Source organism: Mycoplana sp. MJR14 (assembly GCF_029210525.1).
Lineage (GTDB): Bacteria > Pseudomonadota > Alphaproteobacteria > Rhizobiales > Rhizobiaceae > Mycoplana.
In genome coordinates, this window is sequence record NZ_JARGEO010000002.1 from 279,533 (window position 1) to 500,233 (window position 220,701).

The following is a 220,701-nucleotide window of genomic DNA, read 5'->3' on the forward strand; positions in this document are numbered from 1 at the left end:
GCCTCTACGGCTTCGACCCCACGGCCTTCCTCGGGGTCTACCTGCCCGACACCTTCTGGTTCGACGGGAGCGCCTGATCGATGCTGAGATACATCCTCTGGCGCATCGCCGTCATGGTGCCCACGTTGCTTCTGATCTCCATGCTCGTCTTCACCATCATCGAGCTGCCGCCCGGCGACTATTTCGAGAGCTACGTCTCCGAACTGCGCGCCATGGGCGAGGCCGCCGACATGGAGGAGATCGACGCGCTGCGCGAGCGCTACGGCTTCGACCAGCCGGCGCCGATCCGCTACCTGCACTGGGTCGGCGGCATGCTGCACGGCGACTTCGGCTATTCGTTCGAATACCAGCTGCCCGTCTCCGAGGTCGTCGGCGACCGGTTGTGGCTGACGGTGCTCGTCTCCTTCGTCACCATCCTCGTCACCTGGGTCATCGCCTTTCCGATCGGCATCTATTCGGCCACCCACCAGTATAGCTGGGGCGACTACGGGCTGACCTTCCTCGGCCTGCTCGGGCTCGCCGTGCCGAACTTCATCCTGGCGCTGATCCTGATGTATTTCGCCAACATCTGGTTCGGCACCTCGATCGGCCACCTGATGGACCAGAAGTACCTGAACGAGCCGATGAGCTGGGCGAAGGCCATGTCGATCCTCGAGCACCTGTGGATCCCGGTCATCATCATCGGCACGGCGGGGACCGCCGGCATGGTGCGCCGGCTGAGGGCCAACCTGCTCGACGAGCTGCAGAAACAGTACGTGGTGACGGCGCGGGCCAAGGGCATGAACCCGTTCCGCGCGCTCGTCAAATACCCGCTGCGCATGTCGCTCAACTTCTTCATCTCCGACATCGGCTCGATCCTGCCGCAGATCATCTCCGGCGCCGAGATCACCGCCATCGTGCTGTCGCTGGAAACCACCGGCCCGATGCTGATCAAGGCGCTGCAGAGCCAGGACATGTATCTCGCCGGGTCGTTCCTGATGTTCCTCGCCTTCCTCACCGTCGTCGGCGTCCTCGTCTCCGACATCGCACTGGCGCTGCTCGATCCGCGCATCCGGCTGCAAGGGGGCAGCACCAAATGAATTCGCCGCTTCCCCCGCCCGGCGCGCCGCTCACGCACTACGTTTCCACCGCGCCCTTCGATCCCTATTCGGTCGAGGCGATGACCGCCGGCCAGGCGAAGGTCTACCAGGCCTCGCAGCTGCGGCTGATGTGGTGGAAGTTCAAGAAGCACAGGGTCGCGCTCGTCTCCGGTATCTTCCTGCTGGCGCTCTACCTGATGATCGTGGTGGCCGAGTTCCTGGCGCCCTACAACCTGCACACGCGCAACATGGACTTCATCCATGCGCCGCCGCAGCGGGTGCGGCTGTTCCACGACGGCCAGCTGGTCGGGCCGTTCGTCTACGGGCGGACGATGCAGCTCGACATGGACACGCTGCGCCGGATCTATACCGACAATACCGCCGACGTGCAGCGGCTGCGCTTCTTCTGCTCCGGCGACCCCTATAAATTCTGGGGATTGTGGGAGGCGGACTTCCACCTGGTCTGCCCCGCCGAGGGCGGCCAGTTCTTCGCGCTCGGCACCGACAGGCTCGGCCGGGACGTGCTGTCGCGCATCATCTACGGGGCGAGAATCTCGCTTACCATCGGCCTGATCGGCATTGCCGTCAGCTTCACGCTCGGCATTGTCATCGGCGGCCTTGCCGGTTATCACGGCGGCTATCTCGACCTCATGGTGCAGCGCGTCATCGAGGTGTTGCAATCAATTCCCAGCATCCCGCTGTGGATGGCGCTCGCGGCGATCATGCCGGTAAGCTGGAGTCCGATCCTGGTCTATCTCGGCATCACAGTCATTCTCGGCCTGCTCGACTGGACCGGGCTTGCGCGCGCCGTCCGCTCGAAGCTTCTGGCGCTGCGCGAGGAGGACTACGTGCTCGCCGCGCAGCTGATGGGCGCCAGGAGCAGCCGCATCATCGGCCGCCACCTCGTCCCCGGCTTCATGTCGCACCTGATCGCCAGCGCCACCATCTCCATCCCTGGCATGATCCTGGGCGAGACCGCGCTCAGCTTCCTCGGCCTCGGCCTGCGGCCGCCGATCACGAGCTGGGGCATCCTGCTCACGGAAGCGCGCAGCGTCAGTGTCATCGCTTTCTATCCCTGGCTCTTGTATCCGATGATACCCGTCATACTTGTCATTCTGGCCTTCAACTTCCTCGGCGACGGGCTGCGCGATGCAGCAGACCCTTACAAGTGACAAGAAAATGTGCGATGCATAGGCATGGTAGAGAATTCGGTCGTTTGACCCGTACGAAGAGCAAAGTGCGATGACGCGACGTCTGGAAGACGCCCGAATTCTGATGTACAGCCATGACACGTTCGGTCTTGGCCACCTGCGCCGCTGTCGCACGATCGCCCATTCGCTCGTGGAGGATTTCCGCGGGCTGAACATCCTGATCATCTCCGGCTCGCCGATCGCCGGCGCCTTCGACTATCGCGCCCGCGTCGACTTCGTGAAGATCCCGAGCGTCATCAAGCTGCGCAACGGCGAGTACACGTCGATGGAGCAGCACATCGACCTGCAGGAAACGCTAAAGATGCGGCAGGCGATCATCCGCCACACCGCCGAGAGCTTCCAGCCGGACATCTTCATCGTCGACAAGGAGCCGCTCGGCCTGCGCGGCGAGGTCGAGGACACGCTGTCCTATCTCAAGGCTTCCGGCACGACGCTGGTGCTCGGGCTGCGCGACGTCATGGATGCGCCGCACCTGCTGGACGCCGAGTGGAAGCGCAGCGACGTCATGCGCAAGATCGGCCGCTACTACGACCGCATCTGGGTCTACGGGCCGCCGGACTTCTACGATCCGCTGGTCGGGCTCGACGTGCCGCCGCCGGTGCGCGGGCGGATGGATTTCGTCGGCTTCCTGCAGCGCAGCGTCTCGCACGAGCCGGCGCCGGAGCACCGGCCGAAGGGCGACTACATTCTGGTGACGACGGGCGGCGGCGGCGACGGCGCCTCGCTGATCCACGACGTGCTGCACGCCTACAAGGAAGACCCGGCGCTGACGCACAAGGCGCTGATCGTGCTCGGCCCCTACATGCCGGGCGAGCAGCGCCAGAAGCTGCTGAAGAAGGGCGCCAAGATCCCCTATGTCGAGGTGATCGAGTTCGACAACCGGATGGAAGAGCTGATCGCCGGCGCGAAGGCCGTGGTGGCGATGGGCGGCTACAACACCTATTGCGAGATCCTCTCCTTCGACAAGCCGGCGCTGATCGTGCCCCGCGTCAATCCGCGCGAGGAGCAGCTGATCCGGGCGACCCGCGCCTCCGAGCTCGGGCTCGTCAGCATGCTGTCGTCGGAGGAATCCTGCCAGCCGCCGGTGCTGGCCAAGGCGCTGAAGGAACTGGTCCATCGGCCGCCGCCGTCGCAGACCTCGCAGGCGCTGACGCTGGAGGGCCTGCGCAACATCTCCCAGATCGTCGGCGATCTGCTGGAGGAGGCCCGCGCGCAGCTGACCGTCGTAAAAGGCTGACATCACGTTGACATCGAGCAAGAAAATCGTCGTCGTCCTGAAGGGGTATCCGCGCCTTTCGGAGACCTTCATCGCGCAGGAGCTGCTGGGGCTGGAGCGCGCCGGCTTCGACCTGACGCTGATCTCGATGCGGCATCCGACCGACGCCAAGCGCCACCCGATCCACGACGAGATCAGGGCGCCGGTGCACTACCTGCCGGAATATCTCTACCAGGAGCCGCTGCGGGTGCTGCGCGGGCTCCTGAAGTGCCGGAAGCTGCCGGGCTTCGGCGCGGCCCTGCGCGCCTTCCTCAAGGACCTCCGGCGCGACCCGACGCCGAACCGGGTGCGCCGGTTCGGCCAGGCGGCGGTGCTCTGCGCCGAATGGCCCGAGGGCGCGGACTGGCTGCATGCGCATTTCATCCACACGCCGGCCTCGGTGGCGCGCTACACCAGCCTGATGAACGGCATTCCCTGGACGTGTTCGGCGCATGCCAAGGACATCTGGACCTCGCCGGACTGGGAGCTCGCGGGCAAGCTGTCGGACACGCGCTGGACGGTGACCTGCAACCAGACCGGCTTCGAGCGGCTGCGCGGTCTCGCCAACGGCAAGAACCACGTGCACCTTTCCTATCACGGGCTCGATCTCGACCGCTTCGGCCCGTTCGCCGGTGCGCATTCGGCCCGCGACGGCTCCGATCCCGGCGATCCGGTGAAGATCATCAGCGTCGGCCGCGCGGTCGACAAGAAGGGCTACGACATCCTGCTCAAGGCGCTGACGCTCCTGCCGGCGGAACTCTCCTGGCGCTTCGCCCATATCGGCGGCGGGGCGAACCTGCCGGAACTGAAGGCGCTGGCGGCGAAGCTCGGCATCGCCGACCGCATCACCTGGCAGGGGGCGACGGACCAGAAGGACGTGCTGGAGCTCTACCGCCAGGCGGACCTGTTCGCGCTCGCCTGCCGCATCACCGCCGACGGCGACCGCGACGGGCTGCCGAACGTGCTGGTGGAAGCCTCCAGCCAGCGGCTCGTCTGCGTCTCGACCAACATTTCCGGCATCCCCGAACTCTTGCAGGACGGCGAGAACGGGCTGGTGGTGCCGCCCGAGGATCCGCAGGCGCTGGCGGCGGCGATCGAGCGGCTGATCCGCGATCCGGCGCTGCGCCGGCGGCTCGGCGAGGCGGCCGAGCGGCGCGTCCGCTCCGAGTTCGACCACCATGTCAGCATCCGGCAGCTGAAGGACCTGTTCGAGACCGAGTGGCGGGCCGCCTGATGCGGAGCGCCTCCGGCGGGTTCCCCCGCGTCTTCTTCTACGTCCAGCACCTGCTCGGCATCGGCCACCTCGCCCGCGCCAGCCGGATCGCGCAGGCGCTTTGCGCCGACGGCTTCGACGTGACGATGGTCACCGGCGGCACGCCGGTTTCCGGCTTTCCCGGCCCCGGCATCCGGCATGTCGCGCTGCCGGCGGTGGTCGCCGGCGACGCCGGCTTCTCCGGCCTCGCCGACCTGGACGGCAGACCGGTCGACGACGCCTTCAAGGCGCGCCGCCGCGACATGCTGCTGGCCGCCTTCCGCGAGGCCCGGCCGGACATCGTGATCATCGAGGCCTTTCCCTTCGGCCGCCGGCAGGTGCGCTTCGAGCTCGTTCCGCTCCTGGACGCGATCGCCGGCATGGCGGAGCGGCCGCTCGTTCTCTCCTCGCTGCGCGACATCCTGCAGGAACGCAGCAAGCCGGGACGCGACGAGGAGAGCGTGGCGCTCGTCCGGCAGCGCTTCGATGCCGTGCTCGTCCACGGCGATCCGACATTCGCCGCGATCGGCGACAGCTTTCCGCTCGCCGGAGAGATCGCCGACAAGGTGATCTATACCGGCCTCGTCGCCGCCCCGCCGCCGCAACCGGCATCCGAGCGCTTCGACATCCTCGTCTCCGCCGGCGGCGGTGCCGTCGGCGCAGCGCTGAACGCGGCGGCGATCGCCGCTGCCCGCACCCTGCCGCAGGCGCTGCGCTGGTGCGTGATCGCCGGGCCGAACCTGCCGCAGGCAGATTTCGAGGCGACGGTGGCCGCTGCACCGGAAAACGTCCGCGTCGAGCGCTTCCGGCCCGACTTCCCGAGCCTGCTGACGGCGGCGCGCCTCTCCGTCTCGCAGTCCGGCTACAACACCGTCTGCGACATCCTGCGGGCCGGCTGCCGGGCCGTCTTCGTGCCGTTCACCGCCGGCGGCGAGACCGAGCAGACCGCCCGCGCGATGCGGCTTCAGGCCATGGGGATCGCAACCGTCGTGGAAGAGCGGGCGCTCACGCCGGAGCGCCTGACGCAGGCGATAGAGGCCACGCTCGACAGTCCGGCGCGGCCGGCCCCGCCTCTCGATCTCGACGGGGCGGCGAAGACCGCAGCCCTGCTCCGCCGCCTCACAGCCGGCGCCGAGGTCGGCCGGCTCGCGCGCGAGAGCGCCGTGCGCTGAGGCGCGCCACGGGGCCATCCGATCCGCCTTGCGGAATTGCACGCACCGCCACCGGCCTATACGTCTGCGGCCTTGCAATCATTGCCAAAACGCATTTCACTGCATCCTCGAGGCTGTGCGTGCGTCGCGTCCCTGCGGCGCAACCGGAGGAAAATGCGAACATCTGGGCGATGAAACCGGACCGGATCACCGGGCCGGCCTTTTCTGGAGCGTCGAGGATGACTATATCGCGGTTCGAAGTCGCCATGACGCGGCCTTCAGTCAAAGCGGATGCGAACGCTACGCCCCGACGGGCTCGAAGCGCCCGGATCCCGGTTCTCTCCACGGTCTGATCGGTTCATGGAAAAAGGCCTAACCCATTACATCTGGACACATACGCGGCCGCAGCAGCTGTGGATCCTGCTCGTCGTCGCCCTGTCGATGATTCCCTATTTCCTGTCGTTCGACCTGCCCAAGCAGATCGTCAACGGCCCGATCCAGGGTCAGGGCTTCGAGGGCGAGGCCGCGCGCCAGCTGTTCATGCGGATCGAGTTTGCCCTGCCCTATTTCGGCGACGTCGTGTTCTTCCCCGGCATCGAGCTGAACCGGCTGCAGATGCTGATCGCGCTCAGCCTGGTCTTCCTGGCGCTGGTGGTCGTCAACGGGCTCTTCAAGCTCTATATCAACACCTACAAGGGCCGGCTCGGCGAGCGGCTGCTACGGCGCATCCGCTTCGAGCTGGTCGACCGCGTGCTGCGCTTTCCGCCCTCGCAGTTCAAGCGCATCAAGGGCGCGGAAATCGCCAGCATGATCAAGGACGAGGTGGAGCCGATGGGCGGCTTTACCGGCGACGCCTTCGTGGCGCCGGCGCTGCTCGGCGGCCAGGCGGCGACCGCGCTGTTCTTCATCTTCGTGCAGAACATCTGGCTCGGCATGATCGCCGGGCTGATCGTCGCCGTGCAGGCGGTGCTGATCCCGCGCATGCGCCGCCGGCTGCTGGTGCTCGGCCGCGAACGGCAGCTGACGGCGCGCGAGCTGGCCGGACGCGTCAGCGAGATCGTCGAGGGCATCAACACGATCCACGCCTACGACACCTCGAATTTCGAGCGCGCCGACATCGCCGCCCGCCTCGGGCGGATCTTCAAGATCCGCTACGACCTCTACCAGTGGAAATTCCTGGTCAAGTTCATCAACAACTTCCTCGCCTCGGTCACGCCCTTCCTGTTCTACAGCATCGGCGGCTACCTGGCCCTGCAGGGCCGCCTCGACATCGGCCAGCTCGTCGCCGTCATCGCCGCCTACAAGGACCTGCCCGGCCCCCTGAAGGAACTGATCGACTGGGACCAGGCGCGCCAGGACGTGCAGGTGAAGTACAATCAGGTGGTGGAGCAGTTCAAGGTCGACAGCCTGATCGATCCGTCACTGCAGAAACTGTCGACGGAGGAGGCGGCGCCGCTCGCCGGCGCACTCGCCGTCGCCAACCTGACGCTTTCCGACGACAGCGGCGCGCATACGGTCGAGCATATCTCGGTGCAGTTCCCGCGCGGCGAATATGCCGCCATCATCGGCGGGGCGGCGGCCGGCGGCGACGCGCTCGCCGAGGCGATCGGCCGCTCCGTCTGGCCGGAAAGCGGGCGCATCGCCCTCGGCGACACCGACCTGTTCGAAATCCCGGAATCGGTGACCGGGCGGCGCATCACCTATGTCTCCTCGGACGCCTATTTCTTCTACGGCTCGCTGAGCGACAACCTGCTCTACGGGCTCAAGCACGCGCCGATGCGCGAGCCGGAATACGAGGACGCGCATGCGAGCTTCCGCAAGTGGGAGATCAGCGAGGCGCGGATGGCCGGCAACCCGGACCACGACATCGAGAGCGACTGGATCGACTACGAGGCCGCCGGCGCGACCGGGCCGGAGGACCTGTTCGCCCAGGTCGTCGCCGTGCTCGACAGCGTCTACCTGACCAAGGACATCCTCGAACTGGCGTTGCGCTCGTCGGTCGACCCGCTGACGCACGAGGAACTGACCACCCACATCGTCAAGCTCCGCCACACCTTCCGCGAGGAGCTCGACAAGGCGGGCCTTTCCAACCTCGTCGTGCCGTTCGAGCCGGACCGCTACAACATCGAGGCGACCGTCGGCGAGAACCTCCTGTTCGGCACGGCGATCGGCGAGCAGCTGGTCGGCCGGGCGATCGGCCGCAACCGCTATTTCCGCGACGTCGTCGGCCGCAGCGGGCTCGACCGGATGCTCTACGAGATGGGCTACGAGATCGCCGAGAACGCCGTCGAGCTGTTCGCCGGTCTGCCGCCGGACCACCCGTTCTTCCAGCAGCTGACCTTCATGACGCCGGACGACATCCCGATGTACCAGCAGCTGCTGCAGAAGCTGAAGGGCAAGGACTTCGACGAGACGACGGACGACGACAAGCACCGGATCATCCGGCTGAGCTTCGCCTATATCGAGCCGCGGCACCGCTTCGGCCTTCTGACCGACGAGCTGATGAAGACGATCGTCGAGGTCCGGCGCGAGTTCCACGAGGGGCTGCCGGAGACGCTGAAGGGCGCCATCGACCGCTACGATCCGCACAGCTACATGGCTTCGGCCAGCCTGATGGACAACGTGCTGTTCGGCCGCGTCAGCCACCGCCACGCCGACGGGCCGGAGCGGGTGCGCACCATGGTGATCGCGCTGCTGAGCGAACCCGGCCTCTACAACCAGGTGCTGTCGATCGGGCTCGAATTCAATCTCGGCGCCGGCGGGCGCCGGCTCACCCAGGTGCAGCGCCAGAAGCTCAACCTCGCCCGCGCGCTGCTGCGCCGGTCGGACTACTACATCTTCAACCGGCCGCTGCCGGCGCTCGACGCGCGCACCCAGGAACAGATCTGCCGCAACGTGCTGACGCTCGTGCGCGAAAACAACGACAAGGAATCCTCGATCATCTGGGTTCTGACCAACACGACCCTGACCGACCTGTTCGACCGGGTGCTGATCTTCGACAAGGGCCGGCTGGTCGGCGACGGCAAGCACGCCGAACTTGCAGACAACGCGACATTCAGGGAATTGGTGTCATAATGTCATAATATGGCTAGACTGCCAGACGACCGAGGGGACGGACGAAGACGATGCTGTTGAAAGACGAGGTACAGATGTTGCGGCGCGTGCCGCTGTTTTCCGGCGTGGATCCGACGAAGCTGAAGCTTCTCGCCTTCACCTCGGACCGGGTGCACTACGCCGCCGGCGAAATCCTGTTCCGGCAGGGCGACAACGGCGATGCCGCCTATGTCATCCTCACCGGCCGCGCCGATATCCTGGTGGAGGCGCCGGGCGGCCAGATCAAGGTGGCCGAGGTGGAGAACAACTCGATCGTCGGCGAGATCGCGATCCTGTGCGACGTCTCGCGCACGGCGACCGTCAAGGCCAGCACCAATCTCGAGGCGCTGCGCATCAGCAAGGAACATTTCCTGAAGCTTCTGACCGACTTCCCGGAGATGACGATCGAGATCATGCGGGAACTCGCCGGCCGCCTCAGCCGCACGACGATGGAGCTGACCGACGAACGTGCCCGCGCAAGGAAGCCCGACTGAGCGCCTTCCCCTGCCCTTCGGACGCATGCGCGCCCCCGCCTCGCCGCACGGAACGTTTTTCCGCTCCGGGCGTTTCAGCGGGAGGCCGATGAATGGCGCGCGGGACGGTGCGGCCGGGGGCCCCGGTTCGCCACCACCAAGGTATAAAACCCGTGTGCGAACTTCGTCCTCGCAAAACAGTTTCATATTCGCTACGCTTGGGGGATCAGGCGTACCTCGGGTGCAAGCGGAAACTATGGAAGGCTAGTGCAGACGAATGCTCGAATGAACGCAATATTCCGGTTGCTGCTTGTGCAGAGTCAAAAACATCCTGCCGACACCCCATATAATACGTGTCGGCGATGAGGACGATTTCCGCACCAGGGACCCGGTCGAGCATCCGACGCTCTGGGACTTTCGCCATGCCAGGCGAACTGGAAGAGGTCAGGCAGACATGAACATGATTGGAAGGCCGCCGCATTCGAGCCGCAAGACGACAGCCCCCCGCCAGCTCAGGCAGAGCAACGGCGCGCAGGGCGTGCTGTCGGTGAAGTTCTGGGGCACGCGCGGCAGCATTCCGGTCTCCGGCGAGCAGTTCAGCCGCTACGGCGGCAACACCGTCTGCATCGAGATGCGCTGCGGCGACGAGATCCTGCTGTTCGACGCCGGCTCCGGCATCACGCCCGCCGGCCTCGCCATGAAGGCCGAAGGGGCGAAGAAGGTCGACCTGTTCTTCAGCCACTGTCACTATGACCACATCATCGGCCTGCCCTACTTCAAGCCGCTCTACATTCCCGAATGCGACGTGAAGATCTGGTCCGGGCATCTCGCCGGCCAGATGACGACCTGCAAGATGGTGCAGGAATTCATGAGCCCGCCGTGGTTCCCCGTCGGCCCGAAAGTGTGCCGCGCGCATCTGAACTACGGCGACTTCCACGCCGGCGACGTGCTCGAGCCGCGCCGCGGCGTGACGATCCGCACCGGCAACCTCAACCATCCCGGCGGGGCGATCGGCTACCGGGTCGAATGGGGCGGCCGCGCGGTGGCGGTGATCACCGATACCGAACACGAGCCGGGCGTCCTCGACGCGGAAGTGCTGAAACTGATCAGGGACGTCGATCTCTTCATCTACGACGCCTGCTACACCGACGACGAGATGGAGATGTTCAAGGGCTACGGCCACTCCAGCTGGCAGCAGGCGATCCGCCTGGCCCGGGCCGCAGGCGCCAAATCCGTCGCCTTCATGCACCACGCGCCCTTTCGCACCGATGCGGAGCTGCAGGAGATCGACCGGCAGGCCGCAGCCGAGTTCCAGAACGCATTCTCGGCCCGCGACGGTCAGGTCGTGGAATTGGTCGCCGTCGACGCCTGATCCGCATTCAAGCCAGATCCTCTCTTAGGGCCAGCCTGCGCCTTTTTCCAGACATCTGCGCTCCTGCGCGGCACTGAGGCGCCGCAGCGTTATCCGACGAGCTCGGACAACCGTGTCCACCGGCAGCCCGGATGCCGCGCCGTCCGTTCGAACAGCTCCTCCAGGAAGCCCCAGACCGTCTCGTCATGGACGAGGTGATGGGTCAGAAGCCCGAGCGTCCCCTCGCCGCCCACGATCGCCCGCAGCCGCACCGCCATTTCGCCTGCGAGATCGCCGCCCGGCCGGCCGCCGCGCGTGCCGCGCCAGTCGATCACGTCGACATGGGTGTTGATCGCGGGCAGGCCCAGCGCCTTTTCCGGGCCGAAGACCGACAGCGCGCGAAAGCCGAGGCCGCCGAGGCGGGAGACGAGCGCCGGATCGATGCGGTTCCAGGGCGGCACCAGCACCGGCGCCAGGCGCGGGCCATGCAGGCGCGCCAGATGCGATAGGCCGCGCTCCAGCGACGCCAGCACGACGTCAGCCGGGCGATGGGCGCCGAGCTCCTGCTTCTTCTCCCCCGGCGGGGCGAAATTCTCGTGCGACCAGCCGTGGACTGCGACCTCGGCCCCGGGCGCGGCAGCGAGCCTGACGGCCAGCGCATCGCCGGTGAAGGCGGGGATGACAGCGAGCGCCACCGGCACCTCATGGCGGGCCGACAGGGCCAGCAGGCGCTCGAGCGGCTCGGTCGGCTCCACCGCATCGTCGTCGCGCAGCCAGAAGCGGGCGACCCGCCCGGCCCGTGCCCAGCGGTCGAGTTCGTCGGTCAGCGGCGCCCAGTCGGCGTCGGTCATGGGCGTTCCCCTATGTGTCGGCGCAGGATCTCGTCGAGCCGCAGCGCGGCCCGGTCGATCGCGCAGTCCTCGACGACGAAGCGGCGGGCGGCACGGGCCATGTCCTGGCGCAGCGCATCGTCCGCGAGCAGCCGGTCCAGGGCTGCGGCATAGGCCGCGACGTCGCCCGGCGGCGTCAGCAGCCCGGTGACGTCGTGGCGGACCACCTCCGGCACGCCGGCCACTGCCTGGGCCACGACCGGCAGGCCGGCCGCCTGCGCCTCCAGATAGGCGAGCCCGTAGGCCTCGCCGGTGCCGGGCCAGGCGTAGATCGCCGACGCGCCGAGGACGGCTGCGATGCCGGCGGTGTCGCGCTCGCCGTGCCAGACGATCCGGCCGCCGTCGATGTCCGAAAACAGCGCCTCGACCTCGCCCCTGAGCGCACCGTCGCCGATCACCGCGAGCGTCCAGGGCCGATGCCGCAGGCGGCCGAGCGCGGCTGCGAGCATGCGGTAGCTCTCCATCTTGTCGCCGGGCCGCATCATCGCCACGGTGACGAGGGCGTGCGGCTCAGGCCGGGGATCGACGGCGAGGAAGGCGGCCGGATCGATGAAGGGCTGGAGCAGCGCGTAGCGCCCGCCCGGGATCGCCGCGGCGAGGCCGTCGCGGTCGCGGCGGGTCAGGCAGATGTTGACCGCCGCCCGTTCCACGCCGCTTGCGAGACGCGCCTGGTTGTCGGCCCAAAGCCCCTGATTGCGGCGCTGCGAATAGGAGGCCTCGGCGGTCACGTAGGCGAGGCCGAAGCGGCGGACGAGCTCCGGGCCGATCAGGTCGGGCGCCTTGTAATAGGGATGATAGCAGAACCAGGCGTCGGGCGCCCCGCCCGCCTGCCAGAGCGCCGAGAGCCGCTCCACCTCGGCGCGCGCCGCCTGGTCGATCGCCGCCCGCCCCTCGCCGTCCGGGGCGGAGGAAAAGCTGCGCAGTTGCGAGGCGACCGCGACCTCATGGCCCGCCTGCCGCAGCGCCGCGATCAGAAGCCGCGCCATCAGCCGGTCCCCCGAGGGAACGGGATGGTCCGGCGATTTCAGCGGCGAATAGAAGGCGATCCTCATATCCGTCGGTTTAGAGCGATTGGCGGCCGAAGGGAAGCCGTGCCTGTGACCGCAGCCGTCGGCTAACGCCTTGAAAACCGGGCCCGATCCTCGCGCAAAATTGATAGGCCGCAAGACATAATTGCGCTAGGTGTTGCTGTCTGGGCCGCCCGGCGGCTCCGAAACCGCGACACGCCCGAGGCCGCGCCCATCGTCCCGGCCGGCACAACGCCAAACGCCCTGTCAGAAAGTCCGCCATGATCCGCTGCCGCCGCCTCCTTGCCGCCTTCGTCCTTCTCGCAGCCGCCCTGCCCGCCCAGGCCGAAGACGCGGCCTCGCAGAAGCTCTCCGACGGCTTCGACGGCAGCGGCTTTGCCGAGACCGGCGGGCTCTACTATCGCAACAACGCCGAGCAGAAGGCGGGCACCGCCACCTTCCAGAGCGCGGTGAAGAAGGTCGGCACCGGCGCGCTGGAGCTCAGCGTGCGGCCGCTGTGCCGGCCGGACAGCGAAGGCTGCAGCGAAAGGGCGGAGATCTGGGAGAAGACCGAGCTGCGGGTGCCCTACGACCGGGGCGTCTGGTTCGGATTTGCGGTGAAGCTCGCCGATCCCATCCCGCAGGACGACCACCGCTACCTGATCGCGCAGTGGAAGCGCGAGATCGGCCCGGACGCCGAGGGCGACTTCAGCCCGTTCCTGGCGCTGCGGCTCGACAACGGGAGGCTGTTTGCGACGATCGAGAGCAACTACCAGCCGGGAACGCCGGCGGAGGTGAAGGACGGGATTCCCACCTGCCCGGCCGGGCAGACCGCGGTGTGGCTGCGGCCGGAAGCCAACCAGATGCGCTCGCTGATCGCCCACGACGCCCGGTGGCGTTCGCAGGACGACACCAACGGCTTTGACAGCTGCACCGACAAAGTGACCCTCACCAGCCACGGCAACCCGCTGCCGACGCCCGATTCCGGCTGGATCGACTTCGCCATCTATTCGCATCCGGGCCCCGACGGGACCGGCCATATCGAGCTCTTCGCCAACGGCCGCTGGATCGTCACCGCCAAGGGCTTCGTCGGCCACAAGGACCACGGCCTCGGCGAAAACCAGTACTTCAAGTTCGGCCCCTACCGCGCCGCCGGCGAGGGCGTATGGACGCTCTACTACGACGATTTCCGCCGCTCGCCCGACTGCATCGACGTGCTGCGCGACGCGGAGGCCTGCGCGCTCGTGCAGTGAGCGGACGGGCGGGCCCCGCCCCGGACCCGTCCGGCTTAAGCCGCCGTGGCGGCCACAGGAAGACGGAAAGGGGCGCCCAGGCGATTGAACGCGTTCATGGCCGCGATCGCGATCGTGAGATCGACCAGGTCCTTTGGCGCGAACGCCGCGGATGCCGCCGCGTAGGCCTCGTCGGAGGCATGCGTTTCGCTGAGCCGCGTCACCTCCTCGGCCCAGGCCAGCGCCGCGCGCTCCTGGTTCGTGAACAGATGTGGGACCTCATCCCACACCGGCACCAACGTGACCCTGTCGACCGACATGGTCTTGCGCAGATCGCGGCTGTGCAGATCGATGCAATGGGCGCATCCGTTGATCTGGGAGACCCGGAGGAACACGAGGTGGATCAGGTCCGCAGGCAGGTTCGTGCCCTTCGTCACGTAGTGATGGACACCAAACAACGCCTTTGCGCCTTCGGGCGCGATCTCATACCAGTTCATGCGGGCCATTTCTTGCCATCCTGTCTTCGTGTCGTCCGCCGTCTGCGAGCACGACACTGATGACACGGGCCGGATGACCGAAAACTCCGTTTTCTGATCCCAGATTCGCTTTTTTCACAACCGGCCGATCAGAATGCCTTTGGGCAGGGCTTCGCCCGCTTTCACCCCGAGGCGGACCCATTCGAATCTAACCGCAGCATTGGCCGGCCGGCGCGGGATCGCAGCAGGGTGACGATCCGGCTTGCTGGTCCAGCCGGCGGTCACGCGGCTTGCAACGCGCCGGGCGGGCGGCCAGTTCGACATGCATGGCCGCGCCCCGAATACCGAGGGCCACGGCAGAAAAAAGCTGCATCGGTGCCTGGCCATCGCTGACCTCGAACGTCAGTCTTGCGCCCATGTCGAGCTTCACGTGCCCGGAGACCGTGCGGACGATGGCTGTGAACTTTCCAGCGGCCATGTGCGCCGGGCCGTCGCCCTCGACATCCAGAAGCTGCACGAAGATCTCGGACCAGGCCTCAGGATTGGCCCCACAGTCGAGCGCCGAGAACTGCCCGGCCTTGACCTCCGTGACGTGGTAGCCGGACCGGATCGGGCGTCCGTCGTAGTGAAACACCAAGGGCAGATCCCCTGCCTCGCCCAGCGCATCCAGCAATTCGCCGAGGTTCAGATCGCCATGCTGGCCGTGGGGCTTGCCGTGAGCGTTCATCTGCGCTACTCCAATTCAACGTTTCAAGGATTATTGAAATATGGATGAACGTCAAGCCATTGGCGCCTTCGGTGCACTCTCGCAGGAGACACGTCTGCAGATCATCCGCATGCTCGTCGTGGCCGGCCCCGAGGGCATGGCGGCCGGGTCGATTGCGGAGAAACTCGACGTTTCCGCATCGAACCTCTCGTTCCACCTCAAGGAGTTGGACCGTGCGGGCCTCGTCGGCCAGCAGCGGGAGGCGCGCTCGATCATCTACACGGTCAACTACGACACGCTGAGCGGTCTCGTCCGCTTTCTCATGGAGGATTGCTGTTCGGGCCATCCCGAGGTCTGCCTGCCGGTCACCGCCGCAGCCGCCTGCCGCCCGCGCGCGAAGCACGATCCGCAATGACGGAACGGAGAAGGACGGCCACGTTTCCGGTCTCGCGGCAGCTCGTGTCGGAGGCCCTCGGTACGGCCATTCTGGTCGCGACCGTGGTCGGCTCCGGCATCATGGCCGACAAGCTCACCACCGACGCGGCCCTGGCGCTGCTCGGCAATACGCTCGCGACGGGCGCGATGCTCTTCGTGCTGATCACCGTGCTGGGTCCGATTTCCGGCGCGCACTTCAACCCGGCCGTCTCCCTGGTCTTCTTCCTGCGTCGAGAGATGGGCGCGACGCGGGCTCTCGCCTATGGCCTTGCGCAAATCCTCGGCGGCATCGCCGGAACGCTTCTTGCCCACGCCATGTTCGAGCTGCCGTTGCTGCAGGTTTCGACCACGGATCGCACCGGTGCCGCGCAGTGGCTGGCCGAAGCGACCGCCACCTTCGGCCTCGTCTTTGTGATCCTGGCCGGTTTGCGGTTCCGTTCCGAGGCCGTCGCCTGGCTGGTCGGCCTCTACATCACGGCTGCCTACTGGTTCACCGCCTCGACGTCGTTTGCCAATCCGGCCGTCGCGGCCGCCCGGTCGTTGACCGACACCTTCGCCGGCATCCGTCCCCTCGATCTGCCGGAGTTCGTTGTCGCCGAGGTGCTGGGCGCCTTGCTGGCGCTTTCACTGGCGGTCTGGCTGCTTGACGAGCCGCGCACCGCTCAATCTTCGACCGAACAGGAGTCTGTCCCATGACCATGGACGTCACGATCTATCACAACCCGGATTGCGGCACCTCGCGCAACGCGCTGGCGATGATCCGCAACGCCGGGATCGAGCCGACGGTCGTCGAATATCTCAAGGCCCCGCCGAGCCGGGCGCAGCTCGCGAAAATGATTGCCGATGCCGGGCTGACCGTCCGCCAGGCAATGCGCGAGAAGGGCACGCCCTATGCCGAACTCGGTCTCGACAATCCCGCCCTGTCGGATGACCAGTTGCTCGATGCCATGCTGAAAGAGCCGATCCTGATCAACCGCCCGTTCGTCATAACGCCCCTCGGAACGCGTCTCGCGCGGCCTTCGGAGCTGGTTCTCGACATCCTGCCCGCCACCCACAAGGGCCCCTTCGCCAAGGAGGACGGCGAACAGGTGCTGGGCGCCGAAGGCAAGCGCCTCGTCTGAAAAAGCGACCAGCGAGGACTGCCAGCGGCGCCGGGAGCGGACGTCCATCTGCTCGCTACTGCCCTATCCGCCGCTCCTGCATCTCTTCGCCGATGAAGCAGTTGTAGCCGGCCCGGGCGTCGGCCCGTTGCAACGGCCATGCGGGCCGCTGCAGGTCGCTCACGTTCGTTCCCAGGATCTCGACGATGAGCTTTCTGAGGATCGTTTCGGCGAATTCGTCGACCGTTGAAACTTTCAGCAGAAAGGCCCCGTCTCCGCCGATCACGCAGTTCTCGTAGTAGGCGTCGAGGTCCGGGATCGACGCCGAGTCCCGGCGCGCCAGCATGATGGGAAGCCCGTCGATCACGATGCCTTGCGCGACCGTCGAGTTGCGCGAAACGGGTGCCGGCACACCGGCATTGTTCGGCCCATCGCCCGAGATGTCGATCACGCGCCGCATTCCCTGGAACGGGCTGAGCTGAAAGAGTTTTCGTGAAAACGCCAATGTGTTGGAGATCGAGGTGAAGGATATCCGCCGCAGCGGCTGCCGGCGCAGCACCTCGGCAAATTGAACCGCCGCACCAGGCCCGTCGACCAGCGTCCAGGGCACGGTCTGGATGGCGGAGCCGCCCCACTCGACATATGTCACCGCGATCCTGCCGAAGGGTCCGCTCTGGACCGCCCGGAAAAGTTCGGGCTGAAGGAAGGCGTTCACATAGCCCTGGCGTTGAAGGCGCTGCTCGTAGATTTCCATCGAGTAGGAGACATCGACGGCGAGAACCAGCTCGAGATCGACGAAGGCCGGAGACAGCTGGACGGGCGTGCTGCCCGCCAGAATGCCGAAGCAGGTCAGAAGCGCGCAGTGCAGTCTCATCGCACCCTCCTGTGCGGGCATACTACGCCTGTCCCGCGCGCCCGCAATGCCGGGGGCGGACACTCTTTCCGAACGGCGGGCAGGCTCTTCCCCCATCGGGGAGAAGAGCCGGGCGGAGCGGGGCGATGAGGGGGCGATCAGGGCGCGACGAACGCTGCGCCGCAATGGAAGGCCCCTCATCCGGCGCCTTGGAATACGGGGCACAAGGGGCTCGCCGGCCCGGGCGATAAATCTGGCAGGCGCCCGGAAACAAGTGTAGCTTTCAGAGGCTGGGAGGCCGGGAACCTCCCCGCCCAGACCAACGCTATAGCGAGGCCTTCTGCCCCTTCGGGAGAGGTGGTCATGGACGCACATCGCGCGGAACGGCGGCTGGTTGCGATCCTTGCCGTCGACATTGTCGGCTATTCGCGGCTCATCGAGGCCGACGAGGCCCGGACGCTGGCGGCGATCAGGGCGTGGCGGTCCGAAATCTTCGATCCCCTCATGCAGGACTATCACGGACGCATCGTCAAACTCATGGGCGATGGTGCGATCGTGGAATTCGGCTCCGTCGTCGACGCGGTCGGCTGCGCGGTCGCATCCCAAAGCACGCTGGCGGCGCGCCAGGCGGATGTCGCCCCGCACCAGCGCCTTCTCTTCCGCATGGGCATCAATCTCGGCGACGTCGTCGTCGAGGGCGACGATCTCTTGGGCGACGGCGTCAATGTCGCGGCCCGTCTCGAGCAGATCTGCGATCCGGGAGGGCTGTTCGTCTCCGGCACGGCCTTCGATCACCTGCAGGGCAAATTCGACCTGCCGCTGGAGTTCATCGGCGAGCAGCACGTGAAGAACATCGAGCGGCCGGTCCGCGTCTACCGGGTGCGGTTCGAGGGAAGTCCGCGGCATCGGCGCTTCGGCGTCGAGAGCCTTCGCACCTGGCGCGTTCCGGCCGCCCTGGCCCTGGCTCGGCGTTCCCGCGGCCTGGATGGCGCAAAAGCGCGAGAGCGCCGATGCGGCGTCGGTTGCGCGGATGGCCCTTCCGCTGCCGAAGACGCCCTCGATCGCCGTCCTGCCGTTCGACAATCTCAGCGCCGATGCCGGACAGGGCTATTTCGCCGACGGCATGACCGACGACCTGATCACCGAGCTCTCGAAGCTGTCGGGCATCTTCGTAATCGCGCGCAACTCGACCTTCAGCTACAAGGGCAAGCCGATCAAGGCGCAGCAGGTGGCCGAGGAACTGGGCGTCCACTACATCCTGGAGGGCAGCGTCCGCAGGGAGGGCAACCATGTCCGGGTCAACGCCCAGCTGGTGGATGCGATCGACGGGCACTACCTGTGGGCCGAGCGCTACGACGGCGAAATGAGCGGCGTGTTCGATCTGCAGGACAGGGTGATCGGGCAGATCGTGACGACGCTCTCGGTGCAGCTGACGAAGGCCGAGCGGACCGTCGCCGAGGAACCGGAAACGACGAACCCGCAGGCCTACGACACCTTGCTGCGCGGCTGGGATCATCTCCGCCGGGACAGCGAGGCGGAAACGGTGACGGCCGCCGCGCTCTTCCAGAACGCCATCGTGCTCGACCCGAACTACAGCCGCGCCTATGCGTCGCTGGCGGCGGCGAACTGGCGGACCAGCATCTCGTCCTGGGATTTCTCACGCCGCGAGAAGGCCGCCAGGAACCTCGGGCGAAACCTTGCAAGGGCGCTGGAGCGGCCGACGGCGCTCGCCCATACGATATCGGCGCAACTGCTCGCCCAGCAGGGACGCTTTGACGACGCCTTCGTCGCGATCGACAGGGCGATGAAGCTCGCGCCCAACGATCCCGACAACCATGTCAGCCTGGCGCGGGTTCTCACCGCGTCGGGACGTGCGGCGGAGGCGGAACAGCAGGTCCGCCTGGCGATGCGGATCGATCCCCATCCCGCGCCGGCAACGCTGCGCATGCTTGCGATCTCGTTCTTCTGCCAGGGCAAGTATGACGAGGCCGTCGATGCCTTCGAACGCGTGATCGCGGGGAATTCCGATCTTTTGGAGGACTACGCCACGCTGATCTCGGGCTACGGACACCTCGGACGCACCGACGGCGTCCAGGCGCTGATCGACCGGTACAACAGGCTGGCCATGGTCTCCCTGTCCGAACCGCTCACCGTCCAGGAGAGCGGCTTCAATTGGTATGGCAGCGTCCTCAGCTACCATCGGCCCTGCATTGCGCGCCTGCAGGAGGGTCTGCGCAAGGCGGGCGTGCCGGAGGGCACCGGTACCGACCTCGCCCTCGACGACTACGTCAGGTTCGTCACCCTGGCGAAAGGCGAACTCAGCGTCGAGAAAACGATCAAGATCGATGTCGCGGAAGCAAGGGCGCTGCTCGCCCGGGGTGTGCCCTTCGTCGACGTGCGGGCCGCGCTCAACTACGACAACGGCCATCTCCCCCGCGCCGTCAACCTGTCGCTCGTCACCGGCCTGTCGAGGGAAAGCCTCGCCAGGGTGGCCGGCACGGACGACGAGGTCGTGTTCTACTGCCACGGCCTGCATTGCACCTATGCCGCCTATGCCGCGGCCAAGGCGATCGCCTGGGGTTACACGCACGTCTACTACTTCGCCGGCGGTTTCATGGAGTGGAGCGACGAGGGCTATCCGCTCGTGATCGAGGTCAAGCGGTAGCCGGCAGCGACGGTCCCGGCTCGGATGTTTTTCGCGCGGGGCCCGCTTCTCCCCGGCGGGAGAAGGGTCGCGCGGAGCGAGGCGATGGGGGCGGCGCTGCGCCAGACCGCAACGGCGCGTTCTCCTTGTTGACGGCAGGTGGTCGCACCGCTATTTAGTTGCATGATACAACTTTATCGACCGGACCGGACAATGCCTGCCCACCATCACCTTCATTCCATCGATGCCATCCGCGCCACCTCTCGCCGCCTAGTCCGCGAGCTGGGTTTCATGAGCACGGACCTCGCGGGGACCGACCTGCCGCCGTCGGCCGTCCATGCCCTCATCGAGATCGAAGGCGGCGGCGTCACCGCGCGCGACCTCGGGGCGCGCCTCCGGCTGGAGAAATCGAGCGTCAGCCGGATGCTCCGGAAGCTGGTCGTCTCCGGCGACGTGAGGGAGCTTGCCGCCGAAGGGGATGGCCGCGTCAAGATGCTGTCCCTCACCGCCTCCGGAAAGGACCGGGTCGCCGCCATCCATGCGTTCGCGCGCGCACAGGTCGCAGATGCGCTCAGCCGCCTGCAGCCCGGACAAGACCGGGCGGTGATCGAGGGGCTGCGCCTCTATACGGATGCCCTGGCCGGGCAGCGCGACGCCGGCGCCGCCGCCCCCGGCATACGGATCGAAAGCGGCTATCGGCCGGGCATCATCGCCCGCATCACCGAGATGCACGCCCGCTACTACTCGCAGGCCCATGGGCTTGGACAACACTTCGAAAGCGTCGTCGCCGGCGGTCTGGCCGCGTTCGCCGATCGCCTGCACGCCCCGGTCAACCAGGTCTGGGTCGCGACGGCCGGCGATGCGATCCTCGGCTCCATCGCCATCGACGGCGAGGACATGGGGCCGGGCATCGCCCACCTGCGATGGTACATCGTCGACGACGCCCTGCGCGGCACGGGCTGCGGCAAGGCTCTGCTCGATACGGCACTGGCATTCGCCGACGCACAAGGCTTCGCGGAGACCCACCTGTTCACGTTCTCGGGCCTGGACGCCGCGCGCCACCTCTATGAATCGCGGGGGTTCGTGCTGGCGCAGGAAGCGGCCGGCAGCCAATGGGGCAAGGAGGTGATGGAACAGCGTTTCGTCAGGAAGCGGACGTCGCCGCGACACGCCGATCGATGACCGGCCGGCCGGCGGCAACGGCGCAGCTTTCGGCAGCGCCCTCCGGCCCGTCTTCGCTCGGAAACACGCTGATGGCGTCGCTTCGCGCCCCCGGACATGGGCAAGCCCCGGCCGAATGGCGGCAGCGGACCGCCGCTGCTCCGCCTGCCCGGGCGAGGACCGATCCGCCCCCTACCAGGGCTTCCAGGCGACCAGCAGGCCGCCGTCTTCGCGCTCGGCCTTCTCGCAGAGCGCAAGGACGGCCTCGACCGGCGCCCGGCGCGGGACGGCGCCGGCGACGAGGGCCGCGTCCGCGACCGTGACCGCGCCGCCGCGGCAGACGACGGTGAAGAGCAGCGGGCCGGTGGACCACCAGGCCGGCGCGCCCGGGAGGATTTCCGCGACCGCCGGAAGCGCGTCGAGGATGCGTTGGAAGACGGGGTGGCCCGGCGGGGCGGCGATGAAGGAATTGGCGAGCAGCAGGCTGCCGGCGCCGGTGTCACGCGGGATGTCCTCCGCCAGCACCGAAAGCCCGACCATCGGCAGGACGGCATCGAAGGGCACGTCCTGCCGTGCCGGATACCAGTCGCAATCGAGATAGATGCCGCCGAAGCGCTGCAGGATCAGGTAGCGGGCGACATCGACCGCGCCCGGCAGGTCGCCGGCCGAAAGCATCGCGCGGAACACCGGGTGGCCGTCGATGCCCGTCGCGGCGAGCTCGGGCTCGCGCCAGAGACGGTATTCATAGCCATGCCGGGCGGCATGGTCGGCCCAGGCGACGGTGGCCGCCGGCACCGCCGCCGTGCCGATCCAGACCTGGTGCAGCACCCGCGGGACGGGCGTGCGGCCGGCCTCGGCGAGCGCCCGGCGCTCCTCGGCGGAGAAGCGGCCGAACGGCGCCAGCAGGCCGGGCGGCGGCACCAGCGTGTGCTGGTAGCCGACGCGGGCGATCGGATCGCCGCGGCGCTTGGCCACCTTCAGGTATGCCGAATGCAGCGGCCGCGGCAGGCCTAGCACGGTGGCCGGGCCGAGCACGCCGCATGCGGGATCGGCGGCGATGGCATCGAGGATGGCGAGCGCTGCCTCGAAGCGCCCCTCCTCGCGCAGGGCCTCGGCCTCGCGCAGCCCCGCCTTCAAGCTTTCCCGTTTCGTCATGCCTCTCGCTCCCGAACGGCCCCCGGCGACCGCCTTGCGCCTCCCCTGGGCTAGCGCGGAACGCCGACGGCCGTCAACGGCGGCGATGGGGAACAGCGAGCGGGGCGGCGATCGGGGCGGCGACGGCGGGGGCCGGCCGGGCACGACCCGTGCAATTTGCGGTTTCGCTTCGCTCCGATTGCATCGACAATGCGAATCGGACGCGCAGGAGACGCTCTTGAAGATCGCCGCAGCACAGACCGCCGTTTCCGCCTGCATCGACACCAACGGCGAGGCGATCCGCAGCGCGATCGCCCTGGCCGCGGCCGAGGGCGCCCGGCTGGTGCATGTCTGCGAGGGCGCGCTGTCGGGCTACGCCAAGGCCCAGATCGCCTGTCCGGAGGCCTGGTCGCGCTTCGACTGGGCGGCACAGGAGGCCGAACTGCGGGCGATCGCCGCGCTGTGCCGCCGGCTCGGCGTCTTCGCGGTGGTCGGCGGTGCGCACCGGCTCTCGGGCGGTCTCCCGCCGTACAACAGTCTCTACGTGATGTCCGATGCCGGTGAACTCCTCACCCGCTACGACAAGCGCTACCTGTCGAACAGCGAACTGCAGGGCTGGTACACGCCCGGGACCGAGCCGATCACCTTCGCGGTCGACGGTTACCGCTTCGGCTGCGCGATCTGCATCGAGGCGCAGTTCTTCGAGGTGTTTTCCGGCTACGAGCGGCAGGGTGTCGACGCCGTGCTGTTCTCGTCCTTCGGCCTCCCCGCGCGCTTTCTGATCGCGCTTCGGGCGCATGCGGCGCTGAACTGCCTCTGGATCAGCGCCGCCACGCCGGCGCAGACCGTCGGCGACCGGGGCCCGGCCGGCATCCTCGGCCCGGACGGCAAGACGGCCGCGCATGGCCCGCACGTGGCGGAGACGGCGATCGCGACCGCCGTGCTCGACCGGGACGACCCGGCCTACGAGACGGTGCTGCAGAAAGCGCGGCCCTGGCGGGCGCTGGCGCGGGACGGCGGGATCTACCGGCAGAACGGGAGCGACGATCCGCGGAGCCGGAGGCGGGACGAATTCTGACCACCGCAGGGCGGAGCGCGCCGCCCCTCACCCCATTTTCCACGCTGCCCCCTCACCCTAGCCCTCTCCCCGCAGACGGGGAGAGGGGACTGGAGACGTCGCCGCATCCGTCCTTCTCCCCGTTCACGGGGAGAAGGTGCCGGCAGGCGGATGAGGGGCGGACCTGCCGCAAACTTCGCGCGCGCCGCCCCGCTGGGGCGCAGGGGCCAGGCGCTCCTGCTGCCGCCCGGCGGCCGGGCCTGTGGCTAGCGCATTTCGCCGTGGCCGCGCCTCGGCGTCAGGTAGCGTTCGATGATCTGCCGCTGGCCCGGCTCCAGCACCGCTTCGAGCGCGGTCTTCGCCGCCTTCAGCCGTTCGGCCTTCGCCGCCCGGTCCTCGACGCGCATGATCAGGCGGTCGAGCAGATCCATGCCGGACGGACGGCCGCCGAGGCGGGGGCCGCCGGGCCGGGTCAGCTGGTCGTCCGCACCGGCTGCGGGCGGCTGCGCGCCGGCCGCGTCGCCCGGTGCCATCTGCTGGCCTTCGGCCGGCATGTCGTCGGCGGTCATGCCCTCCATCGGCATCCCGCCCGCAGGGCCGCCGGCCGCCTCGTCCATCCCGCCCGGTCCGCCGGCCCGGCCGTGGAACGGCATCGGGGTTGCGAAATCGACGAGGGCCGCGGTGAAGGTCCGCCAGGCGTCGAGCTGCGCCGTCTTGATGCCGGCTGCGACCTCGGCCGCGGCCAGGCGCGTGGCCAGCCGTTCGCCCGACCACTGGCGGTGCCAGCGGTGGCCGCGGTCCCGGTCGCCGTCGCGGTGATCGCGGTCGGCGCGGTGCATGCCGTGGTAGCCCCGCCTGTCGTCGTCCATCCCGCGCCCCATGCGGCGGTCCATGCCGCGGTCCATGCCGCGGTGTTCCATCCGGGCCTCGTCCTTGGCGGCGTCCGGTCCGCGCTCGGCGGCAACCGCCGGCGGCGGTGCGCCCTCCTGCGCCAATGCCGGCAACGCGGTGGCGGGCAGCGCCAGCGGCAGGGCGAGCGCCAGCACGAGCGCCTTGCGCAATCCTCTGGAACGGGTCGGAAGAGTGTCGGTTATCATTCTGTTTCTCCTTGGCATTCGTCCCTACGCGGAGAAACATAGGCGCCGCCCGTGACCGCTCTAGGGCCCGGCCATGACGAAAGACAGGGATGCGATGACTTTTGCGTGATCGCCGCGGGCATGGCCGGAAAACCGCAACCGCGACTGGCAGGCGGCTGGTAGGCGGTTGACAGGCGGCGTGATGCGCCGGCGCCGCGGGGCGCGGCTGCGCGGGCCGCTAGCGGTTGCCGGTGCCGCCCACTTCCAGCGGCCAGGTGACGAGGTAGTCCTCGTAGTCCTCGACGTCGATCCCCTCCTCGCTGACGGTGCGGCCGCGGGCGGAGATGCCGGCCTGGTGGACCGTCTCGGGATCGCCGGAGACGAGCGGATGCCACCAGTAGAGGTCGTGGCCGTCGCGGATCAGCCGATAGCCGCAGGTCGGCGGCAGCCAGCTGATCTCGGCGACCGACTTCACCGTCAGGCGGATGCAGTCGGGCACGGTCGCCTGGCGGTTCTCGTAGTCCTTGCAGCGACAGCTGTGGTCGTCCAGAAGCTGACAGCGGATCGAGGTCCAGACGATCTCGCCGGTGTCCCAGTCCTCGAGCTTGTTGAGACAGCAGAGCCCGCAGCCGTCGCACAGGCTCTCCCATTCGCCGTCCGACATCTCGGCCAGCGTCTTTCTCTGCCAGAACGGAAGCTCGTTGCCGAGACCGTCGGCGTCGAGGTCCTGCTTCATCTCGTACTTCGCGCTCATCCCCGTCCACTGAACCTCGCGGGCCAAAAGGTCAAGCAAAAGCAGTGCCCCGGCGTGCAGAGCGGGGGTGCGGGCGCGGGAATCCGGCCGCAACGCCGCCGCAACCGCGTCCCGGTGTGTCCTCTGCGCAAGCCTTCGCGACAACGTGAACGCGGCGGCAACGGAACGCAAACCCGGCTGTTTTATCCATGGCGATAGCCTGATATCGTTTTAAAAGGATCGCGCGCCCAGGGCTTGCGCGCATGAGGATGGACCGCCGTGCAGGACGACCAAATGGACGACCGTCTGGACGCCCCGGAGCCGCCGCAGCGGCCGCGCCGGCGCAAGCGGCATATTCTCCTGCGGATCGACAGCTGGATCGACAGCACGCTGTGGAACGCCGGCTTCCGGCTCTCCGAGGCCTGGGAGGAGATCACCATCTTCTTCCGGCGCTTCCAGATGAAGGGCTGGAAGCGGGCGGTGTTCGAGCTCGCCGGCGAGGGCATGAACCTCGGCACGGCCGGCTTCGTGCTGCTTCTGGCGCTGGCGCTGCCGGCCTTCGAGGAGACCAAGGGCAACTGGCGCAACCAGAGCGATTTCGCCGTCACCTTCCTCGACCGCTACGGCAACGAAATCGGCCACCGCGGCATCATCCACGAGGATTCCGTGCCGATCGACGAACTGCCGGACCACCTGATCAAGGCGGTGCTGGCGACCGAGGACCGGCGCTTCTTCGACCATTTCGGCATCGATTTCCTCGGGCTGGCCCGCGCCATGACCGAGAACGCGCGCGCCGGCGGCGTCGTCCAGGGCGGCTCGACGCTGACGCAGCAGCTCGCCAAGAACCTGTTCCTCAACAACGAACGGACGATCGAGCGCAAGATCAAGGAGGCCTTCCTGTCGCTCTGGCTGGAGGCGAACCTCTCCAAGAAGGAGATCCTGCGGCTCTATCTCGACCGCGCCTACATGGGCGGCGGCACCTTCGGCGTGGCGGCGGCCTCGCAGTTCTATTTCGGCAAGGACATCACCGATGTCGACCTCGCCGAGTCGGCGATGCTCGCCGGCCTGTTCAAGGCCCCTGCCCGCTACGCGCCGCACGTCAACCTGCCGGCCGCGCGCGCCCGCGCCAACGAGGTGCTGACCAACCTCGTGCAGGGCGGGCTGATGTCGGAGGGCCAGGTGATCGCCGCCAGGCGCAATCCGGCGAGCGTCATCGACCGGCAGGAGCGGACTGCGCCCGACTTCTTCCTCGACTGGGCCTTCGACGAGGTGCAGCGGATCGCCCGCCCCTTCGCCCAGCATTCGCTGATCGTGCGCACCACGATCGATCCGGGCCTGCAGACGGCGGCCGAGGAGGCGGTGGAGACGGGCCTGCGGCAATATGGCGAGAGCTTCCATGTCAAGCAGGGGGCGCTGGTGATGCTCGAGAGCGGCGGGGCGGTGCGCGCCATGGTCGGCGGGCGCGACTACGGCGAGAGCCAGTTCAACCGCGCCACCAAGGCGCTGCGCCAGCCGGGCTCGTCCTTCAAGGTCTACACCTATGCGGCGGCGATGGAGAAGGGCAAGACGCCGGAGGACACCATCGTCGACGCGAAGATCACCTGGCGCGGCTGGTCGCCGCAGAACTACGGCAAGAGCTATGCCGGCAAGGTGACGCTGATGACGGCGATCGCGCGTTCGATCAACACCGTCCCGGTCCGCCTCGCCAAGGACTATCTCGGCACCGAGGCGATCGCCCGCATGGCGAAGGCGATGGGCGTGGAGACGCCGATCCGCACCGACAAGACGATGCCGCTCGGCACCTCGGAGGTCACCGTGCTCGACCAGGCGACCGCCTATGCGGTCTTTCCGGCGGGCGGGGTGCAGTCGCGCCGGCACGGCATCACCCAGATCCTCAACTATGACGGCGACATCCTCTACGACTTCTCCCGCGACGAGCCGCCGGCCGAACGGGTGCTTTCGGAGCGGGCCAATGCCGACATGAACCGCATGCTCGTCAACATCCCGGTCAACGGCACCGCCCGCAAGGCGGCGCTGGCCGGCGGCATCGTCACCGGCGGCAAGACCGGCACGACCCAGGCCTATCGCGACGCCTGGTTCGTCGGCTTTACCGGCAACTACACGACCGCGGTCTGGTTCGGCAACGACGACTACACCTCGACCAACAACATGACCGGCGGCTCGCTGCCGGCGATGACCTTCAAGCGGCTGATGGACTACGCCCACCAGGGCATCGAGCTCAGGCCGATCCCCGGCATCGAGAACCCGCTGCCCGGCCCGCAGGCGCCGGAGGACGCCGTCGCCGCTGCGGAAGGGCAGCCGGAAGACGCCCTGCCCGCGCTGGTGCGCCCCCGCTCGCTCTCGGTCGGCGTGACGAAGCTGCTGCGCACGATCGCCAAGGACCTCAACGCGGCCAAGCCGCTGAAGCCGGACGGCCGGGTGGCGGCGCTGTAGGGGTGTGGGGGCTCAAGGACCGGTCAGGCTCCTGACGTCCTCCTCGCTCACGCCGTCATCGCGGATCGCGGCGAGCAAGCCGGGCCAATCGTCCGGCGGATTGCCGTTCTTCAGCATCTTCGCAAACACTGCGTAGGCGTCGGTCCTGCTCCCATAGGCCCGTTTCGAGGTCTCGTCGTTGAGCCATGCCAGGACGATGATCCTCTGCGTCTCATGGTATCGGAAAAATAGGCGATACTGCTGCAGATACTTGCCGCGGAACCAGTGCTTGTACCTTTCACCCAACGTGTCGCCCTGACGGAACTTGGGATCGGCGGGATTGGCCGGAATATCCTCGAAGGCCATCTTGCGGGTGGCGGCCAGCAGCTTGGCAGCGCGCTTGTTGCGGTAGTTTACCGGATCGGCCGCCTTTGCCCGGCGAACATCTTCGATCATCTGCCTCAAGGCAGACGCAAACAACGGATGAAGATAGAGGGTCCATCCGTTGATCTTGTGGTCAGTCATCGGTCAGCGGAGCGGCCATGTCGACGTCCAGTCCGCCGACGAGGTCATCGATCTCGTCGAGCATGGACGTATCCAGAGGCATCAGGTTTCCCCGGGCGATGTCGTTCGAAAGGACGCTCAGGAACGCGCCGATGGCCGGATCGGCCTCCTCCTCGGTCTTCGGCTCGATGACCACCGTACCGTCGGACATGGCCTTGAACGTGATCGCCCCCTTGTTGACGCCGAGCATCTTGCGGATCGCAGCGGGAACGGTCGTCTGCCCGCGCTCGGTGATGGTCGCATCGATGGAGAGTGTCGCAACGGGGCTCATGGCTCGGCTCCTAGATTGCCCCTGAGATAATGCATCTGCATTACATCGTCAAGCATTCTCAATGCAAATGCATTGCATCGAGACTTCCATCGCTCGAGCCGTTTCAGCCCCTGAGCACCCCAACGTCTTCGAACGCCTTTGCCGTCGATTTCCGTAACGGAATCAGGCAATGTCGGGCGTGGAGCCGGACCTCGTTTCCGTGGCGGCGCCGATCCGCTGTCAGAGCATTCAACCGGTAGGCCGATTTGTTCCGTATCCCGCTTCTCGTCGCACTCGCGCTCGCCATCGCCTTCGGCCTCGGCACGGCGTCGGCCGTCTGGGCGCTGAAGGCGACGATCGGCTTCGGCTCGATCGCCCTCGGGCCGTGGAACGCTTTCCCCGACGCCCAGACGGCGGGCGCCGATCCTTATGCGAAGGCGCACCGCGCGCGCGACGGGGCGCTGCTCTTCGGCAGCGCCGAGGGCCTGGTCTTCCGCGCCGCGCAGGACAGCGCCGGCAACGCCCTTTCCGGCCGCTGCACCTACGACATCGTCGGGCTGACGCCGCCGGCGCGGCTGTGGACGCTGCATGCGACGACGCCGGACGGCCTGCCGGTCAAGCTGGCCGCGAACCTGCCGGCCGGGTTGAACTCCTGGACGACGCTGCGGGAGGCCGAGGGCAGGATCGTCGTCCATGTCGCACCCACCGCGCAGCCCGGCAACTGGCTTGCGACCGCACCCGGCCAGCCCTTCCGGCTGGTGATGACGCTGCTCGACACGCCGACCGCCGGCAGTTCCGGCGTGATCGACCTGTCGATGCCGTCGATCGAGCGGACGGGATGCGCCGATGCGTAGCATCCTGTTTGCGATCCTCGTCGGGCTCGTGGGGGCGGCGGCCCTGCACATCCTGATCATCCTCGCCGTGCCCTACTTCACCGGCAACGACGCCTATACCCGGATCGAGGACCTCGGCGAGCCGCTGCACTTCTATCCGCTGCCGAGCGAGGCGGCGACGCGCGGGAGCCTGATCAACGACGACCCGGGAATGCGGATCGCGGCCTGCGTGTTTTCGGTCGCCGAGGCGCCGGTGCGCCTCTATGCGCCGGCCGGCGTGCCGTTCTGGTCGGTCGGGGTGTTCGACAGCGCGGCGAACGAGGTGTTCAGCATGAACGACCGCACGGCGGTGGCGGGCGCGCTCGACGTCGTCGTGGCGACGCCGATCCAGCTCAACGCCATCCGCAAGGCGCTGCCGCCAGCGCTTGCCCAATCCATCCTGGTGGAGATGCCCGTCGACGACGGCTATGCGGTGCTGCGGACCTTCGTGCCCACCGCGACGATGGACGAGGCCGCGCGTGCCTTCCTCGCCAATGCCGGCTGCGAGGCGATCGACGAGAGCACGATCGAATAGCCGGCCGCGGCCGAAGGGCCGCGCGGCTCTTGTGGGCCGCCCTCGTTACCGGCAGGCGTCCTTACCGGGCTTCGTCGGGCGCCGCCGGCGCGTGCGGGCTTCGGCGGCGACGAGCGCCGGGGTCAGCCGCTCGTAGCGGACGCCGGTGAAGAAGAGGACTGCCGCCGGGGCTTCGTGCCAGACCTTGGCGCGCGGCGGCATGCGCGACAATCGTTCCTGTATTCGTACCACGTCTGCCATTCTCGCCTCCTAACAAGAACCGAGACGGATGAAGTACCACACAAATCTCATCCTGCCCGTCTTACGGGCCAGTGCCACCGGATCCGTCCGGGGCTGCGGCTTCCTACGCTGAACAATACCACCGCAACCGGACCATGAACGGCAAAAGGGCTGCGAAGGTTTCCAAATCGCGGAAAAGTTCTTCCCGTTGCCGCCCCCAGGCGGAGTGCAATCATCTGCACCGCCGCCGGTTCCCTCTCCCCGTACCGGCGCCGCTCGGGCACCACCCCGACCGGGGCCTTCTCGGCGAAAGGATCCGGTGCATCGCACCTTGCCTTTGAAGCGTCGTTGCATCGGCTGCGACGCAGCGATCGCGTTTCTTCAGGGAATCTAGCACGGAGACGCCTCCGATACTGCCCATCCCTATGTCCGAGAAGTTGCGCCAATACGGTTAACATCTTGCTAATTCTTTTCGTCTAATTGTTGGCGATCAAGGTTTTCATGCGGCTTTGCGGTTCTGTCCGGACCGCTGACCCGCCGCAGGCCTCGCCATCCGAAAGCGGTAGCGGATCGGCGCGGACTGCACCGGGAGTGGCTGTCTTTGCGTTAGAGTGGTGCGTCGTGGGGGACAGTTTTCGAGAGCTGGAGAAACCGCAGCCGGGGCGGCAGAAGGACATCGTCCTGATGGCCACCGTCTCCAGCTTCGAGAGCCTCACCCATCCGTCGCGCTCCGACCAAAAGCAGTTCCACGAACTCTTCGTTCCCACCTATCTCGCTTCCAGCGACGAGGCGCGCCGCCAGGCGGTCGCCGCGCTGTCGCAGTGCGCCGCCGTGCCGGAGGCGACCTCGCTGTTCATCGCCCGCGAGCCCATCGGGATCGCCGCCATCTTCCTGACGCGCTCGGCCGCCCTGTCCCCGCGCCTGCTGATGCAGATCCTGCGCACCGCCTCGCCCGCGCATGCCCGCGCCATCGAATGCCGCGACGACCTGTCGCCGCAGATGATCGAGCGCCTCGTCGACCTGCATCGCGAGCATCGAAGCCGCGGTCCGGTCGAAATCGAGCCCGCCGCCACGGAGGCCCGGCGCCTTGCCCGCGAGGAGGACCTGCGCGAGAAAATCAAGGCGCTGGTCCGGGCGCAGGCCCCAGTTGCGGCCGCCCCCGGCGCGCTGGCGGCCATCGGCGAGGCGCATCTGGCGCTGATCGTCCGCTTCGCCCGCACCGGCGAGACCGGCATGGTCGGGGTTGCGCTGGCCGACGCCTTGGGCAGCAGCCATTGGCTCGGCGAACGCATCCTGCTCGACGTCTCCGGATCGCAGCTGGCAACGACGCTCGTGGCGCTGGACATGCCGGCCGGCGATGCGGGCTACGTGCTGTCGCGGCTCTATCCCCATCTCGCCCGGGCGGCCGAAAAGGCCGCGGACGGAAGCCGCGCCACGGTCCTTCTGGCCGAACTCGACCGGGCGGCCTGCATCGAACGCGTCGAAAGCTGGCGGCGCGCCGACGCCTATACCTGGCCCGGCCAGCCGCAGGCACCGGCCAATTCCGATGCGGCCAACGCCGATGCGGGCAGCAGCCAGGGCGAAAAGCCGCGACGGGCGGCCAAAGGGTAGCGAGCGCTGGAGCAACCGGCGCAGGGGCAAAGGACGCAAGAGGAACCGGACGCAGGGGGCGCGACGGCCCGGAGGCGGACGGACCATCCCCCGGCGCGGCGGCATCAGACGAACGGGTGCGGCCCCCGCACCCTCTCGCGGCGCTCGGCACGGATCGCGGCCACCATCGTGGCCACGTACATGAGGGCGACGAAAGCGACGAACGCTGGCAATATTGCAGACATCACGACCTCCTCAAGAGCTTGCCGGGAGACATATCCCATGCACCCTTTGTGCCACGGGTCGGCGGGCGGCGCTGTTACCGACGGAACAGGGGGTGGCCGCCGTCGTCCTCGCGCTCCTCCCCGCCGATCTGGACGAGGCCATCGATCGCCTCGGTCTCCAGCGCCACGATCCAGAGGTCGGGATCGAAGCGGATCTCGCGGGCAAGCGCGTCGGAGACGGCCTCCCGCGGCTGGCGGTCCAGCCTGCGTTCGAACAGGCGGCTGCCGCTGTCGTCGGCGTCGAAGAAGCTCTGCGGCGCCGGCGCATAGAGCGTCTCGCTGCCGTCCCGCCAGGACTGGCGGATGAAGAGCGCGCCGCCCTCGGCCGCCCCCTTGCGCTCGATCGCGGCAAAATCGCCGCGGGCGAAGACGTTGCGGACCAGGGCTGCGGCGAAGATCTCGGTTTTCAGGCGCATCAGCGGTCAATAGCGGCCCGGGGCCGCAGTGGCAACCGGGCCTGCGGATCGGACCCGGGGCCCGCACCTGCCGGCCCCGTTCCCGACCTCGCGCGGATCCGGGCCTCAGAGGATGAAGTCGCTGGCCTTGAGGCTGATCGACAGATCGAGCACGAAGGCGAACTCCGCGGTCTTGTCGCTGTCGATGTTGCCGTAGACATAGGTGTCGCCGCCGCTCTTTTCGTAGCGGATCTGGCCGGCCGCGGTGAAGGCGCTGCTGCCGACGAACTTGAAATCCTGGTCGCCGGTCTTCTTCACGTCGGCGTCGAACACGTCGAGCTGGATCCGGTCGTGCTGCGAGCGGCTGAAGTCCGCGATGGTGTCGCGGCCGGTCTTGCCGACGGTGCTCTCCTCCGGCACCACGAACAGGAACAGGTCGGCGCCCGAGCCGCCGGTCAGCGTGTCGCTGCCCATGCCGCCGTTCAGCATGTCGTTGCCGCTGCCGCCGGACAGCCTGTCGTTGCCGTTGATGCCGATCAGCCAGTCGTCGCCGGCGTCGCCGTAGAGCTTTTCGCTGCCGTCATAGCCGTAGAGCCGGTCGTGACCGTTGCCGCCCTTCAACGTGTCGTCGCCGCCATAGCCGTAGAGCATGTCGGACTTCGAGGACCCCGTGAGCGTGTCGTCGCCCTTCAGCACCAGCATGCGCAGGCCTTCCCAGCCGAAGTTGGCGGTCGACTGGTGCAGTTCGTTCGCCTTGACGTTCAGGCCGGTGAACTCGTTCAGCTTGTCGCCGGTGCGGGTGGAGAAGGTGATCGACTTGATCGTGCCCGAGACCGGCTCGCCGTCGCTGTTGACCTTCAGCCCGGTGCCGACGACGGTGAGCTTGACGCCGTTCGACGCCACCATCGTCACCTTGGTGGAGCTGTGGCTCTGCGCCCGCAGCTCCCCGAACCACTTGTCCTCGAAGAGACCATAGTCGCCGAGCGACGGATACCAATAGCCCTTGGCCATGCAAATTTTCCTCGTGTTGCGGATGCCGCCGGGCGATGCGCGCCGGTGCCCTCGGCATACTGATGCCACACGCCGCGGTTGCGACGCAAGCGCGAGGCCGGCGGGTGCCGGCCCTCCGGCACTCTAACGTTTCGCGCGCAGATTTCATTTCGGGAAAAGGAGGTACTGCCCCGAAAAAGGAGGTACCGCCCGGTTGCCGCCGGGAGCCTCGCGATGCCTCGGGTTGGCGTTTCGCGCTTGTCGTCGCATGTCGTTGTCGCAAGACCGCCGCACAGGCCTGCGCGACAGGCCTCAGAGCGCGCCGATCTCCTTGAGCTTGTTCAGCACCAGCTCGTTCGGCTCGCCGGTCGCCGGCAGGCGGTAGTGCTTCTCGAAGGCCCGGATGGCCTCGCGGGTGCGGGCGCCGGCGACGCCGTCGACGGTGATGTCGGCATAGGCGATGTTGCTCAGCCCCTTCTGGATCTTCATCACCAACGCGCTCGACGGGCCGGGGCCGGCGGCTTCCGGCGCAGGCGCCGGGGCGGGTGTCGCCTCGGCCTCGGCGGCGCGGATCGCAGCGGCGACCGGATCGATCGCCGTGCCGGCCTCGCCTGCGCCGTCTTTCTCGAGCGGCCGCTCGGTCGGCAGCACCGCCACCTGTTCGGCCGCGCCGGCCGCATCGGCCTCGAGCGCCGCAAGCAGGCCGGCATCGGGCGCGCCGGTGACGGCAAGCCCGCGTTCCTGCTGGAACCTTTTGATCGCGGCGATCGTCTCGTCCTCCAGGCGCCCGTCCGGATCGCCGGCATAGAAGCCCTGGCGGGCAAGCTCCGTCTGGATGTCGAGCACCAGCTCGCTCGGCTGGGCGGCCGCTTCGCCGGCGCCCTCGGCCCCATCCTCGCCCTCGCGCCGGATGACGAAGGTGGTGACGTCGGCCGGCTGCTGGCGCAGGGCGGAGAAGCCCAGCGAATTCTGGCCGGAGCGGGTCTTCAGGATCGGCGAAGGATGGCCGCCCGGCTGGTACCAGAGCGCATTGGCGGCGACGAACGAGAAGACGACGGCAAAGGCGGCGCCGCCGCCGACGATCGAGGGGTGGCGCGCGGCAAAGGCGCCGAGCGCCAAGAGCGAACGCTGGAGGATGCCCGGTCCGGCCGCCTGGCGCTTGCGCGCGGCGGCGGTCCTGCCCTTGCCGGTCCCGCGGTCAGGCTGTTTTCGCGCGCGTGCCGTCATGGCCCCTGCCCCCGTTGGCGTTGGATCCGAAATCCTCCCTCATGGCTGCCGGTATCGCATCGTTTCTTTCGCGGCGAAACAGCCGCGGCGGAAATTCCCCGGCATTGTCGAAGACGCGCTCGCCGCCCTCGCGGGCGCCCGTTCCGTCGGCCGGCAGGCTGATCGTGATGCGCGTGCCCTCGCCCGCATCGCTGCGGATGACGAAGGTGCCGCCGTGCAGGGCGACGAGCCCCTTGACCAGCGACAGGCCGAGGCCGGTGCCCTCGTACTTGCGGGTATATTCATTCTGGACCTGGACGAAGGGCTGGCCGATCACGTCGAGCTTCTCGGCGGGAATGCCGATGCCGGTGTCGCTCACCGTGATCACGAGGTCGCGGCCCTTGCGTGCGGCGTCGATCATGACCATGCCGCCCTTGTCGGTGAACTTCACCGCGTTGCCGACGAGGTTGATGAGGATCTGCTGCAGCGCGCGCTGGTCGGCGATCGCCTCGCCGACATCGCAGGGCACGCGGCTCGACAGCTTGACGCCCTTCTGGCGCGCCTGCAGCGCCAGCATCTGCTCACAGGCCTTGATGCTGTCGGCGACCGAGAACGGCTCGAGGACCAGCTCGTAGCGGCCGGCCTCGATCTTGCTGACGTCGAGCATGGTGTTGACGACCGACAGCAGGTGGCCGCCGGACTGGTGGATCAGGGCCACGTATTCGCGCTGGCGATCGTTCTCCAGCTTGCCGAAGTACTCGCCGGCCAGGATGTCGGAGAAGCCGAGGATGGCGTTCAGCGGCGTGCGCAGCTCGTGGCTGACGGCGGCGAGGAAGCGGGTCTTGGCGTCGTTGGCGGATTCGGCGGCGGCCGTCTTGCGGGCGCTGTCGTGGCGCAGCTCGGCCTCGTGCGAGATGTCGCGCGACTGGGCGAGGATCGAGGCGAGCAGACCGGAGGCGTCGCGCACCGCCGTCAGCTCGACGCGGACATGCAGGAACTGCGGCCCGCCGTCGCCCGGCTGGCGCTGCTCCAGGCGGAGGTCGACGCCGACATGCGCCTGGCCCTGGCGCAGGCGGTCGATCGCCTGCAGGAAGCCGAGCCGGTCGGAGACGTGGATCTGGTCGATGAAGCCGCGCCCGAGCGGATTGCGCATGGAGCGGAGGAACGTGTCCCGGTCGCGGCCGTGGACCGCGGTGACGTGGCCGCGCGGATCGTGCAGCGTGACCAAGCCGGCAAAGAGATCGTAGCAGGCGGCCGGATCGGGCCCGGCGGCAGCGGTCGCAGGCGCGGCCGACGGTTTGCCGGTGCGGCGGCGCGACAGCGCCGAGGAGGCCGCCGTCGCCAAAAGCCCGCCGGAGGCCGCAAGCGCAGCCCCGGCCGGAAGTGCCGCCGAGACGGGCATGACGGTGGAGAGCGCCAGCGGCACGAGCGGGAGGGCGACCACCGAGGAGAGCAGGATCGTGCGCAGGCGAGCGGGCGCTGCGACGCCGTCGCCGGGGGCCCATGCCTCACCGGTAACGGCGGCCGCGAAGGCTGCCATCCTGTCAGCGATGTCACTCAAGAGACGCACGCAATACCCTGCCGTCGGTTATTCTTTTATGTGGCCGCAGAATCGCACCGGCGACTTATAAAAGGATAAACAGGCGGGTTCGGAAATGGGTCAAATCGGCCCATTCCGGGCGTTTCGGAGCGATCCGGACGGCATTTGAATTTCGTGGTTAATGGCAGGTAAGCGCCTCAAAATGCGGCATTTTTTCGTTCGCGTTAACCTCTCGGGCAGAGGTGGCGCAAGGGGAATCCCCAACTTTCCGGGGCTTGGTCCGAGGGCGGCTGCCTTGATGCTTAACGCCAACCGCTAGAATTTGCGATAAATGCGCGGCGACGGCGATTGCTTCAAATTTTATGCAATTTTGAGGAAAAGCCGAGCGATTCCCGCAAAGGGCCATTTTCCTGTATCCCCTATCGTCGCATCAACGGCTCCGAACCTTTAAGCAGGACGGGGCGTTCAACAGGCGGCAGCGGCCGACAAGAGCCGCGCCGGGAAAACAGGGGCATGGTCCGGTCCGTCGGGCATGCACCGTCAACGAGGATGGGCAAGGCGATGTGGTTTCTGATCAAGGGAGCGTTCTGGTTCTCGCTTGTGCTGGTGCTTCTGCCGCTGTTCGACACCGACGCGACGCAGAAGCTGGAACGGGGGCCGGCGGTCGAGCTCGGCGACACCGTGAGCGCGGCCAGCGAGGCGATCACCTATCTTTCGGCCATGTGCCTGGAGAAGCCCGAGGTCTGCGAGAAGGGCGCCGAAGCCTTCGTGGCGCTCGGCCACCGGGCCCGCGAGGGCGCGCATGTCGCCTACAAGCTGCTCGATTCCCAGTTCGCCGATCCGACCGAACAGGCCGCGCTCGGCCAGCCGCTGCCGGAACCGGCGGCCGCCGTGGGCGCTGACGACGCCTCCGCGGATGCCGACGCCGTCGTCACCGGAACGGTGGCTTCCAGGACGGCCGCCTCCGCACAGGCGGAGATGCCGGCTGCGGTCGCCATCCCGACGCGCCGCCCCGATCGGGCCGGCTGAGGCCGCCCGACTGCCGGTGGCCTGCCTGCCTGATCGCCGTTCGACTGCCTGAGTGCCTTTCAGACTGCCCGACTTGTTGCTTTGCAACCGCCGCGAGGACAGCCCATGCCTCGCGGCGTCTTTTTGTTTGCGGCAGGCAATGACGGCGACGCGGTTCAAATCCCGGCCCAACTGCACTATATGTCCGGCAGAAGCCAAATGGACGCGACATGACACAGCTTGCCCAGATCATCGACGACTTCGCCTTTCTCGACGAGTGGGAGGACCGCTACCGCTATGTGATCGAGCTCGGCAAGGCGCTGCCGGAGCTGTCCGAGGACAAGCGGACGGCCGACAACAAGGTGCAGGGCTGCGCCAGCCAGGTCTGGCTCGTGACCCATTCCGACGGCGCGGCGGATCCGGTGCTGACCTTCGAGGGCGATTCGGACGCGCATATCGTGCGCGGGCTCGTGGCGATCGTGCTCGCCGTCTATTCCGGCAAGCCGGCCTCCGAGATCGCCCGCACCGACGCGATCGACGTGTTCAACAGGATCGGGCTGGTCGAGCACCTGTCGTCGCAGCGCGCCAACGGCCTGCGCTCGATGGTGCGCCGCATCCGCGAGGAGGCGACGGTGCGCGTCGCCGCCTGAGGCGGCGCTTCCCTCCGCCGCCCCGCCTCCACATCGGCTCGCATCCCGCGTTCCGGCCACCTCCCTCATTCCGGCGGCACCGGCCCTGAAAGACGACCGGCCATCTCCGGCCGGTAGCCCTCCGCACCCCAGGCGTGGCTGCGTCGCCGCGACGGCTGCGACTCGGGGGCGTAGTGGCGGGCGAGCGCCATCAGCGCGGCGCGCAGCATCAGCTTGGCCGAGCGCGCCGGCCACTGGCGTTCCCGCTCGACCGCCTCCAGCCCCTTGACGAAGCAGCAGACGTCGAGCGCGACGCCGGAAAGCTCCGGCCCCATCGCCGCGATCGCCCGCTGCAGGCGGCCGCGCGCGGCCACGGCGGTATCGGAGATCTCGCGGGCATGGCCGAGCTCGCCGCCGTTGCGGCCGGCAAGCCGCGGCTCCCAGTTCATCGTCAGCCGCGGCTGCAGGCCGGCGCGGGTGAAATCGCGGGCCAGACGCTCGCCGGCCGCGATCGCAGCCTCGGGCAGAAACGGCGCGCCGGCCTTGTCCTTCAGGCGCGCCAGTGCGGCGAGCGGCGACTCCAGCCGGTTGACGCTGACCTCCTCGCGCCCCGCCGCCGTGACGAGCCCGCAGGCGGCGACGTCGCGGTGCTGGTCGAGAAAGCCGTCGGCGCCCGACAGAAGCCGGCGCAGGTGGCTGCGGGTCTCGGGCGAGGCGCGCAGCAGACCTGGCTCGCCGACCGCAAGGCCGAGCCGGAGCGCCTCGGCGACCACCGCGCGGCCGACGGTCGCCTGCCGTCCCCCCGACGCTGCGAGCCGCAGGGGATCATCGCCGGACACCGTGGCCTCGCCGGCGGCTGCGAGGAAGCGGAGCAGCGCGGCGAGCGGCCGGCCGCCCGCGGCCCTGGACGGCTTTTCCGGCCTACTCATGCTCGGCCGCTCCGGCGACGGCGAAGACGGTGAGCGTGATGCGCTCGAGGGTCGCCACGAAGTCGTCGAAGGCGCGGTCGTCGCGCCGGTCCTCGACCACGTTGCAGGCATGGCTGACCGTGGTCCGGTCGCGGCCGAAGGCGGTGCCGATGTCGGCGAAGGACAGCTGCAGCGCCACATGGCAGACATACATGGCGATCTGGCGGACGTGGGCGGCGAACCGCCGGCTGTTGCGCCGCTGCGGCGGATGGTCGGCTGCAAGCAGCAGAAGTTCGGCGACGAGCTGGCGGACGGTGCGGCAGACCGAGCGGGCGGACGGCTCGGCGCGGTGGAACCGGCCCGGCCCGGTGAGGGCCACGGCATGCAGCCGGTCGCTCCGGGCACGCAACCGGGCGCCGGCCCGGCTGGTCCGGCCCGGCCGGGCGCCGGGGTCGCGGGCGGAAAGAGCGAAGGACGGGAAAGCGGTGTCTGACATGGGCGTAACTCCTTTGTAGGAATTTATTCATACACCCTATGCCGGAAACGGGGACGAATGAAAGGCATGCCGGCCATCATCCGCTGTATTTTCAGCGGAATTTTGGATGGCCGTCCCCAATTTAGGTTTATTTTCCCATTTATGTGCTTGACGTTGCAAGAATCAAATGAATGATCGTTGTCGAGCGTGAAAGACCGGAAATTGAGACAGCGAAGAGATTATCGAGGCGGCGGCAAACGCCGTCCTCGATATGAACATTGAGGGCATATTCACGCTTTCTTTTGCCCGGCAGATCGCCCTCGCTGCATTAGTCGCTTCGTGTAACGCTCGCCGCGCTCGTGAATCATCGCTGTGAGCTCGTTGTCCAACTCGATGAGCTTGTTTGCGAGGTCCACCAGTTTTGTAATGTCGTAGAAGCGCTTGGGTATCCCGCCAATGTGCTTTCGCTCGACATAGTAGGGCGGCGAGAGAATGTATGATGACTTTCCAATGCCCGGAAGACCAGCGTACACCAGCAAAGAATGGGCGACCGCATCACGCTCCTCACCTAGCGCAAGCAATCGCTTTATGATGTCCGACAGAGCGGCGAGTGTCTTGGCCTTATGCCCTGTAGCCTTTTGAGTGAGGATAGGCTCTAGCATCTTGAACCGGCTCTGGCGGCTATTTATGTTCTGGAAAACGAAGCTCGTAAACTGCGGGTCTTTCCCTAGTGGCCGCAACAGAGAGTGGATTGACGTTTCGCAACTTTCGTAGGTCGTGACGACCTTGCCTACCCCAATGAGCAAGAGGTCAGGATCTTCGCAGATGTCGAATTCCTCGTACTCCTTCCATTTCGTTTTGTAGAGTTGGACGTTTAGCTTTTTGGGATTTGACATGTCAGAGCCCATGAAAAGAAGAAGACAAAGGCGACGAGGTTTTGAAACGGATGCTCAAGACCCCGCCAGATCCGAAAGTCCCTCCCCGAGCGACCGCCGCCGCAAACGCGAACGCGATGCGGGCATGGGTGCCCGCATCGCGCGGAATAAACGTCCGGGAGGAGGACGGCCTCGGCGGCGCTTCGGGCGCCGGGGCCTCGGGGAGGATCGACAGGTTCGACGCGGGCCGATGGTCCGGCCTGCGCGCGGTGGGGAGCGAAGCGCGGGCGCTTCGCTGCGGCGTCAGCGCTTGCCCTTGCGGCGCTGGCCGAGGCCCATTTCCTTGGCGAGGCGCGAGCGGGCTTCCGCATAGGCGGGCGCGACCATCGGGTAGTCGGCCGGCAGGTCCCACTTCTCGCGGTATTCTTCCGGGGTCATGCCGTAGTGGGTCATCAGGTGGCGCTTGAGCGACTTGAACTTCTGTCCGTCCTCGAGGCAGATGATGTAGTCGTTCTGGACCGACTTGCGGATCGGAACGGGCGGCTTCGGCTTTTCGGCCTGGATCGGCGCCTCGGTGACGACGACGGGCTGCGAGGTGTTGTTCAGGGCCGAATGGACATCGGCGATCAAGGTCGAAAGCTCTGCAACCGGCACGACGTGGTTGCTGACATAGGCGGCAACGATATCGGCTGTCAGCTCAACTAGCAAATTGGAACCGTTACCGTCGGTAATCTCAGTCATCTTCTTCTCCTGTGGGTCGAACCGCCTCACTCGCCTGCGCGAGGGCGGAACAAACTTCGCTCTCTTGCAAAGCATACCTTTGTTTGGCTGGGTGAATCTGCCCGCGTCCGTGAAAGGACGCCCCCACGAGGTCAGAATTCACTAGTCGCTAATATTACTTCCGTAACCGGAGCGCCCCTCGGCCTTCCAAACCTTTGTCACAACCGCGCCGGAAAAAGCGCACTTTAGAATGGTCGCAACTTAGACTGGAGCTCGTCGCGCAAGCAAATTCAACACAGTAGCTTTACTTGGACTGGAATAGCATCGTTTATGCCAAAGTCCAATATTATTTTGCCCAAGATCAAATGAATCTTGTACATCCCCCAGTTGGGTGAAAAACCGAGAAAAAATGGCGCTCAGCGGGGCAGTTCAAGCCCCCGAAATCGCATCACTTCTTCGTGTGATCGCGCATCTCGTCGCAGGTGGCGTGGCGCGACAGACGATAGCCGGCATGATGCGCGGCCTTGGCAACAAGATGGGCGGCCACCGGCGCCGTCAGGATGAAGAAGACGAAGCCGGCGAAGGCGCGGGCGAGGATGGCGAAATCGAAGGCGTGCAGGCCGGCGGCGATCAGCATCAGGCCGGAGCCGACGGTGCCGGCCTTGGAGGCGGCGTGCATGCGGGTGTAGACGTCCGGCAGACGGACGACGCCGACGGCGGCGAGCAGGGTGAAGATGCCGCCGCCGACCAGCATCACGGCAACGACGAGCGCGAGCAGGACGGCCATCACCGCGCCCTCCCCCGTCGCCTTTGCGGCCGGGCCCTGCGGGCCTCGGGCGGCCTGCCGTGGCGCCCGGGGGCAGCGGCGAGCGGGTCGCGGTCGTCCTGCGGCATGCCCTGGGTCAGCACGAAGCGGGCGAGCGCCACCGTCGCCAGGAAACCGACCAGGCCGAGCGAGATGGCGATGTCGATATAGAGGTTGAAGCCGGTCTTGATGGCGATGACGGCGAGGAAGCCGATCGCGATCGCCACCAGCATGTCGAGCGCGACGATCCGGTCCGGCAGGGTCGGGCCGTTGACGACGCGCCAGACGGTCAGGAAGAAGGCGACGCACATCAGGAACAGGGCGATCGCGCAGGCGGCAAGGACGATGGTCTGGGCCAGGGGATCGGCGGTCATCAGCGAAGGGCCTCCAGGATCTTGCGTTCGAAGCCGTCGGCGATGTCGCGCCTGACGGCCGTCGGGTCGGAGCAGTCGAGCGCGTGGACATAGAGGAAGCGGCGGTCGTCGGAGACGTCGACCGACAGGGTACCGGGCGTCAGCGTGATCATGTTGGCGAGCAGCGTGATCTCGATGTCGCGGTCCACCTTGAGCGGGAAGGCGAAGATGCCGGGCTTCAGGTCCATCTTCGGGCTGGCGACGAGGATGGCGACGCGCCAGGCCGACAGCGCCAGTTCCTTGACGAACAGGGTCAGCAGCGACAGCAGCTTCCACGGCCGCACCACCGTGCGGGTGCCCGCGAAATCGCGCCGGATGATCCAGAGCGCCAAGAGCCCGAGCAGGAAGCCGAGGACGAGGTTGAGCGGCGAGAGGCTGCCGGTGACGGCGGCCCAGACGATCGCGAAGATCAAACCGGTAACGATCGCCGCCATCATCGCGCTCCCTGCGGAAAGACCGAGTTCACATAGGCCGAAGGCTCCGCCAGGAGGCTCGCCGCCGCCTGGATCTGCTGCAGCAGCGGATCGGGATAGAGGCCGATCGCGACCGTCAGGGCCACAAGCGCCGACAGCGACAGCATGGCGCTCGCCCGCGGGGCCGGATCGGCCGCCTCGGAGGCGGTCTTTTCCGGCCGCCAGTAGGCGAGCGCCCAGACCCGGCCGACGGCGATCATGGTGAGGAAGCCGGTTGCGAGCACGGTTGCGGCCAGCCACCAGGCGCCGATGTCGATCGCCGCCTTGGCGACCATCACCTTCGGCCAGAAGCCGGAAAACGGCGGCATGCCGGACACCGACAGGAACAGCACCAGCGACAGGGCGGAGAAGAAGGCGGCGCGGCCGTAGAGCCCGCCGGCGCGGTTCAGGTCGAAGACGCCGGAGAGCCGGCCGGCGATGCCGGTGGCCATGTAGAGCGCCGTCATCACCACCATCGAATGGAGCGCATAGAACAGCGCCCCGCCGATCCCGCCGGGACCGCCGACGGCGACGCCGGCCAGCATCACGCCGATGCCGGAGATCACCAGATAGCCGAGCAGGCGGCGGGTGTCGCTCTGGCCGATGGCGCCGAGCGCGCCGAAGATCATCGTGGCGGCGGCGGCGACGGCGATGAGGAAGCTCAGCGCATCGCCCTCGACCGGAAAGAGCATGACCATGACGCGGATCAGCGCGTAGATGCCGACCTTGGTCAGGAGCCCGGCAAAGAGCGCGGAGACGACGATGCGCGGGGTGTGATAGGAGGCGGGCAGCCAGAAATTGACCGGAAAGGCCGCGGCCTTCATGCCGAAGGCGAGCACGAACAGGACGGCGAGCGTCATCAGCGGCAGCCCCGGGCGGCGCTCGGCGGCCTTCACCGCGATGTCGGCCATGTTGAGCGTGCCGAACAGGCCGTAGAGATAGCCGACCGCGATCAGGAACAGCGTCGTGGCGACCAGGTTGAGGAAGGCGTACTTGATCGCGCCGTCGATCTGCTTCGGCTCGGAGCCGAGCACCAGCAGGCCGAAGGAGGAGATCAGCAGCACCTCGAACCAGACGTAGAGATTGAAGATGTCGCCGGTGAGAAACGCCCCGGAGACGCCGGCCATCAACAGCAGCAGGAACGGATAGAAGCCGTAGCGGCGGCCGGAGGCATCGATGCTCTCGGCGGCGTAGAGCCCGCCGGCAAGGGCGACGATCGCCGAAAACAGCGCAAACAGCGCGCCGGCGAGATCGACGGTGAAGGCGATGCCGAACGGCGGCAGCCAGCGGCCCATGACCATGGTGACCGGCCCGCCTTCGACGACGCGCCAGAGGAGCAGCGCATCGAGCATAAGCAGGACGGAAAGCGCCGCGATCGCGAGCGGCGGCTGCAGCCGGACGTCCTTGCGCAGCATCAGAAGGACGGCGCCGCTCAGGAGGCACCAGGCGACGGGCAGGATCACCAGCCAGTCGGCCACAGGCGGCGGCGCCAGCACCAGCGCCCTGGAAAGATCGATCGCGGAAGCGGCGGGGGCGGCCATCGTTCTAGTATCCCGTCGGCGGTGCTGGGTCGGTGGCGGGCTCGGCGACGCGCATCTCGTTGGCGTTGTCGGTGCCGAGATCCTGGAAGGCGCGGTAGGAGAGCACCAGCAGGAAGGCGAAGAAGGAGAACGAGATCACGATCGCCGTCAGGATGAGGGCCTGCGGCAGCGGGTTGGCGGTGACGGCCACCTGGTGATCGGCGCCGGCGGGAATGATCGGCGGCACCTCGCGCACGATCCGGCCGGTGGTGAAGAGCAAGAGATTGACCGCATTGCCGAGGATGGCGACGCCGAGCAGGATGCGCACGAGGAACTTCGACAGCATCAGGTAGACGGCGGCGGCAAAGAAGATGCCGATCAGGAGCGCGAAGGGAACCTCCATCAGATGTCCTCCCTTTCGAGGGCCAGCGCGATCGAGGTGACGGCGCCGACGACGACGAGGTAGACGCCGAAATCGAACAGCATCACCGTCGACAGCGGCACCTCCACGCCGAACAGGCTCGGATAGATCCACAGCCCCGTCATGAAGGGGACGGCCGCGAGCATCGACACCAGCCCGGCGATGCAGGCGAGCAGCAGGCCGAAGGCGGCGATCGTCATCGGGTGGAACCACAGCGCCTCGCGCACCGGGCGGATGCCGCGGGCGATGCCGTAGATCGCCAGCGCCGAGGCGGCGATCAGCCCGCCGATGAAGCCGCCGCCCGGCTCGTTGTGGCCGCGGAGCAGCACGAAGACGGAGAAGAGCAGCATCAGCGCGGTGAGGAAGGGGGCGAGCGTGCGGAAGATCACCGTGTTCATGGCTGCTGCTCCTCCTTGATCGCCTGTGCGGAAGGACCGCCTGCCGGCCCGGCGGCGGTTGCCGCGCCCTTGCGGATGCGGATCAGCGACAGGATGGCCAGCCCGGTGGTCATGACGACGGCGATCTCGCCGAGCGTATCGGTGCCGCGGAAGTCGACGATGATGACGTTGACGACGTTGGCGCCGTGGGCGATCGCCTTGGAATAGAGGTCGAAGAACTCGGTCAGCACCGGATCGAAGCGGCCCTGCGTCACCTTCAGCAGGTAGAGCGAGAAGCCGAGCCCGCAGGCGATCGCCACCGCGGCGTCAGGCAGTTTCTGCCCGAGCGGCCGGGCGTCGCGCGGCTGCAGGTGCAGCCGCGTCATGACGAGGGCGAGGATGACGACCGACAGCGTCTCGACCATGAACTGGGTGAAGGACAGGTCCGGCGCGCCGAAGAGCAGGAACAGGAGCGCCACGGCGAAGCCCTGGATGCCGAGCGCCAGGATCGCGTTCAGCCGGTTCTTCGCCGACAGCACGCCGAAGACGCCGGCGAGCGCCAGCGCCATCACCGCGATCTCGTGGAACTGCGCATCGGCCGGCCAGATCGGCAGGCGCGGCCATTCGCCGTAGAGCGCGAGGGGCACGAGCAGGGCGAGCGCGACGACGACGAAGGTGGTCGTCAGGTAGGCCTCCATCAGCCCCGGCTGCAACAGGCGCGTCAGGCGATGCGAGACGCGGACGAGGCCCGTCATGACCTGGTCGAAGCCGCGGTCCGGTCCCCAGCCGATATCCTCCACCAGCCGGCCAGCGGCGGCGCGCGCGCGCTCGAGCAGCAGGAAGACCGCGATGCCGAGCGCCACGGTCACCGCCGACAGCAGCAGCGGCAGGCTCGCATGCGGCATGGCGGAGATCGTCACCGTCTCGGGTTCGCCGGCGATGGCGGTGGCGAGCGGCGAGGAGACCATCGGATGGACGAGCCCGGAGAACAGGCCGGCGCCGAGGCCGAGGAGTGCCAGGACCACCGGGCCGAGCCAGAGCAGCAGCGACCCCTCATGCGGCGCCTTCGGCGTTTCGACGCGCGGGCCAAGGAAGGGCTTCAGCGCAACCGCGAAGGCGACGGCGAACATCATGGCGTTGCCGATCACGGCGGCGAGCGTGAAGGCGATCGCCCTGAGGCTGCCGCCTTCGAGCGCCGCATAGACCTCCTCCTTGGCGAGGAAGCCGAAGAACGGCGGCAGGCCGCCCATCGACAGCGCCGCCAGAAGGGCGGCGGCGAAGGTGACCGGCATCAGCCGCGCCAGGCCGCCGAGGCGGGTGATGTGGCGCGTGCCGGTCTCGTGGTCGATCAGGCCCGCGACCATGAAGAGCGCGCCCTTGAACAGCGAATGGGCCACCAGATAGAGAGCGGCGGCGGCGGCATGCTGCGAGCCGAAGCCGGTCAGCATGACGAGCAGGCCGAGCGAAGCGACGGTGGTATAGGCGAGCATCAGCTTCAGGTCGGTCTGGCGGATCGCCAGCACCCCGCCGACGAGCAGGGTCAGCCCGCCGAAGGCCGGCAGGATCGTCTCCCACGGCGTCGTGCCGCCGAGCACCGGATTGAGGCGCATCAGAAGGTAGACGCCGGCCTTCACCATCGTCGCCGAATGCAGGTAGGCGGAGACGGGCGTGGGCGCCTCCATCGCGTTCGGCAGCCAGAAATGGAACGGGAACTGCGCCGACTTGGTGAAGGCGCCGCCGAGCACGAGCACGAGGATCGCCGCATAGAAGGAACTGGCCCGCACCTCCTCGCCGAAGGAGAGCAGGAGCGACAGCTGGGTAACGCCGGTGACGTTCCACAGCACCAGAAGGCCCGCGAGCAGGAACAGGCCGCCGCCGCCGGTGACCACCAGCGCCTGCAGCGCCGCCCGGCGCGAGGCCTCGCGGCCATGGTCGAAGCCGATCAGCAGGAAGGAGGTGATCGAGGTCAGCTCCCAGAACACGAACAGCATCAGGAAGCTGTCGGAGGCGACGAGGCCCAGCATCGCACCCATGAACATCAGGATGAAGGAGAAGAAGCGCCCCTGATGCGGATGGCCCTTCAGGTAGCCGCCGGAATAAAGGACGATCAGCGTGCCGATGCCGGAGATGAGCAGCAGGAAGGCCAGCGACAGCCCATCGACCAGCCAGGAGAAGCTGACATTGTAGGCCGGCACCCAGGCATAGCCGCCGGTGACGACTTCGCCTGCGGACACCTCGGGCAGGAACCGCCAGAAATGCAGGAAGATCGCCGCCGGGAAAAGCGAAAGCGGCCAGGCGGCACGATGGCCGAGGACGCGGGTCAGAAAGGGCGCGGCCAGCGCACCCAGAAACGGCAGACAGAAGGCGATGAACGTCATTGCCATTTTTTCCGTCTGCATCCCCTCTCCCTCGTCCCGTGCCCTTCCGCCTCGCCCCCGGCCGGACACCGATGCGGCAGGCGCTCCCCTCGGACGGCTGCCGGTGCGCCGAACGCGCGAGTCACCGGCACAGCCAGTGCGCTGTTTCTATGTCGGTATCGCCGAAATGGCCACCCTTGAAAAGCGGAAGCGGCGCGTTTTTCCGGGCCGGCGGGCGGGCAAGGCAGCCGCTGCGACGGCGCGTCGGTCCGCAACGGCCGGCGGCTCAATCCGGCGTCACCAGGGCCAGCGACGGGAAATGGGTCCGGTAGTGCCCGACATCGCGCGTGATCAGCGCCAGACCGGCCACCGCCGCATGGGCGACGATGACGAAATCCGGAAGGACGCCCGACCCGATGGCGCGCCGCTCCGGCTCGTCGGAGAGGATCGCCACCAGCGCGGAGGTATCGAGCACGATCATCGCGGCAGACCGTCGTCGCCGTAGCCGAGGATCTCGTCGGGACTGCGGTCATCCAGCACCGGAAGGGCGGCACAATCGAGCGCGATGCGGTCGAGCTGGTCGGCAAGCCGGTGATTGTCCCTGGCGCTATCCAGACGGGCAAGCTTTTCCTCCAGCGCGTGGCGCACCGCCCCCGTCAGCGTCTCACCGGTCCTTTCGGCCAGTTGCCGCGCCAGCGCATGCGTCGCCTCGTCCTCGATGTTGAGCGGCATTCCACCCTTCCTCTCTTCTTTCCTCCATGCAGGAAAATAGGGCGTCCGGCCCCGCCGGCGCAATGCCGCGCGGCGGCGATTGCAATCGCCTGGGCCCGCCCCTACATCAAAGCGCAAAAGGAGGCGCTCATGAGCGAGACGGTCAGGCTGAAGGTGGTCAAGTCGGACGAGGAATGGCGGGCGGTGCTGACGCCGGAACAATACCGGATCACGCGCCAGCACGGCACCGAAAGGGCGTTCTCCAGCCCGGATTTCGACAGCTCCAAGACCGGCACCTATCATTGCATCTGCTGCGACCGGCCGCTCTACAGCTCGGAGGCGAAGTTCAATTCCGGCACCGGCTGGCCGAGCTTCACCCAGCCGATCACGCCGGACGCGGTGACCAGCCACCGCGATCTCTCCTACGGCATGAACCGCGTGGAGATCCGCTGTGCGGACTGCGACGCCCATCTCGGCCACGTCTTCCCCGACGGCCCGCCGCCGACGGGCCTGCGCTACTGCATGAACGGCGTGGCCCTGGCGTTCGAGGAAAAGTAGCCGCGCTGCCACTTCGCGCGCAGAAATACCTTAAAAATGAACGGCTTGGCGACCGCCGCTGAAAATCCGATTCCGGGATTTCCGTCCGCGCGCCGGCGCGCCGCGCCGCCTTCCGACGCAGATTCGCCTCGGCCGCTCAAGCCCTTGTCAGGCCACGTTTTTCTGTCGGTTCAGGCACAGTTCCATGCAGGTCAGGTCGAGCCAGCGGCCGAACTTGGTGCCGACCTCCTCGAACCGGCCGACGACGCGGAAGCCGAAACTCTCGTGCAGGTGGATCGAGGCTTCGTTCTCCGCCTCGATGCCGGCGATCATGACGTGGATGCCGGCCGCCCGCGCCCGCTCGATCAGGCTCGCCAGCAGCGTGCGGCCGATGCCGTTGCCGCGCACGTCCCTATGCACGTAGATCGAGTGCTCGGCCGTGTGGCGATAGCCGTCGAAGGCGCGCCAGTCGCCATAGGAGGCATAGCCGACCACCCGGCCGTCGAGCTCGGCGACGAGCACGGGGAAGCCGCGGCCGCGGCGGGTGCGGAACCAGTCGAGCCGGTTCTCCAGATCGACCTGCTCGTCGTTCCAGATGGCGGTCGTGTTGGCGACGGCGTCGTTGTAGATCTCCATGACCGCGCCCATGTCGTCCTCGCGCGCATCGCGGATCAGCGCCGCCTTTTCCGTGGTCGCTTGCACCATGATCGTCTGTCCACTATTGTTACGTTATGTCCATTTTAACAGATGAGTTCGACCGGAGTCTAGGGCTGCGCGTCCGCGCCGAGCGCGAGGGGCGCGGCTGGTCGCTGACGGAGCTTTCCGAGCGCGCCGGCGTCTCGCGCGCCATGATCCACAAGGTCGAGCGCGGCGAGAGCAGCCCGACGGCGGCCCTGCTCGGGCGGCTCTGCGGCGCCTTCGGCTTTTCGATCTCGACGCTGATCGCCCGCGCAGAGGCCGGGTCGGAGCGGCTTTCGCGCCGTGCCGACCAGCCGGTCTGGGTCGACCCGGAGACCGGCTATCGCCGCCGCCACATCTCGCCGGCCACGGCCCCCGCCGAGCTGATCGAAGTGGAGCTGCCGCCCGGCGCCCGCGTCGCCTATCCCGCCGCGGCTTACGCCTTCCAGCGCCAGATGCTGCACGTGACGGAGGGGGCGCTCACCTTCGTCGAGGGCGAGACCACCCACAGGCTGGAGGCCGGCGACAGCCTGACGCTCGGCCCGCCCGCCGACTGCGTCTTCCTCAACGGGGGCCCGGAGCCATGCCGCTATCTCGTCGTGCTCTTGAAGGCGGATCGGGCCGGGTGACGCCTGTCCTCCGCCCGGCGCCGCCGCTGGCGAACGTCACGCGCTGACGCAGCTGACGACCGCGCCGTAGTGCACCCCCGCGGCGGCGACGACGAAGCCATGCCAGATCGCGTTCTGGAAGCGGAGGCTCTGCCAGATGTAGAAGATCACGCCCACCGAATAGAGGATGCCGCCCACCAGGATCAGCGTCAGCGTCGTCTCGGACAGGGCGGCGCGCAGCGGCTCGATCGCCAGCACGCCGCTCCAGCCCATGGCGAGGTAGAGCAGGATCGCCAGCCGGTCGTGGCGCCCCGGCCAGAAGAACTTCAGCGCCACGCCGGCGGCCGCGATCAGCCACACGCCGATGAACATGCCGACCAGCACCGGCTCGCGCCATCCGGCTTCGAGGAAGGGCGTATAGGTGGCGGCGATCAGCACGAAGATCGCCGAATGGTCGAGCCGCCGCAGGAACCACTTCACGTTCGAAACGGGCCAGAGATTGTAGGCGAACGAGATGCCGAGGGAGACGAGCAGGCCGGCGCCGTAGATCCAGCTCGCGGCGAGCTGGCCGAAGGTGCCGGCGATGGTGGCGTAGAAGATCAGCGCGGTCACCCCGATCAGGGCAAGCACGACGCCGATCCCGTGGACGATGCCGTCCGCGATCAGTTCATGGCGGTCATAGTGCCAACGGATACCTTCGAGTTCCATGCGACCCCGTTCCACGCGGTACCATGCGGACGTCAGACTTCGAAGGCGCGTCCGGCAGGCCACGGCCATCGGCGCCATGCTGCCCCACTCCCCTCCCGGAAGGGAGCGCCCCTGTCGAGACATTGCGGGACACCCCATGGTGCCAATTGCGGAGGCCACCTTCAAGGCCGGCATGCGCCCGCAACGCCCGGCGGGCTTCACATTTGGTAACCTCGGTAACGGCCGGGGAGTGGTGGAACGACCGGCGGCCGGCTTGCGGGCCTTGCGGCGCATTCCGAACTCGAAGACCGGCGCGACAGGCCACCGCGCCCCGGCCGGGGCCTGTCATCGGCGGGTCGAAGGGAGCTCAGCCGTGGATGCACTCCTCGCACAGCGCCGCATGGGGAACGGCGGCGAGCCGCGCCGGCGAAATCGGATTGCCGCACTTGGCGCAGATGCCGAAGGTGCCGGCCTCGATGCGATCGAGAGCGGCATCGATGGCCGCCAGTTCGCCGAGACCGGTGTTGCCGATCTCCTCCAGCACCTCGTCGTTCTCGCGCTCGGTCGCCCGCTCCTCGGCGTCGGGGTTCGGCGTCGCCTCGAGGTCGCCTTCGATCCTGTGCAGGAGGCGGTGGAGTTCGTGCTTGCGCCCGAGAAGCCTGTCCTTGAATTGTGCGGTATCCAGCATGAGCTGTCCTTTCCAGAAATATCCCGCCGGCATTGCGCGGCAGGACCGCCTGCCCCGGCGCCGCGGAATCCGAATGCACGCCATGGGAGGGATCCGGCAACGCCTCCCCGGCCCGCCCTCACCGAAGGCGGGCGATCGAAGCCTCAGCGATCGACGAGAACAGAGATGGGCGCGTGCCGCACGACCCGGTCCGCGGTGGAGCCCAGCAGATAGTTTGCCAGTCCGGGGCGGTGCGAGGCAACAACGATCAGATCGGCGCCATGTTCCTGCGCGGCGGCGAGAATCTCGCGGGCGCTGCCGCCGTAGCGGATGTCGATCATGGCCTTCAGGCCGAGCTTGTCGCGCATGCGGGCCAGGCGCTCCTCGGCCTGCTTGATCTCCATCTCCACCATGCCGGCGGGAAACTCGATCGAGATGTAGCTGGTGGCGACCTCGATGACGTTGACGAGGACGATCTCCCCGCCTTCCGCCAGAAGGCTGACGGCGCGCCTGAGGATCGCTTCACCGCGCTCCAGCTGGTCCATGGCCACGGGAACGATGATCTTGCTGTACATGCCCGGCTCCCTTTTTCTCCAGTGATGGAGCAAACGTCGCATGCAGAGACTGCGCGCGGCATTGACGAGGATCAAGTCCAATCTGCGATGCCGCGCCACAAGGGCCCCCGCCGGCCCTTCCCGGACGGGGCCCCGGTCGCCCGACGGCAGGCGCATGATCGTCAACCAGGTATTGACAATATTTCACCAAATCATCAGCTATTCCGAACGGTCAGGTCCGGCCATAGTCCGGGGCACCGGTTTTGCCAAACCGGCCCTGCCCGGCCGCACGGCCGACCGGCAGGCACCGACGACGGAATCCGCAGCGGAGACAGTCCATGACCGAAACTTCGGCGCTCGCCTCGCCCACCCATGCCGTCAACATGCCGGCGCATGTCGACCACGCCCATCTCGTCGTCAGCGACCTGCCGATGATGGCGGACTGGTACCGGAAGATCATGGGCCTTTCCGTGCTGGAACAGTCGCCCTCCGGCCAGACGCTCGGCACCGGCGGCAGGCCGCTCCTGACGCTGTCGACCGACGCAAGGGCGGCCCGCGCCTCGAAGCGGGCGCCGGGGCTGTTCCACAACGCCTTCCTGGTCCCCAGCCGCCGGGAGCTTTCGCGCTGGCTGGCGCATGCCGCCCATGGCGGCGTGCAACTCACGGGCGCCTCCGACCACCTGGTCAGCGAGGCGCTCTATCTGGACGATCCGGAAGGCAACGGCATCGAGGTCTACCGCGACCGCAGCCGCGACGAGTGGAACTACAAGCCGGACGGCATGGTGGAGATGTCGACGCTGCCGCTCGACGTGCAGCGGCTCTACGACGAGGCGCCCAGGGACGAGGCCTGGACCGGCCTGCCGGAGGATTCGGCCATGGGCCACATCCACCTGCAGGTGTCCGACATTCCGCAGGCCGACGCCTTCTTCCGCGACGTGCTCGGCCTCGACCTGATGGCGCGCTATCCGGGGGCGAGCTTCTTCGCCTCGGGCAAGTACCACCACCATGTGGCGGCCAACATCTGGAATTCGCGCGGGGCGGCCAGGCGAGAGCCGGCGATGACCGGGCTTGCCGACTACACGCTCCGCTTCGCCGATGCCGGCCGGCTGCAGCAGGCGGTCGACAGGCTGGAGACGATGGAGATCGCCACCACGCGGCAGGGCGGCACCGTCTCGCTGATCGATCCCTGGGGCATCGGCCTGAAGCTGTCGGCGTAAGGAATTGCGGCCGGGCCCGGCCTTTCGGGCCCGTTGCGCGGCACCTCAGTCGTAGAGGTAATGCTCGTCCCAGGCGTCGCGCGGCACCATTTCGCCGATCCTGAACTTGAAGGCGGTGACGTCGAAGTGATCCGGCGTGGTCTCGCACTTGAAGGCGAGCCGGTACCATTCACCCTTGCTGCGGAAGACCGCGCCTTTCGTCTTGAGCATGTTGCCGGACGTCGTCGGATCGCCGAACGAATAGGCGATCACCTTGTCGGGCTGGTAGCCCTCCTTGGCCTTGCGGATGCGGCTCATCGCCTCCATGTCGCAGCGCTGCTCGAGGCGGGTCTGGGGATCGAGCTCCGACAGCTGGCGGCGGATGCTGGCATCCATCGCCGATGCGCCGGGCGCGATGGCGAGAACGCAGACGAGCAGCGGGATGGCGGTCTTCATTCGTATGTTCACTCCGATGCCGGGACAGCCGCTCCTGCGACAGAAATGGGGCGATTAAGAGTCCGAAACCGGATCCGGGTCGCAATATCCACCGGCCGGAAATGCCACCTGCATCCGCGGGCCGCGCCCGGCATCCGGATCGGCTGCGGCCCGCCCCCGGGACGTCGTCCTCGATCCCACGTCTCCACGCCAACGCCCTTTCATTTACGCCGGCAATCGCTTTAACTGTGGCCGGGACCTGGCCGCCAAGGCCGCGCCCGACGCCCGAATTGCCTGCTCGCTGCCCGTCTTCGAACGCATTCTGCATGGGAGGCAACCATGGACCTTGGACGACGCGTTCTCTTGTCGATGCTGGGCACGGTTTCCGCCCTTGGCCTGGCCGGTGTTCCCGCCCTCGTGCGGGCGGAGGCCGGCACGCCGGACGAGGAGGCCATCACCGACGCCTACCTGTATCTGCTGGGTCGCGTCCTCGTCATCCGGCAGGAGCGGATCGACAGCGGCGCTGCGGGCTTTGCCTACAACCAGATCAGGTACAACCCGCTCGGCTCCGCCGACTTCGTCAATCCCAACTTCGATGTCGCCTACCTCGAAGCCTGGCTTGCCGTGGACGAGCGAACGCCCGTGCTCCTCGAGGTTCCCGAGATCACCGGGCGCTACTACACCGCCCAGATCCTCGACGAATGGGGCGAGGTGATCGCCAACATCAACGAGCGCACCTTTCCCTCCAAACCCTTCGGCAGGTTCGCCCTGGTCGCGCCCGGCTGGCAGGGCAGCCTGCCTGCGGACACCGCCCGGATCGAGCTGCACGCGCGCAAGGCCAAGCTGCTCGGGCGCGTCGAGCTCAAGGGCGATCCGGAGGGTGCCCTGAGACTTCAAAAGGCCTTCAAGATGACCGCGCTCGGCACTCCGGTCATCGCCGCGCCGCCCTTCGTGCCCTCGTTCGACAATGCGCGCCTGATCGGCGCGGCGATCTTCGACGACGTCGATGCGAAGCTTGCCAGCGCGTCGGACGTCTCGCCCGTCGCGGCCCGGATGCAGCAGCAGGTGCGCGCCGTGGCCGCACATGTCGCCTCCTCGGCGGAAGCGCGCGCGGCGGTCGACGGGCTCCTGCACGAAACGGTCATTCCGCAGTTCATCGAATACGCCTTCACCAGGAGCGCCCCCTACCGCAACCATTGGGTCGGCGGCGGCCCGACCGGCAACTACGGCAGCGACTACCGGTTCAGAAGCGTCGCCAACTATGTCGGCATCTGGGCCAATACCAGCGACGAGGTGATCTACTTCGCTGCCACGCGTGACGCCAACGAGAAGCCGCTGAACGGCTCCGACAGCTACGTCATCCACTTCCCGGCCGACAGACTGCCGCAGTCGGTCGTCGATTCCTACTGGTCGGTCATCCTGGTCGGCGTGCCCGACTATCGCGTCGTGCCGAACGATCTGAACCGCTACAACTTCAACAGCTATTCGGCACTGCAGAAGGAACCGGACGGCTCGCTGAAGATCGCCATCGGCCCCAGGCCCGTCGCCGGCGTCGCGGAATCGAACTGGCTTCCCTCTCCGCAGGGCAAGCCGTTCTCGCTGACCTTCCGGACCTATGTGCCGAAGGACGAGGTCCGGGACGGACGATGGGCCCCGCCGGCGGTGACGCCCGTCAAATCCGGGTGAACTGAACCGGGGCCGGGTTCGGTCGTTCCTGTCAACTCTTTCCCAAGGCCCCGGCACGGACGGCCGGGCCGCAACGGCCGGCGATGCCGGGAACCGCAGGCGTTTCCGTGCGTTCTCCCTGCAATCAGGGGACCCGCGCCATGCACAAGATTTCGTTGGCATCCATCCAGGAGATTGCACAGAAGCGAGAAGGACGGGCGCTGGCGCGGCAGGGCGAGGCGGCGGTCCGCCTCGTCGGCGGGGCTGCGGCAGACGAGCCGCCGCCCTCGATCAGCGGGCTGGAACTCTCCTGGCGCTGGGCGATGATCGGCATCTTCGTCATCATGGCGCTCGGCGCCATCTATCTGATGGCGCACATCCTGATCCCGCTGACGCTGGCGGTCGTCGTCGGCCTGATCCTCGGGGTGGCGGCCGAAAAACTGAACGACCTCGGCATCCCGCCGCTGCCGACGGCACTCCTGCTGGCGACCGCCTTCGCCACCGGCTCCGTCTTCGCCGTCGCCGCCCTTTCCGGCCCGTTGATGCGGCTCGCCGCCGAGGCGCCGGAGATCGTCAACGCCACGATCGAGCGGTTCACGCCGCTCTTGAACCGGCTGGAATGGCTGCACCTCGACCCGCGCAGCTTCACCGCCGGCTCGGTGACGCTCGACGGCTTCCTGGAAAAAGCCGGCAGCGTGCTCGGCATGGTCACGGCCGGGATCACCCCTGCCCTGATCCAGGTGCTGATCTTCTTCGCAGCCCTGGTCCTGTTCCTCTCCGGCCGGGTGAAGCTGCGCCGGATGCTGATCCTCGCCTTCCCGCACCGCCGCCAGCGGCTGACGGCGATCCGGGTGATGAACGCGATCGACTGCTCGCTCGGCTACTATTTCGCCACCGCCTCGCTGGTCTACGGCGTGCTCGGGCTGATCACGACGGTGATCGCCTTCGCCGGCGATCTCGGCCTGCCCTGGATGTGGGGGCTGTTTGCGTTCGTCTCCTCTTTCGTGCCCTTCCTCGGGGTGACGGTGATGACGCTGGCGCTCGTGGCCGGCGGCTTCCTGGCGCACGACACGGTGCTGCTCGGGCTGGCGCCGGCACTGTCCTTTGTCTGCATCCACCTGGTGATCGAGAATTTCGTGCTGCCGGCGATCATGGGGCGCCGCTTCGAGGTGAACGCCTTCGTCATCTTCACCGCGATCGTGTTCTGGAGCTGGATGTGGGGGGCGGCCGGGGCGATGCTGGCGCTGCCGCTCTCGATCATCGGCATGACGATCGCCGACGAATTGCGCCCGGGCCGCAAGGCGCGGCCGACGCTGCCCGGCTGATCTCCGGACGCGACGGCCCCTCTCCCCTGCCCCTGCATCTGCCCCTGCCCCCCTGCGCAGGCGGGCGCGGATCGGGTACAATGCGCTTTCCGCCCTTCGGCGGCGCGGCGCCCGGCCCGGGAGCCGGCCGGTTTCGGTGAGGTCGCGGCATGGAAAGGCGACGACAGGCGGGATACGGCATACCGGCGATCTGCCTGCACTGGCTGATCGCGGGCCTCGTGCTGGCGCTGATCGGCATCGGCTTTGCCATGCGCCGGACGGAGATCGATCCGGTGCTGCAGTTCTCGCTCTACCAGTGGCACAAGTCGGTCGGCCTCTGCGTGCTGGTGCTTGCGGCCCTGCGTGAGACCCTGTGGCTCTTCGCCCCCCACCCGCAGCCGGTCGCCGGCCTCGGGCCGATCGAGCGGCAGGCGTCCTGGACGACCCATGTGCTGCTGGCGCTGCTCTGCCTGCTGGTGCCGCTGTCTGGCTGGGCGGTCGTCTCGACCTCGACGCTCGGCATGCCGACGCTCCTGTTCGACGTGCTGATCGTCCCGGCGCTGCCGCTGCCGCGCAGTGCGGCGGGCGAGGCGTTCTGGTCGCTGGTGCATGCGGCTGCGGCCTATCTGCTCGCAGCGCTTGCAGCCCTGCACGCCGCCGCAGCGCTCTATCACCACTACATCCGCCGCGACGCGGTGCTCCTGCGCATGCTCGGCCGCATGCCGGCGACCGATCCGCGAACCGGCGGCCACGGTGGCGGAACAGGTGACGGAACAGGCGGGAGAATGCGGCGATGAGAGCGCGGGCGGAAGACGGAATCGCGGACAGGACGACAGGCCGGACCATCACCCGGGCCACTGTCGGGGCCGTAATCGGGGCGGCATTTAGGGCGGCGTTCGAGGCCGCTGTCGGGGCAGTCGAGACCCTAGTCAGGGCTCCAGTCGGGGCGACGGCATGGGCTCCGGGTGGCGTGCCCGGCGCCGGGGCGCCGAAGGCTGCGGCATCGGCCGGGGCGCCTGCCCTCGTCGCGCTCGCCGCCCTGTTTTGCGCCACGCCTGTGCTTTCGCGCACGCCGGCGCTCTCCGAGGCGGCCGGCACCTACGACATCGCCGGCTCCTCGCAGATCCGCTTCACCGTCGACCAGATCGGCGGTGGCGGCATCAAGGGCCGTTTCACGAAATTCTCGGGCGTCCTCAGGATCGACGGCCGCCGGATCGGCGCCTCGACGGTGTCGCTGACGATCTATCCGCAGAGCGTCGCGGCGACCGAGGACCGCATCGCAAACTTCCTCCGCTCCAGCGCCGTCTTCGACGCGGCCGCCTATCCGACCGTGACCTTCCGCTCGACCGCGGTGCGCCAGACCGGCGAGGATGCGGCGATCGTCGACGGCATGCTGACGGCGCGCGGCATCACCCACAGGGAACAGTTCGCCGTGCGGCTGCAGCAACTGGCCGGCCGGTCGATCGCCTTCGCCGTCACCGGCGACGTCTACCGCTCGCGCTACCGGATGGACGTCGGCGTGCCGATCTACCTCAACGTCGTCAAGTTCGACATGGACATCCGCGCCGTCAGGCGGTGAGACGGCCGCTTCGGCGGAACGTCCGGGATCCGCGGCATCCGGAAGCCCCGGCCGCCCCCGGGCCGGGCGTCCGAAACACCGGGACGACCCCGCCATCGCGCCAAAGCGTCTTGATGCGCGCCCGGCCTCTCTCTATCTCTGTCGTTCCCGCCGCTCTGGATCCCTGTCGATCCACCGGCCCCATCCGGAGTATCGCCTTGTCCGCCTTCAAGTCCCTGCCCGCAGCCCCGATCGCCACGAAGAAGCCGGTCACGGACACGCGCCACGGCATCACCCGCACCGACGACTACGCCTGGTTCCGCGCCGACAACTGGCAGGCGATGTTCAAGGACACCTCGATCCTCGATCCGGAGATCCGCGCCCACCTGGAGGCGGAGAACGCCTATATGGAAGCGGCGATGGCGGACACGAAGGACCTGCAGAAGAAGCTCTTTGCGGAGATGCGCGGGCGGATCAAGGAGGACGACAGCTCGGTGCCGGTGAAGGACGGGCCGTTCGCCTACGGCACGTCCTACGTCACCGGCGGCGAGCAGCCGCGCTACTTCCGCACCCCGCGCGAGGGCGGCGAACAGAGGCTCCTGCTCGACGGCGACCGGGAGGCCGAGGGCAAGGGCTATTTCCGGCTTTCCGGCATCGACCACTCCAGCGACCACACGCTCGGCATCTGGGGCTATGACGACAAGGGCTCGGAATATTTCACGCTGAAGGTGCGCGACCTCGAGACGCTGGAGGATCGGCACGACCTGATCGAGAACACCGGCGGCGGCGGCGTCTGGGCGCCGGACGGCAAGAGCTTCTTCTATACGCTGCAGGACGAGAACCACCGGCCCTCGAAGATCTTCCACCACATCCTCGGCGAGCCGCAGTCGCAGGACCGGCTCGTCTACGAGGAGAAGGATCCGGGCTTCTTCATGTCGGTCGGCGGCTCGCTGCTGGACGATTTCATCTACATCGACATCCACGACCACGAGACCAGCGAATACCGGCTGCTCTCGACGAAGGACCTGCTCGCCGAGCCCGCGATCGTCGCGCCGCGGCAGACGGGGCTGGAATATTCGATGACGGAGGGCGGCGACGTCTTCTACATCCTGACCAATGCCGACGGCGCCAAGGACTTCAAGATCATGGAGGCGCCGGTGAACGCGCCGAGCCGGGAGAACTGGCGCGAGGTGGTGCCGCACCGGCCGGGCACGCTGATCCTCAACCATCTCGCCTTTGCCCGCCACCTCGTCTGGCTGGAGCGCCACGAGGGGCTGCCGCGCATCATCGTGCGCGACCGCAAGAGCGGCGAACAGCACGCGATCGCCTTTGCGGAAGAGGCCTATTCGCTCGGGCTGTCGGGGGCGGCCGAATACGACACCGACGTCATCCGCTTCACCTATTCCTCGATGACGACGCCCTCGCAGCTCTACGACTACGACATGGCGAGCCGCGAGCGCACGCTCCTGAAGACGCAGGAGGTGCCGTCCGGCCACGTGATCGACGACTACGTCACCCGCCGCGTCTTCGCCCCCGCCCATGACGGCGAGCGCGTGCCGGTCACCCTGCTCTACCGCAAGGACACGCCGCTCGACGGCACCGCCCCCTGCCTGCTCTACGGCTACGGCGCCTACGGCATTTCCATTCCCGCCGGCTTCAACACCAACTGCCTGTCGCTCGTCGACCGCGGCTTCGTCTATGCCATCGCCCATATCCGCGGCGGCAAGGAGAAGGGCTACGCCTGGTACGAGAACGGCAAGATGGAGAAGAAGCCCAATACCTTCAAGGACTTCATCGCCGCCGCCGATTTCCTGGACAAGGAGAAGTTCACCTCCTACGCAAAAATCGTCGCCGAGGGCGGCTCGGCCGGCGGCATGCTGATGGGGGCGGTCGCCAACATGGCGCCGGAGAAGTTCGGCGGCATCATCGCCGCCGTCCCCTTCGTCGACGTGCTGAACACCATGCTCGACGACACGCTGCCGCTGACGCCGCCGGAATGGGCCGAATGGGGCAACCCGATCGAGAGCGCGGCGTTCTACACGCTGATGGCCTCCTACTCGCCCTACGACAACGTCGCAGCACAGGCCTATCCGCCGATCCTGGCGCTCTCGGGCCTGACCGATCCGCGCGTGACCTACTGGGAGCCGACCAAGTGGGTGGCGAAGCTGCGCGAGAAGGCGACCGGCGACGCCCCGATCCTGCTGCGCACCAACATGGGCGCCGGCCACGGCGGCGCCTCCGGCCGCTTCCAACGCCTGGAAGAAATCGCCTTCGAATACGCCTTCGCGATCAAGGTGGCGGGGAAGATGTGAGGGGCGTGCGTCAAGGTGGCCTGGGCTGTCAGGTCGCCGCGGTCCGGCGCTCGGCGCCACCCCGGAACAGCATGCGCACGAAGGCGCGCAGGACCAGGAGCTGGTCGGGCAGGCTCTTGGGGTCGCGCAGGGCCTTGGACATGACGATGCCGCCTTCGAGGACGGTGGAGACCATGTCGGCGAGCTGGTCGACGTCGAGGCGTTCGCGCGGCTCGTAGACGGCGAGGATCTCCTCGAACATCGCCCGGAACCGGCGGCGCCAGGCCAGCGCCGCCTGGCGGTTGATCTCCTGGATGCCGCGGTCGAAGGCGCGCTCGTGCACGCACATGACGGCGACGAGGCAGCCGGGATGGCCGTTCGGCAGGTCGGAGAGCTGCTCCGACAGGAGCTTCAGCCCCAGCAGGAAGGCCTGCAGCGGGTCGTCGGCCAGTTCGCGGGCGCGGCCGAAGATCTCGTCGTAGATGCGGTTGTCGTTTTCCAGGTAGCGCTCGAGCAGCGCCTTGGCCAGCTCGTTCTTGTCGTGGAAATGGTAGAAGAACCCGCTCTTGGTGATGCCGGTCTCGGTGATCAGCTCCTCGATCGAGGTCGCGGCGAAGCCCTTGGCGAGCACGGCGGCCTCTGCCACCTGCAGTATCCGTGCGCGCGTTTCATCCCCTTTGCGCATCGTCGCCTCCCGTACCAATGGTACAGTTTTCGCCCCTCACGCCCCGCCAACACTGTTAACATTGACGTGAAAGCAGGCGCCAAGCAATTGATTTATCGCATATATGACGCCTTCCTTGTGAATCTTGACCACAAGACGCCTAGTTTTACAGGCGGAAAACAGGCAAAAATCCACGCGCGTTTCGGAAAATGTGGGAATACCCTCGTGACGAAACCGCATTGAGGGAAAACCAAAAAAACACTGAACATGACATGGCTCTCATTTGGCGCGTTCGCAAGACCGCGCCCGCTCCAGACTTTTCCGGGACGGAAGTTCAACGAGTGGAGACAGTTATGGCGAAGTACAGACATGGCCTGCCGCTGACAAAGGGTGATCGGTTCCTGACCGATGGCGGCATGGAGACGACGATGATCTTCCACGAGGGCGTGGAACTGCCGCTTTTCGCATCCTTCGTGCTGATGGCCAGCCCCGAGGGGCGGCGCAAGCTGAAGGACTACTACGTCCGCTACCTCGAACTGGCGCGCAAGGCGGGCGCGGGCTTCGTGCTCGACACGCCGACCTGGCGGGCAAACCCCGACTGGGCGGAAAAGCTCGGCTACGACGCCGCCGCACTGAGAGCCGTGAACGAGGAGGCGGTCGGGCTTCTGGCACAGTTGCGGGCGCAATACGAGCGTCCCGGCCAGCCGATCGTGCTGAACGGCGCGATGGGGCCGCGCGGCGACGGCTACAAGGCCGGCAACATGAGCGCCGACGAAGCGGAGGCCTATCACCGGCCGCAGGTGGAGGCCTTTGCCTCAACCGACGCCGACATGATCAGCGCCGTCACCCTGACCAACATCGACGAGGCGATCGGCGTGGCACGGGCGGCGAAAAAGGCCGCGATCCCCTGTGTCATCTCGTTCACCGTCGAGACGGACGGCAGGATCGTCACCGGCAAGACCATGCAGGAGGCGATCGAGGCCGTGGACGCGGCCACCGACGGCTATCCGCTGTTCTACATGATCAACTGCGCGCATCCGAGCCATTTCGAAGACGCGCTCGATCATGGCAGCGGCTGGGTCCGGCGGATCGGCGGCATCCGCGCCAACGCCTCGGCGATGAGCCACCAGGAGCTCGACGAGAGCGAGACGCTGGACGCCGGCGACCCCGACGACTTCGGCCGCCGCTACGGCGAGCTCGTCCGCCGGATGCCGCAGTTGCGCATTCTCGGCGGCTGCTGCGGCACCGACCACCGCCACATCGGCGCCATCTGCCAGGCCTGCATGCCGCAGCCGGCCATGAGCGCCTGAAGGAGAAGATCTTGAGGAGATATCGTCATGTCGACGAAGGAGCATCATCGCAGGGGCCATAGGGCCGGCCATTCAAAGGCAGAGAGTACGGGCATGTTCGGGCGGCTGTTTACCGGCTGGCTCGGACGGCCCAACTACGACTGGGGCTGCGGCCCGATCGACCTTAGCGGCCTGGAGGGGCTGGACGGCCACATCGCCAGGCGCGCCGACTTCCGCAACCCGTCCGGGTCCCGCCGCAACCGCACCTACGGGCGCTAGCCCGAATGCGCCAGCGGCCCGCCGAAAGGCGGGCCGTTTTCCTGCGGGGCGTTTGGTTTCTTCATGCCGCGGCTCGATCCGGAAGACCGTGAAGGCGACGCGCTCTCTTCCATCGTCACCCCGGACCCGATCCGGGGTCCAGCAGCGCCGCGTCTGCGGCGCGAGAAAGTCTTTATCGCGCAAGGACTTGCGCGGCTGGACACCGGCTCGAGGCCGGTGTGACGGAGGTTGTGAGTGCCGCGCTTTCGAACCCTTGCCCAGCCCGCTTCGGCCGGCGGGCAGCGTCCCCCTTTCGACCGTCATGCCGGCCCCCGAGCCGGCATCCAGCAGCGCCGCGTCTGCGGCGCAAACAGTGCTTGATCGCGCAAGGACTTGCGCGGGCTCGGCACCGGCTCGAGGCCGGTGTGACGGAGGTTGTGGGTGCCGCGCTTTCGAACCCTTGCCCAGCCCGCTTCGGCCGGCGGGCAGCGTCCCCCTCTCGATCGTCATGCCGGCCCCCGAGCCGGCATCCAGCAGCGCCGCGTCTGCGGCGCGAACGGTGTTTGATCGCGCAAGGACTTGCGCGGGCTGGACACCGGCTCGAGGCCGGTGTGACGGAGGTTGTGAGTGCCGCGCTTTCGAACCCTTGCCCAGCCCGCTTCGGCCGGCGGCCCGCGTCCCCCTCTCGACCGTCATGCCGGCCCCCGAGCCGGCATCCAGCAGCGCCGCGTCTGCGGCGCGAACGGTGCTTGATCGCGCAAGGCCTTGTGCGGTGGATGCCGGCTCGAGGCCGGTGTGACGGAGGTTGTGAGTGCCGCGCTTTCTAACCCTTGCCCAGCCCGCTTCGGCCGGCGGGCCGCGTCCCCCTCTCGACCGTCATGCCGGCCCCCGAGCCGGCATCCAGCAGCGCCGCGTCTGCGGCGCGAACGGTACTTTAGCGGCTGGATGCCGGATCAGGTCCGGCAGGGCGGCGCCGTTGGGTGGCCTGTCCCGAAAACGTGTGTCCGGAGGCTTGAGCGCCCTGGCGATGCGTTCCCCTCCGTCGTCACCCCGGACCCGATCCGGGGTCCGGCAGCGCCGCGTCTGCGGCGCAAACAGTGCTTGATCGCGCAAGGACTTGCGCGGGCTGGACACCGGCTCGAGGCCGGTGTGACGGAGGTTGTGAGTGCCGCGCTCCCCAACCCTTGCCCAGCCCGCTTCGGCCGGCGGGCCGCGTCCCCCTCTCGACCGTCATGCCGGCCCCCGAGCCGGGGTCCAGCAGCGCCGCGTCTGCGGCGCGAGAAAGTCTTTATCGCGCAAGGACTTGCGCGTGCTGGATGCCGGCTCGAAGGCCGGCATGACGGATCCATTGGGCGGCCCACCTCCGGCCGACCCGTTCCGCTTGGCGATGCCACTGTCGATCCCCCGATGCCAGCGGGACTTTTGCTCGCCTTGCGCGTTCCTATCGAATAGTCTGGAGCCGAGACGAGACGGAGCGCGAGAGAGCCATGACCGAGACGGCGAGCCGACCAGAGCGGATCGAGACGGGGCCGATCGAGAGAAGGCGGATCGAGGCGGGACGAACCGAGGCGGGGCCGATCGCCTTCGACAATTCCTATGCGCGGCTGCCGCAGGGCTTCTTCGCCCGCGTCGAGCCGACGCCGGTGGCGGCGCCGCGGCTTGTGACGTTCAACCGGGCGCTTGCGGAAGAGATGGGGCTCGACGCCGACGCGCTCGAGGCGGACGGAGCGGCGATCTTCTCCGGCAACCGCCTCCTTCCGGGCTCCGAGCCGATCGCCATGGCCTATGCCGGCCACCAGTTCGGCCAGTTCGTGCCGCAGCTCGGCGACGGGCGGGCGATCCTCCTGGGCGAGGTGGTGCGCCCCGACGGCGGCCGGCGCGACATCCAGCTGAAGGGTTCTGGCCAGACGCCGTTCTCGCGGCGCGGCGACGGGCGGGCCGCCCTCGGCCCGGTCTTGCGCGAATATCTCGTCAGCGAGGCGATGGCCGCGCTCGGCATTCCGACGACGCGGGCGCTCGCCGCCGTCACCACCGGCCAGCCGGTCTATCGCGAGCGGGTGCTGCCCGGCGCCATCGTCACGAGGGTGGCGGCGAGCCACATCCGCGTCGGCACCTTCCAGTTCTTCGCCGCCCGCGGCGACAACGACCGCATCCGCATCCTCGCCGACCACGTGATCGACCGGCACTATCCGGAGCTTGCCGGCGCCGGCGACGACCGCTACCTGCAGCTTCTCGATGCGGTGGCCGGCCGGCAGGCGGCGCTGATTGCGCGCTGGCTCGGCGTCGGCTTCATCCACGGCGTCATGAACACCGACAACATGGCCGTGTCCGGCGAGACGATCGACTTCGGCCCCTGCGCCTTCATGGACGCCTACGACCCGCGTACCGTCTTCTCCTCGATCGACCAGACCGGGCGCTATGCCTATGGCAACCAGCCGATGATCGGCCAGTGGAACCTCGCCCGCCTCGCCGAGACGCTGTTGCCGCTGCTGCACGAGACGCCCGGCGAGGCCGTCGACCGGGCCAACGACGCGATCGGCCGCTACATGGAGCGGTTCCAGCAGGAATGGGACGGGGTGATCCGCGCCAAGCTCGGGCTGCCAGGCGTCAGCGATGGCGGCAGGGCCGGCGAGGAGCGTGGGGACGAGGACACCGACCTCATCCGCGCCTTCCTGGCGCTGCTTCTGGAGCAGAAGGCCGACTTCACCCTCGCCTTCCGCCGGCTGTCGGATGCCGCGGAAGACGCCGCCGCCGATGCCGCCTTCGCCGCACTCCTTGCCGATCACAGCGCGGCAGCGCCCTTCCTTGCCCGCTGGCGCGCGCGGACCGCGCAGGACGGCCGCAGCGCGGCGCAACGGGCGGCGGCGATGCGCGCCGTCAACCCCGCCCTGATCCCGCGCAACCACCGCATCGAGGCGGCGATCGCGGCGGCGGTCGAGGAGCAGGACTTCTCGCTGTTCGAAGCGATGAACACGGCACTCGCCCGCCCCTATGACGACCAGCCGGGCTTTGCCGCCTTCGCCGAACCGCCGAAACCCGGCGAAGAGGTGCTGCAGACCTTCTGCGGGACGTGAGGGGCGGGGCCGGCACCGCTGCGGGCGCACCGGGGCTGCACTGGGCCGCGCTGGGTCGGACCGGGCCCGCACTGGCCCCGCACTGGCCCCGCACCGGGGCGCGCCTGCCCCTCGCCGGAATCTGAGATCAGAAACCGGAGTGTCGCGCAGCCGCAATTCTGCGATTGGAATGGGGCTCGCGCGGTGCGAGCGTGCCAATCGACGGGAAGACCCATGACGCAGAAACTCACCCTCGCCTCCACCCCGGACGGCATCGTTCCGGCCCTTTTGGCCCATCTCAACTCGCTCGACGTCGAGACCATGCTCGGCTTCTACGATCCGGACGGCATGATCATCGACGCCGGCGGCAGGCCGCATGTCGGCCGCGCGGCGATCGGGGCGGAACTGGCGCGATACTTCGCGCTCGGCCTGCAGATGTCGATCACCCAGCGGCACATGTCGTCACCGGCAACATCGCCTCGCTCATTCTCGACTGGTCCTACATCGGCACCGCCCGCGACGGCACCGAGATCAACATGGTGGCGACCGCCACCGACATCGCCCGCCGCGGCGAGGACGGGCTGTGGCGCTACCTGATCGACAACCCGTTCGGCTCGATGCGCCGGGATGCGGCCTGATGACGGACGCCGCGTCGGGACAGGGGCCGGACAAGCGCCCTGACGGCCAGGGGCGCTGGCGCGGCGTCGTCACCACCGGCATCTATTGCCGCAGCACCTGCATCTCGCGGCCGCCGCGCCCGGAAAACCTGCGCCACTTCGACAGCGCCGCGGACGCCGAAGCGGCCGGGTTTCGACCCTGCCGGCGCTGCCGGCCGAACGAGGCGACGTTTGCGGCCCGCAATGCCGGGATCGTCGCGGAGGCGTGCCGGCTGATCGAGGCGCTGGACAGTCCGCCGCCGGTCGGCGCGCTGGCGCATGCGCTGGGGGTGAGCGAAGGCCATCTCCATCGCATCTTCCGCGCGCAGACCGGCATGACCCCGCGCGCCTATGCGCAGGAGAAGCGGGCGGCCGCCGTTCGCAGCCATCTTGCCCGCGGCCGCCCGGTGACCGAGACGATCTACGATACCGGCTTCAATTCGAGCGGCCGCTTCTACGCGATCACCCATCGATCGCTGGGCATGACGCCGTCCCGCTACAAGGCCGGCGGCAAGAAGGAGAGCCTGCGCTTCGCGCTCGGCCAGACGTCGCTCGGGGCGATCCTCGTCGCCTCGAGCCAGAAGGGCGTCGCAGCCATCCTTCTCGGCGACGACCCCGACGCCCTGCTGCGCGACCTACAGGACCGGTTCCCGCGGGCCAGGCTGATCGGCGGCGACCGCGACTACGAGGACGTGATCGCCCGGGTGGTCGGTATGGTCGAGGCGCCGGCGATCGGGCTGGCGCTGCCCCTCGACATCCGCGGCACCGCCTTCCAGCGCAGGGTCTGGCGCGCGCTGCAGGCGGTGGCGCCGGGCGACACCGTCAGCTACGCCGACATCGCGCGGAAGATCGGCCATCCGCGCGCCGCCAAGGCGGTGGCGAGCGCCTGCGCCAACAATGCCCTCGCCGTCGCCATCCCCTGCCACCGCGTCATGAAGACGGACGGCACGGCCTTCGGCTACACCTGGGGCCTGGAGCGCAAGGGGGCGCTGCTCCGGCGCGAGGCGGACGCGGTTCGCGGCGGCGGCCGCGATCAGCAGCGCGAGGCGAAGGCGGCGGAGCCTGCGGCGGCGGACCGTGGCGGCTCTGCGCCGGGGCGGACCGATTGACCGGCAGCGAGGCTGGGCGCGCAAGCGCCCGCCCCGACGACGACCCGCCGGACTTTTCCGCCTGCCGCGCCGCCGAAACCCGGCGAAGAGGTGCTGCAGACTTTCTGCGGGACGTCAGGCGAGGGTATTGGTCCCGCGGCAGTCGAACAGTCTCATCATGACGGCTTTGTGCCAAAAGCGGTCATGTCATTTCCGCACTCGCTGCGACTCTCCTCAACCTTGACAGCGGCGTCAGGACAAAAGAGCATTAGAGAATTCGACAGGGGCGTAACGAATACAGATGCTTCCGCGGCAGCCGGTCTCCCAAACCTTGCACGTAGGTGATGTTAAAATCCTGCTGTTTGAGACATCGGGGAGCTCTCCTCGCACCGCTTCCCTCTGGGCCATTGATGGCAGCGACAATATTCTTTGGTGCGCCAACGAAGACCACGGGATAGAGCAATACGTTGCCATTGATGAAGCTGACGGAAAAGTTTTTGCGACAACCTTTAATGGATGGCGACATCAGATAGATATGCAGACCGGTTTGGTAATCGAGCGATGGTTTACGAAGTAAACTGGCAGCTCCGCATATAAATCACCGCTTGGGGCCGACAGCGGACGTTAGATGGCCCTCGACGCGACGCAAGACTATCCGGCTATCTACCCCAGTGTGACAGCGATTGTTCGAGAAATATGGATGCGTCGGTTTCTCGATCGAGGCCTCTTTTGACACTAGACGAAAACGGCTCGAGGTTCGAGGCAATGGCGGAACGACTGATCCCGACTTGCCTTGCGGCGTAAATATACTCAGCGGCTCGCATGGCCCCGTTAGACGTCAGCCACGGCATCCACGGCTCGTCTGCCAGTATTTGGCTCGCGAATGCCTCCAAAGTGGAAATCGGGCCTGCTTTAAGGAGGATGATCTCCTCTATGTCTTTTAGGGCCCGATCTGAGACTTCATTTGCGCCGAGTTCGCTGATCCCGAGAGCGTCTCTTCGTCCCCATTCGCAAAACCGACCGACCTGGCAGCGAGCGTTGAATACGGGCGCTGTCACCGGGAGGCGGCGATAGATCGCTCCGCCATACAACGACAAGCATTCCGTCGCAAAGCGAAGCGCATCCTTGTTTGCGATACCAAAATCACAGGAAACGTAGTGCAAGGGACCACCCCATAACTCGAACTCCAAGAAGTGTTCGACAGCTGGGCCATAGTCCTTTGATCGATATAGGAGCTTCTGCACTTTGTTGTAGCCAAGATCGGCTAGTTTTGGTTCCAAAATGTTTCTGAACGTTAAATTCTTCACTTATGAAGCCTGCCGTGCCGCGCCTCTGATGCAAAATCATCAATCACAGCCATTCAAGCAGGTTTCAGTCATGACTGCAAAGGGCCGAAAGCCGCCATGGCTGGATCGCGACAGAATCGGATGCTCCGCCCTCCAATCCGCCGTGTCGGATTTTCCCTACCCCATCCGTCTTCCAGTCAGACACGCGATGGAGGACAGCGATGACGATCACCATTACCGCCTTTGCGAATTCGCCCGACCGCGGCCGGGGGCTGGCGCGGGACATGCGGGTGCGCTGGGCGCTCGAGGAGGTGGGCCAGCCCTACGCGGTGCGGCTTCTTTCGTTCAAGGCGATGAAGGAGCCGGCGCATCTGGCGCTGCAGCCGTTCGGGCAGATCCCGACCTATGAGGAGGGCGACCTGGCGCTGTTCGAATCCGGCGCGATCGTGCTGCATGTCGCCGCGCGCCATGCCGGCCTCTTGCCGCAGGATGCCGATGCCCGGGCGCGGGCGATCGCCTGGATGTTTGCCGCGGTCTCGACGATGGAGCCGCCGATCGTCGAGCGCGAGACGGCCCGGTTCCTGGAGGGCGGCGAGAGCTGGTACGAGCAGCGCCTCGCCATGGTCGACGCGCGCATCCGCAGGCGGCTGTCCCAGCTGTCCGATCGCCTCGGCGATAACGAGTGGCTGGAGGGCCCCTTCAGCGCCGGCGACCTGCAGATGGTGTCGGTGCTGCTGCGGCTGAAGGGATCGGGGCTCCTGGACGACTATCCGACCCTTTCGGCCTATATCGCCCGCGGCGAGGCGCGGCCGGCCTACCGCCGCGCCTTCGCCGCGCAGCTGGCGGTCTTCACCGCCGCGTCTTCCGCCGCCGAGGGCGGAGCGCGGTAGGTCGACCGGCGCGGCCGCGAACCGGGACGGTTGCCGGCAACGTTCGAGCGACGGGCGACGATGGGCGGCCGCGGTGGCACGGAAAGCGGCAGGCGTGCCTCTCTCCCCTGCGCGGCGCTTCCCGCTTCCCGCACCCGTTGATTGCACGCAAGCGAGCGCTAGTTCTTCGTTGACGACCGGACGGTTGCGGGCGGCGGCGGACCTGTTGGCCGCGGCGGTCCGCGCCGTCCCGCCCCGCCCGCATCCATCGGAGAACCCCGCATGCTCCTCGTCCTCACCGCCCTCCTCTTCGACCTGATCGGCATCGCGCTCGTTGCGGGCGGCGGCATTCTCGTGGCGCTCGGGGGCAGCCCCTACTACGTGATCGCCGGGATCGGCTTCCTCGCAACCGGGATCCTCCTGTTCCTCAAGCGGCCGCTGGCGATCTGGGTCTATGCGGCGCTGATCCTCGGTTCGCTCGCCTGGGCGGTGTGGGAGGTGGGCTTCGACTGGTGGCAGCTCGGGCCGCGCGGCGGCATCATCGTGCTGCTCGGCCTGTGGCTGATGCTGCCTTCGATCCGCCGGCCGCTCGGGTTCACGAGCCCGACGGGCCAGGCCTATCCGGCCTCGCTGCTGCCGCTCGCCGTCGCCACCATCGCCGCGATCGGCGTTGCAGCCTATGCGATGACGCAGGACGTGCGCGACATCCGCGGCAGCCTGCCGGTCGAGGCGATGAACGCCGCGCCGGCGCTCGGCGGCGACGTGCCGCCCGGCGAATGGCACCAGTACGGCCGCACGCCCTACGGCCAGCGCTATTCGCCGCTCGACCAGATCAACACCGGCAACGTCGGCACGCTGAAGGTCGCCTGGCAGTACCAGACCGGCGACGTGAAGCTGCCCGACGACGTCGGCGAGACGACCTACCAGGTGACACCGCTCAAGATCGGCGACACGCTCTATCTCTGCACGCCGCACAACTGGGCGATCGCGCTCGATGCCGCGACGGGAGAGGAGAAGTGGAAGTTCGACAGCAATTCCGGCATGAACCCGGACCGCCAGCACCAGACCTGCCGCGGCGTCACCTACTGGAAGGATCCGGCCGCCCAGCCGGGCGCTCCCTGCGCCGAGCGCGTCTACCTGCCGACCTCGGACGCGCGGCTGATCGCGCTTAATGCGGCGAACGGGCGGGTGTGCACCGGCTTCGCCGACAACGGCGTGCTGCATCTGAAGGCCGGCATGAAATACAACCCCGCCGGCTACTACTACTCGACCTCGCCGCCGGTCGCCGTCGGCGGCAAGATCATCGTCGCGGGCGCGGTCAACGACAACTACTCGATCCACGAGCAGTCCGGGGTGATCCGCGCCTTCGACATCGATACCGGCGCGCTCGTCTGGAACTGGGATTCGGGCAATCCGGACGTGACCACGCCGCTGCCGGCGGGCGAGACCTACACCACCAATTCGCCGAACAGCTGGTCGGTCTCCTCCTATGACGAGGCGCTCGGGCTGATCTTCGTGCCGCTCGGCAACCAGGTGCCCGACCAGCTCGGGATGGGCCGCAGCGACAGCGTGGAGAAATACGCCTCCTCGATCGTGGCGCTCGACATCCAGACCGGGCAGGTGCGCTGGGTGCGCCAGACGGTCCACCACGACCTCTGGGACATGGACGTGCCCGCCCAGCCGGCGCTGCTCGACCTCACCAAGGCGGACGGCACGGTGGTGCCGGCGCTGGTCGGGCCGACCAAGCAGGGCGACATCTACGTGCTCGACCGGCGCAGCGGCGAGCCGATCATCCCGGTGACCGAGTTCCCGGCGCCGTCCGGCGCGATCCCGGAGGACTTCACCGCGCCGACGCAGCCCGTCTCCGATCTCACCTTCATGCCCGATCCGCTGACGGAAAAGGACATGTGGGGGGTGACGATGTTCGACCAGCTCGCCTGCCGCATCGACTTCCACCGGCTGAAATACGAGGGGCGCTACACGCCGCCCTCGATCGAGGGCACGCTCGTCTATCCCGGCAATTTCGGCGTGTTCAACTGGGGCTCCGTCGCCGTCGATCCCGAGCGGCAGATCATGTTCGGCATGCCGACCTACCTCGCCTTCACCTCCAGGCTGGTGCCGCGCGACCAGATCCCGCCGCGGGCGCAGGACGAGAAGGGCTCCGAGCAGGGGCTGAACCGCAACGAGGGCGCGCCCTACGGCGTCTACATGGGGCCGTTCCTGGGGCCGCTCGCGATCCCCTGCCAGGCGCCGCCCTGGGGCTATGTCGCCGGCGCCGACCTGCGCACCGGCAAGATCGCCTACAAGCTGAAGAACGGCACGGTGCGCGACATGTCGCCGATCCCGCTGCCCTTCAAGGTGGGCGTGCCCGGCATCGGCGGGCCGATCATCACCAAGGGCGGCGTCGCCTTCCTGGGGGCGGCCGTCGACGACTACCTGCGCGCCTATGACGTGACCAGCGGAGCCGAACTCTGGCGGGCGCGGCTTCCCGCCGGCGGCCAGTCGACGCCGATGACCTACACCGTGGGCGACAGGCAGTACGTGCTGATCGTCGCCGGCGGGCACGGCTCGGTCGGCACCAAGCCCGGCGACTACGTGATCGCCTATACGCTGCCGTAGGCCGGGCTCCCGCCGGCTGCAAGGCTCGCATAAGCTGTACAACCTAGCGTCTCCCCGATCCCGCCGAAAGCGCGCGGGAATCGTAACCAGCGATCGCGCGGAGCTCCCGCGCCACGGGGAGACGTCCGATGAAGATCGACAACGGCCGCCTGACGGCCTACGCCTATTCCTTGCAGCAGCCGCGCAACTTCACCCAAGGCGGCGACACCTCCGGCTCCGGCCGCGGCAGCACGACGGCGAGTGTTGCTGCGCCGACGATCGGCCCGTCGCTCGGAACCTCGGGCTTTGCGAGCTCGCTGTGGACGCTCGGGGCGACGGAGGACAGCAGCGTCCCCAGCCCGCGCGACGAACTGCTCGCCTGGGCGGAGATGGACCCGGCCGAGCGCCTGCGCGCGCAGATCCTGCAGTCGATGGGGATTTCCGAGGACGACCTGGAAGCGATGCCGCCCGAGGAGCGCGCCGCCGTCGAAGACGAGATCCGCAAGGCGATCGAGGAAAAGCTCGGCGTCTCCGAGGACGCCGCCGAGGCCGCAGACGAGATCGCCACCACCGAACTCTGACCCGCAGGCGAGGCGCAACGCCGGTGCCGCAGGCGCGGCCCCGGCGCAGCCGCCGGACAATGGCCCCTCCCCCCGAACACCTGCGGGGAGGGCTCAACCCGCACCCTTCGCCGCGGCTCGGTCAAGGCCGGTGCGCGCGGCCCGGAATTGCCGGGGGCTCGCACGCGTGATTACGCGCTACCTTTCGATGGTGCGTATTGCTTTACATAGATTTCGGGATCGAAGTCGACCCGCTTTGCCTTGCCGTCAGGTGTCTTCAGGACAAGCTCGACACCGCCTCCAATGGAGTGCATGTAGCGTACGACTGAAGAGATGAGGACATCGTCAGCGCTCTCGATCTTCGAAACGGTGTTCTGCGTCATAGCAGCACGAGTGGCAACTTCCTGCTGGGTTGCCTTCATCGCCTTACGCACTTCAGCCAGAGCTTTTCCCAAGCGACGCGTTTCGCGCTTTTCGTCAAGGCGCGAACGAACGTCTTCCGGGAGTTCGGCGCGTAGCGTCTTCCAGTCATTGCTCAACTTTTTTATCCTTCAGCCAGGAATCGAAACGCTGGTCAGCCTTGCTTATGAGTTGTTTGTAAAAGAGCTTTTGGTTCTTACCTTGCTTCTCCCCGCCGCAAAGGACAATGGCAGCCTGGTCGGGGTCGAAGGCAAAGGCGAAACGCCACACCTGCTTTACAAACGTAACTCTAATCTCTTTCATATTGGTGTGGCCGGAACCCGAAAGCCTATCCACCTCAGGGCGACCCAAGAACGGGCCGTCGTCTTCCAGGTGGTCCAAAACCTCGCCAACCAATTCCTTCAATCCCATCTCCAACTCCTTCCATTCAGGAACGAAGTCGGGATGGAATTTCACGTCGTATGACATTGTCCGCCCTAAGAAATATATATTAAAAGATATAAAGTCAAGCCCGAAAGGCACATGACCCAAGGTCATGCCTCAGCGGCAAACGCGCTTGGGTCGAAGAACTGTTATGTCTCCCAAACTTACGGGCTCAAAGCTCAGGATGACGCGGTCCAGTGCTCTCATGAGTTCCTGGATGTCAGCTCTGGCGCGGATCGTTGGTGAGGTCCAGCCACACAGACGCGTCTATCAGAAGTTGAGCTGCATTTCACCCCCGCACAAAAGCATTGCGGAGGCCAGCGGTTTCCGAGCGCTCGGGCTGCTGGTGGGCGTAAAGCCGCCACCGTCGCCGGTTGGCGGTCCTTTCGACGAGGCACAGAGGCGATCATCGCGCGTCGTCCAGCCAATCGGGCAAACGGTCAAACAGGCAGGCGCGTCTGAAAATAGGCCCCGACGTGATCAATGACGGCGCGTGTCAGTTCATCGGATGCCTGATGGCTGCGCCGCAAGGCTATCTCGAAATAGCCGACAGCGGGGAGCCCGTCTTCCGGCCCCAATGATGTCACGCCGGACGGCAAGGCTGAGCACGGCAAGGGTGCGACCGCCAGCTCGGCGAGCACCGGCGCAAGCTGGCCTGCGTAGTTTTCGCTTGTGCAAGCGAGACGGTACGAAATACCCGCGGCATCGAGCGCATCGACGGCAGCCTTCCGCCACATGCAGCTCGGAGGCCCCACCGCGATCGGGAGGGGACGACGCAGGTGAGCCGTCCCCTGGGGAGCCGCCGCCCAGACGAGCCGATCACGAAAGATCCCACCGGCGGGCGGCCCGGCCCGGCCCGTGGAGTTCGCCGTCACGAGAGCCACATCCAGTTCGCCGTCGTCGATCATGTCGGACAGCACAGTGCTCAACCGGCAAGTCACCTGGATTTCCACCAACGGATGGGCGGCCGCAAAACTGGCCAGAACGGAGGGGAGGAACGCAATGGCATACTCGTCGGTCATTCCCAATCGCACGGTGCTTTTCTGCGATTGGCGGTTGAACCGCATGATTGCCTCGTCCGCGATCCCGAGAACGCGCCGCGCATATGTGAGAAGCACTTCACCTGCCGGTGTCAGCACGACCGATCGTCCTTGATGGGCAAAGACCGGCTGTCCGACCTGCGCTTCAAGCCTCTTCATCTGCATGCTGATCGCTGACGGCGTGCGGTGTACTATCCGCGCGCCGCCGACGAAACTGCCGGTTTCGACGACTGCGATCAGACTTCGCAGAAGCGAACTGTCCAGCCCCAGAAGGACTGCAGAATCCGGCTTTGAACCTACGTCCGTCGGCATGGTGGCACGCGCCCCAATCGCCAATTTCGCTGATGTTCAATGTAAGCCCTATTCGTTTGTCAAAGCAATCGAACCTGAGCAAGCTATGGTTCAGGCGAGCGCTCTGGGATCGCGGATCGATTTGCTCATTCCCGGTTCAAGGCGCCTTCGCATATCTGCGGATGAGAGGTGCGAAAATGGATAGGGTCATTGCACCGAGTTGGGCAGCAACGGCAGCACTGGTCTGTTCATTGCTTGCCGGCGGCGGCCTGGCGCGGGCCGAAACATGTCCATCGATAGACTCGCTGCTCGAACTCGTCCGGGAACGCGGTGGTCAACACAGACTGCTCGATTCCGCGGAACTCGGCCGCAGCATGGACACATTCGAGGGATCGGCCACCGCCCGGCACCGCTCATGGACATCCGGCATCATGGCGGTGTTCCCCGATGGCAGCGGATTGCTCCTTCTCACCGTGAACACCAGCGTCTGCGGCATCATCGAGATTCGACCATCGGCGCGAAGGTGGATGCCGCTGCCAAGTTGAATGCCTGTCGATGGCCGACCGCAGGCGCATCGCTGCCCCTCACCCCGACCCTCTCCCCGCAAGCGGGGAGAAGGTGCCGGCAGGCGGATGCGGGGCAGCGATGACGGCGAGCGGCTTACCCGACTGCGGCCGGCGAACGCGCCCGGCCAATGGGCCTTGGTCGCCCCCTTGAAGTGCCCCTTCCCCCTTGCCGCATTTCCCGATTGACATCCGCACGGATTTGGAGAATATCGCCGCCATGATCACGAACGCACCCATCGCGCATACGTATTTTTGGCTGTTCCGATAGGAGCGGCCTGTTCGATCATCACGTCAACAAAGCCGCCATCAGGCGGCTTTGTTGTTCTAAGGCACCTGGTGGCACGAAAGACCCGAAGGAGCCTTGTCATGAACGCCGTCATCAAGCTTGAAACACCGCCCGTCGAACGCCCCGCCGTGCTGACCATCCGCGCCGCCCGGCCCGGCGACCTGCGCCAGCTGCTCGACATGATCGCGCTGCATGCCGAATGCCATGGCGACGCGGCGAAGATCACCGCCAACGACCTCGACCGCGACCTGTTCGGCAGCTCGCCCTGGATCTCCGCGCTCGTCGCCGAGGCGGGCGGCCAGCTGATCGGCTACGCCATCCTCGTGCCGCTTTACCGGGCGATGGAAGGCCGCCGCGGCATGGAACTGCACCAGATCTTCGTGCGCGAGGGGCACCGCGGCACCGGCATCGGCCGCCATCTCGTCGCCCGCGCCCGCGAGCAGGCGCGCATCGCCGGCTGCAGCTACCTGTCGGTCAGCGCCGCCACCGGCAATTTCGGCGCGCACCGCTTCTACGAGCAGATGAGCTTCAAGGCCGGCCCGGTCACCGGCATGCGCTACATCCAGCAACTGGTGTGACGACGGCCGGTGCCGCGCCCAGGCTCCGGCGCGGCACGCCGCCCCGTCCCGCCCGATCCGCGCCGGCCGGCGTCTCCGCCGGGTCCACTGACGTCAATGGCCGGGGACCGCCTTCAGATAGGCGGCGATCGCCTCGCGGTCGGCAGCCGGCAGGCGGGCCATGTTCTTCTGGACCGCCACCATCGCCCCGCCGACCGAATCATAGTCCGGGGTGAAGCCGGTCTCGAGATAGGAGGCGATGTCGGAGGCGCTCCAGCCGCCGATGCCGCCCGCGCCGGAGGTGATGTTCGGCACGCGCCCGGCGCCGCCCTCCGGGTTTGGCGCCCCGGCGAGCCACCGGTCGGTCTCGAGGCCACCGAGGAACGTGCGCGGCGTGTGGCACTCGCCGCAATGGCCCGGCCCCTCGACCAGATACTGGCCGCGCTCGACCTTCGCATCGCTGTTGGCGAGCACGACGCGCGGCGCATCATTCAGATACAGGAATTTCCAGGCGCCGAGCAGCGGCCTGAAGTTGAACGGAAACGGCAGCTCGTGCGGCGGGGCGACGTTGCCGCTGGCCGGCAGCGTCTTCAGGTAGCCGTAGAGATCGTTGACGTCGCGCGGCGTCATCCGCGCATAGGAGGCATAGGGGAAGGCGGGATAGAGATGCTCGCCGCGCCGGCCGACCCCGCGCAGCATGGCGTCGCCGAAGTCCTGCAGCGACCAATTGCCGATGCCGGCCTTGGGATCGGGGGAGATGTTGGGCGGATAGAACGTGCCGAACGGGCTCTTCAGCGGCGCGCCGCCCGCAAGGACGAGCCGGCCCTCCTCGCCCGCCCCGGCGGCGGCATGGCAGCTGGAACAGCCGCCCTCGGAAAAGACGCGCTCGCCGTTGGCGAGATTGGGCTCGCCCAGCCCCTGCCAGCTTTCGGCCGCACTGCGCGCCGGCGCGGTGGCCCAGGCGAAGGCGCCGATGCCGGCAGCGCCGACGACGAGGGCGGCAAGCGCAAGACTGCGAAGCTTCATGGTCTCATCCCAGGCTCATGGCACCGGCCCGCAAGCTGCGGCCAGGCGCGCCCTCATCGTCGCACGGCCGCGACAAAAGGCAACCTCGCACCAGGGCCCGATCCTGTGGTCGGGACCTGATGCTGCCGGGACGCGGTCCCGGAAGGGCCGTGCAGGCGATGAAGGGCCGCTACTTCTTCAGGCGGAAGGTCTCGTGACAGCCGCCGCAGTTCTTGCCGATCGGGCCGATCGCGGCTGCGACCGCGGCCTGGTCGCCCGGCAGGGTGGCGAGCGTGGCATCGACATCCTTGCCGAGCTGTGCCGCCTTGGCGCGGAAATCGTCCGTGTTCTCCCAGATCTTCGGGCTCGCCTCGGTCTCCGCCCCCGTCTCGGAGCCGGCGGGGAACTGGTCGGGGAAGGTCTTGGAGACCTGGCTGATCGTCGTGAGCGAGACGCGCACCACCTCGGCGTCGTAGGGCTTCTCGCCCTTGGCGATCGCCGCGAGCGCGCCCATCGAGCGGCCGACGTCCTTCATCATCTGCTGGCGGACGGCCTGCGGCTCCTGCGCCATTGCGAGTTCGGCGGCGCCGGCGGCGCCAAGACAGAGCAGGGACGCCGCGGCAAAAATCTTCAACTTCATGAATCACTCCCGGTAAGCTCTCGCGCCCGGCGGTTCGCCGCCCGGCACAGGCGGCGGCATGATTGCATGCGGACGGCCCAGTCCAAGTAACATTATGTTGACCTGCCCGGATGTTGACCGCCTGGCGGCGGTGGCGGCGGGCGGGCAGGCTGGACGAGGCGAAGCGCGCCGCCGTGCCGCAGCCTGCCGCCGCCGAGGCCTGAGCCCTCCCCGCCCCTTCCGCCGTCATACCGATCCCCAGCCGCGCCACAGCGTGACCGCGGCGATCGCGACGAGCAGCACGCCGGCTGCGCGGCCGACGAGGCGGGTGGCCGCGGGGCTGCCGACCAGCGCGTCGCGGCTGCGGGCTGCGGCGAGCGCCAGGCCGCCATAGACGGCGAGCTGCGTGGCCCAGATCATCAGCAGCATCACGAGCGTCTGGCGCCAGAGCGGGCCGAATTCCGGGCGCAGGAACTGCGGGAAGACGGCGAGCATGAACAGATAGGCCTTCGGGTTCATCAGGCTGGTCAGCGCGCCCTGGCGGAAGCGGGTGGCAAGGCCGCGCCGGTCGAGGGAGCCCACGGCATCGACGACAATCGAGGAGCGGAAGAGCTGCCAGCCGATATAGGCGACATAGGCGGCGCCGGCCAGCAGCAGCGCATTGAACAGCCTCGGCGCGAAATGCAGGAGCATGCCGACGCCGAGCGCGGCATAGAGCGTGTGCACCAGCCCGCCGGCCATGATGCCGAAGGTGGCCGAGAGCCCCGCCTTGCGCCCGCCGGAGAGCGCGCTTGCCAGCACGAAGACCATGTCCATGCCCGGCACGATGATGATGCCGGAGACGAGCAGGAAGAAGAGCCAGAGGTTTTCGCTGTAGGTCATGTCAGTTGTCCGTTGTCGCAGATCCCGCGGAAGCCCCATGCTTCGTTCTGTTTCAAGCGCTTGAAGCCTGCTATAGACGAGGCCAACTGACAGGGATGTGTCAGTTGCGAAAGGACGACGCCCCCATGCGCAAGGCTTCGCGGCTGTTCGAGATCATCCAGATCCTGCGCCTCGCCCGCCAGCCGGTCACGGCGGCGGCGATCGCCGGGCGGCTGGAGGTGACGGTGCGCTCGATCTACCGCGACATCGCCGCGCTGCAGGCGATGCGGGTCCCGGTCGAGGGCGAGCGCGGCATCGGCTATATCCTGCGGCCCGGCTTCGACCTGCCGCCGCTGATGTTTTCGATCGAGGAGACCGAGGCCGTCGTACTCGCGCTGGCCCTGCTCGAGCGCCAGGGCGACGCCGAGCTGAAGGCCGCCGCCCGCCGGGCCGGCGACAAGATCGCCGGCGCCGTGCCGCCACCGCTGCGCCAGACCTTCTCGGCCCGCGCCCTGCACGCCTGGGGCACGGCACCGCGCCAGCCGGACGGTATCGACCTCGCCTCTGTGCGGCGCGCGATCCGCGACGAGGAGAAGCTCCTGATCGACTACCGGGACGAACATGGCCGCGCCAGCGAGCGCACCATCCGCCCGATCGCCCTCATCTACTATTCCGAGACGGCGAACGTCGTCGCCTGGTGCGAGCTGCGCCAGGCGATCCGCAACTTCCGCGCCGACCGGGTGGAGGCCTGCACGGCGACGGGCACGCATTTCCGCGGCGGCGGCGACGCCTTGCGGCAATTGTGGATCTCCGGCTGGGCGGAGAGCCGGCGCGATGCGGGGTAGGCCTGCCATTCAGTCCGGCCATCCCTCCGCCGGCCATGCCTCCGCCGGCCAGTTCCGTGCCGTGTGGATGACGCGGAGAATGAACACTCCGCGCTGAGGCGGATCGTCATCGTCGTGCTGCCCATGTCCGTCGCCTGTGCTCGCTCGTGACATGTCAGCGGAGACCGCCCGGCGCCTCCAGGGCACGAAAAACCCCGGCCGTTTCCGGCCGGGGCTTCGGACATTGCGAAGGATGAGGCGCGCGCCTTACTTCGTCGCGGCTTCGTACATTTCCAGGACGTAGTCCCAGTTGATCAGGCTGTCGACGAAGGCTTCCAGGTATTTCGGGCGGGCGTTGCGGTAGTCGATGTAGTAGGAGTGCTCCCAGACGTCGACGCCGAGGATGGGCGAAGCGCCGTGGACGAGCGGGTTCTCGCCGTTCGGGGTCTTGGAGATGGCGAGCTTGCCGTCCTTGACCGAGAGCCAGGCCCAGCCGGAGCCGAACTGGGTGGTGCCGGCGGCGACGAAATCGGCCTTGAACTTGTCATAGCCGCCGAGGTCGCTGTCGATCGCCTTCTGCAGGGCGCCGGGGAGCTGCTTGCCGCCGCCGCCCTTCTTCATCCACTTCCAGAAATGGATGTGGTTGTAGTGCTGGCCGGCATTGTTGAAGAGGCCCTGGTTGGTGCCGTAGGACTTCTTGACGATCTCCTCCAGCGTCAGGTTGGAGAGACCGGCTTCCTCGGCAAGCTTGTTGCCGTTGTCGACATAGGCCTTGTGGTGCTTGTCGTGGTGGTATTCGAGCGTCTCGCGCGACATGAAGGGGGCGAGCGCGTCGTAATCGTAGGGAAGCGGCGGAAGTTCGAAGGCCATGGGGTATCTCCTCTTAGGCGCGGAATTTTAAAAGAAATCCGTGCAGCGGAACATAGGGGGACGGCCCTCTCCAGACAACCGGCTGGATGCCAAAATTTGCGCTTGGTCAGGAAATTCCTTCCCCGCAAAGGTTGCGGGCGCTGCCTTGGAACCGCCGCCTCGGCCGTCCATTGCTGCGGGCGTGATTCGCAATCAGAAAGGCCATCGCATGCGCTTTCCCATCGCCGCCCGCCCCCTTTTCGCCCGCCCTCTCCTCGCCCGCCCGCTTCTCGCCCGCCCTCTCCTCGCCCGCCCGCTTCTCGCTCGCCCGCTTCTGGCCCTGCCGCTCGCGGCCGCGCTCGGCGCCGGCCCGGCGCTCGCCTCCTCCCCCGACGCCTGGGCGGAATTCAGGGCCGATGTCGAGGCGAAATGCGTCGCCGCCCTGCCGGAGACACTGAAGAACCAGACCGTCTACGTCGACGAGACGGGAACTGCGGCCTACGGCGTGGCGCTGATCGCCGGCCGGTCTGCAAGCGAAAAGGCGCGCGTGACGTTTGCCTGCGTCTACGACAAGGAGACGAAGGAGGCCCAGGTGACCGGCCCGATCGGCCGCGAATTCGTCCGCGTGCTCACTGAAAGGCAGCGCGCCGCCGTGCTGGAGCGGCAGAAGGCCGGCAAGGCCGCGCCGGCCGGCGACGACGACGCGGAATGAGGCCAGCGCCACCGCCGCTCTCCCCGTGGTCCCGGGCCTGATCCGGCATCCAGGCGGCGCGGCGGTAGGCGAAGTCGCGGCGGCACCGCCACTTCCCCCGTCATGCCGGACCTGATCCGGCATCCAGCGCGCGCAAATCCTTGCGCGCAAAAGGGTCCTCTCGCGCCGCGGACGCGGCGCGGCCGGATCCCGGCTCGGGGGCCGGGATGACGGAGGGGGCGGCTGGACGACGGCGCGGGGCCGTCATGCCCGGCGCGGGACCAGGATGACGGTGGGGTGGACGGCGGCGCAGAGGCTTGGAGCGAACGCCCCTCGCTGCCCCTCGCCACTTTCGCCACTCTCGCCGCCCTCGTGACTCTCCCCACGCTCGCCACAAGGCGGAGGGCCAAGCCCGGCGGCGCTGCCGGAGGTCCTTCAGGCGGCGCGGCACCGGGCGAAGGCGCGGCCGCACCGCCGCTCTCCCCGTCATGCCGGACTTGATCCGGCATCCAGCGCGCGCAAGTCCTTGCGCGCGAAAGGAACCTCTCGCGCCGCGGACGCGGCGCGGCTGGATCCCGGCGCGGGGGCCGGGATGACGGAGTGGGGGCAGCGGCGCAGAGGCTTAGAGCGAACGCCCCTCGCCGCCCCTCACCGCCCTCGTCACTCCCGCCACGAGAATGAGGGCTTGCCCCCGGCGGCACTGCCACTTCCCCCGTCATGCCGGACTTGATCCGGCATCCAGCGCGCGCAAGTCCTTGCGCGCGAAAGGAACCTCTCGCGCCGCGGACGCGGCGCGGCTGGATCCCGGCTCGGGGGCCGGGATGACGGAGGGGCGGCGGGGCCTCTCCCCGGTTGGAGCGGGTGGCTGCGGCAGGTGTTCTCCCCCTTGTGGGGGAGATGACCGGCAGGCCAGAGGGGGCTTAGAGGACGCGACCAAGGCCTGGGGACGATGTCCCCTCCCCACCCTCCCCACGAGAAGGAGGGCTTCCCCCGGCGGCACTGTCGGAGGTCCTTCAGGTGCCGCGGTGGTAGGCGAAGTCACGGCGGCACCGCCACTTCCCCCGTCATGCCGGACCTGATCCGGCATCCAGCGCGCGCACGTCCTTGCGCGCGAAAGGGTCCTCTCGCGCCGCGGACGCGGCGCGGCTGGATCCCGGCTCAGGGACCGGGATGACGGAGGGGGGCTGGACGGCGGCGCGGGGCCGCCATGCCCGGCGCGGAGGCCGGGATGACGGAGGGGGGTGGCGGCGGGGGGGGGGGGGAGCGAACGCCCCTCGCCGCCCCTCGCCACTCTCGCCACTCTCCCCGCCCTCGCCATTCTCGCCCTCGCCACGAGAGGGAGGGCTTGCCCCGGCGGCACTGCCGGAGCGCGGTCAGGCGGCGCGGCGGTAGGCGAAGGTGCGGCCGCCGTCGCCGGTGGAGACGAGGCCCATGCGGTGGAGCGAGGCGAGCACGCTCGCGATGGCGGGGCGGACCTTCTGGCCCTGGCGGAAGCGGGCGGCGATGGCGGCGGCATCGACCGCGCCGCCGGTCTCGATCAGGGCATCGATGACGAGGCCGGTCTGGGCGACCTCGTCGGTGAGCGGATAGGCCGGGCGGGCGCCGGGCGCGGCCGCGGCAGGCATGCCGAGATCGGCCTCCAGCTGCTCGGCCTTCTCCTTCTCCGAGCCGAAGCGCGGGATCTGGTATTCGGGGCGCAGCCAGCGCACCTGGCCGCGCTTCTCCTCCCTTGCCCGCTCCTTGTTGAGGGCGACGAGGCGGGAGAGCACCTCCTCCTCGGGCAGGTCGACCGGCCAGCCATAAGCTTCGGCCACGGCCGCATCGAGCCGGTCGTGCAGTTCCTTGACGATCAGCACCAGCCCGTCGTCGAAAATGCGGCGCTCCTTGACGTCGAGGTCGCCGGGCGCCGCCCCCGCCCGCAGCCGCTCCAGCACGTTGTAGAGGCCCGTCAGCGTCAGGTGCTCGTGGTCGGCCAGCACCCGCTTGCGATGGGCGTCGAGCTCCTCCGCGATGGCGCCGATCGCCTGCTTCTGCGCCTCGGTGGCAGCGGGGAACGGGAAGGGATTGAAAGTCTTTGTATGGAAGTAGCGAGTATCGTTTCCGACGCCAAGCCAGCCACCGGTTCGCAGCGAAAACAGTTCATGAATTCGGGAATGGAGCGTTCCCAGTAGCGATGGCGAATCATGCGCGATGAGGACGACCGTGCTTTCCGCGATCGCCTTGCCGTCGGCGAAAGAGAATATCCGGTGACGACCTTGGCGCGCGGTGATAATGACGCGCTTGAGGTTCTGCACAGCATCTCGTAGATCGATACTAGGTTGCCCAAATAGCCACCAATTTTCTCTTCGATAGTCAATTGGGTTGTTTCTTCGCTCCGGTTCCGAGTTTTGGAGTAGGTACTGGTACAAGCTCGGCGCACTTGCCCTGAGCTCCTCTTTCGCCATCGGAAATAAGTCTACGGCGACAAGGTGGCGATCGCGCTGATTTATGTCTCTGCCGATAAAATAGGGTTTGGCGCGATTGGCAAGTGTTGGGCCGAGCAACAGTTCCGCCTCCGCGGCAGACATGACAAAGCTGTCGCCGTTGAGCTGAAATCCTTTATGCGCGATCTGTGAGTTTGCTCGCAATGCTGTAAGCGATGTCACATCCACCCCCACCGTCAGGTCCGAATTGATCCTCCCTCGCTTCTCCTCGAAAAGGATCACCGGGCTGTCGGTGTCGACCGCCTCCTCCGCCGTCACCTCCAGCAGCAGGCCGTCCTTCCGGCCGGCTTCGGCGACCGTCATGGCGATGCGGACGGCGGCGCTGTCGCGCGTCACCCTGGTCCAGGGGTGATCGGGGATCGCCATCACCAGTGAGAGCGGCTTCTTGGCATTCAGATGCGGCTCCATCACCCGGCGCTGGAAGACCTGGCTGATGGAATTGGTGGTGACGAAGCCGAAGCGCTTCAGCGGGCTCTTGGCCTTGAGCAGGATCTCCGCCGAGCGGTCCCACCAGTACATGACGAAATCGGCGCTGCCGTTAATATGCCCGTGGGCCTCCCACAGCGCCTCGGCGTAGGCCGAGCCCATGCGGGCGCGGATATCCTTGCCGCCGACGAAGGGCGGGTTGCCGACGATGTAGTCGGCCTTCGGCCAGTCCGGCCGGCGCGGGTTCGGGTAGGTCTCGACGCCGTCCCTCACCTGCGGCAGCGGGTAGCCATCCCAGGTCAGCACCGCATCCATGTTCTGGATGTTGCGGAAGGCCTTCAGGATCGGCTCGGAGGGGGCGGCGCCGCTGTTGCGGAAATGCCATTGCAGGTGGCCGATCCACAGCACCAGCTCGGCGATCGCGGCGGCGCGCGGGTTGAGCTCCATGCCGAGGAACTGGTGCGGATCGACCGAATGGGTCTCCAGCGACAGCGCCTCCTGGCCGCCGAGGTCGTTGATCGCCTCCAGCACCTCGCCTTCCAGCCGCTTCATCAGCTCCAGCGCGACATAGAGGAAGTTGCCGGTGCCGCAGGCGGGATCGAGCACCCGCGTCTCGCAGAGCTTGTCGTGGAAGGCCTGCACCGTCCGGATCGCGGCTTCGGCCTTGCCGTCGGACTTCTGCCGGTCGGCGGTGGAGCGCACGCTGTCCCACTCGGCGCGCAGGGGATCGATGACGGTGGCGATGACCAGCCGCTCGACATAGGCGCGCGGGGTATAGTGCGCGCCGAGGCGGCGGCGGTCGGTCGGGTCGAGCGCCTGCTCCAGGAAGGTGCCGAAGATCGCCGGCTCGACGTCGCGCCAGTCATGGCTGGCGGCGGCGGCAAGCTCGCCGATCTCCTCCTTTGCGAGCTTCAGCGCGCGGCGGTTCTTGAAGAACTCGCCGTTGAACTTCTTCACCTTCTGGCGGATCGTGGCGGTGAAGCCGCCCTCGTCCATCGCCCGCCAGAGGTCCTCCATCATGCCGGGGAAGATCTCCGGATTCTCGGCGCAGTCCTTCAAGAGGTCCTTGAAGCTCTCCTTCGGCAGCAGCTCCACATCCTCGGCGAACATGGTGAAGAGCACGCGCATCAGGAACATCGCGACCTCTTCGGTCGGATAGCCGGCCTTCTCCAGCGCCTGGCTGACCTTTGCGATGCGGGTGGCGATCTCGCGTGTCACCTTGGCGGCGTGGCGGGAAGGATCGAGCGAGAGCGGATCGGACCAGATGGCGACGAGCCGGTCGCGGACGTTCTTGTCGCGCAGGTCCTCCAGGTAGATGCGGAAGGAGCGGCGATCGGGGAACTGGTCGTAGGCCTTTCCGTCGCGGCGGAAGTTGGCATAGACCTCGATGCAGTGGCCGACGTCGCAGACGAGCACGAAGGGCGGCGGCTCGTGGTCTGCCGGCAGGAGCCGCACATAGTTTTCCGCCTGCGTGCGGGCGTTCATCATCAGGACGTCCCAGGAGCGGTTCGCCCCGGCGCGTCGCCCGCGCGGGGCGGCGGCGATGCCCGGCAGGGTCGGCGCCTCGGCGAGAAGCTTCTTGTCGCCGGACAGCCGGCTCTGCTTGGCCTCCAGGATGAAGCAGTCGCGCTTGTAGAGGTCGATGCGCTTGGACGAGGTGGCGCCGTCGCGGCCGGTCTCCTTGACCACGCGCTCGAAGACGTAGGCGTTGCCCTCGGTGGTGGCGGACGCCGGATCGGCATGCGGCAGGCCGAGCAGATCGCAGAGCTCGGTGAGGAACAGGGCGTAGTTCGCCCGCTCCTGTCCGCCCTCCTGCCCCTGCCAACGCCGGATGAAGGTTTCGACTGCCGCTGTCACTATCCAGAATCCCCGCCGCTTCGGGCGCGATCTTAATCAGGCGGCGGCCGGGCGCAAGGCCCGGCCCCGTCACGGCGCAACGTCACGGGGAAAAGCCCCTCTCCACCCTCCCCACGCGAAGGAGGGCTTGCCCCGGCGGCGCTGCCGGAGGTCCTTCAGGTGGACGGCGGTGCGGGGCCGCCATGCCCGGCGCGGGGCCGGGATGACGGTGGGCGGGACGGTGCCCCCTCAGCCGTTGGCGCTGGAATGGGCCCAGTCGAAGTAGAGTTCGCGGGCCTTGGCGGTGACCGGGCCGGGCTGGAGGCTGCGGTCGTCGAGGCGGGTGACGGGGACGACCTTGGAATAGTTGCCGGAGGTGAAGATCTCGTCGGCGGCCCCGAAATCCTCGACCGTCAGCGTCTTCTCGACGACCTCGAAGCCCTGCTCGCGCAGGAGCTTGATCACCCGGTGGCGGGTGATGCCGGCGAGGAAGGTCTGGTTGGCGGCGGGCGTGAAGACGACGCCGTCCCGGACCATGAAGATGTTGGAGGCGCCGGTCTCGGCGACGTTTCCGAGCATGTCGCGCACGAGCGCATTGTCGAAGCCGCGGCGCTTGGCCTCCATGATGATGCGGGCATTGTTCGGATAGAGGCAGCCGGCCTTGGCGTCGGTCGGCATGCACTCGATCGTCGGGCGGCGGAAGGGCGAGACGGTCAGCGAGTTGCCGGCATGGGCATCGCCCATCGGTGCCTCGAACAGGCAGAGCGCGAAGCGGGTGGAATCCGGATCGGCGGGGACGACGCCATAGGCGCCGTGCTCGGCCCAGTACATCGGCTTGACATAGAGCGCGGTGCGGCCGTCGAACTTCTCCACGCCCTCCCAGGTCAGCGCCTCGATCTCCTCGGCGCGCATGGTCGCCCGCAGCCCGAGGCTGACGGCGGAGCGGTTGACGCGCTGGCAGTGCAGGTCGAGGTCGGGGGCGATGCCGTCGAACCAGCGGGCGCCGTCGAACACGGTCGACCCCAGCCACATGGCATGCGAGGTCGGGCCGATCAGCGGCGGATTGCCGGAGAGCCACTCGCCATCGACATAGGTCCAGGTGGGGGTGCGCGGGGATGTATCGACTGCCATCTTGGTGCTCCTTCTTTCCGGGCTTTCGCTTCGTCCGGCCTGAACCAAACGGCGGACGCTGTCCACTCACGATCTTAGATGGATGCATCAGCCATTGTCATGGGTCGGCCGGTGGCGGCTGCGGCGCGTGCATGGCATAGAAGCAGATATGGCAGATCTTGAGGAGCGGCGATGAAAGCGATGTACTACGAGGCCTTCGGGGCAACGCCGGAGATCCGCGTGCTGCCGGATCCGGCGCCGAGCCGCAACGGGGTGGTCGTCAAGGTCGAGGCCACCGGGCTCTGCCGCTCGGACTGGCACGGCTGGATGGGGCACGATCCCGACATCCGCCTGCCGCACGTGCCCGGTCACGAGCTGGCCGGCACGGTGCTCGCCGCCGGCAAGGGCGTGTCGCGCTTCAAGCCGGGCGACCGGGTGACCGTGCCCTTCGTCTCCGGCTGCGGCCACTGCCACGAATGCCGCTCCGGCAACCAACAGGTCTGCGAGGCGCAGTTCCAGCCGGGCTTCACCCACTGGGGCTCGTTTGCCGAATATGTCGCGCTCGACTTTGCCGACCAGAACCTCGTGCCGCTGCCGGACAGCGTCTCCTTTGCGACCGCCGCAAGCCTCGGCTGCCGCTTCGCCACCTCGTTCCGCGCCGTCTGCGACCAGGCGAAGGTCAAGGGCGGCGAATGGGTGGCGGTGCACGGCTGCGGCGGCGTCGGGCTGTCGGCGATCATGATCGCGGCGGCGCTCGGCGCCCGCCCGATCGCGATCGACATCTCCGAAGAGAAGCTCGCCTTCGCCCGGACGATGGGGGCGGTGGCGGCCGTCAACGCCCGCGCGGTGGCCGACGTCGCCGAAGCCGTACGCGAGATCTCCGGCGGCGGCGCGCATGCCTCGATCGACGCGCTCGGCTCGCAGGTCACCGCCTTCAATTCGATTGCGAACCTGCGCCGGCGCGGGCGGCACGTGCAGGTCGGGCTGATGCTCGGCGCCGAGGCGGCGCCGCAGATCCCGATGGCGCAGGTGATCGGCCACGAGCTCGAGATCTACGGCAGCCACGGCATGCAGGCCTGGCGCTACGACGCGATGCTGGCGATGATGGCGGCGGGCACGCTGAAGCCGGAGCGGCTGATCGGCCGCGAGATCAGCCTTGCCGAGGCCGTCCCGGCGCTGGTCTCGATGGACCAGGCGACCGATCTCGGCATCAGCGTGATCACGCGGTTCTGAGGCGGGCGCGGCCGGGCGGACAGCCTTCTCGCGGATGCGGTTGGCGATCGCGACGGCGCACCCTAGGATGCTTCCGCAACCGGGAGGAGCAAGCGATGGGCAGAGAAACCACGGGCGACGCCGCGCGCAAGGGCGCGAAGACGAGTGCCGTGAGCGGGGACGGCAAGTCCGGCGGCGGGCCGGTGCTGCTGTCGGGCGGCAATCCGCAGATCGCCAAGGGCCATGGCGACGGCCCGGTGCAGGCCTATATCGCCGCCATGCCGGGCTGGAAGAGCGCGGTCGGCCGGCGCCTCGATGCGCTGATCGTGGCCGCCGTCCCCGGCGTCGGCAAGGCGGTGAAGTGGAACTCGCCGTTCTATGGGCTGGCGGGAGAGGGCTGGTTCCTCAGCCTGCATTGCTTCACGAAATACATCAAGGTGGCCTTCTTCCGCGGCGCCGCCCTCCATCCCGTCCCGCCGGAAGCCTCCAAAAGCGGCGACACGCGCTATTTCCACATCTACGAGGGCGACGACCTCGACGAGCGGCAGTTCACGGACTGGGTGAAGCAGGCGAGCCGGCTGCCGGGCGAGAAGATGTGATCCCGCCGGCCGCGGGCAACGGCAGCGGCAGATAGAGACAGAACAGACAGCCGGGACGGCAAAGCAGAGGAGGACGAGGATGACGGGCGGCAGTGCGAAGACGGCGGAGACAGACACGGATGCCGCGCGGCTGATCGATGCGCGGATCGCCGAGCTCGGCGACTGGCGCGGCGAGACGCTGGCGCGGGTGCGGCAGCTTGTCCGGGAGGCGGTCCCCGACGTGGTCGAGGAATGGAAGTGGCGCGGGGTGCCGGTATGGTCGCATGGCGGCATCCTCTGCACGGGCGAGACCTACAAGGCGGTGGTCAAGCTCACCTTCGCCAAGGGCGCTGCGCTTTCGGACCCGAAGGGCCTCTTCAACGCCAGTCTCGAGGGCAACACCCGGCGCGCCATCGACATCCGCGAGGGCGAGGCGATCGACGCCGACGCGCTGAAGGCGCTGATCCGCGCCGCCGCGACGCTGAACGCGGCGCCGCGGAAGGGCAGAAGCGGCTGAGGTGTCCAACGCCGCCGTCCGGCCTGCGCGCGAGACCGCAGGCCTATTCGGAGAGGCGCGCTTTGCGGGCGTCGCTGCGAATGGCCGCAAAGCGGTCTAGCGGGTGAAGCGCGCGCTGTCGTTTGCGGTCGCCATGCCGCAGACGAGGTTCGGCTCGGGGCACAGCCCGCTCGACGTCACCATGCGCCGCGAGGCGAGGTTGGTCACTGAAACCAGTTCGTAGATGTGGGTCGCGCCCAGATCCTCGAAGACGCGGGCGACCATGCGGGCGTTGACATGGTTGCCGAGCCCCCTGCCCCGCTGCGCATCGGCGACCGCCACCAGCCCGCCCCAGGCATGGCGGTGATACGGACTGTGGGCGTTGTGCGGCAGATAGCCATGCGCGGCGGCGACGATGTTGCCATCCTCGTCGCCGATGACCACGGTGGTGGCCGACCCCATGGCGCCGACGAGAAACGAGCCGGAGAACGGGACGACCCCCGCGCTCCCCATCAGCGCCTGGATACGGGCGGTGTATTCGCCATCGGGATCGGTTGGCCTCTTCAGTTCGCGCAGCCCGTCGGGCAGCGGCCGGGACAGGGCCTCGCCTGCCGCGGCCAGTGCGGTCGCGCGATCGGCCAGGAAGACGTCCCAGGTGTCCAGCCGGTATGCGCGTGCCGCCAGCCGGGACCTCAGTTCCTCTTCCCTGTCGGCCGCGATCAGGCGGAAGCCGCAGACACCGTCCCGCTCCAGGTATGTGTGGATGCGGTCCCAACCCAGCCGATCCGGGTCGTCGCAGCCCATCGATCGCCCCGCCTGATAGGCGCCGGGCGTCGCCGCTATGAAGTCGGCGCTCGCTTCGGCCTGCGCCTGCAGGCGCTGCTGTGCTTCCGTGCCGAAATACCCGGACATGAGGCGGCCTCCCGCGTAGCGCGAAAAGTATATCCCTCCGCTGGGCGACTGCCAACAGTGCGGCGACGGCCGGCGGCAGGCGCCGGGAGACGGAGCGCCGCAACCATTGCGACAGGCACCGGCCGCAGGCTAGGTTGCGGGCGTGAGGCAACGATTGCCCGGCATTCGGGAGGCGAAGGCATGCGCGGATATCTGCCCGATATTCTCGGCGCTGCAGCGGGCGTGGCGGTGGCGCTGATGCTGGCCCGGGCCTTCGCCATCGACGGCAACGCGCAGCTCGCGCTCTTCGCCCTCCTGCCCGCCCTTCTCGGAGCCGCCGCCGAACGGATCGTCGCGGGCCGCCGGTGACGGCACGACGCTTGACCGGTGCAGCCGGGATTTGTGCAACGCACCCGATATTGCTATGATCCGGCGCTAATGATCTGGAATGCCAGTGCTTTCGGGAAGTTGAGCCATCGCCGTGCCCCATGCCGCCCACTACGCCGCGTATGTCTTCGACGCCTATGGCACCCTGTTCGACGTGCATGCGGCGGTGCGCCGCCATGCCGGCGACGTCGGGCCGGACTACCAGCGCTTTTCGGAACTTTGGCGGGCCAAGCAGCTCGAATATTCCTGGACCCGGGCGCTGATGGGCGCCTACCGCGACTTCTGGCAGCTGACCGAAGAGGCGCTCGACTTCACGCTGGCACGCGTCCCGGGCGTCGATCCCGGCCTGCGGAGCCGGCTTCTGGAGGCCTACTGGAAGCTCGACTGCTATCCGGAGGTGCCGGCCGTGCTGAAGGCGCTGAAGGCCAGGGGGGCGCGGATCGCGATCCTGTCCAACGGTTCGCCGGCGATGCTGCGCTCGGCGGTCGCAAACGCCGCGCTCGACACGGTGATCGACGACGTCTTCTCGGTCGATCCGCTGCGCACCTACAAGACCGCGCCTGCCGTCTACGACATGGTGACGACGCGCTACCGGCTCTATCCGGATGCCGTGTCGTTCCAGTCCTCCAACCGGTGGGACGTGGCCGGGGCGAGGAAGTTCGGCTTCCGCACCGTCTGGATCAACCGCAGCGGCATGCCGGACGAATATGCGGACCTCGGGCCGTCGCTCATCCTGCCGACGCTGGAGGCGCTGGAGTGACAGCGGCCGGCGCCGGGCCCGGAGGGCGGCGATCGGGCAACGGACAGGGAGGAGCGCATGGGCTGGTCGGCCGCGCAGTATCTGCAATTCGAGGATGAACGGACGCGGCCGGCGCGCGACCTGCTGGCGCAGGTGCCGGACCTGCCGGCAGGCGCCGTCTACGATCTCGGCTGCGGTCCCGGCAATTCGACGGAATTGCTGCTCTCGCGCTTTCCGGGCCATGCGGTGGTCGGCATCGACAGCGACGCGGACATGCTGGCCGCCGCCCGCCGGCGGCTGCCGCAGCTCACCTTCGAATTCGGCGACCTCTCCGCCTGGACCCCGCCGGCGCCGGCGGCGCTCTTCTACGCCAACGCGGTGTTCCAGTGGGTGCCGGAGCATCTGGCGGTGCTGGCCCGGCTGATGGACCATCTGGTGCCCGGCGGGGTGCTGGCCGTGCAGATGCCGGACAATCTCGGCGAGCCGAGCCATGTGGCGATGGATGCGACCGCGCAGGACGCCCGCTGGGCGCGGCACTTCTCAGGCAACCACCCCCGGCCGCGCGCGCCGCTGCCGGCGCCTGTCGGCTACTACGACGCGCTGTCGCCCAGGGCCGGGCGCGTCGATATCTGGCACACGATCTACAACCACCCGATGGCGGATGCGGCGGCGATCGTCGAATGGGTCAAGGGCACCGGCATCCGGCCCTATCTGGCACAGCTTCCCGAACACGATCAGGCCGGCTTCCTCGAGGCCTACCGGCAGCGCATCGACCAGGCCTACCCGCCGGCCGCGAACGGCCGCAGGCTGCTGCGCTTCCCGCGGCTGTTCGTGGTGGCGGTCAGGGGTTGAGGCGCGCGGGCGCGGGCCTCAATCGAAGGGGCAGGGCCAGCTGGACGGGGCGGTGAAGCCGGGCGGCAGCTTCGTTTCGGCGTTGCCGCAGGCGAGGTTGACCTGCTCCTGCTCCAGCCCCGTCGAGGACGACAGGTCGAGGCCCTCGATCCGGGTCAGAAACAGGAAGGCATGGGAGAAGTCGAGGCCGCCCTTGAACGTCGCCTTGCTGAGATCGGCGCGGGACAGGTTGGTGTAGCGGAAGCGGGCGCCGGTGAGCTCGGCGCCGGAGAAATCGGCGCGGCCGAGCTCGGCCTTGTCGAATACCGCATCGGTCAGCACGGCGTCCTTGAAGCTCGCCCGCTGCAGCTCGGCGGCGGCGAAGGTGGCGCCGGGCGCGCTCACCTTGTCGAAGCCGGTGCGATAGCCCTCGACGCGGTTGAAATTGGCTTTTGCCGCGGTCGCCCCCGTCAGCCAGGCGCGCGCCATGACGGCTTCCTCGAGGTTGGCGCCGTCGAGATTGGTGCCGCTGAGGTCGGTCAGGGTGAAGTCGGCCTCGACGAGAACGGCGCCCTTGAAGTCGTTGCCCTGCAGCATGATCATCTTCTTGGCGCAGCTGGTCCAGTCGACGCCGGGCGCGGGCTCGGTGGAGCAATCGGCGGCCGCAGCAGGCCGGGCCGGGCCGAGGACGAGCGGCAGGAGGAGGACGGCCGCGGCGAGAAGGCCGGCGCCCAGGCAGAGGCCGGATGTCGCCGTCGAACGATCACGAAGCGCGGCAAGAATGCTCATTCCAGACTTCATTTCGACGCACGCTCCCGCATTCCCTGTCGAGCCTCGTGCCGCCGAGTGCGCCCCGCTTTTAGCCAGGCTGCCGGCGGCTTCCGTTTTTCGCACACGGCGGCGGAAATGGAAAGGCCGGACCGGCCCCCGGCCACCCCGTCCGGCCGACGAGCCCATAGGGCGGACGTTCCCTCCCCGCTCTCCAAGCGTGCGCAAGTCTTGACCCGCAAAGGGTTTCCCTCGCGCCGCCGACGCGGCGCGGCTGGATCCCGGCTCGGGGCCGGGATGACGGAAAGGGGGCTGCGGGGTTTCTCCCCGATGGGGCAACCGTCTGCCCGATTGGCGCCTCTGCGGCGAGCCCTCCCCCTCATGCGGGGCGGGATCGTCCGATTGCCCGGCCACAAGGGGCGATGGGTCAGCGCCGGTTCGCGGTGGAGATCAACATCTCACCAGCGAGGCCAGCAGGGCCACGAGGGCGGCCTGACGATGCGTGTCGGTCTTCTGGAAGATGGACTTGATCCTGCTGCGGGCGGTTTCCTTGGTGATGCCGAGGGTGTCGGCAGCGTGCTCGAGCGTCTCGCCGACCGCCAGGAGCGCGGCGAGGCGCGCCTCCGCCGGCGTGAGCCGGAAGGCGCGACCGAACAGCTGCCAGTCGGACCTGGCCGGGCGGACGATCTCTTCGAGGAGCAGCAATGCGCGCGCGCACAGGAACGGCGACCGTGCCGCACCGTCGACGGGCAGCGTCCGGATCACCAGCGGCGCGGCGTTCTCGCGCCTGACGACGATGGGCGGCGCAAACAGGGTCTTGCCCTCGCGAAGGCCGCGCAGCCGGTCGACAAACCTGGCGTATTCCGCCGCGGCGTGGCGATCGCGGAACATCAGGCGCTCGCGGGCGATCTGGATGGACGCGCCCATGAGCCGGCGCGCTGCGGCGTTGGCATGGATGAAGCGGCCGGTCTGGTCGATCGCCACCACGGCCTTGCCGATCTGATCGAACGAGTTTGCGACCGACGAGAAGGCGACGCGGCCGGCAAGATGGGCAAGACTGCAGACTTCGTTCAGCCGCAGCGAGAATTGCTGCAGGACGGCCCTCTCTGTCTGTTCGAACGCGCCCTGGCGCAGCGACCGGTGCAGCGTCAGCGACCAGAAATCGGGGCCGCCGCGGACCCCGATGCCCGCCCACCACCTGCCGTCGAAGCGGGGCAGGAATTCGTCGAAGAACGGCGTGCCCCTCCCGCCGGCATCGGTCAGATCGCGGTCCAGGGCAACTTCGCCGCGCAGGTTCATAACCCTGGCACGCCGGTGACTGTCGGCGTCCTGCTCGGGCCAGCCTTCGCGAACATAGGTTTCCAGGCATTCCCTGAGGTGCCCGGTCGCCAGCGCCCCTTCCGACCCGGTCTGCGGGATCAGGCCCGCGCCCATGGCGCCGGCCGCCGCCGCCACGTCCTCCAGCAGCTCCGTCCAACGCGAGGGATCGGCAACGATGTCCGACAACTGCATCGACGCATGCTGCAAACGCCTGATATCGATGGGCATCCCACCCCCTGCGTTGTCGCCAGACACAAACAGCGTATCGACCCCAAAGCAATATAGATCAACCGACCACGGGATCGTTCGGCGCCTTTTGCAGTGAAACCTGCAAGAGCCGACTCGATCGTCATCGCGATGCTCGAAAGTGACCTTGGCCGCAGGCCCCTCCGGCCAAGTATATCAAATGAAGCCGCCCCTTCGATAGGGGCGTTGCCAAGCCGTTGCTTCGGCGGGCCTGCCCGCGATCAACCCCCAAACGGGGGTCGAATGCCTACCGCGCGCATGGTTCCGTTCGACCGCGGGGGGCACGCCCCGCGAGGGCGACCGGCAAGAAGGGCTGACGGGCATGGACTCTTCCTTGAAACTGGCGTGGACGCTTGCCGCCGCGCTGACCATCGCACCGCAGGCGCGCGCCTCCGGCATCGACGAGGCGCACGGCTTCGACGTCGACGTCGCCATCGTATTTGCGGTCGACTATTCCTCCTCGATCGATCCGGACACCGCCGATCTGCAACGGAACGGGCATGTCGCCGCACTCACGTCGCCGGAGATCGTCAAGGCCATTGCCAGCAATCCGCGGGGCTGCATCGGCGTGACCTATTTCGAATGGGCGAGCCCGGCGCATATCAGGGTCGTCTTGCCGTGGACGCGGATCTGCGGGGCGGCTGACGCCGAAAGGGCGGCCGGGGTGATCGGCCGGAAGGGCGATACCGGCTTCAGCCGCCGGGGCCGCGGCGGGACATCCATTTCGTCGGCCATCGAAGTCGGGAGACTGCTGCTCGACCAGTTTCCGGGAAGCGCCGACAGGAAGGTCATCGACATTTCCGGCAACGGCGAGAACAACGACGGCCTACCCGTCCAGGGATCGAGGCGCAAGGCCGTCGACAGGGGCTACACGATCAATGCCATCGCGGTCCCCAATGAAGACGAGACCCCCGGCCGCACCTTGGCGTCCTATTTTGCCGACAACGTCATCGGCGGCTACCAGGCCTTCGTCATGGTGCCGAAGGCTGCGGGCGACTACACCCTGGCGCTGCGCCGGAAGCTCGCCCGGGAGATCGCCCTGAACGATCCGCATCCGCCGGACGCCGGGGGGCGCACCGGGTGGCCACCCGTCATGACCCTCGCGGACGCGCGATAGCGCTGGCCCCGCCGCTCAGCCGCCGATCCGCGCCACCAGAAAATCGATGAAGGCACGGATGCGGGCGGCGAGGTGCTCGTGGCCGGCGAAGACGGCGTAGACGGTCTCGATCTCGCCGGGGTGGAACGCCTCCAGCAGCGGCACGAGCCGGCCGGCCTCGAAATCCGGCTCGACATGGAAGCGGCCGACGCGGCCGATGCCGACGCCGTCGAGGCAGAGCTGGCGGATGATCGGACCGCTCGAGGCCATGACGTTGCCGGAGACCGCATGCAGGACCGGCGCGGTGCGGCCGGGCAGACGGAACGCCCACTCGTCGACGCTGCGGCGGAAATTGAAGCGGATGCAGTTGTGAGCGGCGAGATCGTCCGGCGTCTGCGGCGTGCCGTGGCGTTCGAGATAGGCGGGAGCGGCCATGACGACGGGCGCGGTCTCCATCAGCTTGCGCGCCAGAAGCGAGGAATCGCGCAGCGGCCCGGTGCGGATCGCCACGTCGGCGCGCTCGCCGACCACGTCGATGACGCTGTCGGTCAGGGTCAGGTCGACCCGGATCTCGGGATAGAGCGCCAGGAAATCGGGCAGAAGCGGCAGGATGAAGCGTTCGCCGAAGGCGACGGCCGCGTTGACGCGCAGCGACCCGCGCGGCGTGGCGCGGGCGCCGTCGGCCACCGCCTGCTCGGTCTCCTCGATCTCGGCGAGGATCCGCCGCGCCCGCTCCAGATAGACCTCGCCCTCCGGCGTCGGCTCCAGCCTGCGGGTGGTGCGCACCAGCAGCCGTGTCGACAGCCTGTCCTCCAGGCGGCTGACGAGCTTGCTGACGGCGGACGGCGACAGGCCGAGCCGGCGGCCGGCGGCCGAGAAGCTCTTCATGTCCACGGCCGTCACGAAGACTTCCATTTCACCGGCGCGGTTGTCCATGGCCCTTCCGCCTATGAATTCTGTTCAAAGATACTTATCCCATCAGGCCGATTATCGAACAAGTCCGCTTCGGCCATATTCGGCGCAACCATCCGTTCCACCCGTTCGACCGCCCGGCCCGGAGCGCTGTTCCGCGCCGGCTTGCGGAAGGAGAAAGCCATGCCTCTTGCCATCTTCGCCCTGACGATCGCGGCCTATGCGATCGGCACCACCGAATTCGTCATCGTCGGCCTGCTGCCGACGGTGGCCGCCGACCTCGGCATCACCCTGCCGCTCGCCGGCCTCATCGTTTCCATCTATGCGCTCGGCGTCACCTTCGGCGCGCCGGTGCTGACGGCCCTGACCGGCCGGGCGGGCCGCAAGCCGCTCTTGCTCGGGCTGATGGCGCTGTTCGTGGCCGGCAACACGCTCGCCGCCTTCGCGCCGACCTACGAGATCCTGCTCGTCGCCCGGGTGCTGTCGGCCTTCGCGCACGGCGTGTTCTTCTCCGTCGGCTCGACGATCGCCGCCGAACTCGTTGCCGAGGACCGGCGGGCGTCGGCCATCGCCATGATGTTCATGGGGCTGACGGTCGCGATCGTCACCGGCGTTCCGCTCGGCACGCTGATCGGCCAGACCTTCGGCTGGCGCGCCACCTTCGCCGCGGTCGCGGCACTCGGCGTCATCGCCTTTATCGGGATCGCCACCCTCCTGCCCGCCAACCTGAAGCGCCAGCAGGCGGCGACGCTCTCCGAGCAGGTGCGCGTCCTCGGCTCCGGGCGGCTGCTGATCGTCTTCGCCATGACGGCGCTCGGCTATGGCGGCACCTTCGTCACCTTCACCTATCTCGCCCCGGTGCTGCAGGAGATCACCGGCTTCTCCGCCGGCGCCGTCAGCCTCGTGCTGGTGCTCTACGGGCTTGCCATCGCCGCGGGCAACATCGCCGGCGGGAAGATCGCCGACCGCGACCCGGTGAAGGCGCTGACCGTCCTGTTCGCGGCCCAGGCCGTCGTGCTCGCGCTCTTCACCTTCACCGCGCCCTCCCCGGTGCTGGCGCTGGTGACGCTTGCAGCCCTCGGCTTCCTGTCGTTCGCCAACGTGCCGGGCCTGCAGCTCTACGTGGTCCAGCTCGCCAAGCGCCATCGCCCGGCCGCCGTCGACGTCGCCTCGGCGCTGAACATCGCCGCCTTCAACCTCGGCATCGCCGCCGGCGCCTGGATCGGCGGGCTCGTCGTCGCCTCGCCGCTCGGCCTCGGCGCGACACCCTGGGTCGGCGCGCTGCTCGTCCTCGGAGCGCTCGGTTTCACAGTGCTGAGCGGCACACTCGACCGGCGGCAGGCAGGCCCGGCCGAAGCCGGCGCCGAGCCGGTGCGCGCCTAGCCGGGCTGAAGCCGGCGCCGTGCGCGCCGCCCCTCATCCGGCTGCCGCCACCTTCTCCCCGCAGGCGGGGAGAAGGACGGATGCGGCGGCGCCGCGCGCTCCCTCTCGCTCGCAACAACGCCTGGCACTCCCTTCTCCCCGCGCAACACGTTTCAGCCCCCTCTCCCCGCCCGCGACGCCCTCTTCCCGCGACGCTTCGGCCGCCCTCTTCCCGCCTGCGACGTCTCGGCCTCCCTCTCCCCGCCTGCGGGGAGAGGGTTGGGGTGAGGGGGCAAAGGGTGAAGGGGGAAAGGGCAAGTGCATCGACGACAGGGGGTGGGCGCAGGCGGGCCGCGACATGCCCCCGGCGGCCTCTTCTTCCCACCAGCGGCCTCTTCTCCCCACCAGGGAACGGTGGGCCAACGTTGGTCATAGGCCCCGCGCCGCCCCTCATCCGGCTGCCGCCACCTTCTCCCCGCAGGCGGGGAGAAGGACGGTTGCGGCGGCGCCGCGCGCTCCCTCTGCCTTCGGGCGGCTGCGGCCCATTTCCTTCAGCGGCGGCCTCGGATAAGGATGGGGGGCCGCAGACCGCGGCACCGGGAAACGTTTCATGCAGACCAACCACAAGCTTGCGGCACAGGCGATGCCGGACTGGCCGGCGATTGCGGCCGTCGTTCTCGGCGTCACCGCCTTTTCGGTGGCGCAGGGGGTGACCTATCCGCTGATCTCGCTGGTGCTGGAATCGCGCGGCGTGTCCTCGACGCTGATCGGCATCAACGCCTTCGGGTTCGCGCTCGGGCTCGCGGCGGCGACGCTGATGATCGGGCGGCTGACGCAGCGCTTCCGGGCGCAGCACCTGATCGTCGCCGGCCTTGTCGGCTGCTCGCTCTGCCTTGCCACCTTCGCCGGCTTTTCGTCGATGAGCGTGTGGTTTCTCGCCCGCTTCGTGCTCGGCTTCTGCGCCAGCGTGATCTTCATGCTGAGCGAGGCCTGGCTGAACGTCGCCTGCCCCGACAGGCTGCGCGGGCGGGTCTCGGGCATCTATGGCGCCGCGGTCTGCGCCGGCTTTGCCGCCGGGCCGCTGGCGATCCCGCTGTTCGGCACGGCCGGCGGCTTCGGCTTCGCGCTGACTGCCGTCTATCTCGCGCTCGTCGCCTTCGCCACCGGGCTGCTGCTGGTCTCGACGCGGACGGTGCCGGAGCCGTCGTCGACGAAGGACGTCTTCTCCTTCTTCCGCCACGCGCCGATGCTGGTCGCGATGGTCTTCGCCTTCGGCTTTGCCGACATCGCGGCGATCTCGGCCATGCCGGTCTATTTCGTCAAGAGCGGGCACTCGGAGGCCTTCGCCGCGCTCAGCGTCACCGTGCTGGCGCTGCCGACGGCGCTGGCGCAACCCTTCATCGGCTATGCGCTGGACCGGCTGCCCAAGCACGGGGTCGCGGTGGCGACGGCGGCGGCCGCGGCGGGCGGCTTCATCGTCCTGCCCCTGCTCGACGCGCCGGCGCCGATCCTCGTCGCCTTCGGCCTGATCGGGGCGGCGAGCTTCTCGCTCTACACCTGCGCGCTCGCCATGCTGGGCGAGACCTATCGCGGCAGCATGCTGGTGGCGGGCAGCGCCGCCTACGGGCTGACCTATGCCGTCGGCAGCGGCGCCGGCTCCAGCCTCACCGGGCTCGTGATGGAAGTGGCCGGACTGGAGGCCGGACCGCTGATGGTGGGCGCGGCGCTTGCCGTCTTCACGGCGATGTTTGCGTTGGGCGGGCGCAAGCGATAGGCGTCGCCGCCGTGGCCATGCCCTGCCCTGCGAGCGGCGTCCGGCCCGGTCGGCCCGCACCCTGGGGAGCCTGCGGCAGGGGATGCGTCTCGACCAGAAGGCCGACGATCCGCCGGACGATCGGCAGGACGACGAGCGCCACCGGGAAGGCGACGACGTAGGAGACGCTCCAGGCCTCGAGGATGCGCCAGTGGGTATCGGCGGCGAAGCCGACGACGCGCAGGGTCGAGATCGCCGAGACGATGCCCGACATCAGAAACGACAGGATCATCGGCATCACCACGACCTGCGCCCGCGCGGGAAGCTTGCGCGGACGCGGCATCCGCAGGCCCTTCGTTTCGTTCATCGCCAGCATCGTCCATGCCCTCCGTTGATGACCGCTTGTTGCACGGCGGCGCCATTGTGCGCTATTCCCGAAGACGGCACATCGGATGTGAGTTTTTGCACAATGCTGGACTGGGACGACCTGCGCTACTTCACGGCCCTTGCCGATGACGGCTCGCTCTCGGCCGCCGCCCGGCGGCTGAAGGTCGACCATGCGACGGTGGCGCGGCGGATCGCGGCACTCGAGGAGAAGACCGGCGTGCGGCTGGTGGACCGGCGGGCGCGGCGCTACCAGCTGACGCCGGAGGGCGTGCGGGTCGCCGAACACGCGCGGCGCATGGAGGTGGAGGCGCTGGCGGTGGAGCGCTCGCTCCATCCACGGCCCGGCGAAAGGCCGGTGGAGGTCTCGGTCAGCGCGCCGCCGGTGATCGCCGTCGGGCTGATCGCCCCGCGCCTTGCCGCCTTCCGCAAGGACCATCCGAACATCCGCCTGCGCCTGCTCGGCCACATCCAGACCGTGTCGCTGACGCGCCGCGAGGCGGACGTGGCGGTGCGGCTCAGCCGACCCGCGGACACGACGCTGGTCGTGCGCAAGGCGGCGACGATCCGCTACCGCCTCTACGCCGCCGCGTCCTATCTCGCCGGCCGCGCGCCCGCGGACTACGAGTTCATCGGCTTCGACGACAGCGTCGGCGAGATCGCTCAGCAGACCTGGCTGATGGAGATCGCCGGAAAGCGGCCGCTCGCCCTGCGCAGCAACGACCTGGCGATCCAAGCGGCCGCGGCGGCGGCCGGGCTCGGCATCGCCGCCCTGCCGGAGTTCGCCGCGGCGCGGCTGGGGCTCGAAGAGATGGACGCTTCCACCGGCGCCTATGCCCGCGACGCCTGGCTGACCTATCATCACGACCTGCGCGACAGTCCCGCCATCGCCGCCGCGGTGCCGTTCCTGGCGGACTGCCTGAAGCAGCGGCCGGCGGCAGGGTTGTGATGCGGTCGGGCCCGGGGTCAGGGCGCGGTGCGCGGGCGGGGACCGGATCTGGCTGCGGCGCTCCCCGCCCGGCGCCGCAGTCTTCAATTCATCCGTCATGCCGGACTGGATCCGGCATCCAGCCCGCGCAAGTCCTTGCGCGGAAAGTGCATTCCCCGCGCCGCGGACGCGGCGCCGCTGGATGCCGGCTCGGGGCCGGCATGACGGTGGAGAGGGGGACGCGACCCGCCGGCCGAAGCGGGCTGGGCAAGGGTTCGAAAGCGCGGCACTCGCAATCTCCGTCACACCGGCCTCGAGCCGGTGTCCAGCCCGCGCAAGTCCTTGCGCGGGAAGAGCTTCCCCGCGCCGCCGACGCGGCGCCGCTGGATGCCGGCTCGGGGGCCGGCATGACGGTGGAGAGGGGGACGCGGCCCGCCGGCCGAAGCGGGCTGGGCACGGGTTCGAAAGCGCGGCATTCGCAACCTCCATCACACCGGCCTCGAGCCGGTGTCCAGCCCGCGCAAGGCCTTGCGCGAAAAGAGCTTCCCCGCGCCGCGGACGCGGCGCCGCTGGATGCCGGCTCGGGGGCCGGCATGACGGTCGAGAGGAGGACGCGGCCCGCCGGCCGAAGCGGGCTGGGCAAGGGTTCGAAAGCGCGGCACTCGCAACCTCCGTCACACCGGCCTCGAGCCGGTGTCCAGCCCGCGCAAGGCCTTGCGCGGGAAGAGCTTCCCCGCGCCGCGAACGCGGCGCCGCTGGATGCCGGCTCGGGGGCCGGCATGACGGTGGAGAGGTGGACGCGGCCCGCCGGCCGAAGCGGACTGGGCTAGGGTTCGAAAGCGCGGCCCGTTCCGCTCAGACGAACTGGCTGAGGCCGGGGACGGAGCCCACGACCTCGTCGACCACCGCATCGCCGGCATATTCGCGGGCGACCGCGATCGTCTCCTTCGCAAGCCCGGTGATCTCGCCCATGCCGAGGCCCTCACTCATCAGCTGCTGGCCGAGCGCCATGACGCCGCCGCCCATGGCGTTCATCAGCCCGCCGAGCAGGCCGCCGCCGGCGCCTTCGCCGTTGTACTGCGCGACGAGGTCGGAGGCGCCGGGGATGGCCTCGATCATCTGCGCCACCGGGCCATCGGCCGCCTCGCGCTGCAGAAAGCCCAGCATCATGCCGATCGCCTTTTCGGCGGTGGCTGCATCGATGCCGACGTTTTCGGCGACGCGGTTGACGAGATCGGTCATGGAAGTCCTCCGGGATCATTTTTTGACGTTGACGTCAACGTTATGGGAAACCGGCAACGAACTCAAGTGCCGCCGGACGGATATCGCCATCATGCCTGTCGTTCATCACAGGTGTTGAAGTTCCACGACCACCTTATAAAGTCGGCTCGACGATTCAATGACGATATCGGGACGCGGGCGCAAGACGCCCATGACCCGACCGGCTGCACGGACCGGCGCCACGACGCCCGGCGCACAAGGGAGAACGACGGTGAGCGAGACGATGTTTCAGGACGGCAAGCTCTATATCGGCACCAGCCGCAAGCCGGACAATGCGATCAACAAGCCGGAATACCTGGAGCTGAAGTTCGGCAACCGGCACGGGCTCGTCACCGGCGCCACCGGCACCGGCAAGACGATCACCCTGCAGATCCTCGCCGAGGGCTTCTCCAATGCCGGCGTGCCGGTGTTCTGCGCCGACGTGAAGGGGGACCTGTCGGGCATCGGCGCGATCGGCGAGGCCAAGGACTTCCTGCTCAAGCGCGCGCAGGAGATCGGGCTCGAGCCCTACGACTTCCAGGAGTTCCCGGTGATCTTCTGGGATCTCTACGGCGAGAAGGGCCACCGCGTCCGCACCACCATCACCGAGATGGGGCCGCTGCTCCTGTCGCGGCTGATGAACGCGACGGACGCGCAGGAGGGCGTGCTCAACATCGCCTTCAAGATCGCCGACCAGGGCGGCCTGCCGCTGCTCGACCTGAAGGACCTGCAGGCGCTGCTGACCTACATGGGCGACAACGCCAGCGAGCTCTCCAACCAGTTCGGCTTCATCTCCAAGGCCTCGGTCGGCTCGATCCAGCGCGAGCTGCTGATCCTCGAGCAGCAGGGCGCCGAGCACTTCTTCGGCGAGCCGGCGCTGAAGATCTCCGACGTCATGCGCACCACCAATGACGGGCGCGGCGCGATCTCGGTGCTCGCCGCCGACAAGCTGATGATGAACCCGCGCCTCTACGGCACCTTCCTGCTGTGGCTGCTGTCGGAACTGTTCGAGGAGCTGCCGGAGGTGGGCGATCCGGACAAGCCGAAGCTGGTGTTCTTCTTCGACGAGGCGCACCTCCTGTTCAAGGACGCGCCGAAGGTGCTGGTCGAACGCGTCGAGCAGGTGGTCCGGCTGATCCGCTCCAAGGGCGTGGGCGTCTATTTCGTCACCCAGAACCCGCTCGACGTGCCCGAGACGGTGCTGGCGCAGCTCGGCAACCGCGTGCAGCATGCGCTGCGCGCCTACACGCCGCGCGAGCAGAAGGCGGTGAAGACGGCGGCCGACACCTTCCGCCCCAATCCCGACTTCGACTGCGCCACCGTCATCACCGCGCTCGGCACCGGCGAGGCGCTGGTCTCGACGCTGGAGGGCAAGGGCATCCCCTCGATGGTGGAGCGCACGCTGGTGCGCCCGCCGGCCTCGCGCGTCGGCCCGCTGACCGACGCCGAGCGGGCAGCCGTGATGAAGGTCAGCCCGGTGGCCGGCCTCTACGACGAGGACTTCGACCGGGAATCCGCCTACGAGATGCTGGCGGCGCGCGCGAAGAAGCTGGAGGAACAGCAGCAGCAGGCCGAGCAGGCGGCGGAAGAGCCGCAGCCGGAGAACGGCGGCAGCCGCTGGACGCTGCCGGGCTTCGGCGACGAGCCGACGCAGGCCTCGGCGAACGGCAAGCCGAAGGCGCGCTCCGGCTACCAGCGCGAGACGGTGGTGGAGGCGGCGATGAAATCCGCCGCCCGCAGCGTCGCCACCTCGCTCGGACGGGCGATCGTGCGCGGCATCCTCGGCAGCCTGCGGCGATAGCGCCGGCGGCACCGCCCCTCCATGCCGTGCCCGCATGGGCGGCTGCGTCCCGCAAGGGCCGCAGCGCCGCATGGGGCCGTGCCCCGCCCTTAGGCCCCAGCCTGTGCCCCGCCCGGGCTCCGGCCCGCATCGGCCTTCGCCCCGCGCGGGGCGGCGCAGTCGGGTGCAGCCATGGCGCGGGCGGCCGCGCGGTCGCGGCGTTGGCCTGGTGCGAGCATTGGTGCGGTCGCGACGTTGGCCTGGTGCTGGCATGATGCGGTCGCGGTGCAGGCGTGGCGCTGGGGTGCGCTGGCGGGGCGCGGTCGCCGACTTGGCGGAAAGGCGTTGACAGCCGCCCGGCGGCGGCGCCTTGATGGTCGCGTCGGACCGGAGCGGCTGCCGCCACCCTGCGACAGCGGCTCCAGAGAGGAGGCCGTCTCATGCCCACCTTCATCATCGAACGCAACATTCCCGGCGCAGACAGGCTGAGCGCCGACGAGCTCTGCAGCATTTCCGCCCGCTCGAACGACGCCGTGGCCGGCCTCGGCAAGCCCTACCGGTGGATCACCAGCTACGTCGCCGGCGACAAGTTCTACTGCGTGCACGAGGCCGAAAGCGCGGACGTGATCCGCGAACACGCCCGCCGCGGCGGCTTTCCCGCCGACCGCGTCACCGAAGTCACGGCCGTCATCGGCCCGGAGACGGCAAAGGGCGGAGCGGGGCGGTGACGGGGCGCCTATGACGGGGGCGTGTGACGGGGAGCTTGTGGCGGAGGCTGTCGGCTGACTGATCGGGCACGCTGATCGGGCAAACCGGTGGGCTGACCAGCTGGACTGACCGGAGGAACTGACTTGGCGGTCTGGCTGAGAGGGGCCCGCCGGCCCGTCGCCCGCATGCCGTGGCCGCCGCAAGATCACCCCCACCCGCCGCTTCGCGGCGACCTCCCCCCTCAAGGGGGAGGTGGGTGGCGCGGCAACCGGCGGGCCGCCACCCTCCCCTTGAGGGGGAGGGTCGGAGCGCAGCTCCGGGGTGGGGTGATTGCGACGCCGGCATGGGCGTTCGGCGGTTGTGGGCGGGACCAGCCTTGTGTCTGCTCAGGTATCCGCGTCGAATGTACGCGCCGCCGCTCCGCCGCCCCTCATCCGCCTGCCGGCACTTTCTCCCCGCAAGCGGGGAGAAGGACACGCGCAGCGTCGCCTTTGTCCCCTTCAAGGGGGTGGCCTCCAACGTCCCCCGCGGATCACCCCCACCCGCCGCTCCGCGGCGACCTCCACCCTCAAGGGGGAGGTGGATGGGCGCGGCGGCCGGCGCGGCGACTACCCTCCCCTTGAGGGGGAGGGTCGGAGCGAAGCTCCGGGGTGGGGTGATGCGACGCCGGCGTGGGCGCTCGGCGTTGCGGGCGGGGACCGGTCTTGTGTCTGATCAGGTGTCCGCCTTGCATGTCCCGCCACCACGCCCACGTCCCCTCTCCCCGCCTGCGGGGAGAGGGTCAGGGTGAGGGGCAATCGCTGCTGCGCCCTGCATCCGCCGGCAGAGAACCATCGCCGCACATCCGCCGGCGGAGGATCGCCGCGGCTGCGTCCTCCGCCCCTCATCCGCCTGCCGGCACCTTCTCCCCGCAGGCGGGGAGAAGGGCACACGCGGCGCCGCGTTTGTCCCCTTCAAGGGGATTGGCCTCCAGCGTCCCCGCGGATCACCCCCACCCGCCGCTTCGCGGCGACCTCCCCCCTCAAGGGGGAGGTGGATGGCGCGGCGACCGACAGGGCGACTACCCTCCCCTCGAGGGGGAGGGTCGGAGCGCAGCTCCGGGGTGGGGTGATTGCGACGCCAGCGCGGGCGCTCGGCAGTTGTAGGCGGGGACGGGTCTTGTGTCTGCTCAGGTGTCTGCTCAGGTATCCGCGTCGAATGTACGCGCCACCGCGCCCACGTCCCCTCTCCCCGCCTGCGGGGAGAGGGTCAGGGTGAGGGGCAATCGCCGCTGCGAGTGCATCCGCCGGCGGAAACTCGCCGCCGCACAGCCGCCGGTGGAGAGCCGCCGCCGACGCCGCATATGCACCCGCCGGCGGATAGTCGCCCCGGCTGCACATGCCGCCGACGGTGAATCGCTGCGGCCGCTCGCTCCTCCGCCCCTCATCCGCCTGCCGGCACCTTCTCCCCGCAGGCGGGGAGAAGGGCGCACGCGGCGCCGCATTTGTCCCCTTCAAGGGGTTGGCCTCCTGCGTCCCGGCAGTCACCCCCACCCGCCGCTTCGCGGCGACCTTCCCCCCTCGAGGGGGAGGTGGATGGGCGCGGCAACCGGCGAGGCGGCTACCCTCCCCTCGAGGGGGAGGGTCGGAGCGAAGCTCCGGGGTGGGGTGATGCGACGCCGGCGTGGGCGCTCGGCGTGGGGGCGGGACCAGCCTTGTGTCTGCTCAGGTGTCCGCGTCGAATGTACGCGCAGCCGCGCCTGCGTCCCCTCTCCCCGCCCGCGGGGAGAGGGTCAGGATGAGGGGCAATTGCCGCCATGATTGCAACCGCCAGGCGGGAACTCGCCGCAGCACATCCACTGATGGAGAGCCGCCGCCGACGTCGCACATGCACCCGCCGGCGGAGGATCGCCGCTGCTGCGTCCTCCGCCCCTCATCCGCCTGCCGGCACCTTCTCCCCGCGAGCGGGGAGAAGGACACACACGGCCCCACCTTTGTCCCCTTCAAGGGGCTGGCCTCCAACGTCCCCGCGGATCACCCCCACCCGCCGCTGCGCGGCGACCTCCCCCCTCAAGGGGGTGGTGGGTGGGTGCGGCGACCGCGTCCCCTCTCCCCGCCTGCAGGGAGAGGGTTAGGGTGAGGGGCAATCGCCGCGCGCACGTCCGCCGGCGGAGGATCGCCGCGGCCGCTCGCTCCGCCGCCCTCATCCGCCTGCCGGCACCTTCTCCCCGCGAGCGGGGAGAAGGGCGCACGCGGCGCCGCCTTTGCCCCCTTTAAGGTGCCCTCCAGCGTCCCCACGGATCACCCCCACCCGCCGCTGCGCGGCGACCTCCCCCCTTGAGGGGGAGGTGGGCGGGCGCGGCGACCGACGGGGCGACTACCCTCCCCTTGAGGGGGAGGGTCGGAGCGAAGCTCCGGGGTGGGGTGATTGTGCGTCCCCTCTCCCCGCCTGCGGGGAGAGGGTCAGGGTGAGGGGCAATCGCCGCCACGGCTGCATCCGCCGGCAGATAGTGTGGCGCCGCGCACATCCGCCGGTGGAGAGCCGCCGCCGACGTCGCACATGCCGCGGGCGGAGGATCGCCCGCGGCCACTCGCTCCTCCGCCCCTCATCCGCCTGCCGGCACCTTCTCCCCGCGAGCGGGGAGAAGGGCGCACGCGGCGCCGCCTTTGTCCCCTTTAAGGTGCCCTCCAGCGTCCCCGCGGATCACCCCCACCCGTTTCTTCGCGGCGACCTCCCCCCTCGAGGGAGGTGGGCGGGGGCGGCGACCGATGGGGTCGTCACCCCCCTCAAAGGGGAGGTGGACGGTGCACGCCGCAGGGGCCGCCCCGTCTTGCCAGGCCGCGCAACCTCTGATTAGCTTTGCGTGTAGCAATCTGGAATCACATCTCCCATGACGGTCGCAAGGCGGCGGCGCCTGATCAGGCGTCAACGGAGTTCTGTCGGGCTGGCGCTCGTCGCGGCCATCTCCTTTCTCGCCGGCATGACCGACGCGATCGGGCTGATGGCGGTCGGCGAGTTCGTCTCCTTCATGAGCGGCAACACCACCCGCACCGCCGTGGCGCTCGCCGACGGCGACGTGGCGCGCGCCATCCTGCTGCTGACCGGGCTTTTCGCCTTCGTGCTCGGCAACACCTGCGGGGTGATCATCGCCGCCCGCTCCCGCCCCTATGGCGTGCTCCTCTGCGTCACCGCCCTGCTCGCCGCCTCGGCCGTCGTGCCGGAGGCGCGCGAGGTGCGCTTCCTGCTCTTGATCTTCGCCATGGGCACGATCAACGCCGCCGTCGAGCAGATCGAGGGGCTGCCGATCGGGCTGACCTATGTCACCGGCGCGCTGTCGCGCTTCGGCCGCGGGCTCGGGCGCTTCATCCTCGGCGTGCGCGACAGCAAGTGGCTGATCCAGCTGGTGCCGTGGTCGGGGATGATCGCCGGGGCGATCGCGGGCGCGATGCTGCAGCGCTCCGCCCCGCACACCGCGGCGTTCGCGCCCTTCATCGTCGCCTCGCTCGTCACCGCCGCCTCGATCCTGATCCCGCGGCGCTGGTCGGTCAGGTTCCTGCAGCGGTAGGGCCGGCAAGTGAACGCCCTATTCAGAACGCTTTTTGTACTGTTTGCCGTATCTTCCAGTTATTTCTTTGAGATTCCCAGGATATTTTTCGCGTCGTGGCTAATGTCATGCATAGCTCCCGGGCTATTCGTGAGATACATCATTCTTGGTGGGCGAGAGACAGAAAGCGATAAAATACTCTACATGAAATTTCTCTTTCCCCTGAATGCATTCATTTACGTGTGGAATTTATTCCGAAAGCAAAGCCCGCAAGTCGATCATCATATCTCGTGAACTCTGAATGTTGAAAACTCCCGCAATCGGTGCTATCCAGCGCGCCTCAACCGACGCTGCGAAAGGAGGGCGGACGTGAGTTTCCATTACCTGCGCTACCGTTCGCATGGTCCCGATTTCGCCCTGCAGATGCGTTTGCAGGGCTGACCAGAGACCGTTTTCTCGACGACCCCTCCCTGGTCTGCCCCTGGTGGCAGCGCGTGCCCTCTGGCGCGCGCGAATTGCAATGTCCGCGAACCGTCGTGAGCGCCTTTCGTCGATGGCTGATGCCCGCGATGCCGCGCCGGTCCGGACCTTTCTCAGGGATCGACCATGTCGCTCATCACCATCCGCAATCTCGGCGTCACGCTGGGCACGCCGCTCTTTGCCGGCCTGAACCTCTCCGTCAACGCCGCCGACCGCATCGGCCTCGTCGCCGCCAACGGCCGGGGCAAGTCGACGCTCCTGGCCTGCCTCACCGGCGCGCTGGAGGCCAGCGAGGGCGAGATCATCCGCGCCCGCGGGCTGACCATCGGCCATGTCGAGCAGAACATCCCGCCCGCGCTGATGGGCGCGACCTTCCATGCCGCCGTGCTTTCGGCCCTGCCGGCAGACCAGGCCGACAGCGAGAGCTGGCGCGTCGACGTCATGCTGGAGATGATGGAGGTGCCGGAGGCGCTGCGCGCGCGGCGGCTGTCGGAGCTCAGCGGCGGCTGGCAGCGGCTGGCGCTGATCGCCCGCTGCGCGGTCGGCGAGCCGGACGTGCTCCTGCTCGACGAGCCGACCAACCATCTCGACCTCTCGCGCATCGTCCGGCTGGAGGCCTTTTTGAACGGGCTGCCGCGCGAGACCGCGGTGGTGGTCGCCAGCCACGACCGCGCCTTCCTCGACGCCACGACGAATGCGACGCTGTTCCTGCGCCCGGAGAACGCGGCCGTCTTCGCCCTGCCCTACGGGCGGGCGCGGGCGGCGCTCGACGCGGCGGATGCGGCGGACGAGCGGCGCTACCAGCGCGACATGAAGCAGGCGGCACAGCTGCGCCAGCAGGCGGCGAAGCTGAACAATATCGGCATCAACTCCGGCTCCGACCTGCTGGTGGTCAAGACCAAGCAGCTGAAGCAGCGGGCGGAGAAGCTCGAGGAAGCGGCCAAACCCGCCCATCTCGAACGCTCCGCCGGCGCGATCCGCCTCGCCAACCGCGGCACGCATGCGAAGGTGCTGGTGACGCTGGAGGACGCGGCGATCGCCACGCCGGACGGCAGCCTGCTGTTCCGGACCGGGCGGCAGTTCATCTGCCAGGGCGACCGGATCGTGCTCCTGGGCCTCAACGGCGCCGGCAAGACCCGGCTGGTCAAGGCGCTCCGGAGCGCGATCGCGGGGGCGCCGGCGGAAGGCGCGCCGATCAAAGGGGCGTCTGCCGAAGGGGTATCGGCCGAAGGCGGGACCGGCGCCGGCATCAAGGCCACGCCGTCGCTGGTGCTCGGCTACGGCGACCAGGCGCTGGCCGATCTCGCCGACGCCGATACGCCGCTCTTGAGCCTCACGCGCCGCTTCGCGCTGTCGGAGCAGCGGGCCCGCGCGCTGCTCGCCGGCGCCGGCATCGCCGTCGAGAAGCAGGGCCAGCCGCTCGGCCGGCTCTCCGGCGGCCAGAAGGCGCGGCTCGGTCTGCTGGTGCTGCGGCTCACCGAGCCCAACTTCTACCTGCTCGACGAGCCGACCAACCATCTCGACATCGAGGGGCAGGAGGCGCTGGAGACGGAGCTGATGGCGCACCAGGCCACCTGCCTGTTCGTCTCCCACGACCGCAGCTTCGTCCGCGCGGTCGCCAACCGCTTCTGGCGGATCGACCGGAAGCGGCTGGTGGAGGTCGAGGATGCGGAGGCGTTCTTCGCTGAAGCCGGGGCGGACTGAGGGACCGCGCGCCCGCGGACGGCGGCGAGGTCCCAGGCCGATGGCATGTCCCGGCCGCGGGCATTGTCCTGGCCGGCGGTGTCTCCAGCGCCGGCGCCCTTGAACCCAGCGGGGCGGCGATGACGCCCGCCGCCCCGATCGGCCCCGGCGTCAGGTGCGGGTGATCGAGGCGCCGCCGTCGACGAGGGCGGCGGTGCCGGAGACGAAGCTGGCGTCGTCCGAGGCGAGATAGAGAACCGAGCGGGCGATTTCTTCCGGGGCCGCCACGCGCTTGAGCGCATGCAGGGCGGTGACGAAGGCCTGCTTCTCGGCGGTATCGTTGGCCTCGCGGTACATGTCGGTATCGACGGCGCCGGGCAGGATCGCGTTGACGCGGACGTTCTTCGGGCCGTACTCGGCGGCGAGCGCCTGGGTCAGCCCGATCAGGCCGGACTTGCTGGCCGCATAGGCGGCCATGCCGGGGAAGGCGAAGCTGTAGCCGACGAAGGTCGAGGTGAAGACGATCGAGCCGCCGCCGTTGTCGGCCATCGCGGCGACCTGATGCTTGGCGGCGAGGAAGGCGGACGTCAGGTTGATCGCCAGCGTTTCGGCAAAGCCCGCCTCCGAGACGCCGGTGCTGGGGCCGGCCTCGCCGAGCGTTCCGGCATTGTTGAAGGCGATGTCCAGCCTGCCGAAGCGCTCGACGGCGGTCCTGACCAGCAGTTTGTGGTAGTCCTCGGAGCGAACGTCGCCGGCAACGGCGATCGCCTCTCCGCCCGCAGCCTCGATCTCGTCCACCAGCGCTTCGAGTTCCGACCGGCGGCGCGCGCCGACCACGACCCTTGCGCCTTCCTCGGCGAAGAGCCGGGCGGTGGCCCGGCCGATGCCGGCGCTCGCGCCGGTGACGATTGCGACCTTGTCGATCAAGCGGTTCATGGTCCTGTCTCCTTTGGAGGATGGCGCGATGCCATCCGTTTCGATGACCGGAAGATGGCATTTTCCCACCGTTCGGATTAGTGTGCAGATCATGGAACTGAAATCCGGAAATACCGAACGATGATCAGGACGGAAGCGATCGCGGCCTTCGTGGCCATCGTCGAGGGCGGCTCGATCAGCGAGGCGGCCCGGCGGCTGCGGCTGTCGAAATCGGTGGTGAGCGAAAGGCTGGCGGAGCTGGAGAAGGCGCTCGGCGGCCTCCTCTTGCACCGGACGACGCGAAGGCTGACGCTGACGGAGGACGGCGCGGCGTTCCTGGAGCGCGCCCGCCGCATCACGCGCGAGATCGAGGACGCCGCGGCCGACATGTCGGAACGGCGCGGAACGCTGGCCGGGCCGCTCAGGATCGCAGCCCCGGTCACCTTCGGCCGGATGCATCTCGGACCGGCGCTCTACCCGTTCCTGCGCGACCATCCCGAGCTGGAGCTGACGCTCGACATCGACGACCGGCGCGTGGACGCCGCCTCCGACGGCTATGATGCGGTGATCCGCAACGGGCCGATCGCCGACAGCCGGCTCGTCGCCTGGAAACTGGCGCCGAGCCGGCGGCTGCTGTCGGCCTCGGCGGATTATCTGGCGCGCTTCGGCGTTCCCCGCACGCTGCAGGAGCTGGAGAACCATCGCGGCATCTTCTACACCAATCGCGGCGTGGCGGACTGGCGGTTCCAGACGGCGAACGGCGCCGCCATCGTCCGCGCCAGGCTGGCGCTCGGCATGAACAACGGCGACATGCTGCGCGATGCCGCGGTCGCCGGCCTCGGGATCGCACTGCTGCCGGCCTTCATCGCCGGGCCGGCGATCCGGGAGGGGCTGCTGCAGGAGATCGAGATCGACCACAAGCCGGAGCCGGAGTTCATCTACATGGCCCATCCGCAGGGGCGAAATCCGTCCGCCAAGCTGCGCGCCGTCGCCGACCACCTGCGCACCGCCTTCGGAAACCCGCCCTACTGGGATCGCTAGCAGAGGCGGCGGCGGCGGCTCGCGGCAGCAAGGGAGCGCGCGCGAAGCGGAAGGCGCGGACGGCGCACGGCGACGCGGCCACCCGATCCGCCGTTCGGGGTCGCCTACCCCTTTCGGGCCAGCCGCGGGTCGGCGGCGAAATCGGCGGGGCCGAACTGCAGCCGCGCCGGCGGGAACTCGCAGATCGCCTGCACGCCGAAGGCCGACAGGCGGATGCGCCAGGTCTGGCGTTCCAGCGGCCGGGGCGCCGCGAAGGCGGCGGGAACGAGGACGGCGAGGTTCGCCCCCCGCCCGGGATCGCGCACGGAGGCATAACGGATCGCAGCGATTCCGGCGGTCCGCGCGGCCTCGGCCAGCGCCTGGCAGGCGGCGTAGTCGGTCAGGTGCGTCCAGCTTGCGCTATCGCGGTCGAGCGGCGGGCGCGTCAGGTCGAGCGCGGCTTCCGTCTCGACCGCGGCGGAGAAGGCGGTGAAATCGGCGGCATTCGCCGGAAAGGGCGTGGCGGGCGATTCAGCGTAGAACAGCAGCCGGTAGAAGGCCATCTCGGCGAGTGCCGTCGTCACCGCCTCGGCGGCATAGAAGACCCCTGCGGTGCGCCCTGCCCTGCGGAAGCGGGAGCCGTGCGGGTAGACGGCACCGTAGCGGAAGGGGGTCGCCAGCAGGTAGTCGAGGCCCGCGCATTCCGGCGGCAGGACCGGCTTGCTCTCCTCCAGCAGTTCCTCCAGCAGGGCCTGCTCGTCCAGCGTATCGACGAGCTTCAGCGTCGAGACGCGATGCTGCGCCTCGACCAGCCGCCAGACGGCGCCGGCATAGGCGCGCGCCTCAGACGAGAGCGCGGCGGGCGTCCAGGTAGGCAAGGACATCGACCAGCCCGGAAATGGAGGTGATGCGCTCGAGCGGGCGGCCGCCGAGGGCGCGGTTGTCCGCCACGAGCCAGGCGCGCGCCACCGCCTCGTCGCCGCCGGTGATCGCATCCAGCGAGCGGAACAGGCGGATGAACAGCACGGCGAGCTCGAACGGCTTGCTGCCGCGCTCCAGCCGGAAATCCTGGCGGCGCATGCGCGAGACGCTCGCCTCGGAGACGCCGAGCACCGCCGATAGCACCCGCGCCGTCATCCCCAGCGCCTCGGCCGCCCGCACCGCCGCCCGGGTGACGACCGCCTCGGCCCGGGTCTCGTCGCGGGTGTCTGGGTTCGGGTTTGCCGACAGGCTGGGCATGGGAATGCTCCTTTCTATGGAAATAATATAGCGCAATTATTCCGCATGAAAAGAGACAGCATAGGACACTGTTGCAACTTGCTCTCAACCATCCTCGAACTGCTGGAATTGCCCACGACCATGCACTATGAGGTCAGCGCGGCTACGGCAAAGCTGATAAGTTCGCGTCGAAAGGAGCCATCATGAAGACAATTTACACGATTGGCTACGAAGGCACTGATATCAATCGATTTGTCCAAACGCTTGAAGCTGTCGGCATCGATGCCATAGCAGACGTTCGTGCAGTTCCGCTATCTCGCAAGAAGGGCTTCTCCAAAAATGCCCTACGAAAACATCTTGAAGAGGCAGGAATTCTATATATCCCATTGCCAGAACTGGGAGATCCGAGAGCTGGCAGGGAGGCAGCCAAGGCTGGCGACTACGACCGATTCAGGGCAATATATTCAACACACGTAGATCAGCCCCAGGCGACATCGGCTGTGGCGAAGCTGGCGGCAGATGCGGAATACAAGTCCATCTGTTTACTTTGCTTCGAACGAGATCCGAAGACTTGTCATAGAAATATCGTGGGCGAGCGGATGGGTGCGTTTGGCTACCAGATGCTGCATTTATATGCCGATGATCCGGCGCGGTACTTTCGCAACAAGGACAGGTTGGCAATTCGCAACACTGTGGTCGCCTAGAAGAGTTCTTTTTGCTTCTGATGAGGTGGGTATATCAAACTGATTATCAGCCACTGATTTTGAAAACGGTGTTGATTGCCCATAAGCAGCATAAGGTCGGCTGCGGGGATAACGTCCTCCAGTTTCTTCCTGAAAGGAGTCTCCCAGCTATTCCCATATCTCGCGCTGCACGTTCGAAACAGTGCTCCGACTTCCCAATCTACAAGTTTGTGCCGAAATTGCTTGCGGTTGGAAGAGCTACCACATTCATATCTATAGTAAAAATCAAACGGCAATTTTTCGAGCATCTGAGTGGCAGGCTTGTCACTCGTATCAAATAGCCCGCTCTGTTGTTCCCGTTCGAGCTTCGCGAGCTCTTCTGCGGTCCAATTGGGATCAGCAACAGGAACAATATCGAGGCTGACGACGCGTGTGGGTTTCAGAAGCGCCAGTGACAATCGACCCGCCTTCTGTTCAGCTTCAATTTCATCGAAATGGTCGAACAGTCTTATTTGTCCAAGCAAGCGACGCCTATCCGCCCACTCCCGTGTCGTCGGTACAACTTCACCGATCTCGATCGTATCAATTTTGATGTTGTAGCTCTCCGGCCGATGGTCACTTCGAGCCTTTTCCACCTTTGCTTTGATCCACTGCCATTTCTTGAATTGTTGATCTTTCGTGATGAGGCGAAATGGCACTGGGAACAATCTAACCAGACTACCCGAGGCTTCCATCCCTGCGACGCAGGACGTTTCCGTGTATTTTCCACTCGGAGAAGGATATGTCTTACATAGGATTAGGATTCGAGCATCGAATACGGACATTTCCTCCCCCGCCGGAGACCGTAAAGGAAAGACGAACTCTCGACCTCGATATAATCGTAGTGATTCGAAGCAATTGCAACTAGTGGGCGAAACATGCGCCCGGGGCTGACGCACCGGGCGCTCGGTCGGGAGGCTGTGGGCCGTGGGAGTCCGGGCTCTGCAGCCCGGACTCCGGCGACGTTTCAGTCGAACTTTCAGGCGACGGTGGTCTTGACGTCGAGGTTGCCGCGGGTGGCGTGGCTGTAGGGGCAGACGACGTGGGCCTTCCTGACGAGGTCCTCGACCACCGCCTTGTCGACGCCGGGAACGGAGACCTGCAGGGCGGCCTCGATGCCGAAGCCGCCGCCATCCTCGCGCGGGCCGATGCCGACCGTCGCTGTCACCCGGGCTTCATCGGGGATCTTTACCTTCTCCTTGCCGGCGACGAACTTCAGCGCGCCGAGGAAGCAGGCGGAATAGCCGGTGGCGAAGAGCTGCTCGGGATTGGTGCCGCGGGCACCGTCGCCGCCGAGTTCCTTCGGCACCGTCAGGGTGACGTCGAGCACGCCGTCTTCGCTGGCGCCATGGCCGGCGCGGCCGCCGGTGGCAGATGCCTTGGTGGTGTAGAGAATGGGCATGTCAGGTCTCCTTGGGTTGTGTTGATGGATATTGTATAGCGCAAAATTCAATTGTGCGCAATATGATTTCGCGCGTTGCATTTCCGGACAATTCCTGCGACGATGCGCCATGGCAGACAAAGGCTCGATCCCGAACATTCCCAAAGACGACGCGATGCTGGCGCTCGACCGCCAGCTCTGTTTCGCCATCTATTCGGCGGCGCATGCGTTCAACCGCACCTACAAGCCGCTGCTCGAGCCGCACGGCCTCACCTATCCGCAGTATCTGGTGCTGCTGTCGCTCTGGCAAGACGACGCCCGGACCGTCAAGGCGCTCGGAGAGGCGCTCCACCTCGATTCCGGCACGCTGTCGCCGCTCCTGAAGCGGCTGGAGGCGAGCGGCTACATCGCCCGCACCCGCGACCGCGCCGATGAGCGGCAGGTGCTGATCACGCTGACCGGCAAGGGCAAGGAGATGAAGGCTTCGGCGCACGGGATCCTGATGGAGATCGGCAAGGCGTCCGGCTGCTCGGCCGAGGAACTCGGCGCCCTCGGCACCGCGCTCAAGGCGCTCGCGGAGAATCTGCGCGCCCGGCACGACCCCGACCCTGCCGGACAGCCGGAAAACGTGCTGGCCAAGTAGGCGCTCTCGGCTAGACTGCCATTCGTCGAAAGAGAGGGAAGCCGAATGCAGCGCGACGACCGGCAATGGCGGCTGACCGGGTTCTCGGCGGGCCTGTGGTGCATCATCGTCGGCGTCGGCATGATCGTCTTCTGGCTGGCCGAGCCGGTGGAGTTCGCCGCCCGGCATCCCGAGATCTTCGGCATGAAGTTCAACGCCGCACTCGCCTTCACCCTGCTCGGCGGCGCGTTCGTGGCCGCCCTGTCCGGCTATCGCACCCTACCGTTCCTCGCAGCCCTTCCCGTCTTCGTCTACGGAGTGATCGCGCTGGCGCAGCATGTGTTCGGGGTCGATCTCGGCATCGACCGGCTGCTGTACGACCCCTTCACCGACATCGGCACCAGCGTGCCGGGGCGGATCGCGCCGAACACGGCGCTCTGCTTCATCCTGATCAGCCTCGCGCTGATGCGGCGGGCGCTCCGCGGCGGCAGCGACATCGTCCAGATCGTCTGCAGCTACGCCGCCGTGGCGATCGCCGCGACCTCGCTGGTCGGCTACCTCATCGATTTCGACACCGCGCACGACTGGATCGTCCACACGCGCATGTCGGTGCAGAGCGCGACCTGCTTTCTGGCGCTCGGGGTCGGGATCCTGTTCGTCGGCGCCCGGCCGGCCGGCTACCAGCGCATGGCGATCGCCGCCTCGCTCGGCGTCGCCACCTACCTGATCCTGCTGACACTCGCCTATCTGAAGGTCAGCGCGCAGGCGACGCGGCTGCCCTTCGCGATCGACCGCGAGGGCATCTCCTCGATCGCCGGCACCCTGCTCGACCTGATCCTGCTGTCCGGGCTCATCTATGCGGGGCTCGTCGCCTATTCCTACTGGAACTCGCGCCGCTACCGGGAGAGCGCCAGCCACCTCAGCGAGAGCCAGGACCGGCTGGCAGCGATCATCAACAACGCCGTCGACGGCATCCTGACGGTCAGCGCCAACGGCACCATCCTTTCGGCCAATCCGGCCTGCCAGCGCATCTTCGGCCACGCGCCGGCGGACGTCGTCGGCCGGCCGATCCGGCTGCTCCTGCCCGGGCGGCCCGCAGGCGGCGGAGAGGCGGCCGGGAGCGATCACGGCGGGGCGGCGTCTGCCGGATGCGTCGTCACCGGCGGCGAGATGGACGGGCAGCGCAAGGACGGGCGCATCTTCCCGGTCGAGCTGTCCGTGGCCAAGGTCGAACTTGCCGAGGGCACCGTCTACACCGCCATCATCCGCGACATATCCGAACGCAAGCATTTCGAGCGACAGCTCCTAGCGGCCAATGCGGAGCTGGAGGAGTTCGCCTATCGCACCTCGCACGACCTGCGCTCGCCGATCGCCTCCTCCATCGGCCTTCTCAACATTTCGCGCGAACTGCTGGAGAACGGGGAATACGACGCGCTGTCCGGGGCGCTGGAGCGGATGGAGCGCAACTTCACCCGGCTCGACCAGCTGATCCAGAACATCATCGTGCTCACCCGCGACCGGCTGATGGAGGAGGAGGACCAGAGGTTCTCGCCCTTCGACGTCGTGCAGAACCAGGCCGACAGCCTCGCCACGCTGGAAGAGGACGGGCGCGTCCGGATCGCCAACCATATCCCGCCGGAATTGACAATCGTGAGCAAGCCGTCGAAATTCGAGGTCATCGTCGGCAACCTCCTCTCCAACGCGATCAAGTACCATGATCCTCAGGAGCCGGATCCGCGGGTCGACGTCCGTCTGGAGGAGCATGGCGGCACGATCCGCTTCGTGGTGGAGGACAACGGGATCGGCGTACCGGAGGAGAAGCGGCCGCTTCTGTTCCGCATGTTCAAGCGCCTTCATCCGAGCCGATCCTTCGGCAGCGGCCTCGGCCTGTACATCATGAAGAAAAGCGCCGAGTCGCTCGGCGGAGCGGTGAGATACGAAGCGAAGGACAAGGGCAGCCGCTTCATCGTCGAGCTGCCGAACGGGGAATGACATGAAGCTGAGCACCATCCTGGTGGTCGACGACGACGAGAACGACCAGTTCATCTGCGAATACACGATCCGCAAGTTCGACCCGGCGATCCGCATCCTGAAGGCGCACGACGGCACCGAGGCGCTGAGCGTGCTGGAGAGCGAGACGCCGGACGCGATCATCCTCGACATCAACATGCCGATCATGAACGGCTTCGAGTTCCTGGAGCACTATGCCACCGCCTTTGCCCACCACGCGCCCGTCGTCGCCATGCTGACCAGCTCGCAACTCGGCTCCGACCGCGAGCGGGCGATGCGCCATCCCTTCGTCAAGAGCTACCTGGAGAAGCCGCTGACGATCGAGCACCTGCGGCATATGCAGGAGCTTCTGGAGGCCTGAGGCGGGGCGGAGGCGAGCAGCCGGCGCTGCGGCTGCGGCGGCGCACGGTATCCGGCGCGGACGCGCCGCCCGCCGTTACAGCACGACGATCGGCGAGCCGTTCGGGACGCGGCTGTAGAGGTCGATGACGTCCTGGTTGAGCATGCGCACGCAGCCGGAGGAGACGGCGCGGCCGATCGATTTCCACTCCGGGGTGCCGTGCAGGCGGTAGAGCGTGTCCTGGCCGTTCTGGAAGATGTAGAGCGCGCGCGCGCCGAGCGGATTGGACAGGCCGGGCGCCATGCCGCCGTTGCGGGCGGAGTATTTCGTCAGCTCCGGCTGGCGGGCCACCATGCTGTCGGGCGGGGTCCAGCGCGGCCAGGCCTGTTTCCACTGGATGACGCCGCGGCCGTCCCAGGCGAAGCCCTCGCGGCCGATGCCGACGCCGTAGCGCATCGCCCGGCCGCCGGACATGGTGAGGTAGAGGTAGCGGTTGGCGGTGTCGACGATGATCGTGCCCGGCGCCTCGCCGAACGGATCCTCCACCTCGTGGCGCAGGAAGCGCGCGTCGATCTGGCGGTAGGGGACCTGCGGAATGGTGAAGCCGCCGTCGATGCGGGTGTCGTACATGCCGGCATAGGCCGGGTCGAGATCCGGGATGCCGGTCGGCAGCATCGCCTCCTCGTAGGGCCCCTGGTCGGGATCGCGCCCCTCCAGATGCGGTCCCGGCACGCCCTCCAGCGCCGGATTGCGATAGACGGGATCGGTCTGCCAGCGGAACCGGTCGGTGTTCATCGACGACGTGCAGCCGGCAAGGCCCGTGGCCGCGGCGAGCCCGGAAAGCCGAAGGAACCGGCGGCGGGAGAGAGTGAGTTCTGAGGCCATGATCAGCGACGCAATTCCATGAAGTCCGAAAGACGCGGGGCAGGACGGACGATAGAGGCGAATCCCTTCCGTCGAGATAACGTCGTTACCGTGCCGCAATTGTGGCAGGGCCGGCTGGCGCGTGGCTTGCGCCGGCCCTGCCCTGCCCATTCAAGATGTGGCCCTTGCCGGCAGGGCGGATTTCCATGATCCTTCGCCCGACGCAGACGCCATTTCGGAGCCCGCCCGTGACCGCCATCCGCCGTTCGACCCTCGACGAGATCCGGACCTTTCACGCCAGGATGATGGCGGCGGCCAGCAACGCCGTCGACGAGCGGCTGGAGCGGATCTTCGAGGCCGTGCCGCGGGAGGCCTTTCTCGGGCCGGGACCGTGGCAGATCAAGGCCGGGCGCCGCTATCTGGAAACGCCGAGCGCCGATCCCGCCTTCCTCTACCAGAACGTGCTCGTCGCCCTCGACGCGGCGAAGGGCATCAACAACGGCGAGCCCTTTCTGCACGCGGCCTGGCTGGGGGCGGCCGCGCCGGCCGCCGGCGAGACGGTCGTCCATGTCGGCGCCGGCACCGGCTACTATACCGCCCTGCTCTCGATGCTGGTGCTGCCGAACGGACAGGTCCATGCCTACGAGGTCGAGGCGGACCTCGTGGCGCGCGCGATAGAAAACCTGCGGCCGTTCGAGGGCGTCGAAGTGATCCAGGGCGACGCCACGACGCTGCCGCTGCCGCCGGCCGACCTGATCTATGTGAATGCCGGCGTCGTGGCGCCGCCGGTCCGCTGGCTCGACGCGCTCAAGCCCGGGGCGCGGCTGATCTTTCCCTGGCAGCCGACCGACCGGGTGGGGCTCGCGCTCTTGGTGACGCGCACCGCGGCCGGCCATGCCGTCCGCCCGCTGATGCGCGCCACCTTCATCCCCTGCATCGGCGCATCGGACGCCACCGCCTGCCGGAAGATGCCGAGCGTTCCCGACGCCGCCGCCGTCCGCTCGATCCGGCTGACGCGGGACGGCGCCCCCGACGAGACGGCGGTGGCGATCTATGACGACGTCTGGTTCTCGCGCGCCGAGGCCTAGCGGCGACCAGGCGCCCTCGGCCGCTGCCTCAGATGGCAGGCGGCGGCTTCAGGGATCGGCCGACCTGGCGAAATTCACCAGCCGCGTCAGGTTCGAGCCGCCGGCGCACCAGTTCTCTGTTCCCGAAGCAAAAATGACGCCCTCGGCCGAAACGACGGCAACGACATAGGGGCCGTCGTCCCAGAAAGCGAACATCGGACCACCCGAATTGCCGCGTGTCACGTCGGCAGAGGTCGTCATGGCGCGTCCCTCTCCATAGTCCCATTCGTCTTCGTCGAGGTTCTGCTCATTCTGCCAAGTCGGCGTGGAGCCGCCGAAGGACCCGGGATAGCCTATGTTGAACCAATGGTTCTCCCCATCCCAGCCGGAATCATAGGTGCGGCAGCCCATCCAACCAAACCGGTCGCCGATGCGGGTATTGGTGACGATGAGAGCATAGTCGTCGTCGACGTTCGTATAGCCGACTTCGCCGACCTTCTCGAAAGCCCAGACACGAATGGCCTGCGCGGTCGCGGCGACAAACCGTCCGGCCCGGTGCACCTCGACCGTGGTCGACACGTCTGCCCAGTTGATGACGTGGCTGGCGGTCAGGACATGGCGCGGCCCGACAATGACACCCGACCCGGGCCTTCCATCAGACGCGATGACCCGGCAGATACAACCCCACGGATAGGATGTGTCGAAATAGGTCTTTCGATCTTCGCCGCCCCACACGACCAGCGGATCCAGCGCCACGTCACGGTGCGAGACCCGCCGCTCCGGCGCACGCATGGCACGCCTTGGTCGAAAGGTCGCATCGACCCATGGCGGGCGATTGGGCAGCAGCGGTTCATTTGGTATTTCCTGGTCGCGCCTGATCGTCCTGAGTTCCGCGCTGACCAGCGCAAACTTCTCGTCGAATTCGCGCCGTAGCTTTTCGGGCACCTCTTCGCTGGCGCTGACGCCGCGACCCCAGAGAGCTTCCCCCGACAGCGGGCGTTGCTGCCCGGAATGGGCGATTTCCTTCTCTTCGAGGCGCTTTACTGTGCCATCGTCACAAAGTCTGTATTTAACCCCTTGTGCATCCGTCAATATAGTAATTTTTTCCATGTCGCACCCCCAAATCTCCTGTAAATATCAACAAGATATACTCGGGCGCGAAACTATAAATCTGTACAAACGCAAATTCAATTCCGCTAAAGGGAGTAAAAGGGTGAGGAAGAGCAATTCTGCGCTTCGACATCGCCGGGGTGGCAGCCGCTCCGCCGCCCCTCAGCCCAGCGTGTTCTTGTGGATCCGTCCGCCCTTCATGACGACGGCGAGGTTCTTTTCGGGGTTTTCCAGGAGGGCGATGTTTTCCAGCGGGTTGCCGTCGACGAGCAGGAGGTCGGCGAAGGCGCCGGGCTCGACGATGCCGAGCTTGGCGGCATAGGGGTTTCGCGGACCGGAGAGCGCGAGGAGCTCGGCATTGGTCGAGGTGACCGCCTTGAGGATGTCGGCGTTGGAATACCATTCGGACAGATGCGTCAGCATGACGCTCTGACGCGCCGTTATCGTCGGCGAGAACAGCATGTCGGAGCCCCAGGCGACCTTGATGCCGTGCTTGCGGGCGAGGCCGTAGATGACGGGCGTGCCGGCGATGACCTGTCCGAAGCGGACCGCGGACGGTCCGGTGAGCGGCGCGGAATCCCCGGTCGACTGGAACGGCTGGGTGCTGAGCCAGATGCCCTTCTCGGCCATCTGCTGGGCCGTCTCCTCGTCCATCAGGTGGGCATGCTCGATGCAGGCGGCACCCGCCGCGATCGCCCGCCGGACCGTCTGCGGCGCGTAGGCGTGCACGGTCACGTAGGTGTTCCAGTCGCGGGCGACGGCGACGGCGGCCGCAAGGTCCTCCTCGCTGAAGCTGGTCATGTCGAGCGGGCTGCGCGGCGAGGACACGCCGCCGCCGCCCATCATCTTGATCTGCGAGGCCCCCTGCAGCAGCTGCTCGCGCACGCGCAGCTGCACCTCGCCGAGGCTGTCGGCGATCATCGAGCCGCCCGCCTGTTCCATGATGCTGAGCTCTCCGGCCTTGCGCGGGATCTCCGTCAGCATGCGCAGGTCGCCATGGCCGCCGGAGGTGGTGATGAAGGCGCCGGAGGGATAGATGCGCGGGCCGGCGATGATGCCGGTGTCGATCGCCTGCTTGAAGGTGAAGACCGGGCCGCCCAGGTCACGCACGGTGGTGAAGCCGCGCAACAGCGTACGCTCGGCCTCCGCCGTGGACGCCGTGTAGATCAGGCCGGGATCGCCGGTGACGGCGACCTGCGCCGGCACGGCGGCAAAGAGCGTGTGCCAGTGCGCGTCGATCATGCCGGGCATCAGCAGCCGGCCGCCGCAGTCGATCACCGTCGCGCCGTCCGGCGGCGGATTGTTCGCCCCGTCGATCGCTGCGATCCGATCGCCTTCGACCAGCACCTGCCGGTCGGCGCCGGCGCTCGCGGCCCTGCCGTCGAAGAGCCGCGCCTGGCGGAACAGGAGCTTCGGCGGCGGGTCGGCGGCCTGGGCCAGCGCCGGCCGTTGCGTGCCGGCCACGAGCGTGGCGCCGATGCCGGCGAGCAGGGCGCGGCGGGTCAGCCGTTCCAGCCTGAGTGAAGCCTGCTGCACCTGCAGCGACTGGCAGCCGCAGCCGCCGCCATGGACCAGGTGCCGGTATTTTTCCCCGAGACGCAGCATTCCATCCCCCTCGTGCAGGTGGTGGGCGGTGGTGGTGGGCAGTAGGCAGTAGGCAGTAGCGAGTAGCGAGTAGCGAGTAGCGAGTAGCGAGTAGCGAGTAGCGAGTAGCGAGTAGAAGATAAGCAGCAGCTTCGGCGAAGTGCAAGCGCCCTGGGCCGCGCAGCCCGCCATCGCCTCTTGCCTACTGCCTACTGCCTACTGCCCCTCACCTGCTGCCGTCCCCCCGCCCAGGCGCACTGATAGGCGAGGATGGGCTTGGCGAAGCCTTTCAGGCGGAAGCGGCCGGCGCGGGCGAAGATCTGGGCGCGGCTCTCGGCCTCGCCATATTCGTGGAAGACGTTCTCGGAGACGAGGATCTGGTCGACGCTCGCGGCCGAGCAGAGCCGTGCCGCTGTCTGCACGGTGGCGCCGAACAGGTCGTTGCTGTCCTCGACCGGCTCGCCGCAGTCGAGCCCGATGCGCACGTGGATCTGCTCGGGACTGTCGGCGTTGAAGTGGCGGAACTCGCGCTGGATGTCGACCGCGCAGTCGACGGCTGCGGGCGACGAGGTGAAGGCGGCCATGATGCCGTCGCCGGTGTGCTTGACCTCGCGGCCGCTGGCGCGGCCGAGGCAGCGGCGGACCATCGAATCGTGCGCCCGCACCAGTTCGGTCGCCATGCGGTCGCCGAGGCGGGAGGTCATCTCCGTCGAGCCGACGATGTCGGTGAAGAGCACCGCCCGGTGGCCGGCATCCCGGCCCTCGACATTGGCCGGCGTCGGATCCAGGTCGTCGATCCGGCCGAGAAAGGCCTCGACCGCCGACAGCGACACCTCGACGACCTCGCTCGCGAGGTAGCCGTGCGCCTCGCGGTGGACGCATTCGGCGGTCGCAGCATCGGGCGCGTCGATGAGGCAGAAGGTGCGGCCATTGCGATGGTCGAACCAGTAGGTGAGGAACTTGACGCCGTACTGGTCCTGGATGCTGAGGTCCTTCAGGTGCGCCTCGGCGACTTCCGCCGCCGTCGCCCCCGGCAGATCATGCCTGTCCATGAATATCGGCATCCGCAATCTCCCGAACGGATCGCAACCACCTCTCGCCGCGGCGAAGTCTACGCCAGAGCCGCCTGATCGTCCATTCCTGACGATTGGCAAGACCGGAGCGGGGCGCGCGGTTGCGGGATCGCGTGCCGGGGCGATAGACCTTGCAACCATGGAGAGACGACCATGACGAATAAGCAGGAGATCACCGCGCTCGAACAGGCGATCGCCGATGCGCACCGGACGCTCGACGCCGGTGTGCTGGAGGCGCTCTACCACCCCGACTTCCTGCTGCTGCAGCCGGACGGCGCGCATGAGGGCAAGGCGGACGTGATCGCCGCCTTCCGCTCCGGCGAAAGGGCCTGGCAGTCGGCGGAGGTCGACGAGATCGAGGTGCGCCTTGCCGGCGACACCGCGGTTGCGGTCGGGCGCTGGCGGGCCCGCGGCCGCAACCGGGACGTGGAATTCGACTACGCGGCGCGGTTTCTCTCCGTCTGGACGCGCGAGGGCGAACGCTGGCGCAATCTCGCCTATACCGCCACCGAGATCACCTGAAGCAAGCGGCGCATCGGCGCCGCCCCGAGGCCCCCTACCCCGCCTCCTTCGCCTCCACCATCGCCATCAGCGTCTCCAGCCGGTCGGCGTCGCGCGGCTGCTTGTCGTCGCGCAGGCGGGCGATGCGGGGGAAGCGCATGGCGACGCCGGACTTGTGGCGGGTGGAGCGGTTGATGCCCTCGAAGGCGACCTCGACGACGAAGCCGAAATCCGGCTCGGCGCGCACGGCGCGGACCGGGCCGAAACGCTCGACGGTGTTGTTGCGCACGAAGCGGTCGAGCACCTCCAGCTCGGCGTCGGTGAAGCCGAAATAGGCCTTGCCGACCGGCACCAGCATGTCGCCCTCCGGCCCCGCCGTCCAGACGCCGAAGGTGAAGTCGGAATAGTAGCTGGAGCGCTTGCCGTGGCCGCGCTGGGCATACATCAGGACGGCATCGACATTGTAGGGATCGCGCTTCCACTTGAACCACGGCCCCTTCAGCCGACCGGCCTGGTAGACGCTGTCGAGCCGCTTGATCATCACCCCCTCGATCACCGGGTCGGGCGGGTCGGCGCGCAGGCGTTCCAGCTCGGCCCAGCTTGCGAAGGGCACCAGCGGCGAGAGGTCGAAGCGGTCGTGCGGGGCGGCGTCCACCAGCGCCGACAGGCGCGCGCGGCGATCGACGAAGGTCTCCGGGCGGACGTCCCGCTCGCCTTCGAAGAGGATGTCGTAGGCGCGCACGAAGGCGGGGTAGTCCTCCAGCATGCGGGCGGTGACCGTCTTGCGGTTCAGCCGCTGCTGCAGGTCGGAGAAGGTCCGCGTCCGGCTGTTCGAGCGGGCCGTGCCGCCGACCAGCAGTTCGCCGTCGATCACGCCCGCGAAGGTCATGGCCTCGAGAATGTCGGGGAAGGCTGCGGAGATGTCGTCGCCGGAGCGGGAGTAGAGCCTGCGGGTGGAGCCCGCCGCCGACAGCTGGACGCGGATGCCGTCCCATTTCCACTCGGCGGCGAAGTCGGCGGGATCGAGCCCGTCGAGATCGCCCTCGCCCACCGGATGGGCGAGCATGACGGAGTGGAAGATCGCCGGCGTCGCCAGCACCGGCCGTTCCGCCCGGCCCTCCAGCCAGGAAAACAGCGGCTCGTAGGGCGGCTCCAGCCCGTGCCACAGCGTCTCGATCTCGGTGACGTCGCGGCCGGAGAAGTCGGCCAGCGCCTGCTTGGCGAGCCTTGCCGAGACGCCGATGCGCAGGGCGCCGGTCGCGAGCTTGATGAAGGCGAAGCGGGCGGAGGGGTCGAGCCGATCGAGCAGGTCGCGGACGGCGCCGCGCACCTCAGTGCGGCCGAGCGCGTTCATGCGGGTGACGACGGCAGACAGGCGCGGCTGGCCGGCGTCGTCGATCCGCTCCTTCCGCTCCTGGTCCCAGACGAGCGCGATCGTCTCGGCGAGGTCGCCGACATAGTCGTACGAATAGCGGAACAGCACCTCGTCCATCCGCTCCAGCACGAGATCGCGCAAGAGCGCCGGCTTGACGCTCTTCAGATCCAGCGTGCCGGCGATAGCCGCCAGCCCGTAGCCGCGGTCGGGATCGGGCGTATCGCGGAAATAGTCGGCGAGCAGCTTCAGCTTGCCGTTGCGCGACGGCGTGAGCACGAGGCGGTCGAGGAGATCGGCGAAGGCTTTCATGGGACCACCGCCGTGCAGAAAGTCGCCTCCCCAACCCCTCCCCGCAAGGGGCGGGGGCGCGGCTGGCGCCGGCGGAGCGGGGAGCGCGGAGCGGAAGTCCTGCCGTGCGCGGATGTCCGGGCGAAGGCCGTGCGGCTTGCGCCCTTCTCCCCGCCTGCGGGGAGAAGGTGCCGGCAGGCGGATGAGGGGCGGAGGGCGGACGCGGCGGCAGAGGCTGGCCACCGGCCGATGCCCGCGCGGCGCGAATTGCCCCTCACCCTGGCCCTCTCCCCGCAGGCGGGGAGAGGGGACGCGGGGGCCATTGCGGTGGGCACAATCCAGTCGGAGAGGCGGGAGCGCAGAGCGGAAGTCCTGTCGTGCGCGGATGTCCGGGCGGAGGCGGTGCGGTTTGCGCCCTTCTCCCCGCCCGCGGGGAGAAGGTGCCGGCAGGCGGATGAGGGGCGGCGGGCGGAGGCGGCGGCAGCACCTGTCCACCGACCGGTGCAGGTGCGGCGCGGATTGCCCCTCACCCTGGCCCTCTCCCCGCAGGCGGGGAGAGGGGGCGCGATGGCAGTTGCGGTGGGCACAATCCAGTCGGAGATCCGGGAGCGCGGAGCGGAAGTTCTGCCGTGCGCGGATGTCCGGGCGGAGGCGGGGCGGCTTGTGCCCTTCTCCCCGCCTGCGGGGAGAAGGTGCCGGCAGGCGGATGAGGGGCGGCGGGTGGACGCGGCGGCAGAGGCTGGCCACCGACCGATGCAGGTGCGGCGAGGATTGCCCCTCACCCTGGCCCTCTCCCCGCAAGCGAGGAAAGGGCGCGCCGGGGCGGCGGGCCTCCCGCGGGCGGGGAAAGCGGACGCGGGGGCCGCTACCCTGTTGAAGGTATCCGTTGCGCCGGAGCGAGCCTGCATCCCTATCAATCTCCCTCGTCCTCGTAGCCGACCAGGTGCAGCGGGCGGGCGGGGATGCCTGCGAGTTCGCACCAGCGGACCAGCGCCTCCTCGCGACCGTGGGTGACCCAGACCTCGGCCGGCGCGAGTTCGCGGATGGTCTCGGTCAGCTCCGGCCAGTCGCAATGGTCGGAGATGACGAGCGGCAGCTCGACGCCGCCCTGTTTCGCCCGCTGGCGCACCATCATCCAGCCGGACGCAAAGGCGACCAGCGGTTCGGGGAAGCGGCGCGCCCAGCGCTCGCCGAAGGCCGAGGGCGGGCCGACGATGACGGCGCCGGAAAAATCGGTCGGATCGCCCTTTTCCAGCGTCGCCGGCCGCAGCTCGCCGAGATCGATGCCGCGGAAGACGTAGTAGTCGCAGAGTTTCGCCAGCGAGCCGTGGATGTAGATCGGCCGGTCGTAGCCGCAGTCGCGGAGCAGACGGATCACCCGCTGCGCCTTGCCGAGCGAATAGGCGCCGATCAGGTGGCTGCGCTCGGGAAACTGCTTCAGCGAGGTGAGCAGCCTGCCGATCTCGCCCTTCGGATCGGGATGGTGGAACACCGGCAGCCCGAAGGTCGCCTCGGTGATGAAGACGTCGCAGGCGACCGGCTCGTAGGGCGTGCAGGTGGGGTCGGGGCTGCGCTTGTAGTCGCCGGAGACGCAGAAACGGGTGCCGTTCGCGGCAATGGCGATCTGCGCCGAGCCGAGCACGTGGCCGGCCGGATGGAAGGAGACCGTCGTGCCGGCAAGGTCGATCGTCTCGCCGAAGCCTGCTGCCTGCGCGCTGCCGCAGAAGTCCGGCCCGTAGCGGATCGCCATGATGTCCAGCGTCTCGCGCGTCGCCAGCACCGCGCCATGGCCGGCGCGGGCGTGATCGGAATGGCCGTGGGTGATCAGCGCGCGGGCGACCGGCCGCATCGGGTCGACGTAGAAGTCGCCGGAGGGGCAATAGAGGCCGGCGGGCGCCGGATAGAGCAACTGGTCTGGCTTCATCGCTCGAGAAGATAGGCGGATTCGCGCGTCCCGCCAGAGCCGGCGACGATTTGCCGGACGCAGGATGCGGCCGGCGGGCGAGCAGGCGACGATCCCGGCAGCGAGGCTGCGGCTGCCGGCCTGCCGCAATCAGGAGAGCGCCTTCAGTCCGGCGCGCAGCGCGTCGGCGTCGATGCCGGCGAGGCCGGCCTCGACCGCCGCATGCGTCTCGACCCAGACCGGCAATGCGCGGGCGAGCAGGCCCCTGCCCTCTTCGGTCAGCGCCAGCCGGCGGCCGCGGCGGTCGCGCGGATCGGGCAGGACGAGCACGAGGCCGCGGCGCGACAGCGGCTTGACGGCTGCCGTCAGCGTCGTGCGGTCCATGGCGAGCAGCGCTGCCACCGGCCCCATCGGCGGCGGCTTGGGCCGGTTGAGCGCCATCATCAGCGAGAACTGGCCGTTGGTCAGGCCGAGCGGGCGAAGGGCGTCGTCGAAGCGGCGGGCCAGCGCGCGGGCCGCCCGCTGCGCGTGCAGGCAGAGGCAGTGATCGCGCACGTGCAGCGTCATGTCGTGGGAAACGTCGGCATTCACGGTCATGCCTTTACTGTTGATATCAACCTAGTCTTGTCAAGCGCTTTCCATCTCCTGGGCCCTCCCCCGCCCTTGACGGACGGCCATTGCGTCCAAGTTTCCATGGGACGACAATGGGCGACACGGAGCGGGAGGCCGACATGCACGCAGAGATCACGACGCAGCATCGCTGGCTGGAGCGGCTGGTGGGAACCTGGGACGTCTCGCACGAGGCGATCATGGCGCCGCCGAAGGAGACGACCTGGACGGAAGAGGTGCGCCGGGTCGGCGGCCTCTGGGTCTCCTGCGAGGGCCGCGGGCTGATGCCGGACGGCGACCCGGCGGAGACGATCATGACGCTCGGCTACGATCCGAGGCGCGACCGCTACATCGGCACCTGGATCGGTTCGATGATGACGCATCTGTGGCACTATGACGGGATCCTGGAGCCGACCGGCAACGTGCTGACGCTGCACAGCGAGGGGCCGGATTTCGAGAACGAGGGCAAGACCCTGCCCTACCAGGACATCATCACCTTCATCGACGACCATCACCGCACCTTGACCGCGCTCGTCAACAAGCCGGGCAAGGGCTGGGAGAAGATGATGGAGATGCACTACTGGCGGCGGGGATAGGCGCGGCCGGCTCAAAGAAAGAGGCGAGGAAGCGCTGGCGGAAGAGGCGGAGGCAGCTACGTCCGCTCCGCGCCAAGAGTGGACGTCGAAGTTCAGAGTGTTGGACCTTGCGGTTCGCTCCGGCCTTTCTACTCGCCCAAGGACCGCACTGCCTGCGCAACTGGCATCACATCTTGTAATGGAGTCTAACACAGCCTTTGTCGATGGCTTTTGCACTGAGCAAAGTGGGACTAGCTCGAAAGCCCGTAAGCGGGAACAGAGGCTGGCCGCTCCCGAGGATTTCCGGGATTACATATATCTCTATTTCGTCCAGCGCTCCGCGTTCGATGAACGCCATTTGTAACTGCCCTCCACCCAGCATCCAGACATCGCCGTCATCAGACGCGCGAAGCTCTGATATCAGCGCATCAATATCCGTGCGGACCTCAAGCGGGCCTTTTGGATTACCAAGAGGCCGGGAGGTAACCACAATCACTCGCTGATCAGAATAGGCCCAAGGGGATTGCTCATTGGCGATGAAGTCGTATGTGCCGCGACCCATGACAATTGTCCGAATGCGCTTCAGAAACACTCGGTAATCATGTTCTGCGAGGTTCATGTCATCGTATTTATAGAGCCATTCTAGCGATCCATCTCCAGAGACAATTCGTCCGTCGAGACTCGCAGCGATGTACCCCAGAATTCGAGCCATGAGAAACCTCCTTGTTTATAACTGAATATGTATTCATAAATGGAGAATGCCAAGGCACAAGATGATTTCTGATGAGCGCGTCCTGGACCTCCTGTTCGATGCCATCCTCGAAACGGGCCCAGAAGGTCTGACTTTCGCTCTCGCCGCCAAGGCCTGTGCCCTTTCTCCGGCGACACTCGTTCAGCGCTATGGCAGCCGCCTAAACTTGGTGGAGGCTGTCCTCCTTCGTGCGTGGGATCGTCTTCAGACAGAGACTGAAGCGGCCGATGCGGAAGAGGCACTAACGCCCAGGGGGGCCGTTGAACTGCTTATGCGACTGATGCCACCTCAAGACGCAGAGCGGAACGCCACGAATGGATTGCTGCTGTTAAGAGAGGACATTCGCAACCCAAACTTGCGAGCAAGAGGTGCCCACTGGGGTCGTACCCTGGCGATTGCCTTGGGGCGTCGCCTTTGCAGCGACCAAAATCGGGCGGAGCGACTCGGGTGGCAGATGGCGGCGGTCTGGCAAGGTGCCCAAACGTGGTGGGCCTTTACACGCGAGCAAAAGCCGGAAGACGGGATCCGCCGCATGCTCGAAGATTGGCTTGAAACTGTCACACCCTAATCTTGAAGTGACCTCAAGTGAACGTGAGCAGCAGGATGGACGTTACCACCCAATTCGGCCTTGTGCAGATCATTCTTGTAACGGCCGCACCGGGTCAGGAGCCGTCAACCGTGGCATCACCGCGTTGCGCCTATATCCGGCACGGCAGCAGCGGCACACGGGTCTCTGCCGCAATCGCCCGCACCGCTCAGATATTCGGGATCCGCAGCAGGGTCTCGACGCCTTCGGCGCGCACCGGCTTGCTGAGATAGTAGCCCTGGATCTCGTCGCAGCCGGCGCCGCGCAGGAATTCGAGCTGATCGCGGTTTTCCACGCCCTCGGCGATCACCCGTAGTTGCAGCGTATGGGCGAGCGAGACGATGGCGCGGGCGATCGCGGCGTCGTCGGGATCGTCGGGGAGATCCTGGACGAAGGAGCGGTCGATCTTCAGGCGGTCGACCGGGAAGCGCTTCAGCGCGCTGAGGCTGGAATAGCCGGTGCCGAAATCGTCGATCGCCAGATGCACGCCGAGCGCCGCCAGCCGGTGCATCAGGGCGACGGCTTGCTGGACGTCGGCCATGATCAGGCTCTCGGTCAGTTCGAGTTCCAGATAGCGCGCCTCGAGCCCGCTGCGCTTCAGGGCCGCGGCGACGCGCTCGACCCATTCCGGCTCCTGGAACTGGCGCGCGGAGACGTTGACGCTGACGACGACCGGCGGCAGCCCGGCGTCGTGCCAGGCCTTGTTCTGCCGGCATGCCGCCCTAAGCGTCCAGTCGCCGATCTGGCCGATCAGGCCGGCCTCCTCGGCAAAGGGAATGAAATCGCCGGGCATCAGGAGCCCGCGCTCCGGATGGTTCCAGCGGATCAGCGCCTCGACGGCGAAGATGCGGCCGGTCTTCAGGTCCATCTGCGGCTGGAAATGCAGCACGAACTCCTCGCGCGCGATCGCCCGGCGCAGTTCCTCCTGGTAGCGCAGCCTCTCGTGCGCGCTCGACGCCATCTCGGCGGTGAAGAACTGCAGCGCGTCGCGGCCGATCTCCTTGGAGCGGTACATGGCGAGGTCGGCATTGGCCAGGAGCTCGGTGGCGTTGCGGCCGTGGCCGGGATAGAGGGCGACGCCCATGCTGCAGGTGACCTGGACGCTGTGGCCCTCGAGCAGGACCGGATCGGCGATGGCCTTGCGGATCGATTCGAGCCGCGCCGATAGCTGCTCGCCCCGGCGACGGGGGCCGGTGAGGAGGACGACGAACTCGTCGCCGCCGAGGCGGACCAGCGAATCCTCCGGGCGCAGCTTGTCCAGCATCCGGCGTGCGACCGTCTTCAGAAGCTCGTCGCCGGCATGGTGGCCGAGGCTGTCGTTGACCAGCTTGAAATTGTCGAGGTCGATGAAGGCGACGGCGATGGTGCCGTTGGCGTCGTCGGCCGCCTCGATCGCGCTCGAGATGCGCTCGTCGAGCATGCTGCGGTTGGGCAGGCCGGTCAGCACGTCATGGTGGGCGACGAACTGGATGCGTTCCTCGGCCTGCTTGCGCTCGATGGCGATGCCGGCGATGTGCGTGGCCATGCCGAGCAGCTTCTGGCAGGCGGCGGACGGCAGGCCGGGGGTGCTGCCGTAGAGCCCGAGGGAGCCCAGCACCTGGCCCTGGTAGGAGTGGATCGGCGCCGACCAGCAGGAGCGGAAGCCGAACGGGGCCACCAGGTCGCGGTAGCCGTCCCACAGCGGATCGGTGTCGATGTCGGCGACGAACACCGGCTCGCCGCGCCACATGGCGGTGCCGCAGGAGCCGACCGCCGGGCCGATCGGGATGCCGTCGACGCGGGTGAAGCAGTTCGGGTCGAGATTGGGGGCGGCGACGTGCCGCAGGCAGTTCTCCTTCGGGTCGAGCAGCAGGATGGAGCCTGCGACGTCGGGAATCTGCCCCTCGATCAGGTGGATGAGCGCGGTGAAGACGTCCTTCAAGGGCGCGCCGACCGCGATCATCTTCAGAAGCTCGGCCTGGCCGAGATGCAACTGCTCCTGGCGCTTGCGCTCGGTGATGTCACGGGCAATGCCGAGGATGCCGACGATCTCGCCGTGCTCGTTGCGCATCGGCAGCTTGGAGGTCAAGAGGCACTTCTGCCCGCCGTTCCCGTCCGGGATCTTCTCCTCCATGTCCAGCATCGGCTCGCCCGAGCGCATGATCGCCTGCTCGGTCTCGAAGAACTGCTGGGCGAGCTCGGGCGGAAACAGATCGAAATCGGTCCTGCCGGTCAGGTCCGTCTCCTTGAACAGGTCGGCGATGACCGAGCGGTTGGCCAGCAGGAAGCGGCTGTCGCGGTCCTTGAAGAAGAAATAGTCCGGCGCCTGGTTGATCATCGCCTCCATCCAGTAGGCGCGACTGTGCGGATCGCCGGCGATGGGAAAACGACGGGCAGCCTCCGCCATCAGCCGCTCGCTGGCTGCGAGCAGGCGCGATGTCGGATCTTTCGCCTCGCCTTCCGGCGGCGGCAAATGTTCGGACAGCTGCATCCGCGATTCCCCAAGTTGCCCGCCGGCGTTCCGGCAGGCCTTCGTCGTTGCAACCCAAGGCTACACTCCCGACCGTTATCCAAAGCTGAATCCAATCGTTCCAATGCCGGATATCCGGCCACTTCCGCCCGGAAACGGCACGACCGCCAGACCGGCCGCCCCGGCCGGCCGGTGCCCCATTTTCGCAACCCGTCCCGCGATGGACACCGCGTCTGGCGGCAGACGGCGCCGAACGCCCGGAATCCGTGTCATTTCGGCACAAAACAACCTGGCACGGTTCCTGCTCCCCGGTTTGCAAGGAGCAAAAATGGTTACCAGACGCTTAATAGTCTCTTCGATCGGCCTGGGGGTGTTCGGCGCAGCCGTGCCGGCGCGCGCCACGGGCGTGCCCGCGCCGATCAACGTCGACCTGCGCGGGGCGATCGACGCCTCGGCTTTCGGCGTGCGCCCCGGCGGCGGCGACCGCAAGAGCAAGGCGTTTTCCAAGCTGCTGAAGGAGGCGGCCGCGAGGGAGCAGCCGGTCTTCCTGCCGCCCGGCGACTATGTCGTCTCCAATGTCGACCTGCCCGACAACACCCGTCTGACCGGCGTTCCCGGCGCCACCCGCATCCTCTACGGCGGCGACGGCTACCTGTTCGCCTGCCAGGAAGCGCGCAACATCCGCCTGGAGAACCTCGTCCTCGACGGCGGCAACCGCTGGCTCGACGACACGGTGGAAGGACTCGTCCATCTCTCCGGCACCGGCGCGGTGACGATCGAGAACTGCGAGATCAAGGGGTCGTCGAAATCCGCCCTCTACCTGGAGCGCTGCGGCGGGCGGATCGAGAAGAACCGCGTCTCGGGTGCGGCCGACTACGCGATCTACGCCATCGAGAGCACCGCCCTTTCCATCGCCGCCAACACGGTGCTCGACTGCGCCAACGGCGGCATCCTCGTGCACCGCTGGAGCAAGGGGCCGGACGGCACGATGGTGACGGCCAACCGCATCGCCGGGATTTCGGCGCGCAGCGGCGGAACCGGCGAGTACGGCAACGGCATCAACGTCTTCCGCGCCGACAACGTGATGGTGACGAACAACCACGTCTCCGACTGCGCCTTCTCCGCGATCCGCTCCAATGCCGGCTCGAACGTGCAGATTTCCGGCAACACCTGCCTGGCCTCCGGCGAGACGGCGATCTACTCGGAGTTCGGCTTCGAGGGGGCGATCGTCAGCGGCAACCTGATCGACGGCGCGGCCAACGGCATCCTGATCGTCAACTTCAACGAGGGCGGGCGGCTTGCGACGGTGACGGGCAATGTCGTGCGCAACCTCAGGCTGGAAGGCCCCTATGTGCACGACGGGGCGGGCTTCGGCTTCGGCATCGCCGTGGAGGCCGACACGGTCGTCAGCGGCAACACCATCGAGAACGCACCGAAATACGGGCTGATGCTCGGCTGGGGCCCCTACATGCGCGGCCTCGTCGTCAACGGCAACCTCGTGCGCCAAGCCCCGGTCGGCTGCGCGGTGACGGTGGTCGAGGGCGCCGGCGCGGCACTCGTCTCGGGCAACATCTTTTCGGAAACGCCGCAGGGCGCCATCGCCGGCTACCGCTGGAACGAGCGGGCGACCGGCGAGCTTGCGGACGGGGCGGAGCGGTTCGCCCATCTCACGATCGAGCGCAACCGGACGGGATAAGCCGGGCAGGCGCTCCCGCGGCGCGCGTCCGGCCGACGCGCCCGCGGTCAATTCGACAACGGCCGCCGGGCAAGCGCCCGTCGGTTCCAGGCACTCGCCCCTTTCGGTTTCCCGAACGCCGAGGGGGGCGATGGGGCGGGATGGGGAAGGTTACTCTGCGTGCCTTTCCCATCTCCGCCCGCCCCGATCCGGGCAACAGGCGCCTCAGTTGCCCGTGTGGCCGTCGCCGCCGGCATGGCCGGGCTTGAACGCCTCCACCTTGAACTCGACCGTAACCGCGCCGGCCTTTTCGAAGGTCAGCGTGGCGGGGACGCTCTCGCCCTCCCTGAACGGCGCGGTGATGCCCATGAACATCACGTGCAGGCCGCCCGGCGCGAGCGTGACGGTCGCGCCGGCGGGAACGGCGATGCCGTCTTCCAGCTTGCGCATCTTCATGACGTCGCCCTGCATGCTCATCTCGTGCATCTGCACGTCGCCGGAAACGGGCGAGGTGATCGAGACGAGGCGGTCGGGCTCGGCGCCGTGATTGACGAGGGTGAAGAAGCCGCCGCCGACCGGCTGGCCGGGCAGCGTCGCCTTGGCCGCCGGGTGCTGGATCTCGATGCTGCCGGCCTTGTACTCCTGCGCCACGGCACCGAGGGCCGGCGTCAGGAGCAGCAGTGCCACCGAGAGGATGCGTGCGTGCCGTTTCATGTCGCGTTCCATTCCTGTTCCTGGCCCCCTTCCGGGGCTGCGGCGCCGGCTCCGACGGAGGTGCGCCCGGATGGGGCAGAGGAACCGCAACCGGGCGAAAGGTCAAGGGCCAGCTTGCCGCACGGCCTGCGACCTCTTGCCAACCGTCCGGCCGTCGCCGGGCCGGTCCGGGATCACGATATTTCATCGTTCGATCACCGCCACGCGCTGTAATCCTCGTAATGGCTTGCCTATGGTGCGGTCTCGAAACGGGGAGGACCGCACATGCTCACGATCTACGGCGTCTATCGCTCGCGCGCGGCGCGCACCTACTGGATGGCCGGCGAGCTCGGCCTTCCCTTCGTCTCCGTGCCGGTCATCCAGGCGCGGCGCACCGGCGACCCGGCCGCGGCCGATGTGGCGCTGCACACGCAGTCGGCGGACTTCCTCGCCGTCAATCCGCCCGGCCTGATCCCCTGCATCGACGATGACGGCTTCGTGATGAACGAATCGCTGGCGATCAACCTCTACCTCGCCCGCAAGCATGGCGGCCCGCTTTCCGGCCAGTCGCTTGCGGAAGAGGCGGAGATGCTGCAGTGGACGCTCTGGGCTGCGACCGAGGTCGAGCCGCACGCGGTCAAGATCATCCTGACGCTGGATGCCAATGCGGCTGCGAGCGAACAGGGACGGCTGACGATCCGCGCCGCGACGAAGGCGCTGCGCAAGGCGTTTGCGCTGCTCGACCGGCGGCTTGCCGCAACCGGCCACGTCGTCGCCGACCGCTTCACCGTCGCCGATCTCAACCTCGCCGAGGTGTTCCGCTACACGATGAGCCAGACGGAACTGTTCGACGCCGCGCCGAACGTCCGGGCGTGGCTTGCCGCCTGCCAGGCGCGACCGGCCTTCAAGGCGATGATGGCGACGCGGGAGAAGGAGCAGGAATAGCCTCGCCCTCGCCGCCGACGCTGTCGGCGATCGCCTTGCGCATCCACGCCTTGAACAGCGACACCTTGCGCGGCTCGCGGACTTCCGGGGCCGTGACGAAATAATAGCCCATGCCGGTCTTCACCCGGATGTCGAAGGGGGCGACCAGCCGCCCCTCGGCGATCGCCCAGGAGGCGAGGATCGGCCAGGCGAGCAGGACCCCCTGCCCGGCCAGCGCGGCATCGAGGCAGAGCGAGGCGTCGCTGAACATGTGACGCGTGCGCGGTGGCGGCTGGTCGAGGCCGGCCGCCTTCAGCCAGCGGTCCCAGGTGAACTGGTCGTTGGCGTCGATCACCGCCGGCATGTCGACGAGGTCGGCCGTCGTCTTCAGCCGCCGGGCGAGTTCGGGCGTGCAGACCGGGAACATCTCCTGCGGCAGCACGAATTCGGCGCGCACGCCCGGCCAGGTGCCCGGCCCGATGCGGATGCCGAGATCGACGTCCGATCCGGCGAGATCGGCGAGCGTGGTCGTCGATTCGATCCTGAGGCTGATCTCGGGATGGGCTGCGCTGAACTGGTGGATACGGTGGATCAGCCAGCGCGAGGCGAAGATCGGCGCGACCGAGATGACGAGGATCGTATCGTCGCGGCGGCGGGCGCTGCCCGCGGCCTCGGCGAGCTCGCGGAACCCCGCCGTCAGCTTGCGCAGGAACGGCGTGCCGAAGGCGGTCGGCTGCATGCCGCGCCCGGTGCGCTCGAAGACGGTGCGGCCGAGTTGCGCCTCCGCCTTGATCACCTGCTGGCTGACGGCGCCGACGGTGACGCCAAGTTCGTCCGCGGCCGCCTGCAGCGAGCCGAGCCGCCCGACCGCTTCCAGCGCCCTCAGCCCGTTCAGATGGATGGCGTTCAACGGATTCATATAGTTTTTCTATACTCTTCTCCTGAAGACATCAATTGAAATCCTTGCCGGATCGATTCATGATCGCATCATAATCCTTTGATCCAACAGCCAACTCGCAAGAGGCGAGCGGCCAATCCCTTGCACGGGAGAGGACGATGCTGAAGCTTTTCTTGAACCTTTCCACCCTCCTGCCCTTCCGCCTGCCCAAGCTGCAGGACCAGGACGACCGCTGGGTCCGCGATCCGCTGGCCCATCCCGACATCGCCGCGATGGACGAGCGCCAGCGCGCCGACCTGCCGTTCGGCGGCTTTTCCGCAACTGGTTGCGAGGCCGGCTGCGGCCGCTGACGCGCTTCGCCAGGCGCCGTTCCCGCGCTAGGATAGCACCTTGGCCCGGGGAGGCGGCGCGATGGATCAGGCGGAGTTCGAGACCGGCACGGCGGCGCTGGTGGCGCGGCTGGAGCGGCTGGCGGAGGGCCTGCCCGGCATTGCGACCGGCACCTCCTATGGTGCGCCCGCGCTGAAGGTCGCAGGCAAGATGATCGCCACAGCCAAGAGCGCAGAGGTCGTCGTGCTGTCGATGCCGCTCGACGAGAAGGAACACCTGATCGAGCGTTCGCCGGAGATCTATTTCGAGACGCCGCACTATCACGGCTGGCCGGCGGTGCTCGTGCGGGCGGCCGCAATCGGCGACGACGAACTGCGCCGGCGCCTCCGCGACGCCTGGCTCAGGCGGGCGCCGGCGAAGCTGCGCAGGCAGTTGGCGGGTGAAGAAAATTAGCGGCCGCCGGCACGCCGCGACGGGGCCCCGAGGATTGCCCCGGTCGCAGCGACGGGCGGCGGCCTCAGTTCCCGGCCCGCTCCAGCGCCCGGGCGACGGCGGGGCGCTCCAGCATGCGGGCGCGGTGGGCGGCGACCTTCGGAAACGCATCCGGATCGACGCCGTCGGCCTTCAGCCAGCCGCCGATGGTGAAGAGATAGGGATCGGCGACGCTGTAGGCCTCGCCCATCACCCAGGGACCGGAAAGCATCGTCTGCTCGATCAGTCCGAAGCACTCGGCCATGTTCTGCGGCACCTTCGCCCGCATCGTCTCCTGCGCCGCCGGATCGTCGCTCCAGCGCGCGCCGCGGCGGAAATGGGCGTGCGCGACGTGCACGGTGGAGCAGAGATAGGACGTGAACGCCTGCAGCCGCGCGAATTCGAAGGGATCGTCGAGCGGTGCCAGCCGCTTCTCCGGCGCGATCTGGGTGACATAGGCGAGGATCGCCGGCGTTTCCGTCAAGACGCCGCGATCGGTTGCGAGCGCCGGCACGCGCCCCTTGGGATTGACGGCGAGATAGGCGGGCGAGCGCTGCTCGGACGCAGCGAAGTCCACCTTCCGCACCTCGAAGGCCAGGCCGCTCTCTTCCAGCGCGATCAGCGAGGCGAGCGCGCAGGTGTTCGGGGCGAAGTGCAGGGTGAGCATGGCAAAATCTCCGGGCCGTTCGACGTCGCCCGCAACAGAACCGATCCGGCCACGGATGGCAAGCGCGAACGGCGGACGCGGGGCCCGGTATGGGCGGCCCACGCCGACGGGGCGGGATGGCCGCGCAGATCCCCGGCGCAGGCGCCGGGGCCAGGGTCTCGGATGGCGGGCGCGGGCGCCGGGGATCGCGTCGCAGATGGCGGGCGCGCGCCGGCGCCCCCAGGAAGGGCGGCCGGGCTATTCCCGCGTCCTGGCTATTCCGGGGCCGGACTGTTCCTGCGCCCGGGCTATTCCTGCGCCATGTGCATCATCTCCCAGACATGGCCGTTGATGTCCTGGAAGCTGCAGCCGTACATCGGGCCGAACTCGATGTTCGGCTTCCATTCGCGGGCGCCGGCGGCGAGCGCCTTGGCCTTGAATGCGTCGACCTCGGCGCGGCTTTCGGCGGACAGGCAGGTGAGCACCTGCGTGTCCTTCTCCGGATCGCCGACCTTGCCGTTGACGAAATCCTGGAAGCGGGCCTCGACCATCAGCATGACGAAGATCGCATCGGAGACCACCATGCAGGCCGCCTGCTCGTCGCTGAACTGTTCGTTGAAGGTGAAGCCGAGGGCGGAAAAGAAGCGGCGGGTGGACGCCATGTCCTTGACGGGCAGATTGACGAAGATCATGCGCATGCGTTCGGTCCTCCGGTTGGTGGCCGGCCGCCTCCTGCGGCCTGCGATGCCTCAAGGACGGGGCAGAGCGGCGGATGCCGACAGCGGCGGCCCGATTTTTTTCCCGGCGAAGGCGTCGCTGCCCCTCACCCGGCGAAGGCGTCGCTGCCCCTCACCCTAACCCTCTCCCCGCAAGCGGGGAGAGGGAACGGCGACCGCACGTCCCTGCTCTCTCTCGGCGGCGGCGCGGCCTTGATCTCTCCCGCCGCGGCGCGGCGTTCGTCTCTCCCGCACGCGCAGAGCGGACCGACGGCGGCGCGGCGCTCGCCCTTCTCCCCGCCTGCGGGGAGAAGGTGCCGGCAGGCGGATGAGGGGCCATGTTCCGCCGGCGAAGGCATCGCTGCCCGTCACCCGGCGCCGACGCCCCTGCCCCCCGGCGAAGGCGGCGCTGACCCTCACGCCGGCGAAGGCGCCGCTGCCCCTCACCCTGGCCCTCTCCCCGCAGGCGGGGAGAGGGAACGGCGGCGGCGCGGCCCGGACTACGCCGTCAGCGCCTCCGTGACCCGGACGTCGCCGACGTGAATGCCGTTCCAGTTCTTCATGGCATGGTCTGCCTGCCGCATCAGCGCGTCTGCGACCGCCGGGTCGTGCTGGAAAAAGCGGGCGAGCGTGGCGGCGACCATCGCCTCGGCGGCCCGCGTCGTGCCGTCCTCGCATTTCAACGCGATCGCGATCCCCTTCTCCGGCACGGCGGCACAGAAGACGCCCTCGGCGCCGGTCTTGGCGAAGATGCGGCCGGGCGCCGTCTCCATCAGCCGCGTGCAGGCGCGGCGGGTGCCGGCGACGTAGAAGGGCTCGGCCATGCAGGCATCGATCAGCCGCCTGGCCGCCTTCGCGCGGGCGGGCGCCAGGCCGCTGCCGGTCGTCATCTTCGCAAAGCCGTGCGCCAGCGCCTTCAGCGGCACCGCATAGGTGGGGATGGAGCAGCCGTCGGTGCCGCAATTGTCGTGGCCGAGCGCCGCCCCCGTGAGGTTTTCCATGACGCCGCGGATCTCCGCCTGGACCGGGTGGTCGTAGCCGACATAGCCGGCGGGATCGATGCCGGCATGGCAGGCGGCGCAGACGAAGCCGGCGTGCTTGCCCGAGCAGTTGTTGTGCAGCGCCGTCGGCCGCTCCATCGAGCGCGCCTGCTCGATCAGCACCGGCTGGTCGAACGACCAGTGGGCGCCGCATTCCAGCACGCTCGCCTCCAGCCCGGCCGCAGAGAGCATGCTGGCCGCGAGCGCCACGTGCCGCGGCTCGCCGCTGTGCGAGGCGCAGGCGAGCGCCAGTTCCCTGTCGCCGAAGCCATAGGCATCGGCAGCCCCGTCCTCGACGAGCGGCAGCGCCTGCATCGCCTTGCAGGCCGAGCGCGGGAAGACCGTGGCCTCGACGTCGCCGCGGGCGAAGACCACCTTGCCGTCGCCGTCGACGGCCACCACCATGCCGCGATGGCGGCTTTCGACACGATTTCCGCGCGTCACCTCGACGAGGACCGGATTTTCCATTTTCGATGCCTTCAAATTTCCAATATCGGCTGCGTTCCTGGCAGACGACGACGGTCTTAGCCGATATCGTCTCCGGGCGCAGCAGGGGAAACGGAGCAGGCGTGCATGAAAATCGGCAGGACGTTGCTTTTCCTGTTTCTCGCCGTCTATCTCGCGCCCGCGCTCGCCAGCGCCGGCTACTGGTCCCTGCTCGACCGGCCGGGTTCCTGGCGCGAGGCGGACTGGTCGTCGGCCGGCATCCTGCCGCATCCGGACGACGAGCGGCAGGCGACCATCCACGTCTTTTCGGCTGCCACCGGAGGCATGAAGGGGGCGTTCGCCAGCCATTCCTGGATCGTCACCAAAGAAGAGAACGCCGCGCGCTACCAGCGCTACGACAAGGTCGGCTGGGGCAGCCCGGTGCGCCGCAACGGCTACCCGGCCGACGCCTTCTGGTATTCCAACGCCCCGCGCGCCGTCCTCAGCCTCAAGGGCGCGGAAGCGGCCCGGCTGATCCCCAAGGTGGAGGCGGCGATCGCCGCCTACCCTTTCGCGCAGCCGGGCGGCTATCGCATCTGGCCGGGGCCGAACTCCAACACCTTCGTCGCGCATGTGCTGAAATCGGTGCCCGAACTCGGCGCGGTGCTGCCGCCGGACGCGGTCGGCCGCGACTACCTGCCCTTCGGCACCTTCGTCGAAATCGATCCCGACGGGCGCGACCTGCATGCGAGCCTGCTCGGCCTCGTCGGCTTCTCCGCCGGCCTGCGCAGCGGGCTGGAATTCCACCTCGCCGGCCTCGTCGCCGGCATCGACGTGATGCGGCCGGGCGTGAAGATCCCGGCGCTGGGGCGGATCGGGATGTAGAAAGGCGACGCGTGCCGGCTATTTGGCGGTGGATACAACTATGACTGCAATTGGTGGACGTTCGATGATTGTGCACCTCCGAAAAATGGGACTTCGAATTCCTGCAATCTGCTGTAACAATCGTTGGGTATAACGGGGATATTTATTGTGACAGTTAGGCTATGAAAGGCATCGGTCGAAACGATCTGTGCTGGTGCGGTTCTGGAAAAAAATATAAAAAATGTCACCTCGATCGCGCCCTGCAAGAGAGCGGTAACGCTTGGGATGCAGTTGAGGCCAACAAGAAGGCATTTCACGAGAAAAGATGTTTCGCACGAGATGCAGGACTGGGCTCCTGCGAGGGCAAGATCATCAAGGCCCATACGGTGTCGCGTGGCCCGAACCTGACCAAAATTGCCAAGAATGGCAAAGTTGTTCGCTATAACGCCAATCCTGCCGAACTGACAAAGAACGGCGGGAAGTTGACAGCTAGCGAAGTCGGGATTGGAGCCGCATCTGTTTTCTACGGATTTTGTGCGGGACACGATCGCAGGCTTTTCTCCTGTATCGAGAATGAACCCTTCATCGGGCGACCTGATCAATGCCTCACTGTGGCTTATCGAACCCTCAGTAGAGAGTTTTATGGAAAGCATGCTGGGAGCCATCTCAGGGAGACTTTGCGAAACGCTGACAGAGGAAAGCCGCTAGTTGAACAGATCAAACTACAAAATCTGTTAGAGCTTATCGATCAAGGGAATGAGCTTGCCAAGAAAGACCTTCAAAATACCCACAGCAAGCTTACACAAGCGCTGATCGATGGGCGAGCCGACGTCTTGCGCTCGATGGTAATCGAGTTCGAAAGAACTCTGCCCTTCATGTTTGCCGGAGCTTGGTCGCCGTTCACAGATTTCTTCGGGCATAACCTTCAGAACGGATACTCAGACGAACCGCTGGAGCAGATTTTCATATCCAGCTTTGCTGGGACTGCTAGCCAGATTTGCATTTCTTGGATGGATCAAACCGATGCACCTGGACAAGTCATAGCAGATCAAATTTGTAAGCTTCCACTTGCACAACAGGCATCAGCCTGCCTGCAGTTTGCTGTAAAGCACGTCGAGAATGTGTTCTACGATCCGGCATGGTTCGCTGCCCTTTCTTCAGAGCAACGAAAACAGCTAGATTTGTTGGCAGCCAGTGGCGTAGACATCAAGGGCAGTGTGCCGAGTGCGGTAGTCCGACTTGACTTGGATTTTGAGCTCCCCATGGTTACCCGCGCTTTTGTCGTTAGCGGGGACAATAACGGAGACTAAGAGCTGTATTCCTCCGCGCTATTTGCTTTTTGGCTGCAAAGAGTGATCGCGCACCTCTTGCTGAAGTCCGGTGTTGGTGCGTAGCTGCCGTGAGGTTCCTGCCATAGTGGCCCATGGCGGGCTGCCTCGTCGCTGAGGTGACAACATCTGCTGTGGCAATGGCCTGCGCAAAGTGGTCACGTCACAAAAGGCATTACATCCACGCCGTCGCCCGGAAAAACGGTGATGTGCGGGTGGTCTTCGAACAGTCGCGCAGCGGCATCGGCGCTCTCCGCTTCGACCACCAGGTAGCCGCAGAACGAATTCACCGCGCTGACAACACCCTCCCTGGTCATGCGTGTCGTCTTGCCCACCATTCCACCACGATCAAGGATGGAGGAAGCATTTCTTTCTTCCCACGACGACCACTCTTTAATGCCGACGGCGTCGACGGCATCCTGTTCGGCCTTGGGCAGGTTTCGAAAAGACGCCAGGTCTTCGGGTTTCATGGTGTAGACAGCAAGAAAGCGGGGCATTGGCACATCATCCCTTCATCTTGGAGGCTACCAGTTTATACGCCTCGCTTTGGAAATACCCGCCCATAAATCGCGCGGAACGTGGAGCGGGCTTCTGATGCAAATCCGCCCTCATGTGTTCGTCGTCGCTGGCATCCGCTACCGAATGGCTCCTGCCCTGTGCCATCCGCCCGCGGCCACCTGCGGAGATTGCCGCGGGCGGGAAAATGTGATCGGTTGCGGTCCCGCCCCGACGCACCGGTTCCATCATGGCAGAGACGACACCGCAAGCAGAGACCGCGCGCCTTTCGGCACTGTTCCGCCGCGAGGCCCTGCTGCCGACGATGATGCTCGGCGGCGGCGTCGCCCTGCATGCGGTGGAGACCTACATCACCGCGACGCTGATGCCCTCGATCGTGCGCGACATCGGCGGGCTTTCGCTGTTTGCCTGGGCGACGACGCTCTATGTGATCGCCTCGGTGGTCGGCTCGATCTATGTGGCGGTGCGCCCGGCCGGGGTGTCGCTGAACCGCTGCTATGTCGCCGGTGCAGCACTCTTCGGCGCCGGCAGCCTGATCTGCGCGCTGGCGCCGGTCATGGAGATCGTGCTCGCCGGGCGCGCCGTGCAGGGGCTCGGCGCGGGGCTTCTGGTGACGCTCGGCTATGCCTTCATCCGCTTCGTCTATCCGGAGGCGCTGTGGGCCAAGGCCTCGACGCTCTATGCCGCGGTCTGGGGGATCGCCACCTTCGTCGGGCCCAGCATCGGCGGCGTTTTCGCCGGCGGCAGCGCCTGGCGCGAGGCCTTCCTGATCCTCGTGCCGATCGCGCTCGCCATGGCCGCTCTGGCGCCGCGCCGGCTGCCGTCCGGCGAGGATCGCCATGCCGTCACCCCCGCCCCCTTCGCCCAGATCGGCCTGATCCTTGTCTCGGCCATGCTCGTCTCCTTCGCAGGCTCGGTGCAGGCCGTCTGGCTGCGGGCGGCGCTTGCGGTGGCGGCCGTCGCGGCGGTGGCTGGCATGGTGGCGGCCGAGCGGCGGGCTTCGGCGCGGCTGCTGCCGGCCGGTGCGGTCAGCCTGGCCTCGCCGCTCGCCCGCATCTACCTGATCATGCTCCTGATGCTGGTGGCGCTCGCCTCCGACATCTACATCCCCTATTTCCTGCAGGAGCTGCACGGGGTGGCGCCGCTCGCCTCCGGCTACCTGGTGGCGCTGCTGGCGCTCGGCTGGACGGCTTCGGCGTTCCTGACGGCCGGCCTGACCGGCCGGCGCGCGCTGGTCTCGATCGCGACCGGCACCCTGGTCGAGGCGCTTTCGACCGGGCTCCTGGTCTTCCTGCTGGCGCGCCACAATCCGCAGGCCGACATCGTCGTTCTCGCGGCGGCGACCGTCCTGATCTTCGGCATGGGCTTCGGCGTCGGCATGGGCTGGGCGCACCTCGTCACGCTGGTGCTGAAGCTTGCGCCCGACGGCGAGAAGGACAAGGCATCGGCGGCGATCGTGACGATGCAGGCGCTCGGCACCGCCTTCGGGGCGGCGCTCGCCGGCGTCGTGGCCAACAGCACCGGCCTGCTCGATCCGGGCGGCGTCGCCGGCAACATCTCCGCCGCCGCCTGGCTGTACGGGCTGTTTGCGCTTCCGGGGCTCGCCGCCTTCGCCCTCGCCGTCTCGCTGCTGCGGCGCGGCGGCTGAGCGCCTCAGCCGAAGGTGATCACGATTTTTCCGATATGGTCGCCGTGCTCGAGCATGCGGTGGGCGTTGACGACCTCGGTACGGGGCAGGACGGCATGCATCACCGGCGCGATGCGCCCGTCGTCGAGCAGCGGCCAGACCTTGTCCAGCAGCTGGTCGCGGATCTCCTGCTTCTCCGAAGCCGTCCGCGGCCGCATCGCCGAGCCGGTGATCCGCAGCCGCTTCAGGAGGATCGGCCCGAGATTGACCTTCTCGGCGAAGGTGCCGCCGAGGAAGGCGATGATCGACAGCCGCCCGTCCAGCCCCAGCGACTTGAGGTTGCGGTCGAAATAGGTGGCGCCGACCATGTCGAGGATGACGTCGACGCCACGCTTGCCGGTGGCCTCGGCGATCACGGCGGCGAAGTCCTCGGTGCGGTAGTTGATCGCCCGGTGCGCGCCGAGGCCGAGGCAGGCCTCGCATTTCTCCGCCGTGCCCGCCGTCGCATAGACGGTGGCGCCGAATTCCCGGGCGAGCTGGATCGCTGTCGTGCCGATGCCGCTCGTGCCGCCATGGACCAGCACCGTCTCGCCGGCCTTCAGGTCCGCCATCATGAACAGATTGGCCCAGACGGTGAAGAAGGTTTCCGGCAGCGCCGCCGCCCGTGCCGCGTCGTAGCCCTTCGGCAGGCGCAGGGTTTGCGAGGCCGGCACGGCGCAGTATTGCGCATAGCCGCCGCCGTTGGCGAGCGCGCAGACCCGGTCGCCGACGGCAAAGCCGGCGACGTCGGAACCGAGCGCCACCACCTCGCCGGCGACCTCGAGGCCGAGGACCGGGCTTGCGCCCGGCGGCGGCGGGTAGTCGCCCTTGCGCTGCATGATGTCCGGGCGGTTGATGCCGGCGGCCTCGACCCTGACCAGCAGATCGCCCGCGCGCAGAAGCGGCAACGGTCCCTCGGCGATGACGAGATGCTCGGGGCCGCCGGGCTCCCTCACCTCGACATAGGACATGGCCTCCGGGAACCGGGCTCCCGACGAGAGGACTCCTGGTGGTCGGGCATCTGGTGACATGGCTTTTTCCTCCGGCCGCCGGGCAGGAATGACGATGGTGGTCTCAGGGTTCCTGACCATAGCCGAAAGCGCGCGGTCAAGACAGCAGGCAAGACAGCGGAGACGGCAACCCAGGGCGGTAAAAAGGCCGGCAAACATTAAATTTCGGCAATGCCAGGCACCGTCACAATTTGCCACAAAGTATTGAAATTTCGACATTTCATGGGCTTGGCAGATTAATTATCTTTAATTTGAGTTGTGCCTGCCACGGACCTAACGTCCTCCTCGAAGCCGGGGAGCGCCGGCGGCCCCTGCCGCGACGCGACGTCTCCCGGACGGCTTCGAGAGATGCCCGTTCAAGGGCCGATACAGGACAAGTCTCATGCGTGTTCTTCTTTCCAACCTCGCAATCGTGACCGTTCTCACCGCACCCGCCGTCGCACTTGCCGCCCAGACGGCAACCGGGACGGTCAAGTCCTACAGCCCGTCGGCGATGACGCTGACGCTGTCCGACGGCACCAGCTACATGCTGCCGAAGGGCTTCAAGGATCCCGGCCTGAAGGCCGGCGAGAAGGTGTCGATCGCCTACGACGCTGCCGGAAAGGGACATCAGGCCAAGAGCGTGAAGATCCTCCAGTAACCCTCAGCAGTCTTGAGCGGTCTGCCCCGACCCTACATGGACCGCTCAGGATAGGCCGTTCCAGCAACGTGTGTGTACCGCTGGCCGGTTGAAAGGGGGGCGGGTCCGTGGCCGGGCCCGCCCTTCCTCCTTTCAGGAACTCATGCGCCGGCACCCATGCTCGGCACCGATGCTCGGCCCCCCATGCGGGGCGCGGGCGCGCTCAGGCGGCGGAGAGCGGGTCCCCGCCGCAGAAGACGATGCCGTCCCGGCTCGCCTTCGCCTGCCCCTTGTAGGTCGCGATGCGGGCGCTGATCTGCTGCGGATCGGCGACCAGCTCCTCTTCGGGAACGACCAGCACCACCGCGGAGCAGCGCATCAAAGGAAAATTGCGCTCGGTTCCGTCGCGATCGTGGCCGCGGATCGCCCCGGCCAGCAGGTCCGCCGGCGCGTAGAGCTGGCGCGCCTCGTGGCTGAAATCGGAAAGCAGGCGCTCGATCAGCGCGCGCACGGCCGGCACCCCCCGCCCGGAGACGCCGGCGAAGAAATCGTCGCCGCCCAGATGGCCGATGAAGACGTCCTCGCCGATGAAATGGCGACGCAGCAGCGTGGCGAACTGGAGGATGGCGCGGTCGCCCATCTGGAAGCCGTAGTGATCGTTGAACGGCTTGAAGTTGTCGAAGTCGAAATAGCAGAAGCAGCGCAGCTGGTCGCCGTCGATGGTCCGGTCCTGCAGGTAGTCGTGGATCGAGCGGTTGCCGGGCAGCCCCGTCAGCGGGTTCTGGTCCTCGGCGTTCTTCAACTGCTTCTCGCTGATGATCTTCAGGAGCGAGGAGGCGCTGAGGATGCCAGCATAGCGCATGTTCTCCGTCAGGATTACGCATTCACTGCCGCCCATGTCGGCAAAGATGCTGAGAAGCTGCTCGGCCGGGGTCTCGAGATCGGCGACCGGGGCCATGATGGCGAAATGCGACAGGCTCTTCTGGTAGATCCGGTTCTTCAGGAGATCGCGGCCGAAGGGGTGATAGCTGACCTCGCGGACGTGGTATTCGTGCAGGATGCCGCGCGGCTCGTCATTGGCGTTGAGCACCGGGAAGAAGGTGCGCCGCGGATCCTTGCGGAAGAGGTCGAAGACGGATTCGAGGCTGTCGCCCTCGTGCACGGCCGGCAGGTGCTCGATCTGGCGGCGGATGAGGATGCTGTCGAGCGACGCCGAATTGCGCCGCCCCGCCGCCGCGCGCGCCACCGGCGCGTAGACCGTCTGCAGGGCGGACATGTCGGTCTGCGGGCGGGCGATGTACCAGCCCTGCACGAGATCGCAGCCGCAGTCGCGGCAGGCGACGAACTCCGCCTCCGTCTCCACGCCCTCGGCGATCACCCGGATGCCCAGCACATGGGCGAGGTTGACCGTGCTCTTGACCAGGTGACGCTTGCGGGCGTCGGTGTCGAGGCCGGAAACGAAGTGCCGGTCGATCTTGAGATAGTCGAACGGGTGGTCGCACAGCGCCTTCATGCCGCTGTGGCCGGCCCCGAAATCGTCGATGGCGAGCTTGAAGCCCTCCTGGCGCAGCCGCGCGATCAAGGCGCCGAACTCGGGCATGCTGCCGTTGTCGAAGCGCTCGGAGATCTCGAAGCAGATGGAGGACGCCGGGATGCCGGCCCGCTTCAGGTGGCCGGACAGCCGGTCGACGATGTCGGCGGCCTCGGTGACGAGGCGGGAATCGAGATTGATGAACAGGGTGCGGCTGGCAAAGTCCGGCAGGGCGGCGAAGGCTGCGAGCGCGCGGCTGTTGACCATGTGCTCCAGCGCCAGCAGCTGGCCGGCCTCGTGGGCGCGGTCGAGCAGGTCGAGCGGCGAGCGGAAGCCGAGACGGTCATGGCCGCGCATCAGAGATTCATAGCCGAACACCGCGCCGGAGGAGGTCTCGACGATCGGCTGGAAGGCGGTCTCGATCGCAAGCTTGGCCAGGGTGACAATCTGATCGTCGCCAAAGCGGCGCAGTGAGATCATTTCGGCGGCGGACATCGGAGGCTCCGGGTCAACAATTTGCCGGAAACTCTTCTGTACCAATCCTGAACAATCCCTTTCACCAACATGACAGTTTGATGAAACTTCAATGACTGCAAAGGGTTATGTAGAATTTCGCTCAAATGCGCTTCATCGAAACACACGCCGTCACGCCACCGGAAACAGCCGGGCGAGGAACAGGCCGGCAGCGACGGCGGCAAGCGACAGGACCACGCTTGCGAGTACGTAGAGGAGCGCCGCGCCGACATGGCCGCGCTCCCACAGAACCGCCGAATCCAGCGCGAAGGCGGAGAACGTCGTGAAGCCGCCGAGAACGCCGGTGGTCAAAAGCAGCCGGACCTCCTGCGGCAGGTGGCCGCGAAAGGCGAAATAGCCGGCAAGCAGCCCCATCGCCATGCAGCCGACGACGTTGACGGCGAGCGTTCCGAGCGGAAAGCCGGTGCCGAACAGGCGCGCGGCGAGAATGTTGACGCCATGGCGTCCGGCGCCGCCGACGCCTGCCCCGAGAAACACGATGAGATAGTTCATTGTCGCTACCCTTCCACGATGTGGCGGTAACGGACATCACCCGCGAACGGCTGCCGGACACATGCCTGCCCCGGGCGACCTTCCGGTCCGCCTCTGGCAGGAGCCATCAGCCGGTCTGGCGGTTGTCGGGGAGCTCCATCCCCATCACACCCGCCTTTCCTATCGCGGCCACAGCGGCGCTGTCAAACGGCAGCGACGCCGTTTCGGGTTCGCCCGGTCGGATCGCTCAGACCTTGCGCAGCGCCAGGCCGAAGCCGATCAGCGCCCAGCCCTGCATGGCAAGGTCGAAGGCCAGGAACAGGCCGAGCAGCCACAGGCTGTTGACCGGCCAGCCGATCAGGAAGACGAGACCGGCGAGCGCGGTGACGATGCCGCCTGCGAGCAGCCAGCCCCAGCCGCGCTCCTCCTTGGAGCGCATTGCCACCCAGATCCGGAACAGGCCGGAGACCAGCAGCGCGCAGGCCATGAACAGCGTCAGGACCTTGGAGGTGAGGATGGGATTGACGAAGGCCAGCACGCCGGCGGCGAGATAGAGGAGTGCGCTCAGCACCCAGTAGATCGTGTCCTTCCACGCCTTCACCTGGAAGGCATGGGCGAGATAGACGGCGCCGCCGACGATCATCAGCATGCCGACATAGTAGACGGTGACGACGGTGGCCCAGAGAAGGTTGCCGGCGGCGATGAAGCCGAAGACGAGCAGTGCGATGCCGAGGGCAACGAACCAGCCCCATTTGCCGCGGACTTCCGACAGACGCGGTATTGACGATTGCACAGCCATGACGACCCCCCGATAGCTGAAACAAACCAATTCGATAGTAGCACGAAATCGGCAGTTGTCATGATCCTGGCAGTTCGCGTCGGCGGTCGTCAGATTTTTATTGATTGGCCAGTCAATTAAAAATAGCATGCCGGCCAAAGGGAGACAGCGGGTGCCGAAGATCGGAATGGAGCCGGTGCGCCGGAAGGCGCTGATGGACGCGACGCTGAAGGCGGTCGGCGATCATGGTTCGCTGGCCGTGACCATGTCGGAGATCGCCCGGCATGCGGGCGTCTCCCCGGCCCTGGCGCATCACTATTTCGGCTCCAAGGAGCAGTTGCTGCTCGCGACAATAAGGAGTCTTCTCCAGCACTTGCGCGACGATGCTGTGAAAGCTGTTCGGGCCGTTCACACGCCGCGTGAGAAGCTGACCGCCATCATCCGTGTCAGCTTCCATGCCGACCAGTTCGCGCCGGAGACGATCGCCGCCTGGCTCGCCTTCTACGCCGAGGCGCAGCGCTCGGAGGAGACGCGGCGGCTGCTCGTCCTCTATGCCCGCCGGCTGCGCTCCAACCTCGTCGCGAGCCTTGCAAGCCTCTGCCCGCGCGCCGACGCGGTCCGCATCGCCGAGGGCGCGGCCGCGATGATCGACGGGCTCTACATCCGCCAGGGCCTGCGGGCGGCCCCGATCAGCGCCGACGCCTCGATCGCGCTGACGGAGGACTATCTCGACGCGCAGCTGCGGATGGTCGAATCGAACCTAGCTGCGGCCGCCCCTCATCCGCCTGCCGGCACCTTCTCCCCGCAGGCGGGGCGAAGGATCGACGCGGCACGCCCGCCAGGCCACCCTCCCCTTGAGGGGGAGGGTCGGAGCGCAGCTCCGGGGTGGGGTGACGACCCGCAAACCCAGCACGCGATCGGTCCTGTCGCAGGATCACCCCCACCCGCCGCTGCGCGGCGACCTCCCCCCTCGAGGGGGCGGTAAAGTACGCGCCTCCGCCACGTTCACCCATTGCGACCCAAGGAACCACGCTCCGTGACCGCCAGAAAGCCCAATATCCTGATCATCATGGTCGACCAGCTGAACGGAACGCTGTTTCCGGACGGGCCGGCGGAGTTTCTGCATGCGCCGCACATCAAGGCGCTTTCGAAGCGGTCGGCGCGGTTTGCCAACAACTACACCTCCTCGCCGCTCTGCGCCCCGGCCCGCGCCTCGTTCATGGCAGGCCAGCTGCCCTCCCGCACGCGCGTCTACGACAACGCCGCCGAATACGTCTCCTCGATCCCGACCTTCGCCCATCACCTGCGCCGGGCCGGCTACTACACCGCCCTTTCCGGCAAGATGCACTTCGTCGGTCCCGACCAGCTGCACGGCTTCGAGGAGCGGCTGACGACCGACATCTACCCGGCCGACTTCGGCTGGACGCCGGACTATCGCAAGCCCGGCGAGCGGATCGACTGGTGGTACCACAACATGGGCTCGGTCACCGGCGCGGGCGTCGCCGAGATCACCAACCAGATGGAATATGACGACGAAGTCGCCTTCCTCGCCAACCAGAAGCTCTACCACCTCTCCCGCGAGAACGACGACGAGGGCCGCCGGCCGTGGTGCCTGACCGTGTCCTTCACCCACCCGCACGACCCCTACGTGGCGCGCCGCAAGTTCTGGGACCTCTACGAGGACTGCGAACACCTCGCGCCCGCGGTCGGCATGCTCGCCGAGCAGGACCCGCACTCCAAACGCATCCTGCATTCCTGCGACTATGCGAGCTTTGCGATCACCGAGGAGGACGTCCGCCGCTCGCGCCGGGCCTATTTCGCCAATATCTCCTACCTCGACGAGAAGGTGGGCGAACTGGTCGACACGCTGACCCGCACGCGGATGCTGGACGATACGCTGATCCTGTTCTGCTCCGACCACGGCGACATGCTCGGCGAGCGCGGCCTGTGGTTCAAGATGAACTTCTTCGAGGGCTCGGCGCGGGTGCCGCTGATGATCGCCGGCCCCGGCGTCGCGCCCGGCCTGCACCGCAGCCCCGTCTCCAACCTCGACGTGACGCCGACGCTCTGCGACCTCGCCGGCATCTCGATGGACGAGGTGATGCCCTGGACCGACGGCGAAAGCCTGGTTCCGGTGATCAACGGGGCGGAGCGGACATCGCCGGTGCTGATGGAATATGCGGCCGAAGCTTCCTACGCGCCGATCGTCGGCATCCGCGAGGGCAAGTGGAAGTACATCCACTGCGAGCTCGACCCGGAACAGCTCTACGATCTGGAGAGCGATCCGCAGGAACTGACCAATCTCGCGACCTCGGACAATCCCGTCATCCGGGCGACGCTGGAGGCGTTCCGGCAGATGCGCGAGGCGCGCTGGGACATGGCCGCCTTCGACCAAGCGGTGCGCGAGAGCCAGGCGCGGCGCTGGGTGGTCTACGAGGCGCTGCGCAACGGCGCCTACTACCCCTGGGACCACCAGCCGCTGCGAGATGCCTCCGAGCGCTACATGCGCAACCACATGAACCTCGACAACCTCGAGGAATCCAAACGCTACCCGCGGGGAGAATGAGATGAGAGCCCAGCCGAAAGCCAGCCACTTCATCGACGGCGACTATGTCGAGGACACCGCGGGCACGCCGTTTACGAGCCTCTACCCGGCGACCGGCGAGGTGATCGCGAAGCTGCATGCGGCCACGCCTGCGATCGTCGAGAAGGCGATCGCCTCTGCCAAGCGCGCGCAGAAGGAATGGGCGGCGACGAGCCCGACGGCGCGCGGGCGCATCCTCAAGCGCGCCGCCGAGATCATGCGCGAGCGGAACCGCGAGCTGTCGGAACTCGAGACACTGGACACCGGCAAGCCGATCCAGGAGACGATCGTCGCCGACCCGACGTCGGGCGCCGACAGCCTGGAATTCTTCGGCGGCATCGCGGCTGCCGGGCTGAACGGCGACTATATCCCGCTGGGTCAGGATTTCGCGATCACCAAGCGGGTGCCGCTCGGCGTCTGCGTCGGCATCGGCGCCTGGAACTACCCGCAGCAGATCGCCTGCTGGAAGGCCGCGCCGGCGCTCGTCTGCGGCAATGCCATGGTGTTCAAGCCGTCGGAGAACACGCCGCTCGGGGCGCTGAAGATCGCCGAGATCCTGATCGAGGCGGGCCTGCCGAAGGGGCTGTTCAACGTCATCCAGGGGGACCGGACGACCGGGCCGCTGCTGGTCGAGCATCCCGACGTCGCCAAGGTGTCGCTGACGGGATCGGTGCCGACCGGCAAGAAGGTGGCGGGGGCCGCGGCGTCCTCGCTGAAGCACGTGACGATGGAGCTCGGCGGCAAGTCGCCGCTGATCGTCTTCGACGATGCCGACCTCGAAAGCGCCATCGGCGGCGCGATGCTCGGCAACTTCTATTCCACCGGCCAGGTCTGCTCGAACGGCACCCGCGTCTTCGTGCAGAAGGGCATCAAGCAGAAGTTCCTGTCGCGGCTGAAGGAGCGGACGGAAAAGATCGTCATCGGCGAGCCGCTGGAGGAGGCGACGCAGCTCGGGCCGATGGTGTCGAAGGCGCAGCGCGACAAGGTGCTGGACTATATCGGCAAGGGCAAGGCCGAGGGCGCCACGCTTCTCACCGGCGGCGGCATTCCGAACCACGTACCCGGCGAGGGCTACTACATCCAGCCGACCGTGTTCGCCGACGTGACCGACGAAATGACCATCGCCCGCGAGGAGATCTTCGGGCCGGTGATGTGCGTGCTCGACTTCGACCACGAGGACGAGGTGATCGCCCGCGGCAATGCGACCGAATTCGGCCTCTCCGGCGGCGTCTTCACCCGCGACATCGCCCGCGCCCACCGCGTGGTCGACAGGCTGGAGGCCGGCACGCTGTGGATCAACACCTACAACCTCTGCCCGGTCGAGATCCCCTTCGGTGGCTCGAAGCAGTCGGGCTTCGGTCGCGAGAACTCGCTGGCGGCGCTGCAGCACTATTCGGAGCTGAAGACGGTCTACGTGTCGATGGGGCCGGTCGAGGCGCCGTATTGAGATGACGGACGAAGCCTGCGGGCAACGCCCCTCACCCTAACCCTCTCCCCGCGAGCGGGGAGAGGGGACGTAGCACGCGGCTCGTCGAAATCCCGGCGACGGCGCGGCATCTTCCTTCTCCCCGTTCACGGGGAGAAGGTGGCGGCAGCCGGATGAGGGGCAATCAAGCAAACTTTCGGATTCAGACCATGACTCAGGCAGACTACATCATCATCGGTTCCGGCTCGGCCGGTTCGGCGCTGGCCTACCGTCTCTCGGAGGACGGCAAGCATAGCGTCATGGTGCTGGAATACGGCGGGTCGGACATCGGGCCGTTCATCCAGATGCCGGCGGCGCTCGCCTGGCCGATGAGCATGAAGCGCTACAACTGGGGCTATCTGTCCGAGCCCGAGCCGAACCTGAACAACCGGCGGATCACCGCCCCGCGCGGCAAGGTGATCGGCGGGTCGTCGTCGATCAACGGGCTCGTCTATGTGCGCGGCCATGCGGAGGACTTCAACCGCTGGGAAGAGCTCGGGGCCCGCGGCTGGGCCTATGCGGACGTTTTGCCCTACTTCAAGCGGATGGAGCACAGCCACGGCGGCGAGGACGGCTGGCGCGGCACCGACGGGCCGCTGCACGTCAAGCGCGGCCCGGTCCACAACCCGCTGTTCCATGCCTTCATCGAGGCGGGCCAGCAGGCCGGCTTCGAACTGACCGACGACTATAACGGCTCCAAGCAGGAAGGCTTCGGGCTGATGGAGCAGACCGTCTGGCAGGGGCGGCGCTGGTCGGCGGCGAATGCCTATCTCAAGCCGGCGATGAAGCGGCCGAACGTCGAGCTGGTGCGGTGCTTTGCCCGCAAGGTCGTGATCGAGAACGGCCGCGCCGTCGGCGTCGAGATCGAGCGCGGCGGCAAGATCGAGGTGGTCCGCGCCAATCGCGAGGTGATCGTCTCGGCCTCCTCGTTCAATTCGCCGAAGCTCCTGATGCTGTCGGGCATCGGCCCGGCGCAGCACCTGAAGGAGATGGGGATCGAGGTGAAGCTCGACCGGCCGGGCGTCGGCGCCAACCTGCAGGACCACATGGAGTTCTATTTCCAGCAGGTCTCGACCAAGCCGGTCTCGCTCTATTCCTGGCTGCCCTGGTTCTGGCAGGGCGTCGCCGGCGCGCAGTGGCTCTTGTTCAAGAAGGGGCTCGGCATCTCCAACCAGTTCGAGGCCTGTGCCTTCCTGCGCTCCGCGCCGGGCGTCAGGCAGCCGGACATCCAGTACCACTTCCTGCCGGTGGCGATCTCCTACGACGGCAAGGCGGCGGCGAACACGCACGGCTTCCAGGTGCATGTCGGCTACAACCTGTCGAAGTCGCGCGGCAACGTGACCTTGCGCTCGGCCGATCCGATGGCCGACCCGGTGATCCGCTTCAACTACATGAGCCACCCGGAGGACTGGGAGAAGTTCCGCCACTGCGTGCGGCTGACGCGCGAGATCTTCGGACAGAAGGCGTTCGACAAGTATCGCGGGCCGGAGATCCAGCCCGGCGCGAAGGTGCAGAGCGACTCGGAGATCGATGCGTTCCTGCGCGAGCACCTGGAAAGCGCCTACCACCCCTGCGGCACCTGCCGGATGGGCGACCGCGACGACCCGATGGCCGTCGTCGACCCGGAGACGCGGGTGATCGGCGTGGAGGCCTTGCGGGTGGCGGACTCGTCGATCTTCCCGCACGTCACCTACGGCAACCTGAATGCGCCCTCGATCATGACCGGCGAGAAGGCCGCCGACCACATCCTCGGGCGCCAGCCCCTGCCCCGCTCCAACCAGGAGCCCTGGGTCAACCCGCGCTGGGAGACGAGCGACCGGTAGGGCCGCCTGCCCCGGTATCCGTGCCTCCGGAAGAGCCGAGGCGGCGACCCGGCTACAGAAACCCGATCCAGCGGCCGGCGACGACGGCGGCGGTCCAGAGGAGGATCGAGGCGGTGGCGCCGAGGCGCAGTGCGCGGTCGGGCGCGCCGCCTTGCCGGACCGCCTTCCAGCCACGGCTAAAATGCACGGCCGCGACGTTGACGAGCCCGAGCGCGATCAGGCCCAGCTTGGCGAGGAAGGCGGGGTTGGCCGCGTATTCGAAGGGCCGGACGGTGAACAGGCAGAGGCCGGTGGCGACGGCGGCGGCGAGGCCGATGGCTGCGATCTTCGACAGGTAGGGCGCGACGGCTGCGAGCGGGATCTGCCCGGCCCGTCCGAGAAGCCGCAGATCGAGCGCCAGGATCGCCCCGAACAGCATGCCGATCGACAGGATATGGGCGGCATTGACGAAGAGATAGAAGGTCGCCGACGCCTTCAGCGCCGAGGCGAGCGCGGAGGTCGCGAGCCAGTCCTGCAGCCAGGCCAGCGCCTGCATGGGCGCCGCCTAGTTGATCTGGATCCGGTCGGGATAGATGTCGAAGACCTTGCCGTTGACGGTGATGCGCACGGCCTTCATCCGCTTTTCGCTCAGGTCGAGCGAACGGTTGCCGAGGACCACGACCTCGTCGCCCGGCTTGGCGGTGCCCTCGACGAAGCCCGCGCGCTGCGTCTGGCGCGGATTGCCGAGCTCGATCTTCCACAGGCCGTCGCTGGCCGTCTCGACCTCGAGCGAGGGATGCGGCGGGGCGATCGTGACGCTGCGGACGATGCCGGTCAGTTCGGTCTGCTTCTCCTCCGCCCAGGCCCAGCCGTGATGGGCGAGCGCGGCAGTGGCGGCGAAGACAATGGCGGCGGCGCTGGCCGCGAACACTGCGTTCCTGCGGTGCATGACGCGTTCCTTTCGTTGCGGTGACAGAGACCGTAGGTAGCGTACATCCACCGGAAGGCGAGGCGGATCACCATTGCTTGATCCGGCGCGTGATCGGGCTTTCGATCGGACACGAAAGGCGCCGACCGGCCGGCACGACGCATCGTGCTGCGGCCGGCGCGCGTGCGGGCCGGAAAGCCGGAGCCGAGCCGTGCGCCCCTCGCCTCCTGGACGCAGGGGCTTGCGGGCCGCCCGGGGACGGGCAGCCCGGAGACGCCGTCAGTAGAACAGCTTCCAGCGGGTCGGACGGAACGACAGGATCGCGCCGTTGGTAGCGCTCGCCTCCAGCGGCACCTCGATCTCGACGTGACAGGGTTCCGTGGCGGAGCCGAGCTCGACCTCGGCGATGCGGGTGCCGGCGAGCCGGCGGCTGGCGGTGACAGGTCCGGTCAGGCCCGGCCCGCCCTCGATCAGCGAGACGTCCTGCGGCCGGAAGAACAGTCGCGCCTCGCCGTCGCGCTGGGCGGTCAGCCCGGTCGGCGCGCCGTGGAAATGCACGACGCCGCCCTCGACCTTGACCGGCAGGTTGGCGCTTTCGCCGATGAAGGAGAAGACGAAGGGCGAATTCGGCCGGTCGTAGACGTCGTCGGAGGAGCCCACCTGCTCAATCTTGCCCTGGCTCATGACGACGACGCGGTCGGCGAGCTCCAGCGCTTCCTCCTGGTCGTGGGTGACGAAGACGGTGGTATGGCCGGTGCGGTCGTGGAACTCGCGCAGCCAGCGGCGCAGCTCCTTGCGCACCTTGGCGTCGAGCGCGCCGAACGGCTCGTCGAGCAGGAGCACCTTCGGCTCGATCGCCATGGCGCGGGCGAGCGCCACGCGCTGGCGCTGGCCGCCGGAAAGCTGGCTGGGGAAGCGTTTCTCCAGGCCGGTGAGCTGGACCATCTCCAGGAGCTCCAGCGCCCGGCGGCGGATCTCGGCCTTGGGCGGGCGCTGGCCCTTGGGGCGGACCTTCAGGCCGAAGGCGACGTTGTCGAGCACGCTCATGTGCCGGAACAGCGCATAGTGCTGGAAGACGAAGCCGACATTGCGCTCCTGCACCGACCGGTAGGAGGCGTCCTCGTTGCCGAAGAAGATGCGGCCCTGGGTCGGCTGCTCGAGGCCGGCGATCAACCGCAGCAGCGTCGTCTTGCCGGAGCCGGAGGGGCCGAGAAGCGCGATCAGCTCGCCAGATTCGATCTTCAGCGACACATCATGCAGGGCGGGATAGAGCTCGAATTCCTTGCGGATCTTTTCAACGCGAATTTCCATGTGCGGTCTGCTCTTCTCAGTGTTTCTGGCCGGCCGACAGCTCGGAACCGTAGCGGGTTTCTAGAATGGTCCGGAGCACGAGCGTCAGCAACGCGAGAAGCGCCAGAAGCGACGCGACGGCGAAGGCACCGACGACGTTGTAGTCGTTGTAGAGGATTTCGACATGCAGCGGCATCGTGTTGGTCAGGCCGCGGATGTGGCCGGAGACGACCGAGACGGCGCCGAACTCGCCCATGGCGCGGGCATTGCAGAGCAGCACGCCATAGAGCAGCGCCCACTTGATGTTCGGCAGCGTGACGTACCAGAAGGCCTGCCAGCCATTGGCGCCGAGCGAGATCGCCGCCTCCTCGTCGCCGGTGCCCTGGTCCTGCATCAGCGGGATCAGTTCGCGGGCGACGAAGGGGAAGGTGACGAAGATCGTCGCCAGCACGATGCCGGGCACGGCGAAGACGATCTGCAGCCCATACGACTTCAGGATCGGCCCCAGCATCGAATTGGCGCCGAACAGGAGCACGTAGACGAGGCCGGAAATGACCGGCGAGACCGAGAACGGCAGGTCGATCAGCGTGATCAGGAAGGACTTGCCGCGGAAGTCGAACTTGGCGATCGCCCAGGAGGCGGCCAGGCCGAAGAGGAGGTTGGCGGGCACGGCGATGGCGGCGACCAGCAGCGTCAGCCGGATCGCCGAGACCGCGTCCGGCTCCTGCAGCGCGAGGAGATATTCCTCGATGCCCTTGCTGAAGGCCTCGGTGAAGACGATCACCAGCGGCGTCAGCACGAACAGCGCCAGGAAGGCGAGGACGGCGGCGATCAGGCCATAGCGGACCGGGGCGCTCTCGCTGATCGGGTTCTTGAAGCGCTCATTGCTCATAGCCGAACCTCCGCCTGCTCCACGCCTGGATGAAATTGATGAGGAACAGCATCAGAAACGAGATGATCAGCATGACGGTGGCGATGGCGGTCGCCGCCCCATAGTCGAACTCCTCGAGCCGGATGACGATCAGCAGCGGGGCGATCTCGGAGACGAAGGGGATGTTGCCGGCGATGAAGATGACCGAGCCGTATTCGCCGATGCCGCGGGCGAGCGCCAGCGCGAAGCCGGTGAGGATCGCCGGCGTCAGGCCGGGCAGGATGACCCGGAAGATCGTCTGGAAGCGGCTGGCGCCGAGCGAGGCTGCCGCCTCCTCCACTTCGCGGCTGATCTCCTGCATCACCGGCTGCACGGTGCGCACGACGAAGGGCAGGCCGATCGCGATCAGGGCGACGATGATGCCGAGCGGCGTATAGGCGACCTTGATGCCGAGCGGGGCGAGCAAGCTGCCGATCAGCCCTTTCGGGGCGTAGATCGATGTCAGCGCAATGCCGGCGACCGCGGTCGGGATGGCGAAGGGCAGGTCGACGATCGCATCGACGACGCGGCGGCCGGGGAAATCGTAGCGCACCAGCACCCAGGCGGCGATGACGCCGAAGAAGACGTTGACGACGGCGGCGATCAGGGCGGTCGAAAACGACACCTTGAGTGCGGCGAGCGTGCGGGGATCGAGAACGAGCCGGAGGAAGTCCGATCCGCCGAGGGAGGCGGAACGCCAGGCAAGGGCTGCCAGAGGGATGAGGATGATGAGCGTCAGGTAGGCCAGCGTAAACCCGAGCGTCAGTCCGAATCCCGGAATGACGCTCGGGTTTTTCCAGTGCCACCGCGCAGCGCTGCGGGCGGATGTCATGTGTTCGTCGGTTCCCCTCGGTGTCAGTTCCCGGGCTTGTAGACCTGGTCGAAGATGCCGCCGTCACCGAAGAACTCCGGCTGCGCCTTCTTCCATCCGCCGAAGTCCTCGATCGTCACCAGTTCCAGCTTCGGGAACTTCTCCAGAAGCTTGGGATCGACGACGGAGGGATCCGACGGGCGATAGAAGTTTCCGGCCGCGATGTTCTGGCCTTCCTTGCTATAAAGATATTCCAGGTAGGCGTTTGCAAGCTTTTCCGTGCCCTTCGCCTCGGCATTGCCCTTGACCACGGCAACCGGCGGCTCGGCATAGACCGAGAGCGAGGGGGCCACGATCTCGAACTGGTCGGGTCCCAGTTCCTCGAGCGCCAGCCAGGCCTCGTTCTCCCAGGAGAGCAGCACGTCGCCGATGCCGCGCTCGACGAAGGTGGTGGTGGAGCCGCGCGCGCCGGTATCGAGCACAGGCACGTGCTTGAAGAGCGTGGTGATGTATTCGGTCACCTTGGCCTTGTCGCCGCCGAACTGCTTGTCGGCCCAGGCCCAGGCGGCGAGGAAGTTCCAGCGGGCGCCGCCGGAGGTCTTCGGGTTCGGCGTGATGACCTCGACGCCGTCCTTGACCAGGTCGCCCCAGTCCTTGACGCCCTTGGGATTGCCCTTGCGAACCAGGAAGACGATGGTCGACGAATAGGGCGTGGACTTGTTCGGCAGCAGGGTGCGCCAGTTTTCCGGGATCTTCTTCGTGTGCTCGGCGATCGCGTCGATGTCGGCCTCGAGCGCCAGCGTGACGACGTCGGCCTCCAGGCCGTCGATGACGGAGCGGGCCTGCTTGCCCGAACCGCCGTGCGACTGCTGGATCGAGACGTCCTCGCCGGTCTCCGCCTTCCAGTGGGCGGCGAAGGCGGCATTGTACTGCTTGTACAGTTCACGGGTGGGATCATAGGACACGTTCAGCAGCGTCGTTTCCGCCCAGGCGGTGGCAACACCGCCGACGGCCAGGCCCAGACCCAGCACGACAGCGCTCAAGCGTTTGGAAATAATAGACATTTTCCACTCCCTCTTCGATTAGTGAACAAACTCTATTCACTCAGTAGAGTATGTCAACATTGAAGGCGGACTTTGCAAAAGTGGTTCCCTGCAACGCTCGGAAGGGCAAAACCGTTCCGGCCGCCGGGGGAGAAGGCGACATGCTTCTGCCGCAAAAGTGCCGTGTGGCGAAACGGGGCCGGCATCAGGCGAGCCCGCAAAAGGAGCGTTTTCGGCCCCTTCCACAGCTTTAATGGCACGGCAGCAGAGCCGCCACAGTAGGGCAAAGGCGGCGATTGCGGAAGCCGGCACGTCGCTGCGGCAACGACCGCGGCGGCCCGGCGGCGAGGCGGGCGCGCGGGCCCTGCCGTCGGCGCGCGGCGACGGCAGGGCGGCAGGATTTCTGTTATAGACGCGAGATAGAGAGATATTTGCTCTAAGCCGGAACGAATGGAAATCCGTTTTTCTGTCCGCCTCGTGAGGTGCCTGCGATAATCCGGCCAACTTTGGACAGGGCCCTTCCCATGACTGCAGTGACGGAACACAGCGCCGCCAAGACGCTCAACGAACAACTCGCCGAACTCGACCTTCCCGCCCGGCTGGCGCTCGTCGCAAGCCTCGGCGGGCGGACCGTGTTCACCACCAGCCTCGGCATCGAGGACCAGGTGATCACCGCCGAGATCGGCCTGAACCGGCTGCCGATCGACGTCGCGACCCTCGAGACCGGTCGTCTCTTCAAGGAGACGTCGGACCTGATCGGCGAGACGGAGGAACGCTTCGGCATCGAGATCGTCCGCTACCATCCGCAGAAGGACGACCTGGACGCGTTCATCGCCCAGTACGGGCTGAACGGCTTCTATGAAAGCGTCGAAGCGCGGCACGCCTGTTGTGGCGCGCGCAAGCTGAAGCCGCTTGCGCGCGCGCTCGAAGGGGCATCCTTCTGGATCACCGGTCTGCGCCGCGGCCAGTCCGGCAACCGGGCGGAGACGCCCTTTGCCGAGTACGACGCCGAGCGCAACCTGATCAAGGTGAACCCGCTTGCCGACTGGGACATCGACACGATCAAGGCCTATGTCGCCGACAACGCCGTGCCGGTGAACCCGCTGCATGCGCGCGGCTACCCGTCGATCGGCTGCGAGCCGTGCACCCGGGCCATCAAGCCGGGCGAGCCCGAGCGCGCCGGCCGCTGGTGGTGGGAGAACGACGAGAAGCGCGAATGCGGTCTGCACGTTCCCGAAGCCGCCATCCCTTCGCTTAATTCCAGTTCGCTCTGAGGCCACGACCCACAGCCGAACAGATTTCCGGAGAAAGCCAGAGAATGACCGATATCCGCAACGAGGCGGACGCCAGGGGTGCTGCAGCATCCAAGCCGCCGCTCGATCCGCATCTGAAGGCGCTCGAAAACGAGGCCATCCATATCTTCCGCGAGGTCGCCGCCGAGTTCGAACGGCCGGTGATGCTCTATTCGATCGGCAAGGACTCGTCCGTCCTCTTGCATCTCGCCCGCAAGGCCTTCCATCCCGGCCGCGTCCCCTTCCCGCTGCTGCACGTCAACACGGGCTGGAAGTTCGCCGAGATGATCGCCTTCCGCGACGAGATCGTGAAGCGCTACGACCTCGACCTGATCGAGCACGTCAACCCGCGCGGTGCGGCCGAGAACGTCACGCCGTTCACGCACGGCTCGGCCCGCTATACCGACATCATGAAGACCGAAGCGCTGCGCCAGGCGCTCGACGCCGGCAAATATGACGCAGCCTTCGGCGGCGCGCGGCGCGACGAGGAGGCCTCGCGGGCCAAGGAGCGCATCTATTCGTTCCGCACGCCCGACCATCGCTGGGATCCGCGCAACCAGCGCCCGGAGCTCTGGAACATCTACAACGGCATGATCAACCGCGGCGAGAGCGTGCGCGCCTTCCCGCTGTCGAATTGGACCGAGGTCGACATCTGGCGCTACATCCAGGCCGAGAACATCCCGATCGTGCCGCTCTACTTCGCCGAGAAGCGCCCCTTCGTCGAGCGCGACGGCATGATGATCCTCGCCGAGGATCCGCGGCTGGAGCTTCTGCCCGGCGAGACGAAGCAGGAAGGCGTCATCCGCTTCCGCACGCTCGGCTGCTTCCCGCTGACCGGCGCCATCCGCTCGACCGCGACGACGCTCGACGACATCATCGCCGAGCTGGAGACCGCCACCGTCTCCGAACGCCAGGGCCGCGCGATCGACCGCGACCAGTCCGGCTCCATGGAAAAGAAGAAGCGTGAGGGGTATTTCTGAAATGACCGTATCGGCAACTGCAACCGTCGCCGCCTTCCCGGCCGTCGAGACCGAACGCGTCACGCGCGATTCCCGCCCCTTGCGGCTGATCACCTGCGGCAGCGTGGATGACGGCAAGTCGACGCTGATCGGCCGGCTGCTCTGGGACACCAAGGCCGTCAAGGAAGACCAGGCCGCCACCCTTCAGCGCGATTCCTCCGGCAAGCAGAACGACCTCGGCCTGCCCGATTTCGCGCTTCTGCTCGACGGCCTGCAGGCCGAGCGCGAGCAGGGCATCACCATCGACGTCGCCTATCGCTATTTCTCGACCGACCGGCGCTCGTTCATCGTCGCCGACACGCCCGGCCACGAGCAGTATACCCGCAACATGGCGACGGGTGCGTCGACCGCCGACCTCGCCGTGCTGCTGGTCGACGCCCGCAGCGGCATTCTCGAACAGACGCGCCGGCATGCGACGATCGCCACCCTCATGGGCATCCGCCAGTTCGTGCTCGCCGTCAACAAGATCGACCTGACCGGCTACGACCGCGCCCGCTTCGAGGAGATCAGCCACGAATTCAAGGAACTGGCGCTGTCGCTCGGCGTCAAGCAGATCACCGCGATCCCGGTCTCGGCGCTGAAGGGCGAGAACGTCGTCTATGACGGGCGCGCCTCCATGCCCTGGTACGAGGGGCCGACGCTGGTCGAGACGCTGGAGAAGGCCACCGTCCGCTCCAACCAGACGGTCGGCTTCCGCCTGCCGGTACAGCGCGTCTCGCGGCCGGGCGAAAGCTTCCGCGGCTATCAGGGCACGGTCGCCGGCGGCGCGGTGAAGCCCGGCGACAGCGTCGTCGTGCTTCCCTCCGGCATGGTCGCCAACGTCAAGCAGATCGTCACCTTCGACCTCGTGCGCAACGCCGCCGTCGCCGGCGACGCGATCACGCTGGTGCTCGACCGGCAGGTGGACGTCTCGCGCGGCGACATGATCGTCTCGATCGACAGCCAGCCGATGACCGGCCGCCGGTTCGACGCCCAGATCGTGGCGCTGCAGCCGGAAGGCATCGTCCCGGGCAAGCGCTACTGGCTGAAGAGCGGCAGCCGCCGCCAGCGCGTCAGCGTCGCGCCGGCGAGCCAGCTCGACCTGAAGAGCGGCAAGTGGAACGCGGCGGACGCCCTGCCGATGAACGCGATCGGCAAGGTGGGGCTGACCTTCGACGAGCAGGCGGTCTTCGACACCTACGAGCAGAACCGCACCACCGGCGCCTTCATCCTGATCGACCCGGATACGCACAACACGATTGCGGGCGGGATGATCACCGGCCGGCACTCCGAACTCGGCGGCATCCACAAGGCCGACGAGCGGGTGATCCTGTCGCTGCCGGCGGACCTCGCCGACAAGCTGATGGCGACCGAGATCTTCGCAAGCCGCCGCCACGACGCCGAGGTGCGCCACACCAATGCCGGCCGCGCCGCGGAACTGCTCTCCGGGCTCGACGAGTAGGCGGCACGCATCGAATGGAAAAGAAGGGGCTGCGCGAGCGGCCCCTTTTTCGTTTTCGGAACAGGCGGCGCGCACCGGCCCCGGTCGCGCAGGCCGCTTCAGAAGAAGCTGAAGTCGTCTGCTGTCAAGGACGTGCGCGGCAGCAGGGTGGCAAACGTCACGGCATCCGCCTCGCCGGTGCCGTCGGCGTCGAACATCAGGCGGCCGGAGGCCTGGTGGTAGACGATGCGGTCGCCGGCATCGAGGGCGGCCCTGCCCTTGACGAAGGCATCCGGACCAAGCGCGCGGCGGCGGGTTACGGAAGTCCTGCCGTGCTCAGGCGCGCCATCAGCCAGTCGCAGTAGTGCGCCTGGCGGGCCAGCAGGAGACGGCGGAGATAGCGGCCGTCGAGCGACGGCACGGCCTGGCGGACATGGGCGACATCGGCCCAGGCCCGCTCCGCCTCCCCCCGGGCGGCGTGCGCCGCCGCGCGCAGCAGGCGGGCCCAGTGATATTCGGGAAGCACGGCGAGGAAGTGGTCCAGCCCCGCGATCGCCTGCTCGAAATCGCCGGAGGACAGATAGGCGTCGCCGCGAAAGAGAAACACCGGATGGTAGCCGGGATTGGTGAGATCCGCCTGGTCGAAGGCCGCATGCGCCTCCTCGATCCGGCCCGCACAGGTCAGGCCGGTGCCGAGCCAGGTGTGGAATTCGGCATCGTTGGGGTTGATGTCCGTGGCGCGGCGCAGCGCGTCCAGCCCGGCGCGGCCATCGCCCAGATAGGTCTGCGCCAGCCCGAGCGCGCTCAGGAGATAGGGCTCCCGGTCGTTCAGCCTGAGGCCGGCGAGCACCATGTCGCGCGCCTGCCGGAAGGCCTCCTGGGGATCGTCGACCCAGCCGTTGAAGGCGCTGTGGAAGTTGATCCAGGCCAGGCTCTCGCGCACGAGCACATGGCGCGGATCGGCGATGAGCAGCCGGTCGCACAGCCGGCGCGTCAGCACCATTCCCTCCCGGGTCGGCCGCTGGACGTGGTAGAACACCTGCAGGTACAGCTGCTCGGTGCCGGCGTCCTCCTGCGGCTTGGCGTCGGCGTCCCCGGCGGCGTGCCACATCAGGATCTGGTAGAGGCTGCCGACGATGGCGCGGACCAGCCTGTCCTGCCCGTCGGGCGCATCGAGGGCGGTTGCCGGGTATCGCCGGCTCCAGATCTGCGTGCCGCTCTGCACGGAGACCAGTTGCACGAGCACCGCGGCACTCTGTTGCACGGCTTCGTAGGAGAGCTCCACCACATAGGCCGCGTTCACGCGGCGGCCGATCTCCTCGATGGTGAAGTCCTTCGCCTTCATGGCCAGCATGGTCGCCGCCGCGACCACGGAGATGGGCGAGAAGCGCCCCAGTTCGGCGATCATCCGCCGCGTCAGCGTTTCGGCGAGGATGGCGAGCGCGTCGTTGCGGGAGAGATTGACCATCGGCAGGACGGCGACCCGCGGCCGGTTCTGCGCCGGGCGGCCATCCGGGACCGGGCGAGCGTCCCTCGTGCCCGCGGCCTCGCCCCGGACATGCTCCACGAGCCTGCGGGTTTCCTCGTCCATCGAAACGCCGAGGCCGCCCTCCAGCAGCGCCTGCAGCGTGTCGACGTGGCGCAGGGCCCGGCCGCGCTCGCCCCGTTCGAGATGGCTGCGCAGGATGACCCGGTGGGAGGGCTCGTGATAGGGGTCGTGCCGCAGGGTGCAGCGCGCCGCAGCCAGGGCCTGGGGCGCGTCGCCGGCCTGTTCCATCGCCGCAGCAAACCCGGTCAGGCAGTCGATCAGAAGATCGCGGTGGCGATCCCGCTCCATCCGCAGCCAGGTCTCGAGCGCCTCGTCCTGGAAGCTCAGCCCCTCCAGGAACTCGCCGTCATAGCTGTCGCCGGAAAGGTCCAGCCATCCGGTCGCGGCCGCCTCGAGCAGAGTGTCGACGTCGCTTTCGAGGGTGCCCCTGGCGATCCAGGCGGAGGCATGGTCGGTCACGACGGGCGCCGGGCCGTGGCCCTCGACGGCGTGCCGGATCGCGAAGAAGGCCTGCCGGAGGCTGTTTCGGGCATGCTCCTCGCTCTGTTCGGGCCACAAAAGGTCGGCCAGCCTGGCGCGCGCCACCGGCTTGCCGCCGGCCAGCGCCAGCATGGCGAGCAGGACGCGGTGCTTGCGCGAGGGTATGGCGATGCTTTCGCCAGTCGGGGCGAGCAACTGAAAGCGGCCGTACAAGCGCAGCGAGAAGCTCACCTGCCCCTCTTAAAAAAGCGGATCCCCGTATTCAATATAACGCTAATTTAACGGCGCAAAAGCGGCAAGCTGGCATAGTCCGAAGCGTTCTGGACCAAACGCGAGGGCGGAGGCTGGGGCATTGCTCAGGATACTTTTGGGGATCATCGCCATATTGGCCATGGCCGGCGCACCGGCCGCGCGCGCGGCGCATTGCGTCGATGTCGCGCTGGTGCTGGCCGTCGACGGTTCCGGCAGCATCACCGACGAGGAGTTCGCCTTCCAGAAGGACGGAATCGCCGCGGCGCTGCGCACCGACGAAGTGACGCGGGCGCTGGCGGCCGCCGGCACCGTGGCGCTCTCGGCGATCTTCTGGGGCGACGGCGAGTTCGCCGTGCAGAAACTCGGCTGGCACATCGTGCGGGGCCGGTTCGGCCTGGAGTATTTCGCGCGGGCGATCCAGGAAACGCCGCGCAAGGTCTTCGGCAACACCGATATCGGCAGCGGGCTCTGGGGGGCGCTGGACATGCTCGCCGACCCCGCGATCTGCGCGACCCGGATGCTGGTCAACCTTTCCGGCGACGGCCGGGAGACGATCGCGCCGAAGCGGCGGCAGGTGGCGTCGCTGGCGGCGGCACGCCGGCGGGCGCTCGAAATGGGCGTCACCGTCAATGCGCTGACCGTATCGGAGGAGGTGCCGGACCTGGCCGAGTACTATGCCAAGTCCGTGATCGTCGGCACCGGCTCATTCGTCATGGAGGTCCGGCGCGGCAGCGACTTCGCCGCGGCATTCCGGAAGAAGCTGGTGCGGGAACTGTCCCCGCAGACGGTCGCCGCGCTTAGAGCGGCGAGCGACAGCGCCGGACGTGCATCGTCCGGCGCTGCGGCAGGCTCAGAAATAGAAATACCAGAGGAGCAGCACCACAAACAGCGGAACGCCCATCAGCCAAAGAAGAAGTGCCCGGACCAACTTGTCCTCCCTTAATTGAACACGCTGGGGAGAGAATGGACGGCGGGGCGATTTGTTCCGCAGGGCCCTGCTTCCGGCCGGTCGGAGTGAACGGAAAGGCCCCGCGCATCGGGATGCCCGGGGCCAGGTTTCGGACGAGGCGCCTGTGCGCGCCGCACCCTATCGGCTCTAGCGCGCGACGAGGGCTTCCTCGCCCGTCTCCTCGTTCGGGACGCGGGCGAAATAGTTGGCGAGCAAGGCACCGGAAATATTGTGCCAGACGCTGAAGATGGCGCTGGGGACGGCGGCCACCGGGGAGAAATGCGCATTGGCAAGGGCCGCGCCCAGGCCGCTGTTTTGCATGCCGACCTCGATTGCGATCGCCTTGCGCTTGGCGACGGAAAGCCCGCTGAACTTCGCGGCGAGATAACCGAGCAGGTAGCCGATGCCGTTGTGCAGGACGACGACGAGGAAGATCAGGAAGCCGGTGCTGGCGATTGCCGGCTTGCTGGCGCCGACGACGGCGGCGACGATCAGGACGATGCCTGTGACGCTGACGAGCGGCAGCGCCGGGACCGCGGCGGTGACGATGCCGGGCATCAGCTTCTGCAGGGCAAAGCCCAGCGCCAGCGGCAGCAGCACGACTTTGAGGATGCTGATCAGCATCGCCATAGCGTCCACCGGAAGGTACTGGCTGGCAAAGAGCCAGACGAGGAAGGGCGTCACGAGCGGGGCTGCGAGCGTGGTGACGCTGGTGCAGGCGACGCTGAGCGCGACGTCGCCCTTCGACAGATAGGTCATGACGTTGCTGGAGGTGCCGCCCGGGCAGCAGCCGACGAGGATGACGCCGGCGGCGACTTCCGGCGACATCGGGATCACCATCGTCAGGATCACCGCGATCGCCGGCATGATGACGAACTGCGAAGCGACGCCGATGGCGACTTCGACCGGGCGGCGGGCGACCTCGCGGAAGTCGTCGAGCGACAGGGTCAGGCCCATGCCGAACATGATGATGCCGAGAAGGGTGACGATGTAGGGCGTCAGCTGCTTGAAGGTATCGGGGAGGATGAAGCCGAGGACGGCGAAGAGGATGACCCAGAGGGCGAAGGTCTTTCCGACGAAGGCGGAAAGGGATGCGATGGCTTTCACGACAATCTCCAAAACGAAAAATCCGCCCCGCAGTACGCCCGCGGGACGGAGGTTTCAATCGGAAATGTCAGATAATTTCCCGCCGGCGCTCCCCGGCGACAGAAACTAGCGCTCGCGGAAGGCCTTCGCGAAATAATCGGCAAGCGGCTTGACCAGATACTCCAGCGGCGAGCGCTCCGAGGTCTGGATGAAGGTCTCGACCGGCATGCCGGGCATGACGTGCTTGTCCTCGCCGAGCTTCAGCATCTCGCCGGCGTCCGGCTTGATCTCCGCCTGGTAGTAGGTCGCGCCGGTGCGCTGGTCCTGCAGGACGTCGGCGGCGACCTTCGTCACATGGCCGAAGATTTCCGGCGTCGAGCGGTGGTCGAAGGCGCCGAAGCGGATGTGGGCCACCTGGCCGACATGCACCTGGTCGATCTGGGTGGGCGAGATCTGCGTCTTGATGACGAGGTCGTTCTCCTGCGGAATGATGAACATCAAGGGATCGGCCGGCTTGATGACCGAGCGCAGCGCATGCACCTGCATGCCGAGCACGACCCCCGGAACCGGGGCGGTGATGTCCATGCGGCTCAGCGTCTCGTGCTTGGCGGTGCGGTTTTCCTTCAGTTCGGCGATCTTCGCCTCGATCTCGCGCAGCGACGTCGTCGCCTCCTCGCGCATGTCGGAATCGACGTTGAGGATCGCAAGCTCGATCTCGGCGACCTTGCCGGCGTTCTCGGCGATGCTCGACTTGGCCTGGCTGATCGTGCCGGTGATCTCGGCCTCCTCGCGCTGCAGCTGCAGCACGCGGCTGGCATTGGTCAGCGACTGCTTCAGGAGCTTGTTCTGCGCCTCGAGTTCCTGGCTGATCAGCCGGAGCTGCGTCTGAAGCGCGGCGATGCGGCTGTCCAGACCCTCGTTCTGCTTGGCGATCTGGTTCTTGCGCTCGGTCAGCTGGCCGATCTGCTTGTCGCGGGTCTCGCGGCGGGCCTGCATCAGCCGGGTCTGGCCGTCGATGATCTCGGCCACTTCCGGATCGGACTTGGCGCGCTCGATCATCTCGGGATCGAAGCGGATCTCCGGCTTCTCGTCCTGCTCGGCGATCAGGCGCGCGGCCGTGCCCATCAGGCTGTAGAGCTGGCTTTCGATCACGGCCAGCTCGGACCGGTCGAAGGTGTCGTCGAGGCGCATCAGCACGTCGCCGGCCTTCACCCGGTCGCCTTCGTGAACGTTGATCTTGCCGACGACGCCGCCCGTCAGGTGCTGCACGACCTGGCGGTTGCTCGCCACTTCGATGATGCCGCTGGCCACGACCGCACCGTTGATCCGGGTCAGGGCCGCCCAGGCCGCCATGCCGCCGAGCAGCAGGAAGACCGTGGTGTAGCCGATGAGAGCGTAGTTGCGACCGCTCCAAGTCTTGTTCATGGTATCCATTTCCGTTCCGTCTGGCCCATTCGTCTGGCCTGTTCCGTCCGATGCCGTCAGGCGTCCTACTTGTTGCTGCCGCCGGTGCCGGTGCCGGGGACGACCTGGGCATGGTTGCGCAGGTGCGCGCGCAGCACTTCGTCACGCGGGCCGAAGGCGAGGCGCTGACCGTTCTCCAGGATGAGGATCAGGTCGCATTCCTCGATGGCGGCCGGGCGGTGCGCCATGATGACGACGGACTTGCCCTCGGCCTTGAGGTTGCGGATGGCAAGGTTCAGCGCCATCGAGCCCTCGGCATCGAGGTTGGAGTTCGGCTCGTCGAGCACCACCAGCACGGGATCGCCGAAGAGGGCGCGGGCAAGGCCGATGCGCTGCTTCTGGCCGCCCGAGAGCCGGCCGCCGCTCGCCGGCAGGCGGGTGTCGTAGCCGTCCGGCAGGCGCAGGATCATGTCATGGGCGCCGGCCTTCTTGGCGGCGGCCACGACCTTCTCCGCGTCGGGATTGACCTGCATGCGGGCGATGTTCTCGGCCACCGTGCCTTCGAACAGCACGACGTCCTGCGGCAGGTAGCCGACGTGGTCGGCAAGGCCGTCGAAGCCGTACTGCTCCAGCGAGGCGCCGTCGAGGCGGGCGTTGCCGCCGGCCGGCGGCCAGATGCCGGTGAGGATGCGGGCGAGCGTCGACTTGCCCGACGCGCTCTGGCCGATGACGCCGAGCGCCTGGCCGGGGCCGAGGTCGAAGCTGAGCATGCGCAGGGTCGCGACCTTCTCGCCGGGCGGGATGGCAGTGACCTGGTTGACCTCGAGGATCGCACGCGGCTTGGGCAGCGCCGTGCGGTTCTCCTCTTCCGGCACCTTCGACAGCAGCTCCGAAAGCTGCCGCCAGCCCTGGAAGGCGCGCTGGACGAGCGCCCACTGGCCGATGGCGCCCTCGATCGGGGCGAGCGCGCGGCCGATGATGATCGAGCTTGCGATCATGGCGCCGGCGGAGATCTCGTTCTGCAGCACCAGATAGGCGCCGAGCGCAAGGATGGCCGACTGCAGGAAGACGCGGAAGGTCTTCGAGGAGATCGCGTAGAAGCCGTTGCTGTCGCTGTAGCGGATATTGGCCTCGAGCGCGCGGTCGCGCAGCACCTGCCAGCGGGCGGCCACCGAGCGGCGCATGCCGAGCGCGCGCACCGTGTCGCTTTCCTTCTGCAGCGTCTGGGTCATCTCGTCGCTCTGGCGGCCGGCCACCATGGCGCGCTCCTGGTCGCCCTTGGTGCCGTTCTGGTTCAGCCAGGTGAGCGCCACGAGCACGAGGCCGCCGGCGACGCCGAGAATGCCCATCCAGGGATGGAACATGAAGATGACGAAGAGGAAGAACGGCGTCCAGGGAATGTCGAAGACGGTGAAGACGGCCGGCGACGACAGCGCCTTCTGGATGGCGTCGAGGTCGCGCATGCCGGTCAGCGTCGAGATGCCGCGGGCGTTGAGGCCGGTTCGGTCGAGCACGGCGTTGAACACGCGCTTGTCGAACTTGGCCTGGAACCTCGCGCCGACGCGGGCGGCAAGCCGGGAGCGGATGTGGTCGAGCACGCCCATGATGGCAAAGAGGCCGACGATCAGGCCCGTCAGCGCCACGAGCGTCGCTTCAGACCGCGACGCGAGCACGCGATCGTAGATCTGGAGCATGAACAGCGGTCCGGTCAGGACCAGGAGATTGACGAAGAAGCTGAACAGCCCCATCGCGAGAAACGCCTGGGCGCTCTCCTTCAGTGCGGCGCGAAGTTCGTCCGCACCGGCATTGCCAGCAGAAATTGCCACGTTTTGCCCTCTTTCCACCGATAGTCGGCATCGACATCAAAACACGAAAAACCTGCCATGTCGGTCCGTCGGGGCGGCCGCAGACAAAGGCAGGTGTGTCGTCTCAGAGTAAAGACGATATACGATCGGTATTATTCACAAATCAATAGTACAAAATGGCGGCAAGAGGGCATTTTAGAGACATCTAAAGCAAAATTCTACCATGTCGTTCAATTCGGCACGGCTAAACCCGTTTTGCCTCGTCCGTCGTGGAAATGCGATCCTGTGCCGCCGGTTGCGCGCCGGCCTCGTCCCCTGCCCCTTCCTGCGTCTGTGCATCGTCCGCTACCAGCCGCCCAAGTATATTGAGAACAGCAAGACAGGCAAGGGTTGAGAAGGCGGCGATCGCCCAGTATCCGAGCCCGACCGACAGGCCGACGCCGCCGGAAAGCCACATGCCGGCGCCGGTCGTCAGGTTCCTCACCTTGCCCTGCGAGAAGATGATCATGCCGGCGGCAAGAAAAGCCACGCCCGACGTCACCGCCTCGACGACGCGCAGCGGATCGATGCGCACCTGCTCGTCGTCAAGATGCTGCAGGTGCACCATCTCCACCGAGATGACGGCGATCACGGCGGCGGCGAGGCTGACAAGGATATGGGTGCGCAGCCCGGCGGGGTGATTGCGCGTTTCCCGCTCGAGACCGATGAGGGCGCCGAACAGGACGGCGCCGGTCAGCCGGGCGATGATGACCGACAGCGGCAACTCGGTCGTCATGAAGATGTCGTCGAAGATCGCTTGCATTGCCGCCAAACGCACGTGCGCGACGGAAGTTCCGGCGGAAGCCGCCTCGGATCCCCTCCCCGGCCGCGGGCTGTGGGCACACGAATTTTTTTGTTTTTTTCCGCTTGTCGAAACCAAAACCCTGTTCTATACGGACGCCGCTGGTCACGGAGTGTAGCGCAGCCTGGTAGCGCACCTCGTTCGGGACGAGGGGGTCGAGTGTTCGAATCACTCCACTCCGACCAGCCGAAAAGCCCGGTCATCCGGGCTTTTTTCGTTTCTGCAGCCATGCGGCACGGCTAGTCGCCCGCGCCGCGGATGCAGAAGGCGCCTGCGAGCAGGAGCAGGGCGGCGCATTGCATGAGAAACATCGGCAGTTCAGGTGACATGGCGCGATCCTCTTTTGACAAGAGGTGGGGCAGTCGCGCCGCTCTTCAATCACCCCTCACCGATCATTGACCGAAATCCGGCACATAGAGGCACTGAGTCCTGCCCTTGGGCCCGAAATTGCCGAGGCCGGCGCAGCGATGGAAGCGGCCGTCCGGGGAGTGCTTGATCGGCCAGCTGTCATAGCCGATGACCTCGCCGGTGGTGCGCACCCGCCAGCCCTCCTTCGTCGCCATGATCTCCTCGTCGGGGACGGGCATGCAATCGCGGTTGGAACAGCATTCCAGATCGTAGAAGCTGTGCGCCCTGGCGGGCCGCGGGTTGCCGGACGCCATGGTCCCGCCGACCACGACAACGAACACGAGAAAAGGGCGTACCAATCGCATGCGTCCTCCTCCTGAGGCCCGGCCTCCGGTCGGCTGCGGCACCCTCTGGCGGCGGCTCTGCGCCCGTCGCGCCCCTGGCACCCTTCCCGAAACCGGTTCCTGAATTCGGGCGACTGCCTCCAGCATGCTTGCTGATCTTGGCAAGATCGCGCCCGGTTGCGGCGACGGCGACATTTTTCGAGCGGGGAGCGCGGACGCCTAGCTTACGGCCGCGGCGGCATCGGGGCGCCGCATCGCGCTCTTCAGCCGGCTGGCTGCGAGCGCATAGCCGCCGGCGGCGCCGTCGATGAAGTGGACATGATCGCGTGCGAGCGGGGTGGGCACGACGCAGGTCATCAGCGCCGAGGCCTGGCGGTGCAGGCCATAGTGGCAGATGCCGGCCTGGCGCGCCGCTTCCAGCCGCGCCTCGATCGCCTCGATCCGCTGCTCCTCCAGGTCGAGCGTCATCTTCAACCCGTCGTCGAACTTGCGGAAATCGGAGTTGGCGACGATGTCGTCGCGATAGCGGTGCGGGTCGAAGCGGCCGAGGGTGAGGCCGAAGGCGGTCAGAAGCCGCATCAGCACATATTGCGCGGCGATGAAGAGCTTGCGCCGAAAGCGCCGGCCGCGCGGTACCGCCGCCCGCGCCTCCATGTCGAGCGACGCCCGGCTGATGCCGAGATGGAGGCCTTCCACCTCGATCGGCCGGCCGCCGCGCACCTCGCGGGCGGCGAGCGCCACGACATCGGCGATCAGCGCCCGGAAGGCCGCCTCGGAGGCCCCCTCGGCGGGAACGGCGATGATCGACACGATTTCGCCGTGACGGGCGGCGATCGGGTTCCAGCGGCAGGACAGGCCGACAAGGTCCGGCCGCGTGCCGGGCGGTGCCGTCGGATTGGCGTCGAGGCCCGCCTTCATGCGCCGTTCCGCCCAGGCCGCGCCGCCGCCGGCGAACATCGCATAGGAGACGAGGTCGCTTGCGGCATAGCGCGCCACCAGCACGTCCTGCCCGGCGGCGCGCACCGTCGCGATCGGCACGACCGCGCCGCGCATCTGGAAGCCGAGCTCCTCGAGCGACCAGCGCTGCACCGCCGACAGCCCTCGTCTCGCCGCCTCGGCGAGGCTCGGCGGCACGGCGACCATCGCCCCGTCGCCGCCGAAGACATAGGGCAGGTCGTGCCGGCCGGTGGCGTTCAGGACGCCGGAAATGACGCTGGCGCCGGCCATGTTGACGGCCTTGTAGCGGCCCGCCTCGATCGCGCCGGTGGAATCGACGATATCGGCCAGGACCAGCACCCAGCCGTCCGGCAGGGGATGATAGTTGCGCACATCCGCCACGGCCTCGAAGTCCGAAAAGCTCGGGAGGTTGCGGAAGAAGTCGTCGCTGCTGCCGTCGGCCATGGGATCAGCCTACCATAGGTGAGTGCGGGGGCGTTGCGCCGAATTGCCATATAGCAAGTCTCGACGACGGAACCCATAGGTTCCGAGGGTTCTGTCACCGCGCGCCTTGGTATTATATCACCTGCCGTTCCGGACGATTGCGCCAGGCCCTTGTCGGGCCCTTGTCAGACCTTTGTCGTCACTGGCAGACATCGACCCAGGTACCGCCGACCAGCTGCACCATCTTCTCGGTGGGGATGCGGACGGCGGCATTGGTGGCGCCGGCGGCGGGCACGACCTCGTCGAACGGCTTCAGCGACACGTCGCAATAGACCGGCACTGCGGAGGGAAGGCCGAACGGGCAGACGCCGCCGACGGGATGGCTGGTGACCTGCACCACCTGCTCGGCATCGAGCATGCGCGCCTTGCCGCCGAAGCGATCCTTGAACTTGCGATTGTCGAGGCGGGCGGTGCCGCTGGCGACGATCAGCATCGTCTCCTCGCCGACGCGCAGGCAGATGGTCTTGGCGATCTGCTCGGGCGCCACGCCATGCGCCGCGGCGGCGAGCGCCACGGTCGCCGAGCTTTCCTCGGTCTGGAGGATTTCGATCTCGGGCGCGTGCGCCTGGAAGAACTTGCGGACGGATTCGAGTGTCATGGCGCCTATGGATAGCGAGGCCGGAACGCCGAGGCAAGCGCCGGCAACCGGCGCGCGCGACTGCCGGCGGCCTCGTCGCCGAGCACTCCGGCCGACCCCGCCGGCGCGCATGAGACCATGGCTGGACAACTCCCGGGCGCTCCCGGAATATGGATGCCGGGCGAAGGGCCTTTGCGCGGGCATGCGGATGGACAGCCCAGGGAGACCGCCATGAAGAGCGATACAGACTATCTGCGTCTCGCCGTAGACATCGCCGCTGCGAGCCGGGCCGGCGGCAATCATCCCTTCGGGGCGCTGCTGGTCGGGCCGGAGGGCGAAGTGCTTCTGTCATCGGGCAACACCTACGCGCAGGACCGCGGCGTCGGCCACGCCGAGGCCAACGTGGCGCGTGCCGCCGCACGGCAGTACGACCCGGCCTTTCTCGCACGATGCACGCTGGTGACCTCGGTCGAGCCCTGCTGCATGTGCGCCGGGGCCAGCTACTGGGCCGGGATCGGCACCGTGGTCTACGGTCTCAGCGAAAGGCGCCTGGCCGAACTGACCGGGGACAACCCGGAGAACCTGACCCTCGACCTGAGCTGCCGGCAGGTGTTTTCCGCCGGGCGGCGCCCTGTGGCGGTCCGTGGCCCGTTCCCTGAACTCGAAGAGGCGATCGCGGACGGCCACAAGGATTTCTGGTGACGGCCCCCGCATAGCGCCGCTTTAGCGGCCGCGCCTCTGCCGAGGCCCGGCTCCGGCCCAGGGGCAAGACTGCCGCCCGTCCTCCTGCGCGACAGGCGCCGTCGTCGCAACCTGCGGCACCGGGGCCAAAGTGTTGCAATTCGGTCAAACTTGAAGGCGCGGTGAGGTGGACAAAGCTTCCCGGCGCAAGAAGCGATTCCCCTTGACCGAGGCCTGCGCTAGAGCACGGACCGCGCTCCCAAGAGCCTTCGCCCGCACCACGCCCAAGGATTTGGCCATGACCTTCCGCTTCGCCCTTCTGGCAGGCCTCGCGCTTGCCGTCACCGGTTGCACCTCCGTCGCGCCGTCGGCGCCGACCACGCCGCTCGAAAGCCGCTGGATCGGCCACACCGCCGGCGAATTCTTCGCCGCCTACGGTCCGCCGATCAACGACGTCGCCGGCTCGAACGGCCTGACCCTCTATTCCTGGCGCGGTGGCTTCATCAACCGCAGGGCCTGCCAGGTCGAGCTCGGCGTCAGCGAGGACTACCGCATCCGCAAGATCCGCACCGTCGTCGACCGCAAGGACCCGAAGGGCGGCCCCTCGCATTGTGAGCGGGTGCTGGACGCGGCCCCCAAGGCCTGATCGGGTGGCCTGATCGGCCCGGTCGTTTGCCCGATCGAACCGCTCGCTCGATCGTCGGGGCCGGGGGCACACCCCGGCCTGCGCTTTTTCCCGCCGGCATCGATGCCGGGCCCATCCCCTCCCCTGCCCTCGCGCCGGCGCGGGCGGGGCAGCCTGAAAGAGGAGACAGCCGCATGCCCGCCTTCGATCGCCTCTTCGACGATGCGGCCCTTGCCGGCTTCTACGACCTGGAGAACGGCTGGGGCGCCGATCTCGACTTCTGCAGCACGCTTGCGGCCGATGCCTTATCGGTGCTGGACCTCGGCTGCGGCACCGGCGAACTGGCCATTGCGCTCGGCGGCGGCCGGCGTGTCGTCGGCGTGGACCCGGCAACCGCCATGCTCGACATCGCCCGCGCCAAGCCGGGCGCTGCGGCGGTCCGCTTCATCGAGGGCGACGCCCGCGCGATCCGCCTCGGCGAGACGTTCGATCTCGTTGTCATGACCGGCCACGCCTTCCAGGTCTTCCTCACCGAGGCCGACCAGCGCGCGGCACTGGCCACCATCGCCGCCCATCTGTCGCCGGAAGGCCGCTTCGTCTTCGACAGCCGCAATCCCGCCGCCCGCGAATGGGAGGAATGGGTGCCGCAGGCCTCCGAACGCGTGCTCGTCCATGAAAGCCTCGGACGGGTGACCGCCTGGAACGACGTGGCCTACGACGGGGCGACCGGCATCGCCACCTACGAGACGCACTATCGCATCGCAGCGGACGGCCGGCAGCTGTCGGCAACCTCGCAGATCCTGTTCACGCCGAAGGACGGGCTCGAGGCGCTGCTTGCGGCAGCCGGGCTCGCGGCTTCCCGCTGGGCGGGCGACTGGCAGGGCGGAGAATGGCATCCGGCCGCGCCCGAGATCATCCCCATCGGCGGCCTCGCCCGGCGCTGAGAGCGGGCGATGGGACGGCGAGAGGCCGGCAACAGCTATCGGCGGCAACGGCCGCGCCGGCCGGCGGCCATCCGGCTCGCGCTAACCGATCGTTAAAATTTTAGAATATCCTTTTATTCTGCAATAACAGCGTTTCTTAAGCCGGCGGCAACGGGTGGGCGCGATCATGGCGCCATGCTGGAGGGCGTATGATGCACCCGAAATTTGCCGAGCATAGGCAGGACGACCGGCGTCGTAACCTGCCGCTTGTGTCAGCCATTCCGGGCCTGATCTGTGTCGGGCTCGTGTTCTTCATCTTCGACATGCTGAGCGGCGCCGGGCTGGTCGCCGCCTTCGGCGCGGCCGTGGCCGACTGCCAGATCAAGGGCAATATCGACCTCGTCGACGGCACCCGCGCCTACTATCTGCCCGGGCAGGACCGCTACGGCGCGATCCGCATCCATCCCGCCGACGGCGAGCGCTGGTTCTGCAGCGAGGAACAGGCCGTGGCCGCGGGCTGGCACAGGGCGCTGCGCTGAGGGGGGACCTGAGGGCTGGCCTGAGTGCGGGCCTGAGGGGCTGCCCACTGACCTGCCGCGCCGGGAGCCGGCCGGCGGCGGAGCCTGCAGATGGCCTTGGTGGATCGCGGGACGGCATGCCTTGCCGGCGGCCGGCGGCCGTCCGCGCTCCTGCCCCTGTCCCTGTCCCTGTCCCTGGCCGCTCCCCGCCTGCGTCAGGTCGGAAAATGCTCGACATGGATCTCCCCCGTCCGGCCGAAATAGACGACACGGCGGCCCGGGAAGGAGACGAGGTAGCCGGCGCAGCCGTGTGCCTTCACCCTGGTGCAGAAGCCCCTGTAGGTGTAGTCCGGCGCGTTTTCCTGCGCCCGCCGCACCTCCGCCGCGACGCCGGCCGCGTCGAAGGCGGCTGCGAGGCTGCCATCGGTCGGTTCGTTGCCGAGGACGACGCTTGCGTCATCCGGCAGATAGTAGGTGGTGGTGGCGCTGCGGTAGTCGACGAAATACCCATCGAAGCCGGCGGCCATCAGCGTGGCGACGATTTCGGGGAAGGTCATCCTACCCGAATAGGCGCCGGCGCGGCACCTTTCGGCAATGGTTCGCAGTTGCGCGTCCATGGCGCACTCCTTTCCTCTCACCCGGTGTTGTCGTTCATCGTGCGCTGCGCTGGGGCGCGGCCCCGAGCGCCCGTCGCGCCAAACCGGGTTCCGGCGACGCGCTTCAGCCCCGGTTTCCCGCCTGTCGGCGGCGGCTGACCGCTGCAGACGTTTGCGCGACAGGTGTCAGTCGGTCGTCACTACCGGCAATCCCCGTTCGGAGACGATCTTCCGCAGCAGTCTGTCGAGCTCGCGGCGCTCGTCCTCCTCGAGCACGCCGAAGAATTCGACGTCGTTGCGGTCGGCGAGCGCGGCCAGCACCGGCACCCGCGCCCGCCCCGCAGGCCGCAAGGCGAGCGTCTGGGCGCGCCCGTCGGACAGGCTCGCCCGGCGCTCGACCAGATCCTTGGCCACCAGCCGATCGGCAAGCTTCGAGATCGCCCCCCGCGTCATGCCCATCGCGCCCGCGAGTTCGGACGGCGAAACCGCCTCGAAATCGAAGAGCATGCGCAGGAACACCCATTCCGCCACCGTCACCCCCTCCTCCTCGAGCTTCCGCGCGAACCCTTGCGAGACACTGTTCGAGACCGCCCGGAGCCAGTAGCCCAGGTGGGTGTCGAGGGAGGATATGGTTGCTGTGTCGGTCATGGCGGCTCGCGTTTGTTGACTAGGAAACTATAGGGGTTTTGTTTCCTAGTCAATCAAAATAATCGCCAGAATGAGTTGTGACCGGACCAGGCCGCACGAAGCGATCGGCGGCCGGCGCCGTACCGTTCAGGATGGATTGATGAAATGGCTGGGGCGCCAGGATTCGAACCTGGGAATGCCGGTACCAAAAACCGGTGCCTTACCGCTTGGCGACGCCCCAATGCCGGGTCGAAGCGGCGGCTTGCCGCTTCGCGGGATGGCGCCTGATAGCAAAGCTGCGGCGAGCGGGCAATCACCATCGGGGGAATTTTCGTCGCTGCAGGCAATGCCCCCGCAGGCTTCGCGACGTCGCTGCCGGAAAGGCGGGAGGATCTGGCCGGGCGGCGGGTGGCCGGGGCGGCGGCCCGGGCGGCCGGCGGCGGGCGTGCGGGGAGCGGGTGACAGGCAGCGGACGATGGGCGGCGCGTTTCCCCTTTTCCTTTGCGTGGCGGCGGGCGGGGCGATAACAATGGCCGGGCACGTGCAACAGGATCCGTTCATGCCCGGCTATTCCGCCCGCCCGCCTGCCCTTTCGACCGTTCTGCTCGACGATGCCGTCGTGCGCATCACCCGCTGGGACTTCTTGCCCGGTGCGGCCACCGGCCACCACGTGCACGGGCTCGGCTATGTGGTGGTGCCGATGACCGACTGCCACTTCCTGATCGAGGACCGGGAGGGCGAACGGCGGGTGACGAGCAAGGCGGGCGCGGTCTACCGGCGCGAGGCCGGCGTGGCCCACAACGTCGTCAACGGCGGCAGCGAGCCGATGAGCTTCATCGAGATCGAATACAAGTGAGAAGGCCCGCAAGCGGGGCCGGCAGGCGGGGCGGCAACTGGGCCAGAAACCGGGCCAGAACCGGGTCTGGAACCGGGTCTGCAACCGGGTCCGCAACCGGGCCGGCGATGCGGGGTGCTTTGACGGCCTTGCGACCATCGGCCCGAGACACTGGTCCGGAAGCCGGGCCTGAGCGACGGGCCCGCGACCGGCCGGAGAGACCGGCCAGAGAAGCGGACCTGCGAATACCGGAACGACACCGGCCCGGGAGACCGGCCTGTGAGGCGGGCCTGAGAAACCGGACCGCGAGCGGAAAGCGAGGATGAGAGACAGGTGACAGACGCAAACAGGGAACAGGTGCCGGCCTTCGATCTTGCCTTCCAGCCCGCCCATGGCGAGGCGGTGCCGGTGGCCGAGCGCGTGCAGCGCATCACGGTGAACAACCCCGGCCCCTTCACCTTCCATGGCACCAACAGCTACATCGTCGGCGACCGGTCGGTGGCGGTGATCGACCCCGGCCCGGAGGACGAGGCGCATTTCCGGGCGCTGATGGCGGCGCTGAAAGGGCGGGAGGTCACCCATATCGCCGTCAGCCACACCCACCGCGACCACTCGCCGCTCGCCCGGCGGCTGAAGGCGGAGACCGGAGCGGTGATCGTCGCCGAGGGGCCGCACCGCTCGTCGCGGCCGCTGCACGCCGGCGAGACCAATCCGTTCTCGGAGAGCTCCGACACCGCGTTCGTGCCGGATGTCGCGCTCTCCCACGGCGCGCGGATCGACGGCGACGGCTGGTCGCTGACGGCGCTCCTGACCCCCGGGCACACGGCCAACCATGCGGCCTTTGCGCTCGACGGCACCGGCATTCTCTTTTCGGCCGACCACGTGATGGCCTGGGCGACGACGATCGTCGCGCCGCCGGACGGGTCGATGGCCGAGTACATGGCCTCGCTGGACATGCTGATGCAGCGCGACGACCGGCTCTATCTGCCCGGCCACGGCGGCCCCGTCGGCGATCCGGCCGCCTTCCTGCGCGGCCTGAAGATCCACCGCAAGATGCGCGAATATGCGGTGAAGGAGCGCATCCGCAAGGGCGACAGGCAGATCGCCGACATGGTCAAGGTGATCTACAAGGATACCGACCCGCGCCTGCACGGTGCTGCGGCGCTGTCGGTGCTGGCGCATCTGGAGGATCTGGTCGAGCGCGGAGAGGTCGTAACCGACGGCCCGCCGCTGTTGAAGGGGATCTACCTGCCGGCCTGACGCTGTCCGCGACGGCTCTGAAATGCGGCGTCAGTTGCCGGCGATCCCCAGGAGTTCGGCATCGAGCGCCTTCAGGTAGCGCTCGGCGAAGGCGGCGCCGAGGCCGAGGTCGTGCGGGCCGTAGCGCGAGGCGACGCGCATGTCGACCAGCGCCGTCTCCGCCTCTTCGCGCAATCGGATGGAGACGTCGAAGCGGAAGCCGAAGACGAGCGAGCGCCACTCGCCCTGCAGCAGCACGTCGCTCGGCCCGCCGACCCGCGGCAGGAAGCCTTCCTCGAGCGGACGGGCGGAGGGGACCGGGACCACGGTGATCGCGCTCTCGCCGCTGGTGTCGTCCGGCTTCACCGCCAGGTCCTCGAGGTCGGAGATGACGTTTTCCAGCCCCGCCTCCTCGGAGAAGACGATGCCCTGTTCGTCGGCCACCTTGCGCACGCCCTCGAGCACCCGGTCGAGCGCGCCCTCGTAGCGCCGCCCGGTGAGCTCGGGATAGGCTTCCGCCTGGATCTCGCGGTCCCTGAGCGTCACCGGCGGCCGCTCGAGGAAATCCTGGCGGGCGACGGGCACCTTCAGCCATGGCGGCGAGGAAAACGGATCCGTCGTCACGTCGTAGATCATCGGCCGGGTGAGATAGGCATGGGCCGCATAGCCCGCGACGACGAGCGGCGGGGCGGCGAGGAGAAGCGCCACGAAGGCGGCCTTGCCGCCGCGCGCGCCCACCTGCCAGAGGCGGATGAAGCCGATGCCCGCCAGCACCACCGCCAGCAGCGAAAGGGCGGCACCGGTGCCGGCGAGCACCAGGAAATGCGGCGTCGTCAGCGGCCCGAAGCGATGGGAAACGGCGGCGGCGATGAAGACGACCAGCCCGAGCCAGGCGAGACGCCGCGCCCAATGGGCGGAATGGGAATAGGGGCGCTCATATCGAATGGCCATTGCCATCGGGCCGAACCTCGCTGCCAGTCTCAGCGCCGGTCCCGCAAGGACCAGGCGCGCTTCCGATTGTCAAAGCAGGATACGCGCTGGCGCCCGCATCCTCAAATCCCCAATAGCAGCGCAGGTCGAAAGGAACCATCCGCCTCCGCCGAAGTTCTGCCGCAGCATCGCATCGTCGAACCGGCGATCCACGCAGTTTTGCCGCCGACAGTGATGAAGCGGCGGCGGCGTTTCGTCAATGCGGCCGCCGCACTCATAAGTGGAACACGACGCCAGGGCCCGGTTTAGCCTTGTGTGCCGCAAAAATGACACGCTCCTTAACGATTTTTCCGATGGGGACAAATCAATCGGGCGAACAACAGGGAGAGGTTTACCGATGTTGCAGACACCGACGACCGTTCAGGCGCAGCCGCTGGCGCTGCCGCCGCCTTCCGGCGATCCGGCCCCCGACCTCGAGCTCGTGGAACTGGAGCTGTCGCTCGACGGCGTTGCGGCGGATGAGGACGGTTTCTCCGATGCGGTCCGCCGCGCCGCAGGCGCGCTCGGCGGCGAGTTCCTGTTCGACCTCCCCGCTTCCGGCCTTGCCGCCGATTGCCGGCGCATTGCCGCCTTGCGCATTCCCGAGGCGAACGGCGACGGGTTGAAGATCGTCTTCGCGCTTCTGGACGACGGCGGCACCGGCATCCGCGTCGAGGATCCGAGCGAGGAAACCAGCGACCTGAAGAACTTCGCCCACTCCTTCGTCGGCGTGCTGGAACGCATGCAGCGATCGCTGCAGTAGCCGCTCCGCACAACCTTGCAGCCGCCGGCGCGGCGCCTATATTGCCTTCATGACAACGGCGGTCATCCGCCGCCATGGAGGTCCGAATGCGTGCGCCCATCCTTGTTTCGGTGGCTGCGGCAGCCGGACTGCTTGCGGGCTGCCAGACGATAACCCCCGAGCAGCGGCGCGCCGCCGACGAGAGGCAATGCCTCGACTACGGCTTCCGGCGCGGCACCAACGCCTTCGCCACCTGCCTGCAGCGCATCGACCTCAACCGCGACGCCGACCGCCGCGCCTTCCTCTATGGCGACGGGTATGGCCCCGGGCCTTATCGCAACTGGTACGGACCCGGCTGGTAGGCGGGCCGCCGCCGGCGGTCAGCGGCCGCCGCGTCCGGTGAAGGCCGCCTGGGCGGCTGCGAGGCGGGCGATCGGCACGCGGAAGGGCGAGCAGGAGACGTAGTCGAGACCGGCCTCCTCGCAGAAGCGGATCGAAGCCGGGTCGCCGCCATGCTCGCCGCAGATGCCGAGCTTGAGGTCGTTGCGGGTGCGCCTGCCGCGCTCTGCGGCGATCTGGATCAGTTCCCCCACCCCGTCGAAATCGAGCTGGACGAAGGGATCGCGCTCGACGATGCCCTTCTGCAGGTAGGTGGTGAGGAACTGCGAGGCGTCGTCGCGCGAGATCCCGAAGGTGGTCTGCGTCAGGTCGTTGGTGCCGAAGGAGAAGAACTCGGCCGATTCGGCGATGACATGGGCGCGCAGGGCGGCGCGGGGCAGCTCGATCATCGTGCCGACCAGGTATTCGATCGCGACACCGCCCTCGGCGATGACCTCCCTGGCGACCGCCTCGATCCGCGCCTTGACGTAGTCGAGCTCCGACTTCAGGCCGACGAGCGGCACCATGATCTCGGGCACGACCGCAGCGCCAGTCTCCTTCGCCGCCTGGCAGGCGGCCTCGAAGATCGCGCGCGCCTGCATCTCGGCGATCTCCGGATAGGAGATGGCGAGCCGGCAGCCGCGGTGGCCGAGCATCGGGTTGAACTCGTGCAGCGCATCGACGCGCTGGCGCAGTTCCGCCGGATCGAAGCCCAGATGGGCTGCGACTTCGGCGATCTCCTCGTCGGTCTTCGGCAGAAACTCGTGCAGCGGCGGGTCGAGCAGGCGGATGGTGACGGGCAGGCCGTGCATGATCTCGAACAGCTCGACGAAGTCCGACCGCTGCATCGGCAGGAGCTTGGCGAGGGCCGCGCGCCGCCCGGCCTCGTCGCCGGCGAGGATCATCTCGCGCATGACGTTGATGCGCCCGTCCTCGAAGAACATGTGCTCGGTGCGGCAGAGGCCGATCCCCTCGGCGCCGAAGGAGCGCGCGGCGCGGGCATCGGCCGGCGTTTCGGCATTGGTGCGCACCTTCATCCGCCGCGTCTGGTCGGCCCATTCCATGATGCGGCCGAAATCGCCGGAAAGCTCCGGCTGCAGCATCGGGATCGCCCCCTTCAGCACCTGGCCCGAACCGCCGTCGATGGTGATGACGTCGCCCTTCCTCAGCGTCGTCCCCTGCGCGATCAGGAGTTCGTTGCGCAGGTCGACGCGCAGGGTGCCGGCGCCGGAGACGCAAGGAGTGCCCATGCCGCGGGCAACGACGGCCGCATGGCTCGTCATGCCGCCGCGGGTGGTGAGGATGCCCTCGGCGGCGTGCATGCCGTGGATATCCTCCGGGCTCGTCTCGACGCGGACGAGGATCACCTTGCGGCCCTCGTCCTGCGCGTGGACGGCCTCCTCGGAGGTGAAGACGATCTCGCCGGTGGCCGCGCCCGGCGAGGCCGGCAGGCCGGCGCCGATCACCTCGCGGCGCGCGCGCGGATCGATCGTCGGATGCAGGAGCTGGTCGAGCGAGGTCGGGTCGATGCGGGCGACGGCCTCCTCCCGGCTGATCAGCCCCTCCTCGGCCATGTCGACCGCCATCTTCAGCGCCGCCTTGGCGGTGCGCTTGCCGGAGCGCGTCTGCAGCATCCACAGCTTGCCGCGCTCGATGGTGAACTCCAGGTCCTGCATGTCGCGATAGTGGCGCTCGAGCGTCGCGCAGATGTCGGTGAACTCGGCAAACGCCTCCGGCATCAGCTTTTCCAGCGAGGGCCGGTCCGAGCCGGAAGCGATGCGGGCGCACTCGGTGATGTTCTGCGGCGTGCGGATGCCGGCGACGACATCCTCGCCCTGGGCGTTGACCAGGAACTCGCCATAGAGCGCGTTCTCGCCGGTCGAGGGGTTGCGAGTGAAGGCGACGCCGGTTGCGGACGAATTGCCGAGGTTGCCGAACACCATGGCCTGGACGTTGACGGCCGTGCCCCATTCGGCGGGAATGTTGTGGAGGGTGCGATAGGTGACGGCGCGGGCGTTCATCCAGCTGGAAAAGACCGCGCCGATCGCGCCCCAGAGCTGGACCTCGGGGTCCTGGGGGAAGCTTTCTCCCAGCTCGTCCTCGATCGTTTCCTTGTAGCGGGCGATGACGTGCTGCCATTCGACGGCGGAGAGCTCGGTATCCTGCTCATGACCGAAGCGGGCCTTCTCGTCCTCCAGAATCTCCTCGAAGACCTCGTGGTCCAGCCCCATGACGACGTCGGCATACATCTGGATGAAGCGGCGGTAGCTGTCCCAGGCGAAGCGGGCGTCGCCGGCATCGTGGCCGAGCGCCTGAACAGTATCGTCGTTCAGGCCGAGATTGAGGACGGTGTCCATCATGCCGGGCATGGAGGCGCGGGCGCCGGAGCGGACGGAGAGAAGCAGCGGCCGCTCGTTGTGGCCGAATGTGCGGCCGGTGACCTCCTCCATCTTCCGCAGGCCGGCGCGGACCTCGTCCTTCAGGCTGTCGGGAATGGTCCTGCCGTTCTCATAGTAGTGGGTACAGGCGGCGGTGACGATGGTAAGGCCGGGCGGCACGGGCAGGCCGAGATTGCACATCTCGGCGAGATTGGCGCCCTTCCCTCCCAGGAGGTCGCGGTCGGCGGCGCTCCCCTCGGCGCTTCCCCCACCGAAGGCATAGACCCACTTCTGCATTGCTGTTCTCCACCCGAAACAGTCTATTGTGACAGATTTACAGCATATGGCACAGGTTGGGAACGGAGCGGAAGGGAGAAAATGCTGCGACGCACAATGGACGCGACCGGCGACGGCGGCGGCCGTCGCGCGGAGCCGCCCGCCGCGCGATCAACGCCCCGCCGCCCCGGCGGCCGGCCGGCTGCGACGGGCGAAGGAGGCTCAGTTTTCCTGGACCGAAAGTCCGTCCTTGCCGATCTGGATCTCGACCCCGTCCGGCTTCTGCTCCTCCTGATAGGCGTAATAGGAGAAGCCTGCGACGACCACGATGAGCGCGCCGATGATCATGTAAAGTGCGTTTCTCGACATCAATGTCCCCTTCCTTCCCGGCCATGGCGGCCGGCGCGGAAGAGAATGCGGAAGTCGGGGAATGGTTCCGTCAGGGCGAAGAAAGCAAGGAGCGGACGCTCTGGCGGCCATGGAGAACGCGAATGACCATGATGCCGTCCCCTGAAGGCACGTAGAAGACGACATGTTCCCGATAGGGAAAGCTTCGCAGCTCCGGAGACAGGTCCCGGCGCAGCCGGCCGCTCGCCGGATTGGCCGACAGCAGGCCGAGAAGCTCATACAAACCGCCCACATAGGCCACGGCCTGATCATCGCCCCAGGTCTTCAGCGTATAGGACAGGATGGCGTCGACATCCGCCGTCGCGCTGTCGGTGAACTGGAAGGACGCAACGCTCAGGAGACGTTGGACCTTGCGCGTGCCAGAAATTCCGCTGCCGTGATGGCGCGGTGGCGTCCGTTGGCCATGTCGTCCAGCCCCTTGCCGATTTCCTCGCGCAGGCGGCCTAAATAGGCCTCATGCAGACGAAGCGCATCGTTGACGACGGCACTGGCATCGCCAAAGCGGCCGCTTTCGACTTCGTCGTCGATATACTGCTGAAGGTCCTTGCTGATCGACAGGTTCATCCGGCATCTCCGTATCGAGCGAAACGTACCATGTTCCGGAAGCATCCGAAAGGAGCGCCTGCTCCCCCGCCTACACCGCCTCGCGCAGTTGCTCCGCCGTCTGCAGGTCGACGGAGACGAGCTGGGAGACGCCCTGCTCGGCCATGGTGACGCCGAACAGGCGGTTCATGCGGGCCATGGTGATCGGGTTGTGGGTGATGATGACGAAGCGGGTCTCGGTGGAGGCGGCCATCTCGTCCATCAGGTTGCAGTAGCGCTCGACATTGTGGTCGTCGAGCGGCGCGTCGACCTCGTCGAGGACGCAGATCGGCGCCGGATTGGTGAGGAAGACGGCGAAGATCAGCGCCATCGCCGTCAGCGCCTGCTCGCCGCCGGAGAGCAGCGTCATCGTCTGCGGCTTCTTGCCGGGCGGGCGGGCGAGGATCTCCAGCCCCGCATCGAGCGGGTCGTCGCTCTCGATCAGCTGCAGCTCGGCCGTGCCGCCGCCGAAGAGATGGGTGAAGAGGCGCTGGAACTGGGCGTTGACCACGTCGAAGGCGGCCAGCAGCCGTTCGCGGCCCTCGCGGTTCAGGCTCTGGATCGCCGAGCGCAGCTTGCGGATCGCCTCGATGATGTCCTCGCGCTCGGTGACGATCGCCTGCAGCTTCTCCGACAGCTCCTTCTGCTCCTCCTCGGCGCGCAGGTTCACCGCCCCCAGCCGTTCGCGCTCGACCTTCAGGCGGTCGAGTTCCAGCTCGGTGTCGCGCGGATCGGGCAGCGGCCGGTCGGCTTGATGCTCGGCGAGCTTCAGCGCCTCGTGCGGGGCGCAATGCAGCGCCGCACGGATGCGCGCCTCGCCGTCGAGGCGGCGTTCGCGGGCGGACACCAGTCGCTCCTCGGTGCGGCCGCGCTGCTCGCGGGATTCGGCAAGCTGCGAGAGCGCGGTCGCGGCGATCCGGTCGGCCTCGCGCTGGGCGTTTTCGGCCTCCTGCAACTGGTCGGCCGCCGCGCGGCGGGCCTCCTCGGCGCGGGCGAGCTCGCTCATCAGCGACCGGCGCCTCTCGTCGATCTCTTCCGGCGCCTCGGCGATGCGCTCCGCCTCCTCCTGCGCCTCGGCCTGGCGATCGCGCAGCTGGGCGATGTGGCGCTCGGCATTGGCGGCGCGGCTGTGCCAGGTCTCCCGCTCGCCGGCGATCGCCGCCAGCCGGCGCTGGCGTTCGGCCATCTCGCGGGCCAGGCCGTCATGGAAGGCGCGCGCCTCGGCAAGGGCTGCGCGGTCGGTGGCGACGCTCGCGGCCTGCTGCGACAGCCGCAGGTCGAGCGCTGCGACGTCGGGCGCATCCTCCAGCGCTGCCCGCGCTTCCTCCAGCCGGTCGCCTGCCTCCTCGAGCTGCGCTTCGAGCTGCGCCCTGGTCTCGCCCAGCACGGCGCGGCGGCGGATCAGCTCGCCGGAGGCGCGTTCGGCGGCGTCCAGCGCCTCGCGCGCTTCCGCAAGCTTTCGAACGGCCAGCCGCTGCGCCTCGCGGGCGTCCTGCTGGACCTGCGTGGCGACGCGGATCGCCGCACCGGCATCGGCGAGCCTCGCCTCGGCCTGCGCAAGCGCGGCGCGCGCCGCCTCCAGTTCGCCCTCCAGTTCACCCAGCCGGTTCTTCTGCGCCAGCCGCAATGCGGCCGCACTCGGCGCGTCGGCGCCGGTGACATGGCCGTCCCAGCGGAACACCGCGCCCTCGCGCGTCACCAGCCGCTGGCCGGGCGCCAGGCTTGCCAGGAGCGAGAGCGCACGAGCCTCGTCCGCCACGACGCCGATCTGGCGCAGGCGACGGGTCAAGACGTCCGGGGCACGGACATGGGACAGAAGCGGCACCGCTCCATCGGGAAGCGACGCATCGGCCGCGCCGTCTCCGGCATAGCGCCAGTGGGCGGCGGCGGCGGTATCGGCGGGCGAATCCAGGTCGTCGCCCAGCGCTGCGCCGAGCGCCGTCTCGAAGCCCTTGTCGACCTGCACGTCCTCGACCACCGGCGAGAACGAGCCGCCGGCGGCACCCGCCTCCAGCATCCGCCGGATCGTGCGCATCTCGGTCTCGATGGCGTTGACGTTTCCGCGAGCGGCGTCGACGGGGCCGCGCGCGTCGACTTCGGTCGCGCGCGCCTCCTCCAGCGCCTCCTCGGCCTCGGCCAGCCGCTCGCCGGCCTCCTCCAGCGCCGCCTCGGCCGACTGCACCTCGGCACGCTTCTGCTCGGGATCCGGCAGGGCGGCGATGCGCTCGTCGATGGCGGCAATCTCCGCCTTCAGGCCGGTGAACTGCTGGGCGAGCCGCGCCTGCCGGTCGGCAAGGTCGCGGATCGTCCTTTCCAGCTGGTTGCGGGCGGCCTGCGCCTCGGCGCGCTCGGCGGTGATCTCGGAGAGTACGCGCTCGCTGCCCGACAGGCGCTCGGCCGCCTCGTCCATGGCCTCGCGCGCGGCGGCGGCGCGGTCGTCGGCCTCGCCCAGGATCTCGCCGATCTCCTGTTCCTCCGCCGCAAGCCGCTCCAGAACCGCGGCATTGTCCCTGACCATCGCCTCCTCGCGGGCGATGTCCTCGGCGAGCTGGGTCAGCCGCCGGGCCAGCTCGTCGCGGCGGCGCAGCAGGCGGCCGGCGTCCTCTTCCAGCTGCGCGCGGGCGATCTGCAGGCGCTGCAGCGCGGCTGCGAGCTTCGCCTCGTTCTCGCGCAGTTCCGGCAGCTTGAGGCTCGCTATCGCCTGCGCCTTCGCCGCCTCCATCTGCGCCTGCGCGCGCTCGGCTACGAGCGAGGTCGCCTGGTTCAGCTGGCTTTCCGCCTCGCCCTCGGCCTCCTTCGCCTGCGCCCAGCGGATGTGCAGCAGCATCGCCTCGTGCTTGCGGATGTCGGCCGACAGCATCTTGAAGCGGTTGGCCTGGCGCGACTGGCGCTTGAGACTGTCGATCTGGCTCTCGAGCTGCGAGGTGACGTCGTCGAGGCGCTCGAGGTTGGTTTCGGCGGCGCGCAGGCGCAGCTCGGCCTCGTGGCGGCGCGAATGCAGGCCGGAGATGCCGGCGGCTTCTTCCAGCAACTGGCGGCGCGCCTGCGGCTTTGCCTGGATCAGCTCGCCGATCCGCCCCTGCCCGACCATCGACGGCGAGCGGGCGCCTGTGGAGGCATCGGCGAAGAGAAGTTGCACGTCCTTGGCGCGCGCCTCCTTGCCGTTGATGCGGTAGACCGAGCCCTGCTCGCGCTCGATGCGGCGGGAGACCTGGATCTCGTCGGCATCGTTGAAGGCGGCGGGAGCGGTGCGGTCGAAATTGTCGAGGTAGAGGCCGACCTCGGCGGTGTTGCGCGCCGGGCGGTTGCCGGAACCGGAGAAGATCACGTCGTCCATGCCGGACGCGCGCATGTTCTTGTAGGAGTTCTCCCCCATCACCCAGCGCAGCGCCTCGACGAGGTTCGACTTGCCGCAGCCGTTCGGCCCGACGACGCCGGTCAGCCCGCGCTCGATGACGAATTCGGTCGGTTCGACGAAGGTCTTGAAGCCCTGCAGGCGAAGCTTGGTAAACTTCATCGGCGGCACGCGGGGGCGATGTCGCCCCCCTCTGCCCTGCCGGGCATCTCCCCCTCAAGGGGGGAGATCGGTCGCGTCGGCTGCCGGAGCCTTCCGTCCGGCATCGAAATCGGCGCGACGAGAGCCGTGCGCCGTTTCCGGTCTGCGGGATCGACAAGTCGGCGCGAAGGTCGGCCCGGCCGAGCAAACACGCCGACGTGCCCGCCATCCGCGGCCTGGCCGCGGCCGGGATCAGAGCTTGCTGTCGATGAGGGCCGACATGACGTCAACCGACATTTCTCCGGAATAGCGCTGGCCGTTGACGATGAAAGTCGGCGTGGCCGCGATGCCGAATTCCTTGGCACCGCGCTCGCGGACCGCGTTCACATCATCGAGAAGTTTCTGGTTCGTCAAGCAGGCTTCGAAGCTCTGTTGTGTAAAACCGGCCAGCTTGGACATCTGCAGCAGCGCTTCGCGGCCGTTTTCCGCGGCAGCCCACTGTTCCTGCTGCTTGAACAGCATGGAGACCATCGGGAAATACTGCTCGGGCGGAGCGCAGCGCGCCAGCATGAAGGCGGCCGCCGCGCGCGGGTCGAAGGGGAACTCGCGGACGATGAAGCGCACCTTGCCGCTGTCGACATACTTGGCCTTGATCGCGTCGAAGGTCTCGTTGTGGAAACGGGCGCAATGCGGGCAGGTCATCGACATGTATTCGACGATCGTCACCGGGGCGTTGGCCTCGCCGACCGCCATCTCCGGCAGCGGGCCGGGCTCGAGCACCTTGGCCATGTCGACGTCGCCCTCGGACGGCGGAACTTCCACGCGGGCCGGCGTGGACGGGGTCGTGCCGGCCGAAGGCGCGGCCTGGGCGACCTCGCTCGTCGCAGCCGGCGCTGCAGCGGTCGTCGCCGTGGCATCGGCACCGGCGGCCGGAGCGGCCGGCGTCGCAGTGCTTTCGGTGGTCGCCTGGTTCTCCGGAGCCGCGGCGGTCTCCTTCTTCTCCTCGCTGCAGGCGACGAGCGTTGCCGCCAGTGCCGCAACGGCGACGCCGCCCAGAAGACGCTTGAACGGGCTCATTTCGGAAAGGGACATGGTCTCTCCTATGGGGGACAAGTAAAAATGCTTCGATCGCCGGGATATACCGGCTTCCTGTCGCGAACAAGCTGCGCCAACACCATGACCTTCAAAGAATTGTGACCTTGTGATGTTGTGCCGCAGGTCCGCCGGTGCGTGGTGCGCCCGGCAGGATGCCCGCCTCCCTCGAGCAATGGCTTCGCGCTCCCACGGCGCTTGCCCGGTGGTGGCTTCGGCCCCTGGTCAGTTGGCGCTATCCGCCACCCCGCGGCGGCGGCGGCCCCTCACCCTAACCCTCTCCCCGCAGGCGGGGAGAGGGGACGCGTTCTGCGTTGTGCAAAGAGCAAGGCAGGGCGTCGCCGCAATCGTCCTTCTCCCCGCCTGCGGGGAGAAGGTGCCGGCAGGCGGATGAGGGGCAGCAACCCGCGAACAATTCCGGCGCAGCAGTTCCGGGCAACGACACGAAGCCCGCGGCATTGGAAATGCCGGTGGCGGCTCAGCGCCGTCGCTCGCCCTTGCGGCCGAGAACGGCGGTGCCGAGGCGCTTCAGCGCCGCCTTCAGCGCGTCGCCCTCGATGCCCTCCACCAGATCGTCCAGATGGCGTGCCGCCTCGCCGGTCAAAGGCCGCGGCCCGCGGCGGCGCCGTGCGGGCGGCGTCACCGGCTTCTGCACGATCCGCACCTGGCGGATCGCCGGGAAGCCGAAAAAGCCGTTGATGCGCTGGATCAGTTCGCCCTGCTGGTGCGACAGGAACAGCGCGCGCGAGCCCTCGCAGGCGATCGTGAGCGTGCCGGGCTGGTGGCCGCCGTCCTCGCCGGCCATCTCGGAGACCCGCCGCGGCCAGGCGATCTTCTCCGGCCGGCTGCACTCCGCGAAGGCACTGCCGGCGATCTCGTCCCAGGAGCCGAGCAGCATGGTGTTGATGCCGGCGCGCTTGGCCAGGACCGGATCGATCAGGTCGTTGGCGACCTCGCTGATCTGCTGGGCGCCCTTTCGGGGGGATCGGGAATTCACGGCAGGCACTCCAGCGGAAAATATTCCTCGGCAGGCGAAATTTGCCTTGAAGAAACGGCGTTGCTTCGCCAGTTATACGCTTCCTTACCGCGTCCAGGCAAACCGATGACGAAAACGCCCGCCGCAGCAGAGAAGACCAGCCAGATCGTCGCCTGGTACGACCGGCATCATCGCGACCTGCCCTGGCGCGTCTCGCCGCCGATGGCCGCCCGCGGCATCCGGCCCGATCCCTACCGCGTGTGGCTCTCCGAAGTGATGCTGCAGCAGACGACGGTGCAGGCGGTGAAATCCTATTTCGCGCTGTTCACCTCGAAATGGCCGACGGTGACCGATCTCGCCGAGGCCGAGACCGAGGCGGTGATGAAGGCCTGGGCCGGTCTCGGCTACTATGCGCGGGCGCGCAACCTGAAGAAATGCGCCGAGACCGTGGCCTTCCAGCACGGCGGGCGGTTTCCCGACACCGAGGACGGGCTGAAGGCGTTGCCCGGCATCGGCGACTATACGGCGGCCGCGATCGCGGCCATCGCCTTCGACCGGCCGGCGGCGGTGCTCGACGGCAATGTCGAGCGCGTTATCTCCAGGCTGTATGCGCTCGACGCCCCCCTGCCCGGCGCCAAGCCGCTGATGCGCGGGCTGGTTGCCGAAATGACGCCCTCCGAACGGCCGGGCGACTTCGCGCAAGCCATGATGGATCTCGGCGCCACGATCTGTACGCCCCGGCGGCCCGCCTGCGCGCTCTGTCCGGTGAACGGGTCCTGCGTCGCGCTTGCGAGCGACGACCCGGAGCGCTTTCCGGTGAAGGCGGGCAGGAAGGAGAGGCCGGTGCGGCTCGGGGCCGCCTTCGTGGCGGTCGACGAGACCGGCGCGGTGTTCCTGCGCAAGCGGCCCGGCCACGGGCTTCTGGGCGGCATGACCGAGGTGCCGAACACCGACTGGACGGCCCGGCAGGACGGCGCCACCGGCAGCGAGGCAGCTCCTTTCGCCGCCGCCTGGCGCGACTGCGGCACCGTCGTCCACGTCTTCACCCATTTCGAATTGCGCCTCACGGTCTTCCGTTCCAGGGTCAGCCGCGCGATCGCTGCGGGGCAGAGCACGGGGCCGGGCTGGTGGGAGCCGGAGGAAACCCTTGCGGGCGAGGCGCTGCCGAGCGTCATGAAGAAGGCAATCAAGCAGGCTATGCCGGAGGCCTTCCGGCCGCGGCCCCGTATACTGGAAAAGGTGAGCACCCCATGACCATCGAAATCCGTCACATCGTCTTCGACATCGGCCGGGTGCTGATCCACTACGACCCCCACATCCCCTTCAGCCGGCTGATCCCGGACGATGCGGAGCGCAACTGGTTCTTCGCCAATGTCTGCACGCACGACTGGAACCTGGAGCAGGACCGCGGCCGGAGCTGGGAGGACGCCGAGGCGCTGCTGATCACCGACTATCCGGATCACGCCGAGAACATCCGCGCCTTCCGCAAGCACTGGCATGAGATGGTCTCGCACGCCTATGTCGAGAGCGTCGCGATCATGGAGACGCTGGTGGCCGATGGCCGCGACGTCACCATGCTGACCAACTTCGCAGCCGATACGTTCAAGGAGGCGCGCAAGCTCTATCCCTTCCTCGACCTGCCGCGCGGCGTCACGGTCTCGGGAGAGATCGGCCTGATCAAGCCGGAGCTCGCCATCTACGAGAGGCATGCGCGCGACTTCGGCCTGGAGCCCGGGCACACCCTCTTCATCGACGATGCCGAGAAGAACGTCGAAGGGGCGCGGGCGGCCGGCTGGAACGCCGTGCACTTCAAGGATGCCGAGAAACTGAAGAGCGATCTCGCCGCGCACGGCATCACGCTCTGAGGCCGTCCGGAGACGGAAAAACGCCCGGAGCCGTCGCCGGTCCCGGGCGTTTTCGCCTTTCCGGGACTGAAGGTACGAAACCGGAAAGACGTAAACTCTGATGTCTGCTGCCGACCTTAGACGGGGATGGTTAACCGCCGCTGAAGATCGACCGCCTCAAAGAGGCGAATCCGTGAATATTCGCAACGACTTACTTTGTTCGTTCGACGGCGGTCCGAGCTGAGCTACGTACCGCATCGGAAGCACTGGAAGAGGATGGGGAGAAAGACGCGCGACCGGCGTCCTGAAGAAGATGTCGCCGCTGAATTTCAGCAGCGGGAGCGGTTGTTCGGACGAACGATGTTCATCTGCAGTTCGTGGGCGGAGGCATAGCGGCCGAGGATCTTGATCAGCCTTTGCTCTTCCCTCCGGCTGACGCCGGCCTTGCGGCAGTATTCAGAAACCTCCCAGACACGTTTGGCTTGCTCCGGATCGAGGTTGCCGATTTCGATATGCCTCATGATCGCCTCCCGCTTAACACGTTATGAATGCAATCCGACGCCCCAGGTTCCACCTGCTTTTCAAGTAATGTTGGCGGCCTTCCTTCCTCCCTGCATGTGCGAGGGGCATTGTGCCCACACAGTCGAGGGTTTGTCCATGTTTACCCTTCGGCGAAAGCGCCGAAAGGGTTCGCGCAGACGAAACGCCGCAGCCGTCATGAGCTGAAATTCCCCACGCAACCCGGGGGCAGAAGTGCCGCGACCTCCGACGCAGGGAACGCCGAAGGCCGCGACGGAGGTATCTCCCGCAAGACCCGCGTTCGCGGCTCAGCCTTCGAGTCTGGCCATGTCGCTGCGAACGACGGAGCGCAGCGCGTCGATCGGCTTCAGCTCGCTGCCTTCGGCATAGTGCCAGAAGGTCCAGCCGTTGCAGGCGTCGAGCCCCTGCACCTTCGCGCCGACGCGGTGGATCGAGCCGGCATCGGCGCCGGACGCGATGGTGCCGTCGGCGCGGACGACGGCGCTGTGGCGCCGCCTTGCATCGGTCAGCACCGTGCCGGGGGCGATCATGCCGCTCTCGACCAGCGTGTTGAAGGCGACGCGCGGCTCGGCCTTCTTGCCGGTCATCACCGTAAGCGTCTGGTTGCCGAGCGGCACGACCGCATTGATGCGGGCGAGCGCGGCGTCGATATAGTCCTGCTCGCGCTCGATGCCGACGAAATGACGGCCGAGGCGCTTGGCGACGGCACCGGTCGTGCCGGAACCGAAGAAGGGATCGAGCACGACGTCGCCGGGCTTCGTCGAAGCCATGATGACGCGGGCAAGCAGCGCCTCCGGCTTCTGGGTCGGGTGGATCTTCTTGCCGTCGGCGTCCTTCAGCCGCTCGCCGCCCGAGCAGATCGGGAACAGCCAGTCGGAGCGCATCTGCACGTCGTCGTTGGCCGCCTTCATGGCGTCGTAGTTGAAGGTGTAGCCCTTGGCCTTGGGATCGCGGCTCGCCCAGATCATCGTCTCGTGCGCGTTCTGGAAGCGGCGGCCCTTGAAGTTCGGCATCGGATTGGTCTTGCGCCAGACGACGTCGTTGAGGATCCAGAAGTTGAGGTCCTGCAGCGTGGCGCCGACGCGGAAGATGTTGTGGTAGGAGCCGATCACCCAGATCGTGCCGTTCGGCTTGAGCACGCGGCGGCAGGCGAGCAGCCAGGCGCGGGTGAAGGCGTCATAGGCCTCGAAGGAGGCGAACTGGTCCCATTCGTCGTCGACGGCGTCGACGAGGCTCTGGTCCGGCCGGTGCAGCGTGCCGCCGAGCTGGAGGTTGTAGGGCGGATCGGCGAAGATCACGTCGACCGACTGGTCCGGCAGGGCATCGAGGGCTGCGACGCAGTCACCCCGGATGATCGTGTCCAGCCAGCCATTGGGACGGACCGAACGGGCTTCGGCAAGCGAAAGAACATGGGACATGGAATACTCGCTGATACGCTTACTCGGATGACGAACGTCTTGGCCCTTATGGTTACCGAAGATGGTTACCGAAGGGTGAAGGCAGAGAGCGCGGCATGCGAAATATTCGCCGCATGGAAATGCGGCCGCCGATGCGGTAGAACTGCGCCATGACGAGGAACGAGGCGATCGAGCGGCTGATGCAGAACGAGGACGCGATCCGCGCCCTCGGCGCGACCTCGCTCTATCTCTTCGGCTCGGTGGCCCGCGACGAGGCGGGCGGGGAAAGCGACGTCGATCTGTTCATCGACTATGATCTTGAGCGGCGGTTCTCCCTCGTCGATCTCGCCAGCATCAAGCTTTTCCTAGAGGACGCGCTTGCGGCCGAGGTGGATGTGACGACGCGCGACAGCCTGCATCCGAGGCTGAAGGACAAGATCGAAACCTCGGCGATACGTATCTTCTGATGGCGCGCGATATCGACGTGATCCTGACCGAGATGCTGGAGACGATCGCCCTGATCGAGACCGCGCTCGCAGGAAAGACGCGCGAGGATTTCGGTCAGGACGACATCCTCCGGCTCGCGGTCCAGCGCGCCATCGAGATCATTTCCGAAGCCAGCCGGCACCTTCCCGACACCCTGCTCCGACAGGCGCCGGACATTCCCTGGCGGTCCATCCGCGGCATGGGCAATATCCTGCGCCACGAATACCACCGCGTTGCCGACGACGTGATCTGGAACGTCGCGGCAGGTGACCTGCCTGCGCTCAGGACGGCACTCCTCGCGCTTCGGGCATCGGTCGGCAGCACGCGGTAGCGCGTCCCTCACGCCGCATCATGGACCGTCCGGCTGTCGCCCGGCGCTTCGTCGCGCTCGAACATGCCGTAGTCGCGCAGAACGGAGACGACCCGGAGGCGGTAGTCGGCGAAGACGCCGTTGCGACCGGCCTTCTGGGCGGCGCGGTGCTCGGCGCCGTTCCGCCAGGCGGCGACCGCCGCCTCGTCGCGCCAGAACGACAGGGAAAGGATCTTGCCCGGCACCGACAGGCTCTGGAAGCGCTCGATCGAGACGAAACCGTCGATCTCGTTGAGCTGTGCGCCCAGCCGGGCGGCCAGGTTGAGATAGACGTCGCGGCGCCCCGGCGCCGGCGCGACCTCGAAGATGACGGCGATCATGGCTGCACCCGTTCCGCATGCGGCAGGGAGACGTTCTTCAAGAAGATGCGGTCCTCCTTCAGGATGAAGCGCTCGCTCCGGGCGAAGGCGTAGTTCTCCGCCCCCAGCGGATCGGCGGCGAGCCTTGCCCGGTAGGCCTCGTAGGCGGCGAGGCTATCGATGGAATAGACGCCGTAGGCCGTCGTCGCCGAACCCTCGTGCGGGGCGAAATAGCCGATCAGTTCGGCACCGCATCGCGGGATCGCCCGGCCCCAGGTGCGGGCATAGGCGGCGAATTCCTCGCGCTTGAACGGGTCGATCTCGTAGCGGATGAAGCAGGTGATCATCATGTCTTCCTCAGGTTTCCGATGTTTACAGGATCGCATATTGCCGGGCAGCGATGCTTCGACTATGATCGAACTATGAAAGAAGGACCGGACATTGCCCAGATCGGCGCCCTGATCGGCGATCCCGCCCGCGCGAACATGCTGACGGCGCTGATGGGCGGACAGGCGCTGACGGCGACGGAGCTCGCGGGCGCCGCCGGCATCACGCTGTCGACGGCGAGTTCGCACCTGGCGAAGCTGGAGGCGGGCGGCCTCGTCGGTCAGCGCAAGCAGGGGCGGCACCGCTATTTCACGCTCGCCGACGACGAGGTCGGGTTGCTGCTCGAGGGGCTGATGGGCTTTGCCGCCCACCGCGGCTACCTGCGGGCGCGACCCGGCCCGAAGGATCCGGCGCTGCGCAAGGCGCGGGTCTGCTACAACCATCTCGCTGGCGACTTCGGCGTGCGCATGCTCGACCGGCTGGTGGCCGACGGGCATGTCGCGGTCGACGGCGACGAGGCGAGACTGACCGAGGAAGGCGCGGCGAAGATGGCTGCGATCGGCATCGACGTCGCGGGCCTGCGCGGCCAGCGGCGGCCGGTCTGCCGGACCTGCCTCGACTGGAGCGAGCGGCGCTCGCATCTGTCCGGTTCGCTCGGCGAGGCGCTGCTTGCCCGCTTCATCGAGACCGGCTGGGCGCGGCGCAGCGAGGACAGCCGGGCGATCCATTTCACGCCGAAGGGCGAGCGGCAGTTCCTCGAAATCTTCCCCCTGCCGGAGCGCATCTGAGCGGATCGCCCGGCGCCAAAAGCTGAATCGAATTCGCGTTCTAGGCCGCGACCCTCAGATTTCGATTCGCCTTCCTGCGATAGCGCGTGAAGCGGCGGCAGCACAACTTTAACGGCTGCCGCCCGCAAGGGGCGCCTTGCCGACGAGGATCCCCGGAAAGCCGTGCGCGGCGACGCGCGAACAGAGCTCGCTCCACTCGCAGCCGCCGCAGGCCGCTCGCAGTTCGCCGCTACCGAAGGCGGCGCGCAGCCGCTCCAGCAGCGCTTCGTCCGGCACGATCAGCGTGCCGGCTTCGACGGCTGTGCCGGTCAGGGCGGCGACCGCCACAGCCGCCTGCCGGTCGCGCGCGGCGACGCTCTCCTCGCGGCAATGGGGGTCGCCATCCAGAAGCGGCGCGCAGATGTCGTCCGGCCCCTCGACGACCTCAATCGTCTCGCCCGCCGAAAGCCGTCGGGCGACCTGCCTGTAGTTCTCGACGAAGGCGGGGCTGTAGCCCTTCCCGACGAAGGTCAGCATGCAGAGCAGGTGGTGGGCGCGGAGCCGGACGGTCATGGTGTCGCTGTCACGCGCGGCCGGTCACGGCAGCTCGGCTGCGGGCCGCGGTGCTGCGGCCTTCAGCAGGGCTGCTGCGAGCGCCGACTTCAACAGCGCGCCGAGCACGAAGGGGACGACGCCCAGCATCATCGCCTTCTCCAGGCCGATCAGCGTCGCGAGCCATGCGCCGCCCAGCGCCAGGCAGAAAATGTTGGCGGCGAAATGCGCCGCAAAGCTCTGAACGAGCCGCGTGCCCGTCCAGCCGCGCTCGGCCAGCCAGCCGACCATCGTCGCCATCAGCGGGAAGGAGACGAGGTAGCCGGCGGTCGGCCCGGCGAAATGGGCGACGCCCCCTGCCCCGCCGGCCAGCACCGGCAGGCCGGCCATGCCCTCGGCAAGCCAGGCGAGCACGGTGAGCGTGCCGAGCCGCCAGCCATAGAGCGCGCCGATCATGGTGACGGCGAAGGTCTGCATCGTGATCGGCACCGGCACCATCGGGACGCTGATGCGCGAGGCGAGCGCCAGCGCCAGCGTGCCGGCCAGCACGAAGACGATGCGCATCGGCAGGGAACGCGCACCGAGGCGCAAGGGATCGAAGCCGGTCGGTCCGGCGGCGGCGAGTTGGAACATCAAAATCCTCCTGACGAGCGTCATAGATATCCGGAATAATTATCTATAATTTTGAAACTAGGAGGATTCCGAACGAGGCGTCAAGCTACCACGGCCGGCCGCCCGCGTCGGCTCTGCACGCAAAGCGAGTGACAACCGCTGGAATTCCAGCGCTTCACCGATCATCAAAATTATAGATAATTCACAGCGACGCGGCACAACCGCCGACCGGCGTCACCCGACGATGGAGAAGATCTCGCGGGTCTCGCCGGTGGCGTTGCGCACGGGCGTGCGGCCGATCCACTGGACGTGGCGCCCGAGGATCGAGACCGCCTCCTCGGCGTTGCCGCTCCTGAGTGCGGCCAGGATCGCGCGATGATCGTGGTCGGTGCGGGGCTGCCAGCTCGATTGCCAGGCGGAAAACAGGAAGCGGGCGCTGGCGGCGTGCAGGTCGTCGATCGCGGCCAGCAGGCGCGGCATGGCGCAGGGCTCGAGGATCAGGCGGTGGAAGGCCCGGTTGGCCGCCTCCCAGGCGCGCACGTCGGTCGCCGCGTCCGCCGCCGTCGTCGCCGCCGCCGCCCGCTCGAGGATGGCGGGCGTCATGTTCGGCACGGCGTGGCGCAGCGCCAGCACTTCGAGGGCCGCGCGCATCTCCGCCACCTCGCGCACCTCGGCGAGATCGAAGGCTGCGACGCGCACGCCGCGGCGCGGCTCGCTGACGGCGAGGCCCTGCGCCTCGAGCCGCCGGAACGCCTCGCGGACGGGCACGTGGCTGGCGCCGAATTCCTCGGCCAGATGGTCCTGGCGCAGGCGTGCGCCGGGCGGCAGGGCGCCCGAGATGATGCGCTCGGCGAGAACGCGGCTGATGCGGCTTGCGATCGTGTCGTCTTGGCTGTTCGTCATGCTCTACTGATAGAAGGCCCGGGGAACGCTGTCGAGCGCATCGACGCATGCGGGGGCCGGCCGCCGATGTTGAGCTTTCGGGCGGCATCGTATAAATGCCTCGCAGTTCCCATTTGCGCCGCATCGCGGTCGCGCCGGCTTCGTGCCCCTCCCGATAGGACAGCTTCCATGGAAGGTTTCGACCTCATCATTTTCGATTGCGACGGCGTTCTCGTCGATTCCGAGATCATCGCGGCGGAGGTCGAATCCCGCCTTCTGACCGAGGCCGGCTACCCGATCGGCGTCGAGGAGATGGGCGAGCGCTTCGCGGGCATGACCTGGCACAACATCCTGCTTGCGATCGAGCGCGAGGCCTCGATCCCGCTGTCGGCGACGCTGCTCGACAAGTCGGAGAAACTGCTCGACGCCCGGCTGGCCAAGGAAGTGAAGGTCATCGAGGGCGTGAAGTTCGCCCTGTCGCGGCTGCGCCGCCCCTACTGCATCTGCTCCAACTCCGCCTCGCACCGGCTCGACCTGATGCTGACGCGGGTCGGCCTGAAGGAGGTGTTCGCGCCGCACATCTATTCGGCCAAGGACCTCGGCCCCGACCGGGTGAAGCCCAAGCCGGACATCTTCCTGCACGGTGCGGCCCAGTTCGGCGCCGATCCGGCGCGCACGCTGGTCATCGAGGATTCGGTGCACGGCATCCAGGGCGCACGCGCCGCCGGCATGCGCGTCGTCGGCTTCACCGGCGCCTCGCATACCTACCCCTCGCATGCCGACCGGCTGACGGACGCCGGCGCCGAGACGGTGATCTCGCGCATGAGCGACCTGCCCGGCGTGGTCGCGGCGCTGGCGGAGTGGCAGGAGGCGATGTGAGAGGCGAGCGGGACCGGCAGCAAGAATGACGGCAGTCGGCAACAAAAGCCGCCAGCCCCAGAGCGGCATCCCGGGACGACGGAACTACCCTGCCCGCACGGCCAGTAGAGCTTCCATGAAGATGAGATGGTTGCGCAATTCAGGCGGCGCTTCATAGTAGGGAGCGATCTCCCGGAAACCGAGAGAGCGGTAGAGGCTAAGTGCCTCATCGTGGTTGCGTCCGGTATCCAGCCGCATTGTGGCGTAACCCCGCTCGGCAGCCACGCGCATGATGGTCTCGGCGAGCCTGCGACCCAGCCCCAGGCCTCGCCCGTCGGGGCTGACGAACATGCGCTTCATCTCGCAGGTCCGTCCGTCGATCCGCTGCATCATCACGCAGCCGACGCCCGTTCCATTCAGTCGGGCGACTAGGATCTCCCCCTCTGGAGCCGCGTGAATCCGCGGCAAGCTGTCCAGCAGTGAAGCCCATTGTTCCGGGGTGTAGTAGCGGTCGACGAACCAGGCATTCTCGCCATAGCGCGAGCGGCACCAGTCGAGGAAGCCATTGCACAAGGCCCTGATGGCAGGGAAGTCGTCAGGGCCTGCCGGACCGATCTCGGCGTTCTGTCCCATCTCTGCACCCCGCTGACGAGTTCTGCATCGCCAAGCGGAGATTCCTTCCCGGCGGACGCCGAAAAAGAGGCCGCGATCGAGGCAGATCAAACAATCTCCCGCCGGGATTTCGAATTGCTCCCGCCCGGCGCCAGGCCCAACTGAAAAGAACTGTAGTCCAGATGGGACTTGCCGACAATCGGGCAGCAGCCGTCGGTCGACCTGCCACCCGGCAAGCTCCGATGCACGCCTATCTGACGATCTGCTACGCCGCTTGCCGCCTCACTGCGTATTGTACGGCCCCTCGTCGAAGCCGACATAGATCTTGGAGAAGCCACCGGCGCCGCCGGGCAGGACGACGTTGGCGTCGGTGAAGACGTATTGCGCGGTGCCTTCCGGCGGAACCGTCACGCTGAACTTGGCAAGGTTCGAATAGAGCGTCTTGTCGCCGTCGGTGGCGGCGACGCGGATCGGCAGGGTGACGGTGCCGGATGCGCCGGCGGGACCGGAGACGACGCGGCCCTGCGCCATGACGGTGACCGTCAGGTTGCTCTCGCTCTGGACGCACTGGCGCGTGGTGGCCGACAGCGTCGCCTGGTAGAGCAGCTTCTCCGGATCGTCCTTGGCGCCGCGGGCATAGGCCCGGTGCACGGCGGTGCCTTCGCGCAGGTAGACCTGCGGGCAGGCCCCCTGGATGACGGCCGGCTGCTGCGAGGCCTGCTGGCCGGTGCCGGAGGCGACGCCCATTTCGCCGGGCTTGTCGGTCTGGCTGCAGCCTGCGGCGATGGCGAGTAGAGAAATGCCGAGAAGGCGGCGCGTCTTGGAAATCACGTGTGTCTCACCCCTGCATTCGGACTTGTGGCGCCCGCTTCAACTCATAAAAAACGGGCCTTTCTCGACCCTCGCGGATGCTCTATAGCAGCGGTGCGGCAAAAAATCGATTGTCCAAAACCGACCTTCCACTTTTTGCTGTACCGGCCCGCCCGGCAGGATTCCGTTTCAGGGAAACCGGCCGACGAGGGGTCTCGGACGGTCGGCTTTGCCACGGTCCGCCGCAACGGGAACCGCGCGACCCGCCCGGTTCGGATATGCCTAGCTGGGCGCGGCAGATGCCGCGACCGAACAGAAGGACGTTTCGTGACCGCCGCCTTGCGCCGCCCGGCATCGCCGCCTGCCCTTTCCGCGCTCCATGTCCGCGCTCCGGTCCAGCGTTCGGGGCGCCGGCTCGTCTCCAGCCCCGCTCACTTTCAGGGATGATCACGTGAAGTATGTTTCGACGCGGGGCGAAGCCCCCAACCTCGGTTTCTGCGATGCGCTGCTGGCCGGGCTCGCCAGCGACGGCGGACTCTATGTGCCGAAGGAATGGCCCTCGTTCTCGAAGAAGCAGATCCGGGCGATGCGCGGCATGACCTACCAGGAGGTCGCCTTCGCCGTGCTGTCGCCCTTCGTCGGCGGCGAGATCGCCGAGCCGACGCTGAAGGCGATGATCGCCGAGGCCTACGCCACCTTCCGCCATCCGGCGGTGGCGCCGCTGGTGCAGACGGGCGCCAACGACTTCATCCTCGAGCTCTTCCACGGCACCACGCTCGCCTTCAAGGACGTGGCGATGCAGCTTCTGGGCCGGCTGATGGACCATGTGCTGGCCGAGCGCGGCGAGCGCGCGACGATCGTCGGCGCCACCTCGGGCGACACCGGCGGGGCGGCAATCGACGCCTTTGCCGGACGCGAGCGGACCGACATCTTCATCCTGTTTCCGCATGAGAAGGTCTCGCCGGTGCAGCAGCGGCAGATGACCACCTCGCGCGCGGCCAACGTGCATGCGATCGCGGTCAGGGGCAACTTCGACGACTGCCAGAACCTCGTCAAGGCGATGTTCAACGACCGGGCCTTCCGCGAGAAGATGCAGCTTTCCGGCGTCAACTCGATCAACTGGGCGCGCATCATGGCCCAGATCGTCTACTATTTCACGAGCGCGATCGCCCTCGGCGCACCGGACCGGAAGGTCTCGTTCACGGTGCCGACCGGCAATTTCGGCGACATCTTCGCCGGCTTCGTCGCCAAGCGCATGGGCCTGCCGATCGACCGGCTGGTGATCGCCACCAACGACAACGACATCCTGGCGCGCGCGCTCAAGACCGGCCGTTACGAGATGCGCGGCGTCGTCGCCACCACCTCGCCGTCGATGGACATCCAGATCTCCTCGAACTTCGAACGGCTGCTGTTCGAGGCCTATGGCCGCGATGCGGCGGCGATCCGCACGCTGATGGAGGGGCTGAAGCAGTCCGGCGCCTTTGCGATCGGCGACAAGGCGCTGAAGGCCATCCGCAAGGAATTCCGCGCCGGCCGCGCCACACAGAAGCAGGTCGCCAAGACGGTCGCCGAAACGCTGGAAAAGACGGGCTACCTGCTCGACCCGCACACGGCCACCGGCGTGTTCGTCGCTGCGAAAAACGCCCGCCCGGCGAGCCCGATGGTGACGCTCGCCACCGCCCATCCGGCGAAATTCCCCGCCGCGGTAAAATCCGCCAGCGGTATTGACCCGGCGCTTCCGTCGTGGCTTGCTGACATGATGCAAAGGGAGGAGCGGTTCGAAATCCTGGATCCGGAACTGGATACCGTTGAAGCCTTCATCGGCAGATACTCCCGAATTCGGGGTTAGCGATCGCGGAAAGTCGTAACATGAAAGTTGAGTGCACCAGGCTGCCGTCAGGCCTGACGGTCGTCACCGAGACCATGCCGCATCTTGAGAGCGTCGCGCTCGGCGTGTGGATCAAGTCCGGTTCCCGCAACGAGACGGCGGACGAGCACGGGATCGCCCATCTCCTCGAACACATGGCCTTCAAGGGTACGGCGCGCCGCACCGCCCGCGAGATCGCCGAAGAGATCGAGAACGTGGGCGGCGAGGTCAACGCCGCCACCTCCACCGAGACGACCTCCTACTATGCCCGCGTGCTCAAGGACCACGTGCCGCTGGCGACAGACATCCTGGCCGACATCCTGACGGAATCGGAATTCGACGAGGAAGAACTCTCCCGCGAGAAGCACGTCATCCTGCAGGAGATCGGGGCTGCCAACGACACCCCCGACGACGTCATCTTCGACAAGTTCTCCGAGGCCGCCTATCGCGACCAGACGATCGGGCGGGCGATCCTCGGCACGCCGGAAACGGTGATGTCGTTCCAGCCGGAGCAGATCCGCACCTATCTCGGCCGCAACTACACGACCGACCGCATGTTCGTGGTCGCGGCCGGCGCCGTAGATCATTCGGATTTCGTCCGCGACGTCGAGAAGCGGTTCTCGTCGCTGCCGCAGACGCCGTCCGCGCCTCCCGTCCTGGAGGTGGCGAACTACACCGGCGGCGACGTGCGCGAGACGCGCGACCTGATGGACGCGCAGGTCCTCCTCGGCTTCGAGGGCAAGGCCTACCATGCGCGCGACTTCTACTGTTCGCAGATCCTCGCCAACATCCTCGGCGGCGGCATGTCCTCGCGCCTCTTCCAGGAAGTGCGCGAGCATCGCGGCCTGTGCTACTCGGTCTATGCCTTCCACTGGGGCTTCTCCGACACCGGCATCTTCGGCATCCACGCGGCGACCGGCGGCGAGAACCTGCCGGAGCTGCTGCCGGTGATCATCGAGGAGTTGCGCAAGTCGGCCGACCGGATCGACCAGCAGGAGATCGACCGGGCCCGCGCGCAGATCCGCGCGCAGTTGCTGATGGGGCAGGAAAGCCCCGCCGCCCGCGCCGGCCAGATCGCCCGGCAGATGATGCTCTACGGACGGCCGATCCCCAACGACGAGCTGATGGAACGGCTCCAGGGCATCACTGTCGACCGGCTGACCGATCTCGCCGGCCGGCTGTTCTTCGACACCCGCCCGACGCTTTCGGCGATCGGCCCGCTGGACCAGCTCGCCTCGGCGGGCGACATCATCGGCTCCCTGACCCGCAGCGCCCAGCCCCAGCGCGCCGCAAGCTGAGGCGCAGCCACATCGGCCGATGCCGCAGACAGATGCACGGCCGCTGCGGGATATCCACTGCGGCCTGTTTTCTGTCGTTGCCGGCGGTCTTAGCGCCGAGAATCGGTCCGGATTGCATGGCCCAAAGGCTCACCAAAAGGAAGCCGCCCACCCGGGATGGTCACGAGGGGTTGGTTCCTTCGACGGCGCGTGAATTAAGCGGCCTGGGTGTAGGTCCGCGTATTGACGATGCTGTCGTACAGGATCTTCATCTGCGTGGTGTTTTCAACGAAGGCTCTTTCCTTCTCTGTCAATTCCGTCCGTTTCTTATCCGTAAACCTCTCTGCTTGGTTCGCCTTTTGACTGGGGTCGATCAGTTTCACCCAGGAATCAACTTTCGGCAGATCAAGAAATGCACCGAGCTCTTTTAGCAGGACCGCCCCGTGGGTCTTTAGGTGCTCCAGAGGGAACACGAACCCCTTGTCGGTCCGGTCGATGACGTCACGGATGTGTCCCAAGGCTTCGAGATAACTCCGAGAGGTCTCTTTAATGGTCCTTTTCGGCCACCTTGAAACGCACGACAAGTGAAACGGGACGAACTCTCTGACACAAAGAACAAAGCGGACGTCGTCATAGACGGCCTCCAGTTCCTTCAAGCGAGCCACCGCGGCCGGAAGCTTGAAACCGGTGTACGCCACCTTCTTACGATCGGTGTTCGTCTTGTCCGGGTACTTTTGGGTCGCCGCCAACATGTCTTCGAACAGAGCCGTGCGGGTCTTCAACCACGTCTTGTTCCATTTCTCGTAGTTGGCGCTGCGAAATTCCGCATCCGTCTTGGTCACGAACTCGATTGCGTTGTCCAGAACGCTGGGAGGAACCTCGCCTTGGATACACACTTCCGGATGTTTATTGAGGGCATTGGTAACAAACCGGGTCCCCGTGCGCGGGGGACCCGCAATTACAATATGTTTAGGCATTGGGCAGTTGCTCTCCTAGGCTGTCAATATAAAATAGCGTTACAAGGTCCTTCAAGGCAAGAGGTTGGCCACCCTCGTCAAGCCTGAGCAGCCACCCCATGGCGCGTGCTTGCCGGATGTCCCTCGGTCCACATCCTCCACAGCCGCTGATCGCACGCGGCGCGGCCGTGCTGTGCGGCATACGGGGACGGGCGAATTTTCGGTGGCGGGGCTATGCATATCCGGTTTGACGGCATCGCCGCTGTTGACTTACTGTCATGCGACGAGGTGCGTGCGCCCACGGCAGCGAGGCGGCGCAAACGGAGAAGAATGGATGGCACGGTCGGTCTTTCGGTTCCTGTCGCGGCAGTCCGACACCGTGACGCTCGAGAGCGAGACGCATCTGCTCCGCCTGCCGCGCTTTTCCGACTATCGCCAGTGGTACCTGCTCCGCTCCGAGAGCCGGCGCTTCCTGGAGCCGTGGGAGCCGACCTGGCGCAGCGACGAGCTGTCGGAGAGCTCCTTCCGCTCCCGCGTCGTCAGGAACGAGCAGGAATTCGCCAGCGGCCAGGCGCTGCCGCTGTTTCTCTTCCTCAAGGCCGAACAGCAGCTGCTCGGCGGCCTGACGATCGGCTACATCCGCCGCGGCGCATCGCAATGCTGCATGGTCGGCTACTGGATGGGCGAGCGCTACGCCGGCCACGGCCACATGCTCGCCGCCCTGAAACTGGCCATCCCCTACATCTTTGGGGAGCTTCAGTTGCACCGTATCGAGGCAGCCTGTATTCCTGACAACGGGCGGAGCATCCGCCTCCTTGAAAAGGCCGGCTTTCAGCGCGAAGGCTACCTCAGGGAATATCTGAAGATAAACGGGGAGTGGCGTGACCACCTGATGTATTCGCTGCTGGCAGGGGACAGGACCCAGCCGCGAATCCAGGCCGCGCCGGAGAGAGGGCTGCTGGACCCGCAGACGACAGGAAATTAGCGTTCCAATGACATTTCGTTCCGTGCCGACACTGCTGTTCGTCAGCCGGGTGCTCGCCCTTACCCTTCTGGCGGCGCTCTCGCTGGTCGGACCGCTTGCGTCGACGGCACAGGCCGTCGAGCCCGTCCAGATCTCCCGCGACGACACGGCACTCGACCTGACGGCGACGACGGAGATCTACACGGGACGCGGCGACGCCTTCCAGGTCTCCACCGCCCCCGGCACAGACGGCATCGTGCGGCGCATCGAGGTGCGCGCGACCAATCCGGCGCACGAGGGCGACTGGGCAGTGTTCGCGCTCGCCAACATTTCCGAGGAACAGATCGACCGCGTGATCGTCGCGCCGCATTTCCGGCTGGTGCGCTCCAAGCTGTTCTGGCCCGACCTCGGCTCGCAGCGCATCCTCTCGATCACGCCGAGCGAAGGCTTCGCGCTCGACCGCCAGCCGAGCGAGGAGGACGACGTCTTCCGCATCACGCTGAACCCCGGCTCCGTCGTCACCTTCGTAGCCGAGCTCGCAACGCCGGAACTGCCGCAGATCTACCTGTGGGAGCCGGACGCCTACAAGGACACGGTCAACGCCTTCACCCTCTACCGCGGCATCGTGCTCGGCATCGCCGGCCTGCTCGCGGTGTTCCTGACCATCCTGTTCGTGGTCAAGGGCACCTCGATGCTGCCGGCGACGGCCGCACTCGCCTGGGCGGTGCTCGGCTACATCTGCGTCGACTTCGGCTTCCTGTCGAAGCTGATCAGCATCACCGCCGGCGACGAGCGGATCTGGCGTGCGGGAACGGAGGTGTCGCTGGCGGTCGGCCTCGTCGTCTTCCTGTTCACCTACCTGAACCTCAACCGCTGGCACGCCCACCTCTCCTATGCCACGCTCGCCTGGATCCTGGGCCTCGGGCTCTTGTTCGGCGTCGCCGTCTACGATCCGCCGATCGCGGCCGGCATCGCGCGGCTGTCCTTCGCGCTCACGGCATCCGCCGGCATCATCCTGATCGCCTATCTCGGCTTCAACCGCTACGACCGGGCGATCCTGCTCGTGCCGGCCTGGGCGCTGATCCTCGTCTGGCTGTTCGGCGCCTGGATGACGGTGACGGGCAGGCTCGACAACGACATCATCCAGCCGGCGCTCGGCGGCGGCCTCGTCCTGATCGTGCTTCTGATCGGGTTCACGGTGATGCAGCACGCCTTTGCCGGCGGCGCCTACCAGCAGGGGCTGTTCTCCGACCTGGAGCGGCAGTCGCTGGCGCTGACCGGCTCCGGCGACACGGTCTGGGACTGGGACGTGGCGCGCGACCGCGTCGTCACCATCCCCGACATCTCCGCCCAGCTCGGCCTTTCGCCCGGCGTCATGCACGGGGCCGCGCGCAACTGGCTGCCGCGGCTGCATCCCGACGACCGCGACCGCTTCCGCGCCACGCTCGACGTGCTTCTGGAGCACCGCCGCGGGCGGCTGAACCATCAGTTCCGCGTCCGCGCCGAGGACGGCCACTACCACTGGCTGGCGATCCGCGCCCGGCCGGTGCTCGGCGCCAACGGCGAGATCATCCGTTGCGTCGGCACGATCGTCGACATCACCGAGCAGCGCAATTCGGTCGACCGGCTGCTGCAGGACGCGCTGCACGACAACCTCACCGGCCTGCCCAACCGGCAGGTGTTCCTCGACCGGCTGCAATCGGTGCTGTCGATCGCCGGTTCCGGCGAGGCCGTGCGGCCGACCGTTCTCGCCATCGACATCGACCGCTACAAGCAGGTCAACGACGCGCTCGGGATCGCCGCCGGCGACAATATCCTCGTCGCCCTGTCGCGCCGCCTGCGCCGGCTCCTGAAGCCGCAGGACACGCTGTCGCGGCTTTCCGGCGACCAGTTCGGCCTGATCCTGCTTTCGGAGCGCGACCCGGCCAAGGTCGCCGACTTCGCCGATGCGGTCTCCAAGGCGATCACCGTGCCGATCAACTTCGCCAACCGCGAGATCATCCTGACCGCCTCGATCGGGCTCGTCTCCTGGCTCGACCCGCAGCAGGACGCGGCGAGCCTTCTGAACGACGCCGAGCTCGCCATGTACCGGGCGAAGAAGGCGGGCGGCAACCGCGTCGAACCGTTCCGCCCCGCCTTCCGGACGATGGGCACCGACCGGCTGCAGATGGAGACGGACCTGCGCCGGGCGATCGAGCGCAAGGAGCTGTCGCTCGTCTACCAGCCGATCGTGCGGCTGGCCGATGCCGAGGTCGCCGGCTTCGAGGCGCTGATGCGCTGGGAGCATCCCAAGCGCGGCAGCATCTCGCCGGAGGAGTTCATCCCGGTCGCCGAGCAGTCCGACCTGATCAGCCAGCTCGGCGCGTTCGCCTTCGACAAGGCGGCGAGCGACCTGATGGACTGGCAGCTGCAGACCGGCGACCTGCCGATCTTCGTCTCGGTCAACCTCTCCAGCGCCCAGCTCCTGAACAACGAGCTCTACAACGACGTCCGCGCGGTGCTGTCGAAGACGCGCTGCGAGCCGCACAAGCTGAAGTTCGAGCTGACCGAATCCGTGGTGATGGAGAATGCCGAACAGGCGCGGCTGGTGCTCAACAAGCTGCGCGAGGCCGGCCTCGGGCTGGCGCTCGACGATTTCGGCACCGGCTATTCCTCGCTCGCCTACCTCACGCGCTTCCCGTTCGACACGATCAAGATCGACAAGGCGCTGGTGCGCGACAGCTCCGACAAGCGCACCGTGCTCCTGCGCTCGGTGATCTCGATGGCGCGCGAGATGGAGATGCAGGTCGTGGCCGAGGGGATCGAGACCGAGGAGGATGCGATCGAGCTCGGGCGGATGGGCTGCGAATACGGGCAGAGCTACCTGTTCGGGCCGCCGATCAACTACGATTCGGTGCTGCGGCTGCTGAAAGAACGGTTTCCCCTCATGAAGCGGGCCTGATGGAGCGGGCCTGAGCGCGCTCGCGCTTGCCCGGTTCGCACGCAGACGGGCGGGCCCGGCGAAGGCTGTCCGTCAGTCGTGCGCCTTGGCGACGATGCCGCGGATGAACTCCAGCTTCTCGACCACCGGCTGGGAGAGCACGAAGGGATAGCTGTCCGGCTGGCCCATGGAGCGCTGGATCTCGTTGATGGCGACGCTGAGCGGGACCCAGGCATCGACCAGCCGGTCGGCGCTGCCGGCGCGGTAGGGGTCGAAATCGACCGCCGCCTCCAGTTCGTCGTGGCCGCCGCGGGGATCGGTGTTGAGCCCGAAGGCGCGGGCCGTCTCCAGCGTATCGACGATGTGCAGGTAGTGCGCCCAGCATTCGGCGAAGTCCTCCGCCGCATGCGCGCTGGCATAGGTGCTGATGAACCGCTCCTGCCAGTCGGGCGGCGGGCCCTGCTCATAGTGGCGCTCGAGCGCTGCGCCGTAGTCCTCGCGCTCGTCGCCGAAGAGTGCGCGGGCGCGCTGCAGATCAGCCTCGTCGGTCAGGAGCTGGCCCCAGTAGAAATGACCGATCTCGTGGCGAAGATGGCCGAGCAGCGAGCGATAGCGCTCGTCCATGGCGACGCGCACCGCCTCGCGCACGTCGTCGTCTGCCTCCGCCGCCCTGAGGCAGATCAGCCCGTCCTCGTGGCCGGTCATGGCCGGGATGACGTTGCCGTTCTCGTCGACCTCGTCGGCGAGGAAATCGAAGACGAGCCCGCCGTCCGGCTGCTGCTCGCGGGTCGGATGCGGCAGGTTCCAGCGCAGCAGCGAATAGAACAGATGGTGCTGCGCAGCCGAGATCCGCCGCCAGCGCTCCAGCCCGACAGGATCGGTGGTCGGCACGATGCGGTTGTGGATGCAGGCGGCGCAGAAGGCGTCGCCGCTTTCCACGGGGACGAGCCAGTTGCAGACGTCGATGGCGGCATTGTCGCAGAAGCGGAAGCCCTGTCCCGACCGGCCCTCGATCTCCCAGGTCCCCTCCTCCGCCCGCGGCACCAGCGCATGCAGGCGCATGTCGCCGGTGTCGAAGCCGAGCCGGGCGCCGCAGCGCACGCAGGCGCGGTTGCCGAAATGCAGGGTCAGCCCGCAGCTTTCACATTGAAAGAGACGCATGGCGATCTCCGAGGAAGAGCAGTCAGCAAGAATGAATCCGGCGCAGAACGTCCGCCACCGGCATTGGTTCCTCCGGCGATCCGATCGATCATGAAAGGGTTCGGCGGCGCCGGCGACGTCGGGCCGGCCGGCTCAGGCGTGGCCGGCTTCCATGGACAGCATGGCCGGGGTGACGCCCATCAGGGCGAGGGCACGGTCGTACTTGGCCTCGACCGGCGTATCGAAGATCAGGTCTTCGGAGGCCGGGCAGGTCAGCCAGCCATTGGAGGCGATCTCGTTCTCCAGCTGGCCGGCGCCCCAGCCGGCATAGCCGAGCATCAGCAGGCCGCGCTTCGGCCCCTCGCCGCGCGAGATGGCGCGGACGATGTCGAGCGTCGCCGTCAGGCTGATGTCGTCGCTGACCGGAATGCTGGATTCGGACGAATAATCGTCGGAATGCAGCACGAAGCCGCGTCCGCTCTCGACCGGGCCGCCGGAGCGGATCGGAAAATCGATCGTGCGCGGCGGCAGGCGGATGACCTCGTCCTCCTCGACCAGTTGCAGATGCAGCAGCACGTCGGTGAAGCTCATCTGCTGCGGGCGATTGATGACGAAACCCATCGCCCCGTCGTCGGAATGGGCGCAGATATAGACGACGGTGCGCTCGAAATTCTTGTCGAGCATTCCCGGCATGGCGATCAGGAATTGACCGTCAAGGAAGCCCCGTTCACGTCTGTTTTTCAGGACCGACATCGCCATAACACAAACAGCCTATCAATTCGCAGCGAAATGAAAAGCGCCTTCTCGCCGCTCTGACGCTTTTGTTCGACGCTTCGGGAAGAACATTGTAAAGAACTGGGACAGCGGGTCCGGCATTCAAGAGAAATCTTTCGAAAAAGCCTGACAGAGCCATGGAATCGTCGCCGCCCTATGCCCAGATCGTGATCTTATGACAGGTTTTCGCTCGTTTCTCGTTGCATTTTCACTGCTGGCGCTCGCGCCGGCGCAGGCGCTTGCCGCGACCTCGCCCTGGGCCGAGACGGCGGGCGGCCGGGTGCGGCTGATCGTGCTGCCGGAGGCGGCGGACGGACGCGTCCCGGCACTCCTCGAGATCGAGCTGCGGGACGGCTGGAAGACCTACTGGCGCGATCCCGGCCAGAGCGGGATCTCGCCTTCGATCACCATATCGCCCGCCTCCGGGCTGGCGCTGGAGCAGATCCGCTTTCCCGTTCCCAAGCGCTTCTCGGACGGCTTTACCGCCTATACCGGCTACGACCGCTCGCTCGCCCTTCCCCTGACCCTGAGGCGGCAGGGGCCGGCAGCGGGCGAACGCATCACCGCCTCGGTCTTCCTCGGCGTCTGCGAGAACATCTGCATCCCGCTCCAGGCCGAGCTGTCGGTCGACGGCGCGAAGGCGGCGATCGAGAACCCGATCGAGCGGGCGATGGCGGCCGCCGCCGAGGCTGCGCTGCCGGCCGCGCCCTCCCCCGAATTCATCGTCACCGAGGCGCGCTGGAAGGCCGACGGCAGCGCGCTCTCCGTCACCTTCACCGCGCCGGAGCCTTCGGCGGAAAAGCCGCTGCAGGTGTTCGTTTCCGGGCCGGAGGGCTTCCAGTTCGACGCCGCGAGCACCCCGGTCCGCAGCGGCGGCTCCTACCGCGTCGACGTTCCGCTGCGGCACAAGCCGAAGTCGGCGCGGCTCGACGAGGCCGCCCTCGTCTTCACCGCCGAAAGCGGCGGGCGGACGATGGAAATGCCGCTTGTCATCGATTGACCAGCGCCTATTATCCGCGGCCGACCGGCTGCGCGAAGCGCGCAACGGAGACAAGCCAAGGAGAACGATCGTGACGATTGCCGTAGGAGAGAAACTGCCCGACCTGAAGCTCAAGGAACCGACCGCGGACGGCCCGGCGGAGGTCTCGACCGGCGATCTGTTTTCGGGCAAGCGCGTCGTGCTCTTCGCCGTTCCGGGCGCGTTCACGCCCACCTGCTCGCTGAACCACCTGCCCGGCTATCTGGAGAACCGCGACGCGATCCTGGCCAAGGGCGTCGACGAGATCGCCGTCGTCGCCGTCAACGACCCGTTCGTCATGACCGCCTGGGCGAAGGAAACCGGCGGGCTCGGCAAGATCCGCTTCCTCGCCGACGGCGGCGCCCAGTTCGCCAGGGCCGTCGGCCTCGACATCGACCTGACCGCCAACGGCATGGGCGTGCGTTCCAAGCGCTATTCGATGCTGGTCGAGGACGGCGTCGTCAAGTCGCTCAACATCGAGGAAAGCCCCGGCCAGGCGACCGTCTCGGCCGCGGCGGCGATGATCGAGCAGCTCTGAGACGACGGGGCGGCGTTGTTGCAACGCCGCCCGCGCGGATGTTGCCGGGGTCATGCTGGATCACCGCGGCGCCGCTCCCCCCTCACCCCGGACTTGATCCGGGGTCCCGTGGCGGCGCGCCCGCGACGTGGAAAAGCCTTTCTCACGCAAGGACTTGTGTGACTGGATGCCGGCTCGGTGGCCGGCATGACGGAGGAAAAGAGGCGCCGCCACTGTTCGGACGAGCGGTTGCCCCGCGCGAGGCGGAGACGGAGGGTGAGGCGCATGGCCACTCTGGTTGAGATTGTCCCGTACGATGCTTCCTGGCCGCGGCACTTTCTCATGATCGCCAGGGACCTTCGCGCTATCCTCGGCTCCAGCGCCATTGCCATCGACCACATCGGCAGCACCGCCGTGCCCGGTCTGCCGGCAAAGCCGGTGATCGATGTCGACGTCATCCTGTCGGGGCCGTCCGACATTTCAACGGCAAGCGATGCGCTCGCTGCCGCAGGATACGAGGCCCGCGAAAATCGCTATGACGACGGCGTCCGGGCATTCTTGAAACGGTTCGCCACGCCGCAGCAACGGGTCTATCTGTGCCCGCCGGGAAATCGGACGCACGAGCGGCGCCTCGTGTTTCGCGACGTTCTGCGGGGTCACGCGGAGACCGTGGCAGCCTATGCCACCCTGAAGACGGAGCTGGCCAGGAAATTTCCCTATGACGGCGACGCCTATACGGCGGCGAAAGGCGACTTCATCAACCGGATCGTCGGCAACGCCCTGCCGGATGCTGCCGGCCTCACCGCTTCTTGAACGGCTCCATGCCCATGCGGGCCAGTTCGTCGGCGCGTTCGTTTTCCGGGTGGCCGGCGTGGCCCTTGACCCAGTGGAGCGTGACCTTGTGGCGGCGGCGGGCCTCGTCGAGGGCCTGCCAGAGCTCGCCGTTCTTGACCGGTTTCTTGTCGGCGGTCTTCCAGCCGTTCTTCTTCCAGCCGTGGATCCACTTCTCGATGCCGTCCATGACGTATTTCGAGTCCGTGTAGAGATCGACCTCGCAGGGCGCCTTGAGCGCGTCGAGCGCCGAGATCGCCGCCAGCAATTCCATGCGGTTGTTGGTCGTCTGCGGCTCGCCGCCGGACAGCTCCTTCTCGACCTCGCCATAGCGCAGCACCGCACCCCAGCCGCCGGGGCCGGGATTGCCGGAGCAGGCCCCGTCGGTGAAAATGTCCACATGCTTCATCGATGCACCAGGCCGTATTCTTCCGCCGACTTCACCATCCGGTGGAAGCGCAGCTTCTTCAGGTATTCGAGCGGATCCTTCTTGACCACCAGCGCGCCGGGCGGCGTCGTCAGCCAGTCGTAGAGGCGGGTGAGGAAGAAGCGCAGCGCCGAGCCGCGCGCCAGCAGCGGCAGCGACTTCAGCTCCGCGCCGTTGAGCGGGCGCACCTGCTCGTAGCCGTCGAGCAGCGCCATGCCCTTGGTCAGGTTGAACGAGCCGTCCTTCTCGAAGCACCAGGCATTCAGGCAGACGGAGACGTCATAGGCATAGGCGTCGTTGCAGGCGAAATAGAAGTCGATCAGGCCGGAGAGCTGGTCGCCGATGAAGAAAACGTTGTCGGGGAAGAGATCGGCGTGGATGACGCCGTGCGGCAGGGTCTTCGGCCAGTGGCTTTCGAGAAAAGCCAGCTCGTCGGCAATCTCCGCCTGCAGGCCCGGCTCGACCTCGTCGGCCCGGTCGGCGGACTTCTCCCAGAGCGGCCGCCAGCCGTCGACGGAGAGCGCGTTCTTGCGGGTGAGCTGGAAGCCCGCGCCGGCCACATGCATCTCCGCCAGCGCCCGGCCGACCTCGCGGCAGTGCTTGGCCGCCGGCTTGCGCAGCCACATGCCTTCGAGAAAGGTGATCATCGCAGCCGGGCGACCGGAAAGCTCGCCCAGAAGCTCGCCGTCCTTGCGCGACAGCGGCAGCGGGCAGCTGAGGCCGTGGTCGGCGAGATGGTGCATCAGGCCGAGGAAGAACGGCAGGTCCTTCGGCTCGACGCGCTTTTCGTAGAGCGTCAGGATGAAGGCGCCTTTGGTCGTATGCAGCAGGAAATTGGAATTTTCCACGCCCTCGGCGATGCCCTTGTAGGAGAGCAGCGTGCCCACCTCGTAGTCCAGGAGGAAGCGGGCGAGGTCGTCTTCGGTGATATCGGTGTAGACTGCCAAATCTCTAGCTCACGCTCACGGGTGCCTTCGGCCCCATCCTATTCCCCGTTGACGAAGGCCATGTCGGCCGGCGTCAGCTCGATGTTGCGCAGTTCGCGGTTCACCAGGAAATTCTCCGTCTCCTCCACGGTATCCGCCAGCTCCACCGTCGTGTCGAAGCGCGCGCGGAAGGCCTCGATGATCTCGTCGACGATGACCTCGGGGGCCGAAGCACCCGCCGACAGACCGACGGTACGGATTTCGCCCAATCCGTTCCAGTCGATTTCGGCCGCCCGCTGGACAAGCAACGACTTTTTCGCCCCTGCCCGTAGCGCGACCTCGACGAGGCGCTTGGAATTGGAGGAATTGGGCGCGCCGACGATCAGGAAGAGATCGCAGCCGGGGGCAGCCTGCTTCACCGCCTCCTGGCGGTTGGTGGTGGCGTAGCAGATCGAATCGGCCGCGGGCGCCGTCAGGTTGGGAAAGCGCTCCTTGAGCCTTGCGATGACGCCGGCGGTATCGTCGACCGACAGGGTGGTCTGGGTGACGAAGCCGAGGTTGTCGGGGTCGGCCGGCTGGTAGACGTCGGCGTCCTCGATCGTCTCGACGAGCGACACCGTGCCCTCCGGCAGCTGCCCCATGGTACCGATCACTTCCGGATGGCCGGCATGGCCGATCAGGACGACGTGGCGGCCGAGCCGCTGGTGGCGCATTGCCTGCTTGTGGACCTTGGAGACGAGCGGGCAGGTGGCGTCGAGGTAGAAGAGATTGCGGGCGACCGCATCCTCGGGCACCGATTTCGGCACGCCATGGGCGGAGAAGACCACCGGCTGGGCTCGGTGCTCCTCGGGGATCTCGTCCAGTTCCTCGACGAAGATCGCCCCCTTGGCCTCCAGCCCCTCGACGACATAGCGGTTGTGCACGATCTCGTGGCGGACATAGACCGGCGCGCCATAGGCCTTCAGCGCCAGCACGACGATCTGGATCGCCCGGTCGACGCCGGCACAGAAGCCGCGCGGGCCGCAGAGGCGGATCGTCAGGGGAGAAAGGGCAGTCGCAGAAGCCATGTCAGGTTATCGCAGGTCCGGTTGCTCTGATGTAGGTGCGGGCGGGCGGCGTTGCCAGCGGTCGGGTCGCAGCGTGCGAAGCCCCTGGCATTTATCACAAATTGACGCCGATGAAAGCGCCAAGCGGTCATCCGCCTCCGTCAGCCGCCTCGCTCAGCGCCGCGACCGCCAGAGATAGAACCCGCTCACGCCCACGAGCGCTACTGCCAGTCCGTACCACGTCAATGCGTATTGCAGATGATTGTTCGGCAGGTCGAACTGCGTGACGCCGCCGATCGGCAGGCCGCCCGGGTTGGGCGTCGGATCGGCATCGACGAAGAAGCCGAGGCGGGCTTCCGGCGCGATGCCGGCGCTCGCTGCCATGGCGTCGAGGTCCTTCCAGTAGAACACGTTCTTGGCGGTGTCGTTGTCGGGGACGAGCGAGGACGGCTTTTCGGAGAGCCTGTCGCGCGCAAGCCCGGTGACCGTCCGCTCGCCCGCCACCTGGCCCTCCGGCCGGCTCTGCGCGTCCTTGCGCTCATAGGGGACGAAGCCGCGGTTGACGAAGACGAAGCGGCCGTCGGCGAGACGCAGCGGCGTATAGACGTGATAGCCGGACTGGCCGTTCCAGGTGGCGAGGAAGTGGCGTTCGCGGGCGTGGTCGAAGGTGCCGGACAGGGTGACTGGCCGGTATTCGATATCGCCGCCCGAAGCCTTCATCGCCTCCAGCGCCGCAAGCGTAACCGGCGCCTCCGTGCGACGCTCGGCGATCTCGGCCAGAAGCTGCTCCTTCCAGGCGAGCCGCTGCATCTGCCAGGTCCCGAGCGCGACGAGCACCGCCAGCGCCAGCAGCAGGGCGAGGCCGGCGAAGACCGTCCGCACCGGGCCGCGGCCCGGCTGCTGCGACAGCTCAGCCACGATCGGACCCGCGGTCGATCTCTCCGGGCCGCGCATTGTTGCGGTACTGGAGCGCGACGAGGACGCCCTTGAGCATGCGGGTCAGGGCCAGGCCGAGGCCGATCGCCAGCGGGATCCAGAGGATGAAATGCAGCCAGAGCGGCGGGCTGTAGCTGACCTCCATCCACAGAGCGGCACCGACGACGATGAAGCCGACGATCAGCAGCACGAACACGACGGGGCCGTCGCCGGCATCGATGAAGGAATAGTCCAGCCCGCAGGCCGCGCAGCGCGGCTTCAGCTTCAGGTAGCCGTCGAACAGCTTGCCCTGGCCGCAGCGGGGGCAATGGCCGCGAAGTCCGGTCGTCACCGGATCGACCGGCGGATAGAGGGCCTTGTCGTCGCTCATGTCAAACTCCTCCGACGCTGCCTGCCGGTCGTCCGGGAATGCGAAAACGGCCGCATCGCTGCGGCCGCCTCTCGATGCAATCGGCCACGGATCAACCGTGTGCGATCGGTGCGCCCCAGCCGCCCCAGATGTAGACGGCGAAGAACAGGAACAGCCAGACCACGTCGACGAAATGCCAGTACCAGGCGGCGGCTTCGAGACCGAAGTGCTGCTTGGGCGTGAAGGCGCCGTTGATGGCGCGCAGCAGGCAGACCAGCAGGAAGACGGTGCCGACGAAGACGTGGAAGCCGTGGAAGCCGGTCGCCATGAAGAAGGTGGCGCCGTAGATGGAATCCTTGAAGGCGAACGGCGCGTGCACGTATTCGTAGATCTGGACGAAGGAGAACAGCATGCCGAGCAGCACGGTCAGCGTCAGGCCGCTGATCAGGCCCTTGCGGTCGTTGTGCAGGATCGCGTGGTGCGCCCAGGTCACGCAGGTGCCCGAGAGCAGCAGGATGACGGTGTTGTAGAGCGGCAGGTGCCAGGGATCGAGGACCTCGATGCCCTTCGGCGGCCAGACGCCGCCGGTGTGCTCGACGCGGGTGGCCTGGATGGCCTCGCCGGGGAACAGGCTGGCATCGAAGAAGGCCCAGAACCAGGCCACGAAGAACATCACCTCGGAGGCGATGAACATGATCATGCCGTAGCGCAGGTGCAGCGAGACGACGCGGGTGTGATGGCCCTCGTTGCCCTCCTTGATCGTGTCCGACCACCAGCCGAACATCGAATAGAGCGTGATCGCCAGGCCGATGATCATGATCCAGGGATTGGCCATCTCCAGGCCGAACAGCTTCAGCGAGCCGCCGGCGAGGTAGCGCATGTAGACGATGCCGCCGAGCGCCAGCACGAAGGCGCCGATCGACGACAAGAGCGGCCACGGGCTCGGATCGATAATGTGGTAGTCGTGATTCTTCTGATGCGCATTCGCCATGTCAGTCATCCCCGAATGTCTCCATTGTCGCCTCCGGCGGTCCCGCCGAAAACGCATATCTCCTAGAGCTTGCCCGTATCCGTACCCGCCGCATCCGTCACCGAAGCCACGGGCTTCGTCCTCTCATGCGGGAAGAAGGTATAGGAAAGCGTAATCGTATGGACGTTCTTCGTCTCCACCGGCTCGACGATGGCCGGGTCGACGAAGAAGAGCACCGGCATCTCCATCTCCTCGCCGGGCTCGAGCGTCGTCTCGGTGAAGCAGAAGCACTGCACCTTGTTGAA

Annotated in this window: 218 protein-coding genes, 2 tRNA genes, 3 pseudogenes and 1 riboswitch (2 of these 224 only partly in view); of the genes and pseudogenes, 106 read left to right on the forward strand and 117 right to left on the reverse strand. The window is 67.5% G+C overall.

What is annotated here, in order from left to right; all coding sequences use genetic code 11:
* From P0086_RS05585 to P0086_RS05625, 9 genes are all read left to right on the forward strand, one after another.
* Positions 1-77 carry the final stretch of an ABC transporter substrate-binding protein gene (locus P0086_RS05585; RefSeq protein WP_112611808.1) on the forward strand. The gene continues 1,834 nt to the left of window position 1, outside the view, so the window shows 77 of its 1,911 coding nt (coding positions 1,835-1,911); the start codon falls outside the window, past its left edge; it ends in the stop codon at positions 75-77.
* A gap of 3 nt (positions 78-80) precedes the next feature.
* Positions 81-1,079 carry an ABC transporter permease gene (locus P0086_RS05590; protein ID WP_112600182.1) on the forward strand — a complete coding sequence of 333 codons (999 nt, stop codon included), beginning with the start codon at positions 81-83 and terminating at the stop codon, positions 1,077-1,079.
* Positions 1,076-2,251 (forward strand): ABC transporter permease, encoded by a 1,176-nt coding sequence (locus tag P0086_RS05595; RefSeq protein ID WP_275783386.1) that lies wholly within the window; start codon positions 1,076-1,078, stop codon positions 2,249-2,251. Before P0086_RS05590 ends, P0086_RS05595 begins: the two co-directional genes overlap by 4 nt.
* A 70-nt stretch (positions 2,252-2,321) precedes the next feature.
* Positions 2,322-3,527, forward strand: a complete 1,206-nt coding sequence (locus P0086_RS05600; protein ID WP_112600184.1) for a glycosyltransferase family protein — start codon at positions 2,322-2,324, stop codon at positions 3,525-3,527.
* A 7-nt stretch (positions 3,528-3,534) separates the two neighbouring features.
* Positions 3,535-4,779 carry a glycosyltransferase family 4 protein gene (locus P0086_RS05605; protein ID WP_112600185.1) on the forward strand — a complete coding sequence of 415 codons (1,245 nt, stop codon included), beginning with the start codon at positions 3,535-3,537 and terminating at the stop codon, positions 4,777-4,779.
* Positions 4,779-5,969, forward strand: a complete 1,191-nt coding sequence (locus P0086_RS05610) for a glycosyltransferase (RefSeq protein WP_275783390.1) — start codon at positions 4,779-4,781, stop codon at positions 5,967-5,969. The genes P0086_RS05605 and P0086_RS05610 overlap by 1 nt, the downstream gene beginning before the upstream one ends.
* Positions 5,970-6,308: 339 nt before the next feature.
* A complete protein-coding gene (locus P0086_RS05615) occupies positions 6,309-9,023 on the forward strand; it encodes an ABC transporter ATP-binding protein (RefSeq protein WP_148151942.1) in 2,715 nt (904 codons plus the stop codon).
* Between the two features lie 50 nt (positions 9,024-9,073).
* Positions 9,074-9,535, forward strand: a complete 462-nt coding sequence (locus P0086_RS05620) for a cyclic nucleotide-binding domain-containing protein (RefSeq protein WP_112600187.1) — start codon at positions 9,074-9,076, stop codon at positions 9,533-9,535.
* A 433-nt stretch (positions 9,536-9,968) separates the two neighbouring features.
* Positions 9,969-10,886 (forward strand): MBL fold metallo-hydrolase, encoded by a 918-nt coding sequence (locus P0086_RS05625; protein ID WP_275783394.1) that lies wholly within the window; start codon positions 9,969-9,971, stop codon positions 10,884-10,886.
* Positions 10,887-10,975: 89 nt separating this feature from the next.
* Here the strand turns inward: P0086_RS05625 and P0086_RS05630 are convergent, their stop codons facing one another.
* Together P0086_RS05630 and P0086_RS05635 are read right to left on the reverse strand one after the other, a co-directional pair.
* Complete coding sequence (locus P0086_RS05630; protein ID WP_275783397.1) at positions 10,976-11,716, reverse strand: polysaccharide deacetylase family protein; 741 nt, start codon at positions 11,714-11,716, stop codon at positions 10,976-10,978.
* A complete protein-coding gene (locus tag P0086_RS05635) occupies positions 11,713-12,807 on the reverse strand; it encodes a glycosyltransferase family 4 protein (protein ID WP_275783400.1) in 1,095 nt (364 codons plus the stop codon). The genes P0086_RS05630 and P0086_RS05635 overlap by 4 nt, the downstream gene beginning before the upstream one ends.
* Positions 12,808-13,043: 236 nt before the next feature.
* On the opposite strand from P0086_RS05635, the gene P0086_RS05640 reads away from it, so the two are divergent.
* Positions 13,044-14,015, forward strand: coding sequence for a polysaccharide lyase (locus P0086_RS05640; protein ID WP_275783402.1), 972 nt, complete (start codon positions 13,044-13,046; stop codon positions 14,013-14,015).
* Between the two features lie 35 nt (positions 14,016-14,050).
* On the opposite strand, the gene P0086_RS05645 is transcribed toward P0086_RS05640, so the two are convergent.
* A complete protein-coding gene (locus P0086_RS05645) occupies positions 14,051-14,500 on the reverse strand; it encodes a carboxymuconolactone decarboxylase family protein (protein WP_275783405.1) in 450 nt (149 codons plus the stop codon).
* Positions 14,501-14,678: 178 nt separating this feature from the next.
* On the reverse strand, positions 14,679-15,197 hold the full coding sequence (locus P0086_RS05650; protein WP_275783407.1) for a DUF6428 family protein: 519 nt from the start codon (positions 15,195-15,197) through the stop codon (positions 14,679-14,681).
* Between the two features lie 40 nt (positions 15,198-15,237).
* On the opposite strand from P0086_RS05650, the gene P0086_RS05655 reads away from it, so the two are divergent.
* From P0086_RS05655 to arsC, 3 genes are read left to right on the forward strand one after another with little or no spacing between them, the layout of a single operon-like run.
* A complete protein-coding gene (locus P0086_RS05655; RefSeq protein WP_275783410.1) occupies positions 15,238-15,591 on the forward strand; it encodes a metalloregulator ArsR/SmtB family transcription factor in 354 nt (117 codons plus the stop codon).
* Positions 15,588-16,307, forward strand: a complete 720-nt coding sequence (locus tag P0086_RS05660; protein WP_275783413.1) for an MIP/aquaporin family protein — start codon at positions 15,588-15,590, stop codon at positions 16,305-16,307. The genes P0086_RS05655 and P0086_RS05660 overlap by 4 nt, the downstream gene beginning before the upstream one ends.
* Positions 16,304-16,732, forward strand: a complete 429-nt coding sequence (gene arsC / locus P0086_RS05665; protein WP_112612238.1) for an arsenate reductase (glutaredoxin) — start codon at positions 16,304-16,306, stop codon at positions 16,730-16,732. The genes P0086_RS05660 and arsC overlap by 4 nt, the downstream gene beginning before the upstream one ends.
* Positions 16,733-16,787: 55 nt before the next feature.
* Here the strand turns inward: arsC and P0086_RS05670 are convergent, their stop codons facing one another.
* A complete protein-coding gene (locus P0086_RS05670; RefSeq protein WP_345799307.1) occupies positions 16,788-17,939 on the reverse strand; it encodes a DUF1194 domain-containing protein in 1,152 nt (383 codons plus the stop codon).
* Between P0086_RS05670 and P0086_RS25280 the strand changes: the two are divergent.
* From P0086_RS25280 to P0086_RS05680, 3 genes and pseudogenes are all read left to right on the forward strand, one after another.
* A pseudogene (locus P0086_RS25280) lies at positions 17,928-18,353 on the forward strand (adenylate/guanylate cyclase domain-containing protein); the annotation flags it as partial. The gene P0086_RS05670 and the pseudogene P0086_RS25280 overlap by 12 nt on opposite strands.
* 241 nt (positions 18,354-18,594) lie before the next feature.
* Complete coding sequence (locus tag P0086_RS05675) at positions 18,595-20,229, forward strand: rhodanese-like domain-containing protein (RefSeq protein WP_345799300.1); 1,635 nt, start codon at positions 18,595-18,597, stop codon at positions 20,227-20,229.
* Positions 20,230-20,499: 270 nt separating this feature from the next.
* On the forward strand, positions 20,500-21,390 hold the full coding sequence (locus tag P0086_RS05680; RefSeq protein WP_275783419.1) for a helix-turn-helix domain-containing GNAT family N-acetyltransferase: 891 nt from the start codon (positions 20,500-20,502) through the stop codon (positions 21,388-21,390).
* Between the two features lie 171 nt (positions 21,391-21,561).
* On the opposite strand, the gene P0086_RS05685 is transcribed toward P0086_RS05680, so the two are convergent.
* A complete protein-coding gene (locus P0086_RS05685; protein ID WP_275783422.1) occupies positions 21,562-22,524 on the reverse strand; it encodes a glycosyltransferase in 963 nt (320 codons plus the stop codon).
* A 217-nt stretch (positions 22,525-22,741) separates the two neighbouring features.
* On the opposite strand from P0086_RS05685, the gene P0086_RS05690 reads away from it, so the two are divergent.
* A complete protein-coding gene (locus P0086_RS05690; RefSeq protein ID WP_275783424.1) occupies positions 22,742-23,581 on the forward strand; it encodes a carbon-nitrogen hydrolase family protein in 840 nt (279 codons plus the stop codon).
* 245 nt (positions 23,582-23,826) lie between these two features.
* Here the strand turns inward: P0086_RS05690 and P0086_RS05695 are convergent, their stop codons facing one another.
* Together P0086_RS05695 and P0086_RS05700 are read right to left on the reverse strand one after the other, a co-directional pair.
* Complete coding sequence (locus P0086_RS05695) at positions 23,827-24,657, reverse strand: hypothetical protein (protein WP_275783426.1); 831 nt, start codon at positions 24,655-24,657, stop codon at positions 23,827-23,829.
* Positions 24,658-24,874: 217 nt separating this feature from the next.
* Complete coding sequence (locus P0086_RS05700; RefSeq protein WP_275783429.1) at positions 24,875-25,390, reverse strand: YcgN family cysteine cluster protein; 516 nt, start codon at positions 25,388-25,390, stop codon at positions 24,875-24,877.
* A gap of 273 nt (positions 25,391-25,663) precedes the next feature.
* Between P0086_RS05700 and P0086_RS05705 the strand changes: the two genes are divergently transcribed.
* The gene (locus P0086_RS05705; RefSeq protein ID WP_275783432.1) at positions 25,664-27,823 is read left to right on the forward strand and encodes a transglycosylase domain-containing protein; all 2,160 of its coding nucleotides are present in this window, start codon (positions 25,664-25,666) and stop codon (positions 27,821-27,823) included.
* Positions 27,824-27,835: 12 nt separating this feature from the next.
* Here P0086_RS05705 and P0086_RS05710 read toward each other — a convergent pair whose 3' ends face one another.
* The gene (locus P0086_RS05710) at positions 27,836-28,327 is read right to left on the reverse strand and encodes a type II toxin-antitoxin system YhaV family toxin (RefSeq protein ID WP_275783435.1); all 492 of its coding nucleotides are present in this window, start codon (positions 28,325-28,327) and stop codon (positions 27,836-27,838) included.
* The gene (locus P0086_RS05715) at positions 28,320-28,637 is read right to left on the reverse strand and encodes a type II toxin-antitoxin system PrlF family antitoxin (protein ID WP_275783438.1); all 318 of its coding nucleotides are present in this window, start codon (positions 28,635-28,637) and stop codon (positions 28,320-28,322) included. The genes P0086_RS05710 and P0086_RS05715 overlap by 8 nt, the downstream gene beginning before the upstream one ends.
* A gap of 245 nt (positions 28,638-28,882) precedes the next feature.
* On the opposite strand from P0086_RS05715, the gene P0086_RS05720 reads away from it, so the two are divergent.
* Together P0086_RS05720 and P0086_RS05725 are read left to right on the forward strand one after the other, a co-directional pair.
* Positions 28,883-29,470: a DUF1214 domain-containing protein gene (locus P0086_RS05720; RefSeq protein WP_112605597.1), complete on the forward strand. Its 588-nt coding sequence runs from the start codon at positions 28,883-28,885 to the stop codon at positions 29,468-29,470.
* Positions 29,463-30,023, forward strand: coding sequence for a DUF1254 domain-containing protein (locus P0086_RS05725; protein WP_275783442.1), 561 nt, complete (start codon positions 29,463-29,465; stop codon positions 30,021-30,023). Before P0086_RS05720 ends, P0086_RS05725 begins: the two co-directional genes overlap by 8 nt.
* Positions 30,024-30,068: 45 nt before the next feature.
* On the opposite strand, the gene P0086_RS05730 is transcribed toward P0086_RS05725, so the two are convergent.
* Entirely contained in the window at positions 30,069-30,263 is a 195-nt protein-coding gene (locus P0086_RS05730; protein ID WP_112599262.1) for a hypothetical protein, read from the reverse strand.
* 663 nt (positions 30,264-30,926) lie between these two features.
* On the opposite strand from P0086_RS05730, the gene P0086_RS05735 reads away from it, so the two are divergent.
* Positions 30,927-31,853, forward strand: a complete 927-nt coding sequence (locus P0086_RS05735) for a hypothetical protein (RefSeq protein ID WP_275783446.1) — start codon at positions 30,927-30,929, stop codon at positions 31,851-31,853.
* 298 nt (positions 31,854-32,151) lie between these two features.
* On the opposite strand, the gene P0086_RS05740 is transcribed toward P0086_RS05735, so the two are convergent.
* From P0086_RS05740 to P0086_RS05755, 4 genes are all read right to left on the reverse strand, one after another.
* Positions 32,152-32,532 (reverse strand): DUF1491 family protein, encoded by a 381-nt coding sequence (locus tag P0086_RS05740; protein ID WP_275783449.1) that lies wholly within the window; start codon positions 32,530-32,532, stop codon positions 32,152-32,154.
* A gap of 105 nt (positions 32,533-32,637) precedes the next feature.
* Positions 32,638-33,522 (reverse strand): hypothetical protein, encoded by an 885-nt coding sequence (locus tag P0086_RS05745; RefSeq protein ID WP_275783452.1) that lies wholly within the window; start codon positions 33,520-33,522, stop codon positions 32,638-32,640.
* A 291-nt stretch (positions 33,523-33,813) separates the two neighbouring features.
* Positions 33,814-34,728, reverse strand: coding sequence for a peptidoglycan-binding domain-containing protein (locus P0086_RS05750; RefSeq protein WP_275783454.1), 915 nt, complete (start codon positions 34,726-34,728; stop codon positions 33,814-33,816).
* Complete coding sequence (locus P0086_RS05755; protein WP_275783457.1) at positions 34,700-36,277, reverse strand: HAMP domain-containing sensor histidine kinase; 1,578 nt, start codon at positions 36,275-36,277, stop codon at positions 34,700-34,702. The genes P0086_RS05750 and P0086_RS05755 overlap by 29 nt, the downstream gene beginning before the upstream one ends.
* A 531-nt stretch (positions 36,278-36,808) precedes the next feature.
* On the opposite strand from P0086_RS05755, the gene P0086_RS05760 reads away from it, so the two are divergent.
* The gene (locus P0086_RS05760; protein WP_162715040.1) at positions 36,809-37,276 is read left to right on the forward strand and encodes a DUF5330 domain-containing protein; all 468 of its coding nucleotides are present in this window, start codon (positions 36,809-36,811) and stop codon (positions 37,274-37,276) included.
* 209 nt (positions 37,277-37,485) lie between these two features.
* A complete protein-coding gene (locus P0086_RS05765; protein WP_112599256.1) occupies positions 37,486-37,905 on the forward strand; it encodes a SufE family protein in 420 nt (139 codons plus the stop codon).
* A 65-nt stretch (positions 37,906-37,970) separates the two neighbouring features.
* On the opposite strand, the gene P0086_RS05770 is transcribed toward P0086_RS05765, so the two are convergent.
* The 13 genes and pseudogenes from P0086_RS05770 to P0086_RS05830 form a co-directional block, all read right to left on the reverse strand.
* Positions 37,971-38,813 carry a DUF6456 domain-containing protein gene (locus P0086_RS05770; protein ID WP_275783463.1) on the reverse strand — a complete coding sequence of 281 codons (843 nt, stop codon included), beginning with the start codon at positions 38,811-38,813 and terminating at the stop codon, positions 37,971-37,973.
* Positions 38,806-39,288, reverse strand: a complete 483-nt coding sequence (locus P0086_RS25285; RefSeq protein ID WP_345799301.1) for a helix-turn-helix domain-containing protein — start codon at positions 39,286-39,288, stop codon at positions 38,806-38,808. The genes P0086_RS05770 and P0086_RS25285 overlap by 8 nt, the downstream gene beginning before the upstream one ends.
* A 269-nt stretch (positions 39,289-39,557) precedes the next feature.
* Complete coding sequence (locus P0086_RS05780; RefSeq protein ID WP_275783465.1) at positions 39,558-40,163, reverse strand: hypothetical protein; 606 nt, start codon at positions 40,161-40,163, stop codon at positions 39,558-39,560.
* Positions 40,164-40,445: 282 nt separating this feature from the next.
* Positions 40,446-40,883 carry a MucR family transcriptional regulator gene (locus P0086_RS05785; RefSeq protein ID WP_112599254.1) on the reverse strand — a complete coding sequence of 146 codons (438 nt, stop codon included), beginning with the start codon at positions 40,881-40,883 and terminating at the stop codon, positions 40,446-40,448.
* Positions 40,884-41,310: 427 nt separating this feature from the next.
* Entirely contained in the window at positions 41,311-41,649 is a 339-nt protein-coding gene (gene mnhG / locus P0086_RS05790; protein ID WP_112605569.1) for a monovalent cation/H(+) antiporter subunit G, read from the reverse strand.
* Positions 41,649-42,041 carry a cation:proton antiporter gene (locus tag P0086_RS05795; protein WP_275783468.1) on the reverse strand — a complete coding sequence of 131 codons (393 nt, stop codon included), beginning with the start codon at positions 42,039-42,041 and terminating at the stop codon, positions 41,649-41,651. The genes mnhG and P0086_RS05795 overlap by 1 nt, the downstream gene beginning before the upstream one ends.
* Complete coding sequence (locus tag P0086_RS05800; RefSeq protein WP_275783470.1) at positions 42,041-42,514, reverse strand: Na+/H+ antiporter subunit E; 474 nt, start codon at positions 42,512-42,514, stop codon at positions 42,041-42,043. Before P0086_RS05800 ends, P0086_RS05795 begins: the two co-directional genes overlap by 1 nt.
* Complete coding sequence (locus P0086_RS05805) at positions 42,514-44,073, reverse strand: Na+/H+ antiporter subunit D (protein ID WP_275783472.1); 1,560 nt, start codon at positions 44,071-44,073, stop codon at positions 42,514-42,516. The genes P0086_RS05800 and P0086_RS05805 overlap by 1 nt, the downstream gene beginning before the upstream one ends.
* 4 nt (positions 44,074-44,077) lie before the next feature.
* The gene (locus P0086_RS05810; RefSeq protein ID WP_148151894.1) at positions 44,078-44,455 is read right to left on the reverse strand and encodes a Na+/H+ antiporter subunit C; all 378 of its coding nucleotides are present in this window, start codon (positions 44,453-44,455) and stop codon (positions 44,078-44,080) included.
* Complete coding sequence (locus P0086_RS05815; protein WP_112599248.1) at positions 44,455-44,871, reverse strand: Na(+)/H(+) antiporter subunit B; 417 nt, start codon at positions 44,869-44,871, stop codon at positions 44,455-44,457. The genes P0086_RS05810 and P0086_RS05815 overlap by 1 nt, the downstream gene beginning before the upstream one ends.
* Positions 44,868-47,249 (reverse strand): putative monovalent cation/H+ antiporter subunit A, encoded by a 2,382-nt coding sequence (locus P0086_RS05820; RefSeq protein ID WP_275783475.1) that lies wholly within the window; start codon positions 47,247-47,249, stop codon positions 44,868-44,870. The genes P0086_RS05815 and P0086_RS05820 overlap by 4 nt, the downstream gene beginning before the upstream one ends.
* Positions 47,250-47,493: 244 nt before the next feature.
* Positions 47,494-47,634, reverse strand: a pseudogene (locus P0086_RS05825) (DNA-binding protein); the annotation flags it as partial.
* A 50-nt stretch (positions 47,635-47,684) separates the two neighbouring features.
* A complete protein-coding gene (locus tag P0086_RS05830; protein WP_275783477.1) occupies positions 47,685-47,939 on the reverse strand; it encodes a type II toxin-antitoxin system VapB family antitoxin in 255 nt (84 codons plus the stop codon).
* Between the two features lie 129 nt (positions 47,940-48,068).
* Between P0086_RS05830 and msrB the strand changes: the two genes are divergently transcribed.
* Positions 48,069-48,476, forward strand: coding sequence for a peptide-methionine (R)-S-oxide reductase MsrB (gene msrB, locus P0086_RS05835; protein WP_275783479.1), 408 nt, complete (start codon positions 48,069-48,071; stop codon positions 48,474-48,476).
* Positions 48,477-48,623: 147 nt separating this feature from the next.
* On the opposite strand, the gene P0086_RS05840 is transcribed toward msrB, so the two are convergent.
* The gene (locus P0086_RS05840) at positions 48,624-49,160 is read right to left on the reverse strand and encodes a GNAT family N-acetyltransferase (RefSeq protein WP_275783481.1); all 537 of its coding nucleotides are present in this window, start codon (positions 49,158-49,160) and stop codon (positions 48,624-48,626) included.
* A gap of 26 nt (positions 49,161-49,186) precedes the next feature.
* Between P0086_RS05840 and P0086_RS05845 the strand changes: the two genes are divergently transcribed.
* The gene (locus P0086_RS05845) at positions 49,187-49,762 is read left to right on the forward strand and encodes an XRE family transcriptional regulator (protein ID WP_275783484.1); all 576 of its coding nucleotides are present in this window, start codon (positions 49,187-49,189) and stop codon (positions 49,760-49,762) included.
* A 36-nt stretch (positions 49,763-49,798) separates the two neighbouring features.
* Here the strand turns inward: P0086_RS05845 and P0086_RS05850 are convergent, their stop codons facing one another.
* From P0086_RS05850 to P0086_RS05860, 3 genes are all read right to left on the reverse strand, one after another.
* On the reverse strand, positions 49,799-50,449 hold the full coding sequence (locus tag P0086_RS05850) for a hemolysin III family protein (RefSeq protein ID WP_112615812.1): 651 nt from the start codon (positions 50,447-50,449) through the stop codon (positions 49,799-49,801).
* Between the two features lie 346 nt (positions 50,450-50,795).
* Positions 50,796-51,116, reverse strand: a complete 321-nt coding sequence (locus P0086_RS05855; protein ID WP_112600935.1) for a TraR/DksA C4-type zinc finger protein — start codon at positions 51,114-51,116, stop codon at positions 50,796-50,798.
* 143 nt (positions 51,117-51,259) lie between these two features.
* On the reverse strand, positions 51,260-51,670 hold the full coding sequence (locus P0086_RS05860; protein WP_112600936.1) for a universal stress protein: 411 nt from the start codon (positions 51,668-51,670) through the stop codon (positions 51,260-51,262).
* A gap of 317 nt (positions 51,671-51,987) precedes the next feature.
* On the opposite strand from P0086_RS05860, the gene P0086_RS05865 reads away from it, so the two are divergent.
* Positions 51,988-52,866, forward strand: coding sequence for a VOC family protein (locus P0086_RS05865; RefSeq protein WP_275783489.1), 879 nt, complete (start codon positions 51,988-51,990; stop codon positions 52,864-52,866).
* Positions 52,867-52,911: 45 nt separating this feature from the next.
* Here the strand turns inward: P0086_RS05865 and P0086_RS05870 are convergent, their stop codons facing one another.
* Positions 52,912-53,301, reverse strand: a complete 390-nt coding sequence (locus P0086_RS05870) for a DUF930 domain-containing protein (protein ID WP_112600482.1) — start codon at positions 53,299-53,301, stop codon at positions 52,912-52,914.
* A gap of 318 nt (positions 53,302-53,619) precedes the next feature.
* Between P0086_RS05870 and P0086_RS05875 the strand changes: the two genes are divergently transcribed.
* The 5 genes from P0086_RS05875 (at position 53,620) to P0086_RS05895 (ending at position 60,119) form a co-directional block, all read left to right on the forward strand.
* The gene (locus tag P0086_RS05875; protein WP_275783492.1) at positions 53,620-54,966 is read left to right on the forward strand and encodes a DUF1214 domain-containing protein; all 1,347 of its coding nucleotides are present in this window, start codon (positions 53,620-53,622) and stop codon (positions 54,964-54,966) included.
* 140 nt (positions 54,967-55,106) lie between these two features.
* Positions 55,107-56,270, forward strand: a complete 1,164-nt coding sequence (locus P0086_RS05880) for an AI-2E family transporter (RefSeq protein ID WP_275783494.1) — start codon at positions 55,107-55,109, stop codon at positions 56,268-56,270.
* Between the two features lie 149 nt (positions 56,271-56,419).
* Positions 56,420-57,046, forward strand: a complete 627-nt coding sequence (locus P0086_RS05885) for a cytochrome b/b6 domain-containing protein (protein ID WP_275783495.1) — start codon at positions 56,420-56,422, stop codon at positions 57,044-57,046.
* A gap of 173 nt (positions 57,047-57,219) precedes the next feature.
* On the forward strand, positions 57,220-57,828 hold the full coding sequence (locus P0086_RS05890; protein WP_275783498.1) for a YceI family protein: 609 nt from the start codon (positions 57,220-57,222) through the stop codon (positions 57,826-57,828).
* Positions 57,829-58,025: 197 nt separating this feature from the next.
* Positions 58,026-60,119 carry a S9 family peptidase gene (locus P0086_RS05895; protein WP_275783500.1) on the forward strand — a complete coding sequence of 698 codons (2,094 nt, stop codon included), beginning with the start codon at positions 58,026-58,028 and terminating at the stop codon, positions 60,117-60,119.
* Between the two features lie 28 nt (positions 60,120-60,147).
* Here P0086_RS05895 and P0086_RS05900 read toward each other — a convergent pair whose 3' ends face one another.
* Positions 60,148-60,783 carry a TetR/AcrR family transcriptional regulator gene (locus P0086_RS05900; RefSeq protein WP_112600358.1) on the reverse strand — a complete coding sequence of 212 codons (636 nt, stop codon included), beginning with the start codon at positions 60,781-60,783 and terminating at the stop codon, positions 60,148-60,150.
* A gap of 332 nt (positions 60,784-61,115) precedes the next feature.
* Between P0086_RS05900 and P0086_RS05905 the strand changes: the two genes are divergently transcribed.
* From P0086_RS05905 to P0086_RS05945, 9 genes are all read left to right on the forward strand, one after another.
* Positions 61,116-62,072: a homocysteine S-methyltransferase family protein gene (locus tag P0086_RS05905; RefSeq protein ID WP_148190659.1), complete on the forward strand. Its 957-nt coding sequence runs from the start codon at positions 61,116-61,118 to the stop codon at positions 62,070-62,072.
* A 27-nt stretch (positions 62,073-62,099) separates the two neighbouring features.
* The gene (locus tag P0086_RS05910) at positions 62,100-62,330 is read left to right on the forward strand and encodes a hypothetical protein (protein WP_112600360.1); all 231 of its coding nucleotides are present in this window, start codon (positions 62,100-62,102) and stop codon (positions 62,328-62,330) included.
* A gap of 1,466 nt (positions 62,331-63,796) precedes the next feature.
* Entirely contained in the window at positions 63,797-65,383 is a 1,587-nt protein-coding gene (locus P0086_RS05915; RefSeq protein WP_275783506.1) for a protein adenylyltransferase SelO, read from the forward strand.
* Positions 65,384-65,596: 213 nt separating this feature from the next.
* Positions 65,597-65,959: a nuclear transport factor 2 family protein gene (locus P0086_RS05920; protein WP_275783508.1), complete on the forward strand. Its 363-nt coding sequence runs from the start codon at positions 65,597-65,599 to the stop codon at positions 65,957-65,959.
* A 40-nt stretch (positions 65,960-65,999) separates the two neighbouring features.
* Positions 66,000-67,127, forward strand: coding sequence for a bifunctional DNA-binding transcriptional regulator/O6-methylguanine-DNA methyltransferase Ada (ada, locus tag P0086_RS05925; RefSeq protein WP_275783511.1), 1,128 nt, complete (start codon positions 66,000-66,002; stop codon positions 67,125-67,127).
* Positions 67,128-67,407: 280 nt separating this feature from the next.
* The gene (locus P0086_RS05930; protein ID WP_112600364.1) at positions 67,408-67,683 is read left to right on the forward strand and encodes a hypothetical protein; all 276 of its coding nucleotides are present in this window, start codon (positions 67,408-67,410) and stop codon (positions 67,681-67,683) included.
* A 930-nt stretch (positions 67,684-68,613) separates the two neighbouring features.
* Positions 68,614-69,282, forward strand: a complete 669-nt coding sequence (locus P0086_RS05935; RefSeq protein ID WP_275783512.1) for a glutathione S-transferase family protein — start codon at positions 68,614-68,616, stop codon at positions 69,280-69,282.
* A 261-nt stretch (positions 69,283-69,543) separates the two neighbouring features.
* A complete protein-coding gene (locus P0086_RS05940; protein WP_275783514.1) occupies positions 69,544-71,880 on the forward strand; it encodes a glucose/quinate/shikimate family membrane-bound PQQ-dependent dehydrogenase in 2,337 nt (778 codons plus the stop codon).
* A gap of 128 nt (positions 71,881-72,008) precedes the next feature.
* Entirely contained in the window at positions 72,009-72,440 is a 432-nt protein-coding gene (locus P0086_RS05945) for a hypothetical protein (RefSeq protein WP_148152076.1), read from the forward strand.
* A gap of 170 nt (positions 72,441-72,610) precedes the next feature.
* Here P0086_RS05945 and P0086_RS05950 read toward each other — a convergent pair whose 3' ends face one another.
* From P0086_RS05950 to P0086_RS05960, 3 genes are all read right to left on the reverse strand, one after another.
* Entirely contained in the window at positions 72,611-72,958 is a 348-nt protein-coding gene (locus P0086_RS05950; protein ID WP_112600006.1) for an XRE family transcriptional regulator, read from the reverse strand.
* Complete coding sequence (locus P0086_RS05955) at positions 72,948-73,307, reverse strand: type II toxin-antitoxin system RelE/ParE family toxin (RefSeq protein WP_112600005.1); 360 nt, start codon at positions 73,305-73,307, stop codon at positions 72,948-72,950. Before P0086_RS05955 ends, P0086_RS05950 begins: the two co-directional genes overlap by 11 nt.
* A 395-nt stretch (positions 73,308-73,702) precedes the next feature.
* A complete protein-coding gene (locus P0086_RS05960) occupies positions 73,703-74,614 on the reverse strand; it encodes a LysR substrate-binding domain-containing protein (protein WP_275783521.1) in 912 nt (303 codons plus the stop codon).
* 176 nt (positions 74,615-74,790) lie between these two features.
* On the opposite strand from P0086_RS05960, the gene P0086_RS05965 reads away from it, so the two are divergent.
* Positions 74,791-75,138: a hypothetical protein gene (locus P0086_RS05965; protein ID WP_275783523.1), complete on the forward strand. Its 348-nt coding sequence runs from the start codon at positions 74,791-74,793 to the stop codon at positions 75,136-75,138.
* 387 nt (positions 75,139-75,525) lie between these two features.
* Positions 75,526-76,023, forward strand: coding sequence for a GNAT family N-acetyltransferase (locus P0086_RS05970; RefSeq protein ID WP_112600002.1), 498 nt, complete (start codon positions 75,526-75,528; stop codon positions 76,021-76,023).
* 93 nt (positions 76,024-76,116) lie between these two features.
* On the opposite strand, the gene P0086_RS05975 is transcribed toward P0086_RS05970, so the two are convergent.
* The 3 genes from P0086_RS05975 to P0086_RS05985 form a co-directional block, all read right to left on the reverse strand.
* On the reverse strand, positions 76,117-77,028 hold the full coding sequence (locus P0086_RS05975) for a cytochrome c (protein ID WP_275783526.1): 912 nt from the start codon (positions 77,026-77,028) through the stop codon (positions 76,117-76,119).
* Between the two features lie 169 nt (positions 77,029-77,197).
* Complete coding sequence (locus tag P0086_RS05980; RefSeq protein ID WP_275783529.1) at positions 77,198-77,647, reverse strand: cytochrome c; 450 nt, start codon at positions 77,645-77,647, stop codon at positions 77,198-77,200.
* 225 nt (positions 77,648-77,872) lie between these two features.
* Complete coding sequence (locus tag P0086_RS05985) at positions 77,873-78,508, reverse strand: LysE family translocator (protein ID WP_148653391.1); 636 nt, start codon at positions 78,506-78,508, stop codon at positions 77,873-77,875.
* A gap of 125 nt (positions 78,509-78,633) precedes the next feature.
* On the opposite strand from P0086_RS05985, the gene P0086_RS05990 reads away from it, so the two are divergent.
* Complete coding sequence (locus P0086_RS05990) at positions 78,634-79,332, forward strand: YafY family protein (RefSeq protein ID WP_275783532.1); 699 nt, start codon at positions 78,634-78,636, stop codon at positions 79,330-79,332.
* 246 nt (positions 79,333-79,578) lie between these two features.
* Here P0086_RS05990 and P0086_RS05995 read toward each other — a convergent pair whose 3' ends face one another.
* Positions 79,579-80,181 carry a superoxide dismutase gene (locus P0086_RS05995; RefSeq protein WP_112600370.1) on the reverse strand — a complete coding sequence of 201 codons (603 nt, stop codon included), beginning with the start codon at positions 80,179-80,181 and terminating at the stop codon, positions 79,579-79,581.
* A gap of 208 nt (positions 80,182-80,389) precedes the next feature.
* Here P0086_RS05995 and P0086_RS06000 point away from each other — a divergent pair, with 208 nt between their 5' ends.
* A complete protein-coding gene (locus P0086_RS06000; protein ID WP_275783535.1) occupies positions 80,390-80,872 on the forward strand; it encodes a hypothetical protein in 483 nt (160 codons plus the stop codon).
* 1,352 nt (positions 80,873-82,224) lie between these two features.
* Here P0086_RS06000 and P0086_RS06005 read toward each other — a convergent pair.
* Positions 82,225-85,617 (reverse strand): DNA methyltransferase, encoded by a 3,393-nt coding sequence (locus tag P0086_RS06005; protein ID WP_275783537.1) that lies wholly within the window; start codon positions 85,615-85,617, stop codon positions 82,225-82,227.
* A gap of 228 nt (positions 85,618-85,845) precedes the next feature.
* Positions 85,846-86,727, reverse strand: a complete 882-nt coding sequence (locus P0086_RS06010) for a branched-chain amino acid aminotransferase (protein WP_112600126.1) — start codon at positions 86,725-86,727, stop codon at positions 85,846-85,848.
* Between the two features lie 171 nt (positions 86,728-86,898).
* On the opposite strand from P0086_RS06010, the gene P0086_RS06015 reads away from it, so the two are divergent.
* The 3 genes from P0086_RS06015 (at position 86,899) to P0086_RS06025 (ending at position 89,013) form a co-directional block, all read left to right on the forward strand.
* Positions 86,899-87,939 (forward strand): zinc-dependent alcohol dehydrogenase family protein, encoded by a 1,041-nt coding sequence (locus P0086_RS06015; RefSeq protein ID WP_275783540.1) that lies wholly within the window; start codon positions 86,899-86,901, stop codon positions 87,937-87,939.
* Positions 87,940-88,034: 95 nt separating this feature from the next.
* Positions 88,035-88,517, forward strand: a complete 483-nt coding sequence (locus P0086_RS06020) for a DUF1801 domain-containing protein (RefSeq protein ID WP_275783542.1) — start codon at positions 88,035-88,037, stop codon at positions 88,515-88,517.
* A gap of 79 nt (positions 88,518-88,596) precedes the next feature.
* The gene (locus P0086_RS06025) at positions 88,597-89,013 is read left to right on the forward strand and encodes a DUF1801 domain-containing protein (protein WP_275783544.1); all 417 of its coding nucleotides are present in this window, start codon (positions 88,597-88,599) and stop codon (positions 89,011-89,013) included.
* 96 nt (positions 89,014-89,109) lie between these two features.
* Here P0086_RS06025 and P0086_RS06030 read toward each other — a convergent pair whose 3' ends face one another.
* A complete protein-coding gene (locus P0086_RS06030) occupies positions 89,110-89,904 on the reverse strand; it encodes a GNAT family N-acetyltransferase (protein ID WP_275783548.1) in 795 nt (264 codons plus the stop codon).
* Between the two features lie 180 nt (positions 89,905-90,084).
* Between P0086_RS06030 and P0086_RS06035 the strand changes: the two genes are divergently transcribed.
* The 3 genes from P0086_RS06035 to tam all read left to right on the forward strand — a co-directional run bounded on the left by P0086_RS06035 (position 90,085) and on the right by tam (position 91,861).
* Positions 90,085-90,252, forward strand: coding sequence for a hypothetical protein (locus tag P0086_RS06035; protein WP_275783551.1), 168 nt, complete (start codon positions 90,085-90,087; stop codon positions 90,250-90,252).
* A gap of 112 nt (positions 90,253-90,364) precedes the next feature.
* The gene (locus P0086_RS06040) at positions 90,365-91,030 is read left to right on the forward strand and encodes a haloacid dehalogenase type II (RefSeq protein ID WP_275783553.1); all 666 of its coding nucleotides are present in this window, start codon (positions 90,365-90,367) and stop codon (positions 91,028-91,030) included.
* A 57-nt stretch (positions 91,031-91,087) separates the two neighbouring features.
* The gene (gene tam / locus P0086_RS06045; protein ID WP_275783556.1) at positions 91,088-91,861 is read left to right on the forward strand and encodes a trans-aconitate 2-methyltransferase; all 774 of its coding nucleotides are present in this window, start codon (positions 91,088-91,090) and stop codon (positions 91,859-91,861) included.
* 18 nt (positions 91,862-91,879) lie between these two features.
* Here tam and P0086_RS06050 read toward each other — a convergent pair whose 3' ends face one another.
* Together P0086_RS06050 and P0086_RS06055 are read right to left on the reverse strand one after the other, a co-directional pair.
* Positions 91,880-92,629, reverse strand: coding sequence for a pentapeptide repeat-containing protein (locus P0086_RS06050; RefSeq protein WP_275783560.1), 750 nt, complete (start codon positions 92,627-92,629; stop codon positions 91,880-91,882).
* A gap of 429 nt (positions 92,630-93,058) precedes the next feature.
* Complete coding sequence (locus P0086_RS06055; RefSeq protein ID WP_275783562.1) at positions 93,059-94,183, reverse strand: hypothetical protein; 1,125 nt, start codon at positions 94,181-94,183, stop codon at positions 93,059-93,061.
* A gap of 313 nt (positions 94,184-94,496) precedes the next feature.
* Between P0086_RS06055 and P0086_RS06060 the strand changes: the two genes are divergently transcribed.
* The gene (locus tag P0086_RS06060; protein WP_275783564.1) at positions 94,497-95,291 is read left to right on the forward strand and encodes a DUF1194 domain-containing protein; all 795 of its coding nucleotides are present in this window, start codon (positions 94,497-94,499) and stop codon (positions 95,289-95,291) included.
* Positions 95,292-95,306: 15 nt separating this feature from the next.
* Here P0086_RS06060 and P0086_RS06065 read toward each other — a convergent pair whose 3' ends face one another.
* Entirely contained in the window at positions 95,307-96,206 is a 900-nt protein-coding gene (locus tag P0086_RS06065; RefSeq protein WP_112600133.1) for a LysR family transcriptional regulator, read from the reverse strand.
* Positions 96,207-96,365: 159 nt separating this feature from the next.
* Here P0086_RS06065 and P0086_RS06070 point away from each other — a divergent pair, with 159 nt between their 5' ends.
* The gene (locus P0086_RS06070; RefSeq protein WP_275783566.1) at positions 96,366-97,565 is read left to right on the forward strand and encodes an MFS transporter; all 1,200 of its coding nucleotides are present in this window, start codon (positions 96,366-96,368) and stop codon (positions 97,563-97,565) included.
* Between the two features lie 589 nt (positions 97,566-98,154).
* A complete protein-coding gene (locus P0086_RS06075; RefSeq protein ID WP_275783568.1) occupies positions 98,155-99,318 on the forward strand; it encodes an MFS transporter in 1,164 nt (387 codons plus the stop codon).
* Here P0086_RS06075 and P0086_RS25290 read toward each other — a convergent pair.
* On the reverse strand, positions 99,281-99,664 hold the full coding sequence (locus tag P0086_RS25290) for a DUF2798 domain-containing protein (RefSeq protein WP_345799302.1): 384 nt from the start codon (positions 99,662-99,664) through the stop codon (positions 99,281-99,283). The two genes, P0086_RS06075 and P0086_RS25290, sit on opposite strands and share 38 nt — an antisense overlap.
* A 102-nt stretch (positions 99,665-99,766) precedes the next feature.
* Here P0086_RS25290 and P0086_RS06085 point away from each other — a divergent pair, with 102 nt between their 5' ends.
* Entirely contained in the window at positions 99,767-100,630 is an 864-nt protein-coding gene (locus tag P0086_RS06085; protein WP_275783571.1) for a LysR family transcriptional regulator, read from the forward strand.
* A gap of 834 nt (positions 100,631-101,464) precedes the next feature.
* On the opposite strand, the gene P0086_RS06090 is transcribed toward P0086_RS06085, so the two are convergent.
* Entirely contained in the window at positions 101,465-101,851 is a 387-nt protein-coding gene (locus P0086_RS06090; protein ID WP_275783574.1) for a hypothetical protein, read from the reverse strand.
* Between the two features lie 262 nt (positions 101,852-102,113).
* Between P0086_RS06090 and P0086_RS06095 the strand changes: the two genes are divergently transcribed.
* The 4 genes from P0086_RS06095 to P0086_RS06110 all read left to right on the forward strand — a co-directional run bounded on the left by P0086_RS06095 (position 102,114) and on the right by P0086_RS06110 (position 110,064).
* On the forward strand, positions 102,114-103,670 hold the full coding sequence (locus P0086_RS06095; protein WP_112600442.1) for a helicase HerA-like C-terminal domain-containing protein: 1,557 nt from the start codon (positions 102,114-102,116) through the stop codon (positions 103,668-103,670).
* A 419-nt stretch (positions 103,671-104,089) separates the two neighbouring features.
* Positions 104,090-104,377, forward strand: a complete 288-nt coding sequence (locus P0086_RS06100) for a DUF4242 domain-containing protein (protein WP_112612088.1) — start codon at positions 104,090-104,092, stop codon at positions 104,375-104,377.
* 2,849 nt (positions 104,378-107,226) lie between these two features.
* Positions 107,227-107,901 carry a YoaK family protein gene (locus P0086_RS06105; RefSeq protein WP_275783578.1) on the forward strand — a complete coding sequence of 225 codons (675 nt, stop codon included), beginning with the start codon at positions 107,227-107,229 and terminating at the stop codon, positions 107,899-107,901.
* 585 nt (positions 107,902-108,486) lie between these two features.
* A complete protein-coding gene (locus P0086_RS06110) occupies positions 108,487-110,064 on the forward strand; it encodes an ABC-F family ATP-binding cassette domain-containing protein (RefSeq protein WP_275783581.1) in 1,578 nt (525 codons plus the stop codon).
* Between the two features lie 150 nt (positions 110,065-110,214).
* On the opposite strand, the gene P0086_RS06115 is transcribed toward P0086_RS06110, so the two are convergent.
* On the reverse strand, positions 110,215-110,979 hold the full coding sequence (locus P0086_RS06115; protein ID WP_275783584.1) for an SDR family oxidoreductase: 765 nt from the start codon (positions 110,977-110,979) through the stop codon (positions 110,215-110,217).
* 120 nt (positions 110,980-111,099) lie between these two features.
* Here P0086_RS06115 and P0086_RS06120 point away from each other — a divergent pair, with 120 nt between their 5' ends.
* A complete protein-coding gene (locus P0086_RS06120; RefSeq protein WP_148180342.1) occupies positions 111,100-111,999 on the forward strand; it encodes a LysR family transcriptional regulator in 900 nt (299 codons plus the stop codon).
* Between the two features lie 104 nt (positions 112,000-112,103).
* Here the strand turns inward: P0086_RS06120 and P0086_RS06125 are convergent, their stop codons facing one another.
* Both P0086_RS06125 and P0086_RS06130 read right to left on the reverse strand, forming a co-directional pair.
* A complete protein-coding gene (locus P0086_RS06125; RefSeq protein ID WP_275783588.1) occupies positions 112,104-112,862 on the reverse strand; it encodes an RES family NAD+ phosphorylase in 759 nt (252 codons plus the stop codon).
* Entirely contained in the window at positions 112,822-113,217 is a 396-nt protein-coding gene (locus P0086_RS06130; protein ID WP_275783591.1) for an MbcA/ParS/Xre antitoxin family protein, read from the reverse strand. The genes P0086_RS06125 and P0086_RS06130 overlap by 41 nt, the downstream gene beginning before the upstream one ends.
* A gap of 182 nt (positions 113,218-113,399) precedes the next feature.
* On the opposite strand from P0086_RS06130, the gene P0086_RS06135 reads away from it, so the two are divergent.
* Positions 113,400-113,900 carry a DUF488 domain-containing protein gene (locus P0086_RS06135; protein ID WP_112616431.1) on the forward strand — a complete coding sequence of 167 codons (501 nt, stop codon included), beginning with the start codon at positions 113,400-113,402 and terminating at the stop codon, positions 113,898-113,900.
* On the opposite strand, the gene P0086_RS06140 is transcribed toward P0086_RS06135, so the two are convergent.
* Entirely contained in the window at positions 113,897-114,577 is a 681-nt protein-coding gene (locus P0086_RS06140) for a hypothetical protein (RefSeq protein WP_275783595.1), read from the reverse strand. The genes P0086_RS06135 and P0086_RS06140 overlap by 4 nt on opposite strands.
* A gap of 320 nt (positions 114,578-114,897) precedes the next feature.
* Complete coding sequence (locus tag P0086_RS06145) at positions 114,898-115,320, reverse strand: organic hydroperoxide resistance protein (RefSeq protein WP_112599401.1); 423 nt, start codon at positions 115,318-115,320, stop codon at positions 114,898-114,900.
* A 109-nt stretch (positions 115,321-115,429) separates the two neighbouring features.
* Between P0086_RS06145 and P0086_RS06150 the strand changes: the two genes are divergently transcribed.
* From P0086_RS06150 to P0086_RS06160, 3 genes are read left to right on the forward strand one after another with little or no spacing between them, the layout of a single operon-like run.
* Positions 115,430-115,942 carry a MarR family transcriptional regulator gene (locus P0086_RS06150; protein ID WP_275783599.1) on the forward strand — a complete coding sequence of 171 codons (513 nt, stop codon included), beginning with the start codon at positions 115,430-115,432 and terminating at the stop codon, positions 115,940-115,942.
* Between the two features lie 45 nt (positions 115,943-115,987).
* Entirely contained in the window at positions 115,988-117,913 is a 1,926-nt protein-coding gene (locus P0086_RS06155) for a PAS domain-containing sensor histidine kinase (protein WP_275783602.1), read from the forward strand.
* Position 117,914: 1 nt separating this feature from the next.
* A complete protein-coding gene (locus tag P0086_RS06160) occupies positions 117,915-118,292 on the forward strand; it encodes a response regulator (protein ID WP_112599398.1) in 378 nt (125 codons plus the stop codon).
* A gap of 75 nt (positions 118,293-118,367) precedes the next feature.
* Here P0086_RS06160 and P0086_RS06165 read toward each other — a convergent pair whose 3' ends face one another.
* Entirely contained in the window at positions 118,368-119,156 is a 789-nt protein-coding gene (locus P0086_RS06165; RefSeq protein WP_275783606.1) for a L,D-transpeptidase family protein, read from the reverse strand.
* Between the two features lie 227 nt (positions 119,157-119,383).
* On the opposite strand from P0086_RS06165, the gene P0086_RS06170 reads away from it, so the two are divergent.
* Entirely contained in the window at positions 119,384-120,223 is an 840-nt protein-coding gene (locus tag P0086_RS06170; RefSeq protein WP_275783609.1) for a methyltransferase domain-containing protein, read from the forward strand.
* A gap of 48 nt (positions 120,224-120,271) precedes the next feature.
* On the opposite strand, the gene P0086_RS06175 is transcribed toward P0086_RS06170, so the two are convergent.
* The 3 genes from P0086_RS06175 to P0086_RS06185 form a co-directional block, all read right to left on the reverse strand.
* Positions 120,272-121,312, reverse strand: coding sequence for a trypsin-like peptidase domain-containing protein (locus P0086_RS06175; protein ID WP_275783612.1), 1,041 nt, complete (start codon positions 121,310-121,312; stop codon positions 120,272-120,274).
* A gap of 162 nt (positions 121,313-121,474) precedes the next feature.
* Complete coding sequence (locus P0086_RS06180) at positions 121,475-122,917, reverse strand: amidohydrolase family protein (protein ID WP_275783615.1); 1,443 nt, start codon at positions 122,915-122,917, stop codon at positions 121,475-121,477.
* 188 nt (positions 122,918-123,105) lie between these two features.
* Positions 123,106-123,960, reverse strand: coding sequence for a nickel-binding protein (locus tag P0086_RS06185; protein WP_275783617.1), 855 nt, complete (start codon positions 123,958-123,960; stop codon positions 123,106-123,108).
* A gap of 162 nt (positions 123,961-124,122) precedes the next feature.
* On the opposite strand from P0086_RS06185, the gene P0086_RS06190 reads away from it, so the two are divergent.
* Positions 124,123-124,491: a nuclear transport factor 2 family protein gene (locus tag P0086_RS06190; RefSeq protein WP_275783619.1), complete on the forward strand. Its 369-nt coding sequence runs from the start codon at positions 124,123-124,125 to the stop codon at positions 124,489-124,491.
* A 34-nt stretch (positions 124,492-124,525) separates the two neighbouring features.
* Here the strand turns inward: P0086_RS06190 and P0086_RS06195 are convergent, their stop codons facing one another.
* The 3 genes from P0086_RS06195 to P0086_RS06205 all read right to left on the reverse strand — a co-directional run bounded on the left by P0086_RS06195 (position 124,526) and on the right by P0086_RS06205 (position 128,633).
* Positions 124,526-126,154: a cisplatin damage response ATP-dependent DNA ligase gene (locus P0086_RS06195; protein ID WP_112616893.1), complete on the reverse strand. Its 1,629-nt coding sequence runs from the start codon at positions 126,152-126,154 to the stop codon at positions 124,526-124,528.
* Positions 126,155-127,046: 892 nt separating this feature from the next.
* The gene (locus tag P0086_RS06200; RefSeq protein ID WP_148191815.1) at positions 127,047-128,057 is read right to left on the reverse strand and encodes a ligase-associated DNA damage response exonuclease; all 1,011 of its coding nucleotides are present in this window, start codon (positions 128,055-128,057) and stop codon (positions 127,047-127,049) included.
* Positions 128,058-128,186: 129 nt separating this feature from the next.
* Positions 128,187-128,633, reverse strand: coding sequence for a MarR family winged helix-turn-helix transcriptional regulator (locus P0086_RS06205; protein WP_275783624.1), 447 nt, complete (start codon positions 128,631-128,633; stop codon positions 128,187-128,189).
* A 134-nt stretch (positions 128,634-128,767) separates the two neighbouring features.
* Between P0086_RS06205 and P0086_RS06210 the strand changes: the two genes are divergently transcribed.
* Positions 128,768-129,241, forward strand: coding sequence for a DUF1579 domain-containing protein (locus P0086_RS06210; RefSeq protein ID WP_112611797.1), 474 nt, complete (start codon positions 128,768-128,770; stop codon positions 129,239-129,241).
* A 166-nt stretch (positions 129,242-129,407) separates the two neighbouring features.
* Here P0086_RS06210 and P0086_RS06215 read toward each other — a convergent pair whose 3' ends face one another.
* Complete coding sequence (locus P0086_RS06215; protein ID WP_112600143.1) at positions 129,408-129,932, reverse strand: dihydrofolate reductase family protein; 525 nt, start codon at positions 129,930-129,932, stop codon at positions 129,408-129,410.
* Positions 129,933-129,978: 46 nt separating this feature from the next.
* Here P0086_RS06215 and P0086_RS06220 point away from each other — a divergent pair, with 46 nt between their 5' ends.
* A complete protein-coding gene (locus tag P0086_RS06220; protein ID WP_275783629.1) occupies positions 129,979-130,539 on the forward strand; it encodes a TetR/AcrR family transcriptional regulator in 561 nt (186 codons plus the stop codon).
* Between the two features lie 187 nt (positions 130,540-130,726).
* On the opposite strand, the gene P0086_RS06225 is transcribed toward P0086_RS06220, so the two are convergent.
* Positions 130,727-133,027, reverse strand: a complete 2,301-nt coding sequence (locus tag P0086_RS06225) for an EAL domain-containing protein (RefSeq protein WP_275783631.1) — start codon at positions 133,025-133,027, stop codon at positions 130,727-130,729.
* Between the two features lie 307 nt (positions 133,028-133,334).
* Between P0086_RS06225 and P0086_RS06230 the strand changes: the two genes are divergently transcribed.
* On the forward strand, positions 133,335-134,702 hold the full coding sequence (locus tag P0086_RS06230; RefSeq protein ID WP_275783633.1) for a TIGR03808 family TAT-translocated repetitive protein: 1,368 nt from the start codon (positions 133,335-133,337) through the stop codon (positions 134,700-134,702).
* 204 nt (positions 134,703-134,906) lie between these two features.
* Here the strand turns inward: P0086_RS06230 and P0086_RS06235 are convergent, their stop codons facing one another.
* Positions 134,907-135,395, reverse strand: a complete 489-nt coding sequence (locus tag P0086_RS06235) for a copper chaperone PCu(A)C (protein WP_275783635.1) — start codon at positions 135,393-135,395, stop codon at positions 134,907-134,909.
* 264 nt (positions 135,396-135,659) lie between these two features.
* Here P0086_RS06235 and P0086_RS06240 point away from each other — a divergent pair, with 264 nt between their 5' ends.
* Positions 135,660-136,319 carry a glutathione S-transferase family protein gene (locus P0086_RS06240; protein ID WP_275783638.1) on the forward strand — a complete coding sequence of 220 codons (660 nt, stop codon included), beginning with the start codon at positions 135,660-135,662 and terminating at the stop codon, positions 136,317-136,319.
* Here the strand turns inward: P0086_RS06240 and P0086_RS06245 are convergent.
* Positions 136,279-137,217 carry a LysR substrate-binding domain-containing protein gene (locus P0086_RS06245; protein WP_112611454.1) on the reverse strand — a complete coding sequence of 313 codons (939 nt, stop codon included), beginning with the start codon at positions 137,215-137,217 and terminating at the stop codon, positions 136,279-136,281. The two genes, P0086_RS06240 and P0086_RS06245, sit on opposite strands and share 41 nt — an antisense overlap.
* A 137-nt stretch (positions 137,218-137,354) precedes the next feature.
* On the opposite strand from P0086_RS06245, the gene P0086_RS06250 reads away from it, so the two are divergent.
* Entirely contained in the window at positions 137,355-137,546 is a 192-nt protein-coding gene (locus P0086_RS06250; protein WP_275783642.1) for a hypothetical protein, read from the forward strand.
* 61 nt (positions 137,547-137,607) lie between these two features.
* On the forward strand, positions 137,608-137,979 hold the full coding sequence (locus P0086_RS06255) for an MmcQ/YjbR family DNA-binding protein (RefSeq protein WP_275783645.1): 372 nt from the start codon (positions 137,608-137,610) through the stop codon (positions 137,977-137,979).
* A 64-nt stretch (positions 137,980-138,043) separates the two neighbouring features.
* Here P0086_RS06255 and P0086_RS06260 read toward each other — a convergent pair whose 3' ends face one another.
* The 3 genes from P0086_RS06260 to P0086_RS06270 all read right to left on the reverse strand — a co-directional run bounded on the left by P0086_RS06260 (position 138,044) and on the right by P0086_RS06270 (position 140,867).
* A complete protein-coding gene (locus P0086_RS06260; protein WP_275783647.1) occupies positions 138,044-138,664 on the reverse strand; it encodes a glutathione S-transferase in 621 nt (206 codons plus the stop codon).
* Positions 138,665-138,951: 287 nt separating this feature from the next.
* Positions 138,952-139,341 (reverse strand): glyoxalase, encoded by a 390-nt coding sequence (locus P0086_RS06265; protein ID WP_112600431.1) that lies wholly within the window; start codon positions 139,339-139,341, stop codon positions 138,952-138,954.
* Between the two features lie 518 nt (positions 139,342-139,859).
* The gene (locus P0086_RS06270; RefSeq protein WP_275783652.1) at positions 139,860-140,867 is read right to left on the reverse strand and encodes an asparaginase; all 1,008 of its coding nucleotides are present in this window, start codon (positions 140,865-140,867) and stop codon (positions 139,860-139,862) included.
* Between the two features lie 105 nt (positions 140,868-140,972).
* On the opposite strand from P0086_RS06270, the gene P0086_RS06275 reads away from it, so the two are divergent.
* Positions 140,973-141,710, forward strand: a complete 738-nt coding sequence (locus tag P0086_RS06275; RefSeq protein ID WP_275783655.1) for a DUF3750 domain-containing protein — start codon at positions 140,973-140,975, stop codon at positions 141,708-141,710.
* Positions 141,711-141,871: 161 nt separating this feature from the next.
* Positions 141,872-142,999, forward strand: coding sequence for an SEC-C domain-containing protein (locus tag P0086_RS06280; RefSeq protein ID WP_275783658.1), 1,128 nt, complete (start codon positions 141,872-141,874; stop codon positions 142,997-142,999).
* 176 nt (positions 143,000-143,175) lie between these two features.
* Here P0086_RS06280 and P0086_RS06285 read toward each other — a convergent pair whose 3' ends face one another.
* The gene (locus P0086_RS06285; protein WP_275783661.1) at positions 143,176-143,514 is read right to left on the reverse strand and encodes a hypothetical protein; all 339 of its coding nucleotides are present in this window, start codon (positions 143,512-143,514) and stop codon (positions 143,176-143,178) included.
* A gap of 248 nt (positions 143,515-143,762) precedes the next feature.
* Here P0086_RS06285 and P0086_RS06290 point away from each other — a divergent pair, with 248 nt between their 5' ends.
* Positions 143,763-145,181 (forward strand): MFS transporter, encoded by a 1,419-nt coding sequence (locus P0086_RS06290; RefSeq protein WP_275783663.1) that lies wholly within the window; start codon positions 143,763-143,765, stop codon positions 145,179-145,181.
* A gap of 5 nt (positions 145,182-145,186) precedes the next feature.
* Here the strand turns inward: P0086_RS06290 and P0086_RS06295 are convergent, their stop codons facing one another.
* A complete protein-coding gene (locus P0086_RS06295) occupies positions 145,187-146,230 on the reverse strand; it encodes an NAD(P)H-quinone oxidoreductase (protein WP_275783666.1) in 1,044 nt (347 codons plus the stop codon).
* Positions 146,231-146,591: 361 nt separating this feature from the next.
* On the opposite strand from P0086_RS06295, the gene P0086_RS06300 reads away from it, so the two are divergent.
* A complete protein-coding gene (locus tag P0086_RS06300; RefSeq protein WP_112600436.1) occupies positions 146,592-146,849 on the forward strand; it encodes a DUF1344 domain-containing protein in 258 nt (85 codons plus the stop codon).
* Positions 146,850-147,051: 202 nt separating this feature from the next.
* On the opposite strand, the gene P0086_RS06305 is transcribed toward P0086_RS06300, so the two are convergent.
* The 3 genes from P0086_RS06305 to P0086_RS06315 all read right to left on the reverse strand — a co-directional run bounded on the left by P0086_RS06305 (position 147,052) and on the right by P0086_RS06315 (position 150,163).
* The gene (locus tag P0086_RS06305) at positions 147,052-148,854 is read right to left on the reverse strand and encodes a bifunctional diguanylate cyclase/phosphodiesterase (protein ID WP_112615226.1); all 1,803 of its coding nucleotides are present in this window, start codon (positions 148,852-148,854) and stop codon (positions 147,052-147,054) included.
* Positions 148,855-149,004: 150 nt separating this feature from the next.
* Positions 149,005-149,385 (reverse strand): fluoride efflux transporter CrcB, encoded by a 381-nt coding sequence (gene crcB, locus P0086_RS06310; protein WP_112611434.1) that lies wholly within the window; start codon positions 149,383-149,385, stop codon positions 149,005-149,007.
* 90 nt (positions 149,386-149,475) lie between these two features.
* Positions 149,476-149,537, reverse strand: a riboswitch (Fluoride riboswitch).
* Positions 149,538-149,611: 74 nt separating this feature from the next.
* Complete coding sequence (locus P0086_RS06315) at positions 149,612-150,163, reverse strand: HdeD family acid-resistance protein (RefSeq protein ID WP_112600439.1); 552 nt, start codon at positions 150,161-150,163, stop codon at positions 149,612-149,614.
* Between the two features lie 151 nt (positions 150,164-150,314).
* On the opposite strand from P0086_RS06315, the pseudogene betI reads away from it, so the two are divergent.
* From betI to betA, 4 genes and pseudogenes are all read left to right on the forward strand, one after another.
* A pseudogene (betI, locus tag P0086_RS06320) lies at positions 150,315-150,887 on the forward strand (transcriptional regulator BetI); the annotation flags it as partial.
* A 291-nt stretch (positions 150,888-151,178) separates the two neighbouring features.
* Entirely contained in the window at positions 151,179-152,708 is a 1,530-nt protein-coding gene (gene betC, locus P0086_RS06325; protein ID WP_275783673.1) for a choline-sulfatase, read from the forward strand.
* Between the two features lies 1 nt (position 152,709).
* Complete coding sequence (gene betB, locus P0086_RS06330) at positions 152,710-154,173, forward strand: betaine-aldehyde dehydrogenase (protein ID WP_275783676.1); 1,464 nt, start codon at positions 152,710-152,712, stop codon at positions 154,171-154,173.
* 188 nt (positions 154,174-154,361) lie between these two features.
* Positions 154,362-156,014, forward strand: coding sequence for a choline dehydrogenase (gene betA / locus P0086_RS06335; RefSeq protein WP_275783679.1), 1,653 nt, complete (start codon positions 154,362-154,364; stop codon positions 156,012-156,014).
* A 52-nt stretch (positions 156,015-156,066) separates the two neighbouring features.
* Here betA and P0086_RS06340 read toward each other — a convergent pair whose 3' ends face one another.
* From P0086_RS06340 to P0086_RS06365, 6 genes are all read right to left on the reverse strand, one after another.
* Positions 156,067-156,540, reverse strand: a complete 474-nt coding sequence (locus P0086_RS06340) for a DUF6644 family protein (protein WP_162714792.1) — start codon at positions 156,538-156,540, stop codon at positions 156,067-156,069.
* An 18-nt stretch (positions 156,541-156,558) separates the two neighbouring features.
* Positions 156,559-156,942, reverse strand: coding sequence for a DUF6152 family protein (locus P0086_RS06345; protein ID WP_112599898.1), 384 nt, complete (start codon positions 156,940-156,942; stop codon positions 156,559-156,561).
* A gap of 258 nt (positions 156,943-157,200) precedes the next feature.
* Positions 157,201-158,232, reverse strand: a complete 1,032-nt coding sequence (locus P0086_RS06350) for a sulfate/molybdate ABC transporter ATP-binding protein (protein WP_275783682.1) — start codon at positions 158,230-158,232, stop codon at positions 157,201-157,203.
* Positions 158,233-158,248: 16 nt separating this feature from the next.
* Entirely contained in the window at positions 158,249-159,103 is an 855-nt protein-coding gene (gene cysW / locus P0086_RS06355) for a sulfate ABC transporter permease subunit CysW (RefSeq protein ID WP_112599900.1), read from the reverse strand.
* Positions 159,093-159,953, reverse strand: a complete 861-nt coding sequence (gene cysT, locus P0086_RS06360) for a sulfate ABC transporter permease subunit CysT (RefSeq protein WP_275783684.1) — start codon at positions 159,951-159,953, stop codon at positions 159,093-159,095. The genes cysW and cysT overlap by 11 nt, the downstream gene beginning before the upstream one ends.
* A 23-nt stretch (positions 159,954-159,976) precedes the next feature.
* Entirely contained in the window at positions 159,977-160,996 is a 1,020-nt protein-coding gene (locus P0086_RS06365) for a sulfate ABC transporter substrate-binding protein (RefSeq protein WP_112599902.1), read from the reverse strand.
* Positions 160,997-161,499: 503 nt separating this feature from the next.
* On the opposite strand from P0086_RS06365, the gene P0086_RS06370 reads away from it, so the two are divergent.
* The 4 genes from P0086_RS06370 to P0086_RS06385 are packed head-to-tail and all read left to right on the forward strand — an operon-like array spanning position 161,500 to position 165,071.
* Positions 161,500-162,249 (forward strand): phosphoadenylyl-sulfate reductase, encoded by a 750-nt coding sequence (locus P0086_RS06370; RefSeq protein WP_112611422.1) that lies wholly within the window; start codon positions 161,500-161,502, stop codon positions 162,247-162,249.
* 44 nt (positions 162,250-162,293) lie between these two features.
* On the forward strand, positions 162,294-163,247 hold the full coding sequence (cysD, locus tag P0086_RS06375) for a sulfate adenylyltransferase subunit CysD (RefSeq protein WP_148180231.1): 954 nt from the start codon (positions 162,294-162,296) through the stop codon (positions 163,245-163,247).
* 1 nt (position 163,248) lies between these two features.
* The gene (gene cysN, locus P0086_RS06380) at positions 163,249-164,727 is read left to right on the forward strand and encodes a sulfate adenylyltransferase subunit CysN (protein WP_275783692.1); all 1,479 of its coding nucleotides are present in this window, start codon (positions 163,249-163,251) and stop codon (positions 164,725-164,727) included.
* 14 nt (positions 164,728-164,741) lie between these two features.
* Positions 164,742-165,071 (forward strand): hypothetical protein, encoded by a 330-nt coding sequence (locus P0086_RS06385; RefSeq protein WP_275783695.1) that lies wholly within the window; start codon positions 164,742-164,744, stop codon positions 165,069-165,071.
* On the opposite strand, the gene P0086_RS06390 is transcribed toward P0086_RS06385, so the two are convergent.
* The gene (locus tag P0086_RS06390) at positions 165,023-166,966 is read right to left on the reverse strand and encodes a BTAD domain-containing putative transcriptional regulator (RefSeq protein ID WP_275783698.1); all 1,944 of its coding nucleotides are present in this window, start codon (positions 166,964-166,966) and stop codon (positions 165,023-165,025) included. The genes P0086_RS06385 and P0086_RS06390 overlap by 49 nt on opposite strands.
* A 121-nt stretch (positions 166,967-167,087) precedes the next feature.
* Between P0086_RS06390 and P0086_RS06395 the strand changes: the two genes are divergently transcribed.
* Positions 167,088-167,930 (forward strand): DUF1194 domain-containing protein, encoded by an 843-nt coding sequence (locus P0086_RS06395; RefSeq protein ID WP_275783700.1) that lies wholly within the window; start codon positions 167,088-167,090, stop codon positions 167,928-167,930.
* Between the two features lie 153 nt (positions 167,931-168,083).
* Here the strand turns inward: P0086_RS06395 and P0086_RS06400 are convergent, their stop codons facing one another.
* The 4 genes from P0086_RS06400 to P0086_RS06415 all read right to left on the reverse strand — a co-directional run bounded on the left by P0086_RS06400 (position 168,084) and on the right by P0086_RS06415 (position 173,033).
* Positions 168,084-169,043 (reverse strand): bile acid:sodium symporter family protein, encoded by a 960-nt coding sequence (locus P0086_RS06400; RefSeq protein ID WP_275783703.1) that lies wholly within the window; start codon positions 169,041-169,043, stop codon positions 168,084-168,086.
* 105 nt (positions 169,044-169,148) lie between these two features.
* Positions 169,149-170,447 (reverse strand): HlyD family type I secretion periplasmic adaptor subunit, encoded by a 1,299-nt coding sequence (locus tag P0086_RS06405; protein WP_275783706.1) that lies wholly within the window; start codon positions 170,445-170,447, stop codon positions 169,149-169,151.
* A gap of 65 nt (positions 170,448-170,512) precedes the next feature.
* Positions 170,513-172,252: a type I secretion system permease/ATPase gene (locus P0086_RS06410; protein ID WP_275783708.1), complete on the reverse strand. Its 1,740-nt coding sequence runs from the start codon at positions 172,250-172,252 to the stop codon at positions 170,513-170,515.
* A 223-nt stretch (positions 172,253-172,475) separates the two neighbouring features.
* Positions 172,476-173,033, reverse strand: coding sequence for an MgtC/SapB family protein (locus P0086_RS06415; protein WP_112599909.1), 558 nt, complete (start codon positions 173,031-173,033; stop codon positions 172,476-172,478).
* Positions 173,034-173,180: 147 nt separating this feature from the next.
* Here P0086_RS06415 and P0086_RS06420 point away from each other — a divergent pair.
* Positions 173,181-173,257 (forward strand) — tRNA-Pro (locus P0086_RS06420).
* Between the two features lie 207 nt (positions 173,258-173,464).
* Here P0086_RS06420 and P0086_RS06425 read toward each other — a convergent pair.
* The 3 genes from P0086_RS06425 to P0086_RS06435 form a co-directional block, all read right to left on the reverse strand.
* Entirely contained in the window at positions 173,465-173,785 is a 321-nt protein-coding gene (locus P0086_RS06425) for a hypothetical protein (protein ID WP_275783710.1), read from the reverse strand.
* Between the two features lie 198 nt (positions 173,786-173,983).
* Positions 173,984-175,165: a DUF3095 domain-containing protein gene (locus P0086_RS06430; protein ID WP_148652952.1), complete on the reverse strand. Its 1,182-nt coding sequence runs from the start codon at positions 175,163-175,165 to the stop codon at positions 173,984-173,986.
* 178 nt (positions 175,166-175,343) lie between these two features.
* Positions 175,344-175,802 carry a YbaK/EbsC family protein gene (locus P0086_RS06435; RefSeq protein WP_275783714.1) on the reverse strand — a complete coding sequence of 153 codons (459 nt, stop codon included), beginning with the start codon at positions 175,800-175,802 and terminating at the stop codon, positions 175,344-175,346.
* Between the two features lie 210 nt (positions 175,803-176,012).
* Between P0086_RS06435 and P0086_RS06440 the strand changes: the two genes are divergently transcribed.
* From P0086_RS06440 to P0086_RS06455, 4 genes are all read left to right on the forward strand, one after another.
* Positions 176,013-176,483, forward strand: a complete 471-nt coding sequence (locus P0086_RS06440; protein WP_112611408.1) for a nucleoside deaminase — start codon at positions 176,013-176,015, stop codon at positions 176,481-176,483.
* A 277-nt stretch (positions 176,484-176,760) separates the two neighbouring features.
* Positions 176,761-177,108, forward strand: a complete 348-nt coding sequence (locus tag P0086_RS06445; RefSeq protein ID WP_112599914.1) for a hypothetical protein — start codon at positions 176,761-176,763, stop codon at positions 177,106-177,108.
* Between the two features lie 173 nt (positions 177,109-177,281).
* On the forward strand, positions 177,282-178,031 hold the full coding sequence (locus P0086_RS06450) for a class I SAM-dependent methyltransferase (protein WP_275783717.1): 750 nt from the start codon (positions 177,282-177,284) through the stop codon (positions 178,029-178,031).
* A 188-nt stretch (positions 178,032-178,219) separates the two neighbouring features.
* On the forward strand, positions 178,220-178,549 hold the full coding sequence (locus P0086_RS06455) for a succinoglycan biosynthesis protein exoi (protein ID WP_275783719.1): 330 nt from the start codon (positions 178,220-178,222) through the stop codon (positions 178,547-178,549).
* 194 nt (positions 178,550-178,743) lie between these two features.
* Here P0086_RS06455 and P0086_RS06460 read toward each other — a convergent pair whose 3' ends face one another.
* The 3 genes from P0086_RS06460 to P0086_RS06470 form a co-directional block, all read right to left on the reverse strand.
* The gene (locus P0086_RS06460; protein ID WP_275783722.1) at positions 178,744-179,145 is read right to left on the reverse strand and encodes a DUF1398 domain-containing protein; all 402 of its coding nucleotides are present in this window, start codon (positions 179,143-179,145) and stop codon (positions 178,744-178,746) included.
* 165 nt (positions 179,146-179,310) lie between these two features.
* The gene (locus tag P0086_RS06465) at positions 179,311-179,772 is read right to left on the reverse strand and encodes a MarR family transcriptional regulator (RefSeq protein WP_275783724.1); all 462 of its coding nucleotides are present in this window, start codon (positions 179,770-179,772) and stop codon (positions 179,311-179,313) included.
* Between the two features lie 145 nt (positions 179,773-179,917).
* Positions 179,918-179,992, reverse strand: a tRNA-Gln gene (locus P0086_RS06470).
* A gap of 318 nt (positions 179,993-180,310) precedes the next feature.
* Between P0086_RS06470 and P0086_RS06475 the strand changes: the two genes are divergently transcribed.
* Both P0086_RS06475 and P0086_RS06480 read left to right on the forward strand, forming a co-directional pair.
* The gene (locus P0086_RS06475; RefSeq protein WP_112600344.1) at positions 180,311-180,607 is read left to right on the forward strand and encodes a cupin; all 297 of its coding nucleotides are present in this window, start codon (positions 180,311-180,313) and stop codon (positions 180,605-180,607) included.
* Positions 180,608-180,919: 312 nt separating this feature from the next.
* On the forward strand, positions 180,920-181,846 hold the full coding sequence (locus tag P0086_RS06480) for an MBL fold metallo-hydrolase (RefSeq protein WP_275783727.1): 927 nt from the start codon (positions 180,920-180,922) through the stop codon (positions 181,844-181,846).
* Between the two features lie 30 nt (positions 181,847-181,876).
* On the opposite strand, the gene P0086_RS06485 is transcribed toward P0086_RS06480, so the two are convergent.
* Positions 181,877-182,776: a DUF1499 domain-containing protein gene (locus P0086_RS06485; protein WP_112600336.1), complete on the reverse strand. Its 900-nt coding sequence runs from the start codon at positions 182,774-182,776 to the stop codon at positions 181,877-181,879.
* A 376-nt stretch (positions 182,777-183,152) separates the two neighbouring features.
* On the opposite strand from P0086_RS06485, the gene P0086_RS06490 reads away from it, so the two are divergent.
* Together P0086_RS06490 and P0086_RS06495 are read left to right on the forward strand one after the other, a co-directional pair.
* Complete coding sequence (locus P0086_RS06490; protein WP_112600337.1) at positions 183,153-183,557, forward strand: hypothetical protein; 405 nt, start codon at positions 183,153-183,155, stop codon at positions 183,555-183,557.
* 86 nt (positions 183,558-183,643) lie between these two features.
* A complete protein-coding gene (locus P0086_RS06495) occupies positions 183,644-183,898 on the forward strand; it encodes a hypothetical protein (RefSeq protein WP_112600338.1) in 255 nt (84 codons plus the stop codon).
* Positions 183,899-183,916: 18 nt separating this feature from the next.
* Here P0086_RS06495 and ppdK read toward each other — a convergent pair whose 3' ends face one another.
* The 7 genes from ppdK to P0086_RS06530 form a co-directional block, all read right to left on the reverse strand.
* Complete coding sequence (gene ppdK, locus P0086_RS06500; RefSeq protein ID WP_275783729.1) at positions 183,917-186,589, reverse strand: pyruvate, phosphate dikinase; 2,673 nt, start codon at positions 186,587-186,589, stop codon at positions 183,917-183,919.
* A 201-nt stretch (positions 186,590-186,790) separates the two neighbouring features.
* Positions 186,791-186,937 (reverse strand): hypothetical protein, encoded by a 147-nt coding sequence (locus P0086_RS06505; RefSeq protein ID WP_275783731.1) that lies wholly within the window; start codon positions 186,935-186,937, stop codon positions 186,791-186,793.
* A gap of 70 nt (positions 186,938-187,007) precedes the next feature.
* Positions 187,008-187,343: a type II toxin-antitoxin system RelE/ParE family toxin gene (locus P0086_RS06510; protein ID WP_345799308.1), complete on the reverse strand. Its 336-nt coding sequence runs from the start codon at positions 187,341-187,343 to the stop codon at positions 187,008-187,010.
* The gene (locus P0086_RS06515; protein ID WP_275783734.1) at positions 187,310-187,540 is read right to left on the reverse strand and encodes a type II toxin-antitoxin system ParD family antitoxin; all 231 of its coding nucleotides are present in this window, start codon (positions 187,538-187,540) and stop codon (positions 187,310-187,312) included. Before P0086_RS06515 ends, P0086_RS06510 begins: the two co-directional genes overlap by 34 nt.
* Before the next feature lie 70 nt (positions 187,541-187,610).
* Positions 187,611-191,075, reverse strand: a complete 3,465-nt coding sequence (locus tag P0086_RS06520; RefSeq protein ID WP_275783737.1) for a chromosome segregation SMC family protein — start codon at positions 191,073-191,075, stop codon at positions 187,611-187,613.
* 231 nt (positions 191,076-191,306) lie between these two features.
* Positions 191,307-192,146 (reverse strand): DsbA family protein, encoded by an 840-nt coding sequence (locus tag P0086_RS06525; RefSeq protein ID WP_275783740.1) that lies wholly within the window; start codon positions 192,144-192,146, stop codon positions 191,307-191,309.
* Positions 192,147-192,624: 478 nt separating this feature from the next.
* Positions 192,625-193,143, reverse strand: coding sequence for a DUF721 domain-containing protein (locus P0086_RS06530; RefSeq protein ID WP_275783743.1), 519 nt, complete (start codon positions 193,141-193,143; stop codon positions 192,625-192,627).
* 105 nt (positions 193,144-193,248) lie between these two features.
* Here P0086_RS06530 and mutY point away from each other — a divergent pair, with 105 nt between their 5' ends.
* Both mutY and P0086_RS06540 read left to right on the forward strand, forming a co-directional pair.
* Positions 193,249-194,376, forward strand: coding sequence for an A/G-specific adenine glycosylase (mutY, locus tag P0086_RS06535; RefSeq protein WP_275783746.1), 1,128 nt, complete (start codon positions 193,249-193,251; stop codon positions 194,374-194,376).
* Positions 194,373-194,987 carry an HAD family phosphatase gene (locus P0086_RS06540; RefSeq protein WP_112606156.1) on the forward strand — a complete coding sequence of 205 codons (615 nt, stop codon included), beginning with the start codon at positions 194,373-194,375 and terminating at the stop codon, positions 194,985-194,987. The genes mutY and P0086_RS06540 overlap by 4 nt, the downstream gene beginning before the upstream one ends.
* 308 nt (positions 194,988-195,295) lie before the next feature.
* Here the strand turns inward: P0086_RS06540 and P0086_RS06545 are convergent, their stop codons facing one another.
* Positions 195,296-195,487: a hypothetical protein gene (locus P0086_RS06545; protein WP_112593443.1), complete on the reverse strand. Its 192-nt coding sequence runs from the start codon at positions 195,485-195,487 to the stop codon at positions 195,296-195,298.
* A 306-nt stretch (positions 195,488-195,793) separates the two neighbouring features.
* Positions 195,794-196,924 carry a site-specific DNA-methyltransferase gene (locus P0086_RS06550; protein ID WP_112593444.1) on the reverse strand — a complete coding sequence of 377 codons (1,131 nt, stop codon included), beginning with the start codon at positions 196,922-196,924 and terminating at the stop codon, positions 195,794-195,796.
* A gap of 149 nt (positions 196,925-197,073) precedes the next feature.
* On the opposite strand from P0086_RS06550, the gene P0086_RS06555 reads away from it, so the two are divergent.
* The gene (locus P0086_RS06555) at positions 197,074-197,370 is read left to right on the forward strand and encodes a nucleotidyltransferase domain-containing protein (protein WP_148189035.1); all 297 of its coding nucleotides are present in this window, start codon (positions 197,074-197,076) and stop codon (positions 197,368-197,370) included.
* Positions 197,370-197,720, forward strand: coding sequence for a HepT-like ribonuclease domain-containing protein (locus P0086_RS06560; protein WP_275783753.1), 351 nt, complete (start codon positions 197,370-197,372; stop codon positions 197,718-197,720). The genes P0086_RS06555 and P0086_RS06560 overlap by 1 nt, the downstream gene beginning before the upstream one ends.
* An 8-nt stretch (positions 197,721-197,728) precedes the next feature.
* On the opposite strand, the gene P0086_RS06565 is transcribed toward P0086_RS06560, so the two are convergent.
* Positions 197,729-198,079, reverse strand: a complete 351-nt coding sequence (locus tag P0086_RS06565) for an antibiotic biosynthesis monooxygenase (protein ID WP_112593447.1) — start codon at positions 198,077-198,079, stop codon at positions 197,729-197,731.
* The gene (locus tag P0086_RS06570; RefSeq protein ID WP_275783756.1) at positions 198,076-198,405 is read right to left on the reverse strand and encodes an NIPSNAP family protein; all 330 of its coding nucleotides are present in this window, start codon (positions 198,403-198,405) and stop codon (positions 198,076-198,078) included. The genes P0086_RS06565 and P0086_RS06570 overlap by 4 nt, the downstream gene beginning before the upstream one ends.
* A gap of 75 nt (positions 198,406-198,480) precedes the next feature.
* Here P0086_RS06570 and P0086_RS06575 point away from each other — a divergent pair, with 75 nt between their 5' ends.
* On the forward strand, positions 198,481-199,173 hold the full coding sequence (locus P0086_RS06575) for a metalloregulator ArsR/SmtB family transcription factor (RefSeq protein WP_148151765.1): 693 nt from the start codon (positions 198,481-198,483) through the stop codon (positions 199,171-199,173).
* A gap of 108 nt (positions 199,174-199,281) precedes the next feature.
* Here P0086_RS06575 and P0086_RS06580 read toward each other — a convergent pair whose 3' ends face one another.
* The 3 genes from P0086_RS06580 to P0086_RS06590 all read right to left on the reverse strand — a co-directional run bounded on the left by P0086_RS06580 (position 199,282) and on the right by P0086_RS06590 (position 201,219).
* The gene (locus P0086_RS06580) at positions 199,282-199,725 is read right to left on the reverse strand and encodes a DUF1284 domain-containing protein (RefSeq protein WP_275783760.1); all 444 of its coding nucleotides are present in this window, start codon (positions 199,723-199,725) and stop codon (positions 199,282-199,284) included.
* 24 nt (positions 199,726-199,749) lie between these two features.
* Positions 199,750-200,337: a biotin transporter BioY gene (locus P0086_RS06585; RefSeq protein WP_275783763.1), complete on the reverse strand. Its 588-nt coding sequence runs from the start codon at positions 200,335-200,337 to the stop codon at positions 199,750-199,752.
* Positions 200,338-200,550: 213 nt separating this feature from the next.
* Positions 200,551-201,219 carry a GntR family transcriptional regulator gene (locus tag P0086_RS06590; RefSeq protein WP_112593451.1) on the reverse strand — a complete coding sequence of 223 codons (669 nt, stop codon included), beginning with the start codon at positions 201,217-201,219 and terminating at the stop codon, positions 200,551-200,553.
* A gap of 168 nt (positions 201,220-201,387) precedes the next feature.
* On the opposite strand from P0086_RS06590, the gene P0086_RS06595 reads away from it, so the two are divergent.
* Positions 201,388-202,077, forward strand: coding sequence for an HAD family hydrolase (locus P0086_RS06595; RefSeq protein WP_112593452.1), 690 nt, complete (start codon positions 201,388-201,390; stop codon positions 202,075-202,077).
* A gap of 84 nt (positions 202,078-202,161) precedes the next feature.
* Here P0086_RS06595 and P0086_RS06600 read toward each other — a convergent pair whose 3' ends face one another.
* Positions 202,162-202,689 carry a GNAT family N-acetyltransferase gene (locus tag P0086_RS06600; RefSeq protein WP_345799303.1) on the reverse strand — a complete coding sequence of 176 codons (528 nt, stop codon included), beginning with the start codon at positions 202,687-202,689 and terminating at the stop codon, positions 202,162-202,164.
* Between the two features lie 261 nt (positions 202,690-202,950).
* The gene (locus P0086_RS06605; protein ID WP_112593454.1) at positions 202,951-203,499 is read right to left on the reverse strand and encodes a hypothetical protein; all 549 of its coding nucleotides are present in this window, start codon (positions 203,497-203,499) and stop codon (positions 202,951-202,953) included.
* Positions 203,500-203,929: 430 nt separating this feature from the next.
* On the opposite strand from P0086_RS06605, the gene thrC reads away from it, so the two are divergent.
* Entirely contained in the window at positions 203,930-205,327 is a 1,398-nt protein-coding gene (gene thrC, locus P0086_RS06610; RefSeq protein ID WP_275783770.1) for a threonine synthase, read from the forward strand.
* A gap of 20 nt (positions 205,328-205,347) precedes the next feature.
* Positions 205,348-206,643 (forward strand): pitrilysin family protein, encoded by a 1,296-nt coding sequence (locus P0086_RS06615; RefSeq protein WP_112606181.1) that lies wholly within the window; start codon positions 205,348-205,350, stop codon positions 206,641-206,643.
* 194 nt (positions 206,644-206,837) lie between these two features.
* On the opposite strand, the gene P0086_RS06620 is transcribed toward P0086_RS06615, so the two are convergent.
* Complete coding sequence (locus tag P0086_RS06620; protein WP_275783773.1) at positions 206,838-207,599, reverse strand: sulfotransferase; 762 nt, start codon at positions 207,597-207,599, stop codon at positions 206,838-206,840.
* A 313-nt stretch (positions 207,600-207,912) separates the two neighbouring features.
* Here P0086_RS06620 and P0086_RS06625 point away from each other — a divergent pair, with 313 nt between their 5' ends.
* Together P0086_RS06625 and P0086_RS06630 are read left to right on the forward strand one after the other, a co-directional pair.
* A complete protein-coding gene (locus P0086_RS06625) occupies positions 207,913-208,563 on the forward strand; it encodes a GNAT family protein (protein ID WP_275783776.1) in 651 nt (216 codons plus the stop codon).
* Positions 208,564-208,630: 67 nt separating this feature from the next.
* Positions 208,631-211,483: a sensor domain-containing phosphodiesterase gene (locus P0086_RS06630; RefSeq protein ID WP_275784424.1), complete on the forward strand. Its 2,853-nt coding sequence runs from the start codon at positions 208,631-208,633 to the stop codon at positions 211,481-211,483.
* A 72-nt stretch (positions 211,484-211,555) separates the two neighbouring features.
* Here the strand turns inward: P0086_RS06630 and P0086_RS06635 are convergent, their stop codons facing one another.
* A complete protein-coding gene (locus P0086_RS06635) occupies positions 211,556-212,623 on the reverse strand; it encodes a putative zinc-binding metallopeptidase (RefSeq protein WP_275783779.1) in 1,068 nt (355 codons plus the stop codon).
* Between the two features lie 132 nt (positions 212,624-212,755).
* Positions 212,756-213,361 (reverse strand): YqgE/AlgH family protein, encoded by a 606-nt coding sequence (locus P0086_RS06640; protein ID WP_112593460.1) that lies wholly within the window; start codon positions 213,359-213,361, stop codon positions 212,756-212,758.
* A gap of 190 nt (positions 213,362-213,551) precedes the next feature.
* Between P0086_RS06640 and P0086_RS06645 the strand changes: the two genes are divergently transcribed.
* The 3 genes from P0086_RS06645 (at position 213,552) to P0086_RS06655 (ending at position 215,724) form a co-directional block, all read left to right on the forward strand.
* Complete coding sequence (locus P0086_RS06645; RefSeq protein ID WP_275783781.1) at positions 213,552-214,376, forward strand: protein-disulfide reductase DsbD domain-containing protein; 825 nt, start codon at positions 213,552-213,554, stop codon at positions 214,374-214,376.
* 70 nt (positions 214,377-214,446) lie between these two features.
* The gene (locus P0086_RS06650; RefSeq protein WP_112615294.1) at positions 214,447-214,932 is read left to right on the forward strand and encodes a peroxiredoxin; all 486 of its coding nucleotides are present in this window, start codon (positions 214,447-214,449) and stop codon (positions 214,930-214,932) included.
* Positions 214,933-215,196: 264 nt separating this feature from the next.
* Positions 215,197-215,724, forward strand: a complete 528-nt coding sequence (locus P0086_RS06655; RefSeq protein WP_275784426.1) for a GrpB family protein — start codon at positions 215,197-215,199, stop codon at positions 215,722-215,724.
* Here P0086_RS06655 and rnhA read toward each other — a convergent pair.
* The 7 genes from rnhA to P0086_RS06690 form a co-directional block, all read right to left on the reverse strand.
* Complete coding sequence (rnhA, locus tag P0086_RS06660; RefSeq protein WP_112615298.1) at positions 215,711-216,151, reverse strand: ribonuclease HI; 441 nt, start codon at positions 216,149-216,151, stop codon at positions 215,711-215,713. The two genes, P0086_RS06655 and rnhA, sit on opposite strands and share 14 nt — an antisense overlap.
* Entirely contained in the window at positions 216,148-217,116 is a 969-nt protein-coding gene (locus tag P0086_RS06665) for a homoserine kinase (RefSeq protein WP_112593465.1), read from the reverse strand. The genes rnhA and P0086_RS06665 overlap by 4 nt, the downstream gene beginning before the upstream one ends.
* A 38-nt stretch (positions 217,117-217,154) precedes the next feature.
* The gene (ispH, locus tag P0086_RS06670) at positions 217,155-218,162 is read right to left on the reverse strand and encodes a 4-hydroxy-3-methylbut-2-enyl diphosphate reductase (protein WP_275783788.1); all 1,008 of its coding nucleotides are present in this window, start codon (positions 218,160-218,162) and stop codon (positions 217,155-217,157) included.
* A 153-nt stretch (positions 218,163-218,315) separates the two neighbouring features.
* Positions 218,316-219,059 (reverse strand): SURF1 family protein, encoded by a 744-nt coding sequence (locus P0086_RS06675; protein ID WP_275783791.1) that lies wholly within the window; start codon positions 219,057-219,059, stop codon positions 218,316-218,318.
* A complete protein-coding gene (locus P0086_RS06680) occupies positions 219,052-219,447 on the reverse strand; it encodes a DUF983 domain-containing protein (RefSeq protein WP_112593468.1) in 396 nt (131 codons plus the stop codon). Before P0086_RS06680 ends, P0086_RS06675 begins: the two co-directional genes overlap by 8 nt.
* A gap of 91 nt (positions 219,448-219,538) precedes the next feature.
* Positions 219,539-220,417, reverse strand: a complete 879-nt coding sequence (locus tag P0086_RS06685; RefSeq protein WP_112593469.1) for a cytochrome c oxidase subunit 3 — start codon at positions 220,415-220,417, stop codon at positions 219,539-219,541.
* Between the two features lie 62 nt (positions 220,418-220,479).
* A protein-coding gene (locus P0086_RS06690) for a cytochrome c oxidase assembly protein (protein WP_112615304.1) crosses the window boundary here: on the reverse strand, positions 220,480-220,701 show its 3' end. It continues 381 nt past the right edge of the window; the window shows 222 of its 603 coding nt (coding positions 382-603); the start codon falls outside the window, past its right edge; the stop codon is at positions 220,480-220,482.

What these genes read in the sequence shown, in the direction of transcription:
- P0086_RS05590 (WP_112600182.1), top strand. Translation starts at nt 81, where the DNA reads ATGCTGAGATACATCCTCTGGCGCATCGCCGTCATGGTGCCCACGTTG.
- P0086_RS05595 (WP_275783386.1), top strand. Translation starts at nt 1,076, where the DNA reads ATGAATTCGCCGCTTCCCCCGCCCGGCGCGCCGCTCACGCACTACGTT.
- P0086_RS05600 (WP_112600184.1), top strand. Translation starts at nt 2,322, where the DNA reads ATGACGCGACGTCTGGAAGACGCCCGAATTCTGATGTACAGCCATGAC.
- P0086_RS05610 (WP_275783390.1), top strand. Translation starts at nt 4,779, where the DNA reads ATGCGGAGCGCCTCCGGCGGGTTCCCCCGCGTCTTCTTCTACGTCCAG.
- P0086_RS05615 (WP_148151942.1), top strand. Translation starts at nt 6,309, where the DNA reads ATGGAAAAAGGCCTAACCCATTACATCTGGACACATACGCGGCCGCAG.
- P0086_RS05620 (WP_112600187.1), top strand. Translation starts at nt 9,074, where the DNA reads ATGCTGTTGAAAGACGAGGTACAGATGTTGCGGCGCGTGCCGCTGTTT.
- P0086_RS05625 (WP_275783394.1), top strand. Translation starts at nt 9,969, where the DNA reads ATGAACATGATTGGAAGGCCGCCGCATTCGAGCCGCAAGACGACAGCC.
- P0086_RS05630 (WP_275783397.1), bottom strand. Translation starts at nt 11,716, where the DNA reads ATGACCGACGCCGACTGGGCGCCGCTGACCGACGAACTCGACCGCTGG.
- P0086_RS05635 (WP_275783400.1), bottom strand. Translation starts at nt 12,807, where the DNA reads ATGAGGATCGCCTTCTATTCGCCGCTGAAATCGCCGGACCATCCCGTT.
- P0086_RS05640 (WP_275783402.1), top strand. Translation starts at nt 13,044, where the DNA reads ATGATCCGCTGCCGCCGCCTCCTTGCCGCCTTCGTCCTTCTCGCAGCC.
- P0086_RS05645 (WP_275783405.1), bottom strand. Translation starts at nt 14,500, where the DNA reads ATGGCCCGCATGAACTGGTATGAGATCGCGCCCGAAGGCGCAAAGGCG.
- P0086_RS05650 (WP_275783407.1), bottom strand. Translation starts at nt 15,197, where the DNA reads ATGAACGCTCACGGCAAGCCCCACGGCCAGCATGGCGATCTGAACCTC.
- P0086_RS05655 (WP_275783410.1), top strand. Translation starts at nt 15,238, where the DNA reads ATGGATGAACGTCAAGCCATTGGCGCCTTCGGTGCACTCTCGCAGGAG.
- P0086_RS05660 (WP_275783413.1), top strand. Translation starts at nt 15,588, where the DNA reads ATGACGGAACGGAGAAGGACGGCCACGTTTCCGGTCTCGCGGCAGCTC.
- arsC (WP_112612238.1), top strand. Translation starts at nt 16,304, where the DNA reads ATGACCATGGACGTCACGATCTATCACAACCCGGATTGCGGCACCTCG.
- P0086_RS05670 (WP_345799307.1), bottom strand. Translation starts at nt 17,939, where the DNA reads ATGTGCGTCCATGACCACCTCTCCCGAAGGGGCAGAAGGCCTCGCTAT.
- P0086_RS05675 (WP_345799300.1), top strand. Translation starts at nt 18,595, where the DNA reads ATGGCCCTTCCGCTGCCGAAGACGCCCTCGATCGCCGTCCTGCCGTTC.
- P0086_RS05680 (WP_275783419.1), top strand. Translation starts at nt 20,500, where the DNA reads ATGAGCACGGACCTCGCGGGGACCGACCTGCCGCCGTCGGCCGTCCAT.
- P0086_RS05685 (WP_275783422.1), bottom strand. Translation starts at nt 22,524, where the DNA reads ATGACGAAACGGGAAAGCTTGAAGGCGGGGCTGCGCGAGGCCGAGGCC.
- P0086_RS05695 (WP_275783426.1), bottom strand. Translation starts at nt 24,657, where the DNA reads ATGATAACCGACACTCTTCCGACCCGTTCCAGAGGATTGCGCAAGGCG.
- P0086_RS05700 (WP_275783429.1), bottom strand. Translation starts at nt 25,390, where the DNA reads ATGAGCGCGAAGTACGAGATGAAGCAGGACCTCGACGCCGACGGTCTC.
- P0086_RS05705 (WP_275783432.1), top strand. Translation starts at nt 25,664, where the DNA reads ATGGACGACCGTCTGGACGCCCCGGAGCCGCCGCAGCGGCCGCGCCGG.
- P0086_RS05710 (WP_275783435.1), bottom strand. Translation starts at nt 28,327, where the DNA reads ATGACTGACCACAAGATCAACGGATGGACCCTCTATCTTCATCCGTTG.
- P0086_RS05715 (WP_275783438.1), bottom strand. Translation starts at nt 28,637, where the DNA reads ATGAGCCCCGTTGCGACACTCTCCATCGATGCGACCATCACCGAGCGC.
- P0086_RS05725 (WP_275783442.1), top strand. Translation starts at nt 29,463, where the DNA reads ATGCGTAGCATCCTGTTTGCGATCCTCGTCGGGCTCGTGGGGGCGGCG.
- P0086_RS05730 (WP_112599262.1), bottom strand. Translation starts at nt 30,263, where the DNA reads ATGGCAGACGTGGTACGAATACAGGAACGATTGTCGCGCATGCCGCCG.
- P0086_RS05735 (WP_275783446.1), top strand. Translation starts at nt 30,927, where the DNA reads ATGGCCACCGTCTCCAGCTTCGAGAGCCTCACCCATCCGTCGCGCTCC.
- P0086_RS05740 (WP_275783449.1), bottom strand. Translation starts at nt 32,532, where the DNA reads ATGCGCCTGAAAACCGAGATCTTCGCCGCAGCCCTGGTCCGCAACGTC.
- P0086_RS05745 (WP_275783452.1), bottom strand. Translation starts at nt 33,522, where the DNA reads ATGGCCAAGGGCTATTGGTATCCGTCGCTCGGCGACTATGGTCTCTTC.
- P0086_RS05750 (WP_275783454.1), bottom strand. Translation starts at nt 34,728, where the DNA reads ATGACGGCACGCGCGCGAAAACAGCCTGACCGCGGGACCGGCAAGGGC.
- P0086_RS05760 (WP_162715040.1), top strand. Translation starts at nt 36,809, where the DNA reads ATGTGGTTTCTGATCAAGGGAGCGTTCTGGTTCTCGCTTGTGCTGGTG.
- P0086_RS05765 (WP_112599256.1), top strand. Translation starts at nt 37,486, where the DNA reads ATGACACAGCTTGCCCAGATCATCGACGACTTCGCCTTTCTCGACGAG.
- P0086_RS05770 (WP_275783463.1), bottom strand. Translation starts at nt 38,813, where the DNA reads ATGAGTAGGCCGGAAAAGCCGTCCAGGGCCGCGGGCGGCCGGCCGCTC.
- P0086_RS25285 (WP_345799301.1), bottom strand. Translation starts at nt 39,288, where the DNA reads ATGTCAGACACCGCTTTCCCGTCCTTCGCTCTTTCCGCCCGCGACCCC.
- P0086_RS05780 (WP_275783465.1), bottom strand. Translation starts at nt 40,163, where the DNA reads ATGTCAAATCCCAAAAAGCTAAACGTCCAACTCTACAAAACGAAATGG.
- P0086_RS05785 (WP_112599254.1), bottom strand. Translation starts at nt 40,883, where the DNA reads ATGACTGAGATTACCGACGGTAACGGTTCCAATTTGCTAGTTGAGCTG.
- mnhG (WP_112605569.1), bottom strand. Translation starts at nt 41,649, where the DNA reads ATGGCCGTCCTGCTCGCGCTCGTCGTTGCCGTGATGCTGGTCGGCGGC.
- P0086_RS05795 (WP_275783468.1), bottom strand. Translation starts at nt 42,041, where the DNA reads ATGACCGCCGATCCCCTGGCCCAGACCATCGTCCTTGCCGCCTGCGCG.
- P0086_RS05800 (WP_275783470.1), bottom strand. Translation starts at nt 42,514, where the DNA reads ATGGCGGCGATCGTTACCGGTTTGATCTTCGCGATCGTCTGGGCCGCC.
- P0086_RS05805 (WP_275783472.1), bottom strand. Translation starts at nt 44,073, where the DNA reads ATGGCCGCCCCCGCCGCTTCCGCGATCGATCTTTCCAGGGCGCTGGTG.
- P0086_RS05810 (WP_148151894.1), bottom strand. Translation starts at nt 44,455, where the DNA reads ATGGAGGTTCCCTTCGCGCTCCTGATCGGCATCTTCTTTGCCGCCGCC.
- P0086_RS05815 (WP_112599248.1), bottom strand. Translation starts at nt 44,871, where the DNA reads ATGAACACGGTGATCTTCCGCACGCTCGCCCCCTTCCTCACCGCGCTG.
- P0086_RS05820 (WP_275783475.1), bottom strand. Translation starts at nt 47,249, where the DNA reads ATGCAGACGGAAAAAATGGCAATGACGTTCATCGCCTTCTGTCTGCCG.
- P0086_RS05830 (WP_275783477.1), bottom strand. Translation starts at nt 47,939, where the DNA reads ATGCCGCTCAACATCGAGGACGAGGCGACGCATGCGCTGGCGCGGCAA.
- msrB (WP_275783479.1), top strand. Translation starts at nt 48,069, where the DNA reads ATGAGCGAGACGGTCAGGCTGAAGGTGGTCAAGTCGGACGAGGAATGG.
- P0086_RS05840 (WP_275783481.1), bottom strand. Translation starts at nt 49,160, where the DNA reads ATGGTGCAAGCGACCACGGAAAAGGCGGCGCTGATCCGCGATGCGCGC.
- P0086_RS05845 (WP_275783484.1), top strand. Translation starts at nt 49,187, where the DNA reads ATGTCCATTTTAACAGATGAGTTCGACCGGAGTCTAGGGCTGCGCGTC.
- P0086_RS05850 (WP_112615812.1), bottom strand. Translation starts at nt 50,449, where the DNA reads ATGGAACTCGAAGGTATCCGTTGGCACTATGACCGCCATGAACTGATC.
- P0086_RS05855 (WP_112600935.1), bottom strand. Translation starts at nt 51,116, where the DNA reads ATGCTGGATACCGCACAATTCAAGGACAGGCTTCTCGGGCGCAAGCAC.
- P0086_RS05860 (WP_112600936.1), bottom strand. Translation starts at nt 51,670, where the DNA reads ATGTACAGCAAGATCATCGTTCCCGTGGCCATGGACCAGCTGGAGCGC.
- P0086_RS05865 (WP_275783489.1), top strand. Translation starts at nt 51,988, where the DNA reads ATGACCGAAACTTCGGCGCTCGCCTCGCCCACCCATGCCGTCAACATG.
- P0086_RS05870 (WP_112600482.1), bottom strand. Translation starts at nt 53,301, where the DNA reads ATGAAGACCGCCATCCCGCTGCTCGTCTGCGTTCTCGCCATCGCGCCC.
- P0086_RS05875 (WP_275783492.1), top strand. Translation starts at nt 53,620, where the DNA reads ATGGACCTTGGACGACGCGTTCTCTTGTCGATGCTGGGCACGGTTTCC.
- P0086_RS05880 (WP_275783494.1), top strand. Translation starts at nt 55,107, where the DNA reads ATGCACAAGATTTCGTTGGCATCCATCCAGGAGATTGCACAGAAGCGA.
- P0086_RS05885 (WP_275783495.1), top strand. Translation starts at nt 56,420, where the DNA reads ATGGAAAGGCGACGACAGGCGGGATACGGCATACCGGCGATCTGCCTG.
- P0086_RS05900 (WP_112600358.1), bottom strand. Translation starts at nt 60,783, where the DNA reads ATGCGCAAAGGGGATGAAACGCGCGCACGGATACTGCAGGTGGCAGAG.
- P0086_RS05905 (WP_148190659.1), top strand. Translation starts at nt 61,116, where the DNA reads ATGGCGAAGTACAGACATGGCCTGCCGCTGACAAAGGGTGATCGGTTC.
- P0086_RS05910 (WP_112600360.1), top strand. Translation starts at nt 62,100, where the DNA reads ATGTCGACGAAGGAGCATCATCGCAGGGGCCATAGGGCCGGCCATTCA.
- P0086_RS05915 (WP_275783506.1), top strand. Translation starts at nt 63,797, where the DNA reads ATGACCGAGACGGCGAGCCGACCAGAGCGGATCGAGACGGGGCCGATC.
- P0086_RS05920 (WP_275783508.1), top strand. Translation starts at nt 65,597, where the DNA reads ATGACGCAGAAACTCACCCTCGCCTCCACCCCGGACGGCATCGTTCCG.
- ada (WP_275783511.1), top strand. Translation starts at nt 66,000, where the DNA reads ATGACGGACGCCGCGTCGGGACAGGGGCCGGACAAGCGCCCTGACGGC.
- P0086_RS05930 (WP_112600364.1), top strand. Translation starts at nt 67,408, where the DNA reads ATGCTTCCGCGGCAGCCGGTCTCCCAAACCTTGCACGTAGGTGATGTT.
- P0086_RS05935 (WP_275783512.1), top strand. Translation starts at nt 68,614, where the DNA reads ATGACGATCACCATTACCGCCTTTGCGAATTCGCCCGACCGCGGCCGG.
- P0086_RS05940 (WP_275783514.1), top strand. Translation starts at nt 69,544, where the DNA reads ATGCTCCTCGTCCTCACCGCCCTCCTCTTCGACCTGATCGGCATCGCG.
- P0086_RS05945 (WP_148152076.1), top strand. Translation starts at nt 72,009, where the DNA reads ATGAAGATCGACAACGGCCGCCTGACGGCCTACGCCTATTCCTTGCAG.
- P0086_RS05955 (WP_112600005.1), bottom strand. Translation starts at nt 73,307, where the DNA reads ATGTCATACGACGTGAAATTCCATCCCGACTTCGTTCCTGAATGGAAG.
- P0086_RS05960 (WP_275783521.1), bottom strand. Translation starts at nt 74,614, where the DNA reads ATGCCGACGGACGTAGGTTCAAAGCCGGATTCTGCAGTCCTTCTGGGG.
- P0086_RS05965 (WP_275783523.1), top strand. Translation starts at nt 74,791, where the DNA reads ATGGATAGGGTCATTGCACCGAGTTGGGCAGCAACGGCAGCACTGGTC.
- P0086_RS05970 (WP_112600002.1), top strand. Translation starts at nt 75,526, where the DNA reads ATGAACGCCGTCATCAAGCTTGAAACACCGCCCGTCGAACGCCCCGCC.
- P0086_RS05975 (WP_275783526.1), bottom strand. Translation starts at nt 77,028, where the DNA reads ATGAAGCTTCGCAGTCTTGCGCTTGCCGCCCTCGTCGTCGGCGCTGCC.
- P0086_RS05980 (WP_275783529.1), bottom strand. Translation starts at nt 77,647, where the DNA reads ATGAAGTTGAAGATTTTTGCCGCGGCGTCCCTGCTCTGTCTTGGCGCC.
- P0086_RS05985 (WP_148653391.1), bottom strand. Translation starts at nt 78,508, where the DNA reads ATGACCTACAGCGAAAACCTCTGGCTCTTCTTCCTGCTCGTCTCCGGC.
- P0086_RS05990 (WP_275783532.1), top strand. Translation starts at nt 78,634, where the DNA reads ATGCGCAAGGCTTCGCGGCTGTTCGAGATCATCCAGATCCTGCGCCTC.
- P0086_RS05995 (WP_112600370.1), bottom strand. Translation starts at nt 80,181, where the DNA reads ATGGCCTTCGAACTTCCGCCGCTTCCCTACGATTACGACGCGCTCGCC.
- P0086_RS06000 (WP_275783535.1), top strand. Translation starts at nt 80,390, where the DNA reads ATGCGCTTTCCCATCGCCGCCCGCCCCCTTTTCGCCCGCCCTCTCCTC.
- P0086_RS06010 (WP_112600126.1), bottom strand. Translation starts at nt 86,727, where the DNA reads ATGGCAGTCGATACATCCCCGCGCACCCCCACCTGGACCTATGTCGAT.
- P0086_RS06015 (WP_275783540.1), top strand. Translation starts at nt 86,899, where the DNA reads ATGAAAGCGATGTACTACGAGGCCTTCGGGGCAACGCCGGAGATCCGC.
- P0086_RS06020 (WP_275783542.1), top strand. Translation starts at nt 88,035, where the DNA reads ATGGGCAGAGAAACCACGGGCGACGCCGCGCGCAAGGGCGCGAAGACG.
- P0086_RS06025 (WP_275783544.1), top strand. Translation starts at nt 88,597, where the DNA reads ATGACGGGCGGCAGTGCGAAGACGGCGGAGACAGACACGGATGCCGCG.
- P0086_RS06030 (WP_275783548.1), bottom strand. Translation starts at nt 89,904, where the DNA reads ATGTCCGGGTATTTCGGCACGGAAGCACAGCAGCGCCTGCAGGCGCAG.
- P0086_RS06035 (WP_275783551.1), top strand. Translation starts at nt 90,085, where the DNA reads ATGCGCGGATATCTGCCCGATATTCTCGGCGCTGCAGCGGGCGTGGCG.
- tam (WP_275783556.1), top strand. Translation starts at nt 91,088, where the DNA reads ATGGGCTGGTCGGCCGCGCAGTATCTGCAATTCGAGGATGAACGGACG.
- P0086_RS06050 (WP_275783560.1), bottom strand. Translation starts at nt 92,629, where the DNA reads ATGAGCATTCTTGCCGCGCTTCGTGATCGTTCGACGGCGACATCCGGC.
- P0086_RS06060 (WP_275783564.1), top strand. Translation starts at nt 94,497, where the DNA reads ATGGACTCTTCCTTGAAACTGGCGTGGACGCTTGCCGCCGCGCTGACC.
- P0086_RS06065 (WP_112600133.1), bottom strand. Translation starts at nt 96,206, where the DNA reads ATGGACAACCGCGCCGGTGAAATGGAAGTCTTCGTGACGGCCGTGGAC.
- P0086_RS06070 (WP_275783566.1), top strand. Translation starts at nt 96,366, where the DNA reads ATGCCTCTTGCCATCTTCGCCCTGACGATCGCGGCCTATGCGATCGGC.
- P0086_RS06075 (WP_275783568.1), top strand. Translation starts at nt 98,155, where the DNA reads ATGCAGACCAACCACAAGCTTGCGGCACAGGCGATGCCGGACTGGCCG.
- P0086_RS25290 (WP_345799302.1), bottom strand. Translation starts at nt 99,664, where the DNA reads ATGAACGAAACGAAGGGCCTGCGGATGCCGCGTCCGCGCAAGCTTCCC.
- P0086_RS06085 (WP_275783571.1), top strand. Translation starts at nt 99,767, where the DNA reads ATGCTGGACTGGGACGACCTGCGCTACTTCACGGCCCTTGCCGATGAC.
- P0086_RS06090 (WP_275783574.1), bottom strand. Translation starts at nt 101,851, where the DNA reads ATGACCGATCTCGTCAACCGCGTCGCCGAAAACGTCGGCATCGATGCA.
- P0086_RS06095 (WP_112600442.1), top strand. Translation starts at nt 102,114, where the DNA reads ATGTTTCAGGACGGCAAGCTCTATATCGGCACCAGCCGCAAGCCGGAC.
- P0086_RS06100 (WP_112612088.1), top strand. Translation starts at nt 104,090, where the DNA reads ATGCCCACCTTCATCATCGAACGCAACATTCCCGGCGCAGACAGGCTG.
- P0086_RS06105 (WP_275783578.1), top strand. Translation starts at nt 107,227, where the DNA reads ATGACGGTCGCAAGGCGGCGGCGCCTGATCAGGCGTCAACGGAGTTCT.
- P0086_RS06110 (WP_275783581.1), top strand. Translation starts at nt 108,487, where the DNA reads ATGTCGCTCATCACCATCCGCAATCTCGGCGTCACGCTGGGCACGCCG.
- P0086_RS06115 (WP_275783584.1), bottom strand. Translation starts at nt 110,979, where the DNA reads ATGAACCGCTTGATCGACAAGGTCGCAATCGTCACCGGCGCGAGCGCC.
- P0086_RS06120 (WP_148180342.1), top strand. Translation starts at nt 111,100, where the DNA reads ATGATCAGGACGGAAGCGATCGCGGCCTTCGTGGCCATCGTCGAGGGC.
- P0086_RS06125 (WP_275783588.1), bottom strand. Translation starts at nt 112,862, where the DNA reads ATGTCCTTGCCTACCTGGACGCCCGCCGCGCTCTCGTCTGAGGCGCGC.
- P0086_RS06130 (WP_275783591.1), bottom strand. Translation starts at nt 113,217, where the DNA reads ATGCCCAGCCTGTCGGCAAACCCGAACCCAGACACCCGCGACGAGACC.
- P0086_RS06135 (WP_112616431.1), top strand. Translation starts at nt 113,400, where the DNA reads ATGAAGACAATTTACACGATTGGCTACGAAGGCACTGATATCAATCGA.
- P0086_RS06145 (WP_112599401.1), bottom strand. Translation starts at nt 115,320, where the DNA reads ATGCCCATTCTCTACACCACCAAGGCATCTGCCACCGGCGGCCGCGCC.
- P0086_RS06150 (WP_275783599.1), top strand. Translation starts at nt 115,430, where the DNA reads ATGGCAGACAAAGGCTCGATCCCGAACATTCCCAAAGACGACGCGATG.
- P0086_RS06155 (WP_275783602.1), top strand. Translation starts at nt 115,988, where the DNA reads ATGCAGCGCGACGACCGGCAATGGCGGCTGACCGGGTTCTCGGCGGGC.
- P0086_RS06160 (WP_112599398.1), top strand. Translation starts at nt 117,915, where the DNA reads ATGAAGCTGAGCACCATCCTGGTGGTCGACGACGACGAGAACGACCAG.
- P0086_RS06165 (WP_275783606.1), bottom strand. Translation starts at nt 119,156, where the DNA reads ATGGCCTCAGAACTCACTCTCTCCCGCCGCCGGTTCCTTCGGCTTTCC.
- P0086_RS06175 (WP_275783612.1), bottom strand. Translation starts at nt 121,312, where the DNA reads ATGGAAAAAATTACTATATTGACGGATGCACAAGGGGTTAAATACAGA.
- P0086_RS06180 (WP_275783615.1), bottom strand. Translation starts at nt 122,917, where the DNA reads ATGCTGCGTCTCGGGGAAAAATACCGGCACCTGGTCCATGGCGGCGGC.
- P0086_RS06185 (WP_275783617.1), bottom strand. Translation starts at nt 123,960, where the DNA reads ATGCCGATATTCATGGACAGGCATGATCTGCCGGGGGCGACGGCGGCG.
- P0086_RS06190 (WP_275783619.1), top strand. Translation starts at nt 124,123, where the DNA reads ATGACGAATAAGCAGGAGATCACCGCGCTCGAACAGGCGATCGCCGAT.
- P0086_RS06195 (WP_112616893.1), bottom strand. Translation starts at nt 126,154, where the DNA reads ATGAAAGCCTTCGCCGATCTCCTCGACCGCCTCGTGCTCACGCCGTCG.
- P0086_RS06200 (WP_148191815.1), bottom strand. Translation starts at nt 128,057, where the DNA reads ATGAAGCCAGACCAGTTGCTCTATCCGGCGCCCGCCGGCCTCTATTGC.
- P0086_RS06205 (WP_275783624.1), bottom strand. Translation starts at nt 128,633, where the DNA reads ATGACCGTGAATGCCGACGTTTCCCACGACATGACGCTGCACGTGCGC.
- P0086_RS06210 (WP_112611797.1), top strand. Translation starts at nt 128,768, where the DNA reads ATGCACGCAGAGATCACGACGCAGCATCGCTGGCTGGAGCGGCTGGTG.
- P0086_RS06215 (WP_112600143.1), bottom strand. Translation starts at nt 129,932, where the DNA reads ATGGCTCGAATTCTGGGGTACATCGCTGCGAGTCTCGACGGACGAATT.
- P0086_RS06220 (WP_275783629.1), top strand. Translation starts at nt 129,979, where the DNA reads ATGCCAAGGCACAAGATGATTTCTGATGAGCGCGTCCTGGACCTCCTG.
- P0086_RS06225 (WP_275783631.1), bottom strand. Translation starts at nt 133,027, where the DNA reads ATGCAGCTGTCCGAACATTTGCCGCCGCCGGAAGGCGAGGCGAAAGAT.
- P0086_RS06230 (WP_275783633.1), top strand. Translation starts at nt 133,335, where the DNA reads ATGGTTACCAGACGCTTAATAGTCTCTTCGATCGGCCTGGGGGTGTTC.
- P0086_RS06235 (WP_275783635.1), bottom strand. Translation starts at nt 135,395, where the DNA reads ATGAAACGGCACGCACGCATCCTCTCGGTGGCACTGCTGCTCCTGACG.
- P0086_RS06240 (WP_275783638.1), top strand. Translation starts at nt 135,660, where the DNA reads ATGCTCACGATCTACGGCGTCTATCGCTCGCGCGCGGCGCGCACCTAC.
- P0086_RS06245 (WP_112611454.1), bottom strand. Translation starts at nt 137,217, where the DNA reads ATGAATCCGTTGAACGCCATCCATCTGAACGGGCTGAGGGCGCTGGAA.
- P0086_RS06250 (WP_275783642.1), top strand. Translation starts at nt 137,355, where the DNA reads ATGCTGAAGCTTTTCTTGAACCTTTCCACCCTCCTGCCCTTCCGCCTG.
- P0086_RS06255 (WP_275783645.1), top strand. Translation starts at nt 137,608, where the DNA reads ATGGATCAGGCGGAGTTCGAGACCGGCACGGCGGCGCTGGTGGCGCGG.
- P0086_RS06260 (WP_275783647.1), bottom strand. Translation starts at nt 138,664, where the DNA reads ATGCTCACCCTGCACTTCGCCCCGAACACCTGCGCGCTCGCCTCGCTG.
- P0086_RS06265 (WP_112600431.1), bottom strand. Translation starts at nt 139,341, where the DNA reads ATGCGCATGATCTTCGTCAATCTGCCCGTCAAGGACATGGCGTCCACC.
- P0086_RS06270 (WP_275783652.1), bottom strand. Translation starts at nt 140,867, where the DNA reads ATGGAAAATCCGGTCCTCGTCGAGGTGACGCGCGGAAATCGTGTCGAA.
- P0086_RS06275 (WP_275783655.1), top strand. Translation starts at nt 140,973, where the DNA reads ATGAAAATCGGCAGGACGTTGCTTTTCCTGTTTCTCGCCGTCTATCTC.
- P0086_RS06280 (WP_275783658.1), top strand. Translation starts at nt 141,872, where the DNA reads ATGAAAGGCATCGGTCGAAACGATCTGTGCTGGTGCGGTTCTGGAAAA.
- P0086_RS06285 (WP_275783661.1), bottom strand. Translation starts at nt 143,514, where the DNA reads ATGCCCCGCTTTCTTGCTGTCTACACCATGAAACCCGAAGACCTGGCG.
- P0086_RS06290 (WP_275783663.1), top strand. Translation starts at nt 143,763, where the DNA reads ATGGCAGAGACGACACCGCAAGCAGAGACCGCGCGCCTTTCGGCACTG.
- P0086_RS06295 (WP_275783666.1), bottom strand. Translation starts at nt 146,230, where the DNA reads ATGTCACCAGATGCCCGACCACCAGGAGTCCTCTCGTCGGGAGCCCGG.
- P0086_RS06300 (WP_112600436.1), top strand. Translation starts at nt 146,592, where the DNA reads ATGCGTGTTCTTCTTTCCAACCTCGCAATCGTGACCGTTCTCACCGCA.
- P0086_RS06305 (WP_112615226.1), bottom strand. Translation starts at nt 148,854, where the DNA reads ATGTCCGCCGCCGAAATGATCTCACTGCGCCGCTTTGGCGACGATCAG.
- crcB (WP_112611434.1), bottom strand. Translation starts at nt 149,385, where the DNA reads ATGAACTATCTCATCGTGTTTCTCGGGGCAGGCGTCGGCGGCGCCGGA.
- P0086_RS06315 (WP_112600439.1), bottom strand. Translation starts at nt 150,163, where the DNA reads ATGGCTGTGCAATCGTCAATACCGCGTCTGTCGGAAGTCCGCGGCAAA.
- betB (WP_275783676.1), top strand. Translation starts at nt 152,710, where the DNA reads ATGAGAGCCCAGCCGAAAGCCAGCCACTTCATCGACGGCGACTATGTC.
- betA (WP_275783679.1), top strand. Translation starts at nt 154,362, where the DNA reads ATGACTCAGGCAGACTACATCATCATCGGTTCCGGCTCGGCCGGTTCG.
- P0086_RS06345 (WP_112599898.1), bottom strand. Translation starts at nt 156,942, where the DNA reads ATGCACCGCAGGAACGCAGTGTTCGCGGCCAGCGCCGCCGCCATTGTC.
- P0086_RS06350 (WP_275783682.1), bottom strand. Translation starts at nt 158,232, where the DNA reads ATGGAAATTCGCGTTGAAAAGATCCGCAAGGAATTCGAGCTCTATCCC.
- cysW (WP_112599900.1), bottom strand. Translation starts at nt 159,103, where the DNA reads ATGAGCAATGAGCGCTTCAAGAACCCGATCAGCGAGAGCGCCCCGGTC.
- cysT (WP_275783684.1), bottom strand. Translation starts at nt 159,953, where the DNA reads ATGACATCCGCCCGCAGCGCTGCGCGGTGGCACTGGAAAAACCCGAGC.
- P0086_RS06365 (WP_112599902.1), bottom strand. Translation starts at nt 160,996, where the DNA reads ATGTCTATTATTTCCAAACGCTTGAGCGCTGTCGTGCTGGGTCTGGGC.
- P0086_RS06370 (WP_112611422.1), top strand. Translation starts at nt 161,500, where the DNA reads ATGACTGCAGTGACGGAACACAGCGCCGCCAAGACGCTCAACGAACAA.
- cysD (WP_148180231.1), top strand. Translation starts at nt 162,294, where the DNA reads ATGACCGATATCCGCAACGAGGCGGACGCCAGGGGTGCTGCAGCATCC.
- cysN (WP_275783692.1), top strand. Translation starts at nt 163,249, where the DNA reads ATGACCGTATCGGCAACTGCAACCGTCGCCGCCTTCCCGGCCGTCGAG.
- P0086_RS06385 (WP_275783695.1), top strand. Translation starts at nt 164,742, where the DNA reads ATGGAAAAGAAGGGGCTGCGCGAGCGGCCCCTTTTTCGTTTTCGGAAC.
- P0086_RS06405 (WP_275783706.1), bottom strand. Translation starts at nt 170,447, where the DNA reads ATGAACAAGACTTGGAGCGGTCGCAACTACGCTCTCATCGGCTACACC.
- P0086_RS06415 (WP_112599909.1), bottom strand. Translation starts at nt 173,033, where the DNA reads ATGCAAGCGATCTTCGACGACATCTTCATGACGACCGAGTTGCCGCTG.
- P0086_RS06425 (WP_275783710.1), bottom strand. Translation starts at nt 173,785, where the DNA reads ATGCGATTGGTACGCCCTTTTCTCGTGTTCGTTGTCGTGGTCGGCGGG.
- P0086_RS06430 (WP_148652952.1), bottom strand. Translation starts at nt 175,165, where the DNA reads ATGGCCGACGGCAGCAGCGACGACTTCTTCCGCAACCTCCCGAGCTTT.
- P0086_RS06435 (WP_275783714.1), bottom strand. Translation starts at nt 175,802, where the DNA reads ATGACACTCGAATCCGTCCGCAAGTTCTTCCAGGCGCACGCGCCCGAG.
- P0086_RS06440 (WP_112611408.1), top strand. Translation starts at nt 176,013, where the DNA reads ATGAAGAGCGATACAGACTATCTGCGTCTCGCCGTAGACATCGCCGCT.
- P0086_RS06445 (WP_112599914.1), top strand. Translation starts at nt 176,761, where the DNA reads ATGACCTTCCGCTTCGCCCTTCTGGCAGGCCTCGCGCTTGCCGTCACC.
- P0086_RS06450 (WP_275783717.1), top strand. Translation starts at nt 177,282, where the DNA reads ATGCCCGCCTTCGATCGCCTCTTCGACGATGCGGCCCTTGCCGGCTTC.
- P0086_RS06455 (WP_275783719.1), top strand. Translation starts at nt 178,220, where the DNA reads ATGATGCACCCGAAATTTGCCGAGCATAGGCAGGACGACCGGCGTCGT.
- P0086_RS06460 (WP_275783722.1), bottom strand. Translation starts at nt 179,145, where the DNA reads ATGGACGCGCAACTGCGAACCATTGCCGAAAGGTGCCGCGCCGGCGCC.
- P0086_RS06465 (WP_275783724.1), bottom strand. Translation starts at nt 179,772, where the DNA reads ATGACCGACACAGCAACCATATCCTCCCTCGACACCCACCTGGGCTAC.
- P0086_RS06475 (WP_112600344.1), top strand. Translation starts at nt 180,311, where the DNA reads ATGCCCGGCTATTCCGCCCGCCCGCCTGCCCTTTCGACCGTTCTGCTC.
- P0086_RS06485 (WP_112600336.1), bottom strand. Translation starts at nt 182,776, where the DNA reads ATGGCCATTCGATATGAGCGCCCCTATTCCCATTCCGCCCATTGGGCG.
- P0086_RS06490 (WP_112600337.1), top strand. Translation starts at nt 183,153, where the DNA reads ATGTTGCAGACACCGACGACCGTTCAGGCGCAGCCGCTGGCGCTGCCG.
- P0086_RS06495 (WP_112600338.1), top strand. Translation starts at nt 183,644, where the DNA reads ATGCGTGCGCCCATCCTTGTTTCGGTGGCTGCGGCAGCCGGACTGCTT.
- ppdK (WP_275783729.1), bottom strand. Translation starts at nt 186,589, where the DNA reads ATGCAGAAGTGGGTCTATGCCTTCGGTGGGGGAAGCGCCGAGGGGAGC.
- P0086_RS06505 (WP_275783731.1), bottom strand. Translation starts at nt 186,937, where the DNA reads ATGTCGAGAAACGCACTTTACATGATCATCGGCGCGCTCATCGTGGTC.
- P0086_RS06515 (WP_275783734.1), bottom strand. Translation starts at nt 187,540, where the DNA reads ATGAACCTGTCGATCAGCAAGGACCTTCAGCAGTATATCGACGACGAA.
- P0086_RS06520 (WP_275783737.1), bottom strand. Translation starts at nt 191,075, where the DNA reads ATGAAGTTTACCAAGCTTCGCCTGCAGGGCTTCAAGACCTTCGTCGAA.
- P0086_RS06525 (WP_275783740.1), bottom strand. Translation starts at nt 192,146, where the DNA reads ATGTCCCTTTCCGAAATGAGCCCGTTCAAGCGTCTTCTGGGCGGCGTC.
- mutY (WP_275783746.1), top strand. Translation starts at nt 193,249, where the DNA reads ATGACGAAAACGCCCGCCGCAGCAGAGAAGACCAGCCAGATCGTCGCC.
- P0086_RS06540 (WP_112606156.1), top strand. Translation starts at nt 194,373, where the DNA reads ATGACCATCGAAATCCGTCACATCGTCTTCGACATCGGCCGGGTGCTG.
- P0086_RS06545 (WP_112593443.1), bottom strand. Translation starts at nt 195,487, where the DNA reads ATGAGGCATATCGAAATCGGCAACCTCGATCCGGAGCAAGCCAAACGT.
- P0086_RS06550 (WP_112593444.1), bottom strand. Translation starts at nt 196,924, where the DNA reads ATGTCCCATGTTCTTTCGCTTGCCGAAGCCCGTTCGGTCCGTCCCAAT.
- P0086_RS06555 (WP_148189035.1), top strand. Translation starts at nt 197,074, where the DNA reads ATGACGAGGAACGAGGCGATCGAGCGGCTGATGCAGAACGAGGACGCG.
- P0086_RS06560 (WP_275783753.1), top strand. Translation starts at nt 197,370, where the DNA reads ATGGCGCGCGATATCGACGTGATCCTGACCGAGATGCTGGAGACGATC.
- P0086_RS06565 (WP_112593447.1), bottom strand. Translation starts at nt 198,079, where the DNA reads ATGATCGCCGTCATCTTCGAGGTCGCGCCGGCGCCGGGGCGCCGCGAC.
- P0086_RS06570 (WP_275783756.1), bottom strand. Translation starts at nt 198,405, where the DNA reads ATGATCACCTGCTTCATCCGCTACGAGATCGACCCGTTCAAGCGCGAG.
- P0086_RS06575 (WP_148151765.1), top strand. Translation starts at nt 198,481, where the DNA reads ATGAAAGAAGGACCGGACATTGCCCAGATCGGCGCCCTGATCGGCGAT.
- P0086_RS06580 (WP_275783760.1), bottom strand. Translation starts at nt 199,725, where the DNA reads ATGACCGTCCGGCTCCGCGCCCACCACCTGCTCTGCATGCTGACCTTC.
- P0086_RS06585 (WP_275783763.1), bottom strand. Translation starts at nt 200,337, where the DNA reads ATGTTCCAACTCGCCGCCGCCGGACCGACCGGCTTCGATCCCTTGCGC.
- P0086_RS06590 (WP_112593451.1), bottom strand. Translation starts at nt 201,219, where the DNA reads ATGACGAACAGCCAAGACGACACGATCGCAAGCCGCATCAGCCGCGTT.
- P0086_RS06595 (WP_112593452.1), top strand. Translation starts at nt 201,388, where the DNA reads ATGGAAGGTTTCGACCTCATCATTTTCGATTGCGACGGCGTTCTCGTC.
- P0086_RS06600 (WP_345799303.1), bottom strand. Translation starts at nt 202,689, where the DNA reads ATGGGACAGAACGCCGAGATCGGTCCGGCAGGCCCTGACGACTTCCCT.
- P0086_RS06615 (WP_112606181.1), top strand. Translation starts at nt 205,348, where the DNA reads ATGAAAGTTGAGTGCACCAGGCTGCCGTCAGGCCTGACGGTCGTCACC.
- P0086_RS06620 (WP_275783773.1), bottom strand. Translation starts at nt 207,599, where the DNA reads ATGCCTAAACATATTGTAATTGCGGGTCCCCCGCGCACGGGGACCCGG.
- P0086_RS06625 (WP_275783776.1), top strand. Translation starts at nt 207,913, where the DNA reads ATGGCACGGTCGGTCTTTCGGTTCCTGTCGCGGCAGTCCGACACCGTG.
- P0086_RS06635 (WP_275783779.1), bottom strand. Translation starts at nt 212,623, where the DNA reads ATGCGTCTCTTTCAATGTGAAAGCTGCGGGCTGACCCTGCATTTCGGC.
- P0086_RS06640 (WP_112593460.1), bottom strand. Translation starts at nt 213,361, where the DNA reads ATGGCGATGTCGGTCCTGAAAAACAGACGTGAACGGGGCTTCCTTGAC.
- P0086_RS06645 (WP_275783781.1), top strand. Translation starts at nt 213,552, where the DNA reads ATGACAGGTTTTCGCTCGTTTCTCGTTGCATTTTCACTGCTGGCGCTC.
- P0086_RS06655 (WP_275784426.1), top strand. Translation starts at nt 215,197, where the DNA reads ATGGCCACTCTGGTTGAGATTGTCCCGTACGATGCTTCCTGGCCGCGG.
- rnhA (WP_112615298.1), bottom strand. Translation starts at nt 216,151, where the DNA reads ATGAAGCATGTGGACATTTTCACCGACGGGGCCTGCTCCGGCAATCCC.
- ispH (WP_275783788.1), bottom strand. Translation starts at nt 218,162, where the DNA reads ATGGCTTCTGCGACTGCCCTTTCTCCCCTGACGATCCGCCTCTGCGGC.
- P0086_RS06680 (WP_112593468.1), bottom strand. Translation starts at nt 219,447, where the DNA reads ATGAGCGACGACAAGGCCCTCTATCCGCCGGTCGATCCGGTGACGACC.
- P0086_RS06685 (WP_112593469.1), bottom strand. Translation starts at nt 220,417, where the DNA reads ATGGCGAATGCGCATCAGAAGAATCACGACTACCACATTATCGATCCG.